The following is a 225,681-nucleotide window of genomic DNA, read 5'->3' on the forward strand; positions in this document are numbered from 1 at the left end:
AGACTCCCGCGCATTCCCCTGTGCACCTCTCGGCCCCCGCCGGGCGCGAGCACTCCCCGGTACGCCAGGCGCCCCCCGCCGTGTCACGGCTCGCGCGGCTGCTGTGGGCCGCCGGGCCGGCCGTGCGCGGGGCGTGGCTGCCGGCCGTGCTCGTCGTGGCGGCTGGCGCGCTGGCCCTGGCCTACGGGGCCGGGTTCCCGGCGGCGCGGGCGCTGCTGCTGGCGGTCGCGCCGGTGGTGCCCGTGGCCGGGATCGCCCTGTCCTACGGGCCGCACGCCGACCCGCTGCACGAGATCGCCGCGGCCACTCCGGGCGGCGGGCTGCGGCTCGCGCTCACCCGGACGGTCGCCGTCCTCGCGGTGAGCGTGCCGCTGCTGACCTTCACCGGGCTGCTGCTGCCCGCCTCGGGCGCGCCGGCCGCGGCGGCCTGGCTGCTGCCGGGGCTGGCCCTGGCGCTGGGCTCGCTGGCCCTGGCCTCCTTCGTCGGCTGCCGGGCGGCCGCCCTGGTCACGGGGGGCGGCTGGCTGGCGGCGGTGCTCGGCCCGGTGTCCGCCGGCCCGGGCGAGGAGACCGGCGCGCGGCTGGCCGAGCAGCTCTCCCGCTGCCTGGACGGCTTCGGCGCGCAGGGCGCCTGGGCGGCGGCGGCCGCGCTGAGCGCCGTCCTGCTGGCCGCCCGCCGCCCCGCGTACGACCGCCCGCTCGGCCGGTGACGGCGCACGTCATGCGCCGCACCCCGACGTCCCGACTTCCCGAACCACTCCTTCCTGGAGCACCGTTGAACTCGATCCACGTGACCGGGCTGCGCGTCCGGCACCGCAAGACGCTCGCCCTCGACTCCCTCGACCTCGCTCTCGGCACCGGTGTGCACGGGCTGCTCGGCCCCAACGGGGCCGGGAAGACCTCGCTGATCCGGGTGCTGGCGACGGTGGCCCGGCCGGACGCCGGGCGGGTGGAGATCCTCGGCGAGGACACCGCCGAGCACCGCGGCCGGACCGAGGCGCGGCGCCGGCTCGGCTATCTGCCGCAGGAGTTCGGCTACTACCCGGGCTTCACGGTGCGGGAGTTCGTCGCCTATGTGGCCTGGCTGAAGGAGGTGCCCGCCGACCGGGTGCCGCGGGCCGTGGAGCGGGCCGTGGCCCGGGTCGGGCTCACGGACCGGATCGACGCGAAGGTGAAGACGCTGTCCGGGGGCATGGTCCGTCGCGTCGGCATCGCACAGGCCGTCGTCAACGACCCCGCCGTCCTGCTGCTGGACGAGCCGACGGCCGGGCTGGACCCGGAGCAGCGCGTGGAGTTCCGCGAGCTGCTGCGCGAGCTGGGTGTCTCGGCGACCGTCGTGGTCTCCACACACCTGGTGGAGGACGTGGCCGCCGCCTGCACCGAGGTCACCCTCCTCGACGGCGGCCGGGTCGCGTACCGGGGCACGCCCGAGACGCTCACCCTGCTCGGCGAGGTTTCGGACGGCCCCGGCGACCATCCGATCGAGCGCGGGTACACCGCCGCGCTGCGGGCCCACCGCGCGGCGGGCGCGGGGACGCGGGAGGCGGTGCGATGACACTCGCCGTCGAACAGAGGGCGAAGGCGCCGCGTCCCCTCCGCGCGGAGGCCGTGCGCGGCTTCCCGCCGTTCGCGGGGGCCGTGGTCGCGGTGACGCTCGGCGTGCTGCTGGCCGCCACGGCGAAACACTGGCAGGGCGACTGGGGGGCGACCGCCGGGGAGCTGCACAACGCGCTGGTGATCGCTGTGCCGCTGGCCGCCGCCGCGGGCTGCTGGCAGGGCGGACGGGAGCGGCGGCGCCGTACGGAGGAGCTGTGGGGGACGGTCGTACGGTCGCCGCTCGTCCGCTTCCTGGCCGCCGCGCTCCCGCTGACGGCCTGGGTGGCCGCCGGCTATCTGGTCGCCGCGGCCGCCGCACTGGTCGCGACCGCGCCGTACGCGACGGGCGGCGGGCCGCACCCGGGGCTGCTGCCCGGGGACACGGTGGCGCCGGCGTCGGCCGCGCTGCTCGGCCATGTGGTGGGCCGGGTGCTGCCGACGCGGCTGGCCGCGCCCCTGCTGGCCGTGGCCGGGTTCGTGGGGCTCGGGGTGGCGACGACCGCCCGTTCGGGCTCCGGCAGCGCGCTCAGCCCGGCGTTCCCGATCGGCGACGACCAGCTGCCCGTGTGGTGGCAGACACCGGCGATGGCCGCGTGGACCGGCGGACTGGCGCTCGCCGCCGTGCTGGCGTACGCCGCACGGCGCCGGGCGGCGGCCCTGCTGCCCCTGGCCGCGGCGGTGGCCGCGGGCGCGCTGCTGGTGCACACCGGCGACGGGCTGTGGCGTCCGGACCCGCTCGCCGCACGCCAGGTGTGCGACACCTCGGCCACTCCGGCGATCTGTGTGAACGCCCGGTACGCGAAGCTGTTGCCGCAGCTCAAGACGGCTCTGTCGGGGATCACCGGCAAACTGGAGGGGGTGGACAACCTGCCGGTGCGCTGGGCGGACCGGCCGGGCGGGCCGCACCGCGACGAGGCGCAGCTGCCGATGCTGACGCCGATCGGCTGGTCGGTCGTACGGGGGCGGCTGACGGACCCGAAGCAGTACGCCTGGGAGGCCGCCACAGCACTGGGAGGGTACCCGGAGTGCAAGGATCCGCGCGTACTGCAGCTGCACGAACTGGTCGAGCACTACCTGGCGCCCAGTCCCGGTGAGGCCCACTTCGACGAGCTGGACGCGCACGGCACCAAGGCCGACCGTGCCGCACTGCGCAGGCGGGTGGCCGCCCGGGCGCACCTGGCGTCCATGGGCGCCAAGGAGCGCAGGGCGTGGCTGTCGGCGTACTTCGCGACGGCGGGCAGCTGTGACATCTCGGGGGTGCCGGCGCTGTGAACGGCCTCGTCCTCTACGCCCGCTCCCGTGCCCTGCCGCTCACGCTGGCCACGCTCGCCGGGACCACCGCGTTCGCGGTGTGGGCCGCCGGGCGGCTGGACAGCTACCTGGACCCCGACCGCCGGATGCCGATCGTGGCGCTGGCCCCGCTGCTGGCCTCGGCCGCGATCGGGACGAGCCTGCACGCGGCCTCGGCGGAGCTGGACGCCACGGCCGTACGACCGTGGTGGCCGCGGCGGCTGGCCCACCTGCTGGTGCTGACCGCGCTGGCGGCGGCCCTGCTGCCGCCGGCGGTCCTCGGCCACACCCAGACGTTCGGCCCGCCCGCCATGATCCGCAACGTCCTGGGCTGTACGGGCGTCACGGCGACGGCCGCCGCCCTCCTGGGCGCCCGTCTCAGCTGGCTGCCGGCCTTCGCCTACGTCTCCGCCGTGTACCTGGGCGGCCACGGCGCCCACGGCCGCGCGGCGACGGTGTGGGCGTGGCCGATGCAGCCGGGGGCGGAGCGGGGGGCGTGGGTGGCGGCGTTCACCCTGTTCGTGCTGGGGGCGGCTCTGTACTCGGTGCGCGGTGAACGCCGGGAAGGACCACGCCCCCTCTCGTGGGCGTAAAAAAACCGGCCCGGAACTCAGGCGGATATGCCGTCGATCCGAGCCAGGGCATCATCCGCACCGTACGGCTGCAGATAGGGCAACCACTGCGGATCGCGATGCCCGGTACCGATGATCCTCCAGGCCAGCCCACTCGGCGGAGCCGGTTTGTGGCGCAGCCGCCAGCCGATCTCGACGAGGTGGCGGTCGGCCTTGACGTGGTTGCAGCGGCGGCAGGACGCCACCACGTTGTCCCAGACGTGCTGACCCCCGCGACTGCGCGGGATGACGTGGTCGACGCTGGTTGCGACGCCACCGCAGTACATGCACCGACCCCCGTCGCGGGCGAAGAGCGCGCGGCGGGTGAGAGGAACGGGCCCCCGATAGGGAACCCGGACGAATCGCTTGAGCCGGACCACGCTGGGTGCGGGGACTGTGACGGTTGCGCTGTGCATATAGGCGCCGGATTCCTCGAGGGAGACGGCCTTGTTCTCCAGCACGAGGACGAGCGCGCGGCGGAGCGGTACGACGCCGAGCGGCTCGTACGACGCGTTGAGGACCAGGACATGCGGCACGGGTGCCTCCTTGGGCGTCGGCGGCGCGTGGCTTGCGCCGGGACGATCTGCAGTCAGTCTCCCCTCATGCCTGGTGGAAGCGCCACCATGTCCCGGTAACGGGCTGGGAGTGTTTTCGACCACACCTGATTGATCCCCCGAATCATGGCCTGTTCAAGCCGGGGTGAGCCGTGTCTCTCCTGCGCCCCTCCTTGGCGGATCCGGACGAGGCACACACGATGCCCCGTTAGTGTGGTGGTCCTGTCCGTCCGGTGACCTTTTCGTGACCTTGAAGACATTGACCGCTCCGCCGGTACGGACCGTGCAGCACCTTGGAGGTACCTGCCGTGTCGTCCTTGCCCGCCGTCCTGCTGGCCGCCGGTGCGTCGCCGACCCCGTCTCCCTCTCCCTCGGGCTCCACGGCGCCGGCCGTGCCGTCGCTCCAGGACGCCCAGGAGAGCGCCACGAACGCGGCGAGCTGGGTCGAGCAGAACTGGTCGACGTGGCTCGCGATGGGCCTGCAGATCCTGCTGATCGTGGCCGTGGCCGTGACACTGCGCGCGGTGGTGCGGCGGGCGATCAGCAAGCTGATCGACCGGATGGGCCGCACCCCGCAGGCCACGGACGGCGGCTCGCTGGGCGGGCTGCTGGTCAACGCCGAGCGGCGGCGGCAGCGGTCGGCGGCGATCGGTTCGGTGCTCCGCTCGGTGGCGAGCTTCCTGATCCTCGGCACGGCCGCGCTGATGGTGCTGGGCACCTTCAAGATCAACCTGGCGCCGCTGCTGGCGTCCGCCGGTGTCGCGGGTGTGGCGATCGGTTTCGGCGCCCGGAACCTGGTCACCGACTTCCTCTCCGGGGTGTTCATGATCCTGGAGGACCAGTACGGCGTCGGTGACGTCATCGACGCGGGTGTGGCCTCCGGTGAGGTGATCGAGGTCGGGCTGCGGGTGACCAAGCTGCGCGGCGCGGAGGGCGAGATCTGGTACGTGCGCAACGGCGAGGTCAAGCGGATCGGCAACCTGTCCCAGGGCTGGGCGACGGCCGGGATCGATGTGACCGTGAAGGCGAGCGAGGACCTGGACCGGGTCAAGGCCACGCTCGACGACGTCGCCGAGCACATGAGCAAGGAAGAGCCCTGGAACGAGCTGCTCTGGGGCCCGGTGGAGGTGCTCGGCCTGGACTCGGTCCTGATCGACTCCATGGTGGTGCGGATCTCGGCCAGGACGATGCCGGGCAAGGCGCTGACGATCGAGCGGGAGCTGCGCTGGCGTGTCAAGCGGGCGTTCGACGCGGCGAGCATCCGCATCGTGGGCGGGGCGACGGCGACGGAGGACGTCGAGGACGCCCCGGACCCGACGGCGACGATGGCGGCTCCTTCGGTGTACGCCAACGCGGACTCCCCGCAGACGGCGGCGACGGCCCCGATCGCTCCCCAGCGGTCGACGCCTCCGCCGAAGTAGGGGACGGTTCAGCACGCTCGTGCGAGTGAACAGGCGGGGCACTCCGGCGCGGGGCGCGCACGGGGTGCCCCGACGTTCCGATGGGGCACCCGGACGGCCCACCGCTACACGGACCCCGTCCTTCCCGGCGACGACCCCACCGAGGCGTACTACGCCACGGACACCAAGGTCGGCCTCGGCGAACCCCGCCCCCTCCCGGCGCCGTACCCCACCCTCGACACCACCCCGTTCACCGAGGAGTGACCGGCCCGCAGGCGGGCGGCCGGCCTCGCGCGCCCAGGCTCCCTTCCCGGGGTCGGTGCCGCGCAGGGTGTCCTCGGACGTGACGCCTTCTCACTCCTTCTCCGCCTCCGCCAGCCGCGCCATCTGACACAGCGCGACGAACGCACTCGCCCGCCGCTGACCGTGCGTGTGCATGAGGTCCTCGTCCGCGCGGACCCGCAACAGCGCCTCGCCCGAGGCCGGGTCGAAGGACAGGGAACCGGCGACGGCGTGCCGGCCCCGGAAGGGCTGCCACCGGAAGTCGAGCCGCTCGGCACCGACCACGTTGCGCGCCCGCCCGGACGTGGCCAGGGCCGCCCGCAGCCTCACTCCCCGTTCCGGGGAGAAAATGAACTCCTGTGTGGCCTCGAGCGCGTCCGCGGTGACCCGGATGCCGGTGCCGCGTGCCCGGTGGACCAGGGCCCGGTACACGTACAGGGCGGCGATCAGGCTGAGGAACGCCCAGACGACGGGTACGAGGACCAGGTCGCCGAGGACCGGCCAGGACAGTCCGTCGTCCACGGCGTCGTTCACGCACTGCAGCAGCATCAGCGGCACGAAGCCCGACATCGTGGCCGTCCACAGGTTCCGCAGCAGTCTTCGGTCGGGCATCCTTCACCATCCGCTCGTCACCGTCCGGGCCCACTTTGCCCGGGCCCAGCGGATCGAAGTGGAACAAGCTGTGAATGTAGGGGCTCTGACCTGCGAAAACCAGATGCGTGACGGAGTCGTGACGCGCTACGGCCGCGCTGCCGGGGCAACGACTCCGTCGCCTCGGGGGCCTCGTCTATTGACGCCCCCTTCGTCCTGGGCTTACGTTCCTCCCACCCGAATAGGAAACTTTCCTAACAGTGATCTTCCGTGCGGCCGGTGATCAAGACTGGACGCCCTCCCCGGGTCACTGAGAAGCTGGGCGGCTGGAAAGGCAGGTGTCGACCCCCATGGCAGGAACCGCCGGCACGCCGGGCACCCCTCGCGTCCTGCGCGCCATGAACGACCGCGCCGCCCTGGACCTGCTGCTGGAGCACGGCCCGCTGTCGCGCACCCGGATCGGCAAGCTCACCGGCCTGTCCAAGCCGACCGCCTCACAGCTGCTGGCCCGCCTGGAGGCGGCCGGCCTGGTGCGGGTCACCGGCACCAGCGAGGGCCGGCCGGGCCCCAACGCCCAGCTGTACGCGGTCGACCCGAGCGCCGCGTACGCCGCCGGCCTCGACGTGACCCCCGACCGCATCCGCGCCGCCGTCGCCGACATCACGGGCCGCACGGTCGGCGAGTTCGCCCTGCCCACCCCCGGCCGGCGCCCCGCCCGGCCCGTCGTCCAGCAGGTCACCGACGCCCTCGACGGCGCCGTCAAGGCCGCCGGACTGGCCCGCGCCGACGTCCACCGCCTGGTCATCGGCACCCCCGGCGCCTTCGACCCCACCACCGGGCGCCTGCGCTACGCCTCCCACCTGCCCGGCTGGCACTCCCCCACGCTGCTCGACGAGCTGGCCGCCGCCCTGCCGATGCCGGTCGAGTACGAGAACGACGTCAACCTCGTCGCCCTCGCCGAACAGCGGCTCGGCGCGGCCCGCGGCCACACGGACTTCGTGCTGCTGTGGAACCAGGACGGCCTCGGCGCCGCCCTGGTCCTCGGCGGCCGGCTGCACCGCGGCTTCACCGGCGGCGCCGGCGAGGTCGGCTTCCTGCCGGTGCCGGGCACGCCCCTGGTGCGTCAGGTGACCAAGGCCAACAGCGGCGGCTACCAGGAGCTGGCCGGCTCCCAGGCGCTGCCGAGGCTGGCCCGCGAACTCGGCGTCGAGGACCTGCCGTCGGGGCCGTACACCGAGGTGGCCGCCGAGCTCGTCGCCCGGGCCGCCGACCACGCCGGCGGACCCCACCGGGAGCTGCTGCGCACCTACGCGACCCGGCTGGCCACCGGTCTCGCCTCGCTCGTCTCCGTCCTCGATCCCGAACTCGTCGTCCTCAGCGGCTCCTCCCTGACGGCCGGCGGCGAGGTGCTGCGCGCCCTCGTCCAGGCCGAGCTGGAGGAGCTGGCGGCGGCCCGCCCCCGGCTGGTCGTCGGCGATGTCCGTGAACACCCCGTGCTGCGCGGCGCGTTGGAGTCCGCGCTCGCCACCACCCGCGACGAGGTCTTCGACACCTCGCGCTGAGTCCGCCTCCGTCGTCAAGGCCCCCTTTTCACCGACCCGTCCCTGGGAGACCTCGCCATGCCCACAGCCATACCCGAAGTCGCCCGAAAAGCGGCTTTCGCCCTGACTGTCTCCGCCGTGCTCCTCACCACCGCCTGTACCGGGCAGTCGAACTCCGGCGCCACGGACGACGCCTCCAAGGACACGACGATCAACTTCTGGCACGCCTGGAGCGCGCCGAACGAGGTCGCGGCGGTCAAGTCGCTGGTCACCGGCTTCGAGAAGGCGCACCCCAACATCCATGTGAACGTCGTCGGCAACATGACCGACGACAAGATCAACCAGGCGCTGCGCTCCGGCGGCGACAAGGCGCCGGACGTGATCTCCTCGTTCACCACCAACAACGTGGGCAAGTTCTGCTCCTCGGGCGCGCTGGTCGATCTGAACCCCTTCCTCAAGAAGTCCGGGATCGACCCCGCCGAGACGTTCCCGAAGCCGATGAACGAGTACACCCAGTTCGACGGGGACCGCTGCACGGTCCCGCTGCTCGGTGACGCGTACGGGCTCTACTACAACAAGACGGCGTTCGCGAAGGCCGGTATCGCCAACCCGCCGAAGACCTGGTCCGAGTTCGAGGCGGACGCGAAGAAGCTGACGGTCCGCCAGGGCGACGGCTACCGGCAGCTCGGATTCATGCCCGACTACCACGGCTGGGAATCCACCACGGAGCACTACTTCGGGCAGTTCTCACCGACGTACTTCGACAAGAACGGCAAGTCGGACGTGGCCGAGGACCCGGCCTTCGAAAAGGGCTTCACGCTGCAGAAGAAACTCGTCGACGAACTCGGCGGGTTCCAGAGGCTGGAGAAGTTCCGGGCCACGCTCGGCGACGAGTGGGGCGCCAAGCACCCCTTCCACACCGGTCAGGTCGCCATGCAGCTCGACGGCGAGTGGCGGCTCGGCATGGCCGAGGCGGCGAAACCGAAGTTCGAGATCGGGGTGGCCCCGCTGCCCGTCCCGGACGACCAGGTGGCCCAGTACGGCAAGGGCTACATCACCGGCACCATCGCCGGCATCGCCGCGAGCAGCCACCAGCAGAACGCCGCCTGGGAATTCGTCAAGTACATCACCACGAACACCGATGCCGTGGTCGGCTTCGCCAACGACATCCACAACGTGCCCTCCACGCTGGCGGCGCTGAAGTCCCCGAAGCTGAAGTACGACCCCCGCTTCAAGACGTTCCTCGACATCGCCGCCGACCCGGACTCCACCACCTCCCCCGCCTCCGTCAACGGCGGCCAGTACCTGGTGACGATCCAGCAGCTGGGCTACGACTACGAGAGCGGCAAGGTCACCGATCTGAAGTCCGGGCTGAAGAAGGCGGCCGCCCAGATCGACACGGACATCGCGCAGGCGCAGTGATGAGCGCCGTCACCCTCGCGTCGAAACGCCGGCGCTCGGCCCTGCGCACCCTCGCCTTCATGTCGCCGTGGCTCATCGGCTTCGCGGTCTTCTTCGCCTATCCGCTGATCTCGACCGTCTATTTCTCCTTCATGCACTACGACGGTTTCCGGCCGCCGACGTGGAGCGGCGGGAAGAACTGGACGTACGTCTTCGAGCACTACCCCCTGTTCTGGCCCGCGCTGCGCAACACCCTGTGGCTGGTGCTGGTGACGGTGACGCTCCGGGTGGTCTTCGGGCTCGGCGTCGGCCTGCTCATCACGAAGATCAAGACCGGTGCGGGGATCTTCCGCACCCTGTTCTACCTGCCGTACCTGGCCCCGCCGGTCGCGGCGACCATGGCCTTCGCCTTCCTGCTCAACCCCGGTACGGGACCGGTCAACTCGATCCTGGACAAGGCCGGCGTCCCGGCACCGGGCTGGTTCAACGACCCCGGCTGGTCCAAGCCGGCCCTGACCCTGCTGGCGCTGTGGGGCATCGGCGACCTGATGGTCATCTTCATGGCCGCGCTGCTCGACGTGCCGACGGAGCAGTACGAGGCCGCCGAACTGGACGGCGCGTCGGCCTGGCAGCGGTTCCGGTTCGTGACGCTGCCGAACATCTCCCCGATCGTGATGTTCGCCGTCGTCACCGGCGTGATCCAGACCATGCAGTACTACACGCAGCCACTGATCGCAGGGAAGGTCGCCTCGGGCGTGATCCAGGGCGCCGGCACCCAGTTCGAGCCCGGCTACCCGGACAAGTCCACGCTGACCCTCCCCCAGCTCGTCTACAACCTCGGCTTCCAGCGCTTCGACTACGGATCCGCGTGTGTCGTGGCCCTGGTGCTCTTCGCCCTGTCGATGGCGTTCACCGCACTGCTGATGCGGCGCCGGGGCGGTCTCATCCAGGCAGGTGACTGACCATGACCCAGGTACTGGACCAGCCGGTGAAGCCGGCACCCCCGCTCGTCTCGGGCGCCGAGCGCACGGCCAGGCGCCGGGCCCTGCTGGAGTGGATCGCGGTCCACTCGCTCGGCGTCGCCGCCGCGCTGTTCTTCACCCTGCCCTTCGTGTTCGTGTTCCTCACCTCGCTGATGAGCGACAGCCAGGCCCTCAGCCGGGATCTGGTCCCGCACACCTGGGAGTGGGGCAACTACAGGAGCGTGCTCCATACCCCCGGCTTCCTGACCTGGTGGAAGAACACCCTGATCTACGCGGGCCTGGGCACGGCCCTGACCGTGGTGTCGTCCGTCCCCGTGGCGTACGCCCTCGCCAAGTTCCGCTTCCGGGGCCGCAACCTGTCGCTCATGCTGGTGATCTCGATGATGATGCTGCCCCCGCAGGTGATCATCATCCCGATGTACCTGTTCTGGGCGAAGCAGCTGGATCTGTCCGGCACGCTGTGGCCGCTGATGATCCCGATGGCGTTCGGCGACGCGTTCTCCATCTTCCTGCTGCGCCAGTTCCTGACGACGATCCCGAACGAGTACCTGGACGCGGCGAAGGTCGACGGCTGCGGGGACCTCAGGACCCTGCTGCGGGTCGTCCTGCCGATGGCGAAGCCGGGCATCTCCGCCGTGGCGCTCTTCCAGTTCTTCTACGCCTGGAACGACTACTTCGGCCCGCAGATCTACGCGTCCGAGAACCCCGGTGCCTGGACGCTCAGTTACGGCCTGGAGTCCTTCAAGGGCGCCCACCACACCGACTGGAACCTCACCATGGCGGCGACCGTGCTGGTCATGGCCCCCGTGATCCTCGTGTTCTTCTTCGCCCAGAAGGCGTTCGTGGAGGGCGTCACTCTCACCGGAGTAAAGGGTTGATCCTGGTATGAAACTCACCGTGGTCGGCGGAGGCTCGACCTACACCCCCGAACTCATCGACGGCTTCGCCCGCCTGCGCGACACCCTGCCCGTCGAGGAACTCGTCCTCGTGGACCCGGCCGCCGAACGCCTGGAACCGGTCGGCGGCCTGGCCCGCCGCATCTTCGCCCGCCAGGGACACGGCGGCCGGATCGTCACCACCTCCGACCTGGACGCGGGCGTCGACGGCGCCGACGCCGTCCTGCTCCAGCTGCGCGTCGGCGGCCAGGCTGCCCGGGAGCGGGACGAGACCTGGCCGCTGGAGTGCGGCTGCATCGGTCAGGAGACCACGGGCGCGGGCGGCCTGGCCAAGGCCCTGCGCACGGTCCCGGTGGTGCTGGACATCGCCGAGCGGGTCCGCCGTGCGAACCCCCGGGCGTGGATCATCGACTTCACCAACCCGGTCGGCATCGTCACCCGCGCCCTGCTCCAGGCCGGGCACCGGGCGGTCGGGCTGTGCAACGTGGCGATCGGCTTCCAGCGGAAGTTCGCGGGCATGCTGGGCGTGAGCCCCGCGGACGTCCACCTCGCCCACGTGGGCCTCAACCACCTCACCTGGGAGACCGGCGTACGCCTGGGCGGCCCGGAGGGCGAGAACGTCCTGCCGAAGCTCCTGGGCGAGCACGGCGAGACGATCGCCGCCGACCTCCGCCTGCCCCGGCACCTGCTGGACCGCCTGGGCGTGGTCCCCTCGTACTACCTGCGCTACTTCTACGCACACGACGAGGTCGTACGGGAACTGCGCACCAAGCCGTCCCGGGCGGCCGAAGTGGCCGCGATGGAGCGGGAACTGCTGCGCATGTACGGCGACCCGTCCCTGGACGAGAAACCGGCACTGCTCGCCAAGCGGGGCGGTGCGTACTACTCGGAGGCCGCGGTGGACCTGGCGGCGGCCCTGCTGGGCGGGGGAGGCAGCCCGTACCAGGTGGTGAACACGCTCAACAAGGGCACGCTCCCCTTCCTCCCCGACGACGCGGTGATCGAGGTCCAGGCGGCGGTCGGCCCGACGGGCCCGGCCCCGCTGCCGGTACCGGAGCTGGACCCGCTCTTCTCCGGTCTGGTCGCGCACGTGACGGCGTACGAGGACCTGGCCCTGGAGGCGGCGCTGCGGGGCGGCAGGGACCGTGTCTTCCGCGCCCTGCTGGCCCACCCGCTCATCGCCCAGTACGACCGTGCCGACACCCTCACCGACAGTCTGATCGCACACAACCGGGAGCACCTGGCGTGGGCCTGACCTCGACCGTGCTCGCCATCGACGCGGGCAACAGCAAGACCGACGTGGCCGTGGTCACGGCGGCCGGGGAGGTCCTGGCCACGGCCCGCGGCGGCGGATTCCGGCCGCCGACGGTGGGCGTGCCGGCGGCGCTGGACGCGCTGGCCGATCCGGTCCGGCGGGCGTTCGCGGACGCGGGCGTCGCACGCGTCTCCCATGTCTCCGCGTGCCTGGCCAACGCCGATCTGCCGGTGGAGGAGGAACAGTTGGCGGCGGCGCTGCACACGCGCGCGTGGGGCGCCTCGGTCGAGGTCCGCAACGACACCTTCGCGGTCCTCCGCGCGGGTGTGACCGAGCCGCGCGGGGTCGCGGTCGTGTGCGGCGCGGGCATCAACTGCGTCGGCATGCGTCCCGACGGCCGGACCGCCCGCTTCCCGGCGATCGGGCGCATCTCCGGTGACTGGGGCGGCGGTTGGGGACTGGCGGAGGAGGCGCTGTGGTACGCGGCGCGCGCGGAGGACGGCCGCGGCTCCCCCACCGCCCTGTCCCGCACCCTCCCCGCCCACTTCGGCCTGGCGACCATGTACGCGTTGATCGAGGCCCTGCACCTGGAACGCATCGCCCACGACCGCCGCCACGAGCTGACCCCGGTCCTGTTCGCGACGGCGGCCGAGGGCGACCCGGTGGCCCGCTCGATCGTCACCCGGCTCGCGGAGGAGGTGGCGGTGATGGCCACGGTGGCCCTGACCCGCCTGGACCTCCTCACCGAGGAGACCCCGGTGCTTCTCGGCGGCAGCGTCCTGGCCGCCGGCCACGCCCAACTCGACGACACCGTCCGCGATCTGCTCACCACCCGCGCCCCGAAGGCCGACGTCCACGTGGTGACCGCCAGCCCGGTCCTGGGCGCGGCCCTGCTGGGCCTGGACCACCTGGGAGGCGGACCGACGGCCCAGGAGAGGGCACGCGCACACTGGCAGCCGGAGCTGACCGCCTGACGCCCCTCGGGAGGAGCCGCCGGCACACCGGGCGCCGGGACCTGCCGCCCGGCCACCTCACCACCCTCGCCCTCGCCCTCGCCGTCGCCCTCGCCCTCGCCGTCGCCCTCGCCGCGGGCGTGCGGCGGGCGGGTCGTCGTGGCCGGGGGTGGTGTGGAACCGATCCGTCGCGACCGGCGTGTTCATCGGTAGGGGGTGGTGTGTCAGTCGTCGCGCGCCCCTGAGCACACTGCGATCCGATCAAGATCCAGTGAAGGCCGGTGCGGATGTCAGTCCGGGCGGTGATACTTGGCGGCGAACGGATGACCATGGGGGAGGTCGAGTGACACACCTGCCGAAGAGCAGTGCGGCGCCGCCACAGGCGGGACCCGGCCTGCCCAGCATCCCCCCGCAGCCCGGCCGTCCGGCGATGCCCGTGCCGCCCGCTCCGGCTCCGCCCACCCGGCGCACCGCCTTCGCCGAGGGGGTCGAGCGGGTGCGAGGTGCCGCGACCACCGAGCCGGGGCGGCTGCGGATCATCGGGGCCGTTCTCGCGCTCGTCGTCGTCGCGTTCGGGGCCGTGACCGCCTGGCAGACCAGTGAGCGGTCGGCCGCCGCCGACGACGTGCTGCACCACAGCCAGCCGCTCAGTTCGGGCGCCGCGGACATCTACCGGTCGCTGGCCGACGCCAACACGGCCGCCTCCAGCGGGTTCCTGGCCGGCGGTCAGGAATCCGCCGTCTCCCGGGACCGCTACGAGAAGGACATCCGCACCGCCGCCGGCGGACTCGTGACCGCCGCGGCGAACGCCGAGCCGGGCTCGGCCTCCGAGGCGGCCATCGCCAAGCTCAACCGGCTGCTGCCCGAGTACAAGGGGCTCATCGAACGGGCCCGGACCTACAACCGGCAGGGATACCCCGTCGGCGGCGCGTATCTGCGCTACGCCAACGAGAAGATGCAGAAGGAGATGCTCCCGGCGGCGGAGGATCTCTACACCAAGGAGAACCAGCGGCTGGACGCCGACTACGGGGACGCCACGCCCTACCCGTGGGCCGCCATCGGCCTCGGCGTGCTCGCGCTCGGCGCGCTCGGCTGGGCCCAGCACCGGATGTACCGGCGGACGAACCGGGTCCTCAACCACGGCCTGGTCGCCGCCTCCGCCGCCACCACCGTCGCACTGCTGTGGCTCGTCGTCGGGCACGCGGTGGCCCGGTCGGAGCTGGACGGCTCCTACGACCACGGGATCCGCTCGCTGACCGTGCTGCACGACGCCCGGATCGCCTCCCTGAAGGCGCGGGGCAACGAGAACCTGAGCCTGGTGGCGCGCGGCGCCGAGACCATCACGGTCGACGGCAAGGCGTACGACGCCTACTACTACGACTTCGACAAGGACATGGGCGTGCTCGGCAAGGGGCTGTCCGAGGCCCGGAAGCTCGCCGACGACCAGGCGGGCACCACCCCGGTCAAGGCCGCGGCGGGCAACATGGTGGTGTGGAAGCAGCGCCACGCCTCCGCACGCACCGAGGACGAGAACGGCAACTACCAGCAGGCACTGGACAAGGTGATCGGCGCGAAGGGCGCCACCGGCGAGTGCTTCGACAGCGTCGACCACAACCTGGCCCGGGCCATCGGGCACGAGCAGGACGAGTTCCAGCAGGCCGCCGGTGACGGGCTCGACGCGATGACCGGACTGCCGGTGGGCGTGGCCGTCCTCGCGGTGCTGGCCGCCGCCGGTGGCGTCGCCGGCATCGGGCGCAGGCTTTCGGAGTACCGGTGACAGGGGGCGGGACGATGTACGCGAGCCGTGTACGGGCCTCCCTGCGGGGCTGGGGCGGGGTCGGCGCGATGGCGGTGCTGTGCGCGCTGGCGCTGGCGTTCGTCCTGCTGCTGCCGTGCACCCAGGCACCGGAGCCCCAGGGCGGCGTCGGCGGTCAGCGCGTCGCCGGCGGCACCCAGGTCCGCGCGGGCAACTGCGTGGACTCCGAGGCGCAGAAGCAGACGCTGTCCCCGTCGGGGGCCGACGGTCCGACCATCGACGCCATCAAGGCGCGGACGGGCGCCCGGCGCAAGCTGATCGTCGGCGTCGACCAGAACAGCTACCACTGGGGCTACCGCAACCCCAACACCGAGGGCGCGGAGCTGGAGGGCTTCGACATCGATCTGGTGCACCGGATAGCGCAGGACATACTCGGTGACCCGGACGCGGTGCAGTTCAAGGCGATCCCGACCAGCCAGCGGATCTCCGCGATCCAGGACGGGCGGGTGGACATGGTCGTACGGACCATGACCATCACCTGCGACCGGCTGTCGCAGGTCGCCTTCTCGGCCCCCTACTTCAAGACCGGGCAGCAGGTCCTCGCCCCCAAGTCGTCCCCCGTCACCGGCTACAACGGCACCCTGGCCCACAAGAAGGTGTGCACGGCGGCCGGTTCCACCGCGTACACCAAGCTGGACGCCGACAAGAAGGCCGGCACCCTGCCCGCCTCGACGGACATCTCCACCACCGTCCCGAACCAGCTGGACTGCCTGGTACGGCTCCAACTCGGCGAGGTGGACGCGGTGGTGACCGACGGTGCGCTCGCCGCGAGCCAGGCCGCCCAGGACCCGACCGTCGAGCTGAAGGGCGAGGCGTTCACCACCGAGTACTACGGCGTGGCGATGAAGAAGGACGCCACCGATCTGGTACGCCGGGTCAATCGCATTCTGGTGGGCTACCGCTCGGACGGCTGGCAGGCGTCGTACGACACGTGGCTGTCGGCGACACTGGGGAAGGACTCGTCGGCGTCCAAGCCGCCCGCGCCGCAGTATCTGCGCACCAGCTGACCCCTACCCGACGGACACACACAGCAGCGAGAGGTGATCGATGGGCGTCACGGACCCCGCCGGGCCGGTGATGGACCGGGACGAGGTGGACCGTGCGCTGGCGCGGCTCGGCGCCGAGCACGAGGCGATCGAGACCTCGCTGCTGGCCCTGCAGGACCACGCGGGCCGCAGACTCCTCGAGGGCGCCGAGCTGACCGGCGTCACCCGGGAGCGCTGGCAGGCCACGGAGGCCCGGATCACCCTGCTGTGGTCGTACTTCGACGCCTACACGGCCGCGCTGCACACCGCTCGCGAGATCCGCGCCCGGCGCCGCTGGTCCAGCCGCGAGGACCTGGTGGAGCTGAGCGAGCTGCTGCGCGGCGCGTCCGTCACCGTCCCCGGCTCCGGGAAGCTCAGCGAGAGCTTCTCGCTGACCGCGCTGGTGGACCGGATGAACGAGCTGTACGCGACGAGCCTGGACCTGGTCGTCGCCGCCGACGCGGTCTGGTCGGCGCTGCCCGCGCGCATCGATTTACTCGCCGCGGAGCTCCAGCGCACCCGGCAGCTCGCGCACTCCGTCGGCGTGCGCCCCGGCGAGCACCCGGCCGGGGACGACCTGGAGCGGATCACGCGTACGCTGACCCGGCTCCGGGAGGACGTCGTCTCCGACCCGGTGGCCTTCTGGATGCCGACGCAGGGCAGTTCGGCCCCGGGCGGCGGCCGTCCGGACACGACGGTGTACGACCGTGAGGCGCGCGCGCTGGAGGACGTACGGCGCGAGATCGACGCCGTGCTCACCGTCCGCCAGGACGCGGAGGCGCGGCTGATCCGGCTGCGGGACGTGCTCTCCCGCGCCGACCGCACCCTCGCCGAGGCCCGGACCGCGCGCGGCGAGGTGCTGGCGAAGATCGCCGCGACCGAGGTGCCGGTGGTCAGCGGACCGCCGACCGTGCTGCAGGAGCAGCTGGCGGCGGCGGCCGAGTACCGCAGGCAGGCGCAGTGGCACCGGCTCTCCCCGCTCCTGGAGTCCCTGGAGCAGCAGGCGGAGGACGAACTGCTGCGCGCCCGCGAGCAGTTGACCGCGGTCACCGCACCGCTGGCGGTCCGCGCCGAGCTGCGCGGCCGGCTCGACGCCTACAAGGCGAAGACCGCCCGGCACGGGCTGGCCGAGGACCCGCTGCTGGTCGAGCGGTACGACGCGGCCCGCCGCATGCTGTGGAGCGCGCCCTGCGACCTGCGCGTGGCCGAACAGGCCGTGCTGCGCTACCAGCAGGCGGCGGCGGAACTGCTCGGCGGCGCGAGCGTGCCCGAGGATCGTAAGGGGGGCCAGTCATGAGTCAGGCGGGGCAGACCTGTCAGCGGCCGGGCTGTGAGGGGACGTACGAGGACGTCGGCGGCGGCGAGCTGTACTGCGACACCTGCGGCCTGGCACCGGTGGTGTCGGCGAGGGGCATGGTCGGTTCGGCGCCCACCGGTATCACCAAGGGCTCGGCGCAGAGCAGCAGTTCCCGCAGCTCGTCGCGTACGTCGTCGCAGTCGTCGAAGTCGCGGCGCTCGGTCTCCGGGCGGCTCTCCCGGTCCCTGTCGGGCACGGCCACCGGCCGCTCCGTGTCGGTGCGCAGCTCCGGCTCCTCCTCCGGGGCGTCGACGCGCGGGCGGCTGGGCGCCGGTCTGGTGAGCGTGCCGCAGGTGCCGCGGCCCGACCCGCGCGCGATGGTGCTGGACAACCCGGAGGTGCCCGAGCGGAAGCGGTTCTGCTCGCGGTCCGACTGCGGGGCGCCGGTGGGCCGGGCCCGCGGTGACCGGCCGGGCCGTACGGAGGGCTTCTGCACCAAGTGCGGGCACCCGTACTCCTTCGTGCCGAAGCTCAGGGCCGGGGACGTCGTGCACGGCCAGTACGAGGTCGCCGGCTGTCTCGCGCACGGCGGGCTGGGCTGGATCTACCTCGCCGTGGACCGGGCCGTCTCCGACCGGTGGGTGGTGCTCAAGGGCCTGCTGGACACCGGTGACCAGGACGCGATGGCGGCCGCGATCTCCGAGCGGCGCTTCCTCGCGGAGATCGAGCACGCCAACATCGTGCGGATCTACAACTTCGTCGAGCACCTCGACCAGCGCACCGGCTCCCTCGACGGCTACATCGTCATGGAGTACGTCGGCGGCAAGTCCCTGAAGGAGATCGCCAACGCCCGCCGCACGCCCGACGGCCGCCGCGACCCGCTGCCGGTGGAGCAGGCCTGCGCGTACGGCATCGAGGCACTGGAGGCGCTCGGCCATCTGCACAGCCGGAACCTGCTGTACTGCGACTTCAAGGTCGACAACGCCATCCAGACCGAGGACCAGCTCAAGCTGATCGACATGGGCGCCGTGCGCCGCATGGACGACGACGAGTCCGCGATCTACGGCACGGTCGGCTACCAGGCCCCGGAGGTCGCCGAGGTCGGTCCGTCGGTGGCGAGCGACCTGTACACGGTGGGCCGGACGCTCGCGGTGCTGGCCTTCGACTTCCAGGGCTACACGAACGTCTACGCGGACTCCCTCCCGGACCCCGACACCATCGACGTCTTCCGTCGCTACGAGTCCTTCTACCGGCTGCTGGTCCGCGCCACCGACCCCGACCCGGCCCGCCGGTTCGCCTCCGCGCAGGAGATGGCCGAGCAGCTGACCGGCGTGCTGCGCGAGGTCGTCGCCCTGCAGAGCGGCCGGCCGCGGCCCGCGCTGTCGACGCTGTTCGGGCCCGAGGTGAAGGTCACCGACACGGAGCTGTTCCCGCGCCTCGACGGTGACGTGTCCCGGCTGGGCGCCCGGCAGGTACGCGGCCGCAGGGGAACGGCGGTCGGGGCACCGGGGACACCCCTGGCCGGTGTGCCCTCGCCGGGGACGCCCGGAGCCGCCGGCCCGTCCGCCCCGGTCCCGCCCGTCCCCGTCCCGGCCGCCCTCGTCCGGCCCGTCGCCACCCCGGCCGCCGCGCTCGCCCTGCCGGTGCCGCTGGTCGATCCCGGCGATCCCAACGCCGGCTTCCTCGCCGGTCTCATCGCCTCCGCGCCGGCCGAGCTGATCGCCGCGCTGGCCGCGGCGCCCACGCAGACCGTCGAGACCCGGCTGCGGCAGATCCGGGCCCGGCTGGAGAGCGACGACCACCAGGCCGCGCTGATGAGCCTGGCCAAGCTGGACGAGGAGCGGCCCGACGACTGGCGGGTGGTCTGGTACCGGGGCGTGACCGCCCTGGTCACCGGGGACTTCGAGGGTGCCGCGCTCGCCTTCGACGGGATCTACGACGCCTTCCCGGGCGAGGCCGCGCCGAAGCTGGCGCTGGGCCTGTGCGCTGAGGTGCTGGGCCAGTTGGACAACGCGGCCGAGTACTACCGCCTGGTGTGGATGACCGACCCGAGCTTCGTCAGCGCCGCCTTCGGCCTGGCCCGGGTGCAGCTCGCGGCCGGTGACCGGACCGGCGCCGTACGGACGCTGGAGTCGGTGCCGGAGTCCTCCATCCATTACACGGCCGCCCGGGTCGCCGCCGTCCGGGCCCGGCTCAGACAGCGCACGGCGAGCGCCGGTGACGTACCGTTCCTGGACGACCTGACGGCCGCCGCCGGGCAGGTCGAGGCGCTGCGGGCGTACGGTCTCGACCCCGCCCGGCGCGAGCAGTTGTCCGTCGAAGTGCTTGGCAGCGCGCTGGACTGGATACTCTCCGGAGGCCAGGGCACCGCTCAGGCCGCCGTCGGCGGGCGGGTGCTGCTGGGCAGCGGTCTGGACGAGCGGGGCCTCCGCTTCGGCCTGGAACGCGCCTACCGCACGCTCGCCCGGCTGGCGACCGGCGGCGAGGAGAGGATCGAACTGGTGGAACGGGCCAACCGTTACCGCCCCCGGACGTGGGTGTAGTTGATGTCGCAGATGCCCCAGCAGGCCGCACCGGCGAAGTGCCCGAGCTGTGCGGAGCCCGTCGAGCCGGGTGACCTCTTCTGCGGAGCGTGCGGACACGACCTCTCCGTCGTGCCCGTGCCGCCGCAGGACCATCCGACGCTGACCATGACCGGCTCCCCGGCGCCGGGGGACGGCGTGGAGTGGCCCGCCGCCGATCCGGACGGCTCCGGCACCCCGCCCGCGGTGCACCTGCCGACCGACCTGCCCGGCACCGACTCGGCCGACACCCCCCTGCCCGGGCACGCGGCCGTCCCCGCCCAGCCCGCCGGTGCCGGGGTGCGCTTCGACCGGCCCGCGGAGCCCGAGGAGTACCCGCTGCAGGCACCCGACCCGCGCGTGGCCGAGACCCCCGCCGCGGCGGAGGAGGAGCCTGCGCAGGTGTGCGTGGCCTGCCGGGCGGGCCGGGTGGACAGCGACGGCTACTGCGAGAACTGCGGCCACGCCCAGCCCCGCGAACGCGACCACATGGAGCGCGAGTCGGGGCCGGTCGCCGCCGTCAGCGACCGCGGGCTGCGCCACCACCGCAACGAGGACGCCTTCTCCGTCGGCCACACCGCGCTGCCCGACGGTACGCCCGTGACCCTCGCGATCGTCTGCGACGGGGTCTCCTCGGCTACCCGCCCCGACGACGCCTCCCTGGCCGCCTCCCAGGCGGCCGGTGACGCCCTGCTCGCCGCCCTGCCGCGCGGCACCCACCCGCAGGCGGCCATGCACGAGGCGATCGTCGCCGCGTCGCAGGCCGTCAACGCGCTCGCCGAGGAGCCCGCCACGGCCCGCGAGCACGCCCCGCACCAGAACGCCCCGGCCTGCACGATCGTCGGTGCGGTCGTCGCCTCCGGGCTGCTGGTCGTCGGCTGGGTCGGCGACAGCCGCGCCTACTGGGTGCCGGACGACCGCTCGGCGCCGCCGGCCCGGCTGACCGAGGACGACTCCTGGGCCGCGCAGATGGTCGCCGCCGGCCTGATGAGCGAGGCCGAGGCGTACGCCGACGAGCGCGCCCACGCGATCACCGGCTGGCTGGGGGCGGACGCCTACGAACTCGAGCCGCACACCGCGGCCTTCAAGCCGGACCGGCCCGGTGTCGTGGTCGTGTGCACCGACGGCCTGTGGAACTACGCCGAGACGGCCGGCGAGATGGCCGAGGTCGTACCGGCGGACGCGGCCGCCCGTCCGCTGCACAGCGCCCGGGTGCTGGTGGGCCACGCCCTGGACGGCGGGGGCCACGACAACGTAACAGTGGCCGTCGTACCGTTCCCGGCGCCGCCGCAGGGGGCAGGATCCGCCTGAGGCCGCGGACACGGGTAAGCCTCGGAGGACCGGAGGGGACCGGTCCGGCCATACGTACCGCCCCGTCCTGCGGGGTGTTCCAAGGGGGATTCGAGCAAGCATGGCCAATTTCGCGAAGTCGCACGTGCCGCAGTTCTCGATGGACGTCTACCAGAACGAGTACCTGCCGGAGGGCGGGCGCGAGGTCAACGCGATCGTCACGGTGACGGCGACCGGCGGCGGCACCGTCGGGAGCGCCGTGGCTCCGGGGTACCCGCAGGGGCGGGGCCCCTCGGCCGCCGTGGCGATCATGGTGGACTGCTCCGGTTCCATGGACTACCCGCCGACGAAGATGCGCAACGCCCGCGACGCCACGGCCGCCGCGATCGACACCCTGCGCGACGGCACGCACTTCGCGGTGGTCGGCGGCACGCACGTGGCCAAGGAGGTCTATCCGGGTGGCGGGCGGCTCGCGGTCGCCGACGCCACCACCCGCGAGCAGGCCAAGCAGGCGCTGCGCCGGCTGAGCGCGGGCGGCGGTACGGCCATCGGCACCTGGCTGCGGCTCGCGGACCGGCTGCTGAACTCGGTGGACGTCACCATCCGGCACGGCATCCTGCTGACCGACGGCCGGAACGAGCACGAGTCGCCCGAGGACCTGAGGGCCGCCCTGGACGCCTGTGCCGGACGGTTCACCTGTGACGCGCGGGGCGTGGGCACCGACTGGGAAGTGAAAGAAGTCACAGGTATCGCCTCGGCGCTGCTCGGCACCGCCGACATCGTCGCCGACCCGGCGGCCCTGGCCGCCGACTTCACGCGGATGATGGAGACGGCGATGGGCAAGGAGGTCGCCGACGTCTCCCTGCGGGTGTGGACCCCGGTCGGTACGACCATCCGTTTCGTGAAGCAAGTCGCGCCCGCCGTCGAGGACTTGACCGGCCGGCGCACCGAGGCCGGGCCCCGCGCCGGGGACTACCCGACCGGCTCCTGGGGCGACGAGTCCCGCGACTACCACCTGTGCGTCGAGGTGCCCCCGGCCGGTCTCGGCCAGGAGATGCTCGCCGCGCGGGTCTCCCTGGTGGTTCCACAACCGGACGGATCGGTACAGAACCTCGGCGCGCAGGGGCTCGTACGGGCCGTATGGACGGACGACATGACGGCCTCCACCGCGATCAGCCCCCAAGTCGCCCACTACACCGGGCAGGCCGAACTGGCACAAGCCATCCAGCAGGGGCTCGATCTCCGCAAAGCGGGCGATTTCGATGGAGCAACGGCCAAACTGGGCCGCGCTGTTCAGCTCGCCAGCGCCTCGGGGAACGCGGATACTGCGAAACTGCTTGCGAAGGTGGTGGACGTTGTCGACGCCGCGACAGGTACTGTGCGGTTGAAGGCGAAGGTCGCGGAGGCGGATGAAATGACTCTGGAGACCCGGTCCACAAAGACTGTTCGTGTAAAGAAGTGACCCAGTAGGAAGATCCGGAGAAGGGGAAGCACCGACATGCCGACCTGCCCGAACGGACACCAGTCGGGTTCCGACGACTGGTGCGAGGTCTGCGGTCACCGCATGGCCGGTGCCGTACCTCCGCCCCCGCCTCCGCCGCCTCCGGCCGGGGGTGGCTACGGCTTCCCGCCGCCCGCGGGCGGCGCCGGCCGGCCGGGGCGCCCGCCGCTGTCCGAGCCGGAGCCGGAACTGTGCCCGCAGTGCCGTACGCCCCGCGAGGGCGGCGCGCCCTTCTGCGAGGAGTGCCGGTGGAACTTCCTGACCAACACGGCCACCTCCTACACCCCGGCCGCCCCGCGCTCGCCGCAGCCGCGGTTCCAGCCGCCGAGCGCGACGTACGGCGGCGGTGACGGATACGAGTACCAGGGCTCGCGGCCCTCGCAGGTGAACCGGCCCGCCGAGCCGATCCCGTCCTTCGGCAGCGAGCCGTCGGGGCCCACGCCGTTCGGCGGCGACCGCGGCCCGTCCGGCGGCGACCGCGGGCCGTCCGGCGGCCCGCAGACCTCCCCGGGCCCGTCGGGTCCGGGCGGCTTCGGCGGCAACCAGGGACCCGGACCGGGCGGCCCCGGCGGCTTCGGCGGCCCTCAGGGACCGGGCTCCGGTGGTCCGGGCGGCTTCGGCGGCCCTCAGGGACCCGGTGCCGGTGGGCCGTCCGGCTTCGGCGGTCCCCAGGGGCAGGGGCAGGGACAGGGACAGGGCCCCGGTGCCGGCGGTCCCTCGGGTCCGCCGCCCTTCGGAGGCGGTGCGCCCTCCGGTCCGCCGCCCTTCGGCCGTGAACCGTCCGGTCCCGGTGGCCCGACTCCGCCCGGCCCGCCGCGGGGCCCCGGCGCGCCCGGTCCCTCGGGCTTCGGCGGCGACCCCTCGCGTCCGGTCCCGCCGCCGCCCGGCCCCACCCCGCCCACCGGCCCCGGTGCCGGTCCCGGCGGCGGCCCCCAGGCCTTCCAGGCGGGGCCGGGCGCCCCGCCCGTCTTCCCGCACGAGACCGGCCGGCCTCCGGTCGGCGGTCCGCCCACCGGGGGCCCGTCCTCCGGCGGTCCGTCCTTCGGCGGCGGTGACGACGACTGGGTGATCTCCCCGCCGTCGTCCGGCGGTCCCGGTGGCGGCCAGGGCGGCGGGTACGGCTACCCGCAGCCCGGCGGTACGCAGGCCCCGGGCGGCCCCGGCTTCCCGCAGGCGCCCCGGCCCCCGCAGCAGCCGGCCACCTGGACCGCGACCGTCGGCCCGGACCGCGACTACTTCATGGCGATGATGCAGCGCTCCGGGCCCGAGGCCGCCGGTCTCAACCTGCCCGCGTACTCGCCCGAGCAGCAGCGCACGCTCGCCGGCAACCAGGTCACCATCGGCCGCCGTCGGCACTCCACCGGCGAGTCCCCCGACATCGACCTGTCGGTGCCGCCGGAGGACCCGGGCGTCTCGCACCAGCACGCGGTGCTGGTGCAGCAGCCGGACGGCAGCTGGGCGGTCGTCGACCAGAACTCGACCAACGGCACCACGGTCAACGGCGGCGAGGAACCGATCCAGCCGTTCGTGCCGGTCCCGCTGCAGGACGGCGACCGGGTGCACGTGGGCGCCTGGACGACGATCACGATCCGCCGGGGCTAGGACCTGCGGGGCGGTGTCACGGGAGGGGCCAGCTGTACGGCCCCTCCGGGTCGTCCAGCCAGGCCCGGGCGTGCTCGCCGCCGACCGTGACGCCGTACCGCTCGCGGCCGGGCCGGTCCTCGCGCTCCCACAGCGCGTAGGCCGCCTGCGGGTCGAGGGTGCCCCGGGTCAGCGCGAGCAGGAAGCGGAACAGCTCCTGGTCCCGGGCCCGCTCCGGCAGCCCGGCGAGCGACACCCCCTCCGGCTGCGCCCTCCGCTCGCCGCGCAGCGGTACGAAGTAGGCGGGTGTGGGCAGGAAGCGGCCCTCGGCGTGCCCCGCGTCCCGCACGGTGAGGGCGAGCAGGCCGGTGGCCAGCGGGGTCAGGATGCGGGCGCCGGTACGGCACTGGGCGACCCAGGCGCGTGGCACCGTCGGCAGTTCGCAGGTGGCGATGATCCGGTCGAAGGGGGCGCGTTCGGGCACCCCGCGTGCGCCGTCGCCGGTGACCACCACCGGGTGGCAGCCGGCCGCGGCCAGGTGCTGCCGGGCCGACTCGGTGATCTCCGGTTCCAGGTCGATCGTGGTGACCAGGTCGTCGTCGCCGAGCCGGTGGGCGAGCAGCGCCGCGTTGTAGCCGGTGCCCGCGCCCACCTCCAGCACCCGGTCGCCGTCCTCGACCCGCAGCGCGACCAGCATCCGGGCCATGAGGGAGGGCTGGCTGCTGGAGGAGAGCAGCTCGCCGTCGCGCAGCCGGGTGGCCAGCGGTACGTCCTCGTAGGCGCCGCGCACCCAGCGCTCCCGGGCCGCCCGGTCCGGGCTCTCGCCCCAGCGGCGCTCGTAACCGCTCCGCCCGGCGACGTAGTAGTACGGCACGAACAGGTGCCGGGGCACCTTCGCGAAGGCCTCCCGCCAGACAGGGTCCTCGGCCCAGGCCCCGTCGGCGTCGATCTCCCGCACGAGCTCGGCCCGCGCGGCGCCGGCCGTGCCGTCGGTCTCGGTGTCGTAGGCGCCCATGACTCCACAGTAGGGGCGGGCCCCCGCGGGAAGGCCGAGCCGTTCCGCGGGGGTCCTAAGCCTCGAGTCCTGGGTCACCCGGTCTGAGACCATGGACGGGTGAAAGAGATTCGGCGCGGCACGCTTCAGGAGCAGACCTTCTACGAGCAGGTCGGCGGGGAGGAGACCTTCCGTCGGCTCGTCCACCGTTTCTACGAGGGAGTGGCCGAGGACCCGTTCCTCAGGCCGATGTACCCGGAGGAGGACCTGGGCCCGGCCGAGGAGCGGCTGACCCTGTTCCTGATGCAGTACTGGGGCGGCCCCACGACGTACAGCGAGAACCGCGGCCATCCCCGGCTGCGCATGCGGCACGCCCCGTTCACCGTGGACCGGGCGGCGCACGACGCCTGGCTGAAGCACATGCGCGTGGCCGTCGACGAGCTCGGGCTGTCCGAGGAGCACGAGCGGACGCTGTGGAACTACCTGACGTACGCCGCCGCGTCGATGGTGAACACCCCGGAGTGAAGGACCGCGGTCGGAACGCGTCCCGCGAACCGGACGGTTGCCTCTGAACGCCGGATTCCGGTCGTGCGTGGCCGTATTCCGGTCACGATCCGGTATAGACCGGTCGCCGACCGCTTACCCGTCACCGGCCGCCTCTGCCAGCATCGCCCGCAGGTCTGGAAGTCCGGACACACGGGGGCCGGGTGACGGGGTTCGTCTTCTCACGCGCGCGTGCGCACCGCCTGCTGCTCGGTGCCGCGCTGCTCACCGTGGCGCTCACCACCGCGGTGCTGGCGACGCTGACGGCCTACTCCGGCGCGATCGGCGACGCGGCGCTGCGCCATGTGCTGGCCGACCCGCGCAACGCGGCCGACACCGCCCTGATCGTCAAGGCGGACGTGCCGCCGGATCAACGGGCCGCCGCCGACACCGCCGTGCACGAGGGCGCCCGGCGGACCTTCGACGGCCTGCCGGTGACGGTACGGACCCTGCGCCGCTCCGGCCCGTACGCCCTGCCCCGCTCCCTGCAGCCCGCGGCGGCCCGGTCCGGAGACCCGGACCTCACCTACCTCGCGGCCCTGGACCGCAGCCGGCTGCGGCTGACCACGGGCCGCTTCCCGCGCCCCGCCGACGGCACGGTCGAGGTCGCGCTCCCGCAGACCGCGGCCCGTGCGCTGCGGCTGAAGCCCGGCGACCGGCTCACCCTGACCGACCGGCTGGACGGCCCGGCGGTACGGGTGCGGATCACCGGGTTGTACCGCCCCCTCTCCGTGACGGCGCCGTACTGGCAGCTGGACGAGCTGCTCGGCCGCGGGGCGAGGAAGGCCGGCTTCCTGACGTACGGCCCGCTGCTCACCGACCCCTCCGTCCTCACCGGTGGCCGGATCAGTGCCGGGACGACGGCCTGGCTGGCGTCGGCGGACTTCGCGCGCATGACGACGGGCCGGATCGGTGAGCTGCGTACGGCGGCCCGGGCGGGCAGCACGGGCCTGCGGAACCGCCCGGCGCTGCACGGTACGACGATGGCGCAGACCTCGCTGCCGGACGTCCTGGACCGGGTGGACCGTTCGCTGCTCGTCGCCCGTTCCACGCTGCTGATCGTCGCCCTGCAGCTCGTGCTGCTCGCCGGGTACGCGCTGCTGCTGGTGGCCCGGCTGCTCGGCACCGAACGGGCGGACGAGACACGGCTGTTGCGGGCTCGCGGCGCCTCCCGCGCGCGGATCGCCGCCCTCGCCGCCACCGAGGCGCTGCTGCTCGCGCTGCCCGCGGCCGTCTGCGCGCCGCCGCTCTCCGGCCCGCTCACCGCCCTGCTCGCCGGGCACGGCCCGCTGGCCCACCTCGGCCTGCGCCTGGACCTGCCGCCGGCCGGCCGCCTCGACGTCTGGCTGGTCGCCGCGGCCGTGGCCCTGGGCTGCGCGCTGGCGGTCACGGTCCCGGAGGTGACGGGAGCGGACACCGGCCCCCCGGCCGGCGGGACCGGACCCCGCACCCGCTCCCTTCCCCTGCTCCCCCGTCCACGCTCCCTCCCCGTTCCGCACCGCCCCCGCTCCCGAAGCCGCGCCGCCGACGACCGGCACGCACCGTCCGCCGTGCGCCGTCGGCCCGTCTCCTCCGGACTTCTCCCCTCCCCGCTCCGCGCCGGCGCCGACCTCGCTCTGCTCGCCGTCGCGGGGGTGGCCTACTGGCAGCTGGGGCGGCAGGGGTCCGGGGGCGTGACCGCCGACCGGTCCGGGGCGCTCGGCGTCGATCCGCTCCTGGTGACCGCGCCCGCGCTGGCGCTGCTCGCCGGGACCGTGCTCGTGCTGCGGCTGCTGCCGCCCGTGGCCCGGTTCGCCGAGCGGTGGGCGGCGGCCGGGCGGGGGCTGCCGGTGGCGCTGGCCGGCTGGCAGTTCAGCCGGCGGACCGCGCGCGGCGCGGGCCCGGTGCTGCTGCTCGTCCTCGCCGTCGCGCTCGGGATGCTCGCGCTCGGACAGGCCGCCTCCTGGGACCGCTCGCAGGACGACCAGGCCGACTTCCGCGCCGGGGTGCCGGTGCGGGTGACGGCCGCCGGGGAGGGCGGGCTCGGCCGTACGGACCTGTACGCGCGCCTGCCGCACGTACGCGCGACCGCACCGGCCCTGCGTTCCTCCCAGCCGCTGTCGGACGACCGCACGGCGACCGTGCTCGCCCTGGACACCCGGCACGCGGCGGACGCGGTGCTGATGCGTCCGGACCTGGCCGACACACCGGTGCGGCCGTTGCTCGCCGGGCTCGCGCCGCCCGGTTCCCCGGCCGGGACCCGGGTGCCCGCGGGCACCGCCCGGCTGCGGCTGGCGGCGAGCCTGCGCAGCTCGGCCGGGGCGGGACTGGTCACCGATGTGACGGTGACCCTGGCGGACCGGTACGGGGTGCCGTACCAGATGCCGTTCGGGCAGCTCCCCGCCGACGGGCACCGGCACCTGCTGACCCTCGACGTGAGCGCCTCGCCGGGCCCGCTGGTCCTCACCGGGCTCCGCCTCGACATGAACCAGCCCGGCGAGCGAGCCGAACACCGGCTCGCTCTGGGCGCGTTGACCGCGACCGGCAGTGACGGCGCCGAGCACCGGCTCGCGCTGCCCGCCCGGTGGACGACCACCACGGAGACCACGGGCGACGCCGTCACGAGTCCCGCCACCAGCCCCACCCGCCCACGGCTCACCGGCCCCGGCACCTTCACGTACGGCACCGGGTACCTCCCGGGCGCCGACGCCTGGCGGGTCGCCTCCGTCACGGTCCGGCTCCAGGTGCCGCAGTCCGCGCCCGCCGCCGTGCCGGCCGTGGCCACCGACCGCTATCTGGCCTCGACCGGCGCCCGCCCCGGACAGCGCCTCGACCTGACGGTCGGCGACCGCACGGTGCCCGTGCGGATCGTCCGGGCGGTACGCGCACTGCCCGCCACCGCCGACCCGTCGCTCACCGGCCCCCGTGACGGCGGCGCCGTCCTGCTCGACCTGCGCGCCGTGAACCAGGTGCTGCAGGCGCGCTACGGGGACGGCGTGACACCGGGCGAGTGGTGGCTGGCGACCGGGCCAGGCGACGCGGCGGAGGTGGCCGCGGCCGTGCGGGCGCTGCCGGACGTGGACCCGGGACAGGTGGTGGTGCGCGACGAGATCGCCGCCGAGCTGCGCGACGACCCCTTCGGCGCGGGCCCGGAGGCCGCGTTCACGGCGGCGGCCGTGGTGGCGGCGGCGCTCGCCGCGGTGGGCTTCGCGGTCGGCGCGGCGGCCGCGCGACGGGCCCGCGGGACGGAGTTCGCCGTCCTGCGGGCGCTCGGTGCGCCGCGCCGGCAGCTGACCCGCGCGGTCGCCGCCGAACAAGCCGTCCTGGTGGGCCTGGCGCTCGCGGCCGGCCTCGGCCTGGGCACCGTACTGGCGCGCGCCGTCCTGCCGTTGATCGTCCTGACCGGCGACGCCACCCGGCCGGTGCCGGACCTGCTGGTCGAACTGCCGCCCGGCCGGGTGGCGCTGCTGCTCGCCGCCGTCGCCGTGGTCCCGCTGACGGTAGCGGCCCTGCCGGCCGCGCACCGCACGAACCCGGCGGGAGCACTGCGTGACCAGGGAGGCGAGTGAGATGAGCCGTGCCCGGCCTCCCGTTCTCGCGCCCTGGGTGCGGACCCGGCTGCGGGCCGCGCCCGGTGCCGCCGCCGCGTTCGCGGTGCTGGTCGTCCTGGCCGCGAGCCTGGCGGGTGCCTTCCCGCGCGCCGTCGACCGGTACGAGGACGCGGGCCTGCGGCACGCGGTCGCACAGGCCCGCCCCGACCGCACCAGCGTGCTGGTGCAGGCGCCCCGGCCCGACCCCGGCCTGCCGGCCGGGCAGCAGGCCGCCGCGGTACGCCCCGCCGCGCTGGAACGGCAGTACGAGAAGGTCCTCACCACGGTCGGCAGCCCACTGGCCCTCGACCCGTCCCAGTCGGTGTACGGCGTCGCCGGCGGCGTGAACCCGGCGGTGCCGGACCCGTTCCTGCCCCGCCCGACCGGACTGCCCGCCCACATCTCGCTGTTCGCGCCGAGCGGCCTCGCCGACCACGCGCGCGTGCGCACCGGCCGGCTGCCGCGCGCCGACGGCCCGGTGGACGCGGACACACCCGGGGTGGAGGCCGCCGTGACCGCCGCCACCGCCAAGTCCCTGAACATCGAGACCGGTTCGGTCATCCATGTGCCGGCGGTCGGCCGGCCCCCGCTCGCCGTCCGCGTCACCGGCATCCTCGTCCCGCGCGACCCTTCCGGCGCCTACTGGTCGACCGTGCCACGGCTGCGCACCCCGAACCTGGTGATCACGCCCAGCCCGGGCGGGGACCCGCCGAAGTACTGGCTCGGCACGCTGCTGCTCCCCCCGGAGGCGGCGCCCGCCATGCTCGGCACGGTCACGAACCCGTTCCGCTACTGGTTCCTCGCGCCCGACGCCGACAGCCTGCACGCGCACGACGTGGACCGGCTGAGGTCGGCCGTCGCCGCGCTGGAGTCCGGCCCCGGGCTGCGCCGCGCCCGCGCCCTCACCGACGAGCGCACCGACATCAGCACCGGCCTGGACGACACCTTCACCTCCTTCTCCCGGCTGCGCTCCGGCATCGCCCCGCTGGTCTCCGTCGCTGCCGTCGGCACCGGCACGGTCGTCGCCGTCGTCCTGCTCATGACCGCCGGCCTGGCCGCCGACCGGCGCCGCACCGAACTCGCCCTGCTGCGCGCCCGCGGCGCCTCACTGCCCGCGCTGGCCGGGCGGCTGCTGGCCGAGACCGCCGTCGTCGCCGTACCGGCCGGCGCGCTCGGCCTGACCGCTGCCCTTTTCGCGGTCCCCGTCGGCCGCACCGGACCCGCCGTGGCCGCCGCGGCGGCCGTCACCCTCACCGCGTGCTGCGCCCTGCCGCTGCGCGCCGCCCTGGCCCACCGCACGGTCCGCGCGACGGCCGAGCGCGCGGACCTGGCGGCCGTACGTCCCTCCCGGCGCCGCACGGTCGCCGAGCTGACCCTGCTGGTGGCGGCGGCCGGAGCGGTCGCGGCGCTGCGCCGGCGCGGCACGACGGGCGACCAGCTGGTGGCGCTGGCCCCGGTCCTGACCGGCGTGATCGCCGCACTGCTGCTGCTCCGCCTCTACCCGCTGCTGCTGCGCCGGCTGACCGGCCCCGCGGCACGACTGCGCGGGGCGACGGGGCACCTCTCGCTGGCCCGCGCCGGCCGTACCCGGACCTCGGCGGTGCTGCCGCTGCTGGCCCTGCTGACCGCGCTGACCACGGCGGCGTTCGGCGGCTCGGTGCTGGCGGGCGTGGCCCAGGCCCGGGACCGGGCGGCGCTGCTCACCGTCGGCGCCGACGCCCGCGTGGACTGCGACGCCCCGCTGCCGGCGGCCGTCCCGGCGCGGGTGCGCGCCGTCCCCGGGGTGCGTGCCGTCGTCCCGGTGAGCATCGACTACCAGGCCAAGCCGGTGGACGGCCAGGACTCGGTGCCGCTGGTGGGCGTGGAGCCTCGGTCCTACGGCGCGCTGACGGCCCGCACCGGCCTCGGCGCCTTCTCCGCCGCCGAGTTGGCGTCGGGCCGGGGACCCCTGCCCGCCGTGGCCTCGCCCTCCGTCGCCGCCGAGTACGGCACCCGGCGCCCCTTCCTGCTCCGGCTGTCGGACGGCAGCGCGGTCACCGTGCGGATCGCGCTGGTCCGCGACAGCACCCCGGCGGTGTCCGGCGGTAACTTCCTCGTCGTGAGCCGCGCCGGTCTCACCTCCCCGGCGAACCGCCCGACGGCCCTGCTGCTGACCGGCGACCGGCCGGCCGCCCGCGCGCTGGGCCACGCGGTCGGCGACTCGGCCGTCGTCCGCGTCCGCGCCGACGAGCGCGCCCGCTACGCCGACTCCCCCCTCCAGTCCGGCGCCGAACACGTCTACACGGCGGGCGTGGTGGCGGGCGCCGGCTTCGCCGTGCTCGCCCTCCTGCTGGCCCTGCTGCGCGCGGCCCCGGAACGTGCCGCGCTCCTGGCCCGCCTGCGCACGATGGGCCTCACCCGCGCGGAGGGCCGCCGCCTGCTGATCCTGGAGTCCCTCCCGCAGGCCCTTCTCGCCGCCCTCGGCGGCACCCTGGCCGGCTGGTCCGCGATCCGCCTGCTCTCCCCCGGCATCGACCTGACGGCCATCGCCCTCCCCTCGGCCGGATCCCCCCTCACCGAGGCGCACCTCCACCCCGACGCCTGGTCGCTGACCCTGCCCGCGGTCGTGGTCGTCCTGCTGACGGTCGGGGTCGCCACGGCCCAGGCCTGGTGGACGGGCCGCCGGGGCTCGGTGACGGAACTGAGAGCGGGGGACGGCCGATGACGGACTCTGCTCAGCGACAGCACAGGGCACCGACTCAGGAGACCCCATTGCCGACGCCCGCGAACCTGACCGACCTGGCCCACCGCGTCGCGGAGAGCCGGAACGAACCCGCCTACGGCCACGACGCGCTCATCACCTGCGACCGCCTGGTCCGCATCTTCTCCGCGGACGGCATAGAGGTCCAAGCCCTCCAGGGCCTCGACCTCCTGGTCCGCGAGGGCGAGCTGATGGCCCTGGTCGGCGCCTCCGGCAGCGGCAAGTCCACCCTGATGAACATCCTCGCCGGCCTCGACACCCCCACCGCCGGAGCCGCCCGCGTGGCAGGCCACGACCTGCTCACCATGACGGCGGCCGACCGCCTCGCCTACCGTCGCGAGACCGTCGGCTTCGTCTGGCAGCAGACCTCCCGCAACCTTCTCCCCTACCTCACCGCCGCCCAGAACATCGCCCTCCCCCTCCAGCTCTCCGGCACCCGCAGCTCCCGCCGCGCCCGCACCGAACGCGTCGTGGAACTCCTGGAGTTGCTGCAGGTGGCCGACTGCCGCGACCGGCACCCGCACCAGATGTCCGGCGGCCAGCAGCAGCGCGTGGCGATCGCCGTGGCCCTTGCGGGCGGCCCCGCGGTCCTGCTCGCCGACGAGCCCACCGGGGAACTGGACTCCCGGACGGCCGCGCAGATCTTCGACGCCTTCCGGACCGCCAACGAGACCCTCGGCACCACGATCGTCATCGTCACCCATGACCAGGCGGTGGCGGGCGAGGTCCGCCGTACGGTCGCGATCCGGGACGGCCGCACCTCCACCGAGGTGCTGCGGCGCAGCGAGATCGACGCCGCGACCGGTCACGAGACGGTCGTCGCCCGTGAGTACGCGATGCTCGACCGCGCGGGCCGCCTCCAGCTCCCCGCCGACCACCTGCGCGCCCTCGGCATGCGCGACCGCGTGGCCCTGGAACTGGAACCGGACCACATCGGGGTATGGCCGGACGACACCCAGCGGCCGTGAGGGCGGGGGCTCAGCGCACGCTGACGTCCAGGGACCCGAGCCCGGCCCGCCGTACGGCGACGGACCCGTACGGGGTGCGCAGCCGCAGCCACGCCCCAGAGGAGAACAGCCCGGTGTCGGCGGGCTCGGTGCCCGGCCGCAGGAAGCCCAGGGAGTGCGCCGCGTGCACGGCGCGCAGGGGAAGCCGGGTGTGTGCTATCTCCCGGGACCAGATGTCCCGCCCGATCCGGTCCAGCGCCGCGCGGGTACGGGCGTCCGGCGTCAGCTCCTCCGTACGCGCCCGGAACTCGCCGATCGCCGCGGCGACGGTCGCGCGCAGCCTCTCCGGAGCGGGCAGCCCCGGCTCGGCGCGCCAGCCGCCGCGCGGCGGCAGCACACCGGCCCAGGGCGGCCCGGTGACCGCGGCCGGCACGGCGGCGGTGGCCGCCCGCTCGTCCACGGACTCCAGGAACTCACCCGCGGAGACCGTCACGTCGAGGGTGACGTCGAGCCCGTTCTCGTACGGCTTGGCCAGCCCCACGGCCCGGACCACGAGCACGTCGAAGGACGGCGGCCGGCCGAAGACGGCGAGCGCCGTACCGGCCGCCTGCAGACGCACCGCGGCTCCACGGTCGTAGTGGAGCAGCCGGGAGAGGAAGGCGGCGAGGTCCGCCGCCTCCGTCTCGTCGGCGAGGTGCAGCACCGTCATGCGGCGACGGCCTTCTCGTCCGCCGCGTCCTGGTACCCCTCCAGGAACTCCCGCTCCGCGGCGGTGATCCGGCGGGGCCGCTGGGCCTCGAAGTCGAACGGGACGATCACGGTCGAGGCCTGCACGTAGATCGTGTCCGCGTCCTTCACCTCGTAGGAGACGGTGAAGGACGCGGCCTTGATCTCCGTGACCCACAGCTCGACGTCCACGGGCGTGGGCCGGTGGACGAGCTGGCGCTTGTAGTCGATCTCATGGCGCGCCACCACGGAACCCTGCTTGGACTCCTTGCCCCGCAGGGACAGGAAGTCGATGCGGGCCTCCTCCAGATAGCGGAGGAAGATCGCGTTGTTGACATGTCCGTACGCGTCCATGTCCGACCAGCGCAGCGGGCAGCGGTAGATGTGCCGCAAGATCGATCAGCCCCGGGTCAGCTTCTTGTAGGTGGCGCGGTGCGGACGCGCGGCGTCCGGTCCGAGCCGCTCGATCTTGTTCTTCTCGTACGACTCGAAGTTGCCCTCGAACCAGAACCACTTCGACTCACCCTCGTAGGCGAGGATGTGGGTGGCGACCCGGTCCAGGAACCACCGGTCGTGGGAGACGACCACGGCGCAGCCGGGGAACTCCAGCAGCGCGTTCTCCAGGCTGGAGAGGGTCTCGACATCGAGGTCGTTGGTGGGCTCGTCGAGGAGCAGCAGGTTGCCGCCCTGCTTGAGGGTCAGCGCCAGGTTGAGGCGGTTTCGCTCACCACCGGAGAGGACACCGGCCGGCTTCTGCTGGTCCGGCCCCTTGAACCCGAAGGCGGACACGTACGCGCGGGACGGCATCTCGACCTGTCCGACGTTGATGTAGTCGAGCCCGTCGGACACGACCTCCCACAGCGTCTTCTTGGGGTCGAGGTTCGCGCGGCTCTGGTCGACGTAGGAGATCTTGACGGTCTCGCCGACCTTGATGTCGCCGGAGTCCGGGGTCTCCAGGCCCTGGATCATCTTGAACAGGGTGGTCTTGCCGGCGCCGTTCGGGCCGATGACGCCCACGATGCCGTTGCGCGGCAGCGTGAAGCTGAGGCCGTCCACGAGGACCTTCTCACCGAAGGCCTTGTTGAGCTTGTCGACCTCGACGACGACGTTGCCCAGGCGCGGGCCCGGCGGGATCTGGATCTCCTCGAAGTCCAGCTTCCGCATCTTGTCGGCCTCGGCGGCCATCTCCTCGTACCGCGCGAGGCGGGCCTTGGACTTGGCCTGGCGCCCCTTGGCGTTCGACCGCACCCACTCCAGCTCTTCCTTGAGCCGCTTCTGCCGCTTGGCGTCCTTCTGGCCCTCGACCTTCAGACGGGTGGCCTTGGTCTCCAGGTACTTGGAGTAGTTGCCCTCGTAGCCGTGCAGGCGGCCGCGGTCGACCTCGCAGATCCAGCCGGCCACGTTGTCCAGGAAGTACCGGTCGTGGGTGACGGCCACGACGGTGCCCGGGTACTTGGCCAGGTGCTGCTCCAGCCAGTTCACCGACTCGGCGTCGAGGTGGTTGGTGGGCTCGTCGAGGAGCAGCAGGTCGGGCTGCTCCAGCAGCAGCTTGCAGAGCGCGACGCGGCGCTTCTCGCCACCGGAGAGGTTGGTGACGGGCCAGTCGCCGGGCGGGCAGCCCAGGGCGTCCATGGCCTGCTCCAGCTGAGCGTCCAGGTCCCACGCGTTGGCGTGGTCCAGCTCCTCCTGCAGCTTGCCCATCTCGTCGAGCAGCGCGTCGGAGTAGTCGGTCGCCATCAGCTCGGCGATCTCGTTGAACCGGTCGAGCTTGCCCTTGATCTCGGCGACACCGTCCTGCACGTTCTCCAGGACGGTCTTCTCCTCGTTCAGCGGGGGCTCCTGCAGCAGGATGCCGACGCTGTAGCCGGGAGACAGGAAGGCGTCACCGTTGGACGGCTGCTCCAGCCCCGCCATGATCTTCAGCACGGTCGACTTACCGGCACCGTTCGGGCCGACGACACCGATCTTCGCTCCCGGCAGGAAGCTCAGGGTGACGTCGTCGAGGATCACCTTGTCGCCGTGCGCTTTGCGCGCCTTGCGCATGGTGTAAATGAACTCAGCCAAGAGAAACCGTCCGGCAGCTTGAAATCTGGCAGTGGGCAGATACACCCCATCTTGCCGTACGGCCACCCCTGGGCGGAAACCCGTGAGGTGCGCGGGCGCTGACCTGGGGTTTCGGTGGGGGCGGCCGTGGTCGTCCATCACTGTCGGTCGCCGTTGGGTGGCCTCGGGCACCCTCGCACGGCCCAGGGACGGCCCAGCGCCCCCCTCTCTGACTGCGGGCTATCGGTTGATCGGGATCTCGTAGACGATCTCGCAGTGCGCGGCGGGCACCACGATGTCCGCCGTCTCCACGGGCCGCCCCTGGTCGCTGTAGTACGTCCGCCGGATGTGCGTGACGAGCGCGGCCTTCTGGATGCCGAGTATCGACGCCTCCTCGGCCGTCGCCTGCCTCGGCTCGGGCTGCTCCACGGCGTGGCTGACCGTGACGCCGATCGCGGCCATGCGATTCACGACACCCGCTCCGGCATGCGGGCCTCCCTCGGGGAGGACGACGAGGGTGCCGGCCGTGAGGTCGTAAGGCTCCCAGCTCGTGGACAGCTGCACCGGCCTGCCGTCGGCCAGGAACTCGTACGTCGTCCGGACGCACAGGTCACCCTCGGCGATGCCGAGCCGCGCCGCGATGTCCGCCGGCGCCGGGATCTTGGCATCGGTCCGGCTCTCCCGATCACCTTGCTTGCCCACGGCCCTCATGTCCGCGCGGAACGGCGATCCGCTGGGCTGTTCCCGGGCTGATGACCGGACGACCCGCACCCGCTTCCGGGGTTCGGCGACGTACGTGCCCGACCCGGCGCGGCCTTCCAGCACACCCTGGGAGATCAGCAGTTCCTGCGCGCGGCGGACGACGTTCTCGCCCACGCCGCACTCCTGGCCGATCTGAGCACGGGAGGGCAGACGGTCCCCCGACTCCCATACGTGCTCCGCGATCCGGCGCCGGAGTTCGTCGGCGATGCGGAGATAGGGCGGCTGCTCAGCCATATGGAAAATCTAGTCCACTAGCTCCCATCTAGTTAACTAACTTCACTGAAAGTGATCGCCGGTTACGGAGACTGCCCTGTGCCCGCTTCGGGAGTTAGCGCGGCGGCCATCGCTGCCCGGCTGTCCGCCGTCGGGCTCCCCGCGCGAGTGGAGGAGCACGACCGGTACGCGTGGGGTCGAAGCGGAAGTGCCGGACTCGCTCTCCGCCGACTCATGGGGGGAGGCCCTGGAAGCGGTGGCGGAAGCCGATCGATTCGGTCTCGTCGCCACCGGCTTGAACGGCCGCACCCTCTGGGCGGTCATACGCAAAGCGGTCCCCACGACGGGCGATGTCGGGGGACCTGCCATCAGCGATAGGAGCTGAGTAGCGTGCTCAACCGTATCCGCCGTGCCGTCTCGCTCACCAGAGCGCGGTACGCCCCCAAGGGCAGGCATCGCCGCCCCTTAGCACCCTTCCGGTCACCGGCCGCGCCCGCCTTTCCTGCGTCCGCTGACAGGTCGACGGTCATCCTGGGCCGGGCTTCCGACAGTGCGAACCATCGACACCCGATCAGGGGCGAGGAAAACGCGCTCGTCCGCCCGTACGTGCCGGCCTGGGAGAGACGAGTGCGGCCACGCCCGGTGGTCGTCGCTTCCCATCTGCCGGCTGAGGCCTGGTTGGCCTTGGCGGGTGTCCGTTGATGCCTTCCCGCCGACAGCCTCACATCGAGGACGCCTCGGCCGCCTCCTACCGATCGACCGCATGCCGGATCGGTACGCACCCCGCCTGCGCGGAGTCATCCCCCGCCCCCGCACCGGCCGACCTGCCGGTTGTCTACGAGACGTGCGACTGCCCGTGCCACTCGCCGTTCGTCCCCTCAGCACCCGCGGAGGTGAAGCGGTGAGCGCCCTTGTACCCGGCGGCGCGCTGGCATCCAACGTCGAGGTCACCGCGGCCACTGTTCGGCGCGGCGACATCATCCAGGTCGGCGGCCGGGCATTCCGTGTGGGCAACCTCTTCCAATTGTCCAACGAGGCCGAGCAACTGCTCTTCGAGTCGGGAGAGCTGCTGACCATACACGCGCGTACCCGGCTCGCCGCCGTTCGGATGCTGAGAAGGCGGTGATGCCGGCGTCCAGCGCGGCGCCGATCATCCCCTCGGCCAGGCAGGGTTTGGTCGCGAACTGCACCGTCTGGGGTATCCCGGCCGCGTGGCGACGCTCGTCACCGGTGCACCACGAGTGCTCGGGCAGGTGGAGCCGGCGGTCGATCAGGGCCCGCCCCCGGCTGGTGTTCAGGGCGAGGATCACGCCGACCTGGGAGTTCTCGATGCGTCCCGCCGTCCCGGTGTACTGTCGCTGCGCCCCCGCCGAGGTGCGGCCCTTCTTCACAAAGCCGGTCTCATCCACGATCAGCACACCGCCGTCGGTGCCGAAGTGGTCGGCCACGTAGGTGCGCAGGTCGTCACGAACGGCATCAGCGTCCCAGCGGGCGTAGCGCAGCAGACGCTGCATCGGCCCGGGTCGGACGTGGCCGGCCTGCTCGGCCAGCTGCCAGCAGTTCTTGCGCTCGACATCCGACAACAGCCCGAGCAGACAGGCGCGGGCCGTGGCCCGAGGCTCAACTCGGCCGAAGCGGCCCGCGATCCGGGCCCTGACTTGGTCGAACATCGCCCGCCAACGGCCAGGGTCCACGCTATGGCCCGCGGCCACCGCACGATCTTCGTTTGTCCACACACCAACCGGTGATCACGCGGTGGCCGTACCCGTTCCCAGCTGGATCCGCCGCAAGATCGCGAAACCAGAGCGGAGTACTAGACGGGTGTCCATGTATTCTGGACACCCGTCTATAAAGCTGAGGAGTGGCGTACCCCATGGAGACAACTGCGAATGTGCTGGTCGCGCTGGTGGCCACGCTGCACGCGTACTTCCTGGTTCTCGAGATGTTCCTGTGGGAGAGGAGAACCGGCCGCAGGCTCTCCGGCTTTGATGCGGCCATGGCTCGCGCCACCGCCCCGCTCGCCGCGAACCAAGGCCTCTACAACGGGTTCCTGGCTGCCGGACTGGTCTGGGCTCTCGTAGCAGAGAATCCGACCGGGTTCCGGGTCCAGGTCTTCTTTCTCGCCTGCGTGCTCATCGCCGGGCTGTACGGCGGATTCACCGCCAACCGGCGCATCTTCATCGCCCAGGCGCTGCCCGGGGCACTGGCACTCGCCGCCGTCCTGCTTGCCCGGTGACCGTCGTGCAGGCAGATCCCCGTACGGCACGCACCCGGGCCAAGCTGCGCCGGGCACTGCTGGAGGAGTGCGCCCACCGCCCGCTGGCGGAGGTCAGCGTCGCCGCGCTGGTGCGCCGGGCGGGAGTTGGCCGCGCCACGTTCTACCTCCACTACGCAGACCTGGAGGCGCTCGCCGTCGACGCCTGCGTCGATATCGTCCGCGAAGCCGTGGATGCCCTGCACGCGTGGCGCGGCTCACCCGATCCCGACACCCCGCCGCCCGCCCTGCTTGCCTTCTTCGACCGTCTCGCCCCGCACGCCGGGCTCTACCGGGAACTGCTACGCCCGGGCGGCAGCGGCCCCCTCGGCCATGTGCTCCACCAGGATCTGCGGGCCCGCAGCCACACCGAGCGGACACTGGCTGGTGCACCGGAGCCCGACCTGGTCGCCTCGGCCGTGGCCGCGGCCTTCGCCGGGGTTCTTGCCGACTGGCTGCACGGTCTCATCGAGGCCACTCCCACCGAGATCGCGCAGCGGGTCTGGCGCCTGCTCGTCCACCTGCACCGCACGCACCTTCCCTGACGAGGGCCTTCCCAACCGCCCACCACTGCCGCAGGGTTCACCCGCCATCGGCAAGCCGCCCCGAACCCTCCAGAAGCCCACTTGGCATCCTCGCCAGCCGGCAGTAGCCGGTCGGCGCACCAGCCACGAAACCCATCGGCGCCTGCACCCGGTCTGCGCCGTTATGTCCCGCCTCAACAACAGCCGTGCGGCGCACCATCCGCGACCATGCCCAGCCGCGCGGCCACCCCATGGCGGCGCCAGCTCGGGCCTGCCGACAGCGCCGTCCTCAACGGCCCGCGCCCACCAGTGCGCGGGCCGTCGCTGATGCGTAGCGGTTGCGGGGCTTACCCGGCGTCGCCCCATGGTGTCGGCCACCGGCGGCATCGTGCTGGCGGTCGCGTGCTCCGTCCGGGTCCGGGTCAACCAGGGCCGCACCTCCATCCGCGCCGACACCCTGGCCCACCGCCTACCCGCCACGGCCTGGCAACGGCACAGTGCCGGCCCCGGGGCGAAGGACCCGCGCTACTACGACTGGGCCTGGATCCACATCGGCACCGTCAGCCACCGCCACCTGCTCATCCGCCGCAACCGGATCACCGGTGAACTCGCCTTCTACCTGTGCTGGTCACCCACCGAGGTGGCGCTGGCGGAGCTGGTCCGCGTCGCTGACGTCCGCTTCCAGGCAGGCAAGGTCGGACTCGACCACTACCAGGTCAGGCACTGGACCTCATGGCACCGGCACATCACGCTCGCCATGTTCGCCCTGGCCTTCCTGATCACGGCGGTGAACTGGGTGCAGTCGTTGGTGTTGCCGCCTGTGAGTGTGAAGGCGATCGGACGGCCGACACGGTCGCAGGCCAGGTGGATTTTGCTGGTGCCGTTCAGTGCCCACCGTCGTAAGCGGGTATGCAGCGTGGCCCACGGGCCGTACCGCTTCGGAACGTCCCGCCGGCCGTCCCGGTGCGGAACTTCCACACGATCCCGTTGAGCACCTTTCGGTCGTCCAGCCGCTTCCGGCCGCGCAGTGACACCGGCAGCAGCGGTCCGAGGAACTCCCACTCGACATCGGACAGTTCATGGCGACGTATCACCCGACCATGATCCACCACTCAAGATCTTTCGAAGACACAGCCGAGTTCTGTGATGGGTGAGGGCCTTCTACGGTCGGCGGCAGGAGGCCCTCATCCGCCTCACGGCCTAATGCGACACGCTTCAGGGGTGCAGTGCTCGTTGCAGCGCCTCGATGGCGAGTGTGCGCGCGACCGTGGTCGCCTTGGAGTCGCGGAGGCTGTCGAGCATCAGGAAGTCATGGACCATTCCCAGCACTCGGACCGCGGTGACGTCCACTCCTGCCTCGCGGAGCTTGGCCGCGTAGGCCTCGCCTTCGTCACGCAGTACGTCGGCCTCGTCGGTGATGACCAGTGTGGCGGGAAGGCCACGGAGCTGCTCGATGTCGGCCCGCAGCGGCGAGGCATAGATTTCGGTGCGCTGCTTGGGGTCAGAGGTATAAGCGTCCCAGAACCACTTCATCCCGTCGCGAGTGAGGTAGTAGCCGTCGGCGAACTGCTGGTAGGACGGAGTGTCGAAGTTCGCATCGGTCACGGGGTACAGCAGCACCTGGGCAGCCAGTTGCACATCTCCGCGTTCCTTGGCCATCAGCGCGAAGACCGTCGACATGTTGCCGCCCACCGAATCGCCGCAGACCGCTATCCGTGAGGCATCGAGGTTCTGTTCTCCGCCGTTTTGGCGGATCCACTTCCCGACCGCGTAGTTCTGCTCGATCTGAGTCGGGTATTTCGCCTCGGGGGCTCTGTCGTAGACGGGAAAGACCACCGCGGCGTTCACTCCGACCGCCAGTTCGCGGATCAGCCGGTCGTGCGTCTTCTCGTCGCCGAACACCCATCCGGCACCGTGGATGTACAGGACCACCGGGAGGGTTTTCATCGTTCCCCGGGGACGGATGATACGCGTGCGGACGTTGCCGTACTGCCCGGCGTCGATGGTCACCCAGTCCTCGTCCACCGCCGGCTTGGCCACCCCTTTCCCTTCCTGGAGACCATCGAGGATCTCGCGGCCGTTCTCCGGCGGGACCTCGTAGATGCGCGGATGTGGCGACGTGGCCTCCGTCAGCTCCCGGGCAGAGGGTTCCAGGACTGGGGCTGCGACGGATCGAGAAGCGGGCATGGTACGCCTCCTCGCCTCAGATGTAGCGGTACATGTGGCTGTCCCACCCACCTCCCATCGTCTCTCAGCAGCGCATCGGTGCAACCGCGGGACAGGACATGACGCTCAGGTCACGTTGGGTCGTCCAGGTGCCACCAGGCTTCGGACTGTCGGGAGTGACCTTCCGCCGGTTCACCGAGTGGACCGAGGCCAGGGTGTGGGCCAAGCTTCACCGCCTGGTCCTGGACGAACTCGGTTCCCGCGGCGAGCTGGACTGGTCGCGATGCGCGATCGACTCCGTCAGCGTCCGGGCCCTCAAAGGGGGCAGCTGACGGGACCGAATCCGACCGACCGCGGCAAAGCCGGATCGAAAATCCACCTCATTGTCGACCGCCGCGGCCTGCTGTCGATCGGTATCTCCAGCGCGAACCTCCACGACAGCCAGGCCCTCGTCCCGCTGGTCCGCGGCATCCCACCCATCCGCTCACGTCGCGGCCCCCGACGCCGCCGCCCCGGAAAGCTGCACGGAGACAAGGGCTACGACTATCAGCACCTACGACGGTGGCTGTCCTCCCGCGGCATCCGACACCGCATCGCCCGCAAGGGCATCGAGTCCTCCCAACGGCTGGGCCGGCACAGCTGGGTCGTGGAACGAACCGTTTCCTGGCTGTCCGGCTGCCGACGCCTCCACCGCCGCTACGAGCGAAAGCCGGAACACTTCCTCGCCTTCACTGCCATCGCCGCGACACTCATATGTCACCGTAAGCTCCCCAACTGAAATGGCGTCGCAGGGAGCGCGGGGGCTCAGTGATGGTGGGCGTTCGCCTGAGGGGCGACAGCCGCTCTCGGGGGAGCCTCACCGGCCGGCGAGTGCCTACCACTGCTGGCTCCATCCGGCCGGGCGCTGCGCAGGTGGAAGGTGCACAGCACTTCATCACCGGGCTGCTACTGGAGATCCCCGATCACGGTTCTGTGGCGCGACCGACTTGCTGCGGGCACCCGCCGCCCCTGCTCATCAGCCGGGGGCAGGTGACGAGAGTCCCGAGTTCCCCTGCGCCGCCGCTGGGTATGTGCGGTCTGACCCAGGACATCCGCACCTCCCACACGTTCCCGTTCAAGGCCGGTGACACGCTCCTGCTGTACACCGACGGCCTCGTGGAGGCCGGCGACACTGAGCCGTTGGTCGAGGTCGCGTAGTGCCCAGATCAGGAAGGTCACTGGGACCCGGGCAGGGAGCGAAGTCTTTCGACCGCACTCTCCCAAGCCGGGCTGCGCCGATACTCGTCTAGCCACTCGACCATGGCTTGGCAGCTCTCGACGTACTCTGCCGCAGCTTCGGGGCTCGGTATCCGTCCCTGATCAACTACGTGAGTGACCTCATTGCGCATCCTCTTCAGGTCCTGAAGTGCCCCGCTGATGTCTCGGGGGAAGAAGTACTCGCTCCTAGTGATCAGCATGAACAGTTTGCCGCGCTCCCTCATGTCTTCGTAGTTCGGCACCATCTCAGAGAGCTTGCTCTCAACCTGACGCCAGGCAGCCATCATCGCTCCATCGGGGCTCACGAACGCCATCGCTGTCAGCGGAGCAGGCCGACGACTGAAACCAGGGGCGGTCTCTGAAGTAGTCAATTGCTGACCCTCAGCGGGCCCACCGGCGGGCTCCAGAGCCTCCTGTGAAGGTGGACTCTCGCGTACAGCGGCCTCAACTCCGGCGCTGGCCGCTTCGACCGCCTCCGAGAACTCGGCGTCTACTCCCACAGCACTGAGGTTGCGCACTCGCCGCAACAACCTCCGTACCTCGTCTCGGAAGCCATAGGCAATGAACAACACAACCAAGGGCCAGGCCAACACCTTGGTGAAGTCCAGGACCAGACGGGCTATATCCACTGATCCATTCTCATCTTCCTGAGTGGATCCAGCTTCGTTTTCCGCAGACTCAGCGATCTGCGGGTAACGAGCCGATCCCCCAACCCGCACTAGGACGGCCCAAGTCGCCTGACACGGCGCCTCATTGGGGAAGAAACCGCTGGTGAGGGGCCTTTTCGTGCCTACCCCTGGCAAGTAACACCATCTTGCCGTACGGCCACCCCTGGGCCGGAAACCCGTGAGGTGCGGGGGCGCTGACCTGGGGTTCGGTGGGGGCGGCCGTGGTCGTCCGTCACTGTCGGTCGCTGCCGAGTGGCCTCGGGCACCCTCGAGCGGACCGGGGACGGCCCGGCGCGGGTCGTCGATCGGCCCCTGAACGGGCGTGCCCGCGACCAGACCCGCTGGACATCGGGGGGCGGGCTCGCCGTCGACCGTCGGCCAGCGGTTGATCGGAGTCTGGTCAACCGATGAAGACGCTGTGCGTTCCGGGCACCTGCACTGCCAACCCAGGAGGGACGACCTGGACGACCCCGCCCGCGCAGCCCGGAACGTTGTGGACCAGGGCAAGTGTGTCCGTGAAGTTGAAGACGGTTGACAGGTGAGCTATCTCGAAACAGCCTTGCGGGTCGTTGTGACGGACTCCGTCGATCGCGAGGAACCCGTTCGCGGCGCAGGCCGAGCCCGGAACGGCGAGCGCGAGCACTCCGGCTGCGGCGAGTGTGGCGAGTGTCGAGCCGATGCGACGCATCACGAACCTCCCGACTTGGCAGGCCAGGCACATCCCGGCCCTGCAACCGACCGTACGGAAGCGTGCACACATTGCATCCGGGCATCGCCCAAGTGGGCGACTACGACGATCGGCCCAGCCGTGGACCGCATTCGGGGCAGGTTGGGGCTTCGTCGCCGACGTGGCTGCTCCCACGCACGCCCCTGCGGACGTGGCTGAGGGCTCTGAGCCGGGGCTTTCGCTGCTGGACTGGGGCACGTCCGTCACTTCGGTCACCGTCGGAGGGCGGGCACGTCCGTCACTTCGGTCACCGTCGGAGGGCGGGCACGTCCGTCACTTCGGTCACCGTCGGAGGGCGGCCGAGCCGCGGTCTCCCGCGCTGGGCGCCGCGAGGGCCAGCCTGCGGTGGGTGCGCCGGAGCATGGTGCGGGCCATGAAGGGGTGGACGCGTTCGACCACACCCCAGTACAGCCGTGCCCGCCGGCTGTCGGTCTGCACCGCCGTGCTGAGGGTGACGTACCGCTCATCGACCAGGATCGAGGCACGGGCCGTCAGACCCGCTGTGTTCACGTCCATGAGCAGTTCGCCGTCCGCCTGGGCGAGGACCGGGAAGCTGTCGCGCAGGACGCCCGTCCAGGCCGCCGGGTCGCGCGGCAGGCCCGGCAGGAGCTTCATCCGGTACGCGTCTTCGTAGTCGGCGCGGTCGAGGGAGGCGCGGATCAGCCAGGCCGCCGCCGGTGTGTCGACGGCCTCGGGCCGGGCCCAGCCGAGGCGGTGCAGCAGCCGCACCCAGGGCGACCAGCGCACCGGGTGGGTCACACCGCCCGCCGCAGCCCGCTCGACGTTGTCGAAGATCTCCTCGATCACGGTGTCGTGCAGCGGCCGTACGACACAGGCCCATTGAAGCCGGGCTCGGCCGCGCGCTTCGCAGGCGAGGACATGGCGCACTCGGCAGCGCTCGGCGCCGAGCGCTGCGACCGTCAGCTCGTGGTAGCCGTCGAGGCCGGCGCCCGGCGGGGTGTCGAAGCGGACCCGGCGCCCGGGTTCATAGGCGGTGACGTGGTAGCGGATCGAGCCATGTCCGCCGTCCGCGCCCACGGAGAGCGGGCGGTCGAGGCGCATCGGCGGCCAGGCCGGGGTCGGGAAGAGTGGGTCGTCCGCGGCGGAGAGGCGGTCGAGCAAGGCGCCGACGGCCTCCGCGGGAGCGGCGATCACACGCTCGTGGACATTGAGTATCGCGGCCATCGCCTACCTCCATACGCCACCGTATGGCCGAACCATACGGTAGCGTATGGCCATGACGCAACGGCAGCAACAGCCAGGGGGAAGAGCCCGGTTGACCGCCCAGGACTGGGCGGACGCGGCGCTCGGCGCGATCGCCGAGGGCGGTGTCGCGGCCGTCGCCGTGGAGCCCCTGGCGGCCCGGCTCGGCGCGACCAAGGGCAGCTTCTACTGGCACTTCGCCAACCGGGACGCCCTCATCGAGGCAGCTCTCCACCGCTGGGCGGAGCTCCACACCGAGGGCACCATCAGCGAGGTCGAGGCGGAACCGGACCCGAAGAAGCGGATCCGTCTGCTCTTCACCGAAGCCTTCAGGTCGGCCACGGCCGATCCGCTCGAGGTCGCACTGCTCGTCACCGCGACGCACCCCCAAGTCGCCGCGGCCCTGCGGCGGGTGACCGAGCGCAGGTTGGCGTACCTCAGGCAGCTCTTCGCCGACCTCGGGTTTCCCGAACCGGAGGCCCGCCGCCGTGGACTGCTCGCGTACACCGCCTATCTGGGGCACGCCCAGCTCGGCCACGTGACGCCCTCGGTCCTGCCCCCGGAGGAGAGCCCGGAGTTCCAGGCGTATCTCAACGAGGCACTCGAGGTGCTGATGACGCGCAACGCGCGTACGCCGGACACGGACCACAGGGAGATGTGACGCGGCTGTCCCGCGGGGCAAACCGGGATGCCGTGACGGCGGCAGGGCGATCTGCGAGCTCAGGATCCGCATCGGGCCGCATCGGGCCAGGCCGCCGCTCCCGCGTCCCCTGGAGGCCTCGGACGTCCGTGGACTCAGTCCAGGCGCGTACCGCGCTCGGTGAGGGTCCGGAGAGCGCAGGCACGTTCTTCAGCGGACATCGGGGTCCCGTCGTCCCAGTGCGTCACGTCCGTGCGGTACACCGCGAACTGCCAGTGATCCTCGCCGTTCACGATCGGCTCACCAGGGATGGTCGCGGTCCTGCCCGCGGCGATCAGCCTGACTTCGTACGGGGTCGTCCGCTCGACGTCGAACATGTCCACGGGGTCACTCGCCCGGCTGCTCGCGCCTGCGCAGGATCACCAGGACCGCGCCGCCTATGACCACCAGGCCGATGGCCACCCCGGCGATCAGAGGGGTGATCGCGGAGCCTCCCGTCGCGGCGAGGTCGGTTTCGGGGACCGCCGTGCCGCCCACCGTGGCGGGGCTGAGCTCGTTGTGGCCGCGGGCCGCCCGGGTCGTGATCGCGCCCTGGGTCTTGCAGTCGAGAACGCCGGTGAAGCGGTGACTGAAGCCGTTCGGGCCGGTGATCGTGAAGTCGTAGGCCTGGTCCTCCTGGAGCGGCACGGTCACCGTGCGGGACTCGCCCGCGGGGATCGTGTGCTCGACGCCCATCAGCGCGAACGTGAAGGGCTTGTCACCCTTGTTGGCCGCGAAGATGTCCACCCCGCCCTTGGCGCAGTTCTTCCGCGCCGACAGCGCCGGTACGGCGCCCTCGGCGGCCCAGCCGGCCGTCGCCGTCGCGGAGACCGTGGATTCGCTGGAGCCGGCCAGGATCTGGGTCTGGCTGCGGCTGTCGGAGGCGAAGACCCGCCCCACCGGCACCGTGGTCGACGCCTGCACCGTCAACTGGGCCGTGCCGTCGGGCGCGTCCTCGGGGATGTCGAAGTAGAGCCGGCTGCCGTCCTTCGCGGAGGTGATCGCCTTGCCCGTCCTGTCGGTGATCCGCACCCCGCTGGTGGCCGCGTCCGCCGGCGGGATCACCATGACCCCGGCCGCGTTGGTGTGCACGGTCACCGGCCCGAGCACATCGCCGGGACGGCCCGAGACGGCGGGCGGGTCCAAGGTGAGCGAGGCCTGCGGCTCGGCGGTGTTCCGGGCGCTCCTCTCGAGGTGGTCGGCGAGCTTCTCGGCCTGCGGGTCGACGGCGTCCACCTTCGCCCCGTCGGAGTACCGCCAGATCGCCACCTGGGTGCCGGCCGCCGCGTCCTGCTCGGTCAGGGACCGCACACCCGCCCGCCGCGCGAGCGCCGCGAGATCGTTGACCTGGGGGTAGGAGTTCTGCAGGATCCAGCGGATCTTGCCGGCGTCCTTGTCGGTGCCCAGCGAGGTGCCGCTCCAGGGGGTCTCCTGGTAGTGGGCGTCGCGCTGGGTGGGGTTGTGCAGGTCGACACAGTACGTCTGCAGGGTGCCGCCGCCGTCCACGGACATCTCGAACAGCCCCGCGTCCACCCGCTGGTCGCCGCCGTCCTCGTGGATCACGGCCTCGCCGTACGTCTTCAGACCGTTGTTCGTGGCCGTCGCCCCACCCTGGGTCTGCGGGGCCACGTCGGCCATCGCCGTACCGGCCCCGGACAGCACGCCGGCTGCCACGAGACCGGACACCGTGACGGTGGCGGCCAGGCGGCCCGCTCCGGTGGACCGGCAGAACCCAGAGAGCGCAGCAAGCACAGAATTCCCCTTCGAGCAGGACCCGTTGGACGTGGGGGACGGTCCCACCAGCAGAATCGGCAGCCCCTAGGGGCACGCCCGGCATCCTATGGATCACGCGACGCCTCGCCTGCCGGTCGGATGATCCGATGGCCGATCCGATCCGCAATCGTTATCGCCGGGGCCGTCCATGAGCTGGGCATATCGACAAATCCACCGGTTCGTGCGGTGTGTTCGCACGGTCCGGGGACTGACGTCATGTCACCGCGGCTGGCTCCGGGGTCGGTTGGGCGGTGCCGTCGGCCGGCGGCTCCGCGGGCCTGGGCGTCTCCCAGTTCGGCTCCGGGCGTGCCGGCGTCGGCGGTGTCTCCGGTTTGCCCGCGCGGCGGAACACCGCGGTGCCGCGCGCCAGGTCATGGCCGATCGACACGGCGTCGATGTCGGCCGACGCCCACTGCTGCTGGCCATCGCGCACCTCCGTGCGCACCTTCAGTCGGCCCTGGACGAGGACCGGCTGGCCCACTTCGACCGATGCGGCCACATTGGCGGCGAGCTGACGGTTGGCCCACACCGTGAAGAAATTGGTGTGCCCGTCGGTCCACACGCTCTTCTCCCGGTCCCAGTAGCGCGCGGTCACCGCCAGCCGGAACCGTGCCGACGGGCCCGCCGCCAGCTCGCGGTACACCGGCTGGGTCGCCACGTTGCCCACCACAGAGACGATGGTCTCGTTCATGTCCTCGCTCCCCTCCCCCGCCCGGCGCCTGGTGCGGCCGGGCGGACACGCGCACGGGCCCGTCCCGTGCGGCTGCGTCTGCTGTGCCGGCGCGCACCGGCCGCCGTACGACGCCGTACGGCGGCCGGACGGTTGCCGCGCGGCGCCCGAACGGATGCCGTGCTGCTGCCGGACGACGGCCGTACCGCGCGCCACGGCTGCGGTACGCGCCCACACACCCGACGACCGCCCGCCCGCCCGCCGTCCTTCCGGCCGGACCCGCCGTGCGATCACCGTGACCTCAGACTGCCTCCGCCGGGCCGAGCCCGCTGAGCGCTGTGGACACCCCCCTCACCTGTGGAAAACCCCGCCACCCGCACGGGTGACACACGCTTCCGAATCCCTTCGCCCACCCCCCTCGCAGTCACCCCCCGCCGGGCACACGGAGGCCGTCAGACCACCCCTGTCCCGGACCGCACCACCCGCCCGTACTGCTCCCGTACCTCCCGGTACCGCAGCAGCTCCGCCGCCACCGGCTCGAGCACCCGGGCCCGGCCGCAGCTCGCGGCAGCCTCCCGCAGGCGCCGTTCCGCGTCCTGGCCGTAGCGCCGGGCCGGCCCTCTGGCCGCCATCCGGCACCCCCACTCCACCAGCGGACCGCCGACGATCCCCAGCACCATCAGCAGCACCGGAACCCCGAGGTTCGGCGCCATGACCCCGACGATCTGCCCCGCGAGCCACACGCCGCCCGCGACCTGCAGCAGCGTCATCGAGGCCTGGACCAGCACCGCCACCGGCCACCAGCCCGGCCGGGGCGGTCGCCCGGGCGGCAGCCCGGCGCGTGCCGCCAGCTCGTCCAGCGTCTCGGACAGCCCCTGGGAGCCGCGTACGGCGGCCTCGCGCACCGCCTGCGCCCAGGGAGCGGGCAGTCCGGCCGAGGCGCGGTCGGACACCGTACGGACCGCCTGCTCGACACGCTGGCGGGCCGTGGCCTCCTCGTCGGCCTGCGTGCGCACCGGGGTGCGGCCCGTGTTGGGCTCGCCGCGTCCCTGGTACCAGCGCCACAGCCGCAGCCACGGCGTGCCGCAGGCCCGGTTGGCGTTGCGCAGCCAGGCGCGCTCGGCGGCCTCACCCGCCGCGGTGGCGCCCACCGCGTCCGCGAGCCGTGCGGCGAAGTCCTCGCGGGTCTGCTCGCTCAGACCGACCCGCCGCCCGGCGGCGTAGACGGGCCGCAGCTCGGCCGCGGCGGCGTCCATGTCGGCCGCGACCCGGCGGGCCGCCGCTCCGCGCTCCCCGACGAACTGTCCGAGCGCCTCGCGCAGATCGCCGACGCCCTCGCCGGTGAGCGCGGACAGCGCGAGCACGTTGGCGCCGGGTTCGCCGTACTCGCCGAGCGCGACGCCGTCCTCGTCGAGCAGCCGCCGCAGGTCGTCCAGGACCTGGTCGGCGGCGTCCCCGGGCAGCCGGTCGACCTGGTTGAGGACGATGAACATGACCTCGGCGTGGCCGGCCATGGGCCGCAGATAGCGCTCGTGCAGGACGGCGTCGGCGTACTTCTCCGGGTCGACGACCCAGATCACCGCGTCGACCAGCTTCAGGATCCGGTCGACCTGTTCGCGGTGCTGTACGGCGGCGGAGTCGTGGTCGGGCAGGTCGACCAGGACCAGCCCGCGCAGCTGCGCCTCGGCGTCCGCGCTCTGCAGCGGGCGGCGGCGCAGCCGGCCCGGGATGCCGAGCCGGTCGATGAGGCTCGCGGCGCCGTCGCTCCAGCTGCACGCGATGGGGGCGGCCGTGGTGGGCCGCCGCACGCCGGTCTCCGAGATCGCCACCCCGGCGAGCGCGTTGAACAGCTGCGACTTGCCACTGCCGGTGGCGCCCGCGATGGCGACGACGGTGTGCTGGCCGGAGAGCTTGCGGCGGGCCGCCGCCTCGTCCAGGACGCGGCCCGCCTCGGCGAGGGTGTGGCTGTCCAGACGGGTGCGGGAGAGCCCCACGAGCTCGCGCAGGGCGTCCAGGCGGGAACGCAGCGGGCCGTCGTACGCCAGGGGGGCGGGGGTGTAGCTGCTCGGGCCGCTGCGGCTCGTGGTCGCAAGGGCGGCGCTGCTTTCCGCGGCGAGGGCGGCGGCGTTGGCCTCCGTGACGCGCCGGGCGATGAGGCCGTCGTCCCAGGTCTCGGAGGAATCGGAGGAGCCGGAAAAGCCGGAGTCCGCGTCGGCGGCGGGGCCGGGCGGAGAGGCATGTGCAGGGCCGGCGGCGGGGGCTGCGGCGGGAGCGGGCACGAGGGCGGGGGTGCTGGGCGTGCCCTTCGGGTCGCCCGTGGCCTGACGCGGGGACGGAGGGTGGGGCAGGTGGGGGACCGGACCGCTACCCGCGTCGGTGTTCATCGTCAGGCTCTTGGCCCGGGTCCCGTCCGGGCTCTCGTCCCGCGCGGGCCGGTGCGAGTCGGCCTTCTCGCCGCGCACGCGCGCGGGGTCGTCGTTCTCGCCGCGGTCGGTGCCCCCGCCGCTCCCGTTGTGCCCCCCGCTCCCGGGCCCGGTGCGGCTGACACTCGCGGACTTCTCCCCGGCTTCCTCGCCTTTTTCGGTGACGTTCCGTGGACCGCTCCCCCAGGCCGTCCCGGCGCCGTCGTCGCTGTCCGCGCCCTCGGGCCGGACGGCGCTGTCGGCGTCAGCGGCGCCGACGGCACGGGCCTCCGTGCCGGAGGCGGCAGGGGGACCGTGGGTGGCGCCGTCCGAAGCCCTCGGGACTGCCCCGAGACCGTCCGCGCGCTCGCTGTGTTCCATGTGTCCCATGTGCTCCGTGTGATTCTGGTCAGTGACGGCGGTCACCGGTCACCTCTCCTTCTGCAGTACGGACAGCGCGGCGATGAGTTCGGCCTGGGGCTCGGGATGGACCTCCAGGGCGTAGAGCGGGGTGAGGCGCCGGTCGCGTTCGCGGTACATGACACGGTCCACGCGCTCGCTGAGCAGCCGCCCGGCCCGGTCGCGCAGCCGCAACGCGCCGTGGGCACCGAGCCGCTCGGCGAGCCCCTCGCCCGCGCTGCGCGCCCGGCGCCCGCCGAGCAGCGCGGTGGCGACCAGGGCGGCGACGACCTCGGCGTCCGGTGCGGTGGCCCGTTCCAGCTCCCGTACCTCGTCCTCGGCGTACTCCTCCAGCTCGCGCCGCCAGCGCCGTACCGCGAGCCCGATACGGTGCTCGGCGCCCTCCGGGGAGGGGTCGCGTCCGGTGAGCCCGGGGGCGGCCGCGGCGGGCTCGCGCCGCCAGGAGTCGTCGACGCGCTCGTCGGTGGCGGTGACGGCGCACAGCAAGAGGGCGGCCAGGCTCTCCACGAGGGCGTCGAGGAGTTCTGCGGCGGTGCAGTCCAGCGGGAAGGCCCGCCAGCGTTTCAGGGCGTCCCCGGCGAGTACGGCGCCGGACTGGAGGCGGCCGCGCACGCGCGCGTGCTCGTTGTCGTAGGCGGCGTCCACGGCGGCGATGAGCCGGAGGGCGGCCGCGTACTGGGCGGCGGCGGCGCCGGCCAGCTCGGGCACACGGGACTTGAGCGAGTCGAGGAGGCCGTACACCGTACGGGCCATGACCTGCTGCCGGGCGTCGGGGTCCTGGGCGTGGTGGGCGAGCCAGCTCTTCAGGGGCGCCACCGCGGTGGCGGGCAGCAGCCCGGCGCCCCAGGCGGACTCCGGCAGCTCGGGCACGGTGAAGCGGGGTACCTCGCCGAGGCCGGCCTTGGTGAGCAGGGCGCCGTACTGCCGGGAGACCTCCGAGACGACCTGGTGGGGCACCCGGTCCAGCACGGTGACGAGGGCGACGTCGTACTCCTTGGCGGTGCGCAGCAGGTGCCAGGGGACGGCGTCGGCGTAGCGGGCGGCCGTCGTGACCATGATCCAGATGTCGGCGGCGCAGATCAGCTCGGCGGCGAGGGCACGGTTGTCGGCGATCAGGGAGTCGACGTCGGGGGCGTCGAGCAGCGCGAGCCCGCGCGGGAGCGTGTCGGCGGTCTCGACGTGCAGCACGCGCGCGGGCTCCTCGCCGCCGGAGAGCAGGAAGTCGTCGGCCGGGTCCTGACGGGGTGCCCACACGCGCGTGAGGTCGGGCAGTACGCGCATGCTGCTGAACCAGTGATGATCTTCCGGATGGCAGACCAGCACCGGTGTCCGGGTGGTCGGCCGGAGCACGCCGGCCTCGCTCACCCGACGCCCGACCAGGGAATTGACGAGTGTCGACTTGCCCGCGCCGGTGGACCCGCCGACGACGGCCAGCAACGGCGCCTCCGGCTCCCTGAGGCGGGGTACGAGGTAGTCGTCGAGCTGCGCGAGGAGTTCGTCGCGGTTGGCACGCGCGCGTGGGGCCCCGGCCAGGGGCAGCGGAAAGCGTGCGGCGGCGACACGGTCGCGCAGCGCGGAGAGTGTGTCGATCAGCTGAGGCCGTACGTCCAAGGTCACCACATGCGAAGAATGCCCAATTTTAGGGGAATTCTGAAGCATATAGGCATGTCTGCGCGCCGACAGAACAGAACGGACAGAAGGGATGACCGGGACACAGGCACAGGCCAGGCATAACGAGTGCACAACACCCGGTGCGTCGGAGGCCAAAAGCGATGCACGATTCGTACCTGCCTGCGATTATCAGGACCGCTTCACCGAACCTCCACATCGAGCCACGGAGGCGAAGCGACAGGGTCAAGGAACGAGGAGCTTTATCCTTGGTCCCGCCACAGGCCCCCGTAGCTCAGTGGATAGAGCAGGCGCCTTCTAAGCGCTTGGCCGCAGGTTCGAGTCCTGCCGGGGGCGCCCACTGACAGCCCTCCCATCGGGAGGGCTTTTTGCTGGTCAGGGCGGGTGAAGTCGCACGGGGAGAAGCGCCGGGCCGCCCCCGATGACGGCGGAGGGGGTCCGGCGCTGTCCGGCTGTCACCGGGTTTCTGCGGGTGGCTGCGGTGAATACGCGGAGAGGTTCTCCAGCCACCGCCGGGCCGTGCAGGCAGGCGGGTAGGGAAGATCGAGCCAGGATCGCTGCCGACGTCCCGAAGCTGCCTCGAGATGCCCGGATCAGATGGACGTGCGGTCACCCGGCGGCCGGTACCGGGAGGAGGGGGCGCCGTCGCCGACCGCAGGTCTGTCGTGGCGGATGTCGGGGGCTCCCCTCCCGTACACCGCACAGCATCGGCCGAGGCAGAGCGACACTGGGTTGCGCAGATGGCGCAGAGACGGCTGTGACCTGGCCTTATCTCCCGGTTGGGCTCCGGTAGTGACGCGACACACCCTCCTACTCTGTCGCCCAGGGGGCAGGGGGACACCGTGACCTGGCAACCGTTTGGAAAGAAGCGGATCCGACATGCCTGATCGGGACGACCACGAACGCGAGATTCTCGACCTGCAGGAGGAGATCAAGCAGCTGAAGCAGACACTCGGCACGCACGCTGTGCTTGATCAGGCGGTCGGCGTTGTGATCACGTACGGCGGCATAGAGCCCTCGCAAGGCTGGGCGGCCCTCACAGAGGTCTCGCAGCAGACACATGTCAAGCTGCAGGAGGTGGCGGCGTACGTCGTGCAGTGGCCGCAGAGCCTGCAGCTGCCTGCGCATATCCTCAGCGCTCTGGACACTGCGTTGGAGCGGCAGAGGTCTTCCCCCTCCATGGCGCAGCACCCGCCCAGAGACCGCTGACGAAGAGCACGCGCCGGCGCCTCGACCGCTGAGCAACCGCAACGACCGTCTTGGCCGAACTCCGCGGGCCGGTCGCTGATGCCGTCCGGGAGTTGCGGGAACACCCCGTCGACCAGGTGGCGCACGGACTGTGCCCAGTTGGCGAGCCGGTGACGCAGCGCGTGGCCCGTCTTCTCGTGGATGCGGGCGGAACGGCTCCACCTTCTCGGGTGAGAGGGGGCGTCGTTCCCGGCTGCGGTCCGTGGTGGCGTGTGGCTGGGGAGAGTGGCGGATCGAGGTCGTCAGCCTGTACAGCCGGGGACGCTGCCGGACGGCTCGCAGTTGTCCGGAGTGTTGCCGCTGACCTGCGACCGGGTCAGTACCACTGAGCCATCCCCGACCTTGAAGATGCCACCGGACCTTGAAGATGCCACCGCCGGCACCGGCACTGTTGCCAATCACCCTGGAGTTGGTCAGCCGTGCCGTGCCCTCGATGTTGAGGATGCCGCCGCCTTGCCCGCCTGCGGTGTTGTCGCGTACCTGCGACCTGGTCAGCACGAGAACGGCCAACACGTCGGCGTCGGCACCGATGTTCGCGATGCCACCAGCACCCTCGAATGCGGTGTTACCGCTCACTTGCTGTAGATGCCCGCCGCAAAGCCACCAACTGCTCTGCGGAACAACGATTCCCCCTCGGTGAGAGATGGCTGGGCGGTTCAACCACATCCATCGGTCAGCCAGGAAGGGGGCGAAAGAGGGCAGTTGGTTGTCGAGTGCCAGGACACGACATCGGCGACGTCGCCGGCGGCCGGCCGGAAGACCGCGGCACCTCCGTCCTGTTCTCCCCGAACGGCCCGGGTGCGTCTAGGCTCGGCCGATGACCTTGAAATGGCAGAACGTGATTGTCCACTCGGCGGATCCGGCGGCCCTGGGGCAGTGGTGGGCCGAGGCTCTTGGTTGGGTTGTCGTCCACACGTCCGAGGTGGAGTTCGCGATCCGCCCGGAGCCGGATCGCGTGCCGGGGTTGGAGTTCGTCCTCCTCGACGAGCCCAAGAAGGCCAAGAGCCGACTGCATCTCGACTTCGTGCCGGACGACCAGGACGCCGAGGTGGCGCGCCTCGAGGCCCTTGGCGCCAAGCGTGTCGACATCGGCCAGGGTGATCAGTCGTGGGTGGTCATGGCGGACCCCGAGGGCAACGAGTTCTGCATCCTTGGCCGACGCTCCCCGTGAGAACCCCTGGGAGCGTGAGGTCTGCGACCGGGAGCAGGGCTGATCACGCGGACGGCGCCCCCTGAGGCTGCCGCGAGCGGGCCCAGGGGCGCACAGGTGCCGGGCCCGGTTCCAGGGGACGGAGCAGGCCCCGCCCCCCTGAGTCCCGGTCCGTCAGGCCGCCAGGTCCGCCGTCCGTTGGGCGCGTTCCCTCTCGGCCTCGGCCGCCAGCGTGTTCACCGCCGTGTTGAAGCGTTCCATGGACGTCGGGTGGTCCGGGCCCAGGACGTACTCCTTGAGGGTGCGGCGGGATGCGGACATCGGGTCGGTGTACGGGGCGCGGATCGAGTCGAGGATGTCCGGCAGGCGGGTGCAGTCCCGGTCCAGGAGGTAGGCGCCGCCCGCCGTGGTGTACGCGGCGCGGAACTCGTCGTCCGGCAGGTCGTGGGCGTTGGTCAGAACGTACGGCTTGAGGCTCGCCACGAAGTCGGCGACCACCGAGGAGACGTCGCTGATCAGGATGTCGGCCTGGTTGAAGCAGTCGTACAGCGTGGGCAGGCTCTTGAGGATCACGTTGTGGCGGACCGGGCCTCGGGTCTCCCAGAAGATGCGGTGCCACTCCGCGCGCAGCTCCTGCCACTCGGCCGCCGCCCGGTCGGGGACGCGCGCCTCGCGCATCTGCGCTGCGTCGTCACCGCCGTGCCGGCCGGCCAGCTCGTCCAGGCGGGCCTGGATCTCCTGGAGCCGGGGGCGCGCCTCGGCGACCGCGGCCTCCGCCTCCGCGGCGCCGCGCTGCTCGTTGTCGGCGCGCAGCAGTTCCCGGATCTCCTTGTCGGCCGCGGCGGCCTCGGCCGAGCGCTTACCGGTGAGCGGGTGCGGCTTGTAGATCACCCGGACGTTCTCGGCGAGGAGTTTCTCGATCAGGGGGACGCCCATCGGGATCAGGGAGGTGTGGCAGTCGTCGTCGCTCCAGCCCTCCCAGGTGGGCGCGTAGAGGACGACGGGCAGCGGCCCCGGGACGTGCTCGCCGTGCGGACGGATCGGGGAGAGCTGTGGACGGCCGACCTCCACGATCGCGCTGTCGCTGATGGCGTGCCGCACCCGCTGGTACCGGTCGCGGCCCGCGCGCCCGGCCACCCAGATCTCGTCGTACACCTTGCTGACCCGGTTGCTGCTGGCCAGCTTGTCGCTGTCGCCGTGCCCGATGAACACGTGCTTGGCCTCTGCCACGCGCAGCATGTGCACGTTCTTGCCCGCGTTGCCGGGGTAGAGGACGACCTTCACGCCGGACAGTTCCAGCTCGGCCAGGTCGTCGGCCTTGGGGACGCAGACCACCGGGATCCAGGTGCGGCTGAGATAGCGGAAGGAGGCCCGCTCGCGCAGGATGATCACCGGGCGCAGGTCCAGCTGCTCCAGCGTCTCGATCCACATGTTGACCTGGTACATGAAGTCACGCGAGACCGCGGCGAAGCTGAAGTAGAGGGCCACCTCCGGGCGGTGGTCGGCCAGTTGACGGTTGACCTCGGCGAACACCTCGTCCCTGACGGGCATCCGGCGCGCCCGGCGGTACTGGCCCAGCAGCGCGAGCGCGCCGATCGCGGTCACCCCGACGGTCAGGGCGAAGCCCGCGTAGGCGAACTGCCGGCTGCCGGCGGCCAGTGCGGCGAGCAGGCCGGCGTGGGCGGGCACGTCCAGGTGGAGGAGCTTGCGCAGGAAGCGGCGGTAGAGCAGCGCGGGCGGCTGCTCCGGTATGGGCAGTTCGCTCATGTCCAGGTTGCGCACCACCAGCGGCAGCACCCGGCGGCGGCGGATGGCGTGGTGTACGGCGGTGTACAGCATCATCATCGCGAAGTGCGCGCTGAACACGGCGAGGGCGACGACCAGCACCGTGTCCGACGCGTCCAGCCTGCTGGCCAGCGCGAGCAGCATCACCGTACGGACGGCGAACCGGAGCGGGCGGGTCAGCTGCAGCGTCGCCAGCCGACGGACGAAGCCCGGAGCCCTGGAGTGCAGCACCTCGTCCGTGGCGTACGTCAGTGCCGCCGCCGCGGCGAAGCCCCCCAGGGACGGCAGCAGGGCGAACACGGGCAGCGCGGCGAATCCCGCGCCGAGCAGGAGCACGAGGAGCAGGTCGGTCGCCCCGCGCACACGCAGGACTCCGCACAGCCGACGGATCGTCATGGGCAAGTTTTTTCCTCTTCCGGACTGGCGGGCACACGGGGGCCAACGCCGTAGGTCACCAGTTCGACGTAGGAAAAGGGTGAAGAGTTGTACACCAGGAAGAAAGAGATAGTTCATGTTCCGTTTCACCGCACCGGAGGACGGGCGCCGTTTGTGCTGAGGCCGTCCGCTGGGAAAAGTGCCGTTGTGCGTGTGATCCGCAGACGATCAGCGTGACCGGCCCCGTTCGGCGCCGTTGGGCCGGGCCGGCCCCGACCGACGCGGGCGCTCTGGGCGGACCCGTCGACTCGGCCGGCGTGGTGCCCGGCAACGTCGTCCAGGTTCCGGTCGACGTTCCCGTCAACGTCTGCGGGAACACCAGTGATGTGATCACCCTGCTGAACCCGGCGTTCGGCGACAGGTGCGCAAACGTCGGCAGCCTGAACAACCCGGGCACGCCCGGCACCCCCGGTCCCGGCAGCGGCGGCTACGGCAGCCGAACCGACCAGCAGGACACGGCGGAAGACCGCAGCACAGGGAAGAGCCCCGGCACTGCGAGCGCCGGGGCTCTTCCCATGCGTACGTACGGCCCATCCGGCCCACGCGTACGCCGGGACCGGTGACTGCGGTGCGCCCGCGGGCGGGACGGACTGCCGCAACCACCGGTCCGGACGACTACACGCCGGTGCCCGTGCCCAGGTTGCCGCCGGCGAGGGTCTGCAGGGCCGGGGCGACGACACCGGCCTGCGGCAGCTTGAGGCCCGGCAGGCCGAAGTTGCCGGGGTCGGACGGGGTCAGGGGCGCGTCGACGTCCAGGCCGGGACCGAGGGTGTGCAGGTCGGAGGCGGGTGCGTCGACGCCGACGTGGTCGAAGCCGTCACCGAGGAGGCGTGGGAGGGGCGTCCGGACGGCGGCGCCGGGCAGGGCCGTCGATCGGCAACTGCGGCAGGACCCGGTCGGGCACGAGGCGCCCGGTGACGTAACGCGGCCCCTGGGGCGTGCCCGATGTCAGCAGCGGCAACTCCAGCCCGGCCTCGGGCACCTCCCTGCCGAGCGACTGGGAGACGCCCTCGAGCGGCACGGGGACAGGGACCGTACCGACCGCGGCGGCAGGGGCCCCCGACGGCGGCCGCGACGCCCGTGACGACGACGGCAGGGGTTCCTCGGGTGGTCGACTTCATCGTGAGTACGGTCCGCACCGGAGCCGCCGCGCCGGTGAGCACCAGCCGTGGGCCGAGCACCTTGCCGTCGGCCGGGGGCCGGGCTTCAGCGGCGCAGGCTGGTGGCCGGCAGGAGGATGTGCGCGGCGCTCATCAGGGTCTCCTCGGCACCGGCGAAGGCGGCCAGGTCGGCCGGCGCGACGGGTTCGCCGGGCCTGCCCTCGGGCCAGGCGCGGGTCGTGAAGACGAGGTAGGCGTAGCCGCGCCGGGCGACGGCGGCGAGCCACTCCGGCGGGGCGTCGGCCTGGGCCAGCATCCGCGGCATCCGTACGACAGCCTGGCCGGCCTCCACCAGCAGGCTGATGGGGAGGCTGGGCTTCGCCAGGCCGTCGACCAGCTTGCCGCCGACCGGGAGCCCGTTGCTCGTCAGCAGGTGTTCGATCGCCGCCGCGGTGGTCTGTGCGCCTCCCTCGGCGTCCCCGAGGGAATAGGCCAGCAGGTAGGGCATGTCGGTGCCGTCGGGGGCCTCGCCGCTCCAGGCGAGGACGACGAGCGTGCCGATGTCGGCGGGTCGCGTGTCGGTTGAGGTTGAGGTCACCGCGCGACCTTATCGACGCGTCGGCGCGGCGCCGGGTGGCTTCTCACCCGTCCGGACGAGTGGCCGGGGCTGCTCCACACGAATGAGGGAAGCGGTCTCGAACATGCCGGGGGCCGGTGCCGCGTGCGGTACCGGCCCTCTGCGGGGCCCGGCCTTCCCTCGGCCGGTTGGGCGTCAGCTCTGCAGAGGCAGGCCGCCGAGCAGCGGGGTGTGCTGGTTCAGCGAGCCGGCGGCGCGCTTGACCGTGTTGAGCACGGAATTCTTGTTCTCGGTGTCGAGCGCGTCCGACTGGTGCCGCAGCGGCATGGCGTCGTCCGGGGTGAGGGGCTGCGCGGTCAGCCGGTTGACGGCACCGTTGAGGCTGGTGGGCGTCAGGTCTGCGGCGTTGTGGGCGAACGCGGGCGCGGCGACGCCGGCGAGGGCCACGGAACCGGCAACGACGGCGGCAGCCTTCAGGGACTTCATCCTGTTCCTTTCTTCGGCAACTCACGTCACCCGGGGAATTCCGACGCCGTGCCTAACGAGTCCCGGCCGGAGCGGAAACCCCGTACCCGGAAGACATATGAGATCCCGGCCGACGAAGACCTCTGACGGACGGAGATCCCCGACCTCCGTGCGTCGAAAGCCCTCAGCCGTCGTCCCCGTGGGGTCGACGGCTGAGGGCAGGGGCCGTCTCCGGGTCAGCCGACCGTCGGCAGGCTGGGCTCCGCCGGGAGCGTGCCCGCACTCGTGGTGGCCGAACCGGTGGTCGTGTTCAGTGTGTTCAGCAGGTTGCCGATCACGTCGTCGACGGACGCGAGCAGCTTGCCGATGTCGGCGGTGAGCGCGTTCACCAGCTTGTCGATCGCGGTGTCCAGGGCCTCGAGTGCGTCGTCGACCGCGTCACGGGCCGCGCGTGCCTTGCCGTCGTCACCGTTCTTCGCGACCGCGGAAGCGGCCGGAGCCGTCGGCGTGGCGGGGGCGGTCGGGGTGGCCGGCGCCGCGGGAGCCGTCGGCGTCGCCGGTGCCGTCGGCGTCGCCGGTGCCGTCGGCGTCGCGGGAACCGGGGGCGTTGCGGTGGCGGACGGGGTGGCTGCGGTGGAGGTCGCCGGGGGCACCGGGTCCAGCACTGCCCGGGCCATGGCCTTCTTCGCCGCGTCGGCGAGCCTCCTCGCCCGGTCGGCGGAGAGCTGGCGCTTCGCCAGCGACTGATTGAGCAGGTCGATCAGCGGTTTGGGCACCCTGCCGGAATTGTCGAGGGCTTTGACCTGGGTGAGCAGCGCGTCCGCCGTGGGGACGGACGCCCGCGAGGCGTGGGCGCGCTCACGGGCCGAATCGGCGCCTACTGCTACCGGGCCGGTGATGCCGACCAGGACGGCGGCGCAGAGAGCGGTGGACGCGAGACGCCGTGCGGGCAGACCACGCATGGGTGTTCCTTCCGGTGGACGGGGGACCTGAAGCCCACCGTCAATTCACCGATCGCTCTCCGCAACCGGTCGGCCATTGCGGTGATCCGTTCGGGGGAGCACAGAACCGGCCGTCCGCCCCGCAGCGGTGTGCGCGGGGCGGACGGCCGGCGAAGGGGTGCGGCCCGACGTCAGTGGTTGCTGCAGGTGTTACCGAACGCCGGGTTCAGCAGACCGATGACGTCGACGGTGTCGCCGCAAACGTTGATCGGCACATGGATCGGAACCTGGACGACGTTGCCCGATACGACGCCCGGCGAGTTGGCGGCGGTGCCGCTCGCACCGGAATCGGCAGAGGCCACACCGGCGCCGCCGGCGACGGCCGCGACGGCAGCGGAGGTCAGGACCAGACCCTTCGCGATACGCGACATGGAAAGGTGCTCCTTGAGATCGACGCAAATCATCCGGGCGGGGATGCCCGGCGTTGTGTCAACGCGCCGGATCCCGAGGGGTTGTGCGGCCAATGGGGTGATGTGTCGAACGGCGCACGCCGGTGGCACGCGTGACACTCCGGGTTCCGCGGACGGCGTACGGCACCCACGACCGCCGGCCAGAGCCGCACCGACCACCCGGCTGATCCGCGCCTACGCCCACACGCTCGGTGACGACGAGGACCCGCTCGACCTCATCACGGCGCCGCGGGCGCAGTGGTGACCAACCGCGCTCCCGTCTCGTTTCTCACCGGACGCGGCACGGACCGGCGGGCTCGTGGCCGCCGGGGACGCCCGGCAGTCCGGTGCGTTCCCGACCGCAGTCCCGAGCGCCCCGGTGAGCGAGGTAGTCCGCGAACGCCCCAGCCGGCACCCGACCCCGGGTCACGGGTCCTGCACCTCGCGCAGCCGGTCGACGGCGGTGTCGCCGGGTCGTCCTGGACCTGGTCCGGGCCCAGCTCGCGGCGGGGCCGCACGTCTCGGCAGCCTGCCCCGGCGGTGAACTCGGCTGCCGGCTCGCGGAGCTGGGGCGGACGTGCGGGAGTGGGGGGCGGGCCGCTCCCCGGGTCCCGGCATGCCGGACGAGCTGCGCGGGCTCGTACTCCTGGTCGAGGAGGTGTGGCCCGAACTGGTGCACGCGCACAGTGCGAAGGCGGGCCTCGCCGCGCGGCTCGCGCCGCGCGGGCCGCTCCCGACCGCGTTCCAGCTGCACGCCCGGGCGTTCGAGGCGGTCGACGGACTCTCCGCGACACTCGCGTCGCGCTGGGAGCGATGGGGGCGCACTGGGTGCACCGGGTGGTGTGTGTCAGCGAGGCGGAGCGCGGAACGGGCCTGCGCGCCGGAATCCAATGCACCCCCTCCACACCGTGATCCTCAACGGCATCGGCACCCACCGCTTCTCCCCACGGCCCGCCCCGCCCGGGGAGGGGGTCCCTGGTCGTCTGCGTGGGCCGCCTCTGCAGGCAGAAGGGCCAGGCCGTGCTCCTGCACGCCTGGGAGGACGTGCTCGCCGCAGTACCGGGCGCCCGCCTCGTGCTGGTCGGCGACGGCCGACCGCACCGCCCTGCGCCGAAGCGCCCCCTCCGTACGGTTCACCGGCGCGGTCGTCGACCCCCTTCCCTGGTACCGGGCGGCCGACCTGGTGGTGCTGCCCTAGCGCTGGGAGTGCATGACTCTCGCCCCGCTGGAGGCGCTGGGCTACGGTCGGTCCGTCGCGGTCACCGGCATCGACGGCGCCCGGGAGAGCCTGCCGTCCGCCCTGGCCCAGGACCGTCTGGTCCCGCCGGAGGACCCCGCGGCGCCGGCCGGAGCCGTCAACCGGCTGCCCGCCGACCCGGTGCCGCGCGCGGCTCTCGGCGCGCGGGGGCGTCGGCATGTGCCGGCCCCACAGGACGCACGGCACACCGCCGAACGGATTGCGGCCGGCTACCACGAACTTCTGGGCACGCGGCCACCGGTGCCCTCCGAGCGCAGGGAGCCCATCCACTCGTGACTGCGGAAAGCGCCGTCCCCTCCCCTGGCACGCAGCCGTCCCGCACCTGTTCGTCGAAGGGGAGTCCCACCGGCTGGTCGTAGGCGTCCATGGCGCCGATGTCGACGGTGTCGTCCCCCGGGCAGCACTCGGTCCAGGGCGCGGCCTCCCGGCCGCGGCTCGGCGCGAAGTCGAACCGGAATCTCTGCCCGGGAGCGGCACGCATCGTGGTGACGATCCTGTTCCAGTAGGTCTTCCACGCCTGCGGGTCCGGTGCGCAGCGGCGGGTGTGAGTGGTGCCGTTCATCTCCCGGCCGAGCACGATCACCGTGCCCGGCACCTTCAGCTCCACCAGCCGCTCGGCCAGGATCCTGAAGCGCTCGTCGAACGCGCCGGCCGCGCCCCGCTCCAGCAGCCACCGCATCTGGTCGTCGGGGACGGAGTCCTCGTTGCGCTCCTGCATCGGCACGTTGAGGACGAGCATCCGGTCGGCCTTCTTCCTCGGCCCCATCGAACCACTGGCCCAGCCCGGGCATGCGCGCGGTGCCGAGCGGCCCCGAGCCGAGAACGGCGCCGAAGGAACGGTCCCGGCGGGCGGCGGGGTGGCTGCGGGAAAACCGGTGGCGTGCACCACTGCTGCCACGCATCCGGGACCGGCGGCCGGGGCGACCTACACGGCGACCGCCGCCGCGATACCTGCCCACCGGAACAGGCGCCTTCGTCACTGCTGCGGAACCGTGCCCGTTCCTTCTCCGCTCGGCCGTGCACGGGTGAACCGACGTGGCGGGTGCCGGCCCGCAGGTCCGGCACGCCGGCACGTCACCGACGGGAGGCGGACCTGCCGCGCCGGTACAGGATCGTGCCGGCCGCGATCATCGCGGCACCGGCGGCCGAGGTCGCGATCAGGGCCGGCTCGTTGCCACCGGTGTGCGCAAGGGTGGACAACGAAGCGGTCTCGTCGTCGCCGAAGCCAGAGGGAGCGCTCTCGTCCTCGCCGTGCAGGGGCGGAGTCACCTGGTCCCCGCCGTGTGAAGGCGGGAGGTCGTGGTCTGCGCGGCCGCCGGAGTCACCGCGGGAGTCCTGGTCGTGACTGCCCTGGGAGACCCGGCTCGGGCTGATCCCGGTGCTCTGCGAATCGTGCGTGTTACCACACGAGTTGCCGAACGCTGGGTTGAGCGCCGCCGCCGCGTCCACGGAGTTGCCGCAGACGTTGACCGGGACGTTCACCGGGGCCTGGATGCTGTTGCCGGACAACACGCCGGCCGAGCCCTGAGCGGTGCCTTGCGCTTGGGAGTCGGCGAGCGCGGTGCTGCCGCCGTACAAGGACAGCATGCCGGTCGCGGCGGCGGCCACGACCATGCCCTTGCTGAGGGTCTGTCGCAATTCCGTTGTCTTCCTGCTCGAAGATGTGGGAGGGCCGGCCCCGGACGAGGGATCGACGGATCAACGGTCCGAGGCCGGCCCAGACCACAGACGGTGTGGCTGGTGCGGTGGGTGGCGAACGTCAGCCGTTCGCGCAGGTGTTGCCGAGCGCGGGGTTCAGCAGGCCGATGACGTTCACCGTGTCACCGCAGGCGTTGACCGGGATGTGGATCGGGATCTGGATCGTGTTACCCGAGAGGACACCCGGGGAGTCGGTGGAGGTGCCCTGCGCCCCGGAGTCGGCGAAAGCCGGGGTGAAAGCACCCAGGGCGAGGACCGCGCCGGCGACTACAGCAGCGCTCTTCTTCATGAGTTTTCCCTTCTCTGCGGTCATGCCCCTATGTCGGCCGAAACCGAGCGAGCACAGCTTGAACGGCTCGCACCATGACCGGCAGTTCTAAAACGAGGGATAGACAGCCGGAGAAACTACGGAACGCGCGCCGCCTGGTAATTCACTCGAACGCCTTCGCAGAATTGACAAGTCGGCGGAAGCGAACCTTGATCGGACAGCGGGTAAGACGGTGAAAGCCGTCCGCCCCGCGGGAGCGGAAGATCCGCGGGCCGCCCGGACGGTCTGTTCCGATGAACTGGCTCAATTGTTGCCGGTGCCGTTGGCCGCCAGTACGGAGACGTCGTCGACGATGTGCGACAGCGGCTCGTCGCCCTTGGCCTGCGTGGAGTTCTCGGCGCACTGCTGGTTCTGCGGCGACGACAGGACCGGGACGTCCTGGACACCGACGTTGGCGATGACGGCCACGAGGGACTGCGCGTCGGCCTTCGCGGGCAGTCCGACGCAGAGCTTGTTGAGCGAGCTCTGCACCAGGGTGGCCTGCGGGCTCAGGTTGCCCTGGGTCACGCTGTTGCCGAACGTCTCCCCGGCACCGTCGCCGCTGAGCGACGTGGTGCCGTGGTCGTTGCCGGTGGCAAGCGCCTGGGGGGCTGCCGCCGCCGACACACCCACGAAGGACGCGGCGACCGCCGCCACGGCCATTGCCTTCTTCAGCATTTCGCTTTCCTTTCCCTGGCTCCTCGCCAAGACCTACGTTCCTGCCTCCGCATCAACCGCGGTCAGGCCGAATGGTTGCGGAGGGTCACCCGATCGGATCGTTCGGCGGAGCGGATCCGGTGGAATTCCCTTATGCGGTGGCCGAACCGCGTTCCGCACCCCGATATGAGCCATTGGGTCACCGTCGCATGGGCCATTGGAGTGAACGGGAGCAACTCCTCGACGTGCGGGGCGGTTGAACCGGGAGCTCCGGTGGACGGGGTTTCTTCAGAAGGGAATGCGCAAGTGATCAAGAAGGTTCTGGCTACCGCCGCGGTCGCCGCCTCCGTCGTCGGCGCCACTGCTGCCGCCGCCACGCCGGCCCTGGCCACCGGCAACGACACGGGGACCACGTCGCTCAGCGGCAACAACGCCACGCAGTCGTTCGGCAACTCCGCCACGTACGGCAACATGAGCCCGCAGCTGGCGCTCATCCAGGGCTCGTTCAACAAGCCCTGCATCGGCCTGCCGGCGAAGGTCAACGCCCAGTCGGTCCTCGCTCTCGCCAACGTCGGCGTCCAGGACATCCCGGTCCTGTCCTCGCCGCAGAACCAGCAGTGCACGGAGAACTCGACCCAGGCCAAGGGCGACGAGCCGCTCTCGCACATCCTGGACGACATCTCCGCGCTGTCCGCCAACGGCACCGGCAACAGCTGAGGCCGTCGGGGCTCCCGACGCACCTTCGGCGGGCCGCCGAGCCCTTCTGCGGTCCGCCATCCGTTTCCCGGGCCTGCCCCCGGCGACGCCACACGCTCACTCCGAGCTGCATGGGGCGTTCGTGCACTCATCGGACTGCGCTGGTCCGATCGGGGCATGTACCGCAACCACGGCGAGTCTCCCGCGGTTGATGATCACGCAACTCCTCCCCGGAGTCCGCCTTTCGAGAGGGAATCAATATGAAGAAGCTGTGGGCAACCGCGGCTGTTGCCGCCTCCGTCGCCGGTCTGGCCGGCATGGCCGCCCCCCAGGCCCTGGCCACCGGCAACGACACGGGGACCACGTCGCTCAGCGGCAACGACGCCCAGTCTTCCTTCGGCAACTCGTCGACCCTCGGTGACATGAGCCCGCAGCTCTCGCTGGTCCAGGGCTCGCTGAACAAGCCGTGTGTCGGTCTGCCGGCCAAGGTCGATGCCCAGTCGCTCGTCGCCCTGGTCAACGTCGGCGTCCAGGACATCCCGGTCCTGTCGTCGCCGCAGAACCAGCAGTGCACGGAGAACTCGACCCAGGCCAAGGGCGACGAGCCGCTCTCGCACGTCCTGGACGACATCTCCGCTCTGTCCGCCAACGGCCAGGGCAACAGCTGAGCAGTCGTCGTGCCGAAGCGGCGGGTCATCGGTTCCCCGGTGGCCCGCCGCTTCGCGTCATGCGCGGTACAGCGCCTCGATCTCCTCGGCGTAGGCCGCCGTGACCGCGTGCCGCTTCACCTTCAGCGAGGGGGTCAGCAGCCCGTTCTCCTCGGTGAACTCCCCCTCGACCAGGGCGAAGGCGCGGACGGACTCGGCGCGTGAGACGGCCTCGTTGGCGTAGTCCACGGCCCTTTGCACCTCCGCGCGCATCCGGTCGTCGTGGATCAGCTCGGACAGCGGGGTGTCCGGCGGCAGCTTCCGGACGGACAGCCAGTGGGCGACCGCCTCCGGGTCGAGGGTGATCAGCGCGGCGACGAAAGGACGGTTGTCGCCGACGACCACGCACTGGCCGACGGGTGAGCGGCTGCGCAGCCGGTCCTCCAGGACGGCCGGGGAGACGTTCTTGCCGCCGGAGGTGACGAGGATGTCCTTCTTGCGGCCGGTGATGGTGAGATAGCCGTCCTCGTCCAGGACGCCGAGGTCGCCGGTCGCGAACCAGCCGTCGGCGAGCACGGCGTCCGTGGCCACCGGGTTGTTCCAGTACGACCCGAAGACCACCCCTCCCCTGATCAGCACCTCCCCGTCGTCGGCGATGCGTACGGCGACCCCCGGGACGGGCAGGCCGACCGTGCCGGGGCGGGGGCTGAGCGGGGGCACGATCGTGGCGGCGGCGCTGGTCTCGGTCAGGCCGTAGCCCTCGTAGACGACGATCCCGGCCGCGTGGAAGAAGAGGTTGAGGTTGCGGTCCAGCGGGGAGCCGCCGCTGATGGCGTACCGCATCCGGCCGCCCAGCTCCCTGCGGATGCGCCGGTAGACCAGCAGGTCGTACAGGGCCCAGGCGGCGTACAGCCCCGGCCCCGGCCCCTTTCCGGCGCCGAGGAACTTCCTCAGGTACGCCTCGCCGAAGCGGACGGCGATCCGCTCGGCCCGGTCGAAGGAGGCGGCCCGGCCGATCTTCTCGGCGGTGGCGCGCCCGGTGTCGTGGATCTTCTCGAAGAGGTACGGCACCCCGACCAGGAAGGTGGGCCGGAACTCCCGGAGCGCGGGCCGGAGTTCGTCGGGTCTGACGCTCGGGAAGTGGCCGGTCTCGATACGGGCCAGCAGGCAGGCGAGCTGCAAGGTGCGGCCGAGGATGTGGGCGAGCGGCAGGAAGAGCAGGGTGGAGGCGGTCTGGCCGGTGACGGCCTGGAAGACCGGGTGCAGCAGCTCGACGGTGTTGGCGGCCTCGGCGTGCAGGTTGGCGTGGGTGAGGACGCAGCCCTTGGGGCGGCCCGTGGTGCCGGAGGTGTAGCAGAGGGTGGCGATGGTGCCGGGGGTCAACGCGTCGCGCCGCTTGTCGAGTTCGTCGTCGGCGAGGTCGCGGCCGAGGGCACGGAGGTCGGTGAGGGCCCCTGCGTCCAGCTGCCACAGGCGGGGCGGCCGGGCGTGGGATGCGGTGCCGGTGGTGACCGTGGCCGTGTTCGGTGCCGTCTCGGTGACGACGAACCGGGCGCCGCAGTCGCGGACGATCCACTCCACCTGCTCGGCGGAGGAGGTCGGGTAGACGGGCACGGACTGGCCGCCGGCCGCCCAGATCGCGAAGTCCAGGACGGTCCACTCGTAGCGGGTGCGGGACATCACCGCGACCCTGCCGCCGGGTTCGAGACCGGCGACGATCAACCCCTTGGCGACGGCGGCGACATCGGCGGCGAAGGCGGCCGCCGTCACCGGGCGCCAGCCCCCTTCCGCGCGACGGCGCAGCAGCACCGCGTCCGGGGTCTGTGCCGCGTGGGTGAACGGCAGGTCGGCCAGGGAGCCGGTGGCGAGCGGCGGCGCGAGGGGTGCGCTGCGCACCTCGCGCACGGCACCCTGCGCGTCCTTGACGACCTCCACCGAGCCACGGGCTGCCAGGTCGGTGCGCTGCCGTGCCCGTTTCAGATCCCTGCGTACGCCCATGACGACTCCCGGTCGCGGTGGTGCCCTGCACGGTCCTTGCCGGAGCGTCAACTTACTCGTAAGTAAGGAAAGGTCAATGGGCCGCGTACGCCCCCGTCGTCGTCCCGGTCCCCGGCCGTCAGGAGACCACGTCCTTGCGGGCGAAGCCTCTGAAGGCCAGGGCGAACAGGACCAGGGCGTAGGTGACGGAGATCGCGGTGCCCTGGATCATGCCGGACCACTCGGGGTGCGGCTGCACGACGTCGGCCCACGCGAACTGCCAGTGCGCGGGCAGGAAGTCGCGCCAGTGGCCGAGGGCGGTGACGGCGTCCAGGACGTTGCCGACGATGGTCAGGCCGACCGCGCCGCCGACCGCGCCGAGCGGGGCGTCCGTCTTCGTCGACAGCCAGAACGCCAGCCCGGCGGTGACGAGTTGGGACACGAAGAGGTACGCCACGGTGACCACGAGCCGCTGCAGTGCCGTACCGGTGTCCAGCGCGCCGCCGGTGGGGATCTGCAGCGGACCCCAGCCGTAGGCGGCGGTGCCGACCGCGAGGGCCACGACGGGCAGCAGCACCATCGCGGCGAGGCTCATCCCGAGCGCCACGGTCAGCTTGGACAGCAGCAGCCGGGCCCGGGGCACGGGCGCGGCGAGCAGATAGCGCAGGGACGACCAGCTCGCCTCCGAGGCGACCGTGTCCCCGCAGAACAGGGCGACCGGGATGACCAGCAGGAAGCCCGCCGACACGAACAGGTTCACCGCGGCGAAGTTGGCGCCGGACGCGGTGGCCGTGTCCATCAGGGTGATCCGGTCGTTCCGGCCGCCCGGGTCGCCGCCGACGGCGAAGGCGATCAGCAGCACGAACGGCAGCACGGCGAGGATCGCGCCCATGACGAGGGTGCGGCGCCGCTTGAGCTGTCGGACCAGCTCCACGCGCAGGGGCAGGGTGCGGCCCGCCCGATAGCCGGAGGCGACCTCGGTGAGCGTGCTCATGCGGAACCTCCGATCAGGGTGAGGAAGGCGTCTTCCAGGCGGCGGTGCGCGCCGACCGAGGCGACCGGCACCTCCAGCCGGACCAGCTCCACGACCAGCCCCTCGGCCGTGCCGCCCGGTTCGAGCCGGACCAGCAGCCCGTCGTCGGTGCACACCGCGGAGGCGACGCCGGGCAGCGCGGCCACCTTCTCCACGACCGGCGCGTCCACGGGCGTGGCGGTGCCGACCAGCAGGGTGTCGCCCGAGCCGACGATGTCGCGGACGGGACCGGCCTGGACGAGCCGGCCGCGGTCCATCACCACCAGATGGGTGCAGGACTGCTCGACCTCGGCGAGGAGATGGCTGGAGACGATCACCGTGCGCCCGCCGGCTGCGTAGCGGATCATCACCTCGCGCATCTCGCGGATCTGGGGCGGGTCGAGGCCGTTGGTGGGCTCGTCCAGGATGAGCAGGTCGGGCAGGCCCAGCATGGCCTGGGCGATGGCGAGGCGCTGGCGCATGCCCTGCGAGTAGGTGCGCACCGCGCGGGCGAGGGCGTCGCCGAGCCCGGCGATCCGCAGGGCCTCGTCCAGATGGGCGTCGTCGGCCGGGCGGCCGGTGGCCCGCCAGTACAGCTCCAGGTTCTCCCGGCCGGACAGGTGCGGCAGGAAGCCCGCGCCCTCCACGAAGGCGCCGACCCGGGACAGCACCGGCGCGCCGGGCCGGACCGCGTGGCCGAAGACGCGGATCTCGCCGTCGTCCGGGGTGATCAGGCCCATGAGCATGCGCAGGGTGGTCGTCTTGCCCGCGCCGTTGGGCCCGAGCAGGCCGAGCACCTGGCCCTTCTCCACCCGGAAGGACAGCTCGCGGACCGCGTACCGGTCCGTCGACTTCGCGTACCGCTTGCTCAGGTTCGTGATCTGCAGCGGTACGTCGGCCAGCTCCGGGTCGGGTGCGGGGGCTGCCGTACGGCGGCGGCCGGTGAGCAGCAGGACGAGCGCGGCGACCGCACCGGCCCCGGGCAGCCACCAGACCCAGGCGGGCAGCGGTGCCGCGGCGGTGGTGACCGCGGGGGCCGTCGGCACGCTCAGGCCGCCCTCGAGGGAGACGGTGTAGGTGGCCGGGGCGGCCGGTGAGGCGTAGCCGAGGTCGGTGGAGGCGAGGACCAGGCGGAGCCGGTGGCCCTTCTGCACCTCGTGGTCGATCGCCGGGAGGGTGACCGTGACGTCCTTGCCGGCCCGGGCGCCGGTCACCCGGAAGGGGGCGACGAGCTGGGCGGGCAGCACCTGCCGGGCGCCGTCGGGGCCGACGTCGTAGACCTTGCCGAACAGGACGGCGTCGTCGCCGGTCGAGGTGATGTGGACGGTGGCGGTCGGGGTGCCGGTGATCTGCAGGTCGCGGGTGAGGGGCGCGGAGTCGAACCGGGCGTACTGGCCGGGGAAGTCCAGGGAGACGCCGACGCCGAGCGCGGAGAGCTGGGCGAGGCCGCCGGAGCCGCCGATGCCTGGCAGGGCGGAGACGCCGGGCGGGCTGGCCCCGGCGGGGTTGTCGAAGCGCTGGGTGCCGCCGGTCAGGGCGAAGGTGCGCCGGTGGTCGCGCAGGCCCGGATAGGTCCCCGCGCTCGCGCCGCGCAGCTGGGCGGTGCCGTCGGCGGAGTCGACGCCTCCGGTACGGGTGATCCGGAAGGCGGGGCCGGTGTCGGCCGCGGTGTCGCCCTTCAGGTACCGGTCGAACCACGCACGCACGCGTGCCTGGACGCGGCCGGTCTCCATGTCGCCGCCGTCATGGCCGCCCGCGATCCAGTCGACGTCGACGGGGGCACCATCGGCCCGGATCGCCTTCGCGGCCGCGTCGGCCTGGCCGAGGGTGAACAAGGAGTCCGTCTGGCCCTGCACCAGCAGCGTCGGCACCTTGATGCGGTCGCCGACGGCGGACGGGGAGCGCTCCTCGAGCAGCTTGCGGGCGGCCGGGTCCGGGGCGCCGGACTCTGCCACGCGGTCGTACATCCGGCACAGCTCGGCCTGGAAGCGGGCGCAGCCGCCGCCGGTGTTGACGAAGATCCCGGCCCACAGCTTCTTGAAGACGCCGTTCGGGAACAGGGCGTCCGCCAGGTTCCAGTACGTGACGGCCGGGGCGATGGCGTCGATCCGGTGGTCGTGCCCGGCGGCGAGCAGCGAGACCGCGCCGCCGTAGGAGCCCCCGGCCACGCCCACGCGTGGGTCGCCCGGCTCGTCGAGCCGTACCTCGGGGCGCTCGGCCAGCCAGTCGACGAGGCGGGAGACGTCGGCGACCTCGCCCTCGGGGTCGTTGAGCCCGATCTTCCCGGTGGACTTCCCGAAGCCGCGCGCGGACCAGGTCAGGACCGCGTACCCGTCCCGGGCGAGGTCCTCGGCCTGCTGCCGCATGTCGTCCTTGCTGCCGCCGAAGCCGTGCGCCAGCAGGACGGCGGGGTGGCGTCCGGCGGCGGCCGGGGTGAAGTACGAGGTGTCCAGGCGCACCCCGTCGACCGCCATGACCCGGTCGCTGACGCGCACCGCCGCCGGGTCCTCGGAGGCGACGGCCGCCGTCCAGGTACCGGCGCCGGCGAGCACCACGACAGCGGCCGCGGCGGCGAACAGCCGGCGCGGCCCCTTGAGCAGCCCCCGCAGCGAGGACACCCGAAGATCCATGACTCAACGGTACGGGCCGCCACCGACAATGGAGGCAGCCGGTGGGCTGAACGCCGGGCCCTCCTCGGGGAGTACGAGGCGGCCCGGCGTACTTCGGGTGCGGTACGACCCGTGCGCCTGCGGTCCGGTGAGGGACCGCAGGCTCCTCGTCTAGGCCACGGCTCCCGCGGCGGCCGCCGCGGGCTCCACGTCCTCCGGCAGGGACACCAGCCAGCGCGTCTCGCGGCGCGGGCGCAGGTAGAAGGCCCAGTAGAGGGTGGCGACGGCGGTGATGCCGCCGGTCCACAGCAGGTACGTGACGTCCTGCTCCACGAGGATGTAGGCGAGGACCGCGATCAGCAGGACCGGCATCGCCGGCCACAGCGGCATCCGCCACGCCTTCCGGCTGCCGTGCGCCCCGCGCCGGGCGACCAGCGCGGCGATCGCGACCAGCAGGTACAGGCCGGTGACGGCGACGCCGGTGACGCCGTACAGCGTGTCCAGGTTGACGAAGCAGAGAAACGCGCCGGGGACGCCGACGACGAGGGTGGCGACCCAGGGGGAGCCGAACCGGCCGAGCTTGGCGAGGGCGTTGTTGACCGGGGAGGGCCAGGCCTTGTCGCGGGCGGAGGCGAACAGCACGCGGGAGTTCTGGATGACCATGACGATGCCCGCGTTGATGATGGCGAGGGCGACGCACAGGCTGACGAAGGTGCCGACGGCCGAGTTGCTCCAGGCGATGACCATGCTGGAGATGTCGCCGCCGGTGAGGGCGTTCAGGTCACCGGCGCCCAGGGTGATGGCCACGACCGGGACCAGGATGACCACGCTGGAGATGGCGAGCGTCGCGAGGACGGTGCGGGCGACGTTGCGACGCGGGTTCTCCAGCTCCTCGGAGAGGTAGACGGCGGTGGAGAAGCCCTGGGTGGCGAAGAGGGCGATGGCGAGCCCGGAGAGCACCATCATGGCCGTGACGGGGTTGACGTGGGCGTGCTCGCCGGCGATCTGCATCGAGCCGAGGCTGCTCACGCCGCGGTGGGAGTGGGTGAAGCCGAGCAGGGCGACGACACCGGCGGCGACGACCTCCAGGACGAGGAAGATGCCGGTGATCCAGGCGTTGGCGCGCAGGTCCAGCAGGCCGGCCAGGGTGGCCGCGATCATCACGCCGGCGCCCGTCATGGAGGGGTCGAGGTGGACGACCGGGGCGAGGTAGTCGGCGGTACCCATCGCGATGACCGGAGGGACGATCATCACGACGAGGAGCGACATGACGAAGGCCAGCCAGCCGGCGAGCCGTCCGGCCAGGGTGGAGACGATCGCGTACTCGCCGCCCGCGCTGGGGATGAGGGTGCCCAGCTCGGAGTAGCAGAAGGCCACGGGAATGCAGAGGAGCGCGCCGATGGCGAGGCACAGCGCCGTCGCGGTGCCCAGGCTGGAGAACAGGTCGGGCACGATGACGAACAGGGTCGATGCGGGCGTGACGCAGGACAGCGTCAGCAGGGTGCCGCCGACCACGCCGATGGAACGCTTCAGCGTCCGGGGACTGTCAGAGACGCCTGAGGCGTCCATGACGGCTGCGTCGGCTGGGCGGAGCGTGTCGGTCATGCGGCGGTCCGATCGACTGGTGAGGGTGAGGGTGGCGTCGGGAGCGCTATCGCCTCCGGCGGCTCGTCGTACGTTCGTCTCGTCCGCTCCCGGCGCCCATAGAGAACCCCGACGAAAACCGCCACGTCAATGGCCGTTTACCTTCGGAATCCGCACTCGCGAGCGGGCTCACGTCGCATCACTTTCCCAGGCTGTGACGCCCCATAGGCGCATCCATCAAGCCCCGAGGGAATATGACCTTGCTTTCGAAGGTCATCTGCGCATAACTCCTTCGCCACCCGTTTCATCCCGCCAGAACGGGAACCGCAGCGAAGGTGTCAAAAAAATGTCAGGCCGTCCGGAATCCGGACGGCCTGACGAGGCCCGGAGGTGGCCTCCGGGTGCCACTCAGTGGTTGCGCGGGAAGCCCAGGTCCACGCCCGTGGGGGCGTCGGCCGGGTCGGGCCAGCGGGTGGTGACGACCTTGCCGCGGGTGTAGAAGTGCGTGCCGTCGTTGCCGTAGATGTGGTGGTCGCCGAAGAGCGAGTCCTTCCAGCCGCCGAAGGAGTGGTAGCCCACCGGCACCGGGATCGGCACGTTCACGCCGACCATGCCGGCCTCCACCTCCAGCTGGAAGCGGCGGGCCGCGCCGCCGTCCCGGGTGAAGATCGCGGTGCCGTTGCCGAACGGCGAGGCGTTGATGAGAGCCAGGCCCTCCTCGTACGTCTCGGCGCGCAGCACGCACAGCACCGGGCCGAAGATCTCGTCCTGGTACGCCTTCGCGGTGGTCGGCACCCTGTCCAGCAGCGAGATGCCGATCCAGTGGCCGTCCTCGAAGCCCTCGACGGTGTGACCGGTGCCGTCGAGCACCACCTCGGCGCCCTCGGCGGCGGCGCCGGAGACGTACGAGGCCACCTTGTCACGGTGGGCGGCGGTGATCAGCGGGCCCATCTCGGACGTCGGGTCGTTGCCCGGGCCGATCTTGATCTTCTCGGCGCGCTCGCGGATCTTCTCCACCAGCGTGTCGCCGATCGCGCCCACCGCCACGACGGCCGAGATGGCCATGCAGCGCTCGCCCGCGGAGCCGTAGGCCGCGCTCACCGCGGCGTCGGCCGCCGCGTCCAGGTCGGCGTCCGGCAGGACCAGCATGTGGTTCTTGGCGCCGCCCAGGGCCTGCACGCGCTTGCCGTTGGCGGAGGCGGTGGTGTGGATGTAGCGGGCGATCGGGGTCGAGCCGACGAAGGAGACGGCCTTGACGTCCGGGTGCTCCAGGAGGCGGTCGACGGCCACCTTGTCGCCGTGCACGACGTTGAACACGCCGTCCGGCAGACCCGCCTCGGACAGCAGCTCGGCGATCTTCACGGACGCCGACGGGTCCTTCTCGCTCGGCTTGAGCACGAAGGTGTTGCCGGTCGCGATCGCGATCGGGAACATCCACATCGGGACCATCGCCGGGAAGTTGAACGGCGTGATGCCGGCGACGACACCGAGCGGCTGGCGGATCGAGGAGACGTCCACGCGGCTCGCGACCTGCGTGGACAGCTCGCCCTTCAGCTGCACGTTGATGCCGCAGGCCAGGTCCACGATCTCCAGACCGCGCGCGACCTCACCGAGCGCGTCGGAGTGCACCTTGCCGTGCTCGGCGGTGATCAGCTCCGCGATCTCGTCGCGGTGGGCGTCGAGCAGCGCGCGGAACTTGAAGAGGATGTTGGTCCGCTGCGCCAGCGAGGACTGGCCCCAGGTCAGGAAGGCGTCCTTGGCCGCCGCGACCGCCGCGTCCACCTCCTCGACCGACGCGAACGCGACCTTCGTGGTGACCGCGCCGGTCGCCGGGTCGGTGACCGGCCCGTACGTGCCCGACGCGCCTTCGACGGTCTTCCCGCCGATCCAGTGGTTGACGATCTTCGTCATGCCCAGAGACTCCTTATTACAGATGGCGGCGTCGGGTCGAGACGTGCCGTTCGTACAGCTCACGTGCCTTGACCGCCGACGGTCGGGTCGCGGTCTCGGCCACAGGAACATCCCACCAGGCCTGCGCCGGAGGCGCGCCCGACACTGTGTCGGACGTTTCGGTCTCCACGTAGACACATGTGGGAGTGTCGGCCGCCCGCGCCTCGGCGAGCGCCGCGCGCAGGTCCCGGACGGTCTTCGCGCGCAGCACCCGCATGCCCAGGCTGGCCGCGTTGGCGGCCAGGTCGACGGGCAGCGGGGCGCCCGTGTAGGTCCCCTCCTTTGTGGGGAAGCGGTAGGCGGTGCCGAACCGCTCCCCGCCCACCGACTCCGACAGCCCGCCGATGGACGCGTATCCGTGGTTCTGCACCAGCAGGATCTTGATCGCGATGCCCTCCTGCACGGCCGTCACGATCTCCGTCGGCATCATCAGATACGTGCCGTCGCCGACCAGCGCCCACACGTTGCGCTCCGGCGCGGCGAGCTTCACCCCGATGGCGGCCGGGATCTCGTAGCCCATGCACGAGTAGCCGTACTCCAGGTGGTACTGGTCGTGCGACCGCGTCCGCCACAGCTTGTGCAGGTCGCCGGGGAGCGAGCCGGCCGCGTTGATGATGATGTCCGACTCGTCCACCAGGGCGTCCAGGGCGCCGATGACCTGCGGCTGGGACGGCCGTGCGTCGATCTCGTCGGCCTCGAAGCAGGCGTCGACGCGCTGCTCCCAGCGCTCCTTGTCCTCGGTGTACTCGGTGACGTACGACTGCGCCGCCCGGTGCCCGTGCATCACCAGCGCCTCCGTCAGCTCGCCGAGCCCGCTGCGGGCGTCGGCGACCAGCGGCAGCCCGGCCAGCTTGTGGCCGTCGAAGGGGGCGATGTTCAGGTTGAGGAAGCGGACGTCCGGGTTCTCGAAGAGGGTGCCGGAGGCCGTGGTGAAGTCCGTGTACCGGGTGCCGACGCCGATCACCAGGTCCGCGGTGCGGGCCAGCTCGTCGGCGGCCGCGGTGCCGGTGTGGCCGACCCCGCCCACGTCCTGCGGGTGGTCGTGGCGCAGGGAACCCTTGCCGGCCTGCGTGGAGGCGACCGGTATCCGGGTGGCCGCCGCGAACTCCGCGAGGGCCTCCTCGGCACGGCTGTGGTGGACCCCGCCGCCCGCGACGACCAGCGGCCTGCGCGCCTCCCGGATCACCCGGACCGCCTCCGCCAGCTCGGCCGGGTCCGCGCCCGGCCGTCGTACGGTCCACACGCGCGTCGAGAAGAACTCCTCCGGCCAGTCGAACGCCTCGGCCTGCACGTCCTGCGGCAGGGCGAGGGTGACCGCGCCGGTCTCCACCGGGTCGGTGAGGACCCGCACCGCCTGCAGGGCGCTCGGGATCAGCTGCTCGGGGCGGGTGACGCGGTCGAAGTACCTCGACACCGGGCGCAGGGTGTCGTTGACCGAGACGTCACCCGCGTACGGCACCTCCAGCTGTTGCAGGACCGGGTCGGCGGGGCGGGTGGCGAAGACGTCACCGGGCAGCAGCAGGACCGGGAGGTGGTTGATGGTGGCCAGGGCGGCGCCGGTGACCAGGTTGGTCGCGCCGGGGCCGATGGACGTGGTCACCGCGTGCGTGGACAGGCGGTTCGACTGGCGGGCGTAGCCGACGGCCGCGTGCACCATCGACTGCTCGTTGCGGCCCTGGTGGTACGGCATGACATCGGCGTGCTCGATCAGCGCCTGGCCGATCCCCGCGACATTGCCGTGGCCGAAGATGCCCCAGGTGGCGCCGATCAGCCGCCGCCGCTCGCCGTCGCGTTCGGTGTGCTGGGCGGCGAGGAAGCGGACGAGTGCCTGGGCGACGGTCAGCCGGATCGTCATCGGTAGCCCCCTGTGCTCTCTACGTGGTCGGGGTGGAAGCAGATCCGCCACTCCCGGGTCGTGCCCGGTCCCGCCATGACGTTCAGGTAGTACATGTCATGGCCGGGCTGGGCGATGGACGGGCCGTGCCAGCCGTCGGGGACGAGCACGGCGTCACCGGAGCGGACCTCGGCGAGGACGTCGGAGCCGCCCGCACGTGAGGGGAACACCCGCTGGTAGCCGAGCCCGTTCGAGCCGTCGATCTCGAAGTAGTAGATCTCCTCCAGCTCGGACTCCTCGCCCGGCCGGTGCTCGTCGTGCTTGTGCGGCGGGTACGACGACCAGTTGCCGCCCGGGGTGATCACCTCGACGGCGATCAGACTGTCGCACTCGAACGAGTCCGCCGAGGCGAAGTTGCGCACCCGCCGGGCGCAGGTGCCGCTGCCGCGCACCTCGACGGGGACCTCCGGCGCGGGGCCGTAGCGGGCGGGGAGTCGTCGCTCGCACTTCGCTCCTGCCAGGGCGAAGCGGCCTCCCGCGCCGGAGGCGATCTGGACCCGGGCGTCCCGGGGGGCGTACGCGAAGTCGGAGGCCGACGCGAAAACACTCTCCCGGCCCAGGAGTTGGAACTGCACCGACTCGGCTGACGCGGTTTCAATTTGTACGGTACATCCGCCTTCCAGCGGAAGCACGATCCATTCACTGTCCCCGGTGGTGAACGTATGCGTACCGTCCGGTGTCAACTCCACGACACGCAGGCTGCTGTGCGTCCAGCCGGCCCGCTCGGGGCCGATGTCGACGGCGTACCGGGCGTTCGCGGTGGCGCCCCGGGGCAGATGCAGGTCGGTGCTGGTCATGCGGCCCTCACAGCAGTCCTACGGCGGTGTCCACGGCGGCGGCCACGTCGCCGTCCGCCGGGTACAGCAGCGAGCGGCCGACCACCAGGCCGCGCACGGTGGGCAGTTGCAGCGCGCCGCGCCACTTCTCGTAGGCGGCGACCTGGTCCTCGGGGGAGTCCCCGATGTCGCCACCGAGCAGCACGGCGGGCAGGGTGGAGGTCTCCATGACCCGGGCCATGTCGTCGGGGTTCTCGGTGACGGGCACCTTCAGCCAGGTGTAGGCGGAGGAGCCGCCGAGACCGGAGGCGATGGCGATGGACTTGGTGACCGCCTCGGCGGACAGGTCGTTGCGCAGCCGTCCCTCGGAGTCGCGGCGGCTGATGAACGGCTCCACGAAGACGGGCAGCCGGCGCGCGGCCATGTCGTCGACGGCGCGGGCGGTGGACTCCAGGGTGGTCAAGGAGCCCGGGTCGTCGTAGTCGACGCGCAGCAGCAGTTTGCCCGCGTCGAAGCCGAGGCGCTGGATGTCCTCGGGGCGGTGACCGGTGAAACGGTCGTCGAGTTCGAAGCGCGCGCCCTGCAGGCCGCCGCGGTTCATGGAGCCCATGACGACCTTGTGGTCGAGGGCGCCGAGGAGGAGCAGGTCGTCCAGGATGTCGGCGGTGGCGAGGACGCCGTCCACGCCGGGCCGGGACAGCGCGAGACACAGACGTTCGAGCAGGTCGGCGCGGTTGGCCATGGCGAGCCGGCGGTCGCCGACCGCGAGCGCGCCACGGGCCGGGTGGTCGGCGGCCACGATCATCAGCCGGCCGCCCTCGTTCAACAGCGGGCGACGGGCCCGGCGGGTGGCGGCCTCGGCGATGGCCTCGGGGTGGTGGGTGCGGATGCGGACCAGTTCGGCCACGTCGACACGGGGGCGCCGTCCGGCGTCCCCGCCCCCGGTGTGCATGCCCGCGACCCGGCCGGCCCTCACAGCACCGCTCCGGCCTCGAGCGCGGCGGCCACCTCGTCCGGGGTGGGCATCGCGGAGGAGCACTCCAGGCGGGAGGCGACGATGGCACCGGCCGCGTTGGCCTGCCGCATGATGGTCTCCAGGTCCCAGCCGGCGAGCAGGCCGTGACAGAGGGAGCCGCCGAAGGCGTCCCCGGCGCCGAGGCCGTTGAGGACGGTGACCGGCAGGGGTGGGACCTCGGCCGATTCACCCTCCCGGCTGACCGCGAGGACGCCCTTGGGGCCCTGCTTGACCACGGCGATCTCGACCCCGGCGGCCAGCAGTGCGCGGGCCGCCGCGTGGGGTTCGCGCACCCCGGTGGCGACCTCCACCTCGTCCAGGTTGCCGACGGCGACCGTGGTGTGGCGCAGGGCCTCGGTGTAGAAGGGACGGGCCTCGTCGGGGTGGCTCCAGAACATGGGACGCCAGTCGAGGTCGAAGACCGTCGTGCCCGACTTCGCCCGGTGCGCGAGGGCCGCCAGGGTCGCCGTACGGCTCGGTTCCTCGCTCAGGCCCGTGCCGGTGACCCAGAAGATACCGGCTTTGCGGACGGCGTCCAGGTCCAGTTCGGAGGCGTCGATCTCCAGGTCGGGCGCCTTGGGCTGCCGGTAGAAGTACAGCGGGAAGTCGTCCGGCGGGAAGACCTCGCAGAAGGTGACCGGGGTGGGGAGCCCGGGGACCGGGGTGACCCAGCGGTCGTCGACGCCGAAACCGCGCAGCGCCTCGTGCAGATAGGCGCCGAACGGGTCGTCACCCGTGCGGGTGATCACGGCGGTGTTCCGGCCGAGCCGGGCCGCGGCGACCGCCACGTTCGTCGCCGACCCGCCGAGGAACTTGCCGAAGGACGACACCTGGGCGAGCGGGACTCCGGTCTGCAGCGGGTAGAGGTCCACTCCGATCCGCCCCATGGTGATCAGGTCGTAGGCCATCGGCTTCCCTTCGTCATGGCTCTCCCCGGCTTTCTAGTCCCGCACGCCGAGCCCTGTCAATGTTTTGTCCGGACATTCGGACCAGGTGGGTTCGGAGATCCTCCGGAGCGCCTACCGGTGCGCCGGGTCCCCGCGGGGGTGCAGGCGGATTTCCGTGGGGTTCCGTGTCGCCGCTCGTACGATGGGTGCCCTTCGGCTTGGTGGAGGGCGGATGTCGGACGAGGTTCCCGGGGAGACCGTTCCGGCACGTCCGCATCCGGCACTGCGGCCCGGCGTGATCAGTCACCGCGGGATCCGGACCGCCCTCGGCCGGCCGCGGCGACGGCTGGAGACGCCGATCGCCGCGGCCACGCTGCTGCTCGGCTTCGAGCAGCCGGTGCGCATCTCCCGGGCCGAGCGCGCCCCGGTGAACCTCGTGGCCGTGGTGAACGGCCTGACCACCGCCCCGGCCCTCGGCGAGCACGGCGGCCGGATCTCCGGCGTCGAGGTGCTGCTCGCCCCCTGGGCGCCTTCACCCTGTTCGGCACGGAACAGTACGAACTGGCCAACAGGTCCGTTGCGCCTTAGGAGTTGGGTCCGCACTTCACGGAACTCGCCGCCGCGCCGACCGCATTGCCTGCCGGGACGGACCGCTTCGCGCTGCTCGGCGAGGTGTTGCTGCGCCGGTGGCGGGCCGACCATCCCAGCTCGGCGGGGGGTGCGGGCCCGGTCGCTGCTCGGGCACAGCCGGGGTGCGATCCCGGTGCGCCGGCCGGCCGAGGACGTCGGCTGGAGCGTCCGGCACCTGGAGAACCGGTTCCGGGAGCAGATCGGCCTGTCCCCGAAGGCGGCGGCCCGTGTGCTGCGGCTGCAGCGGGCGCGGCGGCTGCCGGCCGCGGGGCACGGGCAGGCGGAGACGGCGGCGGTGTGCGGGTTCTACGACCAGGCGCACTTCAGCGGCGAGTTCAAGGCGATGACCGGCTGCACGCCCGGGGAGTTCCTGGCGGCCCGGCGGCTGCCGACGGCGACCGATGTGACCGACCGGCTGACCGGCGAGGCGGCGAGCCTGCTCGTCCCCGCCGACCGCAGCGCGCTTTTCTCCAAGACCCGCGCGGGCCGGTCCCGGCAGGCTGATCTCCCCGCCCTCCGACTCACGCGGGAGGCGGGGATCTGACGGCGGCACAGGCAGAAAGCGGCCGTTCGAAGGCACGTCGGAGGCACGGGGGTCCGGCGGGCCGGGCTTGACGCAGCAGGGCCGGCCCGCCTTCGACCACCAGGATCTCTTCGCCTGCCCCGTCCCTGGCACACCGCGGCCCACTGCCGCCCCGGTGCACGCCTTTGCTGCAGTCGTGTCACAAACGCCCCCTTCGTGTCACACATGTCCCGAGTACGCGGGTTCTCCGTCACATCCGGTCGACAGGCACTGTCCCCTGATCACTCTGTGTCGTTCACCGGGCGCAGGCTTGGTGATCGCCAGCGCAGCACCCGGCTCCCCCGACGGCCATCCCCGGTCGCCGCCGCGGTGCGCGCAGGGAGGTGCAACTCATGACCGACCGAAGGCTCTGGTCCTACAAGGACATCGCGGCGCACATCCGGGTGCAGCCGGACACCGTACGGTCCTATCGCAAGCACGGGCTGCTCCCCCCGCCCGACCATGTGGAGGGCGGCAAGCCCTTCTGGTACGCCGACACCATCCGCGCCTGGGTCGCCTCCCGGCCCGGCAACCGCGGCCGCCGCTGGGACTGAAGCCCCCTTCCCCGTCAGCGAGAACCCCTGTGCCCCACCGCCCGGCCCGGGCACAGCACTCCGCATGAATCCCGCCCCGGACCTCTCCGTCAAGCCCGTGCTCACCGGCGAACGGACCGTGCTGCGCCCTTTCACCGCGGACGACACCGAGACGATGCGGGAGATCATCGGGGAAGCCGAGGCGGTCCACTGCAGCTTCGAGCCGTCCACCGCGCTCACCCTGGACCGCCAGCGCTCCCGGCACGGCGTGCGCACCGCCGAACCCGACCGGCTGGATCTGGCCGTCACCGACCGCGCCACCGGCCGCCTGCTCGGCGAGGTCGTCCTGTACGACGTCGACCCGAGCGCCCGCAGCTGCACCTTCCGCGCCCTGCTGGGCCCGGAGGGCCGGGGCCGGGGCATCGGCACCGAGGCGACCCGGCTGATCGTCGGCCACGGCTTCCGACGACTCGGCCTGCACCGGGTCCAGTCGGAGGTGTACGGCCACCACCTGCGGGCCCGGCGTGTCTACGAGGAGGTCGGGTTCGTGGTCGAAGGCGTCCGGCGGAAAGCCGCGCTGCGGGACGGCGAGTGAGTCGACGAGGTGAGTCGACGAGGTGGTGATGGCCGTCCTCGACCACGAGCGGGCTACCCACCGCGGGCACCCCGAGCGGAAGGCCCGGCGTCTCGGTCCGGCCCCGGGCGGTCCTCAGGCCCGGTTCCACGGCTCGACGACCGTGACTCCCGCCCCCGCCGCCGCACCCATCGCCACGAGCGCCGCCGGGGCCGCGTCGAGGGGGATGGTGGACGTCACCAGCAGGTCGGGGCGCAGGACGCCGGAGCGGACGAGCTGGAGCATGCCGGGATAGCTGTGGGCGGCCATGCCGTGGCTGCCGAGCAGTTCCAGCTCCAGGGCGATGGCGCGGGCCAGCGGGACGGGCGTGGTGCCGTCGGCCGAGGGCAGCAGGCCGACCTGGACGTGCCGGCCGCGGCGGCGCAGGGAGTTGACCGACGCGGCGCAGGTGGCGGGCGAGCCGAGGGCGTCGAGCGAGAGGTGGGCGCCGCCCACGGTCAGCTCCCGGACGGCGGCTGCCGCGTCGGGCACGCCGGTCGCGTCCACGCACTCGGCCGCCCCGAACTTCCGCGCCAGTTCGAGCGCATGGGTCGATATGTCGACGGCGACCACCCGCGCCCCGGAGGCCGCCGCGATCATCACCGCCGACAGCCCCACTCCGCCGCAACCGTGCACCGCGACCCACTCCCCGGCCGCGACCCGGCCCTGCTGCACCACCGCGCGGAAGGCGGTGGCGAAGCGGCAGCCGAGGCCGGCGGCCGTGGCGTACGCCATGTCGTCCGGGACGGCGACCAGGTTGACGTCGGCGTGGTCGAGCGCCACGTACTCGGCGAAGGAGCCCCAGTGGTGGAAGCCGGGCTGGGTCTGCCGCTCGCACACCTGCTGGTCGCCGGCCGCGCAGGCCGGGCAGCTGCCGCAGGCGCAGACGAACGGCACGGTGACCCGGTCGCCGGGCCGCCATCCGGTGACCCGGGACCCCACCGCCTCGACGACACCGGCGAGTTCGTGCCCGGGCACATGCGGCAGCGTGATGTCCGGGTCGTGGCCCATCCAGCCGTGCCAGTCGCTGCGGCAGAGGCCGGTGGCCTCGACGCGGACGACCACGCCGTGGTCGGCCGGCTCGGGGTCGGGTACCTCCCGCACCTCGGCGGGGGCGCCGTACCGCTCGAAGACGACGGCTCGCATGCGCGCTCCTTTCGGGGACCTCCGCGAAGACTAGATGCTTCGGGGGCCCGCCGGCTGGGGGGCCGGTTCCCGTTCGTCGTGGCCGGTCGCGCCCTCAGGCGGAGCGGCGGACGGGCCCGGCTCCGCGTCCTTCCGGGGTGCCGGAGGTTCGCCCTCGCTGAGACCGAACCGTTGGTGGAGCCGACGCAGCGGCGCCGGTGCCCACCAGGTCGCGCTGCCCGTCAGCCGCATGATGGCCGGGACCAGCAGGCTGCGGACGACCATCGCGTCCATCAGCACCGCGAGCGCGATCCCGAGACCCAGCATCTTGGTGTTGGTGACCCGGGAGGTGCCGATGGCGACCATCACCACCGCCAGGATGACCGCCGCCGCGGTGATCAGCCCGCCGGTGCGCTGGAGCCCGTGCCGCACCGCCGCCTCGTGGTCGCCCGTGCGGTCGTACTCCTCCTTGATGCGGGACAGCAGGAACACGCCGTAGTCCATGGAGAGTCCGAAGGCCACGCAGAACATCAGCACCGGCAGGGTGGTCTCTATGGAACCGGAGCTGGTGAACCCGAGCGGGCCGGACAGGTGGCCGTCCTGGAAGACCCAGACAACCGCGCCGAACATGGCGGTCAGGCTGAGCGCGTTGAGCACCACGGCCTGGAGCGGGATCAGCACGCTGCCGGTGAGCAGGAAGACCAGGAGGAGGGTGACGACCGCGATGAACGCGGCTGCCCACGGCAGGCGCTCGGCTATCGCGTGCTTGGAGTCGACGAGGACGGCGGCCGTGCCGGTCACCCGGGTGTCGAAGGGCGCGTCCAGCCCGCGCAGGTCGCCGACCAGGCGCTGGGCGGTGTCGTCCACGGCCTCGCCCCTCGGCTGCACGGTGAAGTAGGCCGCGTCGCCCTTGACCAGGGGCCCTTCGACGCGGGCCACCCCGGGCAGGGCGGCCACCTGCTGCCGGTAGCCGGCGTACTGGGCCTTGGTGGCCCTGCCCTCGGCGAGAATCTCCAGGCCTCCGCCGGGGCTGCCCGGGAAGCCCTCGCGGACGTGCTGCTGCACCACGTGGGACTCGGCGGTCGAGGGCAGCTGGCGGTCGTCGGCGGTGCCGAACTTCACGCCCAGGAAGGGAAGTCCGAGGATCACCAGCAGGGCGCTGGTGCCGACGGCGAAGAGCGGGGCACGGCGCATCACCAGGCCCGCGGTGCGGGCCCAGGTGGTCCCCTCGGCGGGTTTCGGGGCGCGGTCCCGGCGGAACAGGCGGCGTACGTCCAGGGAGTTGACCCGGTGGCCGAGCAGGACCAGTGCGGCCGGGAGCAGGATCAGGGCGGCGGCCGCGGCGAGCAGGACAACGGCGATGCCGGCGTAGGCGAAGGACCGCAGGAAGTACTGCGGGAAGACCATCATGGCGGCCAGGGACACCGCGACCGTGAGAGCGGAGAAGAGCACGGTGCGGCCTGCGGTGCGCAGGGTCGTACCGACCGCGGCCACCGGGGTCGCTCCGGTGGCGAGTTCCTCTCGGTAGCGGCGGACGATGAACAGGGCGTAGTCGATGGCGAGGCCGAGGCCGAGGGCGGTGGTGAGGTTCAGCGCGAAGACGGAGACGTCGGTGAAGGCCGTCAGGCCGCGCAGGACCGCGTTCGTGCCGAGGATGGCGACGATGCCGATCCCGAGGGGCAGCAGGGCGGCGATCGCGCTGCCGAAGACCATGACCAGCAGCACGAGGGTGATCGGCAGGGCGATCAGCTCGGCCCGGGCGAGGTCCTCCTTGATGATGGTCTGCATCTCATGGCGCACGGCGACCATGCCGCCGAGCCTCACCCGCACCGGGCCGTGGGTGCCGCGGTAGCGGGGCGCGATGCGGTCCAGGGTCTTGCCCATCGCGTTCTCGTCGCCGGTGATCCGGGCGGCGATCAGTGCCTCGTGGCCGTCCTCGGCGCGCAGGGCCGGTGACCTGCTCTGCCAGTACGAGCCGACTCCGGTGACGCCCTTCTCCGCCGCCAGCCGCTCGGCCAGGCGCCGGGCCTCGGCGGCCACCGCCGGGTCGTCGACGGAGGAGCGGCCGGTGTCGACCAGCAGCAGCACGTTCGGCTGGGAGTCGGGGAACTGCCGCTCCAGGGCCTTGGTGGCTCGGGTCGACTCGGCGGCCGGGGCCTCCCAGCCGCCGCTGCCGAGACGGTCCGCCACCCCGCCGCCGGCGAGCACGGCGAGCGCGGTGAGCAGCAGGGCCGCCAGCAGCGACAGCCGTGGGCGGGCGGTGACGAATCGGGTCCAGCCACCGGGCCGGGGCGGGCTGTTGACATCGGACATCGTGCGGTGTCCCCTTCACCACGAACCGTGCCCGCGCAGGCAGGGGGGCACGGAGGAGTCATTGCCATAAACTGGCAAACACGAGAGATCGCTCGCGTTTCTCAAGAATGCGAGCGACCACTCGCGTTTGTCAATCATCTTTTGGAGAGCTGGGGATCACGCGTGTCCGACACCTCGGAGAAGGAGCAGCCGCGCCGCCGCCAGGCTCGCGGCGAGCGCCGCATCGCACAGCTGCTCGAAGCCGCCGCCCAGGTCTTCTGCACCACCGGCTACACGGCCGCCAGCACCAACGCCATCGCCCGTGAGGCCGGGGTCTCTCCGGGCACGCTCTACCAGTTCTTCCCGAACAAGGAAGCGATCGCGGTCGAGCTGGGCGACCGACTCGTCCACGAGATGCGGGAGACCTACGGCGAGGCGCTGGCCCCCGTCGATCCGGCCACCCCGCTGGAGGAGGTCATCGGCGCTGCCATCGACCGGTTCATGGCGTTCAACACCGAGCACCCGGTGTTCTTCGCGCTGATGCACGGCCCCGACATGCCCGGCGGGATCACCGAGGCGCACGACCAGCTGCACACCGCCCTGGTCGGGCGCATCGAGGACCTGCTCGCCTCGCTCCTGCCCGAGGCCCCCGCGGCCGACCTCACCCGCACGGCGCACGTCTGCCTCGGCATCTACAAGGCGGGCCTGGAGCTGGTCCTCGCCCACCAGGGCGCCGAGCGCGCGGCCTACGTGCAGGAGATCAAGGACGTCCTGATCCGCTACCTGGACCCCCTGGTGGGCGACCGGTGCGGCCGCCCATGACCCGACGGGGGCACCCGGACTGCGCCGCACAGGACATCTGCCTAGAGTGCGGATGAATCGCCCAGCAGCAGTCCGAGGGGACCGACGTGACCCACTCCCCGCCGCCCGGCACCCCCAGGGCCCGCATCCCCGGCCCCCAGCAGCCCCCACCGCCGTACCCCCGCATCAGGGCGGGCCTGTGGAAGCGCTGCCTGGGCGGCGGGCTCGCCGTGTGGGCGCCGGGCATGCTGGTCACGTACGTCACCCGCAGCACCGCGCTGCTGCCGACACTCATCCTGCTCGGCAGCTTTCTCGCACCCGTCACCTTCGTGCTCTGGGCGTACGAACGGCACGGCCGCGACCTCGGCGTCAGCGCGATCCTCGGATCCTTCCTGGCCGGTGGCGCGCTCGGCGTGCTCGGCGCCTCGGTGATGGAGTCGTATCTGCTGCACCCCTCCCTCGGGATGTTCACCGGCGTCGCCCTGACCGAGGAGGCGGCCAAGCTGGCGGCGCTGGTCTTCGTGCTGCGCCGGCAGCCGGGCATCCGCGGGACGCGGGCGGGGCTGGTGCTGGGCGCGGCCGTCGGCTTCGGCTTCGCGGCGCTGGAGAGCGTGGGCTACGCCTTCGACGCGACCGTCTCCACCGGGGGCGTCGATCTGCGGACGCTGCTGGAGACGGAACTGCTGCGCGGGGTACTCGCCCCCTTCGGCCACGGGCTGTGGACGGCGCTCGCCGGCGGCGTGCTGCTGTCCCTGCGCCGAGCGGCTGGGGGCTTCCGGTGCGCCGCGCCGGTCGTCGGCACCTGTCTGGGCGTCTGTCTGCTGCACGTCCTGTGGGACTCGACGCACGGCATCGCCGCACGGCTGGTGGCCCGCCTGTCCGGCGCCGGCCCGGCCGGACAGCTGCTGCCGGGCTCACCCGACTGGCCGAGCGCGGGGCAGGAGCACCTGTTCACCCTGTTCTCGGTAGGCGGGTCGGTCCTGGTCGCGCTGGCCGGGGTCGGCTGGGTGCGGTCACTGGCACTGCGTGAGTCCTCTTGGAGTAATACCCCCTAGGGGTATAGTGTGAGGAACATGGGGTTCCCCTCGGGGACCCATCGGCCCCACACGCCTCGACGAGGAGTAAAGACATGAGCGCCCAGACCGACACCCCGGGCTCCGTCACCACCGTCTACAAGGTGACCGGCATGAGCTGTGGCCACTGCGAGGGCTCCGTCTCCGGCGAGGTCTCCGAGATCCCCGGCGTCACCTCGGTGAAGGCCGTCGCGTCGACCGGCGAGGTGACCGTCGTCTCCGACGCGCCGCTGGACGACGAGGCCGTGCGCGCCGCCGTGGACGAGGCCGGCTTCGAACTGGCCGGCAGGGCCTGAGACGTACGCCCGTTTCCCCGACCGGGCAGTGCCGACCAGCTGATACTGGATCCGTACGGTCCGGTCCGATGTCTGGAGTCCGGACATGACCAGCAGCACCGCAGAGACCGCCATGATCACGGGTACGACCGCCGAGGTCGAGCTGCTCATCGGCGGCATGACGTGCGCCTCCTGCGCCGCCCGGGTGGAGAAGAAGCTCAACCGGATGGAAGGCGTCAGCGCCACCGTCAACTACGCCACCGAGAAGGCCAAGGTCAGCTACGCCGAAGGCGTCCAGGTGGCCGACCTGATCGCCACCGTGGAGCGGACCGGCTACACCGCCGAGGAACCCCCGCCACCGCAGCCGACCCCCGGGACGGCCTCCGAGACGACCCCGCAGCCCCAGGAGCGCGACACCGGACTCGGCGCCCTGGGGCAGCGCCTGCTCGTCTCCGCGCTGCTCGCGGCGCCCGTCGTGCTGCTCGCGATGATCCCCGCGCTGCAGTTCGACAACTGGCAGTGGCTCTCGCTCACGCTCGCCGCGCCCGTCGTCGTCTGGGGCGGCGCACCCTTCCACCGGGCCGCGTGGACCAACGCCCGGCACGGCACCGCCACCATGGACACCCTCGTCTCGGTCGGCACGCTGGCCGCGTTCGGCTGGTCGCTGTGGGCGCTGTTCTTCGGCGACGCGGGCATGCCCGGCATGCACGACGAGTTCCGCCTCACCGTCTCGGCGATGGACGGCACCTCCACCATCTACCTGGAGGTCGCCGCGGGCGTCGTCGCGCTGATCCTGCTGGGCCGCTATCTGGAGGCCCGCTCCAAGCGGCGCGCCGGGGCCGCCCTGAAGGCGCTGATGGAGCTGGGCGCCAAGGACGTCGCGGTGCTGCGGGACGGCCGTGAGGTGCGGGTTCCGGTGTCGTCCCTGGCCGTGGGCGACCGGTTCGTCGTACGGCCCGGCGAGAAGATCGCCACCGACGGCACGGTGACCGAGGGCGTCTCCGCCGTGGACGCGTCGATGCTGACCGGCGAGTCGGTGCCGGTGGACGTCGGACCCGGCGACCGGGTCACCGGCGCCACGGTCAACGCGGGCGGCCGGCTGGTCGTCGAGGCCACCCGGATCGGGGCCGACACCCAGCTCGCACGGATGGCCCGGCTGGTGGAGGACGCGCAGAACGGCAAGGCCGAGGTGCAGCGGCTCGCCGACCGGGTCTCCGCCGTGTTCGTGCCCGTGGTCCTGCTCATCGCGGCCGGCACCTTCGGCGCCTGGCTGGGCGTCACCGGGGACACCGTCGCCGCGTTCACCGCCGCCGTCGCCGTCCTGATCATCGCCTGCCCCTGCGCGCTGGGCCTCGCCACGCCGACCGCGCTGATGGTTGGCACCGGACGCGGCGCCCAGCTCGGCATCCTCATCAAGGGCCCCGAGGTCCTGGAGTCCACGCGCCGCGTCGACACGGTCGTCCTGGACAAGACCGGCACGGTCACCACCGGCCGGACGACCCTCCAGGGGGTGTACGTCGCGGACGGCGAGGACGAGAAGGAGCTGCTGCGGCTCGCGGGTGCCGTGGAGCACGCCTCCGAGCATCCCGTCGCCCGTGCCGTCGCCGCCGGCGCCGAGGAGTGTGCCGGGACACTGCCGCCGGTCGAGCACTTCGAGAACGTCCCCGGGCGGGGCGTACGCGGGCGCGTGGAGGGCCGCGAGGTGGCCGTGGGGCGCCTCTACGAGGAGCTGCCGCAGGAGCTGGTCCGCGCGGCACGTGAGGCCGAGGAGCAGGGCCGTACGGCCGTCGTGGCCGGCTGGGACGGGCGGGCCCGCGGGGTCCTCGCCGTCGCCGACGCGGTCAAGGGCAGCAGCGCCGAGGCGGTACGGGACCTGCGCGCCCTCGGACTGACGCCGGTGCTGCTCACCGGGGACAACCGGACGGTCGCCGAGGCGGTCGCCAAGACCGTCGGCATCGACGCCGGGAACGTGTACGCCGAGGTGCTGCCCGAGGACAAGGTCGACGTCGTACGGCGGCTGCAGCGCGAGGGGCGGACGGTGGCCATGGTGGGCGACGGTGTCAACGACGCCGCCGCGCTCGCCACCGCCGACCTGGGCCTCGCCATGGGCACCGGCACGGACGCGGCGATCGAGGCCGGCGACCTGACGCTGGTCCGCGGCGACCTGCGGGTGGCCGCGGACGCCATCCGGCTCTCGCGGCGGACGCTCGCCACCATCAAGGGGAACCTCGTGTGGGCCTTCGGCTACAACGTGGCCGCGCTGCCGCTGGCCGCCGCGGGGCTGCTCAATCCCATGATCGCGGGGGCGGCGATGGCCTTCTCGTCGGTGTTCGTGGTGACCAACAGCCTCCGGCTGCGCCGGTTCCGCTGAAGTCCCCGGGGGTTACCGGGGGTTAGGCGCAGCCGATACAGGAGTCCCCCTGGAGTCCTGCGCGTGCCTCACATAAGCTCTTCACAAGGCTCGCGCATCATCCTTACGCTTGAGCCTCGATCTCTGTATCGGGGCTCTTGCGCACCTATAGGACATATGCAAGAGACGCAGATCACAGTGACGCGAACGTAACCATCGAAGGGGTTCGAAGGTCTAAGTTGGCGATGTCAGACCAGCGTCTTGGGGGGCGCTGACTGACATCTGGGGATGTCTTGGGGGACTTCCTCAGAGATGCGTTGCCGGGGCACGTACACCGGGAAGCTTTGAGCGGCCCTCCCTGCGTGCGTTGTCCCGGCAGATCGCACCGCGTCACTGGAGTGGGACGAGTTTTGCTCGTTCTGCTCACCGACAGCGAATTCAGGCGCTGTCCTCTCCGAGCGCCCGGCCGGATCCCGTGGGGGGAATCCGCACCGGGACATGGGAAGGCGCCCTGGTCGTCGGCCCGTGGGGGGACCGGCGTCAGGGCGCCTTCTGCTGTGCACCTCTGCTTCAGGGCCCACCCGCGGGGCGGCCCGGTGACTCCGCAGACGGTTCCGCGCCGAGCCACCGCCCTTCCGGGCCGGCAGCGGACGGGCACCCGCCGGGGAGACGCACCGCCGTAGTGGGGCACCGAAGACCGGCGCCCCCCAACCGGCAGGTGTCAGCGCTCCTCGACCGGGACGAAGTCCCGCTCGACGACGCCCGTGTAGATCTGGCGCGGGCGGCCGATGCGGGAGCCCGGCTCCTTGATCATCTCGGTCCACTGGGCGATCCAGCCCGGCAGGCGGCCGAGGGCGAACAGGACCGTGAACATCTCGGTCGGGAAGCCCATGGCCCGGTAGATCAGACCGGTGTAGAAGTCGACGTTCGGGTAGAGGCTGCGCGAGACGAAGTAGTCGTCGGAGAGCGCGTGCTCCTCCAGCTTGAGCGCGATGTCCAGCAGCTCGTCGGACTTGCCGAGAGCGGACAGGACGTCGTGCGCGGCGGCCTTGATGATCTTGGCGCGGGGGTCGAAGTTCTTGTAGACCCGGTGGCCGAAGCCCATCAGGCGGACGCCGTCCTCCTTGTTCTTCACCTTGCGGATGAAGGCGTCGACGTCGCCGCCGGTCTCCTGGATGCCCTCCAGCATCTCCAGGACGGACTGGTTGGCACCGCCGTGCAGGGGACCCCACAGGGCGCTGATGCCGGCCGAGATCGACGCGAACATGTTGGCCTGCGAGGAGCCGACCAGGCGGACCGTGGAGGTCGAACAGTTCTGCTCGTGGTCGGCGTGCAGAATCAGCAGCTTGTCCAGCGCGGACACCACGACCGGGTCCAGCTCGTACTCGTCCGCCGGGACCGAGAACGTCATGCGCAGGAAGTTCTCGACGTAGCCGAGGTCGTTGCGCGGGTAGACGAACGGGTGGCCGATCGACTTCTTGTACGCGTAGGCCGCGATCGTCGGGAGCTTCGCGAGCAGCCGGATCGTGGAGAGGTTGCGCTGCTTCTCGTCGAACGGGTTGTGGCTGTCCTGGTAGAAGGTGGACAGCGCCGAGACGACCGAGGACAGCATGGCCATCGGGTGGGCGTCGCGCGGGAAGCCCTTGTAGAAGTTCTTGACGTCCTCGTGCAGCAGCGTGTGCCGCGTGATGTCGTTCTTGAACGTCGTCAGCTCGTCGACGGTGGGCAGCTCGCCGTTGATCAGCAGGTACGCCACCTCGAGGAAGGTGGAGCGCTCGGCCAGCTGCTCGATGGGGTAGCCGCGGTAGCGGAGGATGCCCGCCTCACCGTCGAGGTAGGTGACAGCGGATTTATAGGCGGCCGTGTTGCCGTACCCGCTGTCCAGAGTCACCAGACCGGTCTGAGCGCGGAGCTTCCCGATGTCGAAGCCCTTGTCGCCGACGGTGCTGTCGACCACCGGGTAGGTGTACTCGCCGTCGCCGTACCGCAGTACTACAGAGTTGTCGCTCACGTCTTCCCTCACCGACGTAGTGCCTCATCTTCGAGGTGCCCTGACTGTCTCTACCATCCCCCATTTGGCTCAGGAGAGTGCACTCGGGGTCGACCATTGGGCCTATCGGCGGCACTCAGTGCCGCCAACCTGCTCATCCTGCCCCCTCGGAGGGGCATCTGGAAGTGCTCTGTGACCCACATGACTCATTTGATCGATCATTTTTCACGATGAGCCGCGCCGAGCCGGAAGTCGAGGGCCGTGCACCGCCGTCCCGCCGACACCGTGCGCACCGCCTGACCGATCGCCTTGCGCGAACCGACCAGGACGACCAGCTTCTTGGCCCGCGTGACCGCCGTGTAGAGCAGGTTGCGCTGGAGCATCATCCACGCCCCCGTCGTGACCGGAATCACCACCGCGGGATATTCACTGCCCTGCGACCGGTGAATGGTCACCGCGTATGCGTGTGCCAGTTCGTCCAGTTCGTCGAATTCGTACGGAACCTCCTCATCCTCGTCCGTCAGCACCGTCAGGCGCTGGTCGACCGGGTCGAGCGAGGTGACTACGCCCACGGTGCCGTTGAAGACACCGTTCTTCCCTTTCTCGTAATTGTTGCGAATCTGGGTGACCTTGTCTCCGACCCGGAACACCCGGCCGCCGAACCGCTTCTCCGGCAGATCGGGCCGCCCGGGGGTGATGGCCTGCTGCAACAGCCCGTTGAGCGCGCCCGCGCCGGCCGGCCCCCGGTGCATCGGCGCGAGCACCTGCACGTCCCGCCGCGGATCCAGCCCGAACTTGGCCGGAATCCGCCGCGCGGCCACGTCCACGGTGAGCCGCCCCGCCTCCTCCGTATCGTCCTGCACGAAGAGGAAGAAGTCCTTCAGCCCGTCGGTGAGCGGATGCTGCCCGGCGTTGATCCGGTGCGCGTTGGTGACGACCCCCGACTGCTGGGCCTGCCGGAAGACCCGGGTGAGCCGGACGGCGGGGACAGGACTGCCGTCGGCGAGCAGATCACGCAGGACCTCCCCGGCGCCGACGCTGGGCAACTGGTCCACGTCCCCCACGAACAGCAGGTGCGCCCCCGGCGGAACGGCCTTCACCAGCTTGTTGGCGAGCAGCAGGTCGAGCATGGAGGCCTCGTCGACCACCACGAGGTCGGCGTCGAGCGGCCGGTCCCGGTCGTACGCCGCGTCCCCGCCCGGCTTCAGCTCCAGCAGCCGGTGCACGGTGGACGCCTCGGCGCCGGTCAGCTCGGCCAGCCGCTTGGCGGCCCGCCCGGTGGGGGCGGCGAGCAGCACCTTGGCGCCCTTGGCACGGGCCAGCTCCACGATCGAGCGGACGGTGAAGGACTTGCCGCAGCCGGGCCCGCCGGTCAGCACGGCGGCCTTCTCGGTCAGTGCGAGTCTGACGGCCGCCTCCTGCTCCGGGGCGAGGTCGGCACCCGTGCGGGATCTCAGCCAGCTCAGCGCCTTGCCCCAGTCCACGTCCCGGAAGGCCGGCATCCGGTCCTGGTCGGTGCGCAGGAGGCGCAGCAGCCCGGAGGCCAGGGACAGCTCGGCACGGTGGAAGGGGACCAGGTAGACGGCCGTGACGGGCTGCTCGGAGTCCCCCTCGGGACCCGGCACCTTCTCCCGTACGACCCCCGGGTCCTCGCCCTCCGCCGGGGGGCGGGCCAGCTCGGCGAGGCACTCGATGACCAGCCCGGTGTCGACCTGGAGAAGCTTGACGGCGTCGGCGATCAGCCGCTCCTCCGGCAGGAAGCAGTGGCCCTGGTCGGCGGACTGGGACAGGGCGTACTGCAGGCCCGCCTTGACCCGCTCCGGGCTGTCGTGCGGGATGCCGACGGACTGGGCGATCTTGTCGGCGGTGAGGAAGCCGATGCCCCAGACGTCGGCGGCGAGCCGGTAGGGCTGCTCCTTGACGACGGAGATCGACGCGTCCCCGTACTTCTTGTAGATCCGCACGGCGATGGACGTCGACACCTCGACGGTCTGCAGGAAGAGCATGACCTCCTTGATCGCCTTCTGCTCCTCCCACGCGTCGGCGATCTTCTTCGTCCGCTTGGGCCCGAGACCTGGCACCTCGATCAGCCGCTTCGGCTCCTCCTCGATGACGCGGAGGGTGTCCAGCCCGAAGTGCTGGGTGATCCGGTCGGCGAAGACCGGCCCGATCCCTTTCACCAGCCCCGACCCCAGATAGCGCCGGATGCCCTGGACGGTGGCGGGCAGGACCGTCGTGTAGTTCTCGACGTGGAACTGCTTGCCGTACTGCGGATGCGACCCCCAGCGGCCCTCCATCCGCAGGCACTCCCCCACCTGGGCGCCGAGCAGCGCGCCGACCACCGTGAGGAGGTCGCCGCCGCCTCTGCCCGTGTCGACCCGGGCGACCGTGTAGCCGTTCTCCTCATTGGCGTACGTGATCCGTTCCAGCACGCCTTCGAGCACGGCGAGCCGCCGCTCGCCGGCCTGGGTCCCCGCCTGTTGCGCCATGATCCGACGGTACCGGTGGGGTCCGACAGCGGTGCACGGTCGCGCCGAGGGCCGTGTCCCCGGGGTGCGTCAGGACCGGCGGTCAGACGTGCTCCGGCCGATGTGTACGTTGGCTGATGTGGAAGTTGGCTGATGGTCCGCGCCACGCCTCGGGGCGCCGGGAACAGCCACGGGGAGAGGAACACATGGCACGCGTCGCCGTCATCACCGCGCCCAACATCGGGTACCGCAACACAGGAATGCTGACCGTCGACCTGGCCTTCGAGTCGCTGCGACGGCGTACGGGCACCGGCATCGACCCGACCTGGTACACCCTGCACCTGCCGGAGACCGTGCCCCTGCGCGAGGCCGCGCGCGGCACCGACTTCCCGTTCCGCTTCCGCTCCCTGACCGAGCACCTCGACGAGCTCCGCGACCACGACGCCGTCGTCTTCTGGGGCGACTTCCTCCACACCCGGCACTACCTGGCGCAGGACGCGACGAACCGTCTGCTCGACTTCGGCCTGGCCGCGGACCGCGACGCCGCCATGGCACTGCTGAACCGGACCCTGCTGATGGCGGACCAGCCGGACGAACTCCTCGCACGGACCCTCAGCTACGGCGGGACGATCCTGCACAACACCCAGTCCGACTACGAGGACAAGGAGTACGGCCCCCTGTTCTCACGCCTGGTCAGGCGCAGCCACCGGGTCTGGGTGCGTGACCCGCTGTCGGCCGCCAAGATCGCGCACATCCGCGGGGACCGTACGACCGACCACTTCGGCTCGGACGCGGCGCTGCTGTCCCGCCCCGGCGACCTCGACCACCTCCCGGCCACACGGTGGTCCCAGGAGGTCCCGGACGGCGGCGCGATCGGCGTGTTCCTCGGCGCCCGCACCCCGATCCCCGCCTGGCTGCCCGACTTCTGCCGGCGCCTGTCCGACCGCTTCGGCGCCCCGCTCGAATGGCTGCCGTGGTTCGACCGGGAGGTCCCCTCCCAGGTCGGCCACATCCCGGCGCGCCCGGGCGACCACACCGTCGGCGACCTGGTGAAGGTCCTGCCCCGCTACCGGCTGGTCATCACGGACACCTACCACCTCTGCGTCAACGCCTGGGGCGCCGGCACCCCGGTGGTCTGCGTCGGAGCGCCCGAACCGAGGCCGACGACCGCCGACGACTACCTGACGCTGAGCGACGTGAAGAAGCACGTCTTCCACATGGCGTACGACGCGACGGACTTCTACCTGTCCACCCTCCCCGACACCCCCGAAGCCCACGAACACCGCGCCGAGCGCCTGGTCCGCCTCGTGGAGACCGGCGCAGCGGACACCGTCGCCGCCCGGATACGCGAACACGCCGACTACTCGGCGACGGCCTTCAGCGAGACGCTCGCCTCGCTGCTCGGCCGGTCCGGCGGCAGTCGCTGAGGGTGCCGGCCCTCTGGTACGGCGCGTGCAGCGGAGACCCGATCGCCCCGTGGACCGACACTCGTGTGACGAGGGGAAACGGAAGGTGGCGGGCCGGTCGGCGCGTCGGCGCGCTGTGAACCCGCCGCACGCTGCGAGACGTTTCGAGGGGGCGTCCCCGGCCCGTCGGCCCGGTACGCCCCCTCGGCTTTCCCCTCCGTGCCGGAACCCCTTGAATCCCCCCCGGGTCCCCTCCCGTGGTTCCGACGACAGTTACGACACCGGAGGCGGGGGAAGGGTTGCGTCCGGTGGGTGGATTTTTTTTCCGGCCGCTGGATTCCTCCGCCGTCAGGTCCCTCTGATCACATGCTCCACGAAGCGCTCCGCCGTCTCCGTCAGCACCGCTCGGCCCTCCCGTGCCCACAGCCCCTCGTTGAAGAGTTCGACCTCGATGGGGCCGGTGTAGCCGGCGGCCTCCACGTGGTCCTTCCATTCGCGCATGTCGATCGCGCCGTCGCCCAGCTGGCCGCGGCCGTTGAGGACGCCCTCGGGCAGCGGGGTCGTCCAGTCGGCGAGTTGGAAGGTGTGGATGCGGCCGGACGCGCCGGCGCGGGCGATCTGGGCGGGGGCTTGGTCGTCCCACCAGACGTGGTACGTGTCCACGGTCACCCCGACCTGGTGTGCGGGGAAGCGTTCGGCGAGGTCCAGGGCCTGGGCGAGGGTGGAGACCACGCAGCGGTCGGACGCGTACATGGGGTGCAGGGGCTCGATGGCGAGGCGGACACCGTGGTCCTCGGCGTAGGGGGCCAGTTCGGCGAGGGCGTCGGCGATGCGTTCGCGGGCCGCCCGCAGGTCCTTGCTGCCGGCCGGGAGGCCACCGGAGACGAGGACCAGGGTGTCCGTGCCGAGTGTGGCCGCCTCGTCCACCGCGCGGCGGTTGTCGGCCAGCGCCGCCGCACGCTCGTCGGGGTCGATCGCCGTGAGGAAGCCGCCCCGGCACAGGGTGGTCACGGTCAGGCCCGCGTCGCGGATCAGCTTGGCGGTCCGCTCCGGGCCGTACTCCTGGACCGGTTCGCGCCACAGGCCCACCTGGCCCACACCCGACTGGACGCAGGCGTCGGCCAGTTCCGGCAGGGACAGCTGCTTCACGGTCATCTGGTTGATGGAGAAGCGCGCCAGTTCGGTCATTGGTCCACCCCGTACAGCGACAGCAGGTTCTTCATCCGTTCCTCGGCCTGCTCGGGGTCGGGGAAGAGGCCCAGGCCGTCGGCGAGTTCGTAGGCGCGGGTGAGGTGCGGCAGGGAACGGGCCGACTGGAGGCCGCCGACCATCGTGAAGTGGGTCTGGTGGCCGGCGAGCCAGGCGAGGAGGACGACGCCGGTCTTGTAGAAGCGCGTCGGGGCCTGGAAGAGGTGGCGGGCCAGCTCGACGGTGGGGTCGAGGAGGTCACGGAAGCCCTGCACGTCTCCCGTGTCCAGGACCCGCACCGCCTGGGCCGCCGGCGGGCCGAGCGGGTCGAAGACGCCGAGCAGGGCGTGGCTGAAGCCCTGGTCGTCGCCCGCGATCAGCTCGGGGTAGTTGAAGTCGTCGCCGGTGTAACAGCGGACGCCGCGGGGCAGACGGCGGCGGAGGCCGATCTCCCTCCGCGCGTCCAGCAACGACACCTTGACGCCGTCGACCTTTTCCGGGTGCGCGGCGACGACCTCCAGGAACACCTCCGTCGCCGCGTCCAGGTCGGCCGATCCCCAGTAGCCCTCCAGCGCCGGGTCGAACATCGGGCCCAGCCAGTGCAGGATCACCGGCTCGGCGGCCTGGCGCAGCAGGTGGCCGTAGGTCTCCAGGTAGTCCTCGGGGCCGTCGGCCGTGGCGGCCAGCGCGCGGGAGGCCATCAGGATCGCCTGGGCGCCGGACTCCTCGACGACCGCCAGCTGCTCCTCGTAGGCCGCGCGGATGCCGGCGAGCGAGCCGCCGGTGAGCTGGTCGGTGCCGACTCCGCAGGCGATCCGGCCGCCGACCGCCTTCGCCTCCGCGGCCGAGCGGCGGATCAGCTCGGCCGCGCCCGCCCAGTCCAGGCCCATGCCGCGCTGGGCGGTGTCCATCGCCTCGGCGACGGCGAGCCCGTGGGACCACAGGTGGCGGCGGAAGGCGAGGGTGGCGTCCCAGTCGACGGCGGCGGGCGCGTCGGGGGTGGTGTCGGCGAGCGGGTCGGCGACGACGTGGGCCGCCGAGAAGACCGTGCGGGAGGTGAAGGGAGTGCCGGGGGTGACCGCCAGGGGGTCGGTGCGCGGCTCGTACGTGCGCAGGGTGCCGTCGGCCGCGGGGAGTCGGATGGTCACAGCGAGATCTCCGGTACGTCGATGCGGCGGCCCTCGGCCGAGGACTTCAGGCCCAGTTCGGCGAGCTGGACGCCACGGGCGCCGGCCAGCAGGTCCCAGGGGTAGGGGGCGTCGGCGTAGACGTGCTTGAGGAACAGTTCCCACTGGGCCTTGAAGCCGTTGTCGAAGTCGCCGTTGTCCGGGACCTCGTGCCACTGGTCGCGGAAGACCTCGGTGGCCGGGATGTCCGGGTTCCAGACCGGCTTGGGGGTCGCGGAGCGGTGCTGGACGCGGCACCTGCGCAGGCCGGCGACCGCCGAGCCCTCGGTGCCGTCGACCTGGAACTCGACCAGTTCGTCGCGGTTGACGCGCACGGCCCAGGAGGAGTTGATCTGGGCGATCGCGCCGCCCTCGAGTTCGAAGATGCCGTAGGCGGCGTCGTCGGCGGTGGCGTCGTAAGGCTTGTCCTGTTCGTCCCAGCGCTGCGGGATGTGGGTGGTGGCGAGGGCCTGGACGGACCGCACGCGGCCGAACAGCTCGTGGAGGACGTACTCCCAGTGGGGGAACATGTCGACGACGATGCCGCCGCCGTCCTCGGCACGGTAGTTCCAGGACGGGCGCTGGGCGGGCTGCCAGTCGCCCTCGAAGACCCAGTAGCCGAACTCGCCGCGGACGGAGAGGACGCGGCCGAAGAAGCCGCCGTCGACGAGCCGCTTCAGCTTCAGCAGGCCGGGCAGGAAGATCTTGTCCTGGACGACGCCGTGCCTGATGCCCCTGGCGTGGGCGAGGCGGGCGAGTTCGAGGGCTCCGGCCAGTCCGGTCGCCGTCGGCTTCTCGGTGTAGATGTGCTTTCCGGCGGCTATGGCCTTCTTGATCGACTCCTCGCGGGCGGAGGTGACCTGGGAGTCGAAGTAGAGGTCGACGCTGTCGTCCGCGAGGACCGCGTCGACGTCGGTGGAGACGTGTTCCAGACCGTGCCGCTCGGCGATCTCCCGCAGGGCGTGCTCACGGCGGCCGAGGAGGACGGGCTCCGGCCACAGCACGGTGCCGTCGCCGAGGTCGAGGCCGCCCTGCTCGCGCAGGGCGAGGATCGACCGGACGAGGTGCTGGCGGTAGCCCATGCGCCCGGTCACTCCGTTCATGGCGATCCGCACCGTCTTGCGTGTCACGTCAGTCTCTTCGTGGGCGCCGGGCGCCCCGATCAGTACGGCGAGCCAGCACAGCAAGCGCTTTCTATCCGCTGAAGCTAGCCTCTGGGCCGTGTCTGTACAAGACCGTGTCCCCTTCGAGTTGTTCGAGGGGGCGAACAGGAGGGGCGCCTGGCTTTAAGGTCTGCTCGACACATTCTCGGAACCAGCGGCAGGACTTGGCTGTCTACGAGGGCGTACGACGACATGCGCGACCGGAGGACGACAGATGACGGTGACCCTGGCGGACGTGGCGGCCCGCGCCCAGGTCTCCCCCGCGACGGTGTCGCGCGTGCTGAACGGCAACTATCCGGTGGCCGCGTCCACGCGCGAGCGGGTGCTGCGGGCGGTGGACGAGCTGGACTACGTCCTCAACGGCCCGGCGAGCGCACTGGCGGCGGCCACCTCGGACCTGGTCGGCATTCTCGTCAACGACATCGCCGACCCGTTCTTCGGGATCATGGCGAGCGCGATCCAGGCCGAGATCGGCGGGCCGGGGGGCCGGGCGGGCGGCGAGCGGCTGGCGGTGGTCTGCAACACGGGGGGTCTCCCCGAGCGCGAGCTGACCTACCTCACCCTGCTCCAGCGGCAGCGGGCGGCGGCCGTGGTGCTGACCGGCGGGGCCGTGGAGGACGCGCCGCACGCGGCGGCGGTCGCGGCGAAGCTGCGGAAGCTGACGGAGGCCGGGACCCGGGTGGTGCTGTGCGGGCGCCCGCCGGCGGCGGAGACCGGGGCGATCGCACTGACCTTCGACAACCGGGGCGGGGCGCGCCGGCTGACCGAGCACCTGCTCGGCCTCGGCCACCGCCGTCTCGGCTACATCGCCGGCCCCGAGGAGCGTACGACGACCCGCCACCGCCTGGAGGGTCACCGCGAGGCGCTGGCGGGGGCCGGCATCGAGGAGGACCCCGGCTGGACGGTGTACGGCCGCTACGACCGCCGGTCCGGTTACGAGGCCACGCTGGAACTGCTGCGCCGGGACCCCTCGCTGACGGCGATCGTCGCCGCGAACGACTCCGTCGCGCTGGGCGCGTGTGCGGCACTGCGGGACTCGGGGCTGCGGATCCCGGACGACGTCTCGGTGGCGGGCTTCGACGATCTGCCGTTCAGCATCGACGCGGTGCCGGCGCTGACGACGGTACGGCTGCCGCTGGCGGAGGCGGGGGCGCGGGCGGGACGCGTCGCCATGGGCCGGGAGGAGCCGCCGCCCGGCGGGATTGCCTCGGTGCGCGGGGAGTTGATGGTGCGGGGGTCGACGGGGGCGCCGAGGAGTTGAGCGGCGCGGCTCCTCCACCGGCCGACGGTTCGGCCCCGCCTCCAGGGGGTGTGCCCCGGCCGGACGGCGATGTCGGACCTCCCTGCGCAGGCGGTGACGCGCGCGGGCCGGGGAACGACGCGGGCGCCGTTGCCCGGACACCGCACGGGACGCCCGTCCTCGAAGGTCTCGAAGGCCCTGTCCCGTGCCCGTCCTGCGCCGGTACCGCGCGGTGGCACGGCGTCCAGGTCCTCCTGACGGACGGCTCACTGCGGTGGGACACCGAGGTGGGCTGCCCTCGGTGCGGCGGCATGGCCGTGTGCGGCAGGGAGCTGCCGGCCGAGCTGCGGGAGCGGATGCTCGCCGAGCACGGGCGCACGGAACTGCGGCTGGGACCGTCGGCCGACCGGGTCGCGGTCATGCGGGTCCTGCGCCGGGAGCTCGGGATCGGGCTCGGGGAAGTCCGGGCCGTGCTGGAGCAGGGTTACGGCGGCACCCTTCCCGAGACCGAGTTGCTCGCGCGCAGGCTGCGAGCAGTCGGCGTCGATGCGTACGCCGTGCGTGGTGCCGATGAGTTTTCGTAGCGTGGGCAGTCCTCACTGCCGTAAGTGATCAGCCGTACCGGCCAAGGAGTCGATCATGCGTCTCGTAGTCAGCGAGTTCATCAGCCTCGACGGAGTCGTGCAGGCCCCGGGCGGGCCCGAGGAGGACACCGACGGGGGGTTCGCGCACGGCGGGTGGTCGCACCCGTTCTTCGACCCGGAGGTGGTCGGCGGGGCCTTCGCCGCGGGGCTGGAGCGGGCCGACGCGCTGCTGTACGGGCGGCGGACCTACCAGACGATGGCCGCCGCGTGGCCGGAGCGGGCAGGCGACCCGTTCGCCGACCGGATCAACTCCCTGCGCAAGTACGTCGTTTCCGACAGCCTCGACGATTCCGAGCTGACCTGGGGCAACAGCGTGCGGATCCCGGGCGCGCAGGCGCTGGGGAAGGTGCGCGAGCTGCGGGAGGCCGAGGGCGGGGACCTCGCGATGATGGGCAGCCCGACCCTGGTGCGGGCGTTGCTCGCCGAGGGCCTGGTGGACGAGTTGCAGCTGATCGTGATGCCCGTGCTGCTCGGCGGCGGCAAGTCGATCTTCCCGGCGGACGGGGGCCTGCGCGCATGGGAGCTGGTCTCCTCGGCCACCGCGAAGACCGGGGCGCAGGTGAATGTGTTCCGGCCCGCGCGGGGCGACGCGTAGGCGTGGACGCCGGGGCGCGGCGGGCTTAGCCTCGGAGGGAAACCTCTGACTGAGTCAAGTATCCGGGGGCCGATCATGACCGTCCAGGACGTCCGCGCCTTCAACCGCTTCTACACGGGCGTCATCGGCGCCCTCGACTACGGCCGCCACCTCTACGCGCCCTACACCCTCACCGAGTCCCGCGTGCTGTACGAGCTGGCCCAGGTCCCCCAGCTCGACGCGGCCGACCTGAGGACCGGACTCGATCTCGACGCCGGGTACTTGAGCCGGATCCTGAACAAGTTCGAGGAGGACGGGCTGATCGAGCGCGGGCCGTCGGAGAGCGATCCCAGGCGGCGGCGGGTCCGGCTCACCGCGCGGGGGCGCGAGGCCGCCGGGCTGCTCGACGAGCGGGCCCGGGACACCGTGGGGGCGCTGCTCGACACCGTGGCCCCGCAGGACCGGGCCCGGCTGACGGAGGCCATGCGGACCATCCGGACCGTCCTCGGGGACGAGCGGCAGTCCGGCGACGTCGTGCTGCGCGAGCCCCGGCCCGGTGACCTCGGCTGGATCGTGCAGCGCAACGCCGCCCTGTACGCGGCCGAGTACGGCTGGAACACCGACTACGAGGGGCTGGTGGCCCGGATCGTCGCCGACTTCGCCCAGGACCACGACCCGCACCTGGAGCGGGTGTGGATCGCCGAGTGGGGCGGCCGGCCCGTGGGGTGCGTGATGTGCGTGCGGGACGACGCGCCCGGTACCGCGCGGCTGCGGCTGCTGCTCGTCGAGCCCGGGGCGCGGGGGCAGGGCGTCGGCGACCGGCTCGTCGGCGCGGTCGTCGGCTTCGCGCGCGAGGTCGGCTACCGCGACCTGGTGCTGTGGACCAACGACGTGCTGAGCAGCGCCCGCCGCCTCTACCAGCGGCACGGCTTCGCCCTCGTCGCCGAGAAGCCGCACCGCTCCTTCGGAAAGGATCTGATCGGCCAGGACTGGCGGTTGGATCTACGCGAATCGGGCGAGTGACGAGTAGGGTCCGTGCCCATGAAGCTGGCGTTCTCCACTCTCGGTGTCCCCGGCCTGCCCGTCCCGGAGGTCCTCGCGCTCGCCACCGCGCACGGCTACCACGGCGTCGAGCTGCGCGCCCATCCCGAGGAACCGGTCCATCCCGGCCTCTCCCCCGCCGAACGAGCCGAGACCGCGGCCCTCTTCAAGAGCGCCGGGGTCGAGGTACTGGGCCTCGCCGGATACGCGCGTGTCGCCGCGCCCGGTGACGACGCGCCCGTACTGGAGGAGCTCCGGCAGCTCCTCCGGCTCGCCCACGACCTCGGCGCCCCCTTCGTCCGGGTCTTCCCCGGCGCCGATCCCGACCGTCCCCGCGAGGAGTCGGACGCCCTCGCCGCCCGCCGGCTGGGCACCGCCGCCGAGGACGCCTCCGCGCTCGGCGTGCGGATCCTGCTGGAGACGCACGACTCGCACCGCACCGGCGCCGACGCGATCCGGATCCTCGGCCCGGTCGGGCACCGTCAGGTGGGCGCGCTGTGGGACGTGATGCACACCTGGCTGGGCGGGGAGCAGCCGTCACAGACGTACGCGGCGCTCGCCCCGCATCTGGGATACGTGCAGGTCAAGGACATCGCGTCAGCCGAGGACACGACTCCGCTGCCGCTCGGGGCGGGGGTGTTGCCGCTCACCGAGTGCGTGGATGTGCTGTCCCGGCAGGGGTGGGACGGGTGGCTGTGCTGGGAGTACGAGAAGCGGTGGTACGACGCGGCTGCGCCGCTCGCGGGGTTGCTGGGCGGCGGGCGTGAGCACTTGCTGCGCCTGCTGGGGGCGGCCGCGTAGGCAGGTCGCGTGTGCGGGGCCTCCCATGCCCTGGCCAGGCGATCGGCACCCCGTTACCCTCCCCCGGTGATCCAGCCGCTCGTCGACATCCGGCCCCTGCGTACCTCGTCCGTCTTCCGGCGGCTGCTGATCGGGCGGACCGTGTCCGTGTTCGGCGGGTTTCTGACCATGGTGACGGTCATGTACCAGGTGTGGGACGTGACCCGCAGTACCGCCTGGACGGGGGCGGTAGGGCTGGCGCAGGCGGCGCCGCTGGTGGTGTTCGGGCTGGTCGCCGGGGCCTGGGTGGACCGGGCCGACCGGCGGCGGGTCTTCCTGGCGGCCACCGTCGGCCAGGCGGTCTGCTCGCTGCTGCTGGCCGTGCAGGGCTTCACCGGGCATGTCCCGGTGGCGGTGATCCTGCTGCTCGTCGCCGTGCAGTCGGCCTTCGGCGCGCTCGGTGCGCCGGCCGCCGGCGTCTTCGTACCGCGTCTGCTGCCCCGGGAGCAGGTGGCCGCCGGGCTGGCGTTGCAGCAGGTCACCAGTCAGTCGATGATGCTGCTCGGTCCGGCCCTGGCGGGGGTGCTGCTGGGCTGGCTGGGCATCGGGGCCTGCTACCTCCTCGACGTCCTCAGCTTCGGGCTCGGCTTCTACGGCGCCTTCGGGCTGCCCGCGCTGCCGCCGGAGGGCGAGCCGTCGCGGGCCGGGGTGCACGGGGTGCTGGACGGCCTCCGCTTCCTGGCCGGGCACCGGGTGGTGCGGGGCGCGCTGATCACGGACCTGGCAGCGACCGTGCTGTCGTTCCCGGTGAGCCTGTTCCCGCTGGTCAACGCCGAGCGGTTCGGCGGCGATCCGCGCACCCTCGGGCTGTTCCTGTCGGCGTTGGCGGTGGGCGGTGTCGCGGCGACCGTGCTGTCCGGCCCGCTGACCCGGCTCGCCCGGCCGGGCCCGGTGATGCTGTGCGCCTCGGGGACCTGGGGCGTGGCCCTGCTGCTCTTCGGTCTGTCGACCAGCCCGTGGGCCGGTCTCGCGCTGCTCGTGCTCGCCGGGGCGGCGGACGCCACCGCGGTGGTCTCGCGGTCCACGCTCGTGCAGACCCGCACTCCGGACGCGCTGCTCGGCCGGGTCACGGCGGCCGAGGTGATCGTCGGCCAGGCGGGCCCCAGCCTGGGCAACGTGCGCGGCGGTCTCCTCGCCGGCTGGACGTCCGGCACGACCGCCCTGGTCTCCGGCGGCCTGCTGTGCGTGCTGGCGGTGACGGCGGTGGCGACGACGACACCGGAGCTGCGGGACGACGCCGTGACCGCTTGAGGCCGCCCCCGAAGACGAGCGGTTCCTTCTCACAGGCGCCGGGCGCAGCCCACCGGTTCGCGTCCCCCCAGTCGGACGTAGAGCGCGGTCGAGGCGGGGCAGTCCGTGCGGGTGCGGGCCGCCTCGGTGATGCGGTACTGCGGCCGGCGTCCGCCCGAGCCCTCGCAGGCCGTCTCGCGGACCTGGCCGGCGCCGGAGTCGTACACGCAGTCGCCCGGGATCGTGCGGGGGCCGCCTCCGGCGCCGGGGTCGCCCGGGTGCGGGGGTTCCAGGTTGCGCATGCAGGCGTAGCCCTGGGGGATGGCGCCGTCGCCGTCCTCGTCGGCGGCGCCCGCCTGGGCGCTGATGTGCAGCACGAAGTCGGTGGTCGCCGGGCACAGCGGGCCGTCGGCGGCCGTGCCGTCGTAGCGGGCGACGACCCTGGCCGCCGCGCGCTCGCTCGCGCAGGGCACCTCGGTGAAGCTGGTCGTGCCGAAGGAGCTGCACTCGCCGACCCCGAGGAACACCGTGCCGTAGCCGGCGGTCGCACCCGGTGTGGGGCCGGCGTTGCCCACCGGTACACCCGCGGGGCCCTGGCAGGCGGTGAGCAGGGTGGCCGACAGGGCGGCGACGGCGAGTCCGGCCGGCAGCAGCCGGTGCGGCACGCGTACGGCACCCTTCATCGCACACCCCCCATGCACCCCCGTCCAGCGTGACCCGCGGTGCGGGGGCCACGCCAGACATGCCGGAGGGTTTGCGCCTGTTGCTGGTGGTACGCCCGGTGTGTGACGTACGTCTAGTACGTCAGCCCGTGCCCGATCGGGTACAGCACCTGTGCCGGATCGTCCGCCCGCTGCACCGGCACGGGCAGCCTGCCGCGCGGGGACACGCGTCCGGCGATCACCCGGGCGGCGGCGCGCAGTTCGACGTCGGTCCAGCAGTAGGTCGCCAGGAAGCCCTTGACGGCGGGGAGCTGGGCCACGTCGTAGGGGTTGCGGACGGCCACCGCCACCACGGGCCTGCCGGTGGCCAGCAGCCGCTCGACCAGCGTCCGCTGGGAGTCGCTCGCCGCCACGTTGTACGTGGCCACGACCACCGCGTCCGCGTCCTGTGCCGCCGTGACCGCCTTGGTGACGGTCGCGGCGGAAGGGGCGGTGCCGGTGGACAGGGCGGTGGCGGTGAAGCCCAGCTCGGTGAGGGCGGCGGCCAGCACGCCGGTGGGCGGGCCGGTGGTGCCGGACGGGGACGCGGGGTCGGCGCCGACGACCAGGACGCGGCGTTGCTCGCGGCGGTCGAGGGGGAGGATGCCGTCCTCGTTGACCAGCAGGGTCGTGGTCCGCTCGGCGATCCGGTCGGCGGTGGCCAGGTGGGACTTGGTGCCCACCGCGCGGTCGACGCCGGCCCGCGTGGTGAGGGCGTGGTCGAAGAGTCCGAGGCGGGCCTTCAGGCGCAGGATGCGCAGGATCGATTCGTCGAGCCGGGACTCGGTCAGCTCGCCGTCCTGCACGGCCCGCAGCACGGCGTGCCAGGCCACGTCGAGCGACGGCGGGTTGAGCAGCTGGTCGACACCGGCCTTCAGGGCGAGCACCGGCACCCGGTCGTCGCCGTACTTGGTGCGGACGCCCTCCATGCCGAGGGAGTCGGTGATCACGACGCCGTCGTAGCCGAGTTCCTCGCGCAGGATGCCGGTGAGGATCGGGTGCGAGAGGGTGGCCGGGTCGCCGGAGTCGTCCAGGGCGGGGAACTGGATGTGCGCGGTCATGATCGAGTCGATGCCCGCGGCGACGGCGGCCCGGAAGGGCACGGCGTCCAGCTTCTCCCACAGGTCGCGGCTGTGGGTGATGACGGGGAAGCCGGTGTGGCTGTCGACGGCGGTGTCCCCGTGCCCGGGGAAGTGCTTGGCGGTCGCCGCGACCCCGGCGTCCTGATAGCCCTTCACCTCGGCGGCCACCAGCCGGGCCACCGCGTCCGGGTCGGCGCCGAAGGAGCGCACTCCGATGACCGGGTTGGCCGGGTTGACGTTCACGTCGGCGTCCGGGGAGTAGTCCTGGTTGATGCCCATCGCGCGCAGTTCGGTGCCGGAGATCCGGCCGAGGGTGCGGGCGTCGGAGCGGGAGCCGCCCGCACCGATCGCCATGGCGCCCGGGAAGAGGGTGGCGGGCTTGCCCACCCGGCACACCGCTCCGTGCTCCTGGTCGGTGGCGATGAGCACCGGCAGACCGCGCGGCTGGTCCAGGGAGGCCCGCTGGATGCCGTCGGAGAGGTCCGCGATCTGGTGCGGGTCACGGGTGTTGTGGGCCCAGGTGAAGTAGATGATCCCGCCGACGCGGTACGTCGCGATCAGCTCGGCGGCGGTGCGGACGCCGATCTCCTTGAGGTTGGCGTCGATGTCGGCCTGGTCGGGGGCGGTGGCGGAGTGGCCGTAGACCCGCATCACGAACAGCTGGCCGACCTTCTCCTCCAGGGTCATGCGGGAGATCAGGGCGCGCAGCCGGCGTTCGTCGGGGGGCGCGGCGTGGGCGGTCGTCGGGACGGTCAGCGCGGCGGTGAGGCCCGCGGTGGCGGCGAGCACGGCGCGTCTGGACGGCCGTGCGGTGTTTCCCGTGCTTCCCGTGCTGGTGTCGTGCACGTGCGCTCCTTCCAGAGGAGAACCGCTGAAGGAAACTTCCGAGGAGTCACCAATATCCGGGAAGTTTCTTTCCGTCAAGGGAATGCACAGTAACCAGCGAGGGGCCGCCACCGGCGCATTCAAGGGGGGCGCGCCGGTGGCGGCGGGCTGTCGGCCGTGCCGTGGCGGAGGGGGTGGGTCGGCGTTCGCGGCCAGTCGCGAGGGGCCGACACCACGGCACGGAAGACTCGTCCGGCAACCTGGGCGTTGGACGGACGCGGCGGCCGTCGGGTTCCCTCGGCCGCGCGGGAAGCGTCCGGCCGGGAAGCGTCCAGCCCCTGGACGTCGGGGGCCGTCCCCCGGCCGGACCGGCCATCATGCGGCCATGCCCGCAGTCGCCATCCCCGGTTCCAAGTCCATCACCGCCCGCGCGCTCTTCCTCGCGGCCGCCGCCGACGGTGTCAGCACCCTCGTACGCCCGCTGCGCTCCGACGACACCGAGGGCTTCGCCGAAGGACTGACCCGGCTCGGCTACCGGGTGGGCCGTACCCCGGAGGCCTGGCAGGTGGACGGCCGCCCGCAGGGGCCCGCGCTCGCCGAGGCCGATGTCTTCTGCCGCGACGGCGCCACCACCGCACGCTTCCTGCCCGTCCTGGCCGCCGCCGGCCACGGCACCTACCGGTTCGACGCCTCCCCGCAGATGCGCCGCCGCCCCCTCGCCCCGCTCAGCCGGGCCCTGCGCGACCTCGGGGTCGACCTGCGGCACGAGGAGGCCGAGGGCCACCATCCGCTCACCGTCCGCGCGGCCGGCGTCGAGGGCGGTGAGGTCGTGCTGGACGCCGGCCAGTCCTCCCAGTACCTGACCGCGCTGCTCCTGCTGGGCCCGCTGACCCGCACGGGCCTGCGGATCCGGGTGACCGACCTGGTGTCGGCGCCGTACGTGGAGATCACGCTCGCGATGATGCGGGCGTTCGGGGTGGAGGTCGCCCGGGACGGCGAGGTGTACGACGTCCCGCCCGGCGGCTACCGGGCCACCACCTACGCCGTCGAGCCGGACGCCTCGACCGCGAGTTACTTCTTCGCCGCGGCCGCCGTCACGCCCGGCCGCGAGGTGACCGTGCCGGGCCTCGGCGCGGGCGCGCTCCAGGGCGACCTGCGGTTCGTCGAGGTGCTGCGCCGGATGGGCGCGCGGGTGGAGAGCGCGGCGGACCGGACGACTGTACGGGGCACGGGCGTGCTGCGCGGCCTGACGGTGAACATGCGGGACATCTCCGACACCATGCCGACGCTGGCGGCGATCGCGCCGTTCGCCTCCGGTCCGGTCCGTATCGAGGACGTGGCGAACACCCGGGTGAAGGAGTGCGACCGGCTGGAGGCCTGCGCGCGGAACCTGCGGCGGCTCGGCGTGCGGGTGCGGACCGGCCCCGACTGGATCGAGATCGAGCCCGGCTCCCCCGCGCCCGGCACGGAGATCACGTCCTTCGGCGACCACCGCATCGTGATGTCCTTCGCGGTCACCGGCCTGCGCGTGCCCGGGCTGTCGTACGACGATCCCGGCTGCGTCCGCAAGACGTTCCCCGGCTTCCACGAGGCGTTCGCGGGGCTGCCCGCGGCCGGCTGACCGGCGTGCGGATCAGCAGAGGATCCAGCCGCTGCTCCTCGACGACGACCCCACCGAGCCCTTGATCCACACGCAGCGGTGACCGGCGTGGACCGTCACCGGGCCCGCGAGGTGCCGGTAGCTGCCCGTGTCGACGACCGGGCGGCTGCCGCGGGCCTGGACGCTGACGGACATCGTCTGGGGGGCGCCGGGGTGTCTGGCGACGGTGACGGCGCAGACGTAGCCGTCGCGCTTGAAGACGTGGGTGACGCCGGTTCTGAACGGCAGGGTCCGCACCTCGTGTCCCGAGCAGGTGCCTCCGGCCGCCGCCTGCGCGGTACCGGTTCCCACCAGGGCCAGCGCCCCGGACGCGGCCAGCACGGCCGCGCCGAGCGCCAGGCGTCGGCGTATCGCACCACTGTCCACTCTTGTCCTCCCCGTACTCCGGTCACACACCCGACGACCGTACTGATGTACGGACGCACGGGTGTGTCGGATGGTTGCACGACCGTCAGAAGGACGCGTCGGCGGGGCTATCGGGAGGCGGCGACCGGTTCCTCCGGTTCGGGGCGGCCGAGGAAGGTCCGCCAGAGTTCGGCGTACCGGCCGCCGCGCGCCAGCAGTTCCTCGTGGGTGCCGTCCTCCGCGACCCGGCCGCGGTCCATGACCACCACCCGGTCGGCGCGGGCGGCGGTGGTGAGCCGGTGGGCGACCACCAGCGTGGTACGGCGGCCCACCAGGCGGTCGGTGGCCTGGTTGACCTGGGCTTCCGTGGCCAGGTCCAGGGCGGCCGTGGCCTCGTCCAGGAGGAGGACGTCGGGGTCGACCAGCTCCGCGCGGGCGAGCGCGATCAGCTGGCGCTGGCCGGCCGAGAGGTTGCGGCCGCGCTCGGCGACCTCGTGCAGGTAGCCGCCCTCCAGCGTGGCGATCATCTCGTGCGCGCCGACCGCCCGCGCCGCCGCCTCCACCTGGGCGTCGGTGGCGTCGGGGCGGCCGTAGGCGATGGCGTCGCGGATCGTGCCCGGGAAGAGGTAGGCCTCCTGCGGGACCACCCCGAGCCGGTGCCGGTACGCGGTGATGTCCAGGGTCCGCAGGTCGGTGCCGTCGACCGTGACCCGGCCGGCGGTCGGGTCGTAGAACCGCGCGACCAGCTTGACCAGGGTGGACTTCCCGGCGCCCGTCTCGCCGACGAACGCCACCGTCTGGCCCGCCGGGATCGTCAGGTCGATGCCGGTCAGCGCCTCTTCGTCGGCGCCGTACGCGAAGTGCACGTCCTCGAAGGCGATGTCGCCGCGCAGGGACGGCACGTCCAGCGGCTCGTCCGCCGGCTTCGTGGACGCCGGCTCGCGCAGCAGCTCCTGGATGCGGCCCAGGGAGACCGTGGCCTGCTGGTAGCCGTCGAAGACCTGGGACAGCTGCTGGACGGGGGCGAAGAACAGATCGATGTAGAGCAGGTAGGCGACCAGCGCGCCCGTGGTGAGGGTGGCGGCCTCGATGCGGTGCGCGCCCGCCATCAGGACCGCCGCCGCGGCGACCGAGGACAGCAGCTGGACGAAGGGGAAGTAGATCGATATCAGCCACTGGCCGCGGGTGCGGGCGCGCCGGTAGCTGTCGCTGCGCTCGGCGAACCGCCGGCCGCCGTCCCGCTCGCGCCGGAACGCCTGCACGATCCGCAGCCCGGCCACCGACTCCTGCAGATCGGCGTTGACCACCGAGACGCGTTCCCGGGCGAGTTCGTACGCCCGCACGCTCGCCCGGCGGAAGAAGAAGGTCGCCACGACCAGCGGGGGCAGCGTCGCGAACACGACCAGCGCGAGCTGTACGTCGAGCACCAGCAGGGCGACCATGATGCCGAAGAAGGTGACGACCGCGACGAACGCGGTGACCAGGCCGGTCTGCAGGAAGGTGGACAGGGCGTCGACGTCCGTCGTCATCCGCGTCATGATCCGGCCGGTCAGTTCGCGCTCGTAGTAGTCGAGGCCGAGCCGCTGGAGCTGGGCGAAGATCTTCAGGCGCAGGGAGTACAGCACGCGTTCACCGGTGCGGCCCGTCATGCGGGTCTCGCCGAACTGTGCCGCCCACTGCACCAGCACGGTCAGCAGGCCCAGCAGGGACGCCGTCCAGACCGCCCCGAGCGCCATCCGGGTGACGCCCTGGTCGATGCCGTGCCGGATCAGCACCGGCAGCAGCAGGCCCGCGCCCGCGTCCACGGCGACCAGCAGCAGGCTGATCAGGAGGGGCGCGCCGAAGCCGTGCAGCAGCCGGCGCAGGCCGTACGACTCCTCCGGGCGGACGGCGCGCGTCTCGTCGACGTCGGGGGTGTCGGTCGCCGGGGGCAGCGCCTCGACCTGGGCGAGGAGGGCGGGGGTGGCCGGGGTGCCGGAGAGCGCCTGGTCCTTGGGTTCGCGGTCGCCGGTCCACAGCCTGGGGGTGACTCCGCGCTCGGCGTCGAACTCGGCGTCCAGCTCGTCCCGGACGCTGGTGTCCTCGCGCGGCAGGACGGGCTCGGTGTGGCCCGGCGAGACTCCGCCCAGCTCGTCCGGGTCGGTGAGCAGGCGGCGGTAGAGGGCCGAGCGCTCCTGGAGTTCCTCGTGGGTGCCGACGTCGGCGAGCCGGCCGCCGTCCAGGACGGCGATGCGGTCGGCGAGGTTCAGGGTGGAGCGGCGGTGGGCGATCAGCAGGGTGGTGCGGCCCGCCATGACCTGTTCGAGGGCCTCGTGGATCTCGTGCTCGACCCGGGCGTCCACGGCGGAGGTGGCGTCGTCCAGGACCAGCAGCCGCGGGTCGGTGAGCAGGGCGCGGGCGAGCGCGATGCGCTGGCGCTGGCCGCCGGAGAGGGTCAGGCCGTGTTCGCCGACCTTGGTGTCGTAGCCCTGGGGCAGCTCCCGGACGAACCGGTCGGCCTGGGCGGCGCGGGCGGCGGCCTCGATCTCCTCCTGGCCGGCGTCCGGGCGGCCGTAGGCGATGTTGTTGCGGACGGTGTCGGAGAAGAGGAAGGAGTCCTCCGGGACCAGGCCGATCGCGGCCCGCAGGGACTCGAGGGTCAGCTCGCGGACGTCGTGGCCGCCGATCAGGACGGCGCCGTGGGTGACGTCGTAGAAGCGCGGCAGCAGCAGGGAGAGGGTGGACTTGCCGGAGCCCGAGGAGCCGACGACGGCGAGGGTCTCACCCGGGCGTATCTCGAAGCTGAGCCCGTCGAGGACCTTGGGGCCGTGGTCGTAGCCGAAGGAGACGTCGTCGAACTCGACGGTGGCGGGCGCGTCGGCGGGCAGCTCCTTGGTGCCGTCCCGCAGCGTCGGCTCGGTGTCGATCAGCTCCAGGACGCGCTCGGTGCCGGCGCGGGCCTGCTGCCCGACCGTGAGGACCACGGCGAGCATGCGGACCGGGCCGACCAGCTGGGCGAGGTAGCTGGAGAAGGCGACGAAGGTGCCGAGGGTGATGTGCCCGCGCACCGCGAGCCAGCCGCCGACGGCCAGCATGGCGACCTGGCCGAGCGCGGGCACGGCCTGCAGGGCGGGGGTGTACTTGCTGTTCAGGCGGATGGTGCGCAGGCGGCCCGCGAAGAGGCGGCGGCCGACCTCGCGCAGCTTGCCCGTCTCCTGCTCCTCCTGCCCGAAGCCCTTCACCACGCGTACGCCGCTCACGGCGCCGTCGACCACGCCCGCGACGGCGGCGGCCTGGGCCTGCGCGTACCAGGTGGCGGGGTGCAGCTTGCTGCGGCTGCGCTTGGCGATCCAGCCGAGGGCGGGGGCGACGGCGAGCGCGATCAGGGTCAGCGGCAGCGACAGCCACGCCATGATCACCAGGGACATCAGGAAGAGCAGGAGGTTCCCGATGGTCATCGGGAGCATGAAGAGCAGGCTCTGGATCAGCTGGAGGTCGCTGGTGGCCCGGCCCACGACCTGCCCGGTGGACAGCTCGTCCTGGCGGCGGCCGTCGAGGCGGGTGATCGTGTCGTACATCTGGGTCCGCAGGTCGTGCTGGACGTCCAGGGCGAGCCGGCCGCCGTAGTAGCGGCGGACGTAGGCGAGGACGTAGACGATGAGGGCGGCGCCGATCAGGGTGGCGGCCCAGGGGAACATGGAGCGGGTGTGGGTGTCGATGACGTCGTCGATGATCACCTTGGTGATCAGGGGGACGACGGCCATGACGGCCATGCCGGCCAGGGAGGAGCCGAGGGCGAGGACGACGTCCTTCGGATATCGCCAGGCGTACGCCGCCAGCCGTCGCGCCCATCCCCGTTGCGCTTCCACGCCGGTGCCTTCCTGTCGACCTGCTCTACCGGAAGGCACCAACACCGAACGAAGCGGATTTCATCCCTCCGCAACAATCGGAGGAACAACCGGAGGGCGCGGGGTCACACCCGTACCCGCAGGTAATAGAAGCGGGTCGTCTGTACGGCGTTCTGGTTGTCGTCGCTCACCAGGAGCACCCGCAGGCGGCCGGCGCGGTCGCGGCCCGTGATCGTCATGCCCTCGATGTTGTCCAGCAGCGGGTTCGGCTGGGGCTGCTTCGCCGTGGCGCCCAGGGACGGGCAGTCGGCGATGTCGGCCAGCAGGGTCTTCCTGATCGGCCGGACCCCCGGCTGCCCGGTGAGGTTCTCGATACCGCTGGTGTCCGTGGCGTGGCGCGGGTCGGCCAGGTAGAGGCGGACCGTGTTGCCGACGCCGGCGGTGAAGCCGCGCTCCAGGACGAGCAGGCGGCCGTCGGGGGTGGCCTGGACCTCGGGGACGCCGAGACCGGCGTCGGTGCGGTAGGCGTACTGGGCGGCGAGCCGGAAGCGGCCCTGGTGGCGCTGCCAGGTCTGGAAGCGGACGGTCCCGGCCGAGTCCCCCGAGAGCGCGTACTCCATGGAGGCCAGCAGGGTCCGCCCGCCGGGCAGCAGGGTCAGGCCCTCGAAGGTCTGGTTGGCGGTGGCACGGCCGGCCGGGGCGACCTGCAGGGAGGACGGCACCGGGAGGCGGTCCAGGATCCTGCCGTCGCGCGAGTGGCGCCGTACGGAGGGTTCGGTCTCGGAGGTGATCAGCCGGGTGCCGTCACCGTCCACGACCAGGCCCTCGGAGTCGAGGTCGGCGCCCTTCTCGTCGGCGAGGTGGACGGCGGACCTCGGCCGGAGGGTCGCCGGGGCCAGGCCGAAGAGGGAGGAACGGTCACCCAGGGCCGCGAGCGAGCCGTCCCGGTCCACGGCGAGGGCGGAGAAGTTGCCGACGAAGGTGCCGTCGTACGTCGTCTTGTCGAGCACGTCGGAGAAGCGGTCGAGGGAGACGGCCGGAGAACAGGCGTGGCCTTCGGCGGAGTTGGCGTCCGCGGGCCCGGCGGCGGTCAGGCAGGTGGCCGCCGCCAGGCCGGCGGTGAGGGTGGCGAGTACGGTTCTCAGGCGCATGCCGGTCACCGTAGGGCGATCCGGTGACCTGCGGGAGACCGCCCCGTGAAACCCTGTCACCCCGTCGAACTCGTCACGTCCGGGGCGGAGTGGCGACGAACGCCTCGTGCGGCCGGCTGGTCGGGGTGTACCGGGTGACGCCGGACTTCGCCGGGACCAGGTCCTTGTGGATGGCGGTGGCGACGCTCTGGATCGTGGCGACGCCGTCGTCCATGGTGCTGTTGTCCTGCGTGAACACGCTGATCATGTAGTCGTGGCCGGCGCCGTTGAAGGTGCCGAGGCTGTGCACCCGCCAGCCGTGCGTCGAGCGCTGCAGCCAGCCGTTCTTGACGTGCACGGAGACCGAGGAGGGCGCGCCGGCCGGGGTGCCCCAGCGCTGGTCGGCCTCGACCTGGCCCATCAACTTCAGGATGTAGGCGCGGGAGTTGTCGCTCAGCACCGAGTTCTTGGCGGTGACGAGCTTCAGCAGCTTCTGCTCGTCGGTGATGTTCTCCTGGGTCAGGCCCCAGTAGCCGTCCGCGCCCGGCGTGGTCCTGGTCATCCCGGCGGCGGTCAGGAAGCCCTGGATCTTCGCCACACCGAGCTGCTTCCACAGCGCGCTGGTGGCGTCGTTGTCCGACTGCGTGATCATGGCCGTGGCGAGGTCGGACTCGGTGTCCGTGAGGTGGCGGTCGCTCTTCTTCGCGTCCCACAGCAGGGCGGCGAGCACGGTGACCTTGACGGTGCTGGCGGAGTCGAAGGCGGTGGCGCCGTTCAGCGTGCAGGTGGTGCTGCCGGAGCGGTCGTACAGGCCCAGCGCGACAAGGCCCTTGCGGTTCTTCAGGGCGGCCGTGAGGTCCTTCGTCAGCTTGGCGGCCAGGCCCGCCGTGCCGGACGTACAGCTGACGGCCGGCGCCGGCGTGGGGGCCGCGGCGGCCGGGACGGCGACGGCCGGGGCGAGCACCGCGGCGGCGAGGGCCGCCACCAGTGCCCCGGTACGGCCGCTTATCCGATGGGTCATGCGAACTTCCCCCTTGGAGCTCGGAACTCCCGTAGGTCACACGGAGGTTCGACGAAAGGTGTACGCATGTTCCCAGGACCCGCGTTCGAGGATTCACGGGGGTGCCCCCCCCCGGGGCTCGGCGCGGTGGGGCGGCACCGTGGCGCTCACGGTGCCGCCCCACCGAGGGCGCCCGGGAAGGGGCGTACCGACGCGCTGTGGCCGGCCGCCGTGGAGCGGGTGTCAGCCCTGCGGCGGCACCGCGACGTAGGCCTCGCTCGGCCGGCTGGTCGGGGTGTAGACGGCGGTGCTCGACGTGGTCGGCACGAGGTCCTTGTGGATGACCTTGGCGACGTTCTGGATGGTCGTGACGCCGTAGCTCATGGTGCTGTTGTCCTGCGTCAGCACCGAGATCATGTAGTCGTGGCCGGCGCCGTTGAAGGTGCCGAGGCTGTGCACCCGCCAGCCGTGCGTCGAGCGCTGCAGCCAGCCGTTCTTGACGTGCACGGAGACCGAGGAGGGCGCGCCGGCCGGGGTGCCCCAGCGCTGGTCGGAGACGACCTGGCTCATCAACTTCAGGATGTAGGCACGGGAGTTGTCGCTCAGCACGCTGTTCTTGGCGGTGACGAGCTTGAGCAGCTTCTGCTCGTCGGTGATGTTCTCCTGGGTCAGGCCCCAGTAGCCGTTGGCACCCGGCGTGGTCTTCGTCATCCCGGCGGCGGACAGGAAGCCCTTGATCTTGGTGAGGCCGAGCTGCTTCCACAGCTTGCTCGTCGCGGTGTTGTCCGACTTGGTGATCATGGCCTTGGCGAGCGACTGCTCGGTGGTCGTCAGGTACCGGTTGTGCTTCTTCGCGTCCCACAGCAGGGTCGCGAGCACGGTGACCTTGACGGTGCTGGCCGAGTCGTAGGCGCTGGTGGCGCGCAGTGTGCAGGTGGTGCCGGTGCTGCGGTCGTACAGGCCGAGGGCGACGGTGCTCTTGCGGTTGGCCAGGGCCGCGGTGATGTCCTTCTGCAGCTTGCCGGCCAGGCCCGCCTTGGCGGAGGTGCAGCTGACGGTGGGCGTGGTCGCGGCGGCCGGCGTGGCGGCGGCGGTCACGGCCGGTATGAGCAGCGCGGCACCGAGGGCGGCGGCGCCCACTCTGGCACGACCGGATGTCCGGTAAGTCATGGAAAGTTCCCCTTGAACGTCGTACGGGCGTCCCCCTGAACGCCGTTGCGCGCACCCGTGCGCTGCCTGGATGGACTCGCCGGGGCGCCAGATGGTTGTACAGATGTTCCAGGGGCGGTAGTTCGACAGGGCCCTCGGGCGCCCGGTCCCCGGGGTCGCCCGGTCCCCGGGGTCGCCCGGTCCCCGGGGTCGCCCGGTCCCGACGCGGTCCGGCCGGCCGTCCCACTGCCTGCGCCCAGGTGGGCCGCAGTCCGTACCCATCGCCGGGCTGCAAGGTGCACCGGTGACATCTGCCACCGATCCCCTCCCTCACCCGACGACCGCGGCCCCCGGCCCGCCGTCGCCCTCCGCACCGCCGTCGTCGCCGGACCGCGCGCCCCGCTGGTCGCTCCCGGCGCTGCTCGCCATCCTGCTGCTGGCGGCGGTGCTCTACTCCTGGAACCTGTCGGGCTCCGGTCTCAACAGCTTCTACAGCGGCGCCGTCTGGGCCGGCACGAAGAGCTGGAAGGCCTGGTTCTTCGGATCACTGGACCCGGGCAACTTCGGGTGATTGGCAGGTGTGTTCCACCCCATCGATCGCTTGGTCCTGGTGCTCGTGGAACACATCTGCCGATTGCGGCCCCGTGAACATGCCTTGAGGCACGTCGCAGGGGCTCACCGGCCCAGGTGCGTAGGCGCGAACATCCGCAGCACCGCCGGGAGCACGACCACCGAAGGGCCGGGTGCGGACAGGGCCTTCGCCAGGTCCTCCTCCAGGGTCTCCGGGGTCGTACGCACGCCGGGTACCCCGAAGGACTCCGCCAGGGCCACGTAGTCCGGGCGGGTCAGCTCGGTCGCCGTCGCCTGGCCGAAGGCGTCCGTCATGTACTCGCGGAGGATGCCGTAGCCGCCGTCGTCGACGATGAGCCAGGTGACCGGGAGGTCGTACTGGCGAGCCGTGGCGAGCTCGGCGATCGAGTACAGGGCCCCGCCGTCGCCGGACACGGCCAGCACCGGGCGGGTCGGGTCGGCCGCCGCCGCGCCCAGTGCCGCCGGGAAGCCGTAGCCGAGGCCGCCGGCGCCCTGGGCCGAGTGCATGACGTTCGTGCCGCGGGGGTCGAAGGCCGACCACGCCCAGTACGCCAGGATCGTCATGTCCCAGAAGGACGGGGCACCGGCGGGCAGGGCGCGGCGGACGGCCGCCAGCACCTGCTGTTCCAGGTCCAGCTCCTGGGAAGCGATGCGCTCACCGACTCGGGACAGCAGTTCTCGCACCCGCGCCGGCGCCGCCTCGTCCGTGCGCTCCTCCACCGTCTCCAGCAGGGCCTGCAGCGCGAGCCGGGCGTCCGCGTGGATGCCGAGGGCCGGGTGGTTGGACTCCAGCTTGCCGAGATCGGCCTCGATCTGGACGACCCGGCCGCGGGGCTCGAACGTGTAGTAGTTCGAGGAGAGTTCGCCGAGGCCGGAGCCGACCACCAGGAGTACGTCCGCGTCCTCCAGGAAGTCCGTCGTGTGCCGGTCCTCCAGCCAGGACTGCAGCGACAGGGGGTGCTCCCAGGGGAAGGCTCCCTTGCCGCCGAACGTGGTCACCACCGGCGCGTCCAGCTTCTCGGCCAGCTGCAGCAGCTTGCCCGCGGCGTCCGACCGTACGACCCCGCCGCCCGCGATGATCGCCGGACGGGAGGCATGGGACAGCAAGTGAGCCGCCACCGCCGTCAGTTCGGGGCGCGGGACCAGGTCCTCGGGCGTGGCGTCCGGGGCCGTCACCACCGGCAGCCCGGTCTGGGCGAGCAGCACGTCCTGCGGGATCTCCACCCACACCGGGCCGTGCGGAGCGGTCAGCGCCGACTTCCAGGCCGCCGCGATCGCGGAGGGGATCTGGGACTGGGTGCGGACCGTGTGGACGGACTTGACCACGCCCCGGAACGAGGCCGCCTGGTCGGGGAGTTCGTGGAGGTAGCCGTGGCGGCCGCCGCCCAGGCCCGCCGTCGGGATCTGGCTGCTGATCGCCAGCACGGGGGCGGAGGCGGCTGCCGCCTCCTGCAGGGCCGCGAGGGACGTCAGCGCGCCCGGACCGGTCGAGAGCAGCAGGGGGGCCGCCTCGCCGGTGATCCGGCCGTACGCGTCCGCCGCGAAGCCCGCGTTGTTCTCCACCCGCAGGCCCACGTAGCGCAGGGAGGAACGCCGTAGCGCGTCGAACATGCCGAGGGCGTGCTGGCCGGGCAGACCGAAGACGGTCGTCGCGCCCAGCCCGGCCAGCGTCTCCACGACCAGGTCTCCGCCGTTGCGGCCCGGGGGCGGGTTCAGCGCGGCCTCCGTCTGCGCGGGCGTCGGGCGGAGTACCAGGTCGTGGTCGTGAGTCACTGCTCTCGATCCCCCTAAGGAGCGTCAGGCGTTGCGGGCCGCCGCGATCTGGCGGCTCATGATGGTGGTCAGTTCGTAGGCGGTGTGGGAGGCCGCCACCGAGGTGATCTCGGCGTGGTCGTACGCGGGCGCCACCTCGACGACGTCCGCGGAGACCAGGTTGCACGAGGCCAGGCCGCGCAGGATCTCCAGCAGCTCGCGGGAGGTCATGCCGCCCGCCTCCGGGGTGCCGGTGCCGGGCGCGTGGGCCGGGTCCAGGCAGTCGATGTCGATGGAGATGTACAGCGGGCGGTCGCCGATGCGCTGGCGCAGCTGGTCGGCGATCTCGTCGGCGCCGCGGCGGTAGACGTCCGCCGAGGTGACGATGCCGAAGCCCATCTTCTCGTCGTCGGTGAGGTCCTGCTTGCCGTACAGCGGGCCGCGGGTACCCACGTGGGAGAGCGCCTCGGTGTCGAGGATGCCCTCCTCGACCGCACGGCGGAACGGGGTGCCGTGGGTGTACTCGGCGCCGAAGTAGGTGTCCCAGGTGTCCAGGTGGGCGTCGAAGTGGAGCAGGGCCACGGGACCGTGCTTCTTCGCGACCGAGCGCAGCAGCGGCAGGGCGATGGTGTGGTCGCCGCCGAGGGTCATCAGGCGGGCGCCGGTGCCGAGCAGGTCGTCCGCGGCGGCCTCGATGGTGTCGACGGCCTCGTTGATGTTGAACGGGTTCACGGCGATGTCGCCGCCGTCCGCGACCTGCGCCAGGGCGAAGGGGGAGGCGTCCTGCGCCGGGTTGTAGGGGCGCAGCAGCCGGGACGCCTCGCGGATGGCGTTGCCGCCGAAGCGGGCGCCCGGCCGGTACGAGACGCCGGAGTCGAACGGCACGCCCACGACGGCGACGTCGGCGGTGCCGACCTCGTCGAGGCGGGGCAGCCGGGCGAAGGTGGCGGGTCCGGCGTACCGCGGGATGCGGGAGGAGTCGACGGGGCCGCGGGGCGTCTCGTTGCTGCTCATGGTGAAATGCCTTCTTTCCTGCGCTTCGTCGCGCATTCACTGCTTTTCATACGACTCTACTGGTGAGCCGGGACCGGTTCGGACGCGAGTTCGGGGTTCCGGCCGGCGAGGCGCTCGCGCCAGGTGGCGAGAACGGTCTCGTCGGTGGGCCTGGTGGCCAGGGAGACGACGACGTAGGCGGCGAGGGAGGCGAGCAGGCCGTAGTAGACGGGCTCGTTGGCGAGGATGCCGTACCCGGCCATCAGGCCGATCACCGCCAGGCCGCCGACGATCACCGAGGCCAGCGCGCCCTGCACCGTGCCGCGCTTCCACAGCAGACCGCCGAGGATGGGCACGAGCAGGCCGGCGACGAGCAGGTTGTACGCCACGGTCAGCGCCTCGACCACGTTGTTCAGCGCGATCGCCGTGCCGATCACGGCCACGCCCATGATCAGGATGAAGGCGCGGTTGCCCGCGACCTCGTCGTGCTGCTCGCCGTCACGTCGTACGGCGCCCTTCAGCCGCGACCAGATGTCGTTGTTGGCGACCGTGGCGCAGGCGATCAGGGCACCGGAGGAGGTCGACATCACGGCAGCCAGGGCGGCGGCCAGCACCAGGCCGCGCACACCGATGGGGAGCTCGTCCTTGACGATGGTGGCGAAGGCGTCGTCGGGGCTGCCCAGCTTGGGGTAGAGCACCTTGGCGGCCGTACCGATCACCGCGCCGGCGACGGCGTAGGCCAGACAGTACGTTCCGGCCACCGTGCCTCCCCACTTGGCGGTCTTGTCGCTGCGGGCGGTGAAGACCCGCTGCCAGATGTCCTGGCCGATCAGCATGCCGAACGTGTAGATCAGGACGTAGGTGAAGATCGTCTCGCCGCCGATGCCCAGCGGGTCGAAGTACGAGGTCGGCAGCTTGGCCTTCATCGCGCCGAAGCCGCCCGCCTTGACGACCGCGATCGGCAGGAGCAGGAGCAGCACGCCGATGGTCTTCACGACGAACTGGACCATGTCGGTCAGCGTGATGGACCACATGCCGCCGAGGGTGGAGTAGGCGACGACGATCGAGCCGCCGAGGACGATCGCGAGGGTCCGGTTCATGTCGAACAGGACGTCGAAGATCGTGGCGTAGGCGATGGTCGAGGTGACCGCGAGCATGAGGGTGTACGCCCACATGACCACGCCGGAGATGACCCCCGCCCGGCCGCCGTACCTCAGGTCCAGCATCTCGGAGACCGTGTAGACCTTCAGGCGGGCGATGCGCGCGGAGAAGAAGACCGACAGGGCGAGCAGGCCGAGGCCGATGGTGAAGACCATCCAGGCGCCGGAGAGGCCGTACTGGTAGCCGAGGCCCACACCGCCGATGGTGGAGGCGCCGCCGAGGACGATCGCGGCCATGGTGCCGGAGTACATGGCGGGCCCGAGGCGGCGGCCGGCCACCAGGAAATCGCTCTTGGACTTGGCGCGGCGCATGCCCCACCAGCCCATGGCCAGCATGCCGGCGAGATAGACGACGATCACTGTGTAGTCGACGGCCATGAGGCAGCCCTCCTTCGCGCACTGTCGGTGGCGTGTCGTGCAGAGACGTGGGGGTGTGACGGCAGCGGATCGCGAGGACATCCGCCCGTACCCGCGGCTGCCGTTCCGTGTTGACACTAAGTGGCCGGAAAGAGACTGCGAAGTGTACGTTTCATCCATACGAACGGGGCTGGGTGGAGGGAACGCACACCATGCCGGAGACGATCACCCCAGCCGTCCCACCGACCCCCCCGGTACCGCTCTCGGCCCTGCTGGCCCGCGAGGACCTGGCCCTGCGCCGGATCGCCGGCCCGGCCGACCCGTCGATCGTGATCCACTGGGCGCACACCTCGGAGATGGCCGACCCGTACCCGTATCTGCTGGGCGGCGAGCTGTTGCTCACGGCCGGGGTGCACATCCCGGAGGCGGCGGGCGCGGGCGGCTACTTCGACGACTACGTCTCCCGGATCGTGGCGGCGGGCGGCGCGGCCCTCGGCTTCGGCCTGGCCCCGGTGCACGACACGGTGCCGCGCGCCCTGGTCGAGGCCTGCGACACCCACGGCCTGCCCCTGCTGGAGGTCCCGCCGCAGACCACCTTCTCCGGCGTGGCCCGCGCGGTGTGGCAGCTGATGGCGCAGGCCCGCCTGGCCGAACTGCGCCGTGTGACGGAGGCCCAGCAGAGCCTCGCCTCCGCCGCCGCCCGCCCGGACCCGGTGCCCTCGGTCCTGCACCGCCTGGCCCGGCACCTCTCCGGCCGCGCGGTGCTCTACGGGCCCGACGGCACGGAACTCGCGGGAGCAGGCCGGGAGCCGGCCCAGCGGGTGCGCACGGCGCTGGCGGACCTGGCCGCGGTGGTACGGCCGCTGCCCGCCGCACCGGACCCGTCCGCCACCTCCCCCACTGCTCCCTCTTCTTCCCCCACCCCCGCCGCACGCCCTTCCCCCACCCCCGCCGCACGCCCTTCCTCCGCCACCGAGTCGCTCGGCGACACCCACCTGGCCGCCTATGCCCTCGGCTCCGGAGAGGGCTTCGTCCTCGGGGTCGTCTCGCCCGGTCGCGACCCCGGGGACCACACCATCGCCTCCGTGGCCGCCGTGCTGCTGTCCCTGCTGACCGGGGAGCACCAGAGCGGTGCCGGCGCGGCCCGGTCCTCCGCTCTGGTGCGGGTGCTGCTGGGCGCGCCGCCCGAGGAGGTGGCGCCGCTGCTCGGCGGCCGGGGGTGGGTCGTGGTGCACGCCCGTCCCGAGGCGCAGCTGCCGGACGCCGTCGCCGCGTCCGCGCTGGGCGCGGCCCTCGGGTCGCCGCTGGTCGACCTGCAGCGGGACGTCGTACGGGTGCTGGTGCCCGCCGAGCGTGAGCCGCCGCCGGTGCCCGGCTGGACCCTGGGGGTCAGTGCGGCCGTCGGCCCGCACGAGTGGCCGGCCGCGGACAAGCAGGCGGCGCGCGCCCTGGCCCGGGCCCGCGCGACCCGCTCCCCGCTGGCCCGGCACGGCGCCGGGACGGGCCTCGCCGAGCTGGTGCCCCCGGCGGAGGCGGAGGCCCACGCCCGCGCGCTGCTCGCACCGCTCGCCGGTCAGCCGGCGCTCACCGAGACGCTGCGCACCTGGCTGTCGCTGCACGGCAGTTGGGACCGTACGGCGGTGGCGCTGGGCGTGCACCGCAACACGGTGCGGCAGCGGATCGCCCGCTGCGCGGCCCAGTTGGACACCGACCTGGACGACCCGGACGTGCGGATGGAGCTGTGGTTCGCGCTGCGGCACGGCTGACGGGGCGAGTGACCCCCGTCCCAGCGGGCGATATGCCGAGGACGCCCGCAGCGCGCTGGCCCACAATGGGAGGCATGCCGATACCCGGGACACCCAGCCGCACCCAGCTCGTCGACCACCTGGTGAGGACCCGTATCGCGGGGGACGTCGCCACGCCCCGCGAGAACAACCTCTCCCACTACCGCAGGCTGGCCAACGGCGACCGCAACTTCTGGTTCGGTCTGGAGCTGGGCGACCGGTGGGCGGACGAGCAGGACGTGCTCGCCGTGATGGCCGAACGGGTCGGCGTCAACGACGACCCCGAGTACCGGTACGGGCAGGACACCATCGACCCCGAGCTGACCGTGGACGCGCTGGAGCGGATGGCGGCGCGGCTGCGCAAGGCGGCAGAGGGGCGGCAGCGGGTGCTGTTCGCGACCGGTCATCCGGGGGGCCTGCTGGACGTGCACCGGGCCACGGCCGCCGCTCTGCGGGCCGCGGGCTGTGAGATCGTCGTCATCCCGGACGGACTGCAGACGGACGAGGGATACGTGATGCAGTTCGCGGACGTGGCCGTGCTGGAGCACGGGGCGACGCTGTGGCACACGCACTCCGGGGAGCCGATGCGGGCCGTTCTCCACGGACTTGAGCGCGCGGGGCGCCCCCTGCCCGACCTGGTCGTCGCCGACCACGGCTGGGCGGGATACGCGGGACAGCACGGCGTCGACTCGGTCGGGTACGCCGACTGCAACGACCCGGCGCTGTTCGTCGCGGAGTGCGAGGGCACCCTTCAGGCGGTCGTGCCGCTCGACGACCACGTCGTCAGCCCGCGCCACTACGACCCCGTGACGGCGTATCTGCTGACCGCGGCCGGCCTGGAATGACGGGATGTGCGGCCCCGCGGGCGGGGTCGCACATCGGGTTCAGGTGGGTTGTGGTTCAGTGGCCTCCACCTCCGCCACCGCCGCCGCCGTGGCCTCCACCTCCGCCACCGCCGCCGCCGTGACCGCCACCGCCATAGCCGCCACCACCGTGACCGCCACCGCCATAGCCGCCACCACCGTGGTCACCGCCGTAGCCGCCACCACCGTGGTCACCGCCGTAGCCGCCACCGCCGTGGTCACCGCCATAGCCGCCGTGGTCACCGCCATAGCCGCCATAGCCACCACCGCAGTCGCCGCCCCACCAGTCATCGTCGTCGCAGCCCCAGCTGTAGGAGCCGTGGTTGTCGTGGTGGTCGTACGTCGCCGCCGAAGCGGTTCCCGCGGCGCCGAGGGCGGCGCCACCGGCCAGCAGCACACCGGCTGCGGACGTGGCGAAAAGGCGCCTCGCGCGTGATGCTCGCATAGGGGATACCTTCCGTTTCCATCGTCTCTCACGGCTCCCGGACGGGAGGGCGCGAGGTGGATGGCCGCCGCCGCACGGACAAGAGGGGAAGAGTGCGGCACGGTCTTCGGATGTCACCGCTGGAAAGATGCGACACGTCGGTCCGGTCGACGCCTGCGGCCCGCCCGGACGCTGGTGCGTCCTCTGGTGCCGCGGCTGAGGTCAGGGTTGTTCCGGGACCTCGTCGGCCGCGCATGCCATGCACTTGCGGCTTCACCCAAAGAGCCTAGTACCCCATCCACCACTCGGCACCTCAGGAAACCAATTCCTGCTCATCGACGAATGCGTCACCGGGGGATCCGGACGACGCCCTCCTGGATGACCGAGATGGCGAGCTGCCCGTCCTGGGTGTAGATCCGGGCCTGGCCGAGGCCCCGGCCGCCGTGCGCGGACGGCGACTCCTGGTCGTACAGCAGCCATTCGTCGGCGCGGAAGGGCCGGTGGAACCACATCGCGTGGTCCAGGGAGGCGCCCACGACGTCGCCGACCGCCCAGCCGCCGCGGCCGTGCGCGAGCAGCACGGAGTCGAGGAGAGTCATGTCGGAGACGTAGGTGGCGAGGACGACGTGCAGCAGGGGGTCGTCGCCGAGCTTGCCGTTGGTGCGGAACCAGACCTGGCTGTGCGGCTCGCGCGGCTCGCCGAACGTGCCGTACGGCGGCTCGTCCACGTACCTGAGGTCGATCGCCTCGCGGGCCTCCAGGAACCTCTCGACGACCTCGGGCGCGAGATGGCCGTAGCCGCGCAGCCGCTCCTGGGAGGTGGGCAGGGTCGCCGGGTCCGTGGAGGGCGGCATGGGCGCCTGGTGGTCGAGGCCCTCCTCGTGCGTCTGGAAGGACGCCGAGAGGTGGAAGATCGGCTTGCCGTGCTGGACGGCGACCACGCGGCGGGTGGTGAAGGACCGGCCGTCGCGGATGCGGTCGACGGTGTAGACGATCGGCGCGCCGGGGTCGCCGGGGCGCAGGAAATAGGCGTGCAGGGAGTGGGCGGGCCGGTCCGCGGGGACCGTCCGCCCGGCGGCGACCAGCGCCTGCGCCGCGACCTGCCCGCCGAAGACCCGGGGGACGACGGCGGAGCGGGACTGGCCGCGGAAGATGTCCTCCTCGATCTGCTCGAGGTCGAGCAGATCGAGGAGGTCCTGGAGTGCCTTGCTCATGGCGTCAGTTGTACCGGCCGGTGCTGGCGGTCTGCTTACAGACCCATGTCCTTCGCGATGATCGTCTTCATGATCTCGCTGGTGCCGCCGTAGATACGGTTGACGCGGTTGTCCGCGTACAGGCGGGCGATCGGGTACTCGTTCATGTAGCCGTAGCCGCCGTGCAGCTGCAGGCAGCGGTCGATCACGCGGTGGGCGACCTCGGTGCAGAACAGCTTGGCGGAGGCGGCCTCGGCGGGGGTCAGCTCACCGGCGTCCAGGGCCTCGGTGGCGCGGTCGGCGACGGCCTCGGCGGCGTCGACCTCGGCCTGGCAGGCGGCCAGCTCGAACTTGGTGTTCTGGAAGTGGGCGACCGGCTTGCCGAAGACGGTGCGCTCCTGCACGTACTGCTTGGCGAACCGGACAGCGGCCTTGGCCTGGGCGTAGGCGCCGAAGGCGATGCCCCAGCGCTCGGAGGCCAGGTTGTGGCCGAGGTAGTAGAAGCCCTTGTTCTCCTCGCCGAGCAGATCCTCGACCGGGACCTTGACGTCGACGAAGGCCAGCTCGGCGGTGTCGGAGGTCTTCAGGCCGAGCTTGTCCAGCTTGCGGCCGACGGAGTAGCCCTCGGACTTGGTGTCGACGGCGAAGAGGGAGATGCCGTGACGGCGGTCCTCCGCGGTGGGCGCGGCGGTGCGGGCACAGACGATCACCTTGTCGGCGTGCACGCCGCCGGTGATGAAGGTCTTGGCGCCGTTGAGGACGTAGTGCGTGCCGTCCTCGGAGAGCCTGGCGGTGGACTTCATGCCCGCGAGGTCGGAACCGGTGCCCGGCTCCGTCATCGCGATGGCCCACATCTCCTCGCCGGTGACGAACTTCGGCAGGTACCGCTTCTTCTGCTCGTCGGTGGCGAGCATCTTGATGTACGGCAGGGCGAGCAGGACGTGCACACCGGAGCCGCCGAACTGGACGCCCGCACGGGACGTCTCCTCGTAGAGGACGGCCTCGAACTTGTGGCTGTCCAGGCCGGCGCCGCCGAACTCCTCGGGCACGTTGATGCCGAATATGCCCAGCTCACCGAGCTTGTAGTAGAAGTCGCGCGGGGCCTGGCCGGCGGCGAACCACTCGTCGTACACCGGCACGACCTCGGCCTCGATGAAGGCGCGGAGGGTCTCCCGGAACGCCTCGTGATCCTCGTTGAACACCGTACGGCGCACGGCCACCTCCACGTACCTCGTCACATCGGGCATGTCTAAGCGCTTGCTCAGATTCGAAGATACCGGTGAGTACGGCCGGGCGTCCAGGGTGAGCTTGACCACGCGAGGGTCAGTTGCCGCCCTTGCCGTACCGGCGGAACTCCGAGGTGTCGACCGTCCAGGGGCCGAACGGCACCGCGTCGCCGAAGATGTACGGGTCCTTACGGGTGTAGCGGCCCTTGCACGGCTCCGAGTGCACCTCGATCGTGCCGGTGCGCGGGTCGACGATCATGTAGTGGGCGATGCCCATGGCCGGATAGTCGTCGAGCTTTTCGACGTAGTCGTTGTTCGGGTTGGACGGCGAGACGATCTCGACGGCCGCCAGCACCTGGGTGGCGTCCACGGCGAGGCCCTCCTCGTCCAGGACCGCCTCGGGAATGACGATTGCGTCGGGGAGCCGCATACGGCCGAGCGCCGGGTACTCGACCTCAGGACCACTCACACAGGCGTATCCGGGGTGCGTCGTGACGATTGCCCGTCCAGTTGCTTGCAGATGCGGCGGATCGTGCCCTCATGGCGCTTCGACGGCCACATCATGGCCAGGATCGGACCGGACGGCCCGATCTCTACGCTCCAGGCCCCTTCGAGCCGCTCGGCGTAAGCACCCAGCTCCTCGGCGATCGCGCGCGTCTTCGCGTAGTCCACAGCCCGATGATAGTGACCCGCGTCACCCTTCCCCCGCCGCCTCGAAGGCGCCCCGGGCCATCCGGTGCAGCAGTGCCGCCGTGGTCCCCCGCCCCGGCAGCGTGCCCGCGCGGCCCAGGTGCGGGGTGGAGTTCAGCAGGCCGAAGACCGAGTGGACGGCCGAGCGGGCCGCCGGCTCGGTGAGCGCCGGGTAGACCTCGCGGACCACCTCCACCCACAGCTCGACGTACTGCCGCTGCAGCTGCCGCACCAGCTTGCGGTCGCTGTCGCGCAGGCGGTCCAGCTCCCGGTCGTGCAGGGTGATCAGGGGACGGTCGTCCAGGGCGAAGTCGATGTGGCCCTCGATGAGGGAGTCCAGGACCGCGGAGGCACCGGTCCGGCCGTCCGTCTCCGCCAGGCGCCGCCTGGCCCCCGTCAGCAGCTGGCCGCTGATGCCGACCAGCAGCTCGGCGAGCATGGCGTCCTTGCCCGGGAAGTGGCGGTAGAGGCCGGGACCGCTGATGCCGACCGCGGCCCCTATCTCGTCGACGCCGACGCCGTGGAACCCGCGTTCGGCGAAGAGCCGGGCAGCCTCCTTCAGGATCTGCTCGCGGCGGGTGGGGGCGTCGGTTCTGGTGACCATGCAGGTAATTCTAGACAGCGAGGTTAGCGGTCGTTAACCTGAAGGAAATGGTTAACGCTCATTAACTGGTTCGATCACCGGGTGAGGGGACCGCAGGATGCACGAGGCACCGGAGCTCCTGAGCGCGGCAGATCCCGCGTCGGAGGCCTGGCGGGCCAATGAACAAGCCCATCTCGCCCTCGTCGAGGAGCTGCGCGCCAAGCTGGCCGCGGCGGCGCTCGGCGGCGGCGAGAAGGCGCGCGCCCGGCACACCGCGCGGGGCAAGCTGCTGCCGCGGGAGAGGGTGGACACACTGCTCGACCCCGGCTCGCCGTTCCTGGAGCTGGCCCCCCTGGCGGCCGACGGGATGTACGACGGGCAGGCCCCGGCGGCCGGAGTGATTGCCGGGATCGGGCGGGTCAGCGGCCGGGAGTGCGTGGTCGTCGCCAACGACGCCACGGTCAAGGGCGGCACGTACTACCCGATGACGGTGAAGAAGCACCTGCGCGCCCAGGAGGTGGCCCTCGACAACCGGCTGCCGTGCGTCTACCTGGTCGACTCCGGCGGCGCCTTCCTGCCCATGCAGGACGAGGTGTTCCCGGACCGCGAGCACTTCGGGCGGATCTTCTACAACCAGGCCCGGATGTCCGGCGCGGGGATCCCGCAGATCGCGGCGGTGCTCGGCTCGTGCACGGCCGGCGGGGCGTACGTCCCGGCGATGAGCGACGAGGCGGTGATCGTCCGCAACCAGGGGACGATCTTCCTCGGCGGGCCCCCGCTGGTGAAGGCGGCCACCGGTGAGGTCGTGACGGCGGAGGAGCTGGGCGGCGGCGAGGTCCACTCGCGGATCTCGGGCGTCACCGACCACCTCGCCGAGGACGACGCGCACGCCCTGAGGATCGTCCGGAACATCGTGGCCACGCTCCCGGCGCGACAGTCCCTGCCCTGGGAGGTGCGGCCCGCGGTCGAGCCGAAGGTCGACCCGTACGGGCTGTACGGCGCCGTCCCCGTGGACTCCCGGACCCCCTACGACGTACGCGAGATCATCGCGCGCGTGGTCGACGGCTCGCGTTTCTCCGAGTTCAAGAGCGAGTTCGGGCAGACGCTGATCACCGGGTTCGCCCGGATCCACGGCCACCCGGTCGGGATCGTCGCCAACAACGGCATCCTGTTCTCCGAGTCCGCCCAGAAGGGCGCCCACTTCATCGAGCTGTGCGACCAGCGCGGGATCCCGCTGGTGTTCCTGCAGAACATCTCCGGGTTCATGGTCGGCAAGGACTACGAAGCGGGCGGCATCGCCAAGCACGGCGCCAAGATGGTGACGGCGGTGGCCTGCACGCGCGTGCCGAAGCTGACGGTCGTCGTCGGCGGGTCGTACGGCGCGGGCAACTACTCGATGTGCGGCCGGGCCTACTCCCCCCGCTTCCTGTGGATGTGGCCCAACGCCAAGATCTCGGTCATGGGCGGTGAGCAGGCCGCGTCCGTGCTGGCGACCGTCAAGCGGGACCAGCTTCAGGCGCGCGGCGAGGAGTGGTCGGGCGAGGACGAGGAGTCCTTCAAAGCGCCGATCCGCGCGCAGTACGAGCACCAGGGCAACGCCTACTACGCCACCGCCCGGCTCTGGGACGACGGTGTGATCGACCCCCTGGAGACCCGTCAGGTGCTCGGGCTCGCCCTGACCGCCTGTGCCAACGCGCCGCTGGGAGATCCCCAGTTCGGCGTCTTCCGGATGTGAGGAGGGGAACCGTGTTCGACACAGTGCTGGTCGCCAACCGGGGCGAGATCGCCGTACGCGTCATCCGTACGCTCCGCTCGCTGGGCGTGCGCTCGGTGGCCGTCTTCTCCGACGCCGACGCGGACGCGCGGCACGTCCGGGAGGCCGACACGGCGGTCCGGATCGGGCCCGCGCCGGCCGCCGAGAGCTATCTGTCGGTGGAGCGGCTGCTCGAGGCCGCCGCCCGCACCGGCGCGCAGGCGGTGCACCCGGGATACGGCTTCCTCGCCGAGAACGCGGGCTTCGCGCGCGCGTGCGAGGAGGCGGGGCTGGTGTTCATCGGCCCGTCGGCGGACGCGATCGCGCTCATGGGCGACAAGATCCGCGCCAAGGAGACGGTGCAGGCGGCCGGGGTGCCGGTGGTGCCCGGCTCCAGCGGCAGCGGACTGAGCGACGGCCAACTGGCCGACGCGGCCCGGGAGATCGGGATGCCCGTGCTGCTGAAGCCGTCCGCCGGCGGTGGCGGCAAGGGCATGCGGCTCGTGCGGGACGCCGACGCGCTGGCCGACGAGATCGCCGCCGCCCGCCGCGAGGCCCGCGCCTCCTTCGGCGACGACACGCTCCTGGTGGAGCGGTGGATCGACCGGCCCCGGCACATCGAGATCCAGGTGCTGGCCGACGGCCACGGGAACGTCGTCCACCTCGGCGAGCGCGAGTGCTCCCTCCAGCGGCGTCACCAGAAGATCATCGAGGAGGCGCCCAGCGTGCTCCTCGACGAGGCCACGCGCGCGGCGATGGGCGAGGCGGCCGTGCAGGCGGCCCGCAGCTGCGGGTACCGGGGCGCGGGCACGGTGGAGTTCATCGTGCCGGGCGGGGACCCGTCGCAGTACTACTTCATGGAGATGAACACCCGTCTCCAGGTGGAGCACCCGGTCACCGAACTGATCACGGGCCTGGACCTGGTGGAGTGGCAGCTGCGGGTGGCGGCCGGGGAGAAGCTGGGTTTCTCTCAGGCGGACGTGACCCTGACCGGGCACGCGGTCGAGGCCCGGATCTGCGCCGAGGACCCCTCGCGCGGCTTCCTCCCCTCGGGCGGCACGGTGCTGCTGCTGGACGAGCCGCAGGGTGACGGCGTGCGCACCGACTCCGGGCTCAGCGAGGGCACCGAGGTGGGCAGCCTGTACGACCCGATGCTGTCCAAGGTGATCGCCCACGGCCCCGACCGTGAGACGGCCCTGCGCAAGCTGCGGGCGGCCCTGGCGGAGACGGTCACGCTGGGCGTGCAGACCAACGCGGGCTTCCTGCGCAGGCTGCTGGCCCACCCGGCCGTCGTCCGGGGCGACCTCGACACCGGGCTGGTCGAGCGGGTGGTGGACGAGCTGGTCCCGGCGGAGGTGCCGGAGGAGGTGTACGAGGCGGCGGCGGCCGTACGGACGCAGGCGCTGCAGCCCCGCACGGACGGCTGGGTCGACCCCTTCTCGGTGCCGAGCGGCTGGCGGCTCGGCGGCACCCCGAAGCCGCCCGCCTTCCACCTGCGGGTGCAGGAGCCGGTGACGTACACCCCGCGCGGCAGCCACACCGTCGGCGACGACCGGGTGAGCGTCACCCTGGACGGCGTCCGGCACGCCTTCCGCCGCGCCGGTGACTGGATCGGCCGGGACGGCGACGCGTGGCACGTGCGCAGCCACGACCCGGTGGCCGACTCGCTGGGCCGCGCGGCCCACGCGGGCGCCGACTCGCTGACCGCACCCATGCCCGGCACGGTCACCGTGGTCAAGGTGGCCGTCGGCGACGAGGTGGCAGCCGGGCAGAGCCTGCTGGTGGTGGAGGCGATGAAGATGGAGCACGTCATCTCCGCCCCGCACGCGGGCACGGTCGCCGAGCTGGACGTGACGCCGGGCACGACGGTCGCCATGGACCAGGTGCTGGCCGTCATCGCACCGCACGAGGAGGTGGCGCAGTGACCGCCGAGGGACTGCCCATGGTCGTACCGGCGTCGGACCTGCCCGCGCGGGTGCGGATCTACGAGGTCGGCGCGCGCGACGGGCTGCAGAACGAGAAGCGGACCGTGCCGGCCGAGATCAAGGCGGAGTTCATCCGCCGGCTCGCCGACGCGGGCCTGACCACCATCGAGGCGACGAGCTTCGTGCACCCCAAGTGGGTGCCCCAGCTCGCCGACGCCGAGCAGCTGTTCCCGATGGTCAGCGACCTGCCGGGCGTCGCGCTGCCGGTGCTGGTGCCCAACCAGCGGGGCCTGGACCGGGCATTGGCGCTCGGCGCCGACCGGGTCGCCGTCTTCGCCAGCGCCACCGAGTCCTTCGCGAAGGCCAACCTCAACCGCACGGTGGACGAGTCGCTGGCCGTGTTCGCTCCGGTGGTCCGGCAGGCGAAGGACCGGGGCGTGCACGTGCGCGGCTATGTGTCGATGTGCTTCGGCGATCCGTGGGAGGGCGCCGTCCCGCTGCACCAGGTCGCCCGGGTCTGCGCGGCCCTGAGGGACATGGGCTGCGACGAGCTGAGCCTCGGCGACACGATCGGCGTGGCCACCCCGGGCCATGTGCTCGAACTGCTCAACCTGCTCAACGAGGAGGGCGTGCCGACCAACATGATCGGCGTGCACTTCCACGACACCTACGGCCAGGCGCTCGCCAACACCTATGCGGCCCTGGAACACGGGGTGACCACGATCGACGCCTCGGCCGGCGGTCTCGGCGGCTGCCCGTACGCCAAGTCCGCCACCGGCAACCTCGCCACCGAGGACCTCGTCTGGATGCTGCACGGCCTGGGCATCGAGACCGGGGTCGACCTCGGCCGTCTGACCGCCACCAGCGTGTGGATGGCCGCCCACCTGGACCGGCCCAGCCCGTCCCGTACCGTCCGCGCACTCGGTAAAACGACACAGCCCCACAAGGACCAGTGATCAGCATGGACCACCGTCTCAGCCCCGAGCTGGAGGAACTCCGCCGCACGGTGCAGGAGTTCGCGCACGACGTGGTGGCGCCGAAGATCGGCGACTTCTACGAGCGGCACGAGTTCCCCTACGAGATCGTCCGCGAGATGGGCCGCATGGGCCTGTTCGGGCTGCCGTTCCCCGAGGAGTACGGCGGCATGGGCGGCGACTACCTCGCGCTCGGCATCGCCCTGGAGGAACTGGCCCGGGTGGACTCGTCGGTGGCGATCACCCTGGAGGCCGGTGTCTCGCTCGGCGCGATGCCGCTGCACCTGTTCGGCACCGAGGAGCAGAAGCGCGAGTGGCTGCCCCGCCTGTGCGCGGGCGAGATCCTGGGCGCGTTCGGCCTGACCGAGCCGGACGGGGGCAGCGACGCGGGCGCGACCCGTACGACGGCCCGCCTGGACCCGGACACGAACGAATGGGTGATCAACGGCACGAAGTGCTTCATCACCAACTCGGGCACGGACATCACGGGTCTGGTGACCGTCACCGCCGTCACCGGCCACAAGCCGGACGGCAGGCCGCAGATCTCGTCGATCATCGTCCCGTCCGGCACTCCGGGCTTCACGGTGGCGGCCCCGTACTCGAAGGTCGGCTGGAACGCCTCGGACACCCGTGAGCTGTCCTTCCAGGACGTCCGGGTGCCGGCGGCGAACCTGCTCGGCGAAGAGGGGCGTGGCTACGCCCAGTTCCTGCGCATCCTGGACGAGGGCCGCATCGCCATCGCGGCGCTCGCCACCGGTCTGGCCCAGGGCTGTGTGGACGAGTCGGTCAAGTACGCCAAGGAACGCCACGCCTTCGGCAAGCCGATCGGCGCCAACCAGGCGATCCAGTTCAAGATCGCCGACATGGAGATGAAGGCCCACACGGCCCGACTGGCCTGGCGCGACGCCGCCTCCCGCCTGGTGGCAGGTGAGCCCTTCAAGAAGGAGGCGGCCCTGGCCAAGCTCTACTCCTCCACCGTCGCGGTGGACAACGCCCGCGACGCGACGCAGGTCCACGGCGGCTACGGCTTCATGAACGAGTACCCGGTGGCCCGCATGTGGCGCGACTCCAAGATCCTGGAGATCGGCGAGGGCACGAGCGAGGTCCAGCGGATGCTGATCGCCCGCGAGCTGGGGCTGGTCGGCTGAGGGGCCGCAGGGTCACTTCCGCCGGGTGAAGCGGACGTCGGGGGTGCAGGGGTCGTCGAGGTCGACGGTGACGCAGAGGGTCTTGCCGCCGTCGATCGCCAGCAGCTCGAACGCGCAGTCCTGCGGCTCCTCGTCGAAGTAGAGCGCGATCTGTGAACCCGACGGCACCTTGTCCGCCGTACTGGCGCTGCCGTCCGCGGCGACGAACGACCAGGTGCCGGTGGCCCTTTCACCCGGGCACAACACGTACTCCTCGGCGAGCTTCCTCGAGTCGAGGCCGGTGGAGATGAACGTGCGGTCGGCGGCGAAGGACAGCTCCTCGCCGTCGGCCGCCTTCCACGTGCCGACGACCTGGCCCATGGAGACCCTGGCCGTGTCGTCCATGAAGGCACATCCGGCGACCGGCAGCAGCGCCGCGAGGAGGAGCACGGAGGGCCGGCGGTCGGGCCGGCGGAGGGACTTGACCACGCGGCCATCCTAGAGCGGGCCGTCACCCCACCCTCCTGGACATCTACTGAGGTTAGGCTAACCTACCTTCGAACCTGTCCGGCGGGCGCTCCGCCCCGTTCGAAAGCAGTCATACCCATGCCCTTTGCCCGTGCCACCCATCTGAACCGCCGCGGTTTCCTCGCCGCGGGCGGCGCGCTCGGACTCGGTGCCGCGCTCGCGGCCTGCGGGGACGGCAAGGGCAAAGACGGCGAGTCCGGGAGCGGCGGCAAGGCCGCCGAGTCCGGACCGTGGTCCTACAAGGACGACCGCGGCACGAGCGTGAAGCTGGGCAAGGTGCCCGCGAACATCGTGGCGTTCACCGGTGTCGGCGCCGCGCTCCACGACTACGGCATCCAGGTCAAGGGCGTCTTCGGCCCGACGAGGACCAGCGCCGGCAAGCCCGACGTCCAGGCCGGCGACATGGACATCAGCAAGGTCACGGTCATCGGCAACGCCTGGGGCCAGTTCAACATCGAGAAGTACGCGTCCCTCGCTCCTGACGTGCTGATCTCCACGATGTTCGACGACGCGGGCACGCTCTGGTACGTCCCCGAGGAGTCGAAGAAGAAGATCGCCCAACTCGCCCCGAGCGTCGGCATCTCCGTCTACGACCGCCGGCTCACCCAGCCGCTGCAGCGCATGTGGGACCTCGCCGAGTCACTCGGCGCCGACATGAAGGCGGCCGCGGTGACGGACGCGAAGAAGCGGTTCGAGGACGCGGCGGCCCGACTGCGCGCCGCCGCCAAGGCCAAGCCGGGCATCAAGGTGATGGCCGGCTCCGCGAGCGACCAGCTGTTCTACGTCTCCGGGACCGACCTCTCCATCGACCTCGAGTACTTCAAGGCCCTCGGCGTGAACTTCGTCGAGCCGCCGGAGAGCGCGAAGAAGCAGGGCGGCGGCTGGTACGAGTCGCTGAGCTGGGAGAACGTCGACAAGTACCAGGCCGACATCATCATGATGGACGACCGCACCTCGGCGATCCAGCCGGCCGACATCACCAAGGCGACCTGGAAGAAGCTGCCCGCGGTCAAGGCGGGGCAGGTCATCGCCCGCTCGCCGGAACCGATCCTGTCGTACGACAAGTGCGTGCCGCTGCTCACCCGGCTGGCCGAAGCCCTGGAGAAGGCCGAGAAGGTCGGCTGACCGGACAACTCCCCTCACCTCGCCCTGAATCCCACCCTCAGGAGCCCACATGACGACGGCCGTTGCCGCCCCGTTCCGATTCTTCTCCCTGCAGGTCGTACGGACGAGGCGGCTGGGGCCGTCTCTCGTGCGCGTCACCTTCGGCGGAACCGACCTGCACGCCTTCCACTCCGACGGACGCGACCAGTCCCTGTCCCTGTTCCTGCCGCATCCGGGCCAGCCGGAGCCCGTCGTCCCGCTGGAGCTGGGCGACGGCTGGTGGCAGCGGTGGCGCGAACTCCCCGAGGACGTAAGGGCGGTGATGCGCTCGTACACCCTCCGGGCGCTCAGGCGGGACCCGGACGAGATCGACATCGACTTCGTGCTGCACGGCACGGAGCCCGGCGCCCCCGCCCCCGCCGGCCCCGCCTCCCGCTGGGCCTCCCGGGCCGTCTCCGGCGATCGCGTGCTGCTGCTCGGGCCGGCCGTCGCCGACAACCGCGCCATCCGGTTCCGCCCGCCCGAGGACACCGACCTGGTCGTCCTGTGGGGCGACGAGACCGCCGTACCGGCCGCCACCGCCGTCCTCGAGTCCCTGCCGGCCGGCACCCGGGTCCGCGCCTGGCTGGAGACACCGCACGCCGGTGACGTCCAGGACGTGCGCACGGAGGCGGACGCGGAGATCACGTGGCTCGTACGGCACGACGGGTCCCCCATGGCCGTCGACGCCGTACGAGCCGCCCGACTGCCCGCGGCCGAGCGGCCGTACGTGTGGATCGCGGGCGAGTCCGGGCAGGTGAAGGCCCTGCGGCGGCACTTCGTCGGCGAGCGGGGCGTCGACCGGCGGCGCGTCACCTTCGTCGGGTACTGGCGGCAGGGCATGACGGAGGAACAGCTGCGCGCGGCGGAGTGACTCCCCACGCGGCGTCCCTCCCGGTGGAGCAACTTCCGGCCGAGCGACGGCCGTCATGGGCGAGTCATGCCCTGATCCAGAAAACTTAGGTTAGGCTAACCTAAGTTCAGCCTACGGACTGTCCCCTCGGAGGACCCCCACATGCGCTCGCACCTGCTCAATGGCCTCACCGCGGAGCACTACCGCCGCTCCGTGTCCGAAGGAGTCGAGCGGGTGGCCGCCAAACTCGCCACCACCGAAAGTCCGTTCACCGGCGTCACCGTCGACGCCCTCACTTCCCGCATCGACGCGATCGACCTGGACCGGCCACTGGGCGACACCGCCGCCGTCCTGGACGAGCTGGAGGACGTGTACCTCCGGGACGCGGTCTACTTCCACCACCCCCGCTACCTCGCCCACCTCAACTGCCCGGTCGTCATCCCGGCGGTGCTCGGCGAGACCGTGCTGTCCGCGGTCAACTCCTCCCTGGACACCTGGGACCAGTCGGCCGGCGGCACCCTCATCGAGCGCAGGCTCGTCGACTGGACGGCCCGGCGGATCGGCCTCGGTCCCGCCGCCGACGGCGTGTTCACCTCGGGCGGCACCCAGTCCAACCTCCAGGCGCTGCTGCTCGCCCGCGAAGAGGCCAAGAGCGAGGACCTCGCCACGCTGCGCATCTTCGCCTCCGAGGTCAGCCACTTCAGCGTGCAGAAGTCCGCCAAACTCCTCGGGCTGGGGCAGGACGCCGTCGTCCCCGTCCCCGTCGACCACGACAAGCGGCTGCAGACCGTCGCCCTCGCCCACGAGCTGGAGCGCTGCCGGCGCGAGGGCCTGGTGCCGATGGCCGTCGTCGCCACCGCCGGGACCACCGACTTCGGCTCCATCGACCCGCTCCCGGAGATCGCCGAGCTGTGCGCCCAGTACGGCGTGTGGATGCACGTGGACGCGGCCTACGGCTGTGGACTGCTCGCCTCCCTCAAGTACCGGGACCGCCTGACCGGCATCGAACGCGCCGACTCCGTCACGGTCGACTACCACAAGGCCTTCTTCCAGCCGGTGAGTTCCTCCGCCGTCCTGGTGCGGGACGCGTCCACCCTGCGGCACGCCACCTACCACGCGGAGTACCTCAACCCGCGCCGCATGGTGCAGGAACGTATCCCCAACCAGGTCGACAAGTCCCTGCAGACCACTCGCCGCTTCGACGCGCTCAAACTGTGGCTGACCCTGCGCGTGATGGGCGCCGACGGCATCGGTCAGCTCTTCGACGAGGTCTGCGACCTGGCGGCAGAGGGCTGGAGGCTGCTCGCCACCGACCCCCGCTACGACGTCGTCGTGGAACCCACCCTGTCCACCCTCGTCTTCCGCTACGTCCCGGCGGCCGTCACCGACCCGGCCGAGATCGACCGTGCCAACCTCTACGCCCGCAAGGCCCTGTTCGCCTCCGGTGACGCGGTGGTCGCGGGCACCGAGGTGGCCGGCCGCCACTACCTGAAGTTCACCCTGCTCAACCCCGAGACCACGCCGACCGACATCGCCGCCGTGCTCGACCTGATCGCCGGCCACGCCGAGCAGTACCTGGGAGAGTCCCTTGACCGCGCTTCCTGAAGCCCCCGAGACGACCTACGACTTCGTGGGGATCGGGCTCGGCCCCTTCAACCTCGGCCTCGCCTGCCTCACCGAGCCCATCGCCGAACTCGACGGCGTCTTCCTGGAGTCCAAGCCGGACTTCGAGTGGCACGCCGGGATGTTCCTGGACGGCGCCCACCTGCAGACCCCGTTCATGTCGGACCTGGTCACCCTGGCCGACCCGACCTCGCCGTACTCCTTCCTCAACTATCTGAAGGAGAAGGGCAGACTGTACTCGTTCTACATCCGCGAGAACTTCTACCCGCTGCGGGTCGAGTACGACGACTACTGCCGCTGGGCGGCGAACAAGCTGAGCAGCGTCCGCTTCGGCACCACGGTCACCGAGGTGACGTACGAGGACGGGTGCTACGTCGTGCGCACGCAGACCGGCGACACCTACCGCGCCCGGCACCTGGTCCTCGGCACCGGCACCCCGCCGCACGTCCCGGACGCCTGCCGGGACCTGGGCGGCGACTTCCTCCACAACTCCCGCTACGTGCACCACAGGGCGGAGCTGCAGCGCAAGAAGTCCATCACCCTGGTCGGCAGCGGCCAGTCGGCGGCCGAGATCTACTACGACCTGCTCGGCGAGATCGACGTCCACGGCTACCAGCTGAACTGGGTCACCCGCTCCCCCCGCTTCTTCCCGCTCGAGTACACCAAGCTCACGCTGGAGATGACGTCCCCGGAGTACGTCGACTACTACCGCGACCTCCCCGAGGCCACCCGCTACCGGCTGACCACCGAGCAGAAAGGCCTGTTCAAGGGCATCGACGGCGACCTGATCAACGAGATCTTCGACCTGCTCTACCAGAAGAACCTCGCCGGCCCGGTCCCGACCCGCCTGCTGACCAACTCCTCGCTGAACGGTGCGCGGTACGCGGACGGCACGTACACCCTCTCCTTCCGTCAGGAGGAGCAGGAGAAGGACTACGAGCTGACCAGCGAGGGCCTGATCCTCGCCACCGGCTACCGGTACGCCGAGCCGGACTTCCTGACGCCCGTCAAGGACCGGCTGCGCTACGACTCCCGGGGCAACTTCGACATCGCCCGCAACTACGCCATCGACATCACCGGCCGGGGCGTCTTCCTGCAGAACGCCGGCGTCCACACGCACAGCATCACCAGCCCCGACCTGGGCATGGGCGCCTACCGGAACGCGTACATCATCCGCGAGCTGCTCGGGACGGAGTACTACCCGGTCGAGAAGAGCATCGCCTTCCAGGAGTTCGCAGCATGAACGGCACCGACATGACCTTCACCTTCCGTCCCGTCGACCCGCTGAAGGACGGCCGGCTCCTGCACTCCTGGGTCACCCATCCCAAAGCGTCCTTCTGGATGATGCAGGACGCCGGGCCGGAGGAGGTCGAGCGGGCGTACACGGAGATCGCGGCGGACGAGCACCACCACGCGCTGCTCGGCCTGCGCGCCGGCGAACCCGCCTTCCTCATGGAGCGGTACGACCCCGCGCACCGGGAGCTGGTCGGGCTGTACGAGGCGCAGCCCGGGGACATCGGCATGCACTTCCTCACCCCGCCGACCGGCACGCCCGTCCGCGGCTTCACCCGGGCCGTCATCACCGCGGTGATGGTCCACCTCTTCGAGGACCCGGCGGTGGAGCGGGTCGTGGTCGAACCCGACGTCCGCAACACGGCCGTGCACGCCCTGAACGAGGCGGTCGGCTTCGTGCCCGCGCGGGAGATCCGGACGCCGGAGAAGACGGCGCTGCTGAGCTTCTGCACGCGCGAGCGGTTCGTCGCGGCGACGGGGGTGGCCGCATGAGCCTCGCCGACGCCGTGGCCCACCTCTCCCCCGAGCGCTGGGCGACCGCCGACCGCCTGCTGATACGCAAGGCCCTCGCCGAGTTCGCGCACGAGCGCCTGATCACGCCCGAGCAGGAGGAAGACGGGTACGTCGTCCGCAGCGACGACGAGCTGACCTCCTACCGCTTCCGTGCCGTCCGGCGCGCCCTCGACCACTGGGAGGTCGACGCCGGAAGCATCACGCGTCACCGGGACGGCACCGAACTCCCGCTGTCCGCCCTGGACTTCATTCTCGACCTGAAGAACTCCCTCGGTCTGAGCGACGAGGTCCTGCCGGTCTACCTGGAGGAGATCTCCTCCACCCTCTCCGGGATCTGCCACAACCTCACCAAGCCCCGCACCACCTCCGCGGAGCTGGCGGGCAGCGGCTTCCAGGAGATCGAGACCGGGATGACCGAGGGCCACCCCTGCTTCGTCGCCAACAACGGGCGGCTCGGATTCGGCGTCCACGAGTACCTGTCGTACGCCCCGGAGACCGCGAGCCCCGTCCGGCTGGTGTGGCTGGCCGCGCACCGGTCCAGGGCCGCGTTCACGGCCGGGGTCGGGATCGAGTACGAGGCCTTCCTGCGGGAGGAGCTGGGCGAGGGGACGCTGGCCCGGTTCCGCGCGACCCTCACCGACCAGGGCCTGGACCCCGCCGACTACCTCCTCGTCCCCGTCCACCCCTGGCAGTGGTGGAACAAGCTCACGGTCACCTTCGCCGCCGAGGTGGCCCGCCGGCACCTGGTCTGCCTCGGCGAGGGCGACGACGAGTACCTGGCCCAGCAGTCCATCCGGACCTTCTTCAACACCAGCCACCCGCACAAGCACTACGTGAAGACCGCCCTGTCGGTCCTCAACATGGGCTTCATGCGGGGCCTGTCGGCCGCCTACATGGAGGCGACTCCGGCGATCAACGACTGGCTGGCCCAGCTGATCGACGACGACCCGGTGCTGAAGTCCACGGGCCTGACGATCATCCGGGAGCGGGCGGCCGTGGGCTACCGGCACCTGGAGTACGAGCGGGCCACCGACCGCCACTCGCCGTACCGCAAGATGCTGGCCGCGCTGTGGCGGGAGAGTCCGGTGCCCTCGCTGAGGGACGGCGAGTCGCTCGCCACCATGGCCTCCCTGCTGCACCTGGACCACACCGGCGCCTCCTTCGCGGGCGCCCTGATCGAACGGTCCGGGCTGCCCCCCGCCGCATGGCTCCGGCGCTACCTGCGGGCGTACTACACCCCTCTGCTGCACAGCTTCTACGCCTACGACCTGGTCTTCATGCCGCACGGCGAGAACGTGATCCTGGTGCTGAAGGACGGGGTGGTGGAGCGGGCGGTCTACAAGGACATCGCCGAGGAGATCGCGGTGCTGGACCCGGACGCGGTGCTGCCGCCGGAGGTCCGGCGCATCCGCGTGGAAGTCCCCGAGGACCAGAAGCTGCTGTCCCTCTTCACGGACGTCTTCGACTGCTTCTTCCGCTTCCTCGCGGCGCATCTGGCCCGCGAGGGAATCCTGGAGGAGGACGCCTTCTGGCGCACGGTCGCGGAGGTCACCCGCGAGTACCAGGAGGCGACCCCCGAACTGGCCGACAGGTTCGCCCGGTACGACATGTTCGTCCCCCGCTTCGCCCTGTCCTGCCTCAACCGCCTCCAACTCCGCGACAACCGCCGGATGGTGGACCTCACCGACCCGTCGGGCGCCCTCCAGCTGGTCGGCGACCTCGAGAACCCGATCGCCGGCTTCTGACCGGCGAGAACGCCAGGACCGGCCGGACACGGACGGGCACCCCGGAGGACGGTCCTCCGGGGTGCCCGTCCCGGTGTGGTCAGTGCGTCGGCCAGGGGACCTGGGGGGACTTGTAGTAGTGGATGCCCAGGGCGTCCCAGCGGGGGGCCTGGCCGGCCAGGCGGTTCTTGTAGGCCGTCCAGTCGTGCGTGGTCTGCGGGGACCAGGCCAGTTCGGCCGCGCCGGGCAGGCGCGGGAACGCCATGTACTCGATGTCGGCGGACGTCTTCAGGGTCTCCGACCAGAGCGGGGCCTCGACGCCCCTGACGGCCGGGGCCGGTGCGCCGGCGAGGTAGGCGCCGGGGTTCCAGTCGTACGACCGCTGCACCTCGACCGTGCCGGCCCAGGTCGTGCCCAGCTTGGTGTTCTTCGTGTACTTCATGTCCAGGTAGAGCCGGTCCGCCGGGGACAGGATCAGGCCCGTGCCGTTCCGGGCGGCCTGCGCGACCTGCGCCTTCTCGGTGGCGCTGGTGCCGTCCAGGCCCCAGTACTGGGCGAGGGCGCCCTTCGCGGGGTGGGCGCCGGTGAGCTGGTGCCAGCCGATGACCGTCTTGCCGTACCGGGCGACGATCGGCTGGACCCGGTCCATGAACGTCACGTAGTCGGCGTGGCTGGTGGAGTGCGCCTCGTCGCCGCCGATGTGCAGGTAGCGGCCGGGGGTGAGGGCGGCCAGCTCCCGGATCACGTCGTCGGCGAAGTCGTAGGTGACCTTCTTCGGCACGCACAGCGAGCTGAAGCCGACCTGCGTGCCCGTGTACAGCGGGGGTGCCACGCCGTCGCAGTTGAGCTGGGCGTAGGAGGACAGGGCCGCGTTGGTGTGGCCGGGCATGTCGATCTCGGGGACGACCTCCAGGTAGCGGGAGGCCGCGTACCGGACGATCTCCTGGTACTGCGCCTTGGTGTAGTAGCCGCCCTTGCCGCCGCCGACCTCGGTGGAGCCGCCGTGGGTGGCCAGGCGCGGCCAGGAGTCGACGGCGATGCGCCAGCCCTGGTCGTCGCTGAGGTGCAGATGCAGCTCGTTGATCTTGTAGAGGGCGATCTGGTCGATGTAGCGCTCGACCTGGGCGACGGTGAAGAAGTGCCGGGAGACGTCCAGCATGGCGCCCCGGTAGGCGTAGCGGGGGCGGTCCTCGATGGTGCCGCCGGCGATCTGCCAGGGGCCCTGCTGGACGGTCTTCTTCTCCACGGCCGCCGGGAGCAGCTGGCGCAGGGTCTGGACGCCGTGGAAGAGGCCGGCGGGGGCGCTCGCGGTGATCGTGACGCCGTCGGCGGAGCTGTCCAGCCGGTAGCCCTCGGCGCCGAAGTCGCCCTTGGCGAGGTGGAGGCGGATGCCGCCGGTGCCACTGTCGGTGAGCGGTACCGGGTAGCCGGTGGAGGGGCGGAGGACGGCGGTGAGGTACGCGCCGATGCGGCGGACCTCACCGGAGTGGTCGACGTGGACGCCGGTGGTGCGGGTGAGGGTGTACGGCGTGCCGCCCGGCTGGACCGAGGCGGGCGCCGGGACCACCTGGTCCAGCGGGGTCGGTGCGGTGGCGTGGGCCGCGGGGGCGGCGCCGAGGGTGAAGACGCCGGCCGCCGCGACGAGCAGCAGTGAACCGAGGAGGCGGGGCGTTCGAGGAGTCGTGCCGTGGTGCCGTCTCACAAGCACTCCCTTCGGACGGGTTCGAGCACGGGATGTGAGTGACCGTCGGATGTGTCGGCCGTTCAGGTGCGCCGACCGTCGGACGTGGTCGAGACCACTCTCCCGCAGATCCGGTGAAACAATCCCCGCATGGCGGAAATCATCCAGAAGGACGGCACCTGGACCTTCGACGGCGAGACCCTCCGGCTCACTCCGGGCCGGGACAAGAACGTGCACCTGCTCCGCCGCGAGCTGGGCGAACTCGTCGTGCCGCTGGGGGCGTTGGCCGGTGTCTCCTTCGAGCAGGGGAAGCGGGCGGGGCGGCTCAGGCTGCGGCTGCGGGACGGCGCCGATCCGCTGCTGCAGGCCACGGGCGGCCGGCTCGCCGAGGCGAACGACCCGTATCAGCTGACGGTGGAGTCCGAGCGGTACGGCGTCGCCGAGTACCTCGCGGACGAGGTGCGCAACGCGCTGCTGCTGGACGAGGTGTCACCGGAACCGGTCGACGGGTATCTGCTGCCGGGCCCGTCGCTGCCGGTGTCCGCGTCGGCCGGGGACGGCACGGCGAGCTTCGACGGGGAGCGGGTGCGGCTGGAGTGGAACTGGAAGACGGAGGACGCCAAGGCCGCCACCGGCCCCCGCACGATCCCGCTCTCGGACGTCGTCGGCGTGCAGTGGCAGCCGGCGGCCGGGCTGGAGAACGGGCATCTGCGGTTCCTGGTGCGCGGGGCGCCGGTCACGGCTCCGCCCAAGTACGACCCGAACGCGGTCGAGCTGTGGGGGTTCAAGAAGGACCCGCTGATGGCCCTGGTGGCCGCCGCCGTGCAGGCGCGGCTGCCGCACCCCGCCGCGGCCGGGCGGGATGCGGTGCCGGAAGCGGCGGGGCTCACGAAGGAGCCGGAGCCGGCCGGGGACGGCCATGACGCGCTGCTGCGGCGCCTGCGGGAGCTGGGCGAGCTGCACCGTGACGGGGTGCTGACGGCGGAGGAGTTCACCCTGGCCAAACAGGCGGTCCTCAGGCGCATGTAGCGCGCGAGGACCGCCCGCTCGGGCGACCGGGGCTACTTCGCCGTGCGGGAGACGGTGAAGTGGTCGATGCGGTCGCCCGTCTCGGCGATGCCCGACACCTTCAGCGTGGCCTGGCGGCCCTTCGGCGCGGGCTGGACGTCCACGCGGAGGAACGAGTAGTTGAGGTAGCGCACCCGGGACCAGGCGACGGTCTCGTCGACCTTGCCGTCCTTGGTGTTGATGAAGGACGCGACCGAGTCCACCTCGTGCTCGTTGCCCTCGTAGGAGTCGGGGGCGCTGAACGCGTAGAGGCTGCGGCCCGCCGCGCCGGCGGTGACGTACACCACACCCTCGGTCTCGGGGTAGGCGGTGCCGCCGATCGGGAGCTTCTTGGTGACCTTGCCGTCCTTGATGACGTCGGTGCGCTCGTACTGGTGGTTGTGGCCGTTGATGACCAGGTCCACCTGGTACTTCTCGAACAGCGGCACCCACTCCTGGCGCACACCCCCCTCCGAGGCGTGCGCCCTGGAGGTGCAGTAGGCGCAGTGGTGGAAGAAGATGACGACGAAGTCGACGTCCTTGGAGGCGCGGTACTTCTTCAGCTGGGTTTCCAGCCACTTCGTCTGGGTTCCGCCAGAGATGCCCAGGTTTGCCGGGATCTCGAAGGAGATGTCGTTGGCGTCGAGCGAGATGACCGCCGTGTTGCCGTGGACGAAGGAGTAGACCCCCGGCAGGTTCTTGGCGTCCGGTCCGTTGTCGGGCAGCGTCCAGCGGGCTTCCTCGCCGCCGTAGCCGTTGGGCGAGTACCAGGCCTCCATGTCGTGGTTGCCGTAGGACGGCATCCACGGGACCTGCTTGGCGACCGACTCGGTCTGGTGGAGGAACTGGTCCCAGGTGCGCGAGTCGAAGCCGGTGTCGGTGGACTTGCCCTGGCCGGCCGGGTCGCCGTAGGCGATGTCACCGGCGTGCAGGTGGAAGGCCGGGTTCTGGCCGAGGATCAGCGCGTTGTTGGCCAGGCCGTGGTAGCCGACACCCTCGTCACCGAAGGCGGTGAAGGTGAACGGCGCCTTGTGCGCGGGAGCGGTGGTGAAGGTGCCCACGGTACCCAGCAGGTGCGGCTCGGCCGGGTCGAAGCCCTGGTGGCCGACGCCGTAGTAGTAGGTCCTGCCCGGGCGCAGGTGGGTGAGCCTGGCGTGCAGGTAGTACTGGGTGTGGTCGCCGCTCGCGCCGACACCGGCCGGGGTGTAGAGGGTGCGGACCTCGGCCTCGATCTTGCGGGAGAGGTCCCAGGGGTGGGCGCCGATGCGGATGAACGGCTTCTTCACGGCGACCGGCACCTGCCAGGAGACGGTCATCTCCGTGCGCGGGTCGTTGCCGAAGGCGAGGTGGCGGCCGAAGGGGGCCACGAGCGCGCCGTCGACCGACTCGGCGGCGGGGGCGGTGCGCTGCGTCGGCACGGCGGCCTGTGCGGTGGCGCCCGTCACGAACGCGCCACCCGTGACGGCGCCCAGGGTGACGGCGCCGCCTCTGATCATGGTGCGCCGGGAGAATCTGGCGCGCAGGTACTCGTGCTGCTCGGCCATGCTCATCCGCGCGGCCAGCTTCTCCGGTACTCCCATACGAGGAATGTCCATGGCGTCCGAAACTCGCGGGTCCGGGCAACGAGACGCAGGACACAAGATGGACGGCTTGCGAACAGAGATCCAAAAGCCCTGCGAAAGGGATCTGCCCGAAATCGGGCATGATTCTTGCGAAACCGGCGCCGGTACCTCAGGATCTACCGGGTGCACGACGAACTGGTTGATCATCTGACGCGATCCACGCCCCTGAGCCGGGGCGAGGCGCTGCGGGTGGTCCAGGACGTGCTCGCCTATTTCGACGAGACGACGCAGGACTTCGTCCGTCGCCGCCACCGCGAACTCCAGACCCAGGGCCTGGTGAACGCGGAGATCTTCGAACGGATCGAGGCGGATCTGAGATACCGGGCGGTGGCGCCGCCGGAGCTGACGCTCAGGCAGCTGCGCCGCATGGTCTACGGCTGAGAAGCTACGGCACGACGCCAGACTGAGAGATACCTATATATGTGCGGAATTGTCGGATACATCGGGAAGCGTGACGTCGCCCCTCTCCTCCTGGAGGGCCTGCAGCGGCTGGAGTACCGCGGCTACGACTCCGCGGGCATCGTCGTCACATCCCCGAAGGCGCCCGGTCTGAAGATGGTCAAGGCCAAGGGCCGGGTGCGGGACCTGGAGGCCAAGGTCCCGGCGCGCTTCAAGGGCACCACCGGTATCGCCCACACCCGCTGGGCCACCCACGGCGCCCCCTCCGACGTGAACGCCCACCCGCACATGTCGGCCGACGGCAAGGTCGCCGTCGTCCACAACGGCATCATCGACAACGCGACCGACCTGCGCCGCAAGCTCGAGGCGGACGGTGTCGAGTTCCTCTCCGAGACGGACACCGAGGTCCTCACCCACCTCATCGCCCGCTCCACCGCCGAGAAGCTGGAGGACAAGGTCCGCCAGGCGGTGCGTGTGATCGAGGGCACCTACGGCATCGCCGTCCTGCACGCCGACTTCCCGGACCGCATCGTGGTGGCCCGCAACGGCTCCCCGGTCGTCCTCGGCATCGGCGAGAAGGAGATGTTCGTCGCCTCCGACATCGCCGCCCTGGTCATGCACACCCGTCAGATAGTGACGCTGGACGACGGCGAGATGGCCACGCTCAAGGCCGACGACTTCCGCACCTACACCACCGAGGGCACGCGCACCACCGCCGAGCCCACGACGGTGGAGTGGGAGGCCGAGTCGTACGACATGGGCGGCCACGACACCTACATGCACAAGGAGATCTTCGAGCAGGCCGACGCCGTGGACCGCGTGCTGCGCGGCCGGATCGACGACCGCTTCTCCACCGTGCACCTCGGCGGCCTCAACCTGGACGCCCGCGAGGCCCGGCAGATCCGCCGCGTGAAGATCCTCGGCTGCGGCACCTCGTACCACGCGGGCATGATCGGCGCCCAGATGATCGAGGAGCTGGCCCGCATCCCCGCCGACGCCGAGCCGGCCTCCGAGTTCCGCTACCGCAACGCGGTGGTCGACCCCGACACCCTCTACGTGGCCGTCTCCCAGTCCGGTGAGACGTACGACGTGCTCGCCGCCGTCCAGGAGCTGAAGCGCAAGGGTGCCCGGGTCTTCGGTGTCGTCAACGTGGTCGGCTCGGCGATCGCCCGCGAGGCGGACGCCGGCATCTACGTGCACGCCGGGCCCGAGGTCTGCGTGGTGTCGACCAAGTGCTTCACCAACATGACGGTCGCCTTCGCGCTGCTCGCCCTGCACCTCGGCCGCACCCGCGACCTCTCGGTCCGCGACGGCAAGCGGATCATCGAGGGCCTGCGCAAGCTGCCCGAGCAGATCACCGAGATCCTCAAGCAGGAGGAGCAGATCAAGGAGCTGGCCGAGCTGTACGCCGACGCCCGCTCGATGCTCTTCATCGGCCGCGTCCGGGGCTACCCGGTGGCCCGTGAGGCCTCCCTGAAGCTCAAGGAGGTCTCGTACATCCACGCCGAGGCCTACCCCGCCTCCGAGCTCAAGCACGGCCCGCTGGCCCTGATCGAGCCGGCCCTGCCGACGGTCGCGATCGTCCCCGACGATGACCTGCTGGAGAAGAACCGCGCGGCCCTGGAGGAGATCAAGGCCCGCGAGGGCAAGATCATGGCGGTGGCCCACCAGCCCCAGGAGAAGGCGGACCAGACCATCGTCGTCCCGAAGAACGAGGACGAGCTGGACCCGATCCTCATGGGCATCCCGCTCCAGCTGCTGGCGTACCACACGGCGAAGGCTCTCGGCCGGGACATCGACAAGCCGCGCAACCTCGCCAAGTCGGTGACGGTGGAGTAGGCGCCCCGCACGACGAAGAAGGGACCCCCGCGTGTGCCACCTGAACACGCGGGGGTCCCTTCCGTGCCGCTCGGTTTCAGCCGGTGGCCGTCACCCCCCGGCCCGCGGCACGCCGAGGAAGGACCGTCGGCCAGTGCGCGACCGCCGCCGTCGCCGCGTACCAGGCCACCGCACCGGAGGCGACGGCCACCCAGCCGCCGGCCTTGGTCAGGACGGAGCTGTCCGCGAACTGCGCGACGGCCAGCACGAGCATCGCCAGGAACAGCAGCCCGTGCACGGCCTGGCCGAGGGTGTCCCCGCCGGCGAGGGTGAGCGTGAGCGCCACGAGGGCGAACAGCAGCAGGAAGAGTCCGGCCGCGTGAGCCGAGCCGTGTCCCGACACGGCCCAGGTGAACCACAGCGCGCCGAGGGCCACGAAGCCCGTACCGGAGACGCTGTCACGGTCCCGGAGCGCCAACAGGCCGACGAGGAACAGGGCGACTCCGCCCACGTAGTGAGCCAGTGTCACGGCGTCCGACGTGCTCACACCGTCGATGACACCGGTCGTACCGAGCCCGAACGCCAACAGGGTGATTCCCAGGGCGAGTCGGCCCACAACGGAAGTGCTTCCGCTTCCCGCAGAGACGTCGTTGTCCACGGCGGGCTCCCTTCTTGCTGTGCAGTTGCGCGGTGACCGGTATATGCCCTTCACAAGGGCACAAACCACCTCTACGCGTGAGTAGTTTCGCGCTGCACAAAGGGAGTTGACGAAGCGTGAGGCTCTACGGAATGACGATCACGGGCCGCTTCGCCCGCTTGGCCAGCCGTCCCGCGACGGAGCCGAAGATCCGGCCGACGAGGCCGTGCGTCGAGCCGACGACGATCGCGTCCGCCTCGTACTCCCGCCCCACCTCTTCGAGTTCGTGGCAGATGTCCCCGCCCCGCTCGACCAGGATCCACGGCACCTCGGACAGATAGTCCGCACAGGCCAGTTCCAGCCCGAGGACCTCGGTGCGGTGGTCCGGCACGTCGACGAAGACGGGCGGCTCGCAGCCGGCCCACACCGTGGTCGGCAGCCGGTTGGCGACATGGACGATGATCAGGCCGGAGTGGGAACGGTGAGCCATGCCGATCGCGTAGGCGAGGGCGCGCTCACTGGAGGTGGAGCCGTCGAAGCCGACGACGACTCCGTGCCGGAAGGCGGGGTCGCAGGAAGGGCGTGACTCTTCCGCCGCCAGGGGATCGGCCGCCGTGGGATCGGCGACCGGCCGCTTGCGGTCCGCGGGTTCGAAGAATTCGTGACCGGCCATGACTGTCTCGGCGTTGTGATCCTTTATGGATGGGACGACAGTGTGCGGCGGAGCTGTGTCCGGGAAACATCTTCCCAAGCCCATACCCTCAAGGGTACGGCGGCACGCCTCCTGAGCCCAGATCCCGCGCACGCTCCGTGAGCGGCCCCCCGACGTCCGTAGAGGGTTCACCGGAGCATGCACGAGCCGCGCCCGTAACGCAATGGTTGCTGCCCCGTACAGGCGGTTTGCACAGCATTCACCGACGCACGGACGGTGACCGACCCGTCGAACGCGCGTTGTACCCGGCGAGTCACCGCCACAGGGAGTACGAGATGCCCGCACCGCGAACCACCTCCGAGCCGCGCCGCGCGCCGGACACGGCGAGCGATGTGATCCGCTGGTCCGCGTTCAGCTGCCTGCTCGTCCCCGTGGTGCTGGTCTGGTACGGCACCTCGCTGGCCGGCGCGGCGGGCGCCGCGCTGGGCCTGGCCGCCGTCACCGCCGTCTGCCGGGTTCTGCTGCGCCGCTCCGAGCGTTGCGCGACGCAGAGAGGCGGACGTCACACCCGGGGACAGACACCGGGCGACTGACCTGTTTCCGTACCCTCGAACGCTTCTTTTCAGCCAACTTCTGGATATCGGCCAGGAGGGCCCCCGACCACCCCCCAACCCCCGTTCCACCTGCACGGAAAGGGTCTACGGGCCGCTGCGCACCCTACGCGGTTCGGCCACCGCGACAAGGCGCACTTCCCTGCACCCCCCACGAGTGCAACGCTTCGTGATCGAATGCTTCACGCCAAGTTGTCATGTCGACAATGTCCGGCGTGTCGAACCGGCCACCGTGAGACCGCGGTAGCCAGTAGATTCGATCTTGACTGTCTTTACGGCGGGGGACTCGTGCAGGACCGAGGGGAAACGTGCAGGAGCGACACAACCGAGGAGCCGCGACCACCGAGGGGGGCTTAGCAGTATGAGCCACGACTCCACTGCCGCGCCGGATGCCGCGGCCCGGAAACTGTCCGGGCGACGCCGCAAGGAGATCGTCGCGGTGCTGCTGTTCAGCGGCGGCCCCATCTTCGAGAGTTCCATTCCGCTGTCGGTGTTCGGGATCGACCGCCAGGACGCCGGGGTGCCGCGCTACCGACTGCTGGTGTGCGCCGGCGAGGAAGGCCCGCTGCGGACCACAGGGGGCCTGGAACTCACCGCACCGCATGGACTGGAGGCGATCTCGCGCGCCGGGACGGTCGTCGTACCGGCCTGGCGCTCGATCACCTCGCCGCCACCGGAGGAGGCGCTCGACGCGTTGCGTCGGGCACATGAGGAGGGCGCCCGCATCGTCGGGCTGTGCACGGGCGCGTTCGTGCTCGCGGCAGCCGGCCTGCTGGACGGCCGCCCGGCGACCACCCACTGGATGTACGCGCCGACGCTGGCCAAGCGCTATCCGTCGGTGCACGTCGATCCACGGGAGCTGTTCGTCGACGACGGCGACGTGCTGACCAGCGCGGGCACGGCCGCCGGGATCGACCTCTGTCTCCACATCGTGCGCACGGACCACGGCAACGAGGCGGCCGGCGCGCTCGCCCGGCGCCTGGTGGTCCCGCCGCGCCGCAGTGGCGGTCAGGAGCGCTATCTCGACAGGTCTTTACCAGAGGAGATCGGCGCCGACCCGCTTGCCGAGGTCGTCGCCTGGGCGCTGGAACACCTCCACGAGCAGTTCGACGTGGAGACCCTGGCGGCACGCGCCTACATGAGCCGCCGCACGTTCGACCGCCGGTTCCGCTCGCTCACCGGCAGCGCGCCGCTGCAGTGGCTGATCACCCAGCGGGTGCTGCAGGCGCAGCGGCTGCTGGAGACGTCGGACTACTCGGTGGACGAGGTGGCGGGCCGGTGCGGGTTCCGCTCACCGGTCGCGCTGCGCGGGCACTTCCGGCGCCAGCTCGGCTCGTCGCCGGCCGCGTACCGGGCCGCCTACCGGGCCCGCCGGCCGCAGGGCGACAGGCCGGGTGAGGCGGAGGCGCCGGTGGGCGTCTCCGGCCAGCCGGGTCCGCCCCCGGGGCTGCCGGGTCCCGGGCCGGTGGGACACGCGCCCGCCGTGCTGCACTCGGACCGGGACAGCGGGGTGCCGATGCAGAGCCGTCGCCAGGCGGCCGGCGCGGTGGGCCTGCTGCCCGGGCCGCGCAGCGGCAGCTGAGCAAGCCCTGCCAGGGGGGCGGAGCAGGACTCCGCCCCCCTGTGCCGTGCTCCCGCACCCACAAGGTCACTGCACACCCGGGTCCGGTGCACGGCGGCGCGCCGTAAGGTGAGACACATGAACGATCGCATGGTGTGGATCGACTGCGAGATGACCGGCCTCTCGCTGTCCGACGACGCGCTCATCGAGGTGGCCGCCCTCGTCACCGACTCCGAGCTGAACGTACTCGGCGAGGGGGTGGACATCGTCGTCCGCCCGCCGGACTCGGCGCTCGAGACGATGCCGGAGGTGGTGCGTCAGATGCACACCGCGTCCGGGCTGCTCGCGGAGCTCCCGAACGGTACGACGCTGAAGGACGCCGAGGAGCAGGTCCTCGCGTATGTGAAGGAGTACGTGAAGGAGCCCGGCAAGGCCCCGCTGTGCGGCAACTCCGTCGGCACCGACCGCGGCTTCCTGCTGCGGGACATGCCGACCCTGGAGGACTACCTGCACTACCGGATCGTGGACGTCTCCTCGATCAAGGAGCTGGCCCGCCGCTGGTACCCGAGGGCGTACTTCAACAGCCCGGAGAAGAACGGCAACCACCGGGCCCTCGCCGACATCCGCGAGTCGATCGCCGAGCTGCGCTACTACCGCGAGGCGATCTTCGTGCCGCAGCCCGGCCCGGACTCCGAGACCGCGAAGACGATCGCCGCCAAGCACGTGCTGCCCGCGCGGTAGGGCGCGCGGCGGGGTTCACCGGGTCCGCTCGGGGCGCGCGCGAAAACCTGTGCGCGAGCACCCCTTCGGACCCTGTAGACTTCTTCTCGGCCGGTCGGGGAAACGACAAGTTCCAGAGCCGGTCGTGGTGGGTGTAGCTCAGCTGGCAGAGCACCTGGTTGTGGTCCAGGATGTCGCGGGTTCAAGTCCCGTCACTCACCCTGAGTGATCAGCCGGTGACTCCGTCGCAAGACGGGTCACCGGCTGATTCGTTTTCGCCGCCGGTCCGCCCCGCAGCGGCACCTCCGCCACCGGCAGCGCCGGGACGAGCGTGCGCTGCTGTTCGGCATGGACGAGGACGTGGAACAGGCACTGGTCGCGGCCGTCCGCGACGGGCTCCCGGCACTCCGCTCATCCAGGCCCTGCGCGACCACCTGCTGGGGGAGCGGGCGTTCAAGCCCGAGTACGACGAGCAGATCGCCGCCTTCCAGCGGCTGGTCACCAGCACGCCGGCGCTCGTGGAGTACCACCGGCGCATGTGGATGCGGCACGAACGCGCCCTGGCCGAGGCGATCGCCGTCGACGCGGGCGCCCCCGCCGGCGACCCGGCCTGCGCGGCCCTGGCCCATCTGACCCCGGAGTCCCGCGCCCTCGGCGCCACGGCCCCCGACCGCTTCGCCGCCGTCGACGCGGCCTTCGACCTGCTGGAGCGGGGCTGGACGGCGGTCCACGGCCGCGCAGGGACGCCCCTCATCACCCCGGCACGGTCATCGCCGTGATCGCGCAGCCCCACGCCATGAACCTGGCGGACCGGCCGCTCGTCTCCGGCAGGCGCTGAGCGTGCTCCTCTCCGAGGCCGGACCGCCGGACCCTCCTCCCCCGCCCCCGCGCGCGGACCGCTTCACGTCGACGCCCGCGTCACCAGCTCCGTGGGCAGCACCGCGTGCCGTCGCTCCAGGCCCCGGGACACCGCAGGGCGGCGGTCGGCAATCTCCGCAAGGAGGAGGTCGATCATCGCCCGGCCCATCTCCTCGATGGGCTGGCGGACGCTGGTGAGCGGGGGGTCCATGTGGCGGGCGATGGCCGAGTCGTCGTAGCCGATCAGCGCCACGTCGTCCGGGATGCGGCGGCCCGCCTCGCGCAGCACCTGGCGGGCACCGGCCGCCATCACGTCCGACCCGGCGAAGACCGCGTCCAGGTCGGGGTGCCGCTCCAGCAGCACGGACATGGCCCGCCGGCCGCCCTCCTCGGTGAAGTCACCGGCTTCGACGAGGCCTTCGTCCACGGTCCGGCCCGCGGCGCGCAGGGCGGCGCGGTAGCCGTCGACGCGGCGCTGGGCGCCGTAGACGTCGAGGCGGCCGGTGATGTGCGCGATACGGCTGCGGCCCCGGGCCAGCAGGTGCTCCACCGCCGAGCGGCCACCGCCGTAGTTGTCGGAGTCGACCGAGGCGAGCGTCTCCCCGGCCGAGCGCGGGCCGCTGATCACGGCCGGGATCTCCAGCTGGGCCAGGAGATCGGGCAGCGGGTCGTCGGCGTGGACCGAGACCAGCAGCACGCCGTCCACCCGGTGGGCCGCGAGGTACTGGGCGAGGCGCTGCCGCTCACGGTCGCTGCCCGCGAATATCAGCAGCAACTGCATCTCGGTGTCGGAGAGTTCGCCGCCGACTCCGCGCAGCATGTCCGAGAAGTAGGGCTCCGCGAAGAACCGGGTCTCCGGCTCGGGGACGACGAGGGCGATGGCGTCGGTGCGGTTCGCCGCGAGGGCGCGGGCCGCCGTGTTGGGGACGTAGCCGAGCTCGGCGACCGCCGCCTCGACCGCGGCGCGGGTGGCGTCACTGACCCGGGGCGAGCCGTTGATCACCCGCGAGACCGTGCCCCGGCCGACCCCGGCCCGGGCGGCGACCTCCTCGAGCGTGGGCCGCCCCCCGCTCCGGCTCCGCGCTCCGTGGCTTGCCATCGGCTCCGCCTCCCTCGACACCAAATCCGGCTGGCTGGAATCTAACAGTCCTGGCCAGAGCAACGGGTGGCTCTGGGCTTCCGGCAGCGGCCGGCTAACGCTCGGATAACCGAACGCATCACTGCGCGTCCGCTCCCTTGACACCCCGCGCCGAACCGACGACTCTTCAACACGTCACTTGTGGGAGCGCTCCCACAGTACCTCACACATACATGTCCCGCACGTTCCCCGCCCGAGCCGCAGCGAGTACGAACGGGCCCAATTCCATGCAGTTGGCCGGGGGGTCGGCACGTCAGGCAACAGGAGGACGCAATGCGCACGAGCATCCGCCGGTCCCAGCGGCTGATGGCCCTCGCGGCCGTCGCCGCCCTGACCACGGGGCTGCTGGCCGGCTGCGCCAAGGACTCGGACGACGGCTCGTCGGACAGCTCCGGTGGCAACGGCAGCGGCAAGGGCAAGACCACGCTGACCATCGGCACCTTCGGCGTCTTCGGCTACAAGCAGGCCGGCCTCTACGACGAGTACATGAAGCTCCATCCGGACATCACCATCAAGGAGAACGTCACCACGCGGACCGACGTGTACTGGCCGAAGGTGCTCACCCGCCTCCAGGCCGGCTCCGGCACGGACGACATCGAGGCCATCGAGATCGGCAACATCACCGAGGCCGTGCAGACCCAGGCCGACAAGTTCGTGGACCTCGGCAAGGAGGTCGACAAGTCGCAGTGGCTGGACTGGAAGCTCGCGCAGGCCACCACCAAGGACGGCAAACTCATCGGGCTCGGCACCGACACCGGGCCGATGGCCATCTGCTACCGCAAGGACCTGTTCCAGAAGGCCGGGCTGCCCACCGACCGGACCAAGCTCGCCGAGATGTGGAAGGGCGACTGGAGCAAGTACGTCGACGTCGGCAAGCAGTACATGAAGAAGGCGCCCAAGGGCACCAAGTTCGTGGACTCGGCCTCCTCCGTCTACAACGCGGCGGTGGGCGGCGCGAGCGAGCGGTACTACGACAAGGACGGCAACGTCGTCTGGGACAGGTCCGACGGCGTGAAGAAGGCCTGGGACGCCGCCATGAGCGTCGCGACCAGCGACATGTCGGCGAAGCTGAAGCAGTTCGACCCGACCTGGGACCAGGGCTTCGCCAACGCCACCTTCGCCTCCGTCGCCTGCCCGGCCTGGATGATCGGCTACATCGAGCAGAAGTCCGGTGACTCCGGCAAGGGCAAGTGGGACGTGGCGGCGGCCCCGGCGGCGTCCAACTGGGGCGGCTCCTTCCTCGGCGTGCCGACCGCGACCAAGCACCAGAAGGAGGCCGTCGCGCTGGCGAAGTGGCTGACCGCGCCCGAGCAGCAGGCGAAGGTCTTCGCCAAGCAGGCCAGCTTCCCGTCCACCCCGTCGGTGTACGCGAGCCTGAAGCCGCAGGCCGACACCACGGCGTACTTCTCGAACGCCCCGCTCACCCAGATCTTCTCCGACTCGGCGAAGACCATCCCCTCGCAGCCCCTCGGCCCGAAGGACAAGCCGATCGACAACGCCATCAGCGACGTCGGCATCCTCCAGGTCGAGCAGAAGGGCAAGTCGCCCGAGCAGGGCTGGGACGCCGCGAAGAACGAGATCAAGGACGTGCTCGGCCAGTGACCAGCTCCAAAGAGGCTCTCGCGCACCCCGCGGCGAGCGCCGACGCCGCGCCCGGCACCCCGCCGGGCGCGGCCCGGGGCGCTCACGGTCGCGGTGCGCCGGCGGGCGCCGACTCCTGGCGCAGCCGGCTCTACCGCTGGGACATGAAGGCGTCGCCGTACGCGTTCGTCTCTCCCTTCTTCCTGCTGTTCGGGGCCTTCACCCTGGTCCCGCTGCTGTACACAGCCTGGTACTCGCTGCACACCGTGCAGCTGTCCTCGCTGGACCACCAGACCTGGGCGGGCCTGGACAACTACAAGAACCTGTGGACGTCGGACTTCTTCTGGAACGCCCTGAAGAACACCCTGAGCATCGGGGTCATCTCGACCGTTCCGCAACTGCTCGCGGCCATCGGCCTCGCCCACCTGCTGAACTACAAGCTGCGCGGTTCGACCGTGTGGCGGGTGGTGATGCTGACCCCGTACGCCACCTCGGTGGCCGCGGCGACCCTGGTGTTCACGCTGCTGTACTCGTGGGACGGCGGCATGGTCAACTGGATCCTGCACTTCCTCGGGATCGGCCCGGTCAACTGGCGTGAGTCCGACTGGGGTTCGCAGTTCGCGGTGTCGTCCATCGTGATCTGGCGGTGGACCGGGTACAACGCGCTGATCTATCTGGCCGCGATGCAGGCGATCCCGACGGACCTGTACGAGTCGGCGGCGATCGACGGCGCCAACCGCTGGCAGCAGTTCCGGCACGTCACCATCCCGCAGCTGCGGCCGACGATCCTGTTCACGGTGGTCGTCTCCACCATCGGCGCGACCCAGCTGTTCGGTGAACCGCTGCTGTTCGGCGGGGTCAGCGGCTCCAAGGGCGGCTCCGAGCACCAGTACCAGACGCTCGGTCTGTACATGTACGACCAGGGCTGGATCATCGGCAACCTCGGCAAGGCGTCCGCGATCGCCTGGTCGATGTTCCTGCTCCTGCTGATCATCGCCGCGGTCAACCTGCTGCTCACCCGACGGCTGAGGAAGTCCCAATGACGACCAGTGAACTGACCCTTTCGGCGACCGCGGGCAAGGAGCGCCGGCGCCGGGTACTGGGCGCGGGCAAGCAGCTGCACGCGGGTCCGGTGACGTATGTCGTGCTGACCGTCTTCGCCCTGGTGTCGCTGGCTCCGCTGGTGTGGACGGCGATCGCGGCCTCGCGCACCGACCGGCGCCTGGCCGAGACCCCGCCGCCACTGTGGTTCGGCGGCAACCTGTTCGAGAACCTGCAGACCGCCTGGGACCAGGCCGGGCTCGGCACCGCGATGTTCAACTCGGTGATCGTGGCGGGCACGATCACGATCAGCACGGTGCTGTTCTCCACGCTGGCCGGGTTCGCCTTCGCCAAGCTGCGGTTCCGGTTCTCCGGCCTGCTGTTGCTGCTGACCATCGGCACGATGATGATCCCGCCGCAACTGGCCGTCGTCCCCCTGTACCTGTGGATGTCGGACCTCGGCTGGTCCAACCAGCTGCAGACGGTGATCCTGCCGAGCCTGGTGACCGCGTTCGGCACGTTCTTCATGCGCCAGTACCTGGTGCAGGCGCTGCCGACGGAGCTGATCGAGGCGGCCCGGGTGGACGGGGCGAGCAGCCTGCGGGTCATCTGGCACGTGGTCTTCCCGGCGGCGCGTCCGGCGATGGCCGTGCTGGGCCTGCTGACGTTCGTGTTCGCCTGGAACGACTTCCTGTGGCCCATCATCGCCCTGAACCAGCAGAACCCGACCGTGCAGGTGGCGCTGAACTCGCTCGGCACCGGCTACGTCCCGGACCAGGCGGTGATCATGGCGGGCGCGCTGCTCGGCACCCTGCCGCTGCTGCTGGCGTTCCTGCTGTTCGGCAAGCAGATCGTGGGCGGGATCATGCAGGGCGCGGTCAAGGGCTGACCCGCCGCTCCCGCCAGGGGCCGGGCCACCCCCGCTCCGGCCCCTCTCTCCTCAGCCCTCCCTCTCCCTTCTCCTCCCCTCCTCTTCCTTCTTCTCCTTGCCTCTCCCCCACCTACTCCGTCGGTCTTCCACGACCCCCTTGGGAGCGCTTCCATGCCTGACTCCGTTTCCTCCGTGACCTTTCCTCCCGCCTTTCTCTGGGGCGCCGCGACCTCGGCGTACCAGATCGAGGGGGCGGTGCGGGAGGACGGCCGCACCCCCTCGATCTGGGACACCTTCAGCCATACGCCGGGCAGGACGGCAGGCGGGGAGACCGGTGACCTGGCCGTCGACCACTACCACCGCTACCGCGAGGACGTGGCGCTGATGGCGGAGCTGGGCCTGAACGCCTACCGCTTCTCGGTCTCCTGGTCCCGGGTGCAGCCGACGGGCCGGGGGCCGGCGGTCCAGCGGGGCCTGGACTTCTACCGCAGGCTGGTGGACGAGCTGCTCGCCCACGGCATCAGGCCGGCGCTCACCCTGTACCACTGGGATCTGCCGCAGGAGCTGGAGGACGCGGGCGGCTGGCCGGAGCGGGACACCGCGTTCCGGTTCGCCGAGTACGCGCAGCTCGTCGGCGGGGCGCTGGGCGACCGGGTGGAGCAGTGGATCACCCTCAACGAGCCCTGGTGCAGCGCCTTCCTGGGCTACGGCTCGGGTGTGCACGCCCCCGGCCGCACCGACCCGGCCGCCGCCCTGCGCGCCGCCCACCACCTCAACCTCGGCCACGGGCTCGCCGCTTCGGCGCTGCGCGCGGCGATGCCGGCCCGCAACCAGATCGCGATCAGCCTCAACTCCTCGGTCGTACGGCCCCTTACGCAGGACCCGGCCGACCTGACGGCGGCCCGCCGGATCGACGACCTGGCCAACGGCGTCTTCCACGGTCCGATGCTGCACGGCGCCTACCCCGAGTCGCTGCTCGCGGCGACGACGTCGGTGACGGACTGGTCCCACGTCCTCGACGGCGATCTGCGCACGATCAGGACCCCGCTGGACGCGCTGGGCCTGAACTACTACACGCCCGCCCTGGTGTCGGCCGCGTCGGACACGGTGAAGGGTCCCCGGGCGGACGGCCACGGGGCCAGCGACCACTCGCCCTGGCCGGGCGCCGACGACGTGCTGTTCCACCAGACGCCCGGCGAGCGCACGGAGATGGGCTGGACGATCGATCCGACGGGCCTGTACGACCTGATCACGCGGTACACGCGCGAGGCCCCCGGGCTGCCCCTGTACATCACCGAGAACGGGGCGGCCTACGACGACAAGCCCGACCCCGACGGCCGCGTCCACGACCCCGAGCGCATCGCCTACCTGCACGGCCATCTGGCGGCGGTGCGGCGCGCGATCGCGGACGGCGCCGACGTGCGCGGCTACTACCTGTGGTCCCTGATGGACAACTTCGAGTGGGCGTACGGCTACGGCAAGCGGTTCGGCGCGGTCTACGTGGACTACGCGACGCTGGAGCGGACCCCGAAGTCGAGTGCCCACTGGTACGCGCAGGCGGCGCGGACGGGGACGCTGCCACCGGTGGAGCCGGCCGTCTGAGCATGCCCGAAGGGGCGTGGCATTCCCCCCGGAGTGCCACGCCCCGGTTCAGGGGCCCGTCGGTGTCGGGTCAGCCGAAGGCGTGGAACGCCTTGGAGAACGCGAACTTGTCCTGGACGACCGAGCTGCAGGTCGGGTCGGCGGAGTTCTTCGCGCCGCCGTCGCAGCTCTTGTCACGGGCCGCGGACCACATGGAGAGCCCGCCGAGCCCCCTGGACTTGGCGAAGTCCGCCAGCTGGGTGGCGTCGTCGACCTTGAAGACCTCGGAGGAGACGTCGTTGACGCCGATCATCGGGGTGACGGCCACGGTCTTCCAGGCGGCGGAGTCGGACAGCCCGAGCACGCTCTTGACCTGGGCCTGGGTGGCGGTGGCGGCCTGTTCGGCGTAGCTGCCCATGTCACCGCTGTACGCGGGGCCGTAGTCCATCGCCATGATGTTGACGGTGCCGGTCTTCACGCCGTTCGACTTGGCGTCGGACAGCAGGTTGACGCCGTCCTGGGTGAGGCCCTCGGGCATCACCGGGAGGGTGAAGGAGACGTCCAGGTCCGGGTGCTGGGCCTGGAGCTTGGCGATGGCCTGGGCGCGTCGGGTGTTGGCCGCTGTGTTGGGCAGTGCGCCGCCCTCGACGTCGAAGTCGACCTTGGTCAGCTTGAAGGCGTCGATCACCTTGCCGTAGGCGGCGGCCAGCGCGTCCGCGGAGGTGCAGGTGGTGGCCAGCTCCGAGCCGGAGGCACCGCCGAAGGAGACCCGGACGTCACCGCCCTCGGCGCGCAGCGAACCGATCTGCGCGGCCACGCCGTCGCTGTTCAGGTCGGTGACCCCGCCCCACTTGGGGGTACAGCCGCCGCCGTCGGTGACGAAGGCGAGGTTGTAGGTCTTCACGCCGGTGGCGTCGGCGGCGCCGAGGAGGTCGAAGGCCGGGTAGAGCGAGGTGTCGACGTACGGGGCGAATCCGGCGGAGGTGGTGGTGCCGGACCCCGTGCCGGAGCCGGTCGTCCGGGAGGCGCTCGGGGTGGGGGTGGCGCTCTTGGTCGGTGAGGGGGTGGCGCTCTTGGTCGGCGTGGCGCTGTTGCCCGGTGTGGCGGTGGGTGCCGGCGACCTGGTCGCGGTGGGACGGCCGCTGGGCTCGGGGGTGGCGCCGTCGTCCGCGGAGCACCGGGTGTCGTCGATACGACAGCCCGTCGGGTCGCCGCTGCCGTTGACGACGAAGCCGACGGTCACCGACTTGCCGGGGGCCAGCCCGGCGGTGTCCCACTTCGCGGGCTTCACGGTGACGTGCCCGCCGCTCACGCCGGACTCGCCGTTCCACAGGGAGCCGAGCGTGGCGCCCGCCGGCAGGTCGAACTCCAGCGTCCAGGTCTTCTCGGTCTGGGGGCTGTTGTTGGTGACGACGTACTGCGCGGTGTAGCCGGAGGACCAGTCGCTGGTCTTGGTGTAGGCGGCGTTCACCCCGGCCGCGTTCGCGGTGCCGGTGAGCAGGACCGCGCCGCCACCGACCACGGCGGCGGCCACCAGGCCGCCTATCGCCTTGTCCCTGCCACTGATCCTGCGCCGGTGCGTGCTCATGCGCGTGCCTGCCTTCGCTGTTCACGGGGGTGAGGTGCGGGAGCACGCTAGCGGCCGGGAATCGGGCAAACGGCTTGATCCGGACGCCCGTTGCAGACCTTAGGGTTCGCTTAAGGAAGGGATCGGGGGCGGTTAATGGTCGAGACCAGTGGGGACCGGTTTGCCCGACCGGCGTCTGCGCACCGCGCTCCGGTGTCCCCGTCTCACCGGCTTCCGCCCGTCCAGCTGGAACCAGATCCGCACCTCGGTGCCGCCCAGCACCGAGGCGCCGATGCGGACGTCGCCGCCGGTGGCCTCGGCGAGCCGGCGCACGATGTCCAGGCCCAGGCCGGTGGAGCCGGTGTTCCCGGAGCCGCGCCCGCGGGCCATCGCCGCGTCCGGGTCGGGTATGCCGGGGCCCGCGTCGGAGACCAGCACGATCACCGCGTCCTCGCCGTTGTGCACGTCGACCGCGAAGGCGGTGCCCTCGGCGGTGTGCCGGAAGACGTTGCCGAGCAACGCGTCCAGCGCTGCGGCCAGGTCGGCGCGGGCGACGGGTATGCGCACCGGCCGCTCGACACCGGCCACCCGCCACTTGCGGCCCTCGTCCTCGGCGAGCGCGGACCAGAACTCCATGCGTTCGCGGACCACTTCCGCCGCGTCGCACCCGGCGCCCGGTCCGGCCGCGGCGGTCTGCGGCTTGGCTTCCCGGGCCGTACGGATGATGGTGTCGACCTCGCGCTCCAGCTGCGCGACGGCGGTCCGGGTCTGCTCGGCGGCGGGTCCGGCGCCCAGGGAGGCCGCGTTCAGCCGCAGCACGGTGAGCGGGGTGCGCAGCCGGTGCGACAGGTCGGCGGCCAGCTCGCGCTCGTTGGCGAGCAGTTGGACCACCTGGTCGGCCATGGAGTTGAACGCGACCGCCGCCAGTCTCAGCTCGGTCGGCCCGTCCTCCGGCACCCGGGCGCCCAGCTTGCCCTCGCCGAGTTCGTGCGCGCCCTCGACCAGCCGCCGGGCGGGCCGCACCATGCGCACCCCGAGCCGGTCGGCGACCGCGACCGAACCGACGATCAGCGCGAGACCGACGGCCGCGAGGACCGCCCAGGCCGTGCCGACGCCGTTGGTCACCTCGGACTCGGGCACGTACACCTCGACCACCGCGATCGAGCCGGAGCCGAGCGCCACCGGCTGCAGCAGCGTGGAGCCGCCGGAGACGGCCGTGGTGGAGGCGCGGCCCAGCTTCCGCACGGCGCGTATGTCTGAGTCGGCGGCGCGCTGCCGGCCGAGGTCCAGCGCGGCCCGGCCGCCGTCGGCCGGCAGGTGCACCGCCATTTCGGAGCCGTCACCTGCGGAGGCCACCACCCGCTCCAGCTTCTCCCGGTCGGTGGTGATGGACAGGGCGGGCGCGACCGCGGCGGCCTGCCGCTCGGCGTTCGAGAACGCCCGGTCGCGGGCCATCTCCTTGACGACCAGGCCGAGCGGGACGGCGAACGCGACCACGACCATCGTGGTCACCGCCAGGCAGACCTTGACCAGGGCCCATCTCATCGCACCGGCTCCCCGTCGCCCGCGTCGACCGGAGGTTCGAGCTTCACGCCGACGCCCCGCAGCGTGTGCAGATAGCGGGGCCGCGCGGCCGTCTCCCCCAACTTCCTGCGCAACCAGGACAGATGTACGTCGATCGTCTGGTCGTCGCCGTAGGACTGCTGCCAGACCTCGGCGAGGAGTTCCTTGCGCGGGACGACCACCCCCGGGCGCCCGGCGAGGAAGGCGAGCAGGTCGAACTCGCGGCGGGTCAGGTCGAGCCGGACGCCGTCCAGCTCGGCCTGGCGGCGCAGCGGGTCGACGGTCAGGCCGCCGACCCGCAGGACGCTGGACGGCGGGGCCTCGCCGCCCGCCGAGCGGGCGCGGCGGAGCACGGCCGCGATCCGCGCCGACAGGTGCTCGACGGAGAACGGCTTGGTGAGATAGTCGTCCGCCCCCGCGTTCAGCAGCCGCACGATCTCCGTCTCGTCGTCCCGGGCGGTGGCGATGATGACCGGCACATCGGTGATGCCGCGCAGCATCTTCAGGGCCTCGGAGCCGTCCAGGTCGGGCAGTCCGAGGTCCAGGATGACCACGTCGAAACGGAAATGGGCGACCTCGCGCAGCGCCTCCAGCGCCGTACCGACGCTGCGCACCATGTGCGAGGCGTCGGTCAGATGCCGGATGAGCGCCGAGCGGACGAACTGGTCGTCCTCGACCACGAGCACACTTGCCATGCGCCGCACCGTACGCCATGCGGCCCGCACCGGTCCGGGACCTGTGGACAACCCGGCCCCTGTGGACAACCGGTGTGTCCCTTGAGGCAGTATGGCCCGCGATGCGCAGAGGACTCGTACACGTACTGGCGTGGCTGCTCGCGACGGGAGCGGCGGTCACGCTGTCGTGGTGGGGCGTGCACACGGTGATGACGGGGACGGCCTACGACCCGCCGCGCGCCCTGCCGGTCACCGCGGCCGACACCACCGCGCAGCGCTCCAGGCCCCTGCCGTCCCCGACCCCGGCCCGGACGCCGTCGAGCAGGCCGCCCGCACCCACCCGGGCCCGCACCCCGGCCCACGGCACCACTCCATCCCCCACCGCGAGCACATCCGCGCCGGCGTCCGGGCAGGTCAAGGCCTACGACACCGACGGCGGCCGGGCGGTGTTCGAGCTGGGCGCGTCCAGCGCCACGCTCGTCTCGGCGACCCCGGGGACCGGCTGGTCGATGCAGGTGTGGAAGACCGAGACCTGGATCCGGGTGGAGTTCAGCCGGGGCACCGACCGGGTGTCGGTGTTCTGCACCTGGCACGACGGGCCGCCGCACGTGGAGATCGGCACCTACTGACCGGGGCGGGCGCTCACTGGAACACCGAGGGCGGCGGGGCCGGGGAGGCGACCGCCACCGCGTCCGTCACGGGGGTGGCCCCGCCGGTGAAGTCGGAGAGCTGCCTGCCGTGTTCCACCCGGCCCGGATGCGGGTCGGTGGCGGCGCGGCGGGTGAGTTCGGCGAGCGGCAGCGGATGGTCGGAGGCGACCAGGATCGCGTTGCCGAAGCGCTTGCCGCGCAGGACGGCCGCGTCGGCGATCAGCGCGAGTTCGCCGAACCGGGCGGCGGCGGTGGCGATCTGGCCGCGCAGGTGGGCGAGCGGTGGGCCGTCCGCGAGGTTGGCGGTGTAGACGCCGCCGGGTCTCAGGGCGCGGCGGACCTCGTCCAGGAACTCGACGGAGGTGAGGTGGGCGGGGGTGCGGGCGGCGCTGAAGACGTCGGCGACGACCAGGTCGGCCCAGCCGTCGGGCACCTTGGCCAGCCCCGCGCGGGCGTCCGTCGAGCGCACCCGGATGCGCGCGTTCGGGTCCAGGGGCAGCTCGCGGCGGACCAGTTGGACCAGGGCCGCGTCCCGTTCGACGACCTGCTGGGTGGAGCGGGGGCGGGTGGCGGCGACGTACCGGGCGAGGGTGAACGCCCCGCCGCCGAGGTGGACGGCGTGCACGGGCTTGCCGGGCGGGGCGGCGAGGTCGATGACATGGCCGAGGCGGCGCTGGTACTCGAAGGACAGGTGTCCGGGGTCGTCCAGGTCGACGTGCGACTGGGGCGCCCCGTCGATCAGCAGGGTCCAGGCCCGGTCCCGGTCCGGGTCGGGTACGAGCTGTGCGAGCCCCCCGTCGACCGTCTCGACGACGGCTTCGACGGCGGCCGACCTGCGCCGGGTGTTCCTGGACCTGCCCATCCGTCCATTTTCGCAGGTGACCCGGGCGGGTGCGTCAGCGGCAGTTGTCGGCCGCCTCGATCAGCCGCGCCGCCTCCCCGAGGGCCCGGCGCAGCACCACCGGATCGGTGGCGAGGTCGGCCTCGCCGGGCGGCAGCAGCCAGTCGGAGCCCTCGACCGGCGGCCCGGGGTTCAGCCTCAGGCCGCGGCCGTTCGTCTCGGTGCAGGTGCTGCCCGGTACGTCCCAGCCGGCCGCCGTGCCGGCCGGCACCAGGAAGCCGAGCGTGCCGCAGCCGTCGTCGTGGAGCACGGGACCGACCGCGTCCCCGCGGCGCAGGATGTCGACCGCCTCCAGGCCCTGCCGGGTCGGCACGGTCACGAGGTCGCACACCGCGTCGCCCACCGGCGACGGCGCCGTAGGACAAGGTTCGTTGCTCTGGCTGGTCTCCATGCCGGCCTCCACCACACAGCCCTGTTGCGGTCCATGGAGTCCAACGCGCGACGGCGTCAACGGCTACGGCACAAGTGCGCCGCAAAGGATGGCACTTCATGGCAGATCGTGGATGAGATATCCGGTTTGTAGCCAAACACAGCGTGGCGGGTCCTTCACAGCAGGTACGTTCATGCCCGCCGGAACCAGGGCGTCACCGGGACAACTCGTCACGGATCCGCCCCGGCACCGGCATGGTTCGACGGTTCGCACGAGAGGACCCGGCCATGGCGTCGTCAACCGAGACCGCGTCACAGCCCGAACGGCCACCCCGGCCGAACCTCGCCTTCCGGCAGTTGCGCGGCAGTCGTTCACCGGCCGAGTTCGCGGCACTGGTACGCCGTGCCGCGCGCGAGATCGGTGAGCGGGTGAGCTGTGACGCGCGCTACGTCGGCAGGGTCGAGGCGGGTGAGATCCGCTGCCCCAACTACGCGTACGAGCGGGTGTTCATGCACATGTTTCCCGGTCGCGCGCTCACCGACCTCGGCTTCGCGCCCCGCTCGTCCGTCCGCGGACGGGCGGCCCGCGCGACCCCGGACGCGGACCCGGCGCCGGCCGCCGGTGCGCCGCCCGGTGGCGCGCCGGGTGAGTCACCGGGGGCCTTCGAGCCGTATGACCCGCATGAGAACGACCAACTGAACCACGAGGAGAGCGACGTGCTGCGTCGCGCATTCATGACCGGCGGCGGCGCCACGGTGGCCGCCGCCACGCTGGGCCCGCTGCGGCCCACCACGGACGCGACGGCCGCGGTCCGGCCGTCGCGCCGGCCCGGAACCCCCGAGGCGGCGGCCCTGGAGGAGGCCGTCCGCCGCATCCGGCTGCTCGACGACCGGCACGGCGCGGACGGCCTCTACCGGCGTGCGGCGGCTCCGTTGCGCGCCGCCTACGCGCTGCTGGACGCCGGTGCGACCCGGCAGACCACCGCGGACCGGTTGCACGCGGGCGCCGGTGAACTCGCCATCTCCGTGGGCTGGCTGGCGCACGACTCCGGCCGCTACGACGACGCCCGCTCGCACTACGCCGAGGCGCTGGCCACCGCCCGCATGACCGGGGACCCGGGGCTGGAGGCACACGCCTTCTGCAACACCGCGTTCCTGGCGCGGGACGCCGGCCGGCCCCGGGAGGCGGTGCGCGCGGCGCAGGCCGCCCAGCGCGCCGCACGCCCCCTGGGCTCCGCGCGGCTGATGTCCCTGCTCGCCCTGCGGGAGGCGGGCGGCTGGGCGGGGCTCGCCGACCGCACCGGCTGCGAACAGGCACTCGTCCGGGCGCAGGCGCTGTTCGAGCGAGGGCACTCGGAGGCCGACCCCGAGTGGATGAGCTTCTACGGCGAGGCCGAGCTGGAGGGACTCGAGGCGCAGTGCTGGTCCACGCTGGGTGACTGGCGGCGCGCGTCCCGGCACGCGCGCCGTGCGGCGCATCTGCAGGACCCGCACTTCACCCGCAACATCGCGCTGTACACGGCGGAACTGGCCGACGACCTGGCCCGCGAGGGCCGTCCCGACGAGGCGGCGGCTGCCGGGCTGCGTGTCCTCGCCCTGCTGGACCAGGTCCAGTCCTCCCGCATCCAGAGCATGCTGGCGGGCACGGCCCGGGTGCTGCTGCCGCATCGGCGGGCGTCGGGGGTGTCCGACTTCCTGGACCGGCACGCGTCCACGCCACGGGCCGCGCGGGCTTAGGCCGTGTCCTGTGCGGTGAGGCTTCGTCGACCTCGTGCGGGGCGGGTTCGTGGACACGCCTGACGAGGCGCTGTCCGCTGCCATCGTCCACGTCCTGGTCAGCGGGTTCGCCCGGCGGGCTCTGCCGCCCTGCTTCGGTGCATCGCCTGCAAAGGCGTCGAGTCCAGCGGGCAAGGGGGACGTCGACCACCTCGCCTTTCCGGGACTCGCCGCGGCTCTCTGCTGCCGCAGGCGACCCGCCCGCCTCTCCGCACAGGACAATCTCGGTCGCCCCTCGAGGGCGTGGCACCCTCCCGACCCTGCCACCGAAGGAGTGCGCCGCGACCCGCCGATCCCCGCTCCCTACGCGCCGATGGTGACGGCCTGCCGTGACGACGCAGGATCGACATGCTCTTGCTACAGCCTCACCTCTGCGATGAGAATCGGACGACGGGAAATCAGGGAAGGGGCGTCATGGACTCAAATGGCCTGTTATCAACCGTTGTAGACATTTTCACCAAGGCGTCCGACAGCGCCGCTACCGGCATCGCAAGCGGGGCCGCGACGCTGGTTATCGATCTCGTTCGCCGAAGACTCGTCGGTTCGCAGGAAGGCCGTTCGGTTCTGGCGCAAGTCGAGGAGAATCCCTCAGAGGTGGCAGCCGCCAACGCCTTACGGGCCGTTCTGGAAAGGGAAATCGCCGCCGACAGCACTTTCCGAGCTCAGCTGGCTGCAGCCGTCGCGGGGCCTCCACCAGTCCATCAACCGAGCACGATCGCCCACAGCGTGGTACTGGGAAGTGGGAACAGACTGGGCAAGTCCCAGATCTCCCTGGGGCCGCTGACGATCAACAACACGCGCACTGCACGCATATCCTTACTGGCGATTGCGGCCGCAGTGGCAGCCCTGCTGTCTCTCTGCGGCTACTTGCTGGCCGATTCTTTTTCCTCGGACAGTGCGGGCAGTGTAAGCAATCGCGAAGTCTGCGAGCAGGCATTGCCGCTTCGGACGCAAGTGGCGGACATGGGCGATGCGGCATACGCCGCCAATGTCGACAAGTGGCGCAGCGTCATCGATCTGGCAAGTCATGCAAGCGATGCACGCCTCGCCGCGTACGGAAAATTCGCCGAGCAGCACTACCGAAATCTGCCCAACTACTACAGTCCTCTCACTGACATCATCGATTATTCCTGCAATGGTGACGCCAGCGGACTGACTGACACCCCGGCGCCGTGACCTGCCCCTCGCCCAAGAACCCCTTGGCCACGGGGGCGAGCTCAGCGCGCGTCCGGAGAACCCACGGGATGTCGGACACTTCCCGGCCCGGGTCGGTCAGCTCGTGCCGGACGACGTTCGCGCCGCGGCGGGTTCCCACCCCGCCAAGTGCCCCACGTCGTTCCAGCTGTGGATCGCCGGCTCCCCGTAGGCCCAGCCCAGAACGGACAGCGAGGTCGGGTTCAGTCGCAGGCGTGAGCCGAAGGAGAGCGGCAGCCCCAGCCAGCGGGCGCCGATGGAACGAAGCATGTGCCCGTGGGCGAAGACCAGCACGTCGCGGTCGGCCGACCGCGCCCACGACACCGCCTCGTCCGCCCGCGCGGTCATCTCGGCGATGCTCTCCCCCTCCGGCACCCCGTCGCGCCAGATGAGCCACCCCGGCCGCACGGCCTGGATCTCGGCCGGCGTCATCCCCTCGTACGCCCCGTAGTCCCACTCCATCAGCGTGTCCCAGGACTCGGCCCGCTCGCCGAACCCGGCGAGTTCGCACGTCTCACGCGCGCGTACCAGCGGGCTGGTCCGCACCTCCACGTCCGGCAGGCCGTCGTACGGCGCCCGGTGCAGCCGCTCCCCGAGCAGCTTGGCCCCGCGCCGACCCTCCTCCAGCAGCGGTACGTCGGTCCTGCCGGTGTGCTTGCCGGACAACGACCACTCCGTCTGTCCGTGCCGGGCCAGCAGGATGCGCGGTGCCATGGGGGACCTTTCCGGGAGGTGGACGTCGAACGGACGTCACGGGAACAACAGGACGAGACCCCTCCATCATCGCTCACGCCCACTCCGGGCAACCCGGCGGGCGATCTCGGCGTCTTCCCGGGGCGGAGCACCCCTCATGGGCGAAGTACGCACACCGTAAAGTGGTGCGGTCGCCCGCCGGGCGGGCGACCGCAGCAGAAGGCAGAAGGGGGAGGGCGAATCGGATGCCGCAGACCGAGACACCGGGCACCGAGGTGACCCCCCGTACCCGGCTGCGGTGGTGGACCGAGCTGCCGCTGATCCTGCTGGTCTACGGCTGCTACTCGGCCGGCCGTCTCCTGGCGCGCGGTGACGTCGCCGGCGCCGTCGACCACGGCCTGGCGATCCTGCGCCTCGAGAAGCTGCTGCACCTGAACGCCGAGCACCCGCTGAACCGTCTGTTCACGCGCGAGCCGTGGCTCGGCGTCCCCGCCGACTTCTGGTACGCCTCGCTGCACTACCTGGTCACGCCCGCCGTCCTGGTCTGGCTGTTCCGGGCCCGCGCGGAGCACTACCGGGCGGTCCGCACCTGGCTGATGACGTCCACGTTCATCGGCCTGATCGGCTTCACCCTGCTGCCGACCTGCCCGCCCCGGCTGCTCTCCGCCGACCACGGCTTCGTCGACACGATGGCCCACTACAGCTCGTACGGCTGGTGGGGCGGCGACGCCAGTGCGCCGCGCGGCATGGGCGGGATGACCAACCAGTACGCGGCCATGCCGAGTCTGCATGTCGGCTGGGCGCTGTGGTGCGGGGTCATGCTGTGGCGGTACGGCGGCACGCGGGCGGCGAAGGTCTTCGGCGTGGTCTACCCGCTGGGCACCGCGCTCGTGGTCATGGGCACCGCCAACCACTACTTCCTGGACGCGGTCGCCGGGGTCGCCGTGATGGGCGTCGGACTCCTGCTGGCGGCGCCGGTGATGCGGGCGGCGGACCGGGTCCGGGACCGGCTGTTCCCGCGCACCGCACCGGTCCCGGAGGACTCGGGTTCCCCGTTTGTCAGTGCCGGATGCCAGACTTCCGCGGGTGAGCGAATTCCACGGCAGCGCGAGTCGCAGCTCGACGCCGCAGCCGACCCGGACGCCTCCCCCAGCGACGCGGGAGAGGGGACTCCGGCACCGGCTCGCTGAGCTGCGCGGTCCCGACGTGCCCGCCAGACCCCTGGACGCGCGCGCCCTGGCGGCGCTCGCCGCGAACCCCGGGTGCGCGCGGCGGGCGATCCTGGACGGCGCCGGGGTGGACAAGGCGCGGCTGGCGAGCGCGCTGGGCGCACCGTCCGGTTTCGGGCAGTCGCAGTTCGCGCTGACGCGCGGGAACGCGTTCGAGGCGAAGGTGAAGGCCGACGGCGGCGCCGAGTTGCTGCGGCTCGTGCACGCCCGCCTCGACCCGGGCGCCGAGCCGCCGGAGGGTGCCTCCGTCCCCGACCTGACCGCACAGGGCCCCGAAGGGCGTACGGCCCGTACGGCACTTGCGTTGCGGGAGGCCACGCAGGCAGGCGGCTGGACGCTGCTGGACCATCCGATGCTCGCCCTGGACGTGGCCGGTTCGCTCGCCTTCCTGGAGCCGGACGCGGTGGTGGTGCACCCCGACGGCAGCTGGTCGGTGGTGGAGATCAAGTCCTTCCCGATGCTGGACGGCTCCGCGGACCCGGCGAAGGTCGGCGCCGCGGCACGGCAGTCGGCGGTGTACGTGCTGGCCCTGGAGGAGGTCGCCGCCCGCCTCGATCCGGCCCCGCGCGTACGGCACCGGGTGCTGCTGGTGTGCCCGAAGGACTTCTCCAACCTGCCCGCCGCCTGTCCCGTGGACGTCCGCAAGCAGCGCGCGGTCACCGCACGCCAGCTGGCCCGGCTGACCCGGATCGAGGAGATCGCAGGCTCGCTGCCGGAGGGGCTCTGCTTCGGGCCCGACCGGGACCCAGCGGAGCTGACGGCGGCCGTGGAGGCGGTGCCGGCGGCGTACGCGCCCGAGTGCCTGTCCGCGTGCGAGCTGGCCTTCCACTGCCGGGAGCGGTCCCGCGAGGCGGGTGCCGTCACCCGCCTCGGCCGCCCGCTGCGCGCCGAGCTGGGCGGTCTGGGCACGGTCGAGGAGGTCCTCGCGGCGGCCCGCGGCCTCAGCGGCGACCCGGACGACCCTGCGGTGGCGGCCCTGCGCCGGGCCGCCGCCCTGCGCGCGGAGGCGCTGGCGGATGCGGGGGTGGCCGTATGTCCCTGATCACCACGCTCGCCCGCCTCGAGGCGGTCGGCAGCGGCCGGGCCCAGCCCGCCGCGACCGTCCGGCACCGGCATCTGGCCGACCGCCCGCTGGTGTTCGTGCCGCTCACCACCGCCGGTGAGGCCGGTGCCCCGCTCGGCGCGCTGGTCGGCACGGACCGGGACGCCCCGCGCCTGCTGGTCGTACCGCAGCCGCGCGACCGCGATCTGCGCTTCGCGTTCCTGGCCGAACTCGCCGACGTCGTCCTGCCGTACATCGACTCCTACGCCGAGTCGGTGGAGGCGGCCGAGCGCACCGAGACCGACCCGGAGACCGGCAAGCGGGTCAAGGTCGAGGTGGAGCTGTGCGCGGACGCGCCCCAGCTGATCGTGCCGAGCCGCGCGGGCCTTGAGTTCGTACGGCTGCTGGGCCGCTCGATGCGGTTCCGCCGGACCGCCGAGCAGGACCCGGAGGCGCCCCATCCGGCGCCGCCCCGGGTGCCGCTGCTCGGCCGCTGGCTGACCCACTACGGCGAGCGGGCCCGGGTCCCCGGATCCTCGCTGCTGCTCGCCCTGACCGAGGTGCTGGCCCGGCACTGGGCGACCGGCCAGTCCGGTCTGGAGGACCAGCACCTGGGCGCGCTGCTCGCCTGGATCGACCCGCCCGGGGACCTCTCCGGCGCGGAGGCCGCGCGCCGGGCCGAGCTGGCGCGGGACGCGGCCGGGCAGCTGCTGTGTCCACCGGCCGGCCCGGCCACCGACCCGGCGTTCGACAACAGGCTGCTGGCGCCGGCGATCGAGCGGTACGACCGGGCGCGCACCGCCCTCGCCGCCGCCGAGGACGCCCTGGCCGCCGACGACCGGCTGGCCGCGCTCACGGCGGCCGAGCGGGAGGTCCGCGACCTGGTCGAGAGCCGCACCCGGCCGACCTGGGACGCGATGTGGCGGGGCCTGGACCTGCTGCGGGCGCTGCCCGAGGGCGCGCATGTCGAGGAGCGCTGGACCCGGGACCGCTGGTCGTTCACCGGGCACCGGGACCGGGTGCTGGCCGGGGAGCCGCCGCAGCCGCGCCGGGACGACGCGGTGACGGCGGCGAACAAGCTGGCCACGCGCGAGCGTGAGCAGGCCCGGCTGGAGGCGCAGGAGGCGCTGGACGATCCGCTGGAGATGGCGGGGCGGCGGCTGGCCGGGGAGGCGTTCGCGGGCGAGGTGACCGACGTCGTGATGGCGTACAGCGAGAGCAAGCGGCCGAGCCCGCGCCCGCTGGTGACGGTCCGTACGGACGACCGGCCGCATCTGGCGGAGCGGGCGAAGGTGTACCGGTCGCTGGGCGGCAAGCCGCAGTCGGCGGAGTTCGTCGGCCTGGACGGCGACGGTGCGCTGGTGCTGCGGATCGTGGACAAGATGGGCCGGGGCAAGGAGCCGGAGCCCGGGTCCGTGCCCGAGAAGGGCGACCGGATCTGCTTCACGCTGTTCGAGCACGAGCAGCGGGGCGGGGCGAAGCTGCCCGACCCGGAGGAGACCCCGTGGACGCACGGCGGCCCGCCGGGCGAGGCCGTACCGGAGGCGCCCGACACCGTGACCGAGGAGGACGTGCTGTGACGACGGTCGACTTCGACCCCGGAGCCGCTGCCGCCCGCGCCACCGACGCGATCCTCGACGACACCCTGCACGGCACCGAGCGGGGCGTGGTCGTGGACTCCCCGCCGGGCGCCGGCAAGTCCACGCTGGTGGTCCGCGCGGCCCTGGAACTGGCCGGTGCGGGCCGCCCCCTGATGGTGGTGGCGCAGACGAACGCGCAGGTGGACGACCTGGTGCTGCGCCTGGCCGAGAAGGACCCCGAGCTGCCGGTCGGCCGGCTGCACAGCAGCGACAGCGACCCGTACGACAAGGCGCTGGACGACCTGCCGCAGGTGCGCACGTCGGCGAAGGCGGCCGACCTGAACGGCCTCCCGGTGGTCCTGTCCACGGCCGCGAAGTGGGCGCACGTGAAGGTGGACGAGCCGTGGCGGCACGCGATCGTGGACGAGGCGTACCAGATGCGCTCCGACTCCCTGCTGGCCGTGGCGGGCCTGTTCGAGCGGGCGCTGTTCGTCGGCGACCCGGGGCAGCTGGATCCGTTCGCGATCGTGGGCAGCGAGCAGTGGGCGGGCCTGTCGTACGACCCGTCGGCCTCGGCCGTGACGACGCTCCTGGCCCACAACCCGGGCCTGCCCCAGCACCGTCTGCCGGTCTCCTGGCGCCTGCCGGCCTCGGCGGCCCCGCTGGTCTCGGACGCGTTCTATCCGTACACGCCGTTCCGCAGCGGCACGGACCACGGCGACCGGCGCCTGACCTTCGCGGTCCCCTCGGACGGCTCGGGGCCGGACCAGGTGATCGACGAGGCGGCGGAGTCCGGCTGGGGTCTGCTGGAGCTGCCCGCCCGGCACACCCCGCGCACGGATCCGGAGGCGGTGCGGGCGGTGGCGGCGGTCGTACGCCGGCTGCTGGACCGCGGCGGGGCGGCGGTCTCGGAGCGCTCACCGGACCCCACCCCGCTCACCGCCGACCGCGTCGCCGTCGGCACCGCCCACCGCGACCAGGCGGCGGCGGTCCGCGCGGCTCTGGCCGACCTCGGGGTGACGGACGTGACGGTCGACACCGCGAACCGCCTCCAGGGCCGCGAGTACGACGTCACGGTGGTCCTGCACCCGCTCTCCGGCCGCCCCGACGCCACCGCCTTCCACCTCGAGACGGGCCGCCTGTGCGTGCTGGCCTCCCGGCACCGCCACGCGTGCATCGTGGTCTGCCGGGCCGGCGTGGGCGACCTGCTGGACGACTACCCGTCCACGGAACCGGTCCAGCTGGGCACCGTGGTGAAGTTCCCGGACGGCTGGGAAGCGAATCACGCGATCCTGGCCCACCTGTCCGAGCACCGCGTGAACTGGCGGCCATGACGAACGGCCCCACACCGGCGGGCGCCCGCCCGGTACCGCCCGCCCGCCGCGGCAGCGGCGATCCGTGCCGCGGCACGCCGCCGGAGGCGGCCCCTGGTCACAGCCCCCGCGACGCCCGGGAGGCGGACCACGCCGTCCTGGCCCACCCGTCCGGACGCCGCGTGAACCGGCGGCCCCAGGTCCCCCTTGCGTCGGCGCGGGACAATGGACGGTGGCCCACCCAGAAGGCGGGGCCCAGCGAACCGTACGAGGAGGAGACAGGACATGGCGGAGCCCACGCCGCGTCGTAACGAACCGCGGCTACGCCCCGCGCCCCTGCTGTTCGAGCCCGCGGAGGCGGCCGGCGATCCCGAGCACTTCTTCGACCTGGAGAGGATCGAGGATCCGCGGGCGCTGCTGTCCCGGGCGACCGAGCTGGCCCAGGCGTTCCGCGCCGCCGCCGACCGGGCCGTGGAGTTCCAGGCCGTCGCGGCGGCCCAGCTCGCCGACCCGCGCCGGTTCGACCGGCTGACCCCGGCGGACATCGCCGATCGGGCGGAGTGGACCGAGGACTACGCGAAGAAGATGGTCGAGTTCGGGCGGGACCTGATGCGCGGCAACAGCGAGGGACGGACCTCCGCCGACCCCGTCTAGCCCCTGGCGCCCCCCACTGGCATATGCCAGGTGGGCAAGATACTCCTCCCCGCACCCTCCTGTCCCGATTTTCCGCAACCCACGGGAATCGCGTGCTCACGGCCGGTACACCTGGACGACATGAGCAGCGCACCGAACGTCACCCGTGCCACCCCCGACGGCGTCACCTGGCTCGCCTCGGCAGGAACGTATCCCCGCAGCACACTGGCCCTCTGGGAGGAGCGCCCGGACGCCCCGGTCATCCTGCCCTGCGGCACCGTGTTCGACGTGGTGAGCGCCCCCGCGATCTTCGGGCGCCGGATGCTGGACCGGCTGTGGGACGAGGGGCCTGGATCGGGCCCGGTCGCGGTGTTCCGGGGCCGGGTCCTGCTGTTCACCGCCCCCGGCACGGCCCAGCGGCTGCCCTCGCTGCTGAGCTGGGAGGAGTGGGGGTCGCACCGTACGGACGCCGTACCCCCGCTGCTGTGCCACGGTCCCGGCGACGCGGTGACCGTCCCGGCCCTGACCAGCGACGACACCCCCGGCAGCTCCCGCTGGCTGGTCGCCCCCGACACCCGGCACCCCTGGCTTCCGGGCCCGGAGGTGGTGCTGTGGGCGGCCGTACGGGCGGCCCGCACGGCGGTGCGGATATCGATTTTTCCTCCCGCCGATCAGGATGCTAAGGTCTACGACGTCAGCAGGCGCCGCTAGCTCAGTTGGTTAGAGCAGCTGACTCTTAATCAGCGGGTCCGGGGTTCGAGTCCCTGGCGGCGCACGCGAAGGAAACGGCGGGTCCGGTTCGAAAGAATCCGGCCCGCCGTTTTCGTGTACCCGCCCCCGGAGCGGGCTCAGCCCGCCGTCCCCTGCGTGATCTTCACCGTCCACGCCCCCGAGAACGTCCGCCCCTCCACCTCCACCTGCACGTCCGCCCCGGGCACGGTGAAGGTCTCCCCGACGGAGACCGGGGCGTCGGCGAGGGGTGGGTAGACCGAGTTCTCCCAGCAGGCCTCGGTGCGCGGGTGGGCGTCCACGACCTCGACCGGGCCGCCGCCGGACTCCGCGCCACTGTTGACCCGGTAGACCAGCACCCCCTCGCGGCAGGCCGTACGGTCGTTGCCGGCCCTGCTGCGCACCTCGAAGGCGAGGGCGCTGTCCGGGCCGGTGCGCACGACGGCCAGCTTCACGCCGTCCCCGAGACCGAAGCCGGGCCCGCCGCCCGTGCTCTGCGTCGGGATGGCCGGGCCGACCTCGAGCGGCTCCAGGGTGAGCCGGGTGGGTCCGGTGCCGCGCACGCACACCACCTGGCGCGGGGCCAGCCAGCCGAGCCGCCACTTGTGCCAGGCGAACAGGTCCGGGGCGAGGCCGAACTGGCTGCCCATCAGGTCCCAGTCGCCGACGTAGGTGTCCCAGTCTCCCTTGCCGTCGGCCGGGCGGTGGTAGAGGTCGGGCAGGTCGAAGACATGGCCGGTCTCATGGGCGAGAACCAGCCGGTCGGGCGGATGCTTCTCGAAGACCGTGACCACCCGGCGCACGTCCGTGCCGTCCGCCCGCTGCGGGGGGTCGAGGTTGACGACCTTCGTGGCGTCCGAGTCGACGCCGGGTGCGTCCGGGTCGGCGACGAAGTAGACGACCTGGTAGCGCGAGAAGTCGACCTCGGCGTCGGCCGCGGCGAACGCGTCGCGCACATAGGCGGCCCGGTCCTCGGGCCTCCAGTCCCGCCGTATGGCGTACGCCGTCGACGGGCGCGGCATCCGCAGCCAGTGCGTCAGCGGGTGCGGACGCAGGGTGAAGGCGCGATGGGAGGACTGGGTGAAGAAGCGGGTGGTGGCCGGGAAGTGGTCGGCGGCCAGCTCGGCGGGGGTGGTGCGGGGGGTGGCGTCCGGGAAGGAGAGGAAGATCATCACCGCGTCGCGCGTGCCGTTCGGGCGGGTGTAGTCCGGGTTCCAGCCGTCCACGCCCTCCGAGTGGTGGGCCTCGGTACGGTGCAGTGCGCACGGGGCCGTCGAGAAGGGCTCGGCGGCCGACGGGCCGGTGAGGATCGAGGTCGCGGCGAGCGCCGACAGCGTGGTGACCACGGCGGCGGTGCTGCGCAGCTTGGGCACGGACATGACCTCCGAGTGCGATTCACGGAATCCAGCACCCAGATTGCTGTGATTTGACATCCTACGCCCTGTTTGCCTGCACCAGAAGGGTGAGCGCGCCACGCGCACGCACCAGTGCGCCCCGGCGCTCGACACCCCGAAACACTCACGGAACGTCACAACTGGTCGGGGGCCTGAAGAACCCGTCCAACTGCGGGCAGAAACGATCTGTCAGAACCCCTGCCGTATCCGGGAGACTGGAGACCGGCTGGAAGGGCCCGGGGCCAGCCTCTATGATCGGCACACTTTCCGGCACGGACAGCGATCGAGTGCACTGCGGGAGCGAGCGGTGAGCGGAACGTCCGAAGGGCCGACGCCCGTGGCAGACCTCGACCGGTCGGCCGTAACAGACAGTGACCACAACACCTACCACCGTGTCTTCGCGGCGGCCCCGCTCTCCATGGCCGTCGTGGACCGCGAAGGGCTCGTCGTCAGCGCCAACGCCGCCTTCGGCGAGCTGGTCGGCGCCGATCCGGGAGCACTGGCCGGGCGGGCCGCCTCCGACCTGGTCGACCTGGCCTCGGACGCCCGTACCTGGCACGCCTATCGCGAGGTGCTGCGCGGCCGGCAGGCGCGGCTGCGCTGCACGCGCCGGCTGAAGCATCCCGACGGCCCCGCGGTGTGGGTCCAGGTCACCGTGGCCCCGCTGGCCGGGGACGGACCCGGCGTACTGCTGTCGGTCACCGACATCACCACCCGCCGCGAACTCCAGGCGCGGCTGCGGCACTTGCAGATGCACGACCCGGTGACCCGGCTGCCCAACCGCACGCTGTTCTTCGAGCGGCTGACCGCCGCGCTGGAGGCGGAGTCCTACGAGCAGACCGGTACCGGCCGGGTCGGCCTGTGCTATCTGGACCTCGACGGGTTCAAGGCCGTCAACGACACCCTGGGCCACCGCGTCGGCGACCGCCTCCTCGCGGCCGTCGCCGAGCGCCTGACCCGGGTCGCCGACGAGGCCGGGTACGCGCGCGCCGCCACCCCCCTGGTGGCCCGGCTCGGCGGGGACGAGTTCGCCCTGCTGGTCGAGGACTCCACCGGCACCGAACAGCTCGCCGAGCTCGCGGAGTCCGCGCTGAACGCGCTGCAGGAGCCCTTCGACCTGGCGGGGCAGCGGCTGTCCCTGACGGCCTCCATCGGCGTCGTGGAGCGGCACGCGGCCGGGACGACCGCCACCGGCCTGATGCAGGCCGCCGACACGACCCTGTACTGGGCGAAGGCCGACGGCAAGGGCCGCTGGACCCTGTTCGACCCCGAGCGCAACGCCCACCGGATGACCCGTCAGGCACTGTCCTCCACCCTGCGTCCCGCCATCGAGCGCGGCGAGTTCACGCTGGAGTACCAGCCGTTGGTCGGCATGGAGGACGGACGGCTCAGCGGGGTCGAGGCGTTGATCCGCTGGAATCATCCTCAGTTCGGCACACTGACGCCGAATCGGTTCATCGGATTGGCCGAGGAGGACGGCTCGATCGTGCAGCTGGGCCGCTGGGCGCTGGACACCGCCTGCCGGCAGGCCCGCCGCTGGCAGCTGGACCACCCCGGCGAACCGCCCATCTTCGTCAGCGTGAACGTGGCCGTGCGCCAGGTGTGGGACTCCGACCTGGTCGCGGACGTGGCGGAGATCCTCGCCGAGACCGGACTGGCCCCGCACCTGCTGCAGTTGGAGCTGACCGAGTCGGCGGTGATGGGTTCCGGGGGCCGCCCGCTCCAGGCGCTGCAGGCCCTCAGCGACATGGGGGTGCGCATCGCCATCGACGACTTCGGCACCGGTTACTCCAACCTCGCCTACCTCAGCCGGCTGCCCGTCTCGGTCCTGAAGCTCGACGGCTCCTTCGTCCGCGGCTTCCAGTACGAGGAGGCGGCCAAGGGGCTCGCGCCCAATCCCGCCGACGAGGTGATCGTGGAGGCCATGATCCAGCTGGCCCACCGGCTCGGGCTGACCGTCACGGCCGAGTGCGTGGAGACCTCGGCCCAGGCCACCAGGCTGCGCCGGATCGGCTGCGACACCGGACAGGGCTGGCTGTACTCCCGCCCGGTGTCGCCGGATCGTATCTCCGAGCTGCTCGGCGCCCAGTCCTACGCGGTCGGCAACCCGTAGACGTCCGCGATCAACTCGTAGGACCGCAGGCGAAGTTCGCCGCGGTGGGCGTGGCTGGTGATCATGAGCTCGTCGGCGCCGGTGCGCTTCTGCAGATCATCGAGGCCGCAACGGACCTCGTCAGGGGTGCCGTTGACGACGTTGGCGGTCCAGGAGGCGATGAACTCCTCCTCCATGGGGCCCAGTTCCTGCTTCTCGACGTCCGCCGGGTCGGGGAAGAGCCCGGGGCGGCCGGTGCGCAGCCGGAGCATGTTCACCGCCATGGCCCGCGTCTGCCGGCCGGCCTCGCGCTCGTCGTCCGTGGCGAGCGCGGAGACGCCGATGAGGGCGTACGGCTCGGTGAGGACCTCCGAGGGGCGGAAGGTCTGCCGGTACAGGTCGAGGGCCGGGACGGTGTTCTGCGCGGAGAAGTGGTGCGCGAAGGCGAAGGGCAGGCCGAGGAGGCCGGCCAGGCGGGCGCTGAAGCCGGAGGAGCCGAGCAGCCAGATCGGCGGCCGGTGCGCGGACTGGACCCCGCCGGGGGTGGTGCCCTGTACCGGGCCCGGGATCGCGTGGATCCGCCGGAACGGGTGCCCGTCGGGGAAGTCGTCGTCCAGGAAGCGGGTGAGCTCGGCGAGCTGCTGCGGGAAGTCGTCGGCGCCCTCGTTCAGGGTCTCGCTGCGGCGCAGCGCGGCGGCCGTGGCCCCGTCCGTGCCCGGCGCCCGGCCGAGGCCCAGGTCGATCCGTCCCGGCGCCATCGCCTCCAGCGTGCCGAACTGCTCGGCGATCACCAGCGGGGCGTGGTTGGGCAGCATGACGCCGCCCGAGCCGAGCCGGATGCGGTCGGTGTGGGCGGCGAGGTGGGCGAGGATCACGGCGGGCGAGGAGGACGCCACGCCGGGCATGGAGTGGTGCTCGGCGACCCAGTACCGGTGGAAGCCGCGGGCCTCCGTGAGCCGGGACAGCGCGACGCTGGTGCGCAGGGCGTCGCCGGCGGTGCTTCCCGCACCGACGGTCGCCAGGTCCAGTACGGAGAGGGGGACGGGGGCGGTCCCGTGCGTCGTGCCCCGGATCTCGTCTGCCGACACGGTGTGGCCTCCTGTTCGTGGCATGGGCTGTCGAGCCCAGACGTAACAGGAGGCACTCTCCGTTTATTCCCCGCGCCGAGGATCAGGCCTGGACGATCGGCTCCCGCGTGAAGAGCGTCCCGAGCATCGGCGCATTCACCCGCCGGTCCGCCAGCCTCAGTCCCTCCCAGACGGTCACCTGGTTGGCGGTGAGGACCGGCTTGGACAGGGCCTTCTCCAGCAGGGCGAGGTGCGCGGCGGTGTGCAGCGCGGTGTCCGGCAGCAGCACCGCCTGCGCGTCCGGCACGTCGGCGGCCCGGGCGAGGGTCAGCACGTCCTCCTCGCCCCAGGTCCCGACCTCCGCGGCCGTGACGATCCCCTCGGAGCGCATCCCCACCACCTCCAGACCGCCGGCCCGCAGGAAGTCGGCGAACAGTTCCGCCACGTCCTGCGGGTACGTCGCCCCGACGGCGACCCGGCGCACCCCGAGCTCCCGGGCCGCGTGCACGAAGGCGAAGGACGTGGAGGAGGCCGGCATCCCGGCCAGCCGGGCGAGCGTGCGCACCTGGTCCTGGGCGCCCTCCCAGCCGTGCACGAAGCTGCCGCTGGTGCACGCCCACACCACCGTCTCGACCCCGGCCAGCCGCAGCCCCTCCATGCCCGCGCCGAGCCGCTCGGCGGAGCCCATCTCGCGCAGCGCGTCCACGCGGTGCGCGTCCTCGCCGATGTCGGTGTGCACCAGGTCCACCCGGATGTCGCTGCCCAGGAGCTGCTCGATGCGTGGATAGTCGTCCTCGGCGGAGTGGCCCGGGTAGAGGAGTCCGAGTGCGGTCATGTCCAGCCTTCCTGCGTCTCTTCCGGCAGTACGGGGGGCCAGGCACGCGCGGCCTCGTCCAGCAGCGCCTGATAGGGCCCCACGGCCCGGGTACCCATCCGCCGCAGGGCCGCCCACATCGTGACCTGGTTGGCTGACATCACGGGGATGCGCAGCTCGGCCTCCAGCTGGGGGATCACGTCGTACGTCGGCAGGTTGGTGCAGGAGATGAAGAGCGCGTCGGCGGTGCCGGGGCGGACCGCCTGCCGCGCCATGGCGACGACCTCCCGGTACGGCACCTGCCAGATGTGCCGGGTCAGCCCCATGAAGGCGCAGCCCGTCACCTGCACGCCGGCCTCGGCGACGAAGTCCTCCAGCGCCCGGGTCACCGACACGGTGTACGGCGTGACCAGCGCGACGCGCCGTACCCGCAGCTCGGCCAGCGCCTCCAGCAGCGCGCCGGAGGTGGTCACCGGGGGCGGCGCGCCCGCCAGGCTCATCGCCGCGCACATCGCCCGCTCCCCGGCGAGGCCGCCGACGAAACTGCCGGAGGTGCAGGCGTAGGCGACGACCTCGGGCGCGACGGCGGTCAGGGCGCGCACGGCGTCCCCGAGCGTCTCGTGCTCGCTCACCAGCCGCGCCAGGTCCAGGCTCACCTCGACCGGCACGAACGGGGTCCGGGTCAGGTGCAGCGACACCTCGTCGGGCACCCAGCGCCACAGCTCACGGTCGAGCGCGAAGTCGAAGGGGGCCACCACGCCGACACCGCGCTGGGGGCGGGGTCCGCCGAGAAAGGAGACGTCCATGGCACCGGCCTCACGCTGAGAGACGAGTGGGCAACGGATCGCGAGTACGCCCGTGTTGACGAAGGTAGGTTCGGGTGCGAGCGTGGTCAATCCGCGCATAATCCGTGCATGTCAGACGCCCGGAGCCGCCCCGTATGACGACCCTCCCCACCCTTCTCGTCCTCGACGCCGACCCACCGCCCCGGCTCGGCCGGCTCACCGGCCGTGCCCGGATCGTGCACACGGACGCCGCGCACCTGGCCGAGCGGCTGCCCGCGGCGGACGTGCTGCTGGTGTGGGACTTCGCCTCGCACGCGGTGCGCGAGGCCTGGCCGGGGGACGGTCCCCGGCCGGCCTGGGTGCACACGGCGAGCGCGGGCGTGGATCATCTGATGTGCCCGGAACTCGCCGCGTCCGACACGGTGGTGACCAACGCGCGCGGAATCTTCGAGGAGCCGATCGCCGAGTACGTGGCGGCCCTGGTGCTGGCGGTCGCCAAGGATCTGCCGCGCACGCTGGAGCACCAGCGGGAGCGGAGCTGGCGGCACCGGGAGGCCCGGCGGGTGGCGGGCACGCGCGCGTGCGTGGTCGGCTCGGGCCCCATCGGCCGGGCGATCGTGCGCGTCCTGAAGGCCCTGGGCGTGACGACGGCACTGGTGGGGCGGGTGCCACGGACCGGCATCCACGGCCCGGAGGACCTGGACCGGCTGATCTCCCGGGCGGACTGGGTGATCGCGGCGGCGCCGCTGACCGAGCAGACGTACGGCATGTTCGACGCCCGCCGGTTCGGCGTGATGCAGCCCTCGGCGTTCTTCGTGAACGTCGGCCGGGGGCAGCTGGTCGACGAGGACGCCCTCGCGCGGGCCCTGACCCGGCGCTGGATAGCGGGCGCCGCCCTGGACGTGTTCACCACCGAGCCGCTGCCCGAGGACAGCCCGCTGTGGGGCCTGCCGGGGCTGATCGTCTCGCCGCACATGAGCGGGGACACCGTCGGCTGGCGGGACGAACTGGGCTCGCAGTTCGTGGAGTTGTACCAGCGGTGGGCGGCGGGCAGATCACTGGTGAACGTGGTCGACAAGAAGCGCGGTTACGTGCCCGGTCACTGACCCCCTGGGAGGGTGCATGCAGCTCACCGACCTCACCGCCGGCCGGCTCCTCGACGGCTACCGCAAGGGCGAGTTCTCTCCCGTGGAGGCGGCCGAACAGGCCCTGCGGCGGGCACGGCGGATCCAGCCGGAGGTGAACGCGTTCGCGCGGCTGACCGAGGAGGACGCGCTGGCGCGGGCGCGGGAGTCGGAGGAGCGCTGGCGGCGCGGCGAACCGGCCGGGCTGCTCGACGGGGTGCCGGTGACGGTGAAGGACCTCCTGCTGCTGCGCGGACACCCCACCTTGCGCGGCTCGAAGACCCTCTCGGAGCAGGGTCGTTGGGACGAGGACGCGCCCTCGGTGGCCCGGCTGCGCGAGCACGGCGCGGTGTTCCTCGGCAAGACCACCACGCCCGAGTTCGGCTGGAAGGGCGTCACGGACTCCCCGCTGACCGGCGTCACCCGCAATCCGCACGACCCCTCGCGCACCGCGGGCGGCTCCAGCGGGGGCAGCGCGGTGGCCGTGGCGGTCGGCGCGGGCCCGCTGTCGCTGGGCACGGACGGCGGGGGCAGCATCCGTATCCCGGCCGCGTTCTGCGGGATCTTCGGGCTGAAGCCGACGTACGGCAGGGTGCCGCTGTATCCGGCGAGCGCGTTCGGCACGCTGTCGCACACGGGCCCGATGACCCGGGACGCGGCGGACGCGGCCCTGCTGCTGGACGTGGTCTCCGGCGCCGACCCGCGCGACTGGTCGGGGCTGCCGCCCGCCCCCGGCTCCTTCACGGAGGCGCTGAGGGGCGGTGTGCACGGGCTGCGGGTGGCGTACTCGCCGTCCCTGGGCGGTCAGGTGGCCGTCCGGCCGGCGGTGGCGTCGGCGGTACGGCAGGCGGTGGCGCGGCTCGCGGACCTCGGGGCGTTCGTCGAGGAGACCGACCCGGACTTCAGCGATCCGGTGGAGGCGTTCCACACGCTGTGGTTCAGCGGGGCGGCCCGTCTCACCGAGCGGTTCTCGCCGCGCCGGCGGCAGCTGCTGGATCCCGGGCTGCGGGAGATCTGCGCGCAGGGCTCCCGGATGAGTGCGCTGGAGTACCTGGCCGCGGTGGACGTCCGCATGGACCTGGGGCGGCGCATGGGGCGCTTCCACGAGCGTTACGACCTGCTGGTGACGCCCACGCTGCCGGTGACGGCGTTCGAGGCGGGCGTGGAGGTGCCCAGGGGGTCGGCCCACCGGCGCTGGACGGGGTGGACGCCGTTCACGTACCCCTTCAACCTCACCCAGCAGCCGGCCGCCACGGTCCCGGTCGGGACGGACGGCGACGGGCTGCCGGTGGGGATGCAGCTCGTCGCCGCCCGGCACCGGGACGATCTGGTGCTGCGGGCGGCGCACGCGTTGTACGAGGCCGGGGTGGCACGGGTGCTCACGCCCGCCGGAAGCTGAAGGTCTCCCCCGCCGCCCCGTTCCGCCACAGGTCGTTGCAGGCCTCGGCCATCCGGTCGAGGCCGTCGGTCACCTGGCCCCAGACGATGCCGGGGACCCAGCCCACGTCCCCGTTGAGCAGCAGGTTGTTGCGCTCGTAGAACAGGGCCAGGTCGACCACGGTGGTGCCGGGGCGGACCTCGCGGTCGTAGCCGTAGGCCTGCGTGCCCAGTTCGGTGCCGGCGAAGGAGAAGTAACAGAGGTCGCCGGGAATCGGGGTGACGGTCGGGTTCTCCAGTGGGGGTTCCGTGGAGGCGAACGGCGGGAAGAGGGCGTAGATCTCGTTGCGCGCGTATTTGGCGTGGTAGACGTCGCCCCCGAGGGGCAGCGCCTCCCACACTGCCGCGCAGGTCAGCGGCGCGCGGTCGTCCAGGAGTCGTGCCGTGCAGTGCACGTCCCGCTTGTCGAGCGAGACGGTGACGAATCGATCGGCCATGAGATCCAGGGTGCATACGCCCGGTGCACTTGGGTAGCTGCGCCGCCATGGCTCCACCACTTGGGAACGATGTACACACGATACGGGCGGAACACAGACACACCCGGCGCTCGGTGCTCGCGGGCGTCGCCGCCCTCGGTGCGCTGGGCGTGGCGGGCTGCACGCGGGTGGCCGCGGCGTCGGGCAGGAAGGGCGGCGACCTGCTCGACCGGCTCCGCGCCCAGGGTGTCGTACGGCTCGGCATCGCCGGTGAGATCCCCTTCGGCTACATCGACCAGGACGGCCGGCTCACCGGGGAGGCGCCCGAGCTGGCGAAGGTGATCTTCAAGCGGCTCGGGGTGGACCGGGTCCAGCCGGTGCCGACCGAGTTCGGTTCGCTGATCCCGGGCCTGAACTCCCAGCAGTTCGACGTCGTGGCGGCCGGGATGTACGTCAACCCGGACCGCTGCGAGCAGGTGATCTTCGCCGACCCGGACTACCAGATGCTGGATTCGTTCATCGTCCGCAAGGGGAACCCGAAGGGTTTGCACTCCTACCGGGACGTCGTGGAGAAGAAGGCGAAGTTCGCCACCGGCACCGGGTACGCCGAGATCCAGTACGCGGTCGAGGCCGGGTACCCGGAGGGCGACATCCTCGTCGTCCCGGACCAGGTCGCGGGGCTGAACGCGGTCGAGGCCGGGCGCGTCGACGTGTTCGCGGGTACGGCGCTCACCACCCGCGAGGTGGTGAAGAAGTCGGCCAAGGCGGAGGCCACCAAGCCCTTCGCACCGCTGGTCAAGGGCGAACCGCACGTCGACGGCGGCGCGTTCGCGTTCCGCCCGACCGAGACGGGGCTGCGGGACGCCTTCAACGTGGAGCTGCGCAAGCTGAAGAAGAGCGGCGAACTGTTCCGGATCCTCCGGCCGTTCGGCTTCACCAGGGCCGAGATGACCGATCTCACCGCGAAGGAGCTGTGCGGCGGATGACCTCGGGGCTTTGGGAACTGGTACTGAAAGGCGTCTGGACCACCGTCCAGCTGCTGGTGTTCAGCGCGCTGCTCGCTCTGGCGGTGTCGTTCGTCGTCGGCATCGCACGCACCCACCGGCTGTGGATCGTGCGGTTCGTGGCCGGCTTCTACACCGAGGTGTTCCGCGGCACCTCGGCGCTGGTGATGATCTTCTGGGTGTTCTTCGTGCTGCCGGTCGCGTTCGGCTGGCAGCTGGTGCCCATGTGGGCGGGCACGCTGGCGCTCGGGCTGACGTACGGCGCGTACGGCTCGGAGATCGTGCGCGGCGCGCTGCAGGCGGTCGACCCGGCCCAGCGGGAGGGCGGTGTCGCGCTGAGCTTCACCCCGGCGCAGCGGATGCGGCTGATCGTGCTGCCGCAGGCGGTGCCGGAGATGATCCCGTCCTTCTGCAACCTGCTGGTCGAGCTGCTCAAGGGCACGGCGCTGGTGTCGGTCATGGGCATGGGCGATCTGACGTTCAGCGCGAACCTGGTGCGGCTGGCGCTGCAGCAGAGCGCGGAGATCTACACGTACATCCTGGTGATCTACTTCGTGATCGCCTTCGTCCTCACGCGGCTGATGCGCGGGCTGGAGAAGCGGCTGAAGGCCGGGGTCGGCAAGGACCCGGGGACGGAGTCGGCGGCGCGTGAGCTCAAGCGCGCGCAGACGACCGGCGTGGGCGCCGCGGGCGGCGCGGGCATGGGCGGAGGTGCCTGATGAAGTGGGACTGGAGCGCCGTGAGCGCGTTCATGCCGGCCTTCTGGCACGGGCTGCTGGTCACCCTGCAGGCCCTGGCGTTCGGTTCGCTGGTGTCGTTCAGCCTGGGGCTGGTGTGGGCGCTGCTGATGCGGACGCCGTTTCGCTGGGTGCGCTGGCCGGTCGGGACGGTCACGGAGTTCGTCCGCAACACCCCGCTGCTGGTGCAGCTGTTCTTCCTCTTCTACGTGCTGCCCGAGTGGGGGCTGACGTTCTCGGCGCTGTCCACCGGCGTGTTCGCGGTCGGCCTGCACTACTCGACGTACACCATGCAGGTCTACCGGGCCGGTATCGAGGCGGTGCCGGCCGGCCAGTGGGAGGCGGCGACCGCGCTGAACCTGCCGCGGCGGCGGACCTGGACCGCGGTGATCCTGCCGCAGGCGATCCGCCGGGTGGTGCCCGCCCTCGGCAACTACGTGATCTCCATGCTCAAGGACACACCGGTGCTGATGGTGATCACCGTGCCGGAGATGCTCCAGCGGGCCCGGCTCTTCTCCCAGCAGCACTTCCAGTTCACCGAGCCGATCACCGTGATCGGAGTGGCCTTCATCCTCATCTCCTACCTGGCCTCCCTTCTCCTGCGAGCCCTGGAGCGACGCCTTGTCCGTTGAGACCCGTACGAAGTCGTCCGTCACCGACGCCCCGCCGACCGAGCTGATCCGCCTGGAGAACGTCACCAAGCGCTTCGGCTCGAACACCGTGCTCGACCGGCTGAACTTCTCCGTCGAGCCCGGCAAGCACGTCACCCTGATCGGGCCGTCCGGCTCGGGCAAGACGACGATCCTCAGACTGCTGATGACCCTCGCCCAACCGGACGAGGGCACGATCACCGTCGACGGGGAGCGGCTGTTCCCCGCCCCGGAGAAGCAGATCCGGGAGGTCCGCAAGAAGATCGGAATGGTGTTCCAGCAGTTCAACCTGTTCCCGAACATGAGCGTGCTGCGGAACATCACCGAGGCGCCCGTCCAGGTCCTCGGGATGTCCAAGGACGAGGCCGAGGCGCGCGCCCGGGAGCTGCTGGACCTGGTGGGGCTGGCCGACAAGTGCGACGCCAGGCCGACCCGGCTCTCCGGCGGCCAGCAGCAGCGGGTGGCGATCGCCCGGGCGCTGGCGATGCGGCCGCGGGTGCTGCTGCTGGACGAGGTGACCTCCGCCCTCGACCCGGAGCTGGTCGCGGGCGTCCTCGACCTGCTCAGGGACATCGCCCGCAGCACCGACATCACGATGCTGTGCGTGACCCACGAGATGGGTTTCGCCCGGGACATCTCCGACCAGGTCCTGATGTTCGACTCGGGCCGGGTCATCGAGGCGGGCCCGCCGGAGCAGATCTTCGGCGCGCCGGAACAGGACCGCACCCGGGAATTTCTCAGCGCAGTGCTGTGACTCCGGAGGGTGACAGGTGTGAACAGTGGAGGTCGGACCGCTGGGTCATACCTCTGGCATATGCCAAAGGGACGCGCCGCAGCTGAGAGGGGCACGGCGAGCAGTTCAATCTCGCCAACCCCCTCTCCCCGAACCGGGTTTGCCCGTTATCGTGGTAGCGATCCGCCGACCGGACACCGCGGCCACAGACAGGCGAGCCAGGGGGACCACCGTGGCGCTGATGCACGAGCCGACCGCCCCGTACCACTCCGCCCAGGACGCGCTGCGCGTGCTTGAGACCGTGGCCCGCCACTCCGCCGGTGTCACCGACACCGAGCTGGCCCGGCACACCGGCCTCGGCCGCGAGCGGCTCACCGCCCTGCTGCGCATGCTGCGCCGTGAGGGCTACGTCGAGCAGATCACCGACGGGGCGTACGTCACCGGCGACACCCTGCGCCGCCTGACCTCGGCGCACGACCGCGAGCGGGCCCTGCGCGACAAGCTGCAGCAGACCCTGGACCGGCTGCGCGACTCGGTCGGCGCGGCGGTCTACATCAGCCGCTACGTCGACGGCGAGGTCAAGGTCACCCAGTACGCCGCCGGGCCGGCCACCCCGGCGGTCAACGAGTGGGTCGACTTCCGCTACTCCGCCCACGCGACGGCGGTCGGCAAGAGCCTGCTGACCCAGCTGGACCACAACGGCCGCCGCGACCACCTCTCCCGGCACAAGATGGCCCGCCTCACCTCGCGCACCATCACCAGCGACAAGCTGCTGCTGTCCCGCCTGGAGTCCCAGCCGCCGACGGTGCCGGTCCTGGACCTCCAGGAGTACGCGGTCGGCACGGTCTGCGCGGCCGTCCCGATCACGGCGGGCTCGTCGGTGGGGTGCCTGGCCCTGTCCCTTCCGGTGGAGCACGCGCACCGGCTGAAGCAGGCCGCGGAGACCCTGAACCGCAACGCGGCACCGGTGCTGCTGTCCCTCACCCTGTAGGTGGTCACGAGCACCTCTCAGGACCAGGTAGTATTTTCTTCGTCGCCAGCCACGGAGGCCAAAATCCGAGGTCGGCGAGAGTCATGCGCCGCTAGCTCAGTTGGTTAGAGCAGCTGACTCTTAATCAGCGGGTCCGGGGTTCGAGTCCCTGGCGGCGCACAGATGAAGGGCCCTTCGCGGAAGCGAGGGGCCCTTCGGCGTCCTCCGCGGTGAGGCGTCGATACGACGACTCGCCGCGCGGCACCCACCACACCGGATCGGCGCACGCGTACCCCTCCCGCCGCAGCTGCGCCCGGTGGATCTTGTTCGTCGCCGTCACCGGCATCCGCCGGACCACCCGTACGAACCGGGGCGCCATCTTCGTGCCCAGGTCGGGCTGGGCGGCCAGGAACTCCGCGAAGCCCTCCGGGTCGAAGGTCCCGGCGATCGTGGCCATCACCTGGTCCCCGGTGACCGGATCCGGCACCCCGTACACGGCGACGGCCACCGCACCCCCGTACCGCGCGACGATGTTCTCGATCACCGCGGCGGCCAGGTTCTCCCCGTCGACGCGGATGCGGTCATCGGTCCGCCCGGCGAAGTACAGGTAGCCCTGACCGTCCCGGTAGAAGAGGTCACCGGTCCAGTACGCCCCTCCACGGCGCCGCTCGGCCTCCGCGGCCGGATTGCGCCAGTAGCCCTCGAAGGGGTTGGGTGCCCGGTTCACCAGCTCGCCGATCGCCCGCTCTCCGTTGAGGAGGCGTCCGGCGGAGTCGAACACGGCCGGCGGGCACTCCCGCCCCGTGGCCGGATCGAGCACCACCAGCCCCGGCGCGGCCGGCCCCACCGCGCCCTCGGGCGTACCCGGCGCCCACTGGATCGCCGCACCGCCCTCCGACGACCCGTACCCCTCCACCAGCCGCACCCCGAACCGCTGCTCGAAGGCCGCCGCGTCCACCGCGCCCGCCTCCGTGCCGAAGCCGAGCCGCAGGGGGTTGTCCCGGTCGTCGGGGCGGGGTTCGGTGGCGAGGACGTACTGGATCGCCCGGCCGACGTAGGTGAAGTAGGTCGCCCGGTAGCGGCGCACGTCGTCCAGGAACCCGGACGCCGAGAACCGCCGGCGCAGTGCCACTCCGGCCCCCGCCGCCAGCGCGGGCGCCCAGTCGGCGATCACCGCGTTGCCGTGGAACATCGGCATGCAGAGGTAGTGCACGTCGTCCGCACGGACCCCGAACTGCCGGACCAGCGCCTGCCCGGCCGCCGCCAGCCGCCCCTGCGTGCAGATCGCGGCCTTGGGAGCGCCGGTCGAGCCGGAGGTGAAGTACAGCAGCAGCCGGTCCGCGGGGGTGGCCCGGGACGGGTCGGGCACGGCGTCGGCGTAGCGGGCGAGGAGGGCGGCGTACCCCTCGTCGTCCCGCTCGCCGCACCCGTCGCCGTTCTCGTCCCCGTCCGTCACGAGGATCCGCACCCCCGGCAGCTTCAGGTCAGCCAGCAGGGGTAGGTGGGCCCGCTCGGTGACCAGCAGCGGGCACTCGGTGTGCAGGATGTCCCGGGCCAGTTCGGGGCCCCGCCGGGTGGGGTTGATGCCGGCGACGGCGGCGCCGGCGAGGGCGGCTCCGGCCAGCCAGAGCGGGAACTCCACGGTGTTGTCGAGGAGCACCCCGACGTGCGGTGCGGCGCCGGGCGGCAGCAGGTCGGCCAGCAGGGCCGCCCGGGCGGCGGCGCCGGCGGCCACCTCGTGCTGCGTCAGGACCAGCTCCCCGCACCACAGGCCCGGCCGGTGGTCCCCCCACCGCGCCGCGACCAGTTCGGCGACCGTGCGCGTCGTGGACTCCATGGAGGCGCACGGTAACTGACACAGCATCAGAAAGGGAGGCTACGGCAGCAGGCCGTCCGCCTCCGTGAACATCATGTGCACCACGACGACGAAGCCGACACAGAAGGCGATGGCCACCCCGAGGAAGGCCAGCCCGCAACCCGTTCCGGCGGCGAGCCTGCCGTGGGCGGGCGGGCGCGCGGTGGCCCGCTGGGGCTGCTCCGGAAGGTACCGCACGGTGACGAAGTCGCCCTCCAGCACGGTCGCCGGGCCGTCCTCCTCCTCGAAGCGGACCGTGCGGCCGTCGTGGGTGGTGAACTCGTAGACGTGGTGGACGGTCGTACGCACGGACGTGTCCCCGCCGCCCCCGCTGGTCGTCGTGAACATCCGCAGACAGCGCCCCTCGGCCGTCAGCCCCTGCGACCACGTCCTGCCGAGGCGCCGGGCCCGGCGGACCAGCAGATACGCGGCGAAGCCGAAGCCGGCGATCATGAGGATGGGTACGGCGCAGAAGAGCAGCTCGAGCATGACGTCCCCCAAGGTCCGGTACGCCGTCCCCGCTCGGTCGGCGTGCGAGGAACGTACCCGTCGGTAGGGGCGGTCCGGCTCAAGAGAAGCTCAGTATCAGAACCGGGACAGTTCGATCCACATGTGCGCGGTGTAGACGGCACAGCTCGCGAGCAGCAGCACCCCGATGACGGTGCCCGCCATGTCCTTGCCGGGCTGCGGTTCGGAGGCGGTGGCCCGGTCCGGCTCGTGCGGGGCGTAGTGGACGAGGACCTGGTCGCCCACGGAGCGGTCGCGCGGGCCGCCGTTCTCCTTGAAGCGCACGGCGCGGCCGTCGCCGGTGGTGAAGTCGTACTCGTGCCACTGCACCCGGCGGGGCACGTTGTTGACCACCTGGGTGGTGGCCCAGGCCCGCACCACCCGCGCCTGCGCGGTCACCCCGCTCTCCCAGGCGGTGCGCCGCTGCCGCGTCCGGCGCACCAGCGCCACCGCGGCCCAGAGGAAGAAGATGATCAGGCCGGGCATGGTTATGTTGAAGAAGGCGTCCACGTGCGCCTACCCCCGTACGTCGGTTACCGGACTCACGTGCGCCGGGACCGGAATCTCCGGCACCGGCGCACGCGGACCTTACCCGAGCCGGGATCAGAAGGTGACGTCGGAGCAGGCGTAGAACGCGTTGCCCGTGTCGGCGATCGTCCACACCGCGACGATGACGTGATGCCCGCTCAGGCCGCTGGGCAGGGTGCCGCTGTGACTGAGGGTCTGCGGCGGCCGCTGGCCGTTGTAGGGCACCGTCAGGAACGGGGTGAGGTCGAGGTCCGAGCGGGACAGGGGATGGTTCTGGTTCCAGCCCGGCCTGGTGACGTAGTACTTGAAGTCCGTCGTGGCGTGCATGGCCGTGAACTGCCAGCGGAAGGTGTACGACCGGCCGCCCGTCACCTTCGTGGTGGGCCAGGCCCCGCCGGACGGGGTGGTCGGCGAGCTGAGCTGGGCGAACCGGCTCAGGCCACCGTTGCAGATCTGACCGTCGGCGGGCCCCGAGGCCGGGAAGCCCTTGGGGCCCTCGACGCTCTGCGGCTCGTACTGGATCTCGCCGCAGCCCGTCACGGTGCCGTTGGCACAGAGCTTCTGCCTGCTGATGGGGAGGTCGGTGTAGCCGTGCCCGCTGGCGCCGCCGGTGGAGAGCGCGAAGGCTCCGGCGGTCGCCACGGCCAGCACGGCTGCGGACAAGGTGGTCTTGGTGCGCATGCTGCCGCTCCTGGAGAACGTGGGGAGTTCAGTGAGCTGTGCAGGAAGGGTGGTGCACTAGGTCTAGACCAAGTCCCAGATTATTGCCGCCTCTTGACTGTGTCCATACAAGCGGCACGTCCCTCGTGCGCCCGCTACACCGGCTCCCCGCGCCCCGAGCAGAAGGCGACCGTCAGGTCCCGCACCAGCACCTTGCGCTCGTAGTCGTCCAGTTCCACCAGGCCTCTCATGGTCAGCCGGGTCACCGTGTCCTCCACCGAGTCCACCACCGAGGTGAGCATGCTGGCCCGCTGGCGGGCGTCCAGCGCGGCGATCCGGCGCCGGTGCACCGCGGCGGCGACCTCGGGGGCGTACTCCACCCGCAGCGGCTGCACCGAGAACACCTCCATCCCGACCGGCGCGGCCTCCTCCGCCACCAGCCGGGTCAGCGCATCCCCGGCCGCCGTCACCCCGCCCCGGGTGCCGCCTGCCGGCTCCACCGGCACCCGGGCCAGTGCCGCCTCCACGCACTCGCGCAGATAGGCCTCGTGGTCCTCGACGCCGAGCACGGCCCGCGCGGTGTCCCGCACCCGCCACACCACCAGCAGGACCACCCGCAGCCCCATACCGTCCGGGTCCGCGGCCGGCATCGACTCGCTGCGCCAGTGCCGCAGCCGCACATCGACCCGGCGGCGGGGCAGCAACGGGTTCACCCAGACCAGCCCGGTCCGCCGGACCGTCCCCCGGTACCCGCCGAACAGTCCCAGCACCCAGGCCCGCCCGCTCCGCCCCCGGGCCAGCCCGCCGAAGCCGAACGCGGCGACCGCCCCCGCCCCGGCGTACGCCGCCCACTGCGCCGGACCGAGACCCGCCCCCGAGGACGCCGGAAGGTGCAGCGCGTGCGCCGCGAGACGCGGCAGCGCCCCCGCCCACCACGAGGTCGCCACGCACCCGGCGACGCCGCACACCCCGGCGAGCACCCCGGCCGCCCCGGGCAGCACCCGGGCGGGCCGTTCGACCAGCCCGGCGTCGACCTCGGGCAGGGGGCGCCTGCGCACCGGGGTGGGGCGGGTGCGCGGCTGCTCGCCGGTACCCTTCCGACGGGCCACGACCGCGGGTCTGAGCGGCACCTGCACCGGGCCGGGATCGTCCCGGAACAGCAGGTGGACGGGGATCTCGGTGGTCGCCTCGTTCTGGATCAGCCGGGCCGTACGGGCGTCCACGCCCGCACCGCCCTCCGGCTGCCCCTCGGATTCGGGTGTCGTGTGTGACGTCGTACTCATGCGTGCCTCCAGCCTCCGCGCCAGATGCGTCATGAACAGGGGAAGGGGAAGTGCCGTGACGTGCGCGACCGACAGGAGACGTCAGCGCACCGCAGGGCCCTGGACGAACAGCCGACGCCAGGTCTCCGGCCCCGGATAGCCGTCCGCCGCGCCGCCGCGCCAGCCCTGGGTGCGCTGGAAGGCCTCCACCGCGCGTCGGTCCGCCTCGCTCCAGCGCGGTCCGGGGTCGAGGGCGTAGAAGCTGCCGAAGCCTTTCTCCTGCAGCCGGCCGCGCAGTTGGGCGAGATACGCGTTCTCCGCGCCCGGCAGGAAGTGGCCCCGGCCCGGGTAGCCGGGCACCCCGTGCGAGGCGGGTTCCGCACCGGCCGCGCCCGCCATGGGCTGCGTGGTGTCGGCGGCGGGCTGCGTGGTGTCGGCGGCGGGCTGCTTGGTGCCCGCCGTGGTCTCGGTCAGGCCCTTGTAGCGGTAGGGGACGTACTTGTCGGTGTTGTTCCAGTAGGGGTAGGGGGTGGTCTGGCTGCGGGCGTGCGGGGGTGTCTGCTCGTAGACCGTGTAGTGGGTGTGGTCGGAGTCCGTCCAGCCGCCGAAGATCACCACGTGCGAGCCGGCCTCCGGGTTGTCGGGGTTGTGGTAGAGCAGGATGTCGCCGGACTGCAGATCATCCTTGGTGATCTTGACGCCGAACTGGTCGAGGCTGCCCGTCCACTCGTTGGTGGGCAGACCCCAGGCCATGGAGACATAGCCCGAGCAGTCCTGCCGGTACCCGTCGGACCAGTACGAGGTCATGCTGTACGGCACCTGCGCGGCCACCCAGGTCTTGGCCCGGCTGATGATCTGGTCCCGGGTGGTGGCGGGGGTCGGCACCGTGCCCGGGACGGCCGGCGGACCCCCGGCACCGTGCAGCCGGGACCTGGCGCCCTGGGGGGTGGCGAGCTGGCCGTCCCCGGGGGTGTCCGAGGGCGGGGGAGTCACGTGGGGGACGGAGGTGCTGGTGGGACCGTTGCTGGGAGCGGGAGAGCTACCGGGGCTGGGACTGTTACCGAGGCTGGGGGTGACGGCGGCGGCCGGGGTGACCGCACCCAGGGCCGCCGAGGCGGCGGCCATGATCACGGCCACCGGGGCCGCCGGGTGGCCGCACAGGCCCCCGGACGGCGGGCGGGGACTCGTCCGTCGCCGGTCGACGCAGCCTGGACAGTCGCAGTCGCTCGCAGGATCGAAATCCTCGAACATCGGAGCGGTCATGCGATCTGCCTCACATTCGGGGGAGATTTGTCCACGAGTGTGCACGTTGATCAGTTTCCCAACTGTCCCCGTGGCGCGCACTCTGACGGTCCGAATGATGTAATCGGCGCCGCCGGGCGGCCCTACCGCTCACCCGGAGGTGGTCAGAAGCACCCTCCCAGGTCAGGTAGAGTTCTCTTTGTCAGCAGGCGCCGCTAGCTCAGTTGGTTAGAGCAGCTGACTCTTAATCAGCGGGTCCGGGGTTCGAGTCCCTGGCGGCGCACGATGACGATGGCGAGCCACGTCCGCAGAAAGCGCGGACCGGCTCGCCATCTCTGTTTCGGCGCGGTTGCGCCGCGCCGGGCGGGGGCTCCGCCATCCACACCCCCGAGCCGCAGCGGGCCGGGACCGGAGACCGGAACCGGGCCATCCCCCCGATTGCCGGATACCCTCTCGCCATGGCAGCCCGGGACCTCCAGGAACGGATCAAGAAGCTGATCGTCGACCGGCGGCTGCCCTCGGGCGCCCCGCTGCCGACCGAGCCCGAGCTGATGGAGCTCCTCGGGGCCAGCCGGAACTCGGTCCGGGAGGCCCTGAAGGCGCTGCAGGCGATGGGGATCGTGGAGATCCGGCACGGTTTCGGGACGTACGTCGGCTCGATGTCGTTCGCACCCATGATCGAAGGGCTGGCCTTCCGCACCGTCGCCGGGCACTACCGGGGCGAGGACTCCCTGCTGCAGCTGCTGGAGCTGCGCGAGGCCGTGGAGACCGGGCTGGTGTCGCGGCTCGCCGGACGGCTGCCGGAGGCGGACCTCGTCGAACTGGACGCCCTCGCGAACCGCATGGAACAGGAGGCCACGGAAGGAGCCGGCCTCGCCGAGACCGACCGAGCCTTTCACGCCACCCTCTACCGCGGACTGGACAACGTGTTGCTGAGCGAGGTGCTGGAGGCGTTCTGGGACGCCTTCCACCGGGTGCAGCGGGATCTGGTGGACGTACCGCAGGACCCCCGGGTCACCTGCCGCCAGCACCGGGAGATCCTGGACGCGGTCCGGTCCGGTGATTCCCTGCGGGCGGAGAAGGCCATAAGAGACCACTTCGGCAACATCCGCACCCGCCTCTCCACCACCGGCGCACCCCGGCCCCCTGAGCCCCACCCGCGCCACAATGAACGGGTTTGACCGGTAAACACCGCGTTTTGTGTCTTGCGATCATGCCGAACACCGTAGAACCCTGGGATGTCCAAGCTGCCGCCGTTTGACTGCAGTTGGGGGGAAGAGACCGGTTGCGCACCGGCGGGGAGGGGGCCCCGCTCATGAATCGGTGCCGAGGGGGGCATCTATGCAACCGGAAGGTCGCCGTCCTATGTCACGAGGGTGAGGACGACGTGGTGACTGCGGCCCGACACCGACTCCGCACGCGCGGGCCGAGGGGAGCCGGCCGGGCGGGAAGGACCGACGAAACACGCGGTGACCTGCGTGCTGGGGGAATGACTCATGACGTCGACGCCGAAGGGCGCCGGGCGGAGCCACGCTCACGACGACCCGACACAGACCACACGGTCGAGGGCGGTCAGCCACCGGACGGGCCAGTTCCGCCGGATCAGGAAGAGCCTGCCGAGATACGACTACGAGCACTACAGCCGGCTCGCGGGCCCGCTCACCCAGCCCGACCCGACCAGGCCCTACAGAGTGCAGTACCGGTCGCTGCTCTCGCAGGAGCCGCACCGCGTCCGGGCCGCCCTCATGCTGGGCGCGGCCCCGGTGCTCTCGCTGGTGCTGCTGTTCTGGCTGCTCCAGCCGGGGCACTGGACCGAACGCGACTACCCGGCCTTCGACCTCCTGCCGGCCCTCGACACCGTCATGCTCGTCTCGATCGGCCTGATCGAGTCCTTCCGCTGCATGAACGTGCTGTCCAACGCGCACGCCACGCTCGTCGCCCGCGACCCGGTCCCGGTGGTCCCGGAGACCGGCACCCGCGTCGCCTTCCTGACCTCCTTCGTGCCCGGCAAGGAGCCGCTGGAGATGGTCACGAAGACCCTGGAGGCGGCGGTGCGGCTCCGTCACCGGGGTCTGCTGCACGTGTGGCTGCTGGACGAGGGCGACGACCCGGCCGTCAAGGAGGTCTGCGCCCGGCTCGGCGTGCACCACTTCTCCCGCAAGGGCGTGGCGAAGTGGAACCGGCCCAAGGGCCCGCACCGCGCCAGGACCAAGCACGGCAACTACAACGCCTGGCTGGAGGCGCACGGCGACGGTTACGACTTCTTCGCCTCCGTCGACACCGACCACGTCCCGCTGCCCAACTACCTGGAACGCATGCTGGGTTACTTCCGCGACCCGGACGTGGGCTTCGTGATCGGCCCGCAGGTCTACGGCAACTACGACACGTTCGTCACCAAGGCCGCCGAGTCCCAGCAGTTCCTCTTCCACGCCCTGATCCAGCGCGCCGGCAACCGCTACGGCGCCCCGATGTTCGTCGGCACCTCCAACGCCGTACGGATCACGGCGCTCAAGCAGATCGGCGGCCTGTACGACTCGATCACCGAGGACATGGCGACCGGTTTCGAGATGCATCGCACCAAGAATCCGGCGACCGGGAGGAAGTGGAAGTCCGTCTACACCCCGGACGTGCTCGCCGTCGGTGAGGGCCCGAACGCCTGGACCGACTTCTTCACCCAGCAGCTGCGGTGGTCCCGGGGCACGTACGAGACGATCCTCAAGCAGTACTGGAAGGGCTTCTTCACGCTGCCGCCCGGCAAGCTCTTCAACTACACCATGATGATCATCTTCTACCCGATGTCCGCCCTGAACTGGATCCTCGCGGCGCTGAGCTGCGCGCTGTTCCTGGGCGTGGGCGCCTCGGGTGTGAACATCGACCCCACCGTGTGGCTGATGCTGTACGGCAACGCCTCGGCGCTCCAGATCGGCCTGTACATCTGGAACCGCCGGCACAACGTCTCCCCGCACGAGCCGGAGGGCTCCGGCGGAGTCGCGGGCATGGTGATGTCGGCCCTGTCCGCACCGGTGTACGCCCGCTCGCTGATGGACGCGGTGCTGCGCCGGAAGAGCAGGTTCGTGGTCACGCCCAAGGGCGAGTCGGCCAGCCCCGACACGCTGTTCGGGACCTTCCGGATCCACTGGTTCTTCATCCTGGTCTTCGCCGGCTCGCTCGCCGCCGGCTTCGCGTTCGGGCACTCCCACCCCGCGATGATCATCTGGGCGTGCTTCGCGCTGCTGATCACCGCTTCGCCGATCCTCGCCTGGCGGTACACGCTCCGGCAGGAGAAGAGGAAGCCGAAGCCGGCGGCCCCGGCGCCCGAACCACAGGACGCGGTCCCCGCGGGGTACGTGGCGACCCACGTCCCGCAGCAGCGGCCCACCTGGGCGGCCCCCGCGCACACGGACCCGGCCGGGGAGAACGGGCCGACCATGAAGATCGCCCTGGGCGGGCTGGGGGGACGTAAGGAATGAAGGTCCAGGCCGGCCACCGCCGTGCCCGCAGGCTCGCGATCGGGACGGCGGTGGTCCTCGCGCTGGCCGGTACGAACGGGCCGTGGGTGTACCGCTTCGGCGCCGCGCAGTACCACCAGTACAAGATCAACAGACCCGAGTACAAGGCCGGGAACGGCCACTGGGACATCGTCGAGTTCCCGCCGGAGTACCGCCAGGACACCATCCACGCGGCGCTCCTGCACACCGGCAAGGTGCTGCTGGTCGCCGGCTCGGGAAACAACCAGGACAACTTCGACAGGAAGAAGTTCGACACCCGGGTCTGGGACCCGGTCAAGGGCACGATCAAGAAGATCCCCACGCCCAACGACCTGTTCTGCACCGGCCACACCCAGCTCGCCGACGGCAACCTGCTGATCGCGGGCGGCACGAAGCGGTACGAGAAGCTCAAGGGTGACGTCACCAAGGCCGGCGGCCTGATGATCGTCCACAACGAGAACCCGGACAAGCCGATCACGCTGCCCGCCGGCACCGGGTTCACCGGCAGGGCCAACGGCAAGACGTTCGTGTCGAAGGACCCGGTGCTCGTCCCGCGGGCGAAGAAGGTCTTCGACCCGAAGACCGGCGCGTTCCTGCGCAACGACCCGGGACTCGGGCGCATCTACGTCGAGGCGCGGCGAAGCGGCACCCGGTACGAGACCGGCACCCAGGACAACTACCGGGTCCAGGGCCTGACCGGCGCCGACGCCCGCAACACGTACGGCATCGCGCAGAAGCTCGCCCTCGACAAGAAGGACTTCCAGGGCATCCGCGACGCCTACGAGTTCGACCCGGTCGCCGAGCGGTACGTCAAGGTCGACCCGATGAACGAGGCCCGCTGGTACCCGACGCTCACCACCCTGTCGGACGGCAGGATCCTCAGCGTCTCCGGACTCGACGACATCGGCCAGCTGGTGCCGGGCAAGAACGAGATCTTCGACCCGAAGACCGGGAAGTGGACGTACACCCGGAAGGTCCGGCAGTTCCCGACGTACCCGGCGCTGTTCCTGATGCAGAACGGGAAGATCTTCTACTCGGGTTCCAACGCGGGGTACGGACCGGACGACGTGGGCCGGGACCCGGGTGTCTGGGACGTCGGCACCAACACGTTCACCGAGCTGCCCGGGCTGAGCGATCCGAACCTGATGGAGACCTCCGGGACCGTGCTGCTGCCTCCGGCGCAGGACGAGAAGTTCATGGTGATCGGGGGCGGCGGCGTCGGCGAGTCACCGCGGTCGAGCAGGCGGACCCGGCTGATCGACCTCAAGGCCACGCACCCGGAGTTCGTGGACGGGCCCGAGCTGGAGAAGGGCACCCGGTATCCGCAGTCCTCGGTCCTGCCCGACGACACGGTCCTGGTGTCCGGCGGCTCGGAGGACTACCGGGGGCGCGGTGACTCCGACATCCTGCAGGCGCGCCTGTACCACCCCGACAGCGACAGCTTCACCCGCGTCGCCGATCCGCTGGTGGGCCGGAACTACCACTCCGGGTCGATCCTGCTGCCGGACGGGCGGGTGATGTTCTTCGGGTCCGACTCGCTGTACGGGGACAAGGCGAACACGAAGCCGGGGAAGTTCGAGCAGCGGATCGAGATCTACACGCCGCCGTACCTGTACCGGGACTCCCGGCCGGAGTTGAGCGGGGGACCGGGGACGATCGCGCGGGGGGCCTCGGGCACGTTCACGTCGCGGCACGCGGCCGGGATCAAGAAGGTGCGGCTGATCCGGCCGAGCGCCTCGACACATGTGACGGACGTCGACCAGCGGTCGATCGCCCTGGACTTCAGGACGGCCGGGGACGAGATCACGGTGACCGTCCCCAGGAACCGGAATCTGGTGCCGTCGGGCTGGTACATGCTGTTCGTGGACGACGACCAGGGGACGCCCAGCAAGGCGCGGTGGGTGAAGGTGCCGTAGTCACCTGCTGTTCCGGGCGAGGGCAAGGGCGTAACCGGCCCACCACTCCCCCGCCTTCGGACCCCCCCTGCACGTGCCGTCCGACTCCCCCGGGCGTTTGATCCACAGGTAGGCGTCCACCAGGGGGTCGGCCGTCCTGGTCGTCGGGGTCTCTCCGAGGGCCCGGCCCGGCGGATTGCACCAGCGCTGGGCCGGGTCGCCGGAGGTGTAGGGGCCGTTGCCGTTGCGGCTGGTGTCGATCACGAAGTGTTTGCCGCCCACCCGGGCCGAGAGCTGCTTGCCGTAGGCGAGGGAGTCCTGGGTGGAGTAGAAGTTGGAGACGTTGACGGAGAAGCCGTCGGCCTGGTCGATACCGGCCTGCTTCAGGGGCTGGAGGATCTGGTCGGGACGGCTCCAGCCGGCGTTGCCCGCGTCCAGGTAGACCTTGGTGCCCTTCAGGGACTTGAGCGTGGCGACCGCGCCCCTGAGGAGGTCGTAGCGCTCCTCCTGGAACCGGTCCGGGGTGCAGCCGTCGGCGAGGTGGAACACCGCGTCAGGTTCGACGATCACGATCGCGGCGCGATCCCCGATGCCCCGGGCGACGGCGTCGACCCAGGCCCGGTAGGCGTCGCCGTCGGCGGCACCGCCCCGGGAGTACTGGCCGCAGTCGCGGTGCGGGATGTTGTAGAGGACGAGCAGGGCCGTGCGGTCGGACCTCTCGGCGGCCTCGGTGAAGCCGCGCGCCTCCTGCTCCGGGTTCTCCGCGCCGATCCACTCCCCCATCGGCTGTTCGGCGATCTTCCGGATCTGCTCGGCCTCGGTCTTCCTGCCGGCCTTGGTGTAGGCGGCGAACCGGCGGGCCGCGGTGCCGTCCGGGTTCACCCAGAACGGGTCGGCGGACTTGGGCTGTTGGGTGATCCGGACCGACGGGTCCGCGTCGTTGTCCCCGCCGGACCCGCCGGACCCGCCGGAGGAGCATCCGGCGAGCAGCAGTGCCGCCCCCAGCATCACCGCCGCCGACGCACGCGCGGACGACCGGGCCCCCCTGCTGTCGTACATGCGATTCCCCCTGGGCACTGTGGTCCGGGTACCAATCGTGGCATATCCGGCCCGTCCGCCACGAGGTCGCACGGCAGCGCGTGCGGGTGTCAGCGGGCGGTTCCGGTGAGGTAGGCGGAGACCACGACGTTGGCCGTGTAGCTGCGGGTGGCACGGTCGAAGGTGCCGCCGCAGGTGATCAGGCGGAGTTCGGCGCGGCCGGGCCGGTGGGGGCCGTAGGCCTGGTGGGCGTCGAAGCCGCTGCGGGGCAGGACCCGGACGTCGTCGACGGTGAACTCGGCGACCGTGCCGTCCGAGCGGACCACCCGGACCGTCTCGCCGGGTCGGACCGTGCTGAGCTTGTAGAAGACGGCGGGCCGGGTAGCGGTGTCGACGTGCCCCACCATCAGCGCCGCTCCCACGGCACCGGGCTTGGGGCCCGAGCCGTACCAGCCGACCACGCCCGGCTGGTCGAAGGGCGGCGGGTCGACGGCGCCCCGGGCGTCCAGTCCACGGGTGACCACGGGCGCCTGCACGGCGAGTTCGGGGATGTCGATGCGCTGGGGAGTTGCGTCGCCCAGCGGCTTCGCCGCGGGCGGCAGCACGGCGGGGTCGGTGGGCCGGCCGGCGGCGAACAGGCCGCCGGTGGCGGGTCCGTCCGTGCCCTGCGCTCCGTCGCTCACTCCGCGCCCCCACAGCCACAGCCCGAGCAGCAGCAGCGTCCAGGCGAGGACGGTGAGGAGCCGATCGCCGCCGGCGCGTTCACGGTCGTCGGTCATGCCGGCCTTCAGCGCGTTCCGCGGCTCCGGCGGGCGCGGAGACCGAAGACGGCCGCGGCGACTCCGGCGAGCGCCAGGCCCGTCACCGCCTGGGCGGTGTCGGGGCCCGATCCACTGGTGGCCACGGTGGCGAAGTGCGCGGTGCCGCCGCCGCCCGCCGGGACCGGGGCGACGGGCGAGGCGTGGGACCCGGTGGGCTCGCCGGACTGCCCGGATCCGCTGCCGCCCACGGTGACCCGGCCGGTGACCACGTAGTCGCCGCAGCTGATCTGCACGTCGTAGGTGCCCGGCGCGAGGGAGGAGCGCACACGGGTCTCGCCGGCCAGGGCGCCCTGGGTGCCGGTCAGCGAGGCGTCGGAGACGAAGGCCCGCGAGACGGCGGTGCCCAGCTTCCCGGGGCAGCCGTTGACGTGCAGGGACACGTCGGAGCCGGGCGCCGGGACGGCGGGTGTCACGGAGACGGAGCCGCCGTCGGCCGCGTGGGCCGCCGGGGTGAGGACGGCCGCGGCCAGGATTCCGGTACAGACAGTGAGGCGTAGTGAGCCCATCGTGAACCTCCAGTACCAGGAGGCTCCCCCGCCACGGGCGCCCTCGCATCCTCGGAGGGCGCCCGATTGCTCCATATGGGTGGACGCCGATTGAAGAGCCCCAGGTCAGCGGGGCCGGGCGGGGTCAGACCAGGTCGACGAGGTCCGCGATGGAATCGGCGACCTGCGACGGCCTGAAGGGGTACCGGTCGACGTCCTTCGGCTGGGTCACGCCGCTGAGCACCAGGAACGTGCGCATACCGGCCTCCAGACCCGCGAGCACGTCGGTGTCCATGCGGTCGCCGATCATCGCGGAGGTCTCGGAGTGGGCCCCGATCGCGTTCAGCCCGGCCCGCATCATCAGCGGGTTCGGCTTGCCGACGAAGTACGGCTTCTTGCCGGTCGCGGCGGTGATCAGGGCGGCGACCGAGCCGGTGGCGGGCAGGTCGCCCTCGGTGGACGGGCCGACGTTGTCGGGGTTGGTGGCGATGAACCGGGCGCCGTTGTTGATCAGCCGGACGGCCTTGGTGAGCGCCTCGAAGGAGTAGGTGCGGGTCTCGCCCAGTATCACGAAGTCGGGAGCGTGGTCGGTGAGGATGTAACCGATGTCGTGCAGCGCCGTGGTCAGGCCTGCCTCGCCGATGACATAGGCGCTGCCGCCGGGCCGCTGGTCGTCGAGGAACTGGGCGGTGGCCAGGGCCGAGGTCCAGATGTTCTCCTCGGGCACGTCCAGACCCATCCGCCGCAGCCGGGCGTGCAGGTCACGGGCGGTGTAGATGGAGTTGTTGGTGAGGACCAGGAAGGGCCGGCCGGACTCGCGCAGCTTCTTCAGGAAGGCGTCGGCACCGGGGATCGGCACGCCCTCGTGGATCAGGACCCCGTCCATGTCGGTGAGCCACGACTCGATGGGCTTGCGGTCTGCCATGTTGTGCGTCTCCTGGCGTACGTACGGTCAGAAAGCGGGGGCGCCGGAACCACGGCGTACCGACGCCCCCAGCCTAGTCAGGCCTGGCTGATCCGTACCCCGTCGATCACCCAGTACCAGTTGTTGCCTCCGGTGTAGCGGAAGCGGACCCGGGCGCTGGTCGCACCGGCCGGGACCTGGAGGGTGACGGTCTCGGTGCGGGAGGGCACGTCGGCGGTGTAGGTCTTGACGCTCACCGGGGTGCCGCCGTCGTAGGAGACGAGGACCTCGCCCTTCTGCGGGGACTCCTGCCGGTAGTAGGTGGTGTACGTCAGGGTCGCCGTACGGCCTCCGGTCACCGGGTAGGCGGGGCTGACGAGGGTGGAGTCGAAGCCGCCGGTGAGCGCCTTGTCGCTCCACTCGTCGCCGTCGGCGACCGCGAAGACGTTCCGGGCGCGGACGTTGCACTCGCGGTTCTGGTCGCGCTGCGCCTGGGTCCAGAACTCGTCGGTGGTGAAGGACCAGCCGCGCCACTCGGTGACCCCGCCGGTGCCCATGGCGGAGTTGTCGACGGACCAGCCGGCGGGCGGGGTGTGCGTGAAGCCCAGGACCGCCGCGGGGATGCCGGTCTCGTCGACGCGGCTCTGCAACCGGCCGCGCAGGGCGTCGAAGTCGTCGGGGCTCGGCTGCTGCACGGGCCGGCCGTCCAGGCCCCAGGCCGGGTCGAGGGCGATGCCGAGGTGGGCGAGGGCGGAGGCGGCGACGTCCGGCATCTTCACGTCGTACCGGACCGAACCGGCCGCGAGGGCCGGCCCGGTGGCGATGAGGAAGGTCTGGCGTTCCTGCAGCGTGGAGCCGCCGTGGCCGCCGGGGTCGGTGTGGCCGTGGTCGGCGGTGACCATGATCAGCCAGTCCTCGGACCCGTACGTCGGCCGGCCCTCGACCGCGGCCACCATCTGCCCGACCTGGGCGTCGGCGCCGTGGATGGCGTCCAGGTACTGCTGGGAGGCGGCGCCGTAGGTGTGGCCGGCGTGGTCGATGTTGTCCAGCTGGACGAAGACGGCGTCCGGGTCGGTGTCCCTCAGCCGGGCGACCGCGCGGGAGGCGGTGCCGGTGTCGTACTCGGCGCTCGGCGTGGCGACCCGGGTGTCGACCTTCGCCGAGAAGACGGTGTCGGTGATCGGCGCCCAGGAGGAGACGGCGTACGTGTTCAGGGCGGGCTCGGCGGTCTCGGCGCGGGTGAGGAAGTCGGGGTACAGGTCGAAGCGGGCGCCGGTGAAGGTGTTGTCCTTGACGTTGTGCTTGTCGGGCCAGACACCGGTGATGAGCGTGGACCAGCCGGGGCCGGAGAGGGTGGGCGCGAGCGGGTTGGCGTAGATGCTGCTGGGCGCGGTGAGGCCGGCGGCCATCAGGGCGTCCAGGTTCGGCGCGTCGGCGTCCTTGATCCGGCTGAGCAGACAGCCGTCCAGGCCGATGACCAGCACCTTGGGCGTGCGGGCGGCGGCGCGGGCGACGGCCCCGAGCGGGCCGGCGGTGGCTGCCACGACGGCGGCGGAGACGAGGAACGTGCGGCGGGACATGCGGGGCACGGAGACCTCCGGGAAGAAGGGCGGAGAGGATGGGCGTGCGTGGGCATGGCAACGCCCCCGGTGGTACCAGGGGCGGTGCGGGACAGACGACGGGGCGGGCAACCCGCCGGGGGCGCGGGACTGTGTCGGCAAGCGGCTCCGCCGCGTGGGCGCGACCGGCCACGGCGGCGGGTCGGTCGGAAACGGCGGGGCGGATCCGGCCGGGCGGCTGAACCCCGGAGGACTCAGCTGCCGGTGGCCGACTTCCAGTCCTCGACGTACGACGTGAGGTTCTTGTCGATCTCGTTCCAGTCGGGCTCGAAGAAGTCGACGCCGTCCATCAGCTCGGTGAGCGCGACGGCGTTGGCGTCGGTGGACTTGACGTCCTGCCGGGCGGCGAAGCCTCCGCCGATCTCGCTGACCTCCTGCTGCTGCTTCTGCGCGAGCATGAAGTCGAGCAGCTTCCTGCCGTTCTCGCTGTGCGGGGCCTTGGTGACCAGGCCGGCCGCGTACGGCAGGGCGAAGCTGGTCGGCTTGCCGTCCTTGCCGGCCGGGAACCAGATGCCCAGGTTCGGCAGGGTCTTGGACTGGGCGTAGTTCATCTGCACGTCGCCGTTGGCCACGAGCAGTTCTCCCTTGTCGACCTTGGGCGCGAGCTTGCCGGTGGAGGCGGACGGGCCGACGTTGTTGGCCTGGAGCTTCTTCAGGTAGGCGAGGGCGGCGTCCTTGCCGCCGAAGTCGTGGATGGCCTTGATGAGCACGGCGGTGCCGTCACCGGCGACACCCGGGGTGGAGTACTGCAGCTTGTTCTTGTACTTCGAGCCGAGCAGCTCGTCCCAGGTCCTGGGGGCCTGCTTCAGTTCCTTCTTGTTGTAGACGAAGCCGAAGTAGTTGTTGACGACGGCGGTCCAGGTGCCGTCCGTGGCCTTGTCGGCGCCGCTGACCTGGACGGAGTCCTTCGGCTCGTACTTCTGCAGCAGGCCCTTGCTGTCGGCCTCCTGGATGAAGGGCGGGAGGGTGACCAGCACGTCGGCCTGCGGGTTGCTCTTCTCGCGGACGGCGCGCTGCACCATCTCGCCGGAGCCCCCCTCGACGTACTTGACCTTGATGCCGGTCTGCTTGGTGAAGTCGGCGAAGACCTTGTCGTACCAGCCGTCGCCGTTCTCGCCCTTCAGCCCGTCGGCGCTGTAGACGGTGACGACCTTGGCGTCGGAGGCGGCGGAGGAGGAGCCGCAGGCGGACAGCACGGGGGTGGCGAGGAGAGCGACGGTCACGGCGAGCGCGAGGCGGTTTCTGGGCATGGCGAGGCCAACTCCTGGCATGTTCAGGGGGTTCGGGGAAGAGGGTTCAGCGGTACGACGCCCGGGTGCGGACCCGGGAGACGGCGAACAGGACGAGCAGGGTCGCGGCCATGAGCACCACGGCGACGGCGGAGCCGGTGAACAGGGCGCCGCGGTCGGTGGCCGCGTAGATCAGGACGGGCAGCGGGGTCCAGTCGGGCGGGTAGAGCATCATCGTGGCGCTGAGCTCGCCCATGGACAGGGCGAAGCACAGGCCGGCGGCGGCGGTCAGCGAGGGCAGCAGCAGGGGCAGCCGCACCCGCAGCAGGACGTAGGAGGGGCGGGCGCCGAGAGAGGCGGCGGCCTGTTCGTAGGCCGGGTCGAGGCGGGTGATCGCCGCCGACACGGACTGGTGGGCGAAGGCGGTGACCAGCACGGTGTGCGCGAGGATCACGATCCACCGGGTGCCGTTGAGCAGCATCGGCGGCTTGGAGAAGGCGACGAGGACCGACAGGCCCACGACGACCGACGGCACGGCGACCGGCAGCACGAACAGGGCGTCCATGACCCTCCGGTACCGCGTCCTCAGGGCTGCCCCGGCGAGTGCGGCCCAGGTGCCGACGGTCAGCGCGAGCAGGCTGGCGGCGGTGGCCGTGAGCAGGCTGGTGGTGAGCGCCTGCAGGGCCTCGCCGCGGGTGGCGGAGCGGTAGTTGGCCGTGGTCAGGCCCGAGGGCAGCATCCCGGACCAGTGGGTGGCGAAGGAGGCGCCGAGGACGACGAGGAGGGGCAGGGCGAACAGGGGCAGGAAGAGGACGAGGAACACCGCCCACACGGCCCACCTGGCCGCGCGGCTATGCACCAGCACGACGGCTCACCACCCGGTAGAGGCTGTACAGCCCCACGGAGATCAGGACGTTGACGACGGCGACCACGCACGCACCCGGGTAGTCGGACTCCAGGATGGCCTTGCTGTAGACGAGCATCGGCAGGGTGGTGACCCCTTTCGCTCCGGTGAACAGGACGATCCCGAACTCGTTGAGGCAGAGCACGAGGACGAGGCTCCCGCCGGCCGCGAGCGCGGGCAGCGCCTCGGGCAGGATCACCCGCCGCACGATCCGCGGCGCCCGCGCCCCCAGCGAACCGGCCGCCTCCAGCTGTGCGGTGTCCAGCTGCGAGAAGGCGGCGAGCAGCGGCCGCATCACGAACGGCGTGAAGTAGGTGACCTCCGCCAGCAGCACACCCCAGGGGGTGGTCAGGAACTGGAACGAGCCGATGATGCCGGTCGTGCCGTAGATGAACAGCAGCGCCAGCGTGATCAGGAAGGACGGGAAGGACAGGTACACGTCGATGAACCGTGCCACCCCCTTCGCCCCGGGGAAGGGCACGAAGGCGATGACCAGCGACAGCAGGAAGCCGAGCACGAGGCACCCGGCGGTGGACGCCACGGCCAGCCAGACGGTGGTCCACAGCGCATGCCGGAACGCCTGGGAGGCGAACACGTCGGCGTACGGCTGGAGCGAGGTACCTCCGCTGTCCGGCTGGAACGACTGCTGGACGACGAGGGCGAGCGGGTAGAGGAAGAGGAGGGCGAGGAGGGCCGTCGGGGGCAGGGCCCACAGCAGACGCCTATTCATGGGTGACTCCGGCCGGCAGCAGCACCGCGTCCTCGGCGGTGAAATGCAGGCTGACGGGCTCCCCGAGCGCAGGCGGGTCCTTCAGCTCCCGCACGTCCGCCATGACAGCGTGCCCGTCGACCTCGACGTACAGCCGGTGTGTGGCCCCCCGCCACTGGATCTCCCGTACGACACCCGCGAGTTGGTTGGGACCGGCGCCCAGTCCCACCAGGTGCGGCCGTACGCACAACGTGGCCCGGGCCCCCGCGACGGCATCGCCCGGGTCGACCTTCAGCGCCGTGCCCGCGAAGTCCACTCCCCCGGTCCCCACGGTCACCGGCAGCAGATTCGCACCGCCCACGAAGGAGGCCGTGAACTCGCTCTCCGGCGCCCGGTACAGCTCGCGCGGTGTTCCGCACTGCCGAAGCCGTGCGGCGTCCATGACCGCGATCCGGTCGGCCAGGGTGAGCGCCTCGACCTGGTCGTGGGTGACGTACAGCATCGACACGTGCGGCAATTCCCGGTGCAGCCGGGCCAGTTCGGCCAGCATCCCGGACCGCAGCTGGGCGTCCAGCGCGGACAGCGGCTCGTCCAGGAGCAGCACATCGGGCCGGATGGCGAGCGCGCGGGCGATGGCGACCCGCTGCTGCTGCCCGCCGGACAGCTCGCGCGGGTGCCGGCGGGCGTAGGCGGCCATGCCGGTCATCTCCAGCGCCTCGGCCACCCGCTGCCGTATCTCGCTCCTGGCCGTCCTGCGCGCCCTGAGCCCGAAGGCCACGTTGTCGTCGACCCGCATGTGCGGGAAGAGGGCGTAGCTCTGGACGACCATGCCGATGCCCCGCCGGTACGGCGGCAGGTCCGTCACGTCCCGGCCGCCGAGAAGCACCCGCCCGGACACGGGCCGTACGAATCCGGCGACCGCCCGCAGTGCGGTGGTCTTGCCGGACCCGGACGGCCCGAGCAGCGCCATGACCTCGCCGGGCTCGACGGTCAGGTCGAGCGAGTCGAGGACGACGGTGCCGTCGTAGGCGACGGTGACGGAGTCGAAGCGGATGCTCATCTCACCGGGCTCCCGTGAGCAGGGCGGGCAGGCCGGTGACGGAGTCCAGGACGTGGGTGGCCCCGGCGGCCCGGAACTCCTCGTCCCCGTGGGCGCCGGTGCGCACGCCGGCGACGATGCCGGCGCCCGCCCGTACGCCGCTGAGCACGTCGTAGGAGGTGTCGCCGACGACGGCGACCTGGGTCACGTCCTCGGCGGCCTTGGTGCGCAGGAACGCCTCCAGGACCATGTCCGGGAAGGGCCGCCCGCGCCCGCCGGCGTCGGCCGGGCACAGGGTGAGCGGGACGAGGTCCTGCCAGCCGAGGGCGTCGAGGATGGCGTCCTGGGTGACGCGGGCGAACCCGGTGGTCAGGACGACGGTGCGACCGCTGCCGGCCAGCTCCTCGACGGCCTCGCGGGCGCCGGGGACGGGGGCGACGAGGCCTTGGTCGACGAGTTCGCCGTACGCCTTCTCGAAGGTCGTGTTGGCGCGTCGGGCCCGCTCCTCGTCGCCGAACAGGTGCCGGAAGACGGAGATCTTGGACTCGCCCATGGTGGCGCGGACGTAGGCGAGGTGCTCGGCGTGCTGCGCCGAGCCGGGCTCGACGCCCAGTTCGGCTGCGGCAGCGGCGAAGGCTCGCTCGACCAGTCCGCCGTCGGCGACGGTCGTACCGGCCATGTCGAGGACGACGAGACGGATGTCGTCGCTGATGTCGGTCATCTGATGCTCACCAGCCCAGTTCGTTCGCGGTGGTCTCGGCTATCGCGGGGGAGCAGGTCATGCCGCGCCCGCCGGGCCCGGTGACCAGCCACACCCCCTCGCGCACCTGCTGTCGGTGCACGACCCGGCCGGGGTCGGTGCACTGCGCGTACACGCCCGCCCAGCGGTGCCGGATGCGCGGCAGCGGCCGGCCGAGGAGGGACTCGACGACGCCGGTGAGGTGCTCGTACGGCTCCTCGACGGTGTCGAAGGCGAAGGGGTGCTCGTACTCGTGGGTGTCGCCGATGGTCAGGCCGCCGTCGGCACGCTGCACCATGAGCAGCTGCATCTTGTGCGTGGCGGCGGTCTCCGGCTGGGGCTGGCCGGCGTTGAGCCGGTCCAGGGCCGGGGAGGCGTACGCCGGGTAGTAGCGGAAGCTGTCGGCGTCGGCGACCGAGGTCGGCAGCCGCTCGCCCAGCGGGTCGGTCTGCATCATCTGGAGGCGCACACGGCGCACGGGCAGATCCGGCCCGGCGAGTTCGCGGACCAGGCCGCCGAGCCAGGCACCGGTGCACAGCACGACGGCGTCGGCCCGGTGCACGTCGCCGTGGTCGTCCCGGACGGTCCCGGCGCCGACCACCTCGCGCACCTCCCGTCCCGGCAGGAAGGTGTAGTCCGGGGACTTGAGCAGTTCTTCCCGCAGGGCCGACTGGGCGGTGCGCGGCTCCACGGCCGCGTCCCGCTCGCAGTACAGGGCGGCGGTGAAGTCACCGCGCAGGGCGGGGTTGAGGGCGCGGGCCTCGCCCGGGGTGAGCAGTTCGTAGCCGCGGGCGGCGGCGTCCGGGCGGGCGACGGCGGCCTCGGCGACGGCGAGCTCCAGGGGGCCGCGGACGGGGGTCAGGGACCCGTTCGCCCGGAAGCCCAGCGCCGGCACGCGCGCGCCGATGCCCTCCCACAGCTCGCGCGCCCGCAACGCGGTCTCCAGCTCTTCCCCACCGGCGCGGCCACTGACCCAGATCTGTCCGAAGTTGCGCAGGGAGGCGCCCCGCGCCTCGGCCTCGCGCTCGATCTGGACGACCTGGTGGCCGCGTTGAACTGCGTGCCAGGCGTGCATGGTGCCCACCACGCCTGCTCCGACGACTGTCACTTTCACGACGGCAACGCTCCTCGCGATTCGGTAACCGGAGACATCCGGCTGACAACGCGAGCGTGAACGACCCATCACGTTTGGGCTAGACCCGTTATCTTCTCGTTATGAACAATCTGTGGTCGAAGGGCTTGTTCTTCAGCCGCGCAGGTGGGCCGTGAAGGAGAAGCGGTCGCCCCGGTACAGCGACCGCACCCGCTCCAGCGGCCGGCCGTCGGTGTCCCGGGAGATCCGGTGGATCAACAGCATCGGCAGGGCGGGCGGGGTACCGATGAGGAGCGCCTCGCGGGGGGTGGCCAGCACGGTCTCGACCCGCTCGTCGGCGTCCCCGAAGGCGATGTCCTGGGCCTTGAGATAGCCGTAGAAGGAGGAGTCGGGGTCGAAGTCGCTGTCCAGCCGGGGCACGCGCGCGACGGCGACGTACGTGCTCTCCAGGCCGACCCGCTCGTCGTCGGCGAGCAGCACCCGCTCCAGGTGCCAGACGGGCTCGCCCCGGGTGAGCCCGGTCTCGGCGGCGAGGGCGTCCGGGCAGGGGAAGCGGTCGAGGGTGACGAGGGTCCGGCCGGGTGTACGGCCCTGTCGGCGCACGCCCTCGGTGTAGCTGGCGAGGGACAGCGGCTGGGCGAGCTTGGGCCCGGCGACGACGGTTCCGCGGCCCTTCCTGCGCAGCCGCCCCTCCAGCACCAGCTCCCGCACGGCCTGCCGCACGGTCTCCCGCGCGACGTCGTACCGCTCGGCGAGGTCACGCTCGGTGGGGATGTGGCTGTCCTCCCCCAGCTCCTCCAGCAGGGCGGCGATCCGCGCCTTCACCGCGTAGTACTTGGGGATGCGCCCGTGCTCGGGGATGCCGGAGCGGACGGGGGCGCCGGGGGCCTGGTCGTTCGGGTAGTCCACGCAGGGATCGTCGCAGACGGGGCCGGAAGTGTCGCACGGCGGCCCGTCGTTCAGCGGCGCCTGCGGGCCAGCAGGAACGCGCCGCCGCCCACCCCGAGCACGGCGGCTGCGGCCGCGAGCAGGCCGCGGGCGAGCTGCGGTCCGGTGCGCGCCAGTTCCCTGGCCCGCTCCCCGGCCGCCTCCGCCTCGTCGGCGACGGGCAGGACGGGGTTCGGGCCCGCGGTGCCGGACGCGGACGGCTGGGGAGCGCCGGACGGAATGCCGGAAGGACCGGTGGGAGGACCGGTCTCGTCGCCGCCGTCGGCGTCCCGCGTGTCCTGCGGATTCGGGTTCGGACTCGCGGGGGGCGGCACGGTCCGGTTGTCCGGCTCCACCCCGATCCCGAACCGGTAGGCGTTGGACTCCCCGACCCAGTCCCCGTCGCCGCCGCGCCGCTGGACGACGGCGGCGTTGGCGGTGACCTGGTCGGCCACGGCGTCCGAGGTGAGCATGAGCCTGACCTTGACGCTGACGGTCCTGCCGGCCGGCACGGTGAACCCGCCGAACCCGGGGGCGTCCAGCACGCCGACCAGTTCCTGCTCGTCGGTGGTGTCGAAGGTGACGGGCCGGGGCCGGGAGCCGTCGTAGAAGTCCAGCTTGGGCTGGTCCGGCTCGAGGGCGTGCTTGTCGTCGGCGAGGACGACGACCGGGTGGATGCCGGTGCAGGCCTGGTGGGTCTTGTTGGTGAGGTCGATGTACCAGGTGCCGTACCCGCCGCCCGCCTCGTAGACCTTGGGGCCGCCCCGGATCCGGGCGCCCAGCGGGAAGGCCCGCGCGTCGGAGCCGGCGCAGGCGGTGGCGCCGGTCGCCGCGGAAGCGTCGGTCACCGACACGGGCACCCAGACGGCGGCTGCGGCGAGACAGAGGGACAGGGACGAGCACAGTCGCATGGACACACCACCTCGCCGGGCCGGTACGGGCTGCCTCGCTCCTCGCTAGGCGGACGCCACGACCTGGCCGGACATGACCTGGGGCGGGTTGGGGAGCAGGGGTGCCAGGTGGTCGCGTACGAAGACCGCCGCCCTCCTGATCGATTCCGAGGCGCCCGCCTCGTTCTCGAAGATGCTGGTGGAGACCATGACCCCGTTGCCCGCGTCGACCCAGTAGTAGGCCACGAGCCCCGGAATGTCCCGGACGAGCGGTACGAAGCCCTCGCTCACCCGGCGTCCGGCCTCGGCCGGGTCGGTCACGCCCTCGTACCGTCTTACGGCTGCGTACACCGCTGATCTCCTCTTGAATCTCCCCCTGGCTCCGGACGTCGCCGTGAAGAGTCGTACCCGCGGCCGTGACCGCTCGCTCGCGAGCCGCACCTCCGTCACCGGAACGGCGCGGCGGATGGCCCGAACGGCTCGCCCCTCTTGCGCCCGGCGCCTGCCCTACCCCTCCCGCCCGAACAACGGCGCCAGCAGCAGCTGGGCCGCCCCCTCCGCGACCACCCGCTCCCCGCCCGGAGCCACCTCCACCGGCACCGTCCCGCCGAGCACCCCCTCCCGCCGGGCCTGCGCCGAAAGCACCTCGCCGACTCCCCGTACGAACGCCTCCGGCGCCGCGGCCACCGTCCGGCCGCCCAGCAGCACCCGGTCGATGTCCAGCAGCCCCACCAGGTTCGCGGCCCCCACCCCCAGCACCCGGGCCGCCTCCGCCACCGCGCCGCGCCCCACCGCCGCGAGGCACAGCGCCTCCACGCACCCCCGGTTCCCGCACTCGCACAGCGGCCCGTCCAGCTGGATCACCTGGTGGCCGAACTCCCCCGCCCCGGTCCGCGCCCCCCGGTGCACGCTTCCGCCGATCACCAGCCCGGCGCCCAGCCCCGTGCCCAGGTGCAGATACGCGAAGGAGCCGCCCGCGCCCCGGGCCGACAGCCCGAGCGCGGCGGCGTTCGTGTCCTTGTCCACGACGACCGGCGTCCCCAGGCGCTCCTCGAGCGCGTCCCGCAGCGGGAACCCGTCCCACTCCGGAAACCCGGTGACCCGGTGCAGCACCCCCCGGGCGTGGTCCAGCGGCCCCGGGAGCGCCACGCCCACCCCCAGCGGCGACCCGGCGCCGGCGAGCCCGTCGGCGGGACCGGGACCGTCTCCGACCAGCCCCTCCACCGCACCGGCGACGACCCCGAGCACGGCCTCCGACCCCGACCCGAGGTCCACCCGTGCTCGCCGCTCCCCCACCACGGCCCCGTCCAGATCGACCAGCACCACCCGCAGCTCGTCCCGGTCCAGATGCACCCCGACCGCGTGCCCGGCCCCCGGCACCAGCCGCAGGACGGTGCGCGGCTTGCCCCCGGTGGACGCCCGCCGCCCGGCCTCCGCCGCGAACCCCGCCTCCCGCAGCCGTGCCGTGATCTTGCTGACGGCCTGCGGGGTCAGCCCGGTCCGCTCGGCCAGCTCCAGCCGGCTGATGCCCTCGGCCCCCGCCTCCCGCAGCAGCCCCAGCACCAGCGCGGTGTTGTGCGACCGCACCGCGCCCAGATTCGCGCCCGCCGGCCCGCTGCCCCTCGCCCTGCCCGTCCTGTTCACGCCCTCCATTCTCCCCGCCGCTTGCACTTTGGCAACAGCGTTGCGAAAGTGGGACGCATGACAGGACGCAAGACTGCTCCCCCCCTCCGCGTCGGGCTGATCGGCTACGGCCTCGCGGGCTCCGTCTTCCACGCACCGCTGATCGCCGCCACCGAGGGCCTCGCCCTGGACACCGTGGTCACCTCCCACCCGGAGCGGCAGCAGCAGGCCCGCGCCGAGTTCCCGGACGTCCGGATCGCCGCCGGCCCCGACGAGCTGCTGAACCGCGCGGACGAGCTGGACCTGGTCGTCGTCGCCTCCCCGAACAAGACGCACGTCCCCCTCGCCACCGCCGCCCTCGAGGCCGGCCTGCCGGTCGTCGTGGACAAGCCGGTCGCGGGCACGGCGGCCGAGGCCCGCGACCTCGCCGCCCTCGCCGAGGAGCGCGGCCTGCTCCTCTCCGTCTTCCAGAACCGCCGCTGGGACAACGACTTCCTGACCCTGCGCAAGCTGCTGGAGGCGGGCGAACTCGGCGACACCTGGCGCTTCGAGTCCCGCTTCGAGCGCTGGCGCCCGCGGCCCAAGGGCGGCTGGCGCGAGTCCGGCGACCCGGCGGAGATCGGAGGTCTGCTCTACGACCTCGGCAGCCATCTCGTCGACCAGGCCCTGGTCCTCTTCGGCCCGGTCACCGAGGTGTACGCCGAGACGGACGTGCGCCGCCCCGGCGCCGAGACCGACGACGACACCTTCATCGCGCTCACGCACGCGAACGGCGTCCGCTCTCACCTCCACGTCTCCGCCACGACCGCGCAACTCGGCCCCCGCTTCCGGGTGCTGGGCTCACGCGCGGGCTATGTGAAGTACGGCCTGGACCCGCAGGAGGCGGCCCTGCGCGAGGGCCTGCGCCCGGGCACGGCCGACGACTGGGGCCGCGAGGACGAGTCCCTGTGGGGCCGGACCGGCTCCGGCGAGTCCCCGGTGACCGGCGGCGGCACCCCCGTACCGACCCTGCCGGGCGACTACCCCGCCTACTACGCGGCCGTCGCCGACGCCCTGACCGGCGCCGGCCCCAACCCGGTGACCGCGCTGGAGGCCGCCGCCGCGCTCGACGTACTGGAAGCGGCCCGCAGGTCCGCCCTCGACAAGGTGACGGTGACCCTCTGATGCCCCGGACCAACCCTGGTCAGCCCCTGTCCGTCGAGGACCTGCAGGCGCAGGAACGCCGCCTGGTCTTCCGGCAGTTCACCCACGACGACGCCTGGGCCCTCGGTTCGCTCCTGGTCGAGCTGGCCCGGGAGCGCCAGGCCCCGGTCGCCGTCGACATCCACCGCGCCGGCCAGCAGCTCTTCCACGCGGCCCTGCCCGGCTCCACCCCGGACAACGACGCCTGGATCGCCCGCAAGCGCAGGGTGGTGGAGCGCTACGGCGCCTCCTCCTACCTGGTCGGCACCCGCTTCCGCGCCAAGGGCACCACGTTCGAGGACTCCTCCCGGCTGGACCCGGACACCTACGCGGCCCACGGCGGCTCGTTCCCGATCACCGTCGAGAACGTCGGCGTCATCGGCGCGGTGACGGTCTCCGGCCTGCCCCAGCTCCAGGACCACGAACTCGTGGTGGAGGCGCTGGAGCGGTTCCTGAAGGTGTGACGCCCCGGGGGATTACGTGAGGGGATCCCCGGGTTGGCAATGGCTGTAGACGTCATGATCACGGCCCGCGCGGAGGGATCGCACCCATGAGCACCCTGAGCTCGTTGAAGGACAGGATCGGCCGGTACGGCATCTGGAACGTCGGCCTGCGCGCCGAGGACCCCGCCCGCCCCGGCGAACTGGGCGACGCCGCGGCCGAGTTGGAGGAGCTCGGCTACGGAGCCGTATGGCTGGGCGGCAGCAGCGCCGCCCGGCACGCCGTACCCCTGCTGGAGGCCACCCGCACCCTCACCGTCGGCACCAGCATCCAGAGCATCTGGCAGTACGACGCCGACACGAGCGCGGTGGCCTTCGCCGAGGTGGAGGCGGCCCACCCCGGCCGTTTTCTGCTCGGCCTCGGCGTGAGCCACGCCAAGCTCGCCGATCAGTACCGCCGCCCGTACTCGGCCCTGGTCGCCTACCTCGACGCCCTGGACACGGCCGGGGTGCCCGCGGACCGCCGGGTCCTGGCCGCCCTCGGCCCGAAGACCCTGGAGCTGTCCCGCGACCGGGCGGCGGGCGCGGTGCCGTACCTGGTCACCCCCGAGCACACCGCCCGGGCCCGCGAGATCCTCGGTGACGGCCCGCTGCTCGCCCCGGAGCTGAAAGTGGTCCTGGAGAGCGACCCGGCCCGCGCCCGCGCCCTCGCCCGCGGCACCCTCGCCATGTACCTCGCGCTGCCGAACTACACCGACAACTTCCTGCGGCACGGCTTCACCGAGGACGACCTGGCCGACGGGGGCAGCGACCGTCTGGTCGACGCGGTCTTCGCCTGGGGCGACGACAGCCGCGTCCGCGACCGCATCGACACCTTCCACCAGGCGGGCGCGGACCACCTGGCGCTCCAGGTGATCACGGACGCCGAGAGGGACACCCTGCCGAGGGAGGAATGGCGCCGCCTGGCCTCGCTGCTGGGCTGAGCCACGCCGATCAGCCGGCGGCCCGACCGCCGCGTCCCGCCGGGCACTCGCGCAGGAGCTTCCTGATCTGCCCGGCGCGGTCGTTGCCCGGGGGCAGCTGGTTCATGCGGCGTTGCAGCAGCTGCCTGGTCTCGTCGTCCAGCAGCTCGCAGTGCCCCCTGAACACTTCGCGCAGCGCCTTGAGCGCCCAGTACTCGTTGAAGGGTTTGTCCTCGGACACCGCCGCCTCGGCGAGTTCGCGGCCCCACGCCGGATCGGGGTTGGCGTACAGGTACGCGGCGGCGGCCAGTCGCCACCCAGGGTCGTCGCTGCGGAGGCGGCCGACGACGTCGAAGTCCCGGTCGCCCCGCAGCACGTCGATCATCTCGTCCACGACTTCGCCCATCGCGGCCGTCCGCGCGCGCCCGCTGGACATGGTCCACCGGATCTCGTCGTACCGTGCCGCCAGCCGTTCGACCGGGCCGGCCGGCGCCGGCCCGGTGACCCGGTCGGCCGACTGCGTTCTGCTGAGGGCCTCCCGCACCCCGTCGGCCAGGTCCCCCGCCGCCTCCTGCTGCCTCTCCTCGAACCGCCGCGTCTCGTGGATGGCCTCCTGCGCGGTGGTCCGGGCCTCTTCCACCTGGCGCTTCAGGGTGATGCCGAATCCGGAGACCTCGGAGAAGAAGACACCGAGGAGCACCAGGATCACGAGGCCGAGGACGACCATCGGGGGGTCCGTCATCTGCGGGTGCCGGCAGACCGTGACGACCTTCCCGTTCGAGGCCAGCTGCTGGTTGCACACCTCGGTGGTGAAGAACAGGGCCACGGCCGCGACCGCGGCGAGGGCGACCAGTGAGGCCGCCAGCCACTGGAACGGCCTGACCGGCCTCCGACCGGTCGTCGAGGTCTCATCGGCTCCCGTCGCGGCCATCCCCCACCCTTCGGCCCCACTGACTCCGGCGCCATGCTTGCGCCCGGGACCACCGCTTGGCAAGCGCGAGGGCGCTCGGAGCGCGGTGCCTCAGGCGTCCTTGAGTTCCTGCCGCTGACGCCCCAGCCCCGGAATCTCCAGCTCCACCACGTCCCCGGCCCGCAGATACGGCTTGGGCTCGGGCTGCCCCATGGCCACCCCCGCGGGCGTCCCCGTGTTGATGACGTCGCCGGGGTACAGCGCCATGAACTGGCTGACGTACCGCACGACGTCGCCCACGGGGAAGATCTGCTCGGCCGTCGTACCGTCCTGCTTCAGCTCGCCGTTGACCCACAGTTTCAGCGACAGCGCCTGGGGGTCCGGCACCTCGTCCGCGGTCACCAGCCATGGCCCCAGCGGGTTGAACGTCTCGCAGTTCTTGCCCTTGTCCCAGGTACCGCCCCGCTCGATCTGGAACTCCCGCTCGGAGACGTCGTGCGCCACCGCGTACCCGGCGACGTGCGCGAGCCCCTCCTCGGCCGTCTCCAGGTAGCGGGCCGTACGCCCGATGACGACGGCCAGCTCCACCTCCCAGTCGGTCTTCGCGGACCCGCGCGGCACCAGCACGGTGTCGTTCGGCCCGACGACCGTGTCCGGTGCCTTGAAGAAGACCACCGGCTCGGCGGGCGGCTGGGCGCCCGTCTCGCGGGCGTGGTCGTGGTAGTTGAGCCCGATGCACACGATCTTGCCGATGCGGCCGAGCGGCGGCCCGACGCGCAGCCCCGCCGCGTCCAGCACCGGCAGTTCGCCCGACTCCGCCGCCGCCCGTACCTGGCCGAGCACGGCGGCGTCGGCGAGGAGCGCGCCGTCGATGTCGTCCACGATCGACGACAGGTCCCGGAGAGTTCCCTCGGCATCGAGCAGTGCGGGGCGCTCCGCCCCCGCCGTACCGACGCGCAGCAGCTTCATGGTCACCATCTCCCTCGATCGCGGGCGCCCGGCCGATGGGTGCAGCCATCGCAGGACTGGTCGATCCTCCAAGTCGACTGTCCACTCCGCAAGACCCTGTTCACGTACTGGACCGCAGCCGGACGTCCGCTACCGGTACAGGGCAGCCCGCTCCACGGCGCTCCAGGTGGTGCTGGTGACGACGTACAGCGCGGCGGCGAGGGGTACGACGGCGACGGTGACGAGCGTGAAGAAGGACAGGAACGGCATGGCCTTGTTGATCGCGCCGAGTCCCGGCACCTGCGCGCTGTCACCGGCGCCCACGGTGACCGGGTTCGCCGCCGCCATCCGCTTGGTGCGCCGGTAGTTGAAGGCGGCGACGACCGCGACGAGAGCGAAGAGCCCGAGGTAGACGAGGCCGGCCGGGCCGAACATCCCGCCGTCGGCGAGCGCGTCGGTCCAGCGGCCGCCGAGCGGTGCCGCGAGCAGCCGGTGGGCGAGCAGGCCGTTGCTGTCGCCGCCGATCGTGGCGCTGGAGAAGAGGTGGTACAGGACGAAGAAGGCGGGCATCTGGAGCAGGCCGGGCAGGCAGCCGGAGAGCGGGGAGACCTTTTCCTCGGCGTGCAGTTCCATGACCGCCTGCTGCAGCCGCTGCGGGTCCTCGGCGTGCTTCTTCCGCAGCTCGGCGATTCTCGGCTGGAGTGCGGTGCGGGCGCGCTGGCCGCGGGCGGCGGCCCGGGACAGGGGGTGGACGAGGAGGCGTACGAGGGCGGTGAACAGGACGATCGCGGCGGCTGCCGCGGAGGCGTGGAAGAGCGGGGTCAGCAGGTCGGCGAGCTGCTCGACCACGTGGGCGAAGACGGAGAAGACGGACATGGGTGAGCCCTCCAGGGGTCTCGTCGTGCCGGAAACGATCAGATCGGCATGACGACCCGCGCGGGGTCACGCGAGGGAGGAGACTCGGCCCGATGGCGAGACTCGGTGAGACGTGCCCTACGCGGCGGTCGCCGGGAGGGCCCGGCCGGGTGCCCGGGGCCGGCGACGGCCGGGCGCGTCGGGATCGCGCTGGGGCAGGAAAGCCGTACGTCTGGCCCGGTCGCGTATCGCCGTCCGCACGTGGGTGGGCGGGAGGGCGGGGGCGCAGCGGGCGGCGACGAGGGAGCACAGGGCGAGCGCGGAACCGGCGGCGGCCGTCGCGGCGAGGGCGACGGTGGTGGTGATGCTGCCGGTGTCGAGCAGGACGAGGGGCAGCAGCAGGAACAGCAGGAGGGCGACGGGACGCACACCTGCCGCACGACCGCGGATCATCGCCTCCCCCTCTGTCCCGCCTGCGCCTTTACGCGCCGCTTCCCCGTTTATACAGGATCGGTGCGCTATGCGTGATCGGTCTCCAGGGGCTCCAGCAGCCGCTTCGGCTTGAGCAGCGCCCTGCTGACCGGATCCGCCGGGTCGGGATCGAGTCCGGGTCCCGGCTCCATGACAACGTCCGGGACCGGTACGACGGTTCCGCACGCGGGACATTCGCCGTACGGCCCGAGTTCCGTGCCGCAGGCGGCGTGCCGGAAGTAGCGCAGCCGGCTCTCGGTGAAGTGTTCGCGCCCCCACAGGCCGAGGGCGCGCAGGGTGGGCCACAGGGCGATGCCGCGCTCGGTGATCACGTACTCGTCGCGCGGCGGCGACTCCTGGTACCGGCGCCTGTCGAGGATGCCCTCGGCGGTCAGGGTCTGCAGGCGGGCGGCCAGGACGGCGCGCGGGATGCCCAGGTGGACCAGGAAGTCGTTGTAGCGCCGCACGCCGTAGAGCGCGTCGCGGACGACGAGCAGCGTCCAGCGCTCGCCGACGACCTCGAGCGCGCGGGCGATCGAGCACTCCTGTGTCGCGTAGTCCTTGCCCAGTGCCATGCCGTCCACTGTAGCCACTTTCCGACACCTGGTTCAATGAACGAACCGACAGTGCTACGGTGAGGGAGTCACCTCAGTTCAATGAACGAACCTTGGGTCGGTTCAGCACCCCGCCACAGGCCCCTGAAGGACAGGACCACGCCATGACCGGGCTCGACTCCGCCACCACCACACCCGCGGCCGTGCGCGGCTCCACCGCCCGGGACGCCTCCCTGCGCCCCGGTGCCACCCTGGCCCTGACCAGCGCGGCGACCGCCGTGACCCTGATGACGTACACCGCCCCGGCGGTCACGCTGCCGCAGACCGCGGCCTCCCTGCACACCGCCGTCTCCGCCCAGGCCTGGCTGCTCAACGGCACCCCCCTCGGCCTCGCCGCCCTCCTCCTCGTCGCCGGCAGCCTGGCCGACGACTACGGCCGCCGCCGGATCTTCCTCGCCGGCACCCTCGCCCTGGGCCTCACCACCGCCCTCGGCGCCTTCTCGACGTCCACCTGGCAGTTCACCCTGGCCCGCGTCGCCCAGGGCGCGGCGAGCGCGGCGATCCTGGCGAGCAGCCTCGGCCTGCTGGTGGCCGCCTTCCCGTCCGCGCGCGGCCGGCTGCACGCGACCGGCGTGTGGGGCGCGTTCGTCAGCGGCGGCATCGCGGCGGGCCCGCTCGTCTCCGGCGCACTGCCGTCCTGGCGGGTGGCCTACGGCATCCTCGGCGCGGCGGCCCTGCTCGTGGCCGCGCTCGGCGTCCGGCCCCTCCAGGAGTCGCGGGCACCCCGCGGCGGCCGACCGGACGTGCTCGGCGCCCTCACCTTCGGGCTGGCCCTGGTGTCACTGGTCGCGGCCCTGACCCTGGGCCGGGACGGCTGGCTCCGGGCGCCGGTGGAACTGCTCCTCGCCGCCGCCGTCCTCCTGGTCGCGGTCTTCGTCGCGGTCGAGCACCGCGCCGGCACCCCGATGATCGACCTCGGCCTGCTGCGCCGCCCCCGCTTCCTGGCCTCCTCCGCCGGCGGCCTGTTCACCGGCCTCGCGGTGATCGGCATGTTCAGCTTCCTGCCGGCCCTGCTCCAGCAGACGCTCCACCTCACGCCCCTGGCCACGGCCTGGCTGTACCTGTTCTGGTCCGGACTGAGCTTCCTGGTCGCCTTCCAGGTCAAGCACCTCGCCGGCCGCATCGCCCCGCGCACCCAGCTCGCCCTCGGCTTCGCCCTGCACACGATCGCCGTCCTGACCATGCTCGGCGCCCTCGCCTCGGGCTCCTGGACCCGCCTGCTGCCCGGCCTGATCGTCGGCGGAGTCGGCAGCGGCCTGCTCAACGGGGCACTGCCCCTGCTCGCCGTCGAGTCGGTACCCCGGGAACGGGCCGCCATGGGCTCGGGCGCCCAGCAGACCTTCCGCTACATCGGCTCCTGCGCGGGCGTGGCCCTGACCATCGCCCTCGCCACCTCCTCCGGCTCCCTCGCCCACGGAGCGGACATCGCCCTGCTGGTGTCGGCGGGCCTGGCCGCGGCGGGCGCGGTGAGCGTGCTGGCGCTGCGGGAGCGGGGCTGACCCCACCCCCGGCCGGCCGGTTCACCGGGGCCGCATGGACACCAGCTTCCCCCACACCACCATCCGGTACCGGGAGGTGAACTCGGGGGTGCAGGTGGTCAGGGTGATGTAGTAGCCGGGTTCTGCATAGCCGTAGGAGGGCCTGACGAGGGAGCGCGGGACGGGACGGACGACCCCCGAGTCCGTGGCGGAGGTCCGCGGAAGGACCGTGTCGACGTCGTACGTGTACGTCGCCGTCCGCGTCTCCACCTCGATGTCGTCCCCGCGCCGCAGCCGGGGCAGGTACCGGAACGGCTCGCCGTGCGTGTTCCGGTGCCCGGCGAGCGCGAAGTTCCCCGCCTGACCCGGCTGTTGCGTGCCCCGGTAGTGACCGACGTACCCCTTGTTCAGCACGTCCGCCTTGCTCACCCCCTCGGCGACCGGCACCCGCAGGTCCAGCCGGGGGATGGTCAGGACGGCGTACGCCTGGGAGCTCCGGGGCAGCGTGCCGGGCACGTACGGCCGCCGCGACGCCCCCGACCGGCCGGACCCCGAAGCCGTCGAGGCCGGCGCGGCGGCCGTGGGTGACGGCGACGGGGCCTCCGCGGGCGGGACGGACCCCCCACCACCCCCGGACCCCCCGCTGCCCCACTCCCGTTCCAGCGCCTCCACCTTCCGCTCGGCCCCGCGCCGCGCCTCCCGGTTGGTCCACCACAGCTGGTGCACGACCAGCAGCAGCGTCACCACCCCCACGGTGACCAGCACCTCGCCCCCGCCCCACAGCACCCGCCTGCGCCGGGCACGCCTGCGCCGATCGCTGTGCCGTACGACCCGCACGCCCGACCCCGCACGCATCCGCACCCACCTCCAGGGAGCCGCGCCCGCAGGGTAGGCGCACGGCCCTCAACTGGCCATAGCCGCACCGCCTCGGGAGCTCCGGGCGGACGGCGTCACCGGGTGGGGGTCGAGGGCAGCGGAAGGGCGTCCTGGTAGCCGTTGACGGGCCGCGGGACCTTCTCGACCGTCCGCACGTCCAGTGCGACCGGCGCGGATGCGGTGCCCAGCGCCCCGCCCGGGTGCCAGGTCCCGGTGACGGTCACCCACGTGTCGGCGGGCGGCACGGTACCGCCGTAGATGCGCACCTTGACCGACTGGGCGTCCGCCGCGCAGCAGTTGATGATGATCCGCGTCAGATCCCAGCCGCCCTCGCGCGGGGTGACGATCCCGGTCATCAGAACGGTCCGCCCGTTGATGGCACGCGCGCGGTCCTGCTGCACGCGGCTGGTGAAGTCGGAGAGCGTCATGGGCAGCGGCGAGGTCGCGGGCAGCGGACCGAAGTCGCTCCGCTCGGCGACGGGCTTGGCCGGCTGCCGGGAGGCGGTGTACGCACCGAGGGCGGGCGGGGCGTAGAAGAGCAGGCTCAGCGCGGGCAGGAGCAGCAGCCAGGCGACCCGGGGTAGGCCTGAGTGGTCGTGCCCGTGGTCGCTCCCGTCACCGTCCGGCCCGCGGCCGGCCCCGGCGCGACGGTCGAGGAGGGCGCCCGCCGCGCCCAGCAGGACCAGCACGACCCCGGAGGCGATGAGCATGGGCCGCATGCTCTCCTTCACATACCGCAGGCAGAGGTCGGTGAAGAGGGAGATGCGCAGCAGACCGAGCCCGCACAGGACGAGCAGCACCGCCCGAAGCGACCGATTCACAGCAGTCCTCCCCCGATCAGCGCGCTGCACGCGACGGCGACGACGACGGTGGCGGCGGAGAACCGCACGGCGAAGGGCCGCCCGAACGTCCCCGCCTGCAACGCGATGAGCTTCAGATCGACCATGGGCCCGACCACCATGAACGCCAGCCGCGCCACCGGCGGGAACCCGGTGAGCGAGGCGGCGAGGAACGCGTCCGCCTCGGAGCAGACGGCGAGCAGTACGGCGAGCCCGGCCAGGAACAGCACGGACAGCCAGGCGGACCCGGCGAAGGTGTCGAGCACGGACCGCGGCACGGTGACGTTGAAGGTGGCCGCCGCCATGGCCCCGAGCACGAGGAACCCGCCGGCATGCAGGAAGTCGTGCTGGAACCCGGCCCGGAACTCCTCCCAGCGACTACCGCCGTCCCGGTGCCCGGTGTGCCGCACGGCCGGCCGCAGCCACTCCGCCCGTCCGAACCGCAGCCACAGCCAGCCCATGACGACGGCCGTGGCGAGTGAGGCGAGCAGCCGGGCCAGCACCATCGCCGGATTCCCGGGGAACGCGATGGCGGTGGCGGTCAGCACCACGGGGTTGATGGCCGGCGCGGACAGCAGGAACGCGAAGGCGGCGGCCGGCGGCACCCCTCGCCCGATGAGACTGCCGGCGACCGGCACGGACGCGCACTCGCACCCCGGCAGGACGACCCCGGCGACCCCGGCGACCGGCACGGCGAGCACGGGACGGCGCGGCAGCATCCGCCGGAACACCCGCTCGGGCACGAAGGCGTTGATGGCCCCGGACAGAGCCGTACCGAGCAGCAGGAACGGCAGGGCCTGCACCGTCACGGCAAGACACACGGTCCGCCACGCCTCCACGGCCGGCGCGTCCCCCCAGCGCCCCACGAGATAGAGCGCGGCACCCGGCACGACGGCGGCACCGACGAGCAGCAGGGGCCAGTACGGGGGCGGCTCGGCCCGACCCGGGACAGCACCGGACGGACCCTCGGTGCCCGCTATGGGCAACTCGCCCGCCACACCCCTCTCATCCGCCATGTCACCTGCGGCCGGACCACCCGACGTCTTCTGCACGTCACCCCCACCGATCACCCACACCTGTGGCTGTCCGCCCGAAGATAGCGGCCCTCCCTGAGCGCCCCCTCCGCACCTCACTTTTGTCACCGCTCGGCAGTACGGTGTCCCCCATGCGCCCCGACACGCCTGCCGAGAACGTCGACCACACCGCCGAAGCGGCACGCCTGGAGCGGACCGCCGGACTGTATCCCGAGG

The 225,681-nt window shown here is 72.1% G+C and carries 197 protein-coding genes, 5 tRNA genes and 7 pseudogenes (1 of these 209 only partly in view); 106 read left to right on the forward strand and 103 right to left on the reverse strand.

Features of this window, described 5'->3' with window-relative positions; genetic code table 11:
- From ACIHEJ_RS15925 to ACIHEJ_RS15940, 4 genes are all read left to right on the forward strand, one after another.
- Positions 1–710: zf-HC2 domain-containing protein (locus ACIHEJ_RS15925; RefSeq protein ID WP_400135415.1), on the forward strand; the 710-nt coding region annotated here is incomplete at its 5' end.
- Positions 711–790: 80 nt separating this feature from the next.
- A complete protein-coding gene (locus ACIHEJ_RS15930; RefSeq protein WP_400136116.1) occupies positions 791–1,555 on the forward strand; it encodes an ABC transporter ATP-binding protein in 765 nt (254 codons plus the stop codon).
- On the forward strand, positions 1,552–2,868 hold the full coding sequence (locus ACIHEJ_RS15935; protein ID WP_400135416.1) for a hypothetical protein: 1,317 nt from the start codon (positions 1,552–1,554) through the stop codon (positions 2,866–2,868). The genes ACIHEJ_RS15930 and ACIHEJ_RS15935 overlap by 4 nt, the downstream gene beginning before the upstream one ends.
- Positions 2,865–3,479, forward strand: a complete 615-nt coding sequence (locus tag ACIHEJ_RS15940) for a hypothetical protein (RefSeq protein WP_400135418.1) — start codon at positions 2,865–2,867, stop codon at positions 3,477–3,479. The genes ACIHEJ_RS15935 and ACIHEJ_RS15940 overlap by 4 nt, the downstream gene beginning before the upstream one ends.
- A gap of 17 nt (positions 3,480–3,496) precedes the next feature.
- Here ACIHEJ_RS15940 and ACIHEJ_RS15945 read toward each other — a convergent pair whose 3' ends face one another.
- Positions 3,497–4,033: an HNH endonuclease gene (locus ACIHEJ_RS15945; protein ID WP_400135420.1), complete on the reverse strand. Its 537-nt coding sequence runs from the start codon at positions 4,031–4,033 to the stop codon at positions 3,497–3,499.
- A gap of 326 nt (positions 4,034–4,359) precedes the next feature.
- Between ACIHEJ_RS15945 and ACIHEJ_RS15950 the strand changes: the two genes are divergently transcribed.
- Entirely contained in the window at positions 4,360–5,472 is a 1,113-nt protein-coding gene (locus ACIHEJ_RS15950; RefSeq protein WP_400135421.1) for a mechanosensitive ion channel family protein, read from the forward strand.
- A 333-nt stretch (positions 5,473–5,805) separates the two neighbouring features.
- Here ACIHEJ_RS15950 and ACIHEJ_RS15955 read toward each other — a convergent pair whose 3' ends face one another.
- Positions 5,806–6,345, reverse strand: coding sequence for a hypothetical protein (locus ACIHEJ_RS15955; protein ID WP_400135422.1), 540 nt, complete (start codon positions 6,343–6,345; stop codon positions 5,806–5,808).
- Positions 6,346–6,674: 329 nt separating this feature from the next.
- Between ACIHEJ_RS15955 and ACIHEJ_RS15960 the strand changes: the two genes are divergently transcribed.
- The 13 genes from ACIHEJ_RS15960 (at position 6,675) to ACIHEJ_RS16020 (ending at position 24,445) form a co-directional block, all read left to right on the forward strand.
- Complete coding sequence (locus tag ACIHEJ_RS15960; RefSeq protein WP_400135424.1) at positions 6,675–7,886, forward strand: ROK family protein; 1,212 nt, start codon at positions 6,675–6,677, stop codon at positions 7,884–7,886.
- Between the two features lie 57 nt (positions 7,887–7,943).
- The gene (locus ACIHEJ_RS15965; RefSeq protein WP_400135425.1) at positions 7,944–9,287 is read left to right on the forward strand and encodes an ABC transporter substrate-binding protein; all 1,344 of its coding nucleotides are present in this window, start codon (positions 7,944–7,946) and stop codon (positions 9,285–9,287) included.
- Complete coding sequence (locus ACIHEJ_RS15970) at positions 9,287–10,228, forward strand: carbohydrate ABC transporter permease (protein ID WP_400135427.1); 942 nt, start codon at positions 9,287–9,289, stop codon at positions 10,226–10,228. Before ACIHEJ_RS15965 ends, ACIHEJ_RS15970 begins: the two co-directional genes overlap by 1 nt.
- Positions 10,229–10,230: 2 nt before the next feature.
- Positions 10,231–11,127 carry a carbohydrate ABC transporter permease gene (locus tag ACIHEJ_RS15975; protein ID WP_400135429.1) on the forward strand — a complete coding sequence of 299 codons (897 nt, stop codon included), beginning with the start codon at positions 10,231–10,233 and terminating at the stop codon, positions 11,125–11,127.
- Positions 11,128–11,134: 7 nt separating this feature from the next.
- A complete protein-coding gene (locus tag ACIHEJ_RS15980) occupies positions 11,135–12,400 on the forward strand; it encodes a 6-phospho-beta-glucosidase (protein WP_400135431.1) in 1,266 nt (421 codons plus the stop codon).
- Complete coding sequence (locus ACIHEJ_RS15985) at positions 12,391–13,374, forward strand: N-acetylglucosamine kinase (protein WP_400135432.1); 984 nt, start codon at positions 12,391–12,393, stop codon at positions 13,372–13,374. Before ACIHEJ_RS15980 ends, ACIHEJ_RS15985 begins: the two co-directional genes overlap by 10 nt.
- Positions 13,375–13,696: 322 nt before the next feature.
- On the forward strand, positions 13,697–15,130 hold the full coding sequence (locus ACIHEJ_RS15990; protein ID WP_400135434.1) for a hypothetical protein: 1,434 nt from the start codon (positions 13,697–13,699) through the stop codon (positions 15,128–15,130).
- A 14-nt stretch (positions 15,131–15,144) separates the two neighbouring features.
- Complete coding sequence (locus ACIHEJ_RS15995) at positions 15,145–16,176, forward strand: glutamate ABC transporter substrate-binding protein (protein ID WP_400135435.1); 1,032 nt, start codon at positions 15,145–15,147, stop codon at positions 16,174–16,176.
- A 40-nt stretch (positions 16,177–16,216) separates the two neighbouring features.
- Positions 16,217–17,491 (forward strand): hypothetical protein, encoded by a 1,275-nt coding sequence (locus tag ACIHEJ_RS16000; RefSeq protein ID WP_400135437.1) that lies wholly within the window; start codon positions 16,217–16,219, stop codon positions 17,489–17,491.
- A complete protein-coding gene (locus ACIHEJ_RS16005; protein ID WP_400135438.1) occupies positions 17,488–20,034 on the forward strand; it encodes a tetratricopeptide repeat protein in 2,547 nt (848 codons plus the stop codon). Before ACIHEJ_RS16000 ends, ACIHEJ_RS16005 begins: the two co-directional genes overlap by 4 nt.
- Before the next feature lie 3 nt (positions 20,035–20,037).
- Positions 20,038–21,363, forward strand: coding sequence for a PP2C family serine/threonine-protein phosphatase (locus ACIHEJ_RS16010; RefSeq protein ID WP_400135440.1), 1,326 nt, complete (start codon positions 20,038–20,040; stop codon positions 21,361–21,363).
- Between the two features lie 100 nt (positions 21,364–21,463).
- Positions 21,464–22,804, forward strand: coding sequence for a VWA domain-containing protein (locus ACIHEJ_RS16015; protein WP_400135442.1), 1,341 nt, complete (start codon positions 21,464–21,466; stop codon positions 22,802–22,804).
- Between the two features lie 36 nt (positions 22,805–22,840).
- Positions 22,841–24,445 (forward strand): FHA domain-containing protein, encoded by a 1,605-nt coding sequence (locus ACIHEJ_RS16020; protein ID WP_400135444.1) that lies wholly within the window; start codon positions 22,841–22,843, stop codon positions 24,443–24,445.
- A 16-nt stretch (positions 24,446–24,461) separates the two neighbouring features.
- Here the strand turns inward: ACIHEJ_RS16020 and ACIHEJ_RS16025 are convergent, their stop codons facing one another.
- A complete protein-coding gene (locus ACIHEJ_RS16025) occupies positions 24,462–25,439 on the reverse strand; it encodes a methyltransferase domain-containing protein (protein WP_400135446.1) in 978 nt (325 codons plus the stop codon).
- 99 nt (positions 25,440–25,538) lie between these two features.
- Between ACIHEJ_RS16025 and ACIHEJ_RS16030 the strand changes: the two genes are divergently transcribed.
- The 4 genes from ACIHEJ_RS16030 to ACIHEJ_RS16045 all read left to right on the forward strand — a co-directional run bounded on the left by ACIHEJ_RS16030 (position 25,539) and on the right by ACIHEJ_RS16045 (position 33,238).
- The gene (locus ACIHEJ_RS16030) at positions 25,539–25,943 is read left to right on the forward strand and encodes a globin (RefSeq protein ID WP_400135448.1); all 405 of its coding nucleotides are present in this window, start codon (positions 25,539–25,541) and stop codon (positions 25,941–25,943) included.
- 182 nt (positions 25,944–26,125) lie between these two features.
- The gene (locus tag ACIHEJ_RS16035) at positions 26,126–29,509 is read left to right on the forward strand and encodes an FtsX-like permease family protein (RefSeq protein ID WP_400135450.1); all 3,384 of its coding nucleotides are present in this window, start codon (positions 26,126–26,128) and stop codon (positions 29,507–29,509) included.
- Between the two features lies 1 nt (position 29,510).
- Complete coding sequence (locus ACIHEJ_RS16040) at positions 29,511–32,234, forward strand: FtsX-like permease family protein (protein WP_400135452.1); 2,724 nt, start codon at positions 29,511–29,513, stop codon at positions 32,232–32,234.
- Positions 32,231–33,238 (forward strand): ABC transporter ATP-binding protein, encoded by a 1,008-nt coding sequence (locus tag ACIHEJ_RS16045; protein ID WP_400135453.1) that lies wholly within the window; start codon positions 32,231–32,233, stop codon positions 33,236–33,238. The genes ACIHEJ_RS16040 and ACIHEJ_RS16045 overlap by 4 nt, the downstream gene beginning before the upstream one ends.
- A gap of 10 nt (positions 33,239–33,248) precedes the next feature.
- Here the strand turns inward: ACIHEJ_RS16045 and ACIHEJ_RS16050 are convergent, their stop codons facing one another.
- From ACIHEJ_RS16050 to ACIHEJ_RS16065, 4 genes are all read right to left on the reverse strand, one after another.
- Positions 33,249–33,926 (reverse strand): hypothetical protein, encoded by a 678-nt coding sequence (locus tag ACIHEJ_RS16050; protein WP_400135454.1) that lies wholly within the window; start codon positions 33,924–33,926, stop codon positions 33,249–33,251.
- Positions 33,923–34,336: an acyl-CoA thioesterase gene (locus ACIHEJ_RS16055; protein ID WP_400135456.1), complete on the reverse strand. Its 414-nt coding sequence runs from the start codon at positions 34,334–34,336 to the stop codon at positions 33,923–33,925. The genes ACIHEJ_RS16050 and ACIHEJ_RS16055 overlap by 4 nt, the downstream gene beginning before the upstream one ends.
- 6 nt (positions 34,337–34,342) lie before the next feature.
- Positions 34,343–36,007, reverse strand: a complete 1,665-nt coding sequence (ettA, locus tag ACIHEJ_RS16060) for an energy-dependent translational throttle protein EttA (RefSeq protein WP_400135458.1) — start codon at positions 36,005–36,007, stop codon at positions 34,343–34,345.
- A gap of 219 nt (positions 36,008–36,226) precedes the next feature.
- Positions 36,227–36,982 carry a GntR family transcriptional regulator gene (locus ACIHEJ_RS16065; protein ID WP_400135460.1) on the reverse strand — a complete coding sequence of 252 codons (756 nt, stop codon included), beginning with the start codon at positions 36,980–36,982 and terminating at the stop codon, positions 36,227–36,229.
- A 78-nt stretch (positions 36,983–37,060) separates the two neighbouring features.
- On the opposite strand from ACIHEJ_RS16065, the pseudogene ACIHEJ_RS16070 reads away from it, so the two are divergent.
- Together ACIHEJ_RS16070 and ACIHEJ_RS16075 are read left to right on the forward strand one after the other, a co-directional pair.
- Positions 37,061–37,346: pseudogene (locus ACIHEJ_RS16070) on the forward strand (hypothetical protein).
- A 516-nt stretch (positions 37,347–37,862) separates the two neighbouring features.
- On the forward strand, positions 37,863–38,087 hold the full coding sequence (locus ACIHEJ_RS16075) for a hypothetical protein (RefSeq protein ID WP_400135462.1): 225 nt from the start codon (positions 37,863–37,865) through the stop codon (positions 38,085–38,087).
- A gap of 55 nt (positions 38,088–38,142) precedes the next feature.
- On the opposite strand, the pseudogene ACIHEJ_RS16080 reads toward ACIHEJ_RS16075, so the two are convergent.
- Positions 38,143–38,631, reverse strand: a pseudogene (locus ACIHEJ_RS16080) (IS701 family transposase); the annotation flags it as partial.
- A gap of 203 nt (positions 38,632–38,834) precedes the next feature.
- Here ACIHEJ_RS16080 and ACIHEJ_RS16085 point away from each other — a divergent pair.
- The 3 genes from ACIHEJ_RS16085 to ACIHEJ_RS16095 all read left to right on the forward strand — a co-directional run bounded on the left by ACIHEJ_RS16085 (position 38,835) and on the right by ACIHEJ_RS16095 (position 40,730).
- Positions 38,835–39,197, forward strand: a complete 363-nt coding sequence (locus tag ACIHEJ_RS16085) for a DUF1304 domain-containing protein (protein WP_400135464.1) — start codon at positions 38,835–38,837, stop codon at positions 39,195–39,197.
- A 5-nt stretch (positions 39,198–39,202) separates the two neighbouring features.
- Positions 39,203–39,760, forward strand: a complete 558-nt coding sequence (locus ACIHEJ_RS16090) for a TetR/AcrR family transcriptional regulator (protein ID WP_400136119.1) — start codon at positions 39,203–39,205, stop codon at positions 39,758–39,760.
- A gap of 343 nt (positions 39,761–40,103) precedes the next feature.
- The gene (locus tag ACIHEJ_RS16095) at positions 40,104–40,730 is read left to right on the forward strand and encodes a hypothetical protein (RefSeq protein ID WP_400136150.1); all 627 of its coding nucleotides are present in this window, start codon (positions 40,104–40,106) and stop codon (positions 40,728–40,730) included.
- On the opposite strand, the gene ACIHEJ_RS16100 is transcribed toward ACIHEJ_RS16095, so the two are convergent.
- Together ACIHEJ_RS16100 and ACIHEJ_RS16105 are read right to left on the reverse strand one after the other, a co-directional pair.
- Complete coding sequence (locus tag ACIHEJ_RS16100) at positions 40,624–40,851, reverse strand: transposase (RefSeq protein WP_400135466.1); 228 nt, start codon at positions 40,849–40,851, stop codon at positions 40,624–40,626. The two genes, ACIHEJ_RS16095 and ACIHEJ_RS16100, sit on opposite strands and share 107 nt — an antisense overlap.
- A 103-nt stretch (positions 40,852–40,954) precedes the next feature.
- Complete coding sequence (locus ACIHEJ_RS16105; RefSeq protein ID WP_400135468.1) at positions 40,955–41,926, reverse strand: alpha/beta hydrolase; 972 nt, start codon at positions 41,924–41,926, stop codon at positions 40,955–40,957.
- 125 nt (positions 41,927–42,051) lie between these two features.
- Here ACIHEJ_RS16105 and ACIHEJ_RS16110 point away from each other — a divergent pair.
- Positions 42,052–42,683, forward strand: a pseudogene (locus ACIHEJ_RS16110) (IS5 family transposase); the annotation flags it as partial.
- Between the two features lie 32 nt (positions 42,684–42,715).
- Complete coding sequence (locus tag ACIHEJ_RS16115; protein WP_400136122.1) at positions 42,716–43,102, forward strand: PP2C family protein-serine/threonine phosphatase; 387 nt, start codon at positions 42,716–42,718, stop codon at positions 43,100–43,102.
- A gap of 17 nt (positions 43,103–43,119) precedes the next feature.
- Here the strand turns inward: ACIHEJ_RS16115 and ACIHEJ_RS16120 are convergent, their stop codons facing one another.
- From ACIHEJ_RS16120 to ACIHEJ_RS16130, 3 genes are all read right to left on the reverse strand, one after another.
- On the reverse strand, positions 43,120–43,791 hold the full coding sequence (locus ACIHEJ_RS16120) for a hypothetical protein (RefSeq protein WP_400135470.1): 672 nt from the start codon (positions 43,789–43,791) through the stop codon (positions 43,120–43,122).
- Positions 43,792–44,230: 439 nt separating this feature from the next.
- Positions 44,231–44,518, reverse strand: a complete 288-nt coding sequence (locus ACIHEJ_RS16125; RefSeq protein WP_400135472.1) for a hypothetical protein — start codon at positions 44,516–44,518, stop codon at positions 44,231–44,233.
- Between the two features lie 321 nt (positions 44,519–44,839).
- A complete protein-coding gene (locus tag ACIHEJ_RS16130; RefSeq protein WP_400135473.1) occupies positions 44,840–45,742 on the reverse strand; it encodes a DUF2867 domain-containing protein in 903 nt (300 codons plus the stop codon).
- 91 nt (positions 45,743–45,833) lie between these two features.
- On the opposite strand from ACIHEJ_RS16130, the gene ACIHEJ_RS16135 reads away from it, so the two are divergent.
- Entirely contained in the window at positions 45,834–46,421 is a 588-nt protein-coding gene (locus ACIHEJ_RS16135) for a TetR/AcrR family transcriptional regulator (protein WP_400135475.1), read from the forward strand.
- A gap of 134 nt (positions 46,422–46,555) precedes the next feature.
- Here the strand turns inward: ACIHEJ_RS16135 and ACIHEJ_RS16140 are convergent, their stop codons facing one another.
- The 5 genes from ACIHEJ_RS16140 to ACIHEJ_RS16160 all read right to left on the reverse strand — a co-directional run bounded on the left by ACIHEJ_RS16140 (position 46,556) and on the right by ACIHEJ_RS16160 (position 53,324).
- Positions 46,556–46,783: a hypothetical protein gene (locus ACIHEJ_RS16140; RefSeq protein ID WP_400135477.1), complete on the reverse strand. Its 228-nt coding sequence runs from the start codon at positions 46,781–46,783 to the stop codon at positions 46,556–46,558.
- Positions 46,784–46,787: 4 nt separating this feature from the next.
- Positions 46,788–48,143 carry a Cys-Gln thioester bond-forming surface protein gene (locus ACIHEJ_RS16145; protein WP_400136125.1) on the reverse strand — a complete coding sequence of 452 codons (1,356 nt, stop codon included), beginning with the start codon at positions 48,141–48,143 and terminating at the stop codon, positions 46,788–46,790.
- A 283-nt stretch (positions 48,144–48,426) separates the two neighbouring features.
- Positions 48,427–48,903 carry a single-stranded DNA-binding protein gene (locus ACIHEJ_RS16150; RefSeq protein ID WP_400135479.1) on the reverse strand — a complete coding sequence of 159 codons (477 nt, stop codon included), beginning with the start codon at positions 48,901–48,903 and terminating at the stop codon, positions 48,427–48,429.
- A gap of 431 nt (positions 48,904–49,334) precedes the next feature.
- Complete coding sequence (locus ACIHEJ_RS16155; protein WP_400136128.1) at positions 49,335–51,674, reverse strand: GTPase; 2,340 nt, start codon at positions 51,672–51,674, stop codon at positions 49,335–49,337.
- 39 nt (positions 51,675–51,713) lie between these two features.
- Entirely contained in the window at positions 51,714–53,324 is a 1,611-nt protein-coding gene (locus tag ACIHEJ_RS16160) for a dynamin family protein (protein ID WP_400135481.1), read from the reverse strand.
- A 272-nt stretch (positions 53,325–53,596) separates the two neighbouring features.
- Between ACIHEJ_RS16160 and ACIHEJ_RS16165 the strand changes: the two genes are divergently transcribed.
- The 3 genes from ACIHEJ_RS16165 to ACIHEJ_RS16175 all read left to right on the forward strand — a co-directional run bounded on the left by ACIHEJ_RS16165 (position 53,597) and on the right by ACIHEJ_RS16175 (position 55,752).
- Positions 53,597–53,669, forward strand: a tRNA-Arg gene (locus ACIHEJ_RS16165).
- Between the two features lie 543 nt (positions 53,670–54,212).
- Entirely contained in the window at positions 54,213–54,542 is a 330-nt protein-coding gene (locus ACIHEJ_RS16170; RefSeq protein ID WP_400135483.1) for an ANTAR domain-containing protein, read from the forward strand.
- Positions 54,543–55,398: 856 nt separating this feature from the next.
- The gene (locus ACIHEJ_RS16175; RefSeq protein ID WP_400135485.1) at positions 55,399–55,752 is read left to right on the forward strand and encodes a VOC family protein; all 354 of its coding nucleotides are present in this window, start codon (positions 55,399–55,401) and stop codon (positions 55,750–55,752) included.
- A gap of 153 nt (positions 55,753–55,905) precedes the next feature.
- On the opposite strand, the gene ACIHEJ_RS16180 is transcribed toward ACIHEJ_RS16175, so the two are convergent.
- A complete protein-coding gene (locus ACIHEJ_RS16180) occupies positions 55,906–57,912 on the reverse strand; it encodes a hypothetical protein (protein WP_400135487.1) in 2,007 nt (668 codons plus the stop codon).
- A 212-nt stretch (positions 57,913–58,124) separates the two neighbouring features.
- Here ACIHEJ_RS16180 and ACIHEJ_RS16185 point away from each other — a divergent pair, with 212 nt between their 5' ends.
- On the forward strand, positions 58,125–58,514 hold the full coding sequence (locus ACIHEJ_RS16185; RefSeq protein WP_400135488.1) for a chaplin: 390 nt from the start codon (positions 58,125–58,127) through the stop codon (positions 58,512–58,514).
- Between the two features lie 52 nt (positions 58,515–58,566).
- Here ACIHEJ_RS16185 and ACIHEJ_RS16190 read toward each other — a convergent pair.
- From ACIHEJ_RS16190 to ACIHEJ_RS16210, 5 genes and pseudogenes are all read right to left on the reverse strand, one after another.
- Positions 58,567–59,072: pseudogene (locus tag ACIHEJ_RS16190) on the reverse strand (hypothetical protein).
- 85 nt (positions 59,073–59,157) lie between these two features.
- Positions 59,158–59,649, reverse strand: a complete 492-nt coding sequence (locus tag ACIHEJ_RS16195; RefSeq protein WP_400135490.1) for a DUF5949 family protein — start codon at positions 59,647–59,649, stop codon at positions 59,158–59,160.
- A gap of 174 nt (positions 59,650–59,823) precedes the next feature.
- Positions 59,824–60,114, reverse strand: a complete 291-nt coding sequence (locus tag ACIHEJ_RS16200) for a hypothetical protein (RefSeq protein WP_400135491.1) — start codon at positions 60,112–60,114, stop codon at positions 59,824–59,826.
- A 215-nt stretch (positions 60,115–60,329) separates the two neighbouring features.
- Positions 60,330–61,055: a hypothetical protein gene (locus ACIHEJ_RS16205; RefSeq protein WP_400135492.1), complete on the reverse strand. Its 726-nt coding sequence runs from the start codon at positions 61,053–61,055 to the stop codon at positions 60,330–60,332.
- A 170-nt stretch (positions 61,056–61,225) separates the two neighbouring features.
- The gene (locus ACIHEJ_RS16210) at positions 61,226–61,465 is read right to left on the reverse strand and encodes a chaplin (protein ID WP_400135493.1); all 240 of its coding nucleotides are present in this window, start codon (positions 61,463–61,465) and stop codon (positions 61,226–61,228) included.
- Between the two features lie 453 nt (positions 61,466–61,918).
- Here ACIHEJ_RS16210 and ACIHEJ_RS16215 point away from each other — a divergent pair.
- Positions 61,919–63,017, forward strand: a pseudogene (locus ACIHEJ_RS16215) (glycosyltransferase family 4 protein).
- A gap of 798 nt (positions 63,018–63,815) precedes the next feature.
- Here ACIHEJ_RS16215 and ACIHEJ_RS16220 read toward each other — a convergent pair.
- The 3 genes from ACIHEJ_RS16220 to ACIHEJ_RS16230 all read right to left on the reverse strand — a co-directional run bounded on the left by ACIHEJ_RS16220 (position 63,816) and on the right by ACIHEJ_RS16230 (position 65,424).
- Positions 63,816–64,379, reverse strand: coding sequence for a chaplin (locus ACIHEJ_RS16220; RefSeq protein ID WP_400135494.1), 564 nt, complete (start codon positions 64,377–64,379; stop codon positions 63,816–63,818).
- Positions 64,380–64,500: 121 nt separating this feature from the next.
- The gene (locus ACIHEJ_RS16225; RefSeq protein WP_400135495.1) at positions 64,501–64,752 is read right to left on the reverse strand and encodes a chaplin; all 252 of its coding nucleotides are present in this window, start codon (positions 64,750–64,752) and stop codon (positions 64,501–64,503) included.
- 258 nt (positions 64,753–65,010) lie between these two features.
- Complete coding sequence (locus tag ACIHEJ_RS16230) at positions 65,011–65,424, reverse strand: rodlin (protein ID WP_400135496.1); 414 nt, start codon at positions 65,422–65,424, stop codon at positions 65,011–65,013.
- 285 nt (positions 65,425–65,709) lie between these two features.
- Between ACIHEJ_RS16230 and ACIHEJ_RS16235 the strand changes: the two genes are divergently transcribed.
- A complete protein-coding gene (locus ACIHEJ_RS16235; protein WP_400135497.1) occupies positions 65,710–66,120 on the forward strand; it encodes a rodlin in 411 nt (136 codons plus the stop codon).
- Between the two features lie 239 nt (positions 66,121–66,359).
- Complete coding sequence (locus ACIHEJ_RS16240; protein WP_400135498.1) at positions 66,360–66,767, forward strand: rodlin; 408 nt, start codon at positions 66,360–66,362, stop codon at positions 66,765–66,767.
- Between the two features lie 57 nt (positions 66,768–66,824).
- On the opposite strand, the gene ACIHEJ_RS16245 is transcribed toward ACIHEJ_RS16240, so the two are convergent.
- The 9 genes from ACIHEJ_RS16245 to iolC all read right to left on the reverse strand — a co-directional run bounded on the left by ACIHEJ_RS16245 (position 66,825) and on the right by iolC (position 80,471).
- Positions 66,825–68,744, reverse strand: coding sequence for an AMP-dependent synthetase/ligase (locus ACIHEJ_RS16245; RefSeq protein ID WP_400135499.1), 1,920 nt, complete (start codon positions 68,742–68,744; stop codon positions 66,825–66,827).
- A gap of 118 nt (positions 68,745–68,862) precedes the next feature.
- Positions 68,863–69,717, reverse strand: coding sequence for an ABC transporter permease (locus tag ACIHEJ_RS16250; protein WP_400135500.1), 855 nt, complete (start codon positions 69,715–69,717; stop codon positions 68,863–68,865).
- A complete protein-coding gene (locus ACIHEJ_RS16255) occupies positions 69,714–72,365 on the reverse strand; it encodes a CocE/NonD family hydrolase (protein WP_400135501.1) in 2,652 nt (883 codons plus the stop codon). The genes ACIHEJ_RS16250 and ACIHEJ_RS16255 overlap by 4 nt, the downstream gene beginning before the upstream one ends.
- A gap of 150 nt (positions 72,366–72,515) precedes the next feature.
- Positions 72,516–73,949: an APC family permease gene (locus ACIHEJ_RS16260; RefSeq protein ID WP_400135502.1), complete on the reverse strand. Its 1,434-nt coding sequence runs from the start codon at positions 73,947–73,949 to the stop codon at positions 72,516–72,518.
- Positions 73,950–74,336: 387 nt separating this feature from the next.
- Positions 74,337–75,839, reverse strand: coding sequence for a CoA-acylating methylmalonate-semialdehyde dehydrogenase (gene mmsA, locus ACIHEJ_RS16265; RefSeq protein ID WP_400135504.1), 1,503 nt, complete (start codon positions 75,837–75,839; stop codon positions 74,337–74,339).
- A 16-nt stretch (positions 75,840–75,855) separates the two neighbouring features.
- Positions 75,856–77,733 (reverse strand): 3D-(3,5/4)-trihydroxycyclohexane-1,2-dione acylhydrolase (decyclizing), encoded by a 1,878-nt coding sequence (gene iolD / locus ACIHEJ_RS16270; RefSeq protein WP_400135506.1) that lies wholly within the window; start codon positions 77,731–77,733, stop codon positions 75,856–75,858.
- Entirely contained in the window at positions 77,730–78,569 is an 840-nt protein-coding gene (gene iolB / locus ACIHEJ_RS16275) for a 5-deoxy-glucuronate isomerase (RefSeq protein ID WP_400135507.1), read from the reverse strand. Before iolB ends, iolD begins: the two co-directional genes overlap by 4 nt.
- Before the next feature lie 7 nt (positions 78,570–78,576).
- The gene (locus ACIHEJ_RS16280) at positions 78,577–79,500 is read right to left on the reverse strand and encodes a deoxyribose-phosphate aldolase (protein ID WP_400136131.1); all 924 of its coding nucleotides are present in this window, start codon (positions 79,498–79,500) and stop codon (positions 78,577–78,579) included.
- A 20-nt stretch (positions 79,501–79,520) separates the two neighbouring features.
- Positions 79,521–80,471, reverse strand: a complete 951-nt coding sequence (iolC, locus tag ACIHEJ_RS16285; protein WP_400135509.1) for a 5-dehydro-2-deoxygluconokinase — start codon at positions 80,469–80,471, stop codon at positions 79,521–79,523.
- 211 nt (positions 80,472–80,682) lie between these two features.
- Between iolC and ACIHEJ_RS16290 the strand changes: the two genes are divergently transcribed.
- The 3 genes from ACIHEJ_RS16290 to ACIHEJ_RS16300 all read left to right on the forward strand — a co-directional run bounded on the left by ACIHEJ_RS16290 (position 80,683) and on the right by ACIHEJ_RS16300 (position 82,770).
- Positions 80,683–81,624 carry a helix-turn-helix domain-containing protein gene (locus tag ACIHEJ_RS16290; RefSeq protein WP_400135511.1) on the forward strand — a complete coding sequence of 314 codons (942 nt, stop codon included), beginning with the start codon at positions 80,683–80,685 and terminating at the stop codon, positions 81,622–81,624.
- Positions 81,625–81,995: 371 nt separating this feature from the next.
- Positions 81,996–82,196, forward strand: a complete 201-nt coding sequence (locus tag ACIHEJ_RS16295; protein WP_400135513.1) for a helix-turn-helix transcriptional regulator — start codon at positions 81,996–81,998, stop codon at positions 82,194–82,196.
- Between the two features lie 64 nt (positions 82,197–82,260).
- Positions 82,261–82,770, forward strand: coding sequence for a GNAT family N-acetyltransferase (locus ACIHEJ_RS16300; RefSeq protein WP_400135515.1), 510 nt, complete (start codon positions 82,261–82,263; stop codon positions 82,768–82,770).
- A gap of 114 nt (positions 82,771–82,884) precedes the next feature.
- Here the strand turns inward: ACIHEJ_RS16300 and ACIHEJ_RS16305 are convergent, their stop codons facing one another.
- A complete protein-coding gene (locus ACIHEJ_RS16305) occupies positions 82,885–83,934 on the reverse strand; it encodes a zinc-dependent alcohol dehydrogenase family protein (RefSeq protein ID WP_400135517.1) in 1,050 nt (349 codons plus the stop codon).
- 30 nt (positions 83,935–83,964) lie between these two features.
- On the reverse strand, positions 83,965–86,226 hold the full coding sequence (locus tag ACIHEJ_RS16310) for an MMPL family transporter (RefSeq protein ID WP_400135519.1): 2,262 nt from the start codon (positions 86,224–86,226) through the stop codon (positions 83,965–83,967).
- Between the two features lie 162 nt (positions 86,227–86,388).
- On the opposite strand from ACIHEJ_RS16310, the gene ACIHEJ_RS16315 reads away from it, so the two are divergent.
- From ACIHEJ_RS16315 to ACIHEJ_RS16330, 4 genes are all read left to right on the forward strand, one after another.
- On the forward strand, positions 86,389–87,027 hold the full coding sequence (locus ACIHEJ_RS16315; protein ID WP_400135521.1) for a TetR/AcrR family transcriptional regulator: 639 nt from the start codon (positions 86,389–86,391) through the stop codon (positions 87,025–87,027).
- 86 nt (positions 87,028–87,113) lie between these two features.
- The gene (locus tag ACIHEJ_RS16320) at positions 87,114–88,061 is read left to right on the forward strand and encodes a PrsW family intramembrane metalloprotease (protein WP_400135522.1); all 948 of its coding nucleotides are present in this window, start codon (positions 87,114–87,116) and stop codon (positions 88,059–88,061) included.
- 74 nt (positions 88,062–88,135) lie between these two features.
- Positions 88,136–88,375 carry a heavy-metal-associated domain-containing protein gene (locus ACIHEJ_RS16325; RefSeq protein WP_400135524.1) on the forward strand — a complete coding sequence of 80 codons (240 nt, stop codon included), beginning with the start codon at positions 88,136–88,138 and terminating at the stop codon, positions 88,373–88,375.
- A gap of 85 nt (positions 88,376–88,460) precedes the next feature.
- Positions 88,461–90,725: a heavy metal translocating P-type ATPase gene (locus tag ACIHEJ_RS16330; RefSeq protein ID WP_400135525.1), complete on the forward strand. Its 2,265-nt coding sequence runs from the start codon at positions 88,461–88,463 to the stop codon at positions 90,723–90,725.
- A 700-nt stretch (positions 90,726–91,425) separates the two neighbouring features.
- On the opposite strand, the gene ACIHEJ_RS16335 is transcribed toward ACIHEJ_RS16330, so the two are convergent.
- Positions 91,426–92,715 (reverse strand): citrate synthase, encoded by a 1,290-nt coding sequence (locus tag ACIHEJ_RS16335; protein ID WP_400135527.1) that lies wholly within the window; start codon positions 92,713–92,715, stop codon positions 91,426–91,428.
- Between the two features lie 197 nt (positions 92,716–92,912).
- The gene (locus tag ACIHEJ_RS16340) at positions 92,913–95,183 is read right to left on the reverse strand and encodes an ATP-dependent RecD-like DNA helicase (protein ID WP_400135529.1); all 2,271 of its coding nucleotides are present in this window, start codon (positions 95,181–95,183) and stop codon (positions 92,913–92,915) included.
- Positions 95,184–95,368: 185 nt separating this feature from the next.
- Here ACIHEJ_RS16340 and ACIHEJ_RS16345 point away from each other — a divergent pair, with 185 nt between their 5' ends.
- Positions 95,369–96,589 carry a polysaccharide pyruvyl transferase family protein gene (locus tag ACIHEJ_RS16345; protein WP_400135531.1) on the forward strand — a complete coding sequence of 407 codons (1,221 nt, stop codon included), beginning with the start codon at positions 95,369–95,371 and terminating at the stop codon, positions 96,587–96,589.
- 327 nt (positions 96,590–96,916) lie between these two features.
- Here ACIHEJ_RS16345 and ACIHEJ_RS16350 read toward each other — a convergent pair whose 3' ends face one another.
- Genes ACIHEJ_RS16350 through ACIHEJ_RS16360 form a run of 3 tightly spaced genes read right to left on the reverse strand, consistent with a single transcriptional unit; the run spans position 96,917 to position 100,052 of the window.
- On the reverse strand, positions 96,917–97,756 hold the full coding sequence (locus ACIHEJ_RS16350; protein WP_400135532.1) for a sugar phosphate isomerase/epimerase family protein: 840 nt from the start codon (positions 97,754–97,756) through the stop codon (positions 96,917–96,919).
- Entirely contained in the window at positions 97,753–98,904 is a 1,152-nt protein-coding gene (locus ACIHEJ_RS16355) for a dihydrodipicolinate synthase family protein (protein ID WP_400135534.1), read from the reverse strand. The genes ACIHEJ_RS16350 and ACIHEJ_RS16355 overlap by 4 nt, the downstream gene beginning before the upstream one ends.
- Positions 98,901–100,052: a Gfo/Idh/MocA family protein gene (locus tag ACIHEJ_RS16360; protein WP_400135536.1), complete on the reverse strand. Its 1,152-nt coding sequence runs from the start codon at positions 100,050–100,052 to the stop codon at positions 98,901–98,903. The genes ACIHEJ_RS16355 and ACIHEJ_RS16360 overlap by 4 nt, the downstream gene beginning before the upstream one ends.
- A gap of 247 nt (positions 100,053–100,299) precedes the next feature.
- Here ACIHEJ_RS16360 and ACIHEJ_RS16365 point away from each other — a divergent pair, with 247 nt between their 5' ends.
- The 6 genes from ACIHEJ_RS16365 (at position 100,300) to ACIHEJ_RS16390 (ending at position 105,675) form a co-directional block, all read left to right on the forward strand.
- Positions 100,300–101,346, forward strand: a complete 1,047-nt coding sequence (locus tag ACIHEJ_RS16365) for a LacI family DNA-binding transcriptional regulator (protein ID WP_400135538.1) — start codon at positions 100,300–100,302, stop codon at positions 101,344–101,346.
- A 290-nt stretch (positions 101,347–101,636) separates the two neighbouring features.
- Positions 101,637–101,909 carry a hypothetical protein gene (locus ACIHEJ_RS16370; protein ID WP_400135540.1) on the forward strand — a complete coding sequence of 91 codons (273 nt, stop codon included), beginning with the start codon at positions 101,637–101,639 and terminating at the stop codon, positions 101,907–101,909.
- A gap of 55 nt (positions 101,910–101,964) precedes the next feature.
- On the forward strand, positions 101,965–102,564 hold the full coding sequence (locus tag ACIHEJ_RS16375) for a dihydrofolate reductase family protein (RefSeq protein WP_400135542.1): 600 nt from the start codon (positions 101,965–101,967) through the stop codon (positions 102,562–102,564).
- A 75-nt stretch (positions 102,565–102,639) separates the two neighbouring features.
- Positions 102,640–103,566, forward strand: coding sequence for a GNAT family N-acetyltransferase (locus ACIHEJ_RS16380; RefSeq protein WP_400135544.1), 927 nt, complete (start codon positions 102,640–102,642; stop codon positions 103,564–103,566).
- An 18-nt stretch (positions 103,567–103,584) separates the two neighbouring features.
- Positions 103,585–104,385: a sugar phosphate isomerase/epimerase family protein gene (locus tag ACIHEJ_RS16385; protein WP_400135546.1), complete on the forward strand. Its 801-nt coding sequence runs from the start codon at positions 103,585–103,587 to the stop codon at positions 104,383–104,385.
- A 66-nt stretch (positions 104,386–104,451) separates the two neighbouring features.
- Positions 104,452–105,675 carry an MFS transporter gene (locus tag ACIHEJ_RS16390; RefSeq protein WP_400135548.1) on the forward strand — a complete coding sequence of 408 codons (1,224 nt, stop codon included), beginning with the start codon at positions 104,452–104,454 and terminating at the stop codon, positions 105,673–105,675.
- 29 nt (positions 105,676–105,704) lie between these two features.
- Here the strand turns inward: ACIHEJ_RS16390 and ACIHEJ_RS16395 are convergent, their stop codons facing one another.
- Together ACIHEJ_RS16395 and ACIHEJ_RS16400 are read right to left on the reverse strand one after the other, a co-directional pair.
- Positions 105,705–106,337, reverse strand: a complete 633-nt coding sequence (locus tag ACIHEJ_RS16395) for a hypothetical protein (protein WP_400135549.1) — start codon at positions 106,335–106,337, stop codon at positions 105,705–105,707.
- A 113-nt stretch (positions 106,338–106,450) separates the two neighbouring features.
- Positions 106,451–108,283, reverse strand: a complete 1,833-nt coding sequence (locus tag ACIHEJ_RS16400; RefSeq protein ID WP_400135550.1) for a glycoside hydrolase family 3 protein — start codon at positions 108,281–108,283, stop codon at positions 106,451–106,453.
- Between the two features lie 364 nt (positions 108,284–108,647).
- Here ACIHEJ_RS16400 and aroA point away from each other — a divergent pair, with 364 nt between their 5' ends.
- A complete protein-coding gene (aroA, locus tag ACIHEJ_RS16405; protein ID WP_400135551.1) occupies positions 108,648–109,883 on the forward strand; it encodes a 3-phosphoshikimate 1-carboxyvinyltransferase in 1,236 nt (411 codons plus the stop codon).
- 12 nt (positions 109,884–109,895) lie between these two features.
- Here aroA and ACIHEJ_RS16410 read toward each other — a convergent pair whose 3' ends face one another.
- From ACIHEJ_RS16410 to ACIHEJ_RS16430, 5 genes are all read right to left on the reverse strand, one after another.
- Complete coding sequence (locus ACIHEJ_RS16410) at positions 109,896–110,288, reverse strand: hypothetical protein (RefSeq protein ID WP_400135553.1); 393 nt, start codon at positions 110,286–110,288, stop codon at positions 109,896–109,898.
- A 107-nt stretch (positions 110,289–110,395) separates the two neighbouring features.
- On the reverse strand, positions 110,396–114,115 hold the full coding sequence (locus ACIHEJ_RS16415; RefSeq protein WP_400135555.1) for an ABC transporter ATP-binding protein: 3,720 nt from the start codon (positions 114,113–114,115) through the stop codon (positions 110,396–110,398).
- A gap of 104 nt (positions 114,116–114,219) precedes the next feature.
- Positions 114,220–115,245 (reverse strand): esterase-like activity of phytase family protein, encoded by a 1,026-nt coding sequence (locus tag ACIHEJ_RS16420; protein ID WP_400135556.1) that lies wholly within the window; start codon positions 115,243–115,245, stop codon positions 114,220–114,222.
- Between the two features lie 73 nt (positions 115,246–115,318).
- The gene (locus ACIHEJ_RS16425; RefSeq protein ID WP_400135558.1) at positions 115,319–116,245 is read right to left on the reverse strand and encodes a serine hydrolase; all 927 of its coding nucleotides are present in this window, start codon (positions 116,243–116,245) and stop codon (positions 115,319–115,321) included.
- A gap of 222 nt (positions 116,246–116,467) precedes the next feature.
- Positions 116,468–117,394, reverse strand: coding sequence for a serine hydrolase (locus ACIHEJ_RS16430; protein WP_400135560.1), 927 nt, complete (start codon positions 117,392–117,394; stop codon positions 116,468–116,470).
- A 283-nt stretch (positions 117,395–117,677) separates the two neighbouring features.
- Between ACIHEJ_RS16430 and ACIHEJ_RS16435 the strand changes: the two are divergent.
- Positions 117,678–117,938: pseudogene (locus tag ACIHEJ_RS16435) on the forward strand (hypothetical protein); the annotation flags it as partial.
- 110 nt (positions 117,939–118,048) lie between these two features.
- Here the strand turns inward: ACIHEJ_RS16435 and ACIHEJ_RS16440 are convergent.
- From ACIHEJ_RS16440 to ACIHEJ_RS16450, 3 genes are read right to left on the reverse strand one after another with little or no spacing between them, the layout of a single operon-like run.
- Positions 118,049–119,737: a thiamine pyrophosphate-binding protein gene (locus ACIHEJ_RS16440; protein ID WP_400135562.1), complete on the reverse strand. Its 1,689-nt coding sequence runs from the start codon at positions 119,735–119,737 to the stop codon at positions 118,049–118,051.
- A gap of 24 nt (positions 119,738–119,761) precedes the next feature.
- On the reverse strand, positions 119,762–120,730 hold the full coding sequence (gene speB / locus ACIHEJ_RS16445; protein ID WP_400135564.1) for an agmatinase: 969 nt from the start codon (positions 120,728–120,730) through the stop codon (positions 119,762–119,764).
- A 56-nt stretch (positions 120,731–120,786) separates the two neighbouring features.
- Complete coding sequence (locus ACIHEJ_RS16450) at positions 120,787–122,247, reverse strand: sodium:solute symporter (protein ID WP_400135566.1); 1,461 nt, start codon at positions 122,245–122,247, stop codon at positions 120,787–120,789.
- Between the two features lie 191 nt (positions 122,248–122,438).
- Between ACIHEJ_RS16450 and ACIHEJ_RS16455 the strand changes: the two genes are divergently transcribed.
- From ACIHEJ_RS16455 to ACIHEJ_RS16465, 3 genes are all read left to right on the forward strand, one after another.
- The gene (locus ACIHEJ_RS16455) at positions 122,439–123,992 is read left to right on the forward strand and encodes a PucR family transcriptional regulator ligand-binding domain-containing protein (RefSeq protein WP_400135568.1); all 1,554 of its coding nucleotides are present in this window, start codon (positions 122,439–122,441) and stop codon (positions 123,990–123,992) included.
- A gap of 74 nt (positions 123,993–124,066) precedes the next feature.
- Entirely contained in the window at positions 124,067–124,855 is a 789-nt protein-coding gene (locus ACIHEJ_RS16460; protein WP_400135569.1) for a phosphatase, read from the forward strand.
- A gap of 58 nt (positions 124,856–124,913) precedes the next feature.
- Positions 124,914–125,309, forward strand: coding sequence for a hypothetical protein (locus ACIHEJ_RS16465; protein ID WP_400135570.1), 396 nt, complete (start codon positions 124,914–124,916; stop codon positions 125,307–125,309).
- 335 nt (positions 125,310–125,644) lie between these two features.
- On the opposite strand, the gene tesB is transcribed toward ACIHEJ_RS16465, so the two are convergent.
- The 4 genes and pseudogenes from tesB to ACIHEJ_RS16485 all read right to left on the reverse strand — a co-directional run bounded on the left by tesB (position 125,645) and on the right by ACIHEJ_RS16485 (position 129,010).
- Positions 125,645–126,511, reverse strand: coding sequence for an acyl-CoA thioesterase II (tesB, locus tag ACIHEJ_RS16470; protein WP_400135572.1), 867 nt, complete (start codon positions 126,509–126,511; stop codon positions 125,645–125,647).
- A gap of 35 nt (positions 126,512–126,546) precedes the next feature.
- Positions 126,547–127,704, reverse strand: coding sequence for an acyl-CoA dehydrogenase family protein (locus ACIHEJ_RS16475; protein WP_400136134.1), 1,158 nt, complete (start codon positions 127,702–127,704; stop codon positions 126,547–126,549).
- 109 nt (positions 127,705–127,813) lie between these two features.
- Positions 127,814–128,388, reverse strand: a pseudogene (locus tag ACIHEJ_RS16480) (Uma2 family endonuclease).
- Positions 128,389–128,410: 22 nt separating this feature from the next.
- Positions 128,411–129,010, reverse strand: a complete 600-nt coding sequence (locus tag ACIHEJ_RS16485; RefSeq protein WP_400135574.1) for a TetR/AcrR family transcriptional regulator — start codon at positions 129,008–129,010, stop codon at positions 128,411–128,413.
- A gap of 97 nt (positions 129,011–129,107) precedes the next feature.
- On the opposite strand from ACIHEJ_RS16485, the gene ACIHEJ_RS16490 reads away from it, so the two are divergent.
- The 4 genes from ACIHEJ_RS16490 to ACIHEJ_RS16505 are packed head-to-tail and all read left to right on the forward strand — an operon-like array spanning position 129,108 to position 134,789.
- Complete coding sequence (locus ACIHEJ_RS16490; RefSeq protein WP_400135576.1) at positions 129,108–130,724, forward strand: carboxyl transferase domain-containing protein; 1,617 nt, start codon at positions 129,108–129,110, stop codon at positions 130,722–130,724.
- A gap of 11 nt (positions 130,725–130,735) precedes the next feature.
- A complete protein-coding gene (locus ACIHEJ_RS16495) occupies positions 130,736–132,667 on the forward strand; it encodes an acetyl-CoA carboxylase biotin carboxylase subunit (RefSeq protein WP_400135577.1) in 1,932 nt (643 codons plus the stop codon).
- Entirely contained in the window at positions 132,664–133,623 is a 960-nt protein-coding gene (locus ACIHEJ_RS16500) for a hydroxymethylglutaryl-CoA lyase (protein ID WP_400135579.1), read from the forward strand. Before ACIHEJ_RS16495 ends, ACIHEJ_RS16500 begins: the two co-directional genes overlap by 4 nt.
- 5 nt (positions 133,624–133,628) lie before the next feature.
- Positions 133,629–134,789 carry an acyl-CoA dehydrogenase family protein gene (locus ACIHEJ_RS16505; protein ID WP_400135580.1) on the forward strand — a complete coding sequence of 387 codons (1,161 nt, stop codon included), beginning with the start codon at positions 133,629–133,631 and terminating at the stop codon, positions 134,787–134,789.
- A 12-nt stretch (positions 134,790–134,801) separates the two neighbouring features.
- On the opposite strand, the gene ACIHEJ_RS16510 is transcribed toward ACIHEJ_RS16505, so the two are convergent.
- Positions 134,802–135,257, reverse strand: coding sequence for a hypothetical protein (locus tag ACIHEJ_RS16510; RefSeq protein ID WP_400135582.1), 456 nt, complete (start codon positions 135,255–135,257; stop codon positions 134,802–134,804).
- Positions 135,258–135,374: 117 nt separating this feature from the next.
- Here ACIHEJ_RS16510 and ACIHEJ_RS16515 point away from each other — a divergent pair, with 117 nt between their 5' ends.
- From ACIHEJ_RS16515 to ACIHEJ_RS16540, 6 genes are all read left to right on the forward strand, one after another.
- Positions 135,375–136,421, forward strand: coding sequence for an ABC transporter substrate-binding protein (locus ACIHEJ_RS16515; RefSeq protein ID WP_400135584.1), 1,047 nt, complete (start codon positions 135,375–135,377; stop codon positions 136,419–136,421).
- Positions 136,422–136,470: 49 nt separating this feature from the next.
- A complete protein-coding gene (locus tag ACIHEJ_RS16520) occupies positions 136,471–137,313 on the forward strand; it encodes a siderophore-interacting protein (RefSeq protein WP_400135585.1) in 843 nt (280 codons plus the stop codon).
- Positions 137,314–137,454: 141 nt separating this feature from the next.
- Positions 137,455–138,897: a lysine decarboxylase DesA gene (gene desA, locus ACIHEJ_RS16525; RefSeq protein ID WP_400135587.1), complete on the forward strand. Its 1,443-nt coding sequence runs from the start codon at positions 137,455–137,457 to the stop codon at positions 138,895–138,897.
- Entirely contained in the window at positions 138,881–140,158 is a 1,278-nt protein-coding gene (locus tag ACIHEJ_RS16530) for a lysine N(6)-hydroxylase/L-ornithine N(5)-oxygenase family protein (RefSeq protein WP_400135589.1), read from the forward strand. Before desA ends, ACIHEJ_RS16530 begins: the two co-directional genes overlap by 17 nt.
- Positions 140,155–140,700 carry a GNAT family N-acetyltransferase gene (locus ACIHEJ_RS16535; protein ID WP_400135591.1) on the forward strand — a complete coding sequence of 182 codons (546 nt, stop codon included), beginning with the start codon at positions 140,155–140,157 and terminating at the stop codon, positions 140,698–140,700. The genes ACIHEJ_RS16530 and ACIHEJ_RS16535 overlap by 4 nt, the downstream gene beginning before the upstream one ends.
- Positions 140,697–142,466 carry an IucA/IucC family protein gene (locus ACIHEJ_RS16540; protein ID WP_400135592.1) on the forward strand — a complete coding sequence of 590 codons (1,770 nt, stop codon included), beginning with the start codon at positions 140,697–140,699 and terminating at the stop codon, positions 142,464–142,466. Before ACIHEJ_RS16535 ends, ACIHEJ_RS16540 begins: the two co-directional genes overlap by 4 nt.
- 79 nt (positions 142,467–142,545) lie before the next feature.
- Here ACIHEJ_RS16540 and ACIHEJ_RS16545 read toward each other — a convergent pair whose 3' ends face one another.
- Positions 142,546–144,147 (reverse strand): beta-N-acetylhexosaminidase, encoded by a 1,602-nt coding sequence (locus tag ACIHEJ_RS16545; protein ID WP_400135593.1) that lies wholly within the window; start codon positions 144,145–144,147, stop codon positions 142,546–142,548.
- A gap of 129 nt (positions 144,148–144,276) precedes the next feature.
- Between ACIHEJ_RS16545 and ACIHEJ_RS16550 the strand changes: the two genes are divergently transcribed.
- Positions 144,277–145,155: a DUF4429 domain-containing protein gene (locus ACIHEJ_RS16550; RefSeq protein WP_400135595.1), complete on the forward strand. Its 879-nt coding sequence runs from the start codon at positions 144,277–144,279 to the stop codon at positions 145,153–145,155.
- A gap of 32 nt (positions 145,156–145,187) precedes the next feature.
- On the opposite strand, the gene ACIHEJ_RS16555 is transcribed toward ACIHEJ_RS16550, so the two are convergent.
- Positions 145,188–146,753: a fibronectin type III domain-containing protein gene (locus tag ACIHEJ_RS16555; protein WP_400135597.1), complete on the reverse strand. Its 1,566-nt coding sequence runs from the start codon at positions 146,751–146,753 to the stop codon at positions 145,188–145,190.
- 165 nt (positions 146,754–146,918) lie between these two features.
- On the opposite strand from ACIHEJ_RS16555, the gene ACIHEJ_RS16560 reads away from it, so the two are divergent.
- A complete protein-coding gene (locus ACIHEJ_RS16560) occupies positions 146,919–147,176 on the forward strand; it encodes a hypothetical protein (protein ID WP_400135599.1) in 258 nt (85 codons plus the stop codon).
- 39 nt (positions 147,177–147,215) lie between these two features.
- Positions 147,216–149,033 (forward strand): glutamine--fructose-6-phosphate transaminase (isomerizing), encoded by a 1,818-nt coding sequence (glmS, locus tag ACIHEJ_RS16565; protein WP_400135601.1) that lies wholly within the window; start codon positions 147,216–147,218, stop codon positions 149,031–149,033.
- A gap of 76 nt (positions 149,034–149,109) precedes the next feature.
- On the opposite strand, the gene ACIHEJ_RS16570 is transcribed toward glmS, so the two are convergent.
- Entirely contained in the window at positions 149,110–149,670 is a 561-nt protein-coding gene (locus ACIHEJ_RS16570) for a GPR1/FUN34/YaaH family transporter (RefSeq protein WP_400135603.1), read from the reverse strand.
- A 124-nt stretch (positions 149,671–149,794) separates the two neighbouring features.
- Entirely contained in the window at positions 149,795–150,322 is a 528-nt protein-coding gene (locus ACIHEJ_RS16575) for a universal stress protein (protein WP_400135605.1), read from the reverse strand.
- A gap of 314 nt (positions 150,323–150,636) precedes the next feature.
- Here ACIHEJ_RS16575 and ACIHEJ_RS16580 point away from each other — a divergent pair, with 314 nt between their 5' ends.
- From ACIHEJ_RS16580 to ACIHEJ_RS16600, 5 genes are all read left to right on the forward strand, one after another.
- Complete coding sequence (locus ACIHEJ_RS16580; RefSeq protein ID WP_400135607.1) at positions 150,637–150,894, forward strand: hypothetical protein; 258 nt, start codon at positions 150,637–150,639, stop codon at positions 150,892–150,894.
- A gap of 379 nt (positions 150,895–151,273) precedes the next feature.
- Complete coding sequence (locus ACIHEJ_RS16585) at positions 151,274–152,494, forward strand: helix-turn-helix domain-containing protein (RefSeq protein ID WP_400135609.1); 1,221 nt, start codon at positions 151,274–151,276, stop codon at positions 152,492–152,494.
- Between the two features lie 117 nt (positions 152,495–152,611).
- Positions 152,612–153,214 (forward strand): oligoribonuclease, encoded by a 603-nt coding sequence (gene orn, locus ACIHEJ_RS16590; protein WP_400135611.1) that lies wholly within the window; start codon positions 152,612–152,614, stop codon positions 153,212–153,214.
- Positions 153,215–153,341: 127 nt separating this feature from the next.
- Positions 153,342–153,414: transfer RNA gene (locus ACIHEJ_RS16595), tRNA-His, on the forward strand.
- Positions 153,415–153,729: 315 nt separating this feature from the next.
- Complete coding sequence (locus ACIHEJ_RS16600; RefSeq protein ID WP_400135613.1) at positions 153,730–153,972, forward strand: hypothetical protein; 243 nt, start codon at positions 153,730–153,732, stop codon at positions 153,970–153,972.
- 122 nt (positions 153,973–154,094) lie between these two features.
- Here the strand turns inward: ACIHEJ_RS16600 and ACIHEJ_RS16605 are convergent, their stop codons facing one another.
- A complete protein-coding gene (locus ACIHEJ_RS16605) occupies positions 154,095–155,150 on the reverse strand; it encodes a LacI family DNA-binding transcriptional regulator (protein WP_400135614.1) in 1,056 nt (351 codons plus the stop codon).
- Between the two features lie 312 nt (positions 155,151–155,462).
- On the opposite strand from ACIHEJ_RS16605, the gene ACIHEJ_RS16610 reads away from it, so the two are divergent.
- The 4 genes from ACIHEJ_RS16610 to ACIHEJ_RS16625 all read left to right on the forward strand — a co-directional run bounded on the left by ACIHEJ_RS16610 (position 155,463) and on the right by ACIHEJ_RS16625 (position 160,284).
- Positions 155,463–156,791: an ABC transporter substrate-binding protein gene (locus ACIHEJ_RS16610; RefSeq protein ID WP_400135615.1), complete on the forward strand. Its 1,329-nt coding sequence runs from the start codon at positions 155,463–155,465 to the stop codon at positions 156,789–156,791.
- Positions 156,788–157,813 (forward strand): carbohydrate ABC transporter permease, encoded by a 1,026-nt coding sequence (locus ACIHEJ_RS16615; protein WP_400135616.1) that lies wholly within the window; start codon positions 156,788–156,790, stop codon positions 157,811–157,813. Before ACIHEJ_RS16610 ends, ACIHEJ_RS16615 begins: the two co-directional genes overlap by 4 nt.
- On the forward strand, positions 157,810–158,700 hold the full coding sequence (locus ACIHEJ_RS16620; RefSeq protein ID WP_400135617.1) for a carbohydrate ABC transporter permease: 891 nt from the start codon (positions 157,810–157,812) through the stop codon (positions 158,698–158,700). The genes ACIHEJ_RS16615 and ACIHEJ_RS16620 overlap by 4 nt, the downstream gene beginning before the upstream one ends.
- A 153-nt stretch (positions 158,701–158,853) precedes the next feature.
- The gene (locus ACIHEJ_RS16625) at positions 158,854–160,284 is read left to right on the forward strand and encodes a GH1 family beta-glucosidase (RefSeq protein WP_400135619.1); all 1,431 of its coding nucleotides are present in this window, start codon (positions 158,854–158,856) and stop codon (positions 160,282–160,284) included.
- Positions 160,285–160,354: 70 nt separating this feature from the next.
- Here ACIHEJ_RS16625 and ACIHEJ_RS16630 read toward each other — a convergent pair whose 3' ends face one another.
- The 3 genes from ACIHEJ_RS16630 to ACIHEJ_RS16640 all read right to left on the reverse strand — a co-directional run bounded on the left by ACIHEJ_RS16630 (position 160,355) and on the right by ACIHEJ_RS16640 (position 164,088).
- Positions 160,355–161,851, reverse strand: a complete 1,497-nt coding sequence (locus ACIHEJ_RS16630; RefSeq protein WP_400135621.1) for a cellulose binding domain-containing protein — start codon at positions 161,849–161,851, stop codon at positions 160,355–160,357.
- Positions 161,852–161,983: 132 nt separating this feature from the next.
- Positions 161,984–163,375, reverse strand: coding sequence for a sensor histidine kinase (locus tag ACIHEJ_RS16635; protein WP_400135622.1), 1,392 nt, complete (start codon positions 163,373–163,375; stop codon positions 161,984–161,986).
- Positions 163,372–164,088, reverse strand: coding sequence for a response regulator transcription factor (locus tag ACIHEJ_RS16640; protein WP_400135624.1), 717 nt, complete (start codon positions 164,086–164,088; stop codon positions 163,372–163,374). The genes ACIHEJ_RS16635 and ACIHEJ_RS16640 overlap by 4 nt, the downstream gene beginning before the upstream one ends.
- Positions 164,089–164,189: 101 nt before the next feature.
- Here ACIHEJ_RS16640 and ACIHEJ_RS16645 point away from each other — a divergent pair, with 101 nt between their 5' ends.
- Complete coding sequence (locus tag ACIHEJ_RS16645) at positions 164,190–164,696, forward strand: hypothetical protein (RefSeq protein WP_400135626.1); 507 nt, start codon at positions 164,190–164,192, stop codon at positions 164,694–164,696.
- Between the two features lie 13 nt (positions 164,697–164,709).
- Here the strand turns inward: ACIHEJ_RS16645 and ACIHEJ_RS16650 are convergent, their stop codons facing one another.
- Both ACIHEJ_RS16650 and ACIHEJ_RS16655 read right to left on the reverse strand, forming a co-directional pair.
- A complete protein-coding gene (locus tag ACIHEJ_RS16650; protein WP_400135627.1) occupies positions 164,710–165,579 on the reverse strand; it encodes a spermidine synthase in 870 nt (289 codons plus the stop codon).
- A gap of 34 nt (positions 165,580–165,613) precedes the next feature.
- On the reverse strand, positions 165,614–166,009 hold the full coding sequence (locus ACIHEJ_RS16655) for a hypothetical protein (protein ID WP_400135628.1): 396 nt from the start codon (positions 166,007–166,009) through the stop codon (positions 165,614–165,616).
- Between the two features lie 266 nt (positions 166,010–166,275).
- On the opposite strand from ACIHEJ_RS16655, the gene ACIHEJ_RS16660 reads away from it, so the two are divergent.
- Together ACIHEJ_RS16660 and ACIHEJ_RS16665 are read left to right on the forward strand one after the other, a co-directional pair.
- Positions 166,276–167,724: a hypothetical protein gene (locus ACIHEJ_RS16660; protein WP_400135630.1), complete on the forward strand. Its 1,449-nt coding sequence runs from the start codon at positions 166,276–166,278 to the stop codon at positions 167,722–167,724.
- A 453-nt stretch (positions 167,725–168,177) separates the two neighbouring features.
- Positions 168,178–168,939 carry a hypothetical protein gene (locus ACIHEJ_RS16665; protein ID WP_400135632.1) on the forward strand — a complete coding sequence of 254 codons (762 nt, stop codon included), beginning with the start codon at positions 168,178–168,180 and terminating at the stop codon, positions 168,937–168,939.
- Positions 168,940–169,035: 96 nt separating this feature from the next.
- Here the strand turns inward: ACIHEJ_RS16665 and ACIHEJ_RS16670 are convergent, their stop codons facing one another.
- Complete coding sequence (locus ACIHEJ_RS16670; protein WP_400135634.1) at positions 169,036–169,671, reverse strand: histidine phosphatase family protein; 636 nt, start codon at positions 169,669–169,671, stop codon at positions 169,036–169,038.
- Positions 169,672–169,895: 224 nt separating this feature from the next.
- Between ACIHEJ_RS16670 and ACIHEJ_RS16675 the strand changes: the two genes are divergently transcribed.
- The 7 genes from ACIHEJ_RS16675 to ACIHEJ_RS16705 all read left to right on the forward strand — a co-directional run bounded on the left by ACIHEJ_RS16675 (position 169,896) and on the right by ACIHEJ_RS16705 (position 176,222).
- The gene (locus tag ACIHEJ_RS16675) at positions 169,896–170,840 is read left to right on the forward strand and encodes a phosphatase PAP2 family protein (RefSeq protein ID WP_400135635.1); all 945 of its coding nucleotides are present in this window, start codon (positions 169,896–169,898) and stop codon (positions 170,838–170,840) included.
- Complete coding sequence (locus ACIHEJ_RS16680; protein ID WP_400135636.1) at positions 170,737–171,921, forward strand: hypothetical protein; 1,185 nt, start codon at positions 170,737–170,739, stop codon at positions 171,919–171,921. The genes ACIHEJ_RS16675 and ACIHEJ_RS16680 overlap by 104 nt, the downstream gene beginning before the upstream one ends.
- Positions 171,912–173,501, forward strand: coding sequence for a hypothetical protein (locus ACIHEJ_RS16685; protein WP_400135638.1), 1,590 nt, complete (start codon positions 171,912–171,914; stop codon positions 173,499–173,501). Before ACIHEJ_RS16680 ends, ACIHEJ_RS16685 begins: the two co-directional genes overlap by 10 nt.
- Positions 173,498–174,835, forward strand: coding sequence for an AAA domain-containing protein (locus ACIHEJ_RS16690; RefSeq protein WP_400135640.1), 1,338 nt, complete (start codon positions 173,498–173,500; stop codon positions 174,833–174,835). Before ACIHEJ_RS16685 ends, ACIHEJ_RS16690 begins: the two co-directional genes overlap by 4 nt.
- Before the next feature lie 264 nt (positions 174,836–175,099).
- Positions 175,100–175,468, forward strand: coding sequence for a hypothetical protein (locus ACIHEJ_RS16695; RefSeq protein WP_400135642.1), 369 nt, complete (start codon positions 175,100–175,102; stop codon positions 175,466–175,468).
- A gap of 120 nt (positions 175,469–175,588) precedes the next feature.
- Positions 175,589–176,158, forward strand: coding sequence for a bifunctional DNA primase/polymerase (locus ACIHEJ_RS16700; RefSeq protein ID WP_400135644.1), 570 nt, complete (start codon positions 175,589–175,591; stop codon positions 176,156–176,158).
- Positions 176,149–176,222: transfer RNA gene (locus ACIHEJ_RS16705), tRNA-Lys, on the forward strand. Before ACIHEJ_RS16700 ends, ACIHEJ_RS16705 begins: the two co-directional genes overlap by 10 nt.
- A 73-nt stretch (positions 176,223–176,295) precedes the next feature.
- On the opposite strand, the gene ACIHEJ_RS16710 is transcribed toward ACIHEJ_RS16705, so the two are convergent.
- The gene (locus ACIHEJ_RS16710) at positions 176,296–177,555 is read right to left on the reverse strand and encodes a M6 family metalloprotease domain-containing protein (protein ID WP_400135646.1); all 1,260 of its coding nucleotides are present in this window, start codon (positions 177,553–177,555) and stop codon (positions 176,296–176,298) included.
- A 322-nt stretch (positions 177,556–177,877) separates the two neighbouring features.
- On the opposite strand from ACIHEJ_RS16710, the gene ACIHEJ_RS16715 reads away from it, so the two are divergent.
- Positions 177,878–179,683, forward strand: a complete 1,806-nt coding sequence (locus ACIHEJ_RS16715; protein ID WP_400135647.1) for a putative bifunctional diguanylate cyclase/phosphodiesterase — start codon at positions 177,878–177,880, stop codon at positions 179,681–179,683.
- Here ACIHEJ_RS16715 and ACIHEJ_RS16720 read toward each other — a convergent pair.
- Genes ACIHEJ_RS16720 through ACIHEJ_RS16730 form a run of 3 tightly spaced genes read right to left on the reverse strand, consistent with a single transcriptional unit; the run spans position 179,662 to position 182,349 of the window.
- A complete protein-coding gene (locus tag ACIHEJ_RS16720; protein WP_400135649.1) occupies positions 179,662–180,774 on the reverse strand; it encodes an LLM class flavin-dependent oxidoreductase in 1,113 nt (370 codons plus the stop codon). The genes ACIHEJ_RS16715 and ACIHEJ_RS16720 overlap by 22 nt on opposite strands.
- 58 nt (positions 180,775–180,832) lie before the next feature.
- A complete protein-coding gene (locus ACIHEJ_RS16725) occupies positions 180,833–181,564 on the reverse strand; it encodes a decarboxylase (protein WP_400135651.1) in 732 nt (243 codons plus the stop codon).
- Positions 181,561–182,349: a decarboxylase gene (locus ACIHEJ_RS16730; RefSeq protein WP_400135653.1), complete on the reverse strand. Its 789-nt coding sequence runs from the start codon at positions 182,347–182,349 to the stop codon at positions 181,561–181,563. Before ACIHEJ_RS16730 ends, ACIHEJ_RS16725 begins: the two co-directional genes overlap by 4 nt.
- A 134-nt stretch (positions 182,350–182,483) precedes the next feature.
- Here ACIHEJ_RS16730 and ACIHEJ_RS16735 point away from each other — a divergent pair, with 134 nt between their 5' ends.
- Both ACIHEJ_RS16735 and ACIHEJ_RS16740 read left to right on the forward strand, forming a co-directional pair.
- The gene (locus ACIHEJ_RS16735) at positions 182,484–183,434 is read left to right on the forward strand and encodes a D-2-hydroxyacid dehydrogenase (RefSeq protein ID WP_400135655.1); all 951 of its coding nucleotides are present in this window, start codon (positions 182,484–182,486) and stop codon (positions 183,432–183,434) included.
- Between the two features lie 16 nt (positions 183,435–183,450).
- Entirely contained in the window at positions 183,451–184,851 is a 1,401-nt protein-coding gene (locus ACIHEJ_RS16740) for an amidase (RefSeq protein ID WP_400135657.1), read from the forward strand.
- Here ACIHEJ_RS16740 and ACIHEJ_RS16745 read toward each other — a convergent pair.
- Entirely contained in the window at positions 184,832–185,326 is a 495-nt protein-coding gene (locus ACIHEJ_RS16745) for a DUF3830 family protein (RefSeq protein ID WP_400135659.1), read from the reverse strand. The two genes, ACIHEJ_RS16740 and ACIHEJ_RS16745, sit on opposite strands and share 20 nt — an antisense overlap.
- Before the next feature lie 47 nt (positions 185,327–185,373).
- Here ACIHEJ_RS16745 and ehuB point away from each other — a divergent pair, with 47 nt between their 5' ends.
- The 6 genes from ehuB (at position 185,374) to ACIHEJ_RS16775 (ending at position 189,579) form a co-directional block, all read left to right on the forward strand.
- A complete protein-coding gene (gene ehuB / locus ACIHEJ_RS16750) occupies positions 185,374–186,291 on the forward strand; it encodes an ectoine/hydroxyectoine ABC transporter substrate-binding protein EhuB (RefSeq protein WP_400135661.1) in 918 nt (305 codons plus the stop codon).
- The gene (gene ehuC, locus ACIHEJ_RS16755; protein WP_400135663.1) at positions 186,288–187,028 is read left to right on the forward strand and encodes an ectoine/hydroxyectoine ABC transporter permease subunit EhuC; all 741 of its coding nucleotides are present in this window, start codon (positions 186,288–186,290) and stop codon (positions 187,026–187,028) included. The genes ehuB and ehuC overlap by 4 nt, the downstream gene beginning before the upstream one ends.
- The gene (gene ehuD / locus ACIHEJ_RS16760; protein WP_400135665.1) at positions 187,028–187,678 is read left to right on the forward strand and encodes an ectoine/hydroxyectoine ABC transporter permease subunit EhuD; all 651 of its coding nucleotides are present in this window, start codon (positions 187,028–187,030) and stop codon (positions 187,676–187,678) included. The genes ehuC and ehuD overlap by 1 nt, the downstream gene beginning before the upstream one ends.
- Positions 187,668–188,450, forward strand: coding sequence for an ectoine/hydroxyectoine ABC transporter ATP-binding protein EhuA (gene ehuA / locus ACIHEJ_RS16765; protein WP_400135668.1), 783 nt, complete (start codon positions 187,668–187,670; stop codon positions 188,448–188,450). The genes ehuD and ehuA overlap by 11 nt, the downstream gene beginning before the upstream one ends.
- A 211-nt stretch (positions 188,451–188,661) precedes the next feature.
- Positions 188,662–189,420, forward strand: coding sequence for an IclR family transcriptional regulator (locus ACIHEJ_RS16770; protein WP_400135670.1), 759 nt, complete (start codon positions 188,662–188,664; stop codon positions 189,418–189,420).
- Positions 189,421–189,505: 85 nt separating this feature from the next.
- A tRNA-Lys gene (locus tag ACIHEJ_RS16775) sits at positions 189,506–189,579 on the forward strand.
- On the opposite strand, the gene ACIHEJ_RS16780 is transcribed toward ACIHEJ_RS16775, so the two are convergent.
- From ACIHEJ_RS16780 to ACIHEJ_RS16805, 6 genes are all read right to left on the reverse strand, one after another.
- On the reverse strand, positions 189,545–191,236 hold the full coding sequence (locus ACIHEJ_RS16780) for an AMP-binding protein (RefSeq protein WP_400135672.1): 1,692 nt from the start codon (positions 191,234–191,236) through the stop codon (positions 189,545–189,547). The genes ACIHEJ_RS16775 and ACIHEJ_RS16780 overlap by 35 nt on opposite strands.
- A gap of 39 nt (positions 191,237–191,275) precedes the next feature.
- Positions 191,276–191,743, reverse strand: a complete 468-nt coding sequence (locus ACIHEJ_RS16785) for a DUF3592 domain-containing protein (RefSeq protein WP_400135674.1) — start codon at positions 191,741–191,743, stop codon at positions 191,276–191,278.
- A gap of 96 nt (positions 191,744–191,839) precedes the next feature.
- Positions 191,840–192,271 carry a DUF3592 domain-containing protein gene (locus tag ACIHEJ_RS16790; protein WP_400135676.1) on the reverse strand — a complete coding sequence of 144 codons (432 nt, stop codon included), beginning with the start codon at positions 192,269–192,271 and terminating at the stop codon, positions 191,840–191,842.
- A gap of 93 nt (positions 192,272–192,364) precedes the next feature.
- On the reverse strand, positions 192,365–192,970 hold the full coding sequence (locus ACIHEJ_RS16795) for a lytic polysaccharide monooxygenase (protein WP_400135679.1): 606 nt from the start codon (positions 192,968–192,970) through the stop codon (positions 192,365–192,367).
- Positions 192,971–193,104: 134 nt separating this feature from the next.
- A complete protein-coding gene (locus ACIHEJ_RS16800; RefSeq protein ID WP_400135681.1) occupies positions 193,105–194,232 on the reverse strand; it encodes an SPFH domain-containing protein in 1,128 nt (375 codons plus the stop codon).
- Between the two features lie 81 nt (positions 194,233–194,313).
- Positions 194,314–195,204 carry a peptidoglycan-binding protein gene (locus ACIHEJ_RS16805; protein WP_400135684.1) on the reverse strand — a complete coding sequence of 297 codons (891 nt, stop codon included), beginning with the start codon at positions 195,202–195,204 and terminating at the stop codon, positions 194,314–194,316.
- 458 nt (positions 195,205–195,662) lie between these two features.
- Between ACIHEJ_RS16805 and ACIHEJ_RS16810 the strand changes: the two genes are divergently transcribed.
- From ACIHEJ_RS16810 to ACIHEJ_RS16825, 4 genes are all read left to right on the forward strand, one after another.
- Positions 195,663–195,736 (forward strand) — tRNA-Lys (locus ACIHEJ_RS16810).
- A gap of 175 nt (positions 195,737–195,911) precedes the next feature.
- On the forward strand, positions 195,912–196,634 hold the full coding sequence (locus tag ACIHEJ_RS16815; protein ID WP_400135687.1) for a FadR/GntR family transcriptional regulator: 723 nt from the start codon (positions 195,912–195,914) through the stop codon (positions 196,632–196,634).
- Between the two features lie 315 nt (positions 196,635–196,949).
- Positions 196,950–198,923: a glycosyltransferase family 2 protein gene (locus ACIHEJ_RS16820; protein ID WP_400135689.1), complete on the forward strand. Its 1,974-nt coding sequence runs from the start codon at positions 196,950–196,952 to the stop codon at positions 198,921–198,923.
- The gene (locus ACIHEJ_RS16825; RefSeq protein WP_400135692.1) at positions 198,920–200,857 is read left to right on the forward strand and encodes a galactose oxidase-like domain-containing protein; all 1,938 of its coding nucleotides are present in this window, start codon (positions 198,920–198,922) and stop codon (positions 200,855–200,857) included. Before ACIHEJ_RS16820 ends, ACIHEJ_RS16825 begins: the two co-directional genes overlap by 4 nt.
- Here the strand turns inward: ACIHEJ_RS16825 and ACIHEJ_RS16830 are convergent, their stop codons facing one another.
- The 15 genes from ACIHEJ_RS16830 to ACIHEJ_RS16900 all read right to left on the reverse strand — a co-directional run bounded on the left by ACIHEJ_RS16830 (position 200,858) and on the right by ACIHEJ_RS16900 (position 214,886).
- Positions 200,858–201,895: a glycoside hydrolase family 6 protein gene (locus ACIHEJ_RS16830; protein WP_400135694.1), complete on the reverse strand. Its 1,038-nt coding sequence runs from the start codon at positions 201,893–201,895 to the stop codon at positions 200,858–200,860.
- 89 nt (positions 201,896–201,984) lie between these two features.
- On the reverse strand, positions 201,985–202,653 hold the full coding sequence (locus ACIHEJ_RS16835; RefSeq protein WP_400135696.1) for a class F sortase: 669 nt from the start codon (positions 202,651–202,653) through the stop codon (positions 201,985–201,987).
- An 8-nt stretch (positions 202,654–202,661) separates the two neighbouring features.
- Positions 202,662–203,201, reverse strand: a complete 540-nt coding sequence (locus ACIHEJ_RS16840; RefSeq protein ID WP_400135699.1) for a hypothetical protein — start codon at positions 203,199–203,201, stop codon at positions 202,662–202,664.
- 124 nt (positions 203,202–203,325) lie between these two features.
- Positions 203,326–204,105, reverse strand: a complete 780-nt coding sequence (locus ACIHEJ_RS16845; protein WP_400135702.1) for an HAD-IIA family hydrolase — start codon at positions 204,103–204,105, stop codon at positions 203,326–203,328.
- A 77-nt stretch (positions 204,106–204,182) separates the two neighbouring features.
- A complete protein-coding gene (locus ACIHEJ_RS16850; protein WP_400135705.1) occupies positions 204,183–205,664 on the reverse strand; it encodes an alkaline phosphatase family protein in 1,482 nt (493 codons plus the stop codon).
- Positions 205,665–205,897: 233 nt separating this feature from the next.
- Complete coding sequence (locus tag ACIHEJ_RS16855) at positions 205,898–206,953, reverse strand: 2-aminoethylphosphonate ABC transporter substrate-binding protein (RefSeq protein ID WP_400135708.1); 1,056 nt, start codon at positions 206,951–206,953, stop codon at positions 205,898–205,900.
- Positions 206,954–206,999: 46 nt separating this feature from the next.
- A complete protein-coding gene (locus ACIHEJ_RS16860) occupies positions 207,000–207,797 on the reverse strand; it encodes an ABC transporter permease (RefSeq protein WP_400135711.1) in 798 nt (265 codons plus the stop codon).
- The gene (locus tag ACIHEJ_RS16865) at positions 207,784–208,566 is read right to left on the reverse strand and encodes a 2-aminoethylphosphonate ABC transporter permease subunit (protein ID WP_400135713.1); all 783 of its coding nucleotides are present in this window, start codon (positions 208,564–208,566) and stop codon (positions 207,784–207,786) included. Before ACIHEJ_RS16865 ends, ACIHEJ_RS16860 begins: the two co-directional genes overlap by 14 nt.
- Positions 208,559–209,605 carry an ABC transporter ATP-binding protein gene (locus tag ACIHEJ_RS16870; RefSeq protein ID WP_400135715.1) on the reverse strand — a complete coding sequence of 349 codons (1,047 nt, stop codon included), beginning with the start codon at positions 209,603–209,605 and terminating at the stop codon, positions 208,559–208,561. The genes ACIHEJ_RS16865 and ACIHEJ_RS16870 overlap by 8 nt, the downstream gene beginning before the upstream one ends.
- Position 209,606: 1 nt before the next feature.
- Positions 209,607–210,305, reverse strand: a complete 699-nt coding sequence (locus tag ACIHEJ_RS16875) for a phosphonatase-like hydrolase (RefSeq protein WP_400135717.1) — start codon at positions 210,303–210,305, stop codon at positions 209,607–209,609.
- 7 nt (positions 210,306–210,312) lie between these two features.
- Positions 210,313–211,437, reverse strand: coding sequence for a TIGR03364 family FAD-dependent oxidoreductase (locus tag ACIHEJ_RS16880; protein ID WP_400135720.1), 1,125 nt, complete (start codon positions 211,435–211,437; stop codon positions 210,313–210,315).
- Between the two features lie 132 nt (positions 211,438–211,569).
- Complete coding sequence (locus ACIHEJ_RS16885) at positions 211,570–212,325, reverse strand: GntR family transcriptional regulator (protein WP_400135723.1); 756 nt, start codon at positions 212,323–212,325, stop codon at positions 211,570–211,572.
- A gap of 50 nt (positions 212,326–212,375) precedes the next feature.
- A complete protein-coding gene (locus ACIHEJ_RS16890; protein ID WP_400135726.1) occupies positions 212,376–213,254 on the reverse strand; it encodes a hypothetical protein in 879 nt (292 codons plus the stop codon).
- A 45-nt stretch (positions 213,255–213,299) separates the two neighbouring features.
- Positions 213,300–213,584 (reverse strand): hypothetical protein, encoded by a 285-nt coding sequence (locus ACIHEJ_RS16895; protein WP_366010077.1) that lies wholly within the window; start codon positions 213,582–213,584, stop codon positions 213,300–213,302.
- A gap of 156 nt (positions 213,585–213,740) precedes the next feature.
- The gene (locus ACIHEJ_RS16900; RefSeq protein ID WP_400135729.1) at positions 213,741–214,886 is read right to left on the reverse strand and encodes an ROK family protein; all 1,146 of its coding nucleotides are present in this window, start codon (positions 214,884–214,886) and stop codon (positions 213,741–213,743) included.
- 48 nt (positions 214,887–214,934) lie between these two features.
- Between ACIHEJ_RS16900 and ACIHEJ_RS16905 the strand changes: the two genes are divergently transcribed.
- From ACIHEJ_RS16905 to ACIHEJ_RS16915, 3 genes are all read left to right on the forward strand, one after another.
- Positions 214,935–216,020, forward strand: coding sequence for a Gfo/Idh/MocA family oxidoreductase (locus ACIHEJ_RS16905; protein WP_400135732.1), 1,086 nt, complete (start codon positions 214,935–214,937; stop codon positions 216,018–216,020).
- Positions 216,020–216,502, forward strand: a complete 483-nt coding sequence (locus ACIHEJ_RS16910; RefSeq protein ID WP_400135734.1) for a heme-degrading domain-containing protein — start codon at positions 216,020–216,022, stop codon at positions 216,500–216,502. The genes ACIHEJ_RS16905 and ACIHEJ_RS16910 overlap by 1 nt, the downstream gene beginning before the upstream one ends.
- A gap of 86 nt (positions 216,503–216,588) precedes the next feature.
- The gene (locus ACIHEJ_RS16915) at positions 216,589–217,461 is read left to right on the forward strand and encodes an LLM class F420-dependent oxidoreductase (RefSeq protein WP_400135737.1); all 873 of its coding nucleotides are present in this window, start codon (positions 216,589–216,591) and stop codon (positions 217,459–217,461) included.
- A 10-nt stretch (positions 217,462–217,471) separates the two neighbouring features.
- Here ACIHEJ_RS16915 and ACIHEJ_RS16920 read toward each other — a convergent pair whose 3' ends face one another.
- The 5 genes from ACIHEJ_RS16920 to ACIHEJ_RS16940 form a co-directional block, all read right to left on the reverse strand.
- On the reverse strand, positions 217,472–218,371 hold the full coding sequence (locus ACIHEJ_RS16920) for a hypothetical protein (protein WP_400135740.1): 900 nt from the start codon (positions 218,369–218,371) through the stop codon (positions 217,472–217,474).
- Positions 218,372–218,461: 90 nt separating this feature from the next.
- Positions 218,462–219,319, reverse strand: coding sequence for a fumarylacetoacetate hydrolase family protein (locus tag ACIHEJ_RS16925; protein ID WP_400135743.1), 858 nt, complete (start codon positions 219,317–219,319; stop codon positions 218,462–218,464).
- 129 nt (positions 219,320–219,448) lie between these two features.
- Positions 219,449–220,174 carry a YidC/Oxa1 family membrane protein insertase gene (locus ACIHEJ_RS16930; protein ID WP_400135746.1) on the reverse strand — a complete coding sequence of 242 codons (726 nt, stop codon included), beginning with the start codon at positions 220,172–220,174 and terminating at the stop codon, positions 219,449–219,451.
- Between the two features lie 117 nt (positions 220,175–220,291).
- Positions 220,292–220,606, reverse strand: a complete 315-nt coding sequence (locus ACIHEJ_RS16935) for a DUF6412 domain-containing protein (protein WP_400135749.1) — start codon at positions 220,604–220,606, stop codon at positions 220,292–220,294.
- 65 nt (positions 220,607–220,671) lie between these two features.
- A complete protein-coding gene (locus ACIHEJ_RS16940) occupies positions 220,672–221,199 on the reverse strand; it encodes a winged helix-turn-helix transcriptional regulator (protein WP_400135752.1) in 528 nt (175 codons plus the stop codon).
- Positions 221,200–221,342: 143 nt separating this feature from the next.
- On the opposite strand from ACIHEJ_RS16940, the gene ACIHEJ_RS16945 reads away from it, so the two are divergent.
- On the forward strand, positions 221,343–222,737 hold the full coding sequence (locus tag ACIHEJ_RS16945) for an MFS transporter (RefSeq protein WP_400135755.1): 1,395 nt from the start codon (positions 221,343–221,345) through the stop codon (positions 222,735–222,737).
- Positions 222,738–222,758: 21 nt separating this feature from the next.
- On the opposite strand, the gene ACIHEJ_RS16950 is transcribed toward ACIHEJ_RS16945, so the two are convergent.
- The 3 genes from ACIHEJ_RS16950 to ACIHEJ_RS16960 all read right to left on the reverse strand — a co-directional run bounded on the left by ACIHEJ_RS16950 (position 222,759) and on the right by ACIHEJ_RS16960 (position 225,447).
- Positions 222,759–223,571 (reverse strand): class E sortase, encoded by an 813-nt coding sequence (locus ACIHEJ_RS16950; protein ID WP_400135758.1) that lies wholly within the window; start codon positions 223,569–223,571, stop codon positions 222,759–222,761.
- A gap of 95 nt (positions 223,572–223,666) precedes the next feature.
- Positions 223,667–224,413, reverse strand: a complete 747-nt coding sequence (locus ACIHEJ_RS16955) for a TIGR03943 family putative permease subunit (RefSeq protein ID WP_400135760.1) — start codon at positions 224,411–224,413, stop codon at positions 223,667–223,669.
- Positions 224,410–225,447: a permease gene (locus tag ACIHEJ_RS16960; RefSeq protein ID WP_400135763.1), complete on the reverse strand. Its 1,038-nt coding sequence runs from the start codon at positions 225,445–225,447 to the stop codon at positions 224,410–224,412. Before ACIHEJ_RS16960 ends, ACIHEJ_RS16955 begins: the two co-directional genes overlap by 4 nt.
- Positions 225,448–225,596: 149 nt before the next feature.
- On the opposite strand from ACIHEJ_RS16960, the gene ACIHEJ_RS16965 reads away from it, so the two are divergent.
- Positions 225,597–225,681, forward strand: partial view of a hypothetical protein gene (locus ACIHEJ_RS16965; RefSeq protein ID WP_400135766.1) — the 5' end (the start) only. It continues 944 nt past the right edge of the window; 85 of the gene's 1,029 nt are visible here — the first part of the coding sequence; the start codon lies at positions 225,597–225,599; its stop codon lies off the right edge, out of view.

Source organism: Streptomyces sp. NPDC052301 (assembly GCF_044593395.1).
Lineage (GTDB): Bacteria > Actinomycetota > Actinomycetes > Streptomycetales > Streptomycetaceae > Streptomyces.

Excerpts from the sequence above, each read along its gene's own strand:
- ACIHEJ_RS16385 (WP_400135546.1), top strand. The coding sequence starts at position 103,585 with ATGAAGCTGGCGTTCTCCACTCTCGGTGTCCCCGGCCTGCCCGTCCCG.
- ACIHEJ_RS16950 (WP_400135758.1), bottom strand. The coding sequence starts at position 223,571 with ATGCGTGCGGGGTCGGGCGTGCGGGTCGTACGGCACAGCGATCGGCGC.
- ACIHEJ_RS16940 (WP_400135752.1), bottom strand. The coding sequence starts at position 221,199 with ATGGCACTGGGCAAGGACTACGCGACACAGGAGTGCTCGATCGCCCGC.
- ACIHEJ_RS16915 (WP_400135737.1), top strand. The coding sequence starts at position 216,589 with ATGAGCACCCTGAGCTCGTTGAAGGACAGGATCGGCCGGTACGGCATC.
- ACIHEJ_RS15995 (WP_400135435.1), top strand. The coding sequence starts at position 15,145 with ATGTACGCGAGCCGTGTACGGGCCTCCCTGCGGGGCTGGGGCGGGGTC.
- ACIHEJ_RS16635 (WP_400135622.1), bottom strand. The coding sequence starts at position 163,375 with ATGAGATGGGCCCTGGTCAAGGTCTGCCTGGCGGTGACCACGATGGTC.
- ACIHEJ_RS16255 (WP_400135501.1), bottom strand. The coding sequence starts at position 72,365 with ATGGATCTTCGGGTGTCCTCGCTGCGGGGGCTGCTCAAGGGGCCGCGC.
- ACIHEJ_RS16340 (WP_400135529.1), bottom strand. The coding sequence starts at position 95,183 with ATGGCGCAACAGGCGGGGACCCAGGCCGGCGAGCGGCGGCTCGCCGTG.
- ACIHEJ_RS16020 (WP_400135444.1), top strand. The coding sequence starts at position 22,841 with ATGCCGACCTGCCCGAACGGACACCAGTCGGGTTCCGACGACTGGTGC.
- ACIHEJ_RS16310 (WP_400135519.1), bottom strand. The coding sequence starts at position 86,226 with ATGTCCGATGTCAACAGCCCGCCCCGGCCCGGTGGCTGGACCCGATTC.
- ACIHEJ_RS16665 (WP_400135632.1), top strand. The coding sequence starts at position 168,178 with ATGGACTCAAATGGCCTGTTATCAACCGTTGTAGACATTTTCACCAAG.
- ACIHEJ_RS16370 (WP_400135540.1), top strand. The coding sequence starts at position 101,637 with ATGGCCGTGTGCGGCAGGGAGCTGCCGGCCGAGCTGCGGGAGCGGATG.
- ACIHEJ_RS16325 (WP_400135524.1), top strand. The coding sequence starts at position 88,136 with ATGAGCGCCCAGACCGACACCCCGGGCTCCGTCACCACCGTCTACAAG.
- ACIHEJ_RS16045 (WP_400135453.1), top strand. The coding sequence starts at position 32,231 with ATGACGGACTCTGCTCAGCGACAGCACAGGGCACCGACTCAGGAGACC.
- ACIHEJ_RS16930 (WP_400135746.1), bottom strand. The coding sequence starts at position 220,174 with ATGTCCGTCTTCTCCGTCTTCGCCCACGTGGTCGAGCAGCTCGCCGAC.
- ACIHEJ_RS16380 (WP_400135544.1), top strand. The coding sequence starts at position 102,640 with ATGACCGTCCAGGACGTCCGCGCCTTCAACCGCTTCTACACGGGCGTC.
- ACIHEJ_RS16585 (WP_400135609.1), top strand. The coding sequence starts at position 151,274 with ATGAGCCACGACTCCACTGCCGCGCCGGATGCCGCGGCCCGGAAACTG.
- ACIHEJ_RS16455 (WP_400135568.1), top strand. The coding sequence starts at position 122,439 with ATGCCGGAGACGATCACCCCAGCCGTCCCACCGACCCCCCCGGTACCG.
- iolC (WP_400135509.1), bottom strand. The coding sequence starts at position 80,471 with ATGGCCTACGACCTGATCACCATGGGGCGGATCGGAGTGGACCTCTAC.
- ACIHEJ_RS16515 (WP_400135584.1), top strand. The coding sequence starts at position 135,375 with ATGCCCTTTGCCCGTGCCACCCATCTGAACCGCCGCGGTTTCCTCGCC.
- ACIHEJ_RS16700 (WP_400135644.1), top strand. The coding sequence starts at position 175,589 with ATGAGCAGCGCACCGAACGTCACCCGTGCCACCCCCGACGGCGTCACC.
- ACIHEJ_RS16025 (WP_400135446.1), bottom strand. The coding sequence starts at position 25,439 with ATGGGCGCCTACGACACCGAGACCGACGGCACGGCCGGCGCCGCGCGG.
- ACIHEJ_RS16640 (WP_400135624.1), bottom strand. The coding sequence starts at position 164,088 with ATGGCAAGTGTGCTCGTGGTCGAGGACGACCAGTTCGTCCGCTCGGCG.
- ACIHEJ_RS16820 (WP_400135689.1), top strand. The coding sequence starts at position 196,950 with ATGACGTCGACGCCGAAGGGCGCCGGGCGGAGCCACGCTCACGACGAC.
- ehuC (WP_400135663.1), top strand. The coding sequence starts at position 186,288 with ATGACCTCGGGGCTTTGGGAACTGGTACTGAAAGGCGTCTGGACCACC.
- ACIHEJ_RS16010 (WP_400135440.1), top strand. The coding sequence starts at position 20,038 with ATGTCGCAGATGCCCCAGCAGGCCGCACCGGCGAAGTGCCCGAGCTGT.
- ACIHEJ_RS16280 (WP_400136131.1), bottom strand. The coding sequence starts at position 79,500 with ATGCACACCGGGGGCGGGGACGCCGGACGGCGCCCCCGTGTCGACGTG.
- ACIHEJ_RS16600 (WP_400135613.1), top strand. The coding sequence starts at position 153,730 with ATGTGGATGCGGCACGAACGCGCCCTGGCCGAGGCGATCGCCGTCGAC.
- orn (WP_400135611.1), top strand. The coding sequence starts at position 152,612 with ATGAACGATCGCATGGTGTGGATCGACTGCGAGATGACCGGCCTCTCG.
- ACIHEJ_RS16000 (WP_400135437.1), top strand. The coding sequence starts at position 16,217 with ATGGGCGTCACGGACCCCGCCGGGCCGGTGATGGACCGGGACGAGGTG.
- ACIHEJ_RS16625 (WP_400135619.1), top strand. The coding sequence starts at position 158,854 with ATGCCTGACTCCGTTTCCTCCGTGACCTTTCCTCCCGCCTTTCTCTGG.
- ACIHEJ_RS15980 (WP_400135431.1), top strand. The coding sequence starts at position 11,135 with ATGAAACTCACCGTGGTCGGCGGAGGCTCGACCTACACCCCCGAACTC.
- ACIHEJ_RS16085 (WP_400135464.1), top strand. The coding sequence starts at position 38,835 with ATGGAGACAACTGCGAATGTGCTGGTCGCGCTGGTGGCCACGCTGCAC.
- ACIHEJ_RS16795 (WP_400135679.1), bottom strand. The coding sequence starts at position 192,970 with ATGCGCACCAAGACCACCTTGTCCGCAGCCGTGCTGGCCGTGGCGACC.
- ACIHEJ_RS16875 (WP_400135717.1), bottom strand. The coding sequence starts at position 210,305 with ATGACCGACATCAGCGACGACATCCGTCTCGTCGTCCTCGACATGGCC.
- ACIHEJ_RS16540 (WP_400135592.1), top strand. The coding sequence starts at position 140,697 with ATGAGCCTCGCCGACGCCGTGGCCCACCTCTCCCCCGAGCGCTGGGCG.
- ACIHEJ_RS16925 (WP_400135743.1), bottom strand. The coding sequence starts at position 219,319 with ATGAAGCTGCTGCGCGTCGGTACGGCGGGGGCGGAGCGCCCCGCACTG.
- desA (WP_400135587.1), top strand. The coding sequence starts at position 137,455 with ATGCGCTCGCACCTGCTCAATGGCCTCACCGCGGAGCACTACCGCCGC.
- tesB (WP_400135572.1), bottom strand. The coding sequence starts at position 126,511 with ATGAGCAAGGCACTCCAGGACCTCCTCGATCTGCTCGACCTCGAGCAG.
- ACIHEJ_RS16505 (WP_400135580.1), top strand. The coding sequence starts at position 133,629 with ATGGACCACCGTCTCAGCCCCGAGCTGGAGGAACTCCGCCGCACGGTG.
- ACIHEJ_RS16115 (WP_400136122.1), top strand. The coding sequence starts at position 42,716 with ATGGTGGGCGTTCGCCTGAGGGGCGACAGCCGCTCTCGGGGGAGCCTC.
- ACIHEJ_RS16180 (WP_400135487.1), bottom strand. The coding sequence starts at position 57,912 with ATGACGATCCGTCGGCTGTGCGGAGTCCTGCGTGTGCGCGGGGCGACC.
- ACIHEJ_RS16830 (WP_400135694.1), bottom strand. The coding sequence starts at position 201,895 with ATGTACGACAGCAGGGGGGCCCGGTCGTCCGCGCGTGCGTCGGCGGCG.
- ACIHEJ_RS16910 (WP_400135734.1), top strand. The coding sequence starts at position 216,020 with ATGCCCCGGACCAACCCTGGTCAGCCCCTGTCCGTCGAGGACCTGCAG.
- ACIHEJ_RS16780 (WP_400135672.1), bottom strand. The coding sequence starts at position 191,236 with ATGGAGTCCACGACGCGCACGGTCGCCGAACTGGTCGCGGCGCGGTGG.
- ACIHEJ_RS16225 (WP_400135495.1), bottom strand. The coding sequence starts at position 64,752 with ATGACCGCAGAGAAGGGAAAACTCATGAAGAAGAGCGCTGCTGTAGTC.
- ACIHEJ_RS16695 (WP_400135642.1), top strand. The coding sequence starts at position 175,100 with ATGGCGGAGCCCACGCCGCGTCGTAACGAACCGCGGCTACGCCCCGCG.
- ACIHEJ_RS16375 (WP_400135542.1), top strand. The coding sequence starts at position 101,965 with ATGCGTCTCGTAGTCAGCGAGTTCATCAGCCTCGACGGAGTCGTGCAG.
- ACIHEJ_RS16130 (WP_400135473.1), bottom strand. The coding sequence starts at position 45,742 with ATGGCCGCGATACTCAATGTCCACGAGCGTGTGATCGCCGCTCCCGCG.
- ACIHEJ_RS16305 (WP_400135517.1), bottom strand. The coding sequence starts at position 83,934 with ATGCGAGCCGTCGTCTTCGAGCGGTACGGCGCCCCCGCCGAGGTGCGG.
- ACIHEJ_RS16645 (WP_400135626.1), top strand. The coding sequence starts at position 164,190 with ATGCGCAGAGGACTCGTACACGTACTGGCGTGGCTGCTCGCGACGGGA.
- ACIHEJ_RS16610 (WP_400135615.1), top strand. The coding sequence starts at position 155,463 with ATGCGCACGAGCATCCGCCGGTCCCAGCGGCTGATGGCCCTCGCGGCC.
- ACIHEJ_RS16850 (WP_400135705.1), bottom strand. The coding sequence starts at position 205,664 with ATGTCCCGCCGCACGTTCCTCGTCTCCGCCGCCGTCGTGGCAGCCACC.
- ACIHEJ_RS16345 (WP_400135531.1), top strand. The coding sequence starts at position 95,369 with ATGGCACGCGTCGCCGTCATCACCGCGCCCAACATCGGGTACCGCAAC.
- ACIHEJ_RS16740 (WP_400135657.1), top strand. The coding sequence starts at position 183,451 with ATGCAGCTCACCGACCTCACCGCCGGCCGGCTCCTCGACGGCTACCGC.
- ACIHEJ_RS16200 (WP_400135491.1), bottom strand. The coding sequence starts at position 60,114 with ATGAAGTCCCTGAAGGCTGCCGCCGTCGTTGCCGGTTCCGTGGCCCTC.
- ACIHEJ_RS16550 (WP_400135595.1), top strand. The coding sequence starts at position 144,277 with ATGGCGGAAATCATCCAGAAGGACGGCACCTGGACCTTCGACGGCGAG.
- ACIHEJ_RS16905 (WP_400135732.1), top strand. The coding sequence starts at position 214,935 with ATGACAGGACGCAAGACTGCTCCCCCCCTCCGCGTCGGGCTGATCGGC.
- ACIHEJ_RS16725 (WP_400135651.1), bottom strand. The coding sequence starts at position 181,564 with ATGACCGCACTCGGACTCCTCTACCCGGGCCACTCCGCCGAGGACGAC.
- ACIHEJ_RS16250 (WP_400135500.1), bottom strand. The coding sequence starts at position 69,717 with ATGAGCACGCTCACCGAGGTCGCCTCCGGCTATCGGGCGGGCCGCACC.
- ACIHEJ_RS16450 (WP_400135566.1), bottom strand. The coding sequence starts at position 122,247 with ATGGCCGTCGACTACACAGTGATCGTCGTCTATCTCGCCGGCATGCTG.
- ACIHEJ_RS16575 (WP_400135605.1), bottom strand. The coding sequence starts at position 150,322 with ATGGCCGGTCACGAATTCTTCGAACCCGCGGACCGCAAGCGGCCGGTC.
- ACIHEJ_RS15955 (WP_400135422.1), bottom strand. The coding sequence starts at position 6,345 with ATGCCCGACCGAAGACTGCTGCGGAACCTGTGGACGGCCACGATGTCG.
- ACIHEJ_RS16620 (WP_400135617.1), top strand. The coding sequence starts at position 157,810 with ATGACGACCAGTGAACTGACCCTTTCGGCGACCGCGGGCAAGGAGCGC.
- ACIHEJ_RS16240 (WP_400135498.1), top strand. The coding sequence starts at position 66,360 with ATGAAGAAGCTGTGGGCAACCGCGGCTGTTGCCGCCTCCGTCGCCGGT.
- ACIHEJ_RS16835 (WP_400135696.1), bottom strand. The coding sequence starts at position 202,653 with ATGACCGACGACCGTGAACGCGCCGGCGGCGATCGGCTCCTCACCGTC.
- ACIHEJ_RS16660 (WP_400135630.1), top strand. The coding sequence starts at position 166,276 with ATGGCGTCGTCAACCGAGACCGCGTCACAGCCCGAACGGCCACCCCGG.
- ACIHEJ_RS16490 (WP_400135576.1), top strand. The coding sequence starts at position 129,108 with ATGCACGAGGCACCGGAGCTCCTGAGCGCGGCAGATCCCGCGTCGGAG.
- ACIHEJ_RS15935 (WP_400135416.1), top strand. The coding sequence starts at position 1,552 with ATGACACTCGCCGTCGAACAGAGGGCGAAGGCGCCGCGTCCCCTCCGC.
- ACIHEJ_RS16655 (WP_400135628.1), bottom strand. The coding sequence starts at position 166,009 with ATGGAGACCAGCCAGAGCAACGAACCTTGTCCTACGGCGCCGTCGCCG.
- ehuB (WP_400135661.1), top strand. The coding sequence starts at position 185,374 with ATGGCTCCACCACTTGGGAACGATGTACACACGATACGGGCGGAACAC.
- ACIHEJ_RS16630 (WP_400135621.1), bottom strand. The coding sequence starts at position 161,851 with ATGAGCACGCACCGGCGCAGGATCAGTGGCAGGGACAAGGCGATAGGC.
- ACIHEJ_RS16485 (WP_400135574.1), bottom strand. The coding sequence starts at position 129,010 with ATGGTCACCAGAACCGACGCCCCCACCCGCCGCGAGCAGATCCTGAAG.
- ACIHEJ_RS16430 (WP_400135560.1), bottom strand. The coding sequence starts at position 117,394 with ATGACTTACCGGACATCCGGTCGTGCCAGAGTGGGCGCCGCCGCCCTC.
- ehuD (WP_400135665.1), top strand. The coding sequence starts at position 187,028 with ATGAAGTGGGACTGGAGCGCCGTGAGCGCGTTCATGCCGGCCTTCTGG.
- aroA (WP_400135551.1), top strand. The coding sequence starts at position 108,648 with ATGCCCGCAGTCGCCATCCCCGGTTCCAAGTCCATCACCGCCCGCGCG.
- ACIHEJ_RS16855 (WP_400135708.1), bottom strand. The coding sequence starts at position 206,953 with ATGCCCAGAAACCGCCTCGCGCTCGCCGTGACCGTCGCTCTCCTCGCC.
- ACIHEJ_RS16155 (WP_400136128.1), bottom strand. The coding sequence starts at position 51,674 with ATGGGACACATGGAACACAGCGAGCGCGCGGACGGTCTCGGGGCAGTC.
- ACIHEJ_RS16245 (WP_400135499.1), bottom strand. The coding sequence starts at position 68,744 with ATGGGCGTACGCAGGGATCTGAAACGGGCACGGCAGCGCACCGACCTG.
- ACIHEJ_RS16735 (WP_400135655.1), top strand. The coding sequence starts at position 182,484 with ATGACGACCCTCCCCACCCTTCTCGTCCTCGACGCCGACCCACCGCCC.
- speB (WP_400135564.1), bottom strand. The coding sequence starts at position 120,730 with ATGAGCAGCAACGAGACGCCCCGCGGCCCCGTCGACTCCTCCCGCATC.
- ACIHEJ_RS16210 (WP_400135493.1), bottom strand. The coding sequence starts at position 61,465 with ATGTCGCGTATCGCGAAGGGTCTGGTCCTGACCTCCGCTGCCGTCGCG.
- ACIHEJ_RS16420 (WP_400135556.1), bottom strand. The coding sequence starts at position 115,245 with ATGCGCCTGAGAACCGTACTCGCCACCCTCACCGCCGGCCTGGCGGCG.
- ACIHEJ_RS16900 (WP_400135729.1), bottom strand. The coding sequence starts at position 214,886 with ATGGAGGGCGTGAACAGGACGGGCAGGGCGAGGGGCAGCGGGCCGGCG.
- ACIHEJ_RS16935 (WP_400135749.1), bottom strand. The coding sequence starts at position 220,606 with ATGATCCGCGGTCGTGCGGCAGGTGTGCGTCCCGTCGCCCTCCTGCTG.
- ACIHEJ_RS15970 (WP_400135427.1), top strand. The coding sequence starts at position 9,287 with ATGAGCGCCGTCACCCTCGCGTCGAAACGCCGGCGCTCGGCCCTGCGC.
- ACIHEJ_RS15975 (WP_400135429.1), top strand. The coding sequence starts at position 10,231 with ATGACCCAGGTACTGGACCAGCCGGTGAAGCCGGCACCCCCGCTCGTC.
- ACIHEJ_RS16005 (WP_400135438.1), top strand. The coding sequence starts at position 17,488 with ATGAGTCAGGCGGGGCAGACCTGTCAGCGGCCGGGCTGTGAGGGGACG.
- ACIHEJ_RS16825 (WP_400135692.1), top strand. The coding sequence starts at position 198,920 with ATGAAGGTCCAGGCCGGCCACCGCCGTGCCCGCAGGCTCGCGATCGGG.
- ACIHEJ_RS16300 (WP_400135515.1), top strand. The coding sequence starts at position 82,261 with ATGAATCCCGCCCCGGACCTCTCCGTCAAGCCCGTGCTCACCGGCGAA.
- ACIHEJ_RS16945 (WP_400135755.1), top strand. The coding sequence starts at position 221,343 with ATGACCGGGCTCGACTCCGCCACCACCACACCCGCGGCCGTGCGCGGC.
- ACIHEJ_RS16065 (WP_400135460.1), bottom strand. The coding sequence starts at position 36,982 with ATGGCTGAGCAGCCGCCCTATCTCCGCATCGCCGACGAACTCCGGCGC.
- mmsA (WP_400135504.1), bottom strand. The coding sequence starts at position 75,839 with ATGACGAAGATCGTCAACCACTGGATCGGCGGGAAGACCGTCGAAGGC.
- ACIHEJ_RS16650 (WP_400135627.1), bottom strand. The coding sequence starts at position 165,579 with ATGGGCAGGTCCAGGAACACCCGGCGCAGGTCGGCCGCCGTCGAAGCC.
- ACIHEJ_RS16745 (WP_400135659.1), bottom strand. The coding sequence starts at position 185,326 with ATGGCCGATCGATTCGTCACCGTCTCGCTCGACAAGCGGGACGTGCAC.
- ACIHEJ_RS16785 (WP_400135674.1), bottom strand. The coding sequence starts at position 191,743 with ATGCTCGAGCTGCTCTTCTGCGCCGTACCCATCCTCATGATCGCCGGC.
- ACIHEJ_RS16365 (WP_400135538.1), top strand. The coding sequence starts at position 100,300 with ATGACGGTGACCCTGGCGGACGTGGCGGCCCGCGCCCAGGTCTCCCCC.
- ACIHEJ_RS16800 (WP_400135681.1), bottom strand. The coding sequence starts at position 194,232 with ATGAGTACGACGTCACACACGACACCCGAATCCGAGGGGCAGCCGGAG.
- ACIHEJ_RS16095 (WP_400136150.1), top strand. The coding sequence starts at position 40,104 with ATGGTGTCGGCCACCGGCGGCATCGTGCTGGCGGTCGCGTGCTCCGTC.
- iolB (WP_400135507.1), bottom strand. The coding sequence starts at position 78,569 with ATGACCAGCACCGACCTGCATCTGCCCCGGGGCGCCACCGCGAACGCC.
- ACIHEJ_RS16870 (WP_400135715.1), bottom strand. The coding sequence starts at position 209,605 with ATGAGCATCCGCTTCGACTCCGTCACCGTCGCCTACGACGGCACCGTC.
- iolD (WP_400135506.1), bottom strand. The coding sequence starts at position 77,733 with ATGACGATCCGGCTGACCGTCGCCCAGGCACTCGTCCGCTTCCTCGCC.
- ACIHEJ_RS16815 (WP_400135687.1), top strand. The coding sequence starts at position 195,912 with ATGGCAGCCCGGGACCTCCAGGAACGGATCAAGAAGCTGATCGTCGAC.
- ACIHEJ_RS16710 (WP_400135646.1), bottom strand. The coding sequence starts at position 177,555 with ATGTCCGTGCCCAAGCTGCGCAGCACCGCCGCCGTGGTCACCACGCTG.
- ACIHEJ_RS16150 (WP_400135479.1), bottom strand. The coding sequence starts at position 48,903 with ATGAACGAGACCATCGTCTCTGTGGTGGGCAACGTGGCGACCCAGCCG.
- ACIHEJ_RS16425 (WP_400135558.1), bottom strand. The coding sequence starts at position 116,245 with ATGACCCATCGGATAAGCGGCCGTACCGGGGCACTGGTGGCGGCCCTC.
- ACIHEJ_RS16015 (WP_400135442.1), top strand. The coding sequence starts at position 21,464 with ATGGCCAATTTCGCGAAGTCGCACGTGCCGCAGTTCTCGATGGACGTC.
- ACIHEJ_RS16675 (WP_400135635.1), top strand. The coding sequence starts at position 169,896 with ATGCCGCAGACCGAGACACCGGGCACCGAGGTGACCCCCCGTACCCGG.
- ACIHEJ_RS16260 (WP_400135502.1), bottom strand. The coding sequence starts at position 73,949 with ATGACCGACACGCTCCGCCCAGCCGACGCAGCCGTCATGGACGCCTCA.
- glmS (WP_400135601.1), top strand. The coding sequence starts at position 147,216 with ATGTGCGGAATTGTCGGATACATCGGGAAGCGTGACGTCGCCCCTCTC.
- ACIHEJ_RS16520 (WP_400135585.1), top strand. The coding sequence starts at position 136,471 with ATGACGACGGCCGTTGCCGCCCCGTTCCGATTCTTCTCCCTGCAGGTC.
- ACIHEJ_RS16865 (WP_400135713.1), bottom strand. The coding sequence starts at position 208,566 with ATGAATAGGCGTCTGCTGTGGGCCCTGCCCCCGACGGCCCTCCTCGCC.
- ACIHEJ_RS16295 (WP_400135513.1), top strand. The coding sequence starts at position 81,996 with ATGACCGACCGAAGGCTCTGGTCCTACAAGGACATCGCGGCGCACATC.
- ACIHEJ_RS16605 (WP_400135614.1), bottom strand. The coding sequence starts at position 155,150 with ATGGCAAGCCACGGAGCGCGGAGCCGGAGCGGGGGGCGGCCCACGCTC.
- ACIHEJ_RS16290 (WP_400135511.1), top strand. The coding sequence starts at position 80,683 with ATGTCGGACGAGGTTCCCGGGGAGACCGTTCCGGCACGTCCGCATCCG.
- ACIHEJ_RS15965 (WP_400135425.1), top strand. The coding sequence starts at position 7,944 with ATGCCCACAGCCATACCCGAAGTCGCCCGAAAAGCGGCTTTCGCCCTG.
- ACIHEJ_RS16720 (WP_400135649.1), bottom strand. The coding sequence starts at position 180,774 with ATGCCACGAACAGGAGGCCACACCGTGTCGGCAGACGAGATCCGGGGC.
- ACIHEJ_RS16670 (WP_400135634.1), bottom strand. The coding sequence starts at position 169,671 with ATGGCACCGCGCATCCTGCTGGCCCGGCACGGACAGACGGAGTGGTCG.
- ACIHEJ_RS16125 (WP_400135472.1), bottom strand. The coding sequence starts at position 44,518 with ATGCGTCGCATCGGCTCGACACTCGCCACACTCGCCGCAGCCGGAGTG.
- ACIHEJ_RS16395 (WP_400135549.1), bottom strand. The coding sequence starts at position 106,337 with ATGAAGGGTGCCGTACGCGTGCCGCACCGGCTGCTGCCGGCCGGACTC.
- ACIHEJ_RS16175 (WP_400135485.1), top strand. The coding sequence starts at position 55,399 with ATGACCTTGAAATGGCAGAACGTGATTGTCCACTCGGCGGATCCGGCG.
- ACIHEJ_RS15960 (WP_400135424.1), top strand. The coding sequence starts at position 6,675 with ATGGCAGGAACCGCCGGCACGCCGGGCACCCCTCGCGTCCTGCGCGCC.
- ACIHEJ_RS16840 (WP_400135699.1), bottom strand. The coding sequence starts at position 203,201 with ATGGGCTCACTACGCCTCACTGTCTGTACCGGAATCCTGGCCGCGGCC.
- ACIHEJ_RS16685 (WP_400135638.1), top strand. The coding sequence starts at position 171,912 with ATGTCCCTGATCACCACGCTCGCCCGCCTCGAGGCGGTCGGCAGCGGC.
- ACIHEJ_RS16555 (WP_400135597.1), bottom strand. The coding sequence starts at position 146,753 with ATGGGAGTACCGGAGAAGCTGGCCGCGCGGATGAGCATGGCCGAGCAG.
- ACIHEJ_RS16845 (WP_400135702.1), bottom strand. The coding sequence starts at position 204,105 with ATGGCAGACCGCAAGCCCATCGAGTCGTGGCTCACCGACATGGACGGG.
- ACIHEJ_RS16960 (WP_400135763.1), bottom strand. The coding sequence starts at position 225,447 with ATGGCGGATGAGAGGGGTGTGGCGGGCGAGTTGCCCATAGCGGGCACC.
- ACIHEJ_RS16730 (WP_400135653.1), bottom strand. The coding sequence starts at position 182,349 with ATGGACGTCTCCTTTCTCGGCGGACCCCGCCCCCAGCGCGGTGTCGGC.
- ACIHEJ_RS16230 (WP_400135496.1), bottom strand. The coding sequence starts at position 65,424 with ATGCTGAAGAAGGCAATGGCCGTGGCGGCGGTCGCCGCGTCCTTCGTG.
- ACIHEJ_RS16330 (WP_400135525.1), top strand. The coding sequence starts at position 88,461 with ATGACCAGCAGCACCGCAGAGACCGCCATGATCACGGGTACGACCGCC.
- ACIHEJ_RS16350 (WP_400135532.1), bottom strand. The coding sequence starts at position 97,756 with ATGACCGAACTGGCGCGCTTCTCCATCAACCAGATGACCGTGAAGCAG.
- ACIHEJ_RS16105 (WP_400135468.1), bottom strand. The coding sequence starts at position 41,926 with ATGCCCGCTTCTCGATCCGTCGCAGCCCCAGTCCTGGAACCCTCTGCC.
- ACIHEJ_RS16460 (WP_400135569.1), top strand. The coding sequence starts at position 124,067 with ATGCCGATACCCGGGACACCCAGCCGCACCCAGCTCGTCGACCACCTG.
- ACIHEJ_RS16580 (WP_400135607.1), top strand. The coding sequence starts at position 150,637 with ATGCCCGCACCGCGAACCACCTCCGAGCCGCGCCGCGCGCCGGACACG.
- ACIHEJ_RS16920 (WP_400135740.1), bottom strand. The coding sequence starts at position 218,371 with ATGGCCGCGACGGGAGCCGATGAGACCTCGACGACCGGTCGGAGGCCG.
- ACIHEJ_RS16535 (WP_400135591.1), top strand. The coding sequence starts at position 140,155 with ATGAACGGCACCGACATGACCTTCACCTTCCGTCCCGTCGACCCGCTG.
- ACIHEJ_RS16050 (WP_400135454.1), bottom strand. The coding sequence starts at position 33,926 with ATGACGGTGCTGCACCTCGCCGACGAGACGGAGGCGGCGGACCTCGCC.
- ACIHEJ_RS16040 (WP_400135452.1), top strand. The coding sequence starts at position 29,511 with ATGAGCCGTGCCCGGCCTCCCGTTCTCGCGCCCTGGGTGCGGACCCGG.
- ACIHEJ_RS16890 (WP_400135726.1), bottom strand. The coding sequence starts at position 213,254 with ATGCGACTGTGCTCGTCCCTGTCCCTCTGTCTCGCCGCAGCCGCCGTC.
- ACIHEJ_RS16170 (WP_400135483.1), top strand. The coding sequence starts at position 54,213 with ATGCCTGATCGGGACGACCACGAACGCGAGATTCTCGACCTGCAGGAG.
- ACIHEJ_RS16205 (WP_400135492.1), bottom strand. The coding sequence starts at position 61,055 with ATGCGTGGTCTGCCCGCACGGCGTCTCGCGTCCACCGCTCTCTGCGCC.